We start from the raw sequence: 195,000 nt of genomic DNA on the forward strand, positions 1-195,000 counted from the left end.
ACAAACCCGGTCGTCACTCTCACTCCTTCGCTCCCTCCCGCTTGGGGGTATCCTTGCTTGTGGAGTACCCCCCCTTCTGCCTCTGCTTTTTGTTTTCCCCCGGCACCCCACTTCGACACCCGTTTTGCGCCCAGGGAGGAAACCATGCGCGAGATGATCCTGAAGAGCCCCGCCCTGACTGCCGCCTTTGTCGTTGGCGTGGCGATGATCGCCTTCCAGGTCTGGCTGCTGTTCGAACCGCAACAGCCGCTCTTCGAGCGCCCGGTTCACCTAGCCTTCGCGCTTGTCCTTCTGTTTCTCTACAAGCCGCTCACCAACCCTCGCCTGCCGCGCTGGCTGCGGATCGGACTGGATGCAGCGGCCATTCTCGCCGCGCTCGCGGTGCTGAGCTACTACCTCACCGGCTTCGAGCGGCTGACGACCCGGATGGAGAATGTCTCTCCAATCTTCACGATCGATATCCTGTTCGGTGCGCTCCTTGTATTCCTCCTGCTTGAAGGCTCCCGCCGCGCGGTGGGCTGGGTGCTGGTGTGGGTTCTGCTGGCGTTCATCGCCTATGCCTTCTGGGGCAACGTGCTGCCCGGCTGGCTGAGCTTCCGTGGCTTCGGCGTGGAGGCGGCGACCGAGATCACCACCATGACCACGGCGGGCGTGCTTGGCATCACCACATCCACCTCGGTCAGCTTTGTCTTCTACTTCATCCTCTTCGGCGCCTTCTACGCGGCGGTGGGCGGTGGGCAGCTGTTCATCGACCTCGCCATCCGCGCAGCCGGACGCGCCACCGGCGGAACCGCCAAGGCCGCCATCATCGGCTCCTCGCTGATGGGCTCTATCTCTGGCTCCGCCGTGGCCAACGTGGTTTCCACCGGCGTCTTTACCATTCCGCTGATGAAGCGCACCGGTGTGCCCGCTGCCCGGGCCGCAGGGATCGAGGCCATTGCCTCCACCGGCGGGCAACTCATGCCGCCGATCATGGGCGTTGCCGCCTTCATCATGGCCGAGCTGCTCGGCATGCCCTACGCCCAGATCGCGCTGGCGGGCCTGATTCCGGCGGTCGCCTTCTACCTCGCGCTGCTGCTGGTGGTGGACCTGTCCGCCCGCCGCGACGGGGTGCGGGCGCTGACCTCGGAGGAGGTGTCGCAGACCCCGGCCATTGGCCCGCGCCTCCATCTGATCCTGCCGCCGTTGGTGCTGATCGGGCTGCTGGTGAGTGGCTACTCGGCCTCCTACTCGGCGGTTGTGGCCTCCCTCGCCTGCCTCGTGGTTCCCTTTCTCCGCGCGTCCACGCGGATCGGCTGGAAGCAGATCGCTGAGGCTCTGCGGGACGCCCCGCGCCAGGCGGCCGAGGTGGCCGTGCCGATCGCCGCCATCGGTCTTGTCATCGCTGTCGCCGTGCAATCGAACCTCGCGCTGAAGTTCGCGGGCTCGCTGCTGTCGCTCTCCGAAGGCTCGATCTATGCCTCCCTGATGTTGGCCATGGTCGGCTGCATCATCATGGGCATGGGGCTGCCCACGGTGGCCGCCTATATCATCGGCGCGGTGCTCTTTGTGCCGGCCATCGAAGACCTCGGCATCGCCCCGCTCGCGGCGCACTTCTTCATCTTCTACTATTGCGTGCTCTCGATGGTGACGCCGCCGGTGGCGCTGGCCTCCTTCGCTGCCGCAGCGGTGGGCAAGGCCTCTGCCGTGCACACCAGCCTCTCGGCCTTCGGGCTCAGCCTGGTGGCCTTTTTCGTGCCCTTCGCCTTTGTCTTCGACCCGGGCGTGCTGGCCCAGGGCAGCGCGGGGCAAAACGCCTTCAGTGCGTTCTCTCTGCTGGTCAGCACCGCGCTCTGGGCCGTGGCCTTCGGCGGCTGGGCGATGCGCCCGCTGGGCTGGGCCACGCGCCTGCCCATCGGCCTCGCCGGGCTGGTCGCGGTGATCGCGCCTTCGGGCAGCACCGCCTGGCTGGTGGCGCTGACCGCAGGCTGGTCCATGGTGATTGTCGTGGCCGTCACCGCCCGCAGCAGTGCACGCACGGTTCCCAACCCCGCAGAGTAACCATGCCCTACATCCACCACCGCTCCGAGTCGGTGCCGTTCAACGACGGCACCGGCGCGACCCTCCGCCAGATTACGCAGCACGGCTCGATACACCATCACCCGTTCTTCTTTGTTGACGCTTGGGACGCGGCGATGAGCTTTCTGCTGCTAATCTCGCACCGCACCGGCAGCCCGCAGATCTTCATTGAGCCAGCGCCGGGTGCCGACCTGGTGCAGCTCACCGAAGAGCCCGCATTGGCCGAGTGGTCGGTGATCCCCTCGCGCGACGGCGACTGGATCTATTTCGTCGCCGGGCAGGAGGGCAAACGGGTGTCGCCGCGCGACGGCAGGGTGGAAGTGCTGGCCCACTTCGACAGCCGCGAGATGCGCGAGGCCGGGATGGTTGGTGCGGCGATGGGCACCACGGCGCTTTCGGCCTGCGGGCGCTACTGGGCGGTGCCGGTGAAGAGCGGCGCGGTCAGCCGGTTCTGGTTGGTGGATACCGAGACGCAGAGCGCGGAGGTTTTCCTGGAAGCGCCCACCATCGGCCACCCGCAGTTCTGCCCAGACGATGATAACCTGATCCTCTATGCGGGGCCCATGACCGACCGGGTCTGGGTGACGGACCGGCAGAGCAACGCCCGCCGCATCTTCGAGCGCGCGCACGAGATGCAGTGGATCACCCATGAGGTCTGGCGCCCCGGGCACCGGACCGTGCTCTTTGTCGACTGGCCCAAGGGCTTCGGCGAGATCGACCCGGACAGCGGCGAGGTGCGGATGCTGACCGACTTCCCGGTCTGGCACGGTGCGCCCGACGCCACAGGCGCCCGCCTGATCTGCGATACCAACTTTCCCGACCGTGGCCTGCACCTGCTCGCGCTCGACGACTCCGCCCCACCGGCCCCGCTTCACCGCCCGGAGGCCAGCTCGCAAGGGGCGCACTGGGCCGATCCCTTCCCCTACAACAAAGGGCCGGTAAAGGTGCATGCCCCGCAGCACACCCACCCGCATCCACGGTTCTCACCGGACGGACGGAAGGTTGTGTTTACATCCGACCGGAGCGGGACAGCGCAGATCTATGAGCTAGATGTGAAGTATTAGAAGGTTGGTCATCCGATGCGCGCTTAGCATACCATTGCCAATCTTCAGCCGAAAAAACCGAAGGATGGACAATCCACAATAAAGCGCTCGTCTCACCGTCTGAACTCGAGAGCAGATTACAATGCGGATCATTGAACGTTAGCCCATCACTGAGGTTCTCGAGTCCTTCGGTGCCTCGCTACAAACCGTGCGCGTAGGAGTAGCCCGCGCCGCGATTGAGTGTGGCACTCCCCTCACCTCGTGACGTGGCTCAGTTGGCCAACATGTGTTCCACTTCGGCCAGAAACCCCTCCGCGTCGCGTGACAGTGGCGCATCGCGCATGCTGATCACGTTCAGCGGGAAGCAGTAGTCGATGTCGATGGCGGCGACGCAGGTGCCCTCAGGGATGCGCCCGTGGACAGTGAAGCGGTCGAGCAGGGTGAGGCCGAGGTTTTCCTGCACCAGCACGCAGGCGGTGCTCATCACCCGGCAGCGGGCGCGGTAATCCGGGGCGAGTCCGCGGCTGCGGAACATGTCGTCGATCAGTTGCTGCTGAAAGGCCTGGGGGTTGTAGCCGATCACCGGATGAGCGGCGATCTCTTCGAGTGTCACCTGCTCACGCCCGGCGAGCGGGTGGTCGAGGGACATCAGGCAGACCAGCGGGGCCTCTGCAATTTTCCGGATGTTGAGCCTTGGGTCGTCGATCTCGTAGATCGTCAGGGCAAAGTCGTAGCGGCGGAATTCGAGCAGGGGCAGCACCTCGTCGACGTGCATGACCCCCAGCTCGAAGCGAAGGTCAGGCTGGCGGGCCTGAAGCCGGGAGAGCGCGTGGGGCACCACGCTGAGGCCGAGGCCGGGCGAGGTGCCGATGCGTAGGGCGGTCTCGGTGCGTGCCGGTCCGGTGAGGCGGGCCTCGATGCGGGAGAGGCTGCTGTGGACCTGTTCGAGATCGTCGAGCAGCGCGTGGGCCTCGGGCATGGGCACGAAGCCATTGGGTGTGCGCGAGAACAGTGCGAAGCCGATCTGGCTCTCGGTATGGCGCAGCATCCGGCTGACGGCGGCGGGGGAGACGTTGAGCAGCTGTGCTGCGCCGCTGACCGAACGGGCGACCATGACGGCGCGGATCACCTCCACCTGCCGGATCGAAATCATCCATGTTCCCCCTGCTTGCCGGCATTTAACCAAACGTTAAAGCCGTCGGATCTAATGTTAATCGTCTCCGTCGCTCGCTTCAACTAGGGTCGGGCGCACCAGACGACCGGGAGGAGGTCACCGAATGCCAGATACCAGCGCCCCCCTGCGCGCAGACGCGGAATGCGATGTGATCGTCGTGGGCGGCGGCATGGCCGGTTGCGCCGCAGCGCTGACAGCGGCCCGCAATGGTGCGAAGGTGCTGCTGATCGAACAGAACGCCTTCTTGGGCGGCGCGGCGACGGCGGGAATGGTGGGCCAGTTCGTCGGCTGGCAAACCCGGTCGGGCCGCACCGTGATCCGCGGTGTGGCCGAGGAGATCGTGGAGCGGCTCAGGGCCGATGGCGGATGCGGGCCGCTGGGCACCTTCGTGATGTCGACCGGCCACGTGATGAACCGCATCGAGTATGACGCGCAGGTGCTGAAGGTCTCGCTGGAGCAGATGCTGATCGAGGCGGGCGTGCGCATTCTGTTCAAGTCGGTCAACATGGGCGCGGCCTGCGAGGGCGGCCATGTCACAGAGCTGAGGGTTTGGGCGGCGGGCAAGCCGCTAACGCTGCGCGCCGCCTGTTACATCGATGCGTCGGGCGACATGAGCCTCGTCACCGTCGCCGGTGGCCGTTTCCTTGGCTTGAACGAGGGCGAGGCGCTGCAACCCGGCACCATGATGTTCGAGATGGCGCCGGTGGACATTGCCGCCCTGGAGGGCATGAGCCGGGCCGATCGAGACCGGGTGGTGGCCGAAGGACTGGAGAGCGGCGCGCTCCCCCGCGCTGCGCTGCATTACTCCCGCGTGCCGGGTGCCAATGCCGCGTGGTTCAACATTTCCCGCGTCTCGGTGGACCCCGACGACCCCTTTTCGGTGAGTGCCGGCGAGATTGAGGGGCGACGGCAGGCGCTGGAGATCTCTCGCTTTCTCACCGTGCATATGCCGGGCTGCGGCGAGGCGCGCCTTTCGGCCATTGCGCCGCAACTCGGCATTCGCGATACGCGCCGCGTGCGGGGAGACTACGTGGTGACGCGAGAGGACATCACGCGGGGTGAGAGGTTTGACGATACCGTCGCCGCCGGGGCTTACCCAATCGATGTCCACAAGCCTACAGGCAAGGAGATTACCTTCATCGAGTTCTCCGAGGACCACCATTACAACATCCCCTGGCGAGCGTTGCTGCCCGAGGGGCTGCGCAACGTGGCAGTGGCCGGGCGCGGCATTAGCGCAACCCACGAGGCCTTTGCCGCACTTCGGGTCATGCCCACGGCGATGGCGATGGGCCATGCCGCGGGCACCGGCGCGGCTCTGGCGATCCAGGCGCAGGGCGAGCTGCGGCAGGTGGAAGTGAGCGCCCTGCAAGCGCGGCTGCGCGCCGAGAACGCATACTTGGGAGACTGACCGTCATGGCCTTTGCCGCGCTGCTCATCACCTTTGCCTTCTTCATGGCCATCGGCGCGCCGGTCGCGCTGGCGATGGGCGTGGCCTCGATGGTCTACATCCTGCTGGGCGACGTGATGCCCTCGATCTTCATCTTCTCGATGGTCGAGAGCCTCGGCGGCGTCACGTTGCTCGCGATCCCCTTCTTCGTGCTGGCGGGCGAGATCATGAACGTGGGTGGTGTGACCGAGCGCATCTTCCGCTTCGCCGGGCTGCTGGTGGGACACATCCGGGGTGGGCTGGCGCATGTGAACATTCTCTCCAGCCTGTTCTTTGCCGGCATCTCCGGCTCGGCGGTGGCCGATACCGCCGGGCTGGGGCGGATTGAGATCAAGGCGATGGTGAAGGCGGGCTATTCGCGCCCGTTCAGCGCCGCCGTCACCGCTGCCTCAAGCTGTATCGGCCCGATCATCCCGCCGTCGATCCTGATGGTGCTCTATGGCTCGATGACCGACGTTTCGATCCCCGCCCTCTTTATCGGCGGGCTGGTGCCGGGCTTGCTGCTGGGACTTTTCATGATGGTCTACGTCTACTTCGCGGCCAAGCGCGAGGGCGTGGAGCCGGAGGTGCGCGCCTCGCTCTGCGAGATCGGCCGCAGCTTCATCCGCAACGCGCCTCCGCTCGCCACGCCCTTCGTGATCCTCGCCGGCCTCGTCTTTGGCATCGTCACCCCGACAGAAGCAGGCGTGATCGCCGTGGCCTATGCCTGTGTGGTCTCGATGCTCTACGGCGACATGAAGTGGCGCAACCTCGGCCCGATGCTGGAGGAGGCGCTCGTCACCACCACCCAGATCATGTTCATCCTCGGCATGTCCTCGCTCTTCGGCTGGCTCGTCACGACCGAGCAACTGCCCGATGCGATGGCCGAATTCTTTCACCGCTCCGGCTACGGGCAGATCGCCTTTCTCTTCGCGATGAACGTGATCTTGCTGCTGCTCGGCACCATCATGAGCCTGACCTCGATACTCGTCATCTTCACGCCCACCCTCGTGGGCATGGGTGTGGCGCTTGGGGTCGACCCGGTGCACCTGGGCGTAGTGATCGTGCTCAACCTTACCGTGGGCCTCATCACCCCGCCGCTCGGCTGGTGCCTCTATATCGTCACCGAGATCGCCGAGATCCGCTTTATCGACACGGCGAAGGCGATCCTGCCGTTTCTCATTCCGATCCTGCTGGTGCTGCTGCTCATCACCTATGTCCCGTCCATCGTGACATATCCCGGCGAGCTGCTGCTGCCCGGACGCTGACCCGACACCACCATTCATCAAGGGAGGAAAACCATGAAGATGATTCACACAGCCACGCTGGCCCTCGCGGCCGCAACCCTCGCAGGCGCCGCGCAGGCCGCGACCTATCGGCTCGCCTGCCCGTCGGCGGAGACCTCGGCCACCTGCATGACCGCGACGAAGTTCGCGGAGGAGGTCGCGGAAAAATCCGGCGGCGATATCGAGATTCAGGTCTTTCCCGGCGGCCAGCTCGGCTCGGGCGAGAAGGCGATTCAGCAGATGCGGGCGGGTGTGCTCGACATGGTGGTGGAAAGCCTGTCGAACTACGGCAACTTCGAGAAGGATTTCAACGTCGTCTCATGGGGCTTCACCTTCCGCGACGGCGATCACTTTCAGGCCTTTCTCGACAGTGACATGGCCACGGCGATGGAGGACAAACTGCTGGAGGAAGCGGGCATCAAGATGATCGGGGACGATTGGGCCAAGCTGCCGCGCGTGGTGGTCTCGACCAAGCCGGTGAACACTCCAGACGATCTGACTGGTCTCAAGTTCCGGGTGCCGGGCATCCCCTCCTACATCAAGACCTGGGCCACGCTGGGCACCAACCCCACGCAGGTGCCTTGGGCCGATAGTTTCCAAGCGCTCAAGACCGGCATGACCGACGCGATGGAAAGCCCCTACGACTCGGTGCTGAGCCAGAAGTTCCACCTTGCCGCGCCCTATGTCACCCGCACCAACCACGTGTATGACTCGATCACCGTGGCTATGAACGGGATGCGTTGGGGCCAGCTCGACGAGGCGCAGCAGCAGATCCTGCTCGATGCCGCCGCCGTGGCCTCGGACTACTCCAAGGAGCTCATCGAGGAGGCTGCGGCCACCATCGCGGACCAGCTCAAGGCCGACGGCGCCACCATCATCGAGGTCGACCGCACCGCCTTTGCCGAAAAGCTCACCGCCGCCGCGCATGAGCAGGAGGCCGAGGGCCTCTGGGGCGAAGGTCTCTACGACGCGATCCGCGATATCCAGTGATCCTCCCCGCCCCGCCCCGGAGCTAGCGCATGACCCATCTCGACACTCTTCTCGGCCACGTCAGCAAGGCCTACCTGCGGATTTCGCAGGGCCTCCTTCTGGCGCTGGTGGTCGGAATTCTTGCCGAGGTAGTGCTGCGCTATGTTCTGGGGCGGGGCATTTTGGGATCGGCGGAGCTGACCCGGCTGGTCATTACATGGATCGTGTTCCTGATGGCCTTCGTGCTATACCGGAGCCGCCGCCATATCGTGGTGACGGCCCTCGTCGACATGCTCGGCCCGCGTGCCCGCGCGGTTTGTGAGCGCATCACCGATGTCTCGGTGGTGCTGTTGTCGTGCTACGTGATGCTCCAGCTTTGGCACGTCTGGGAGTTTCTCGGCCTCAGAACGCCGGTGTTCGAGATCCCCGATACCGCCTTCAAGATCGCTCCGGTCTTCTGCTTTGTCCCGATGGGCCTGCAGGCCGTGGTCAACTTCTTGGTTGGAAATTCCAGCGCAAAACCCGAGGGCAGCGAAGGTGTATAGCCGGGTCCGCGAGCCTGATAGCGAGGTCGAGGGGGCTTGTGGATGTCACCCATGTCATCGCTGCGGCTAGGTCGATCAGAGGCAGATTTGCGTCGCCCATACCTGCCGGCGCCGAGATGCATCCGGATGGTTTAGTAGTGGATCTCCAAGGACTTCGAAGGGATCCACCGATCAGCGGCCCTCCAGCCTTTCCTCCTCGGCGTTCGCAGTCGTTCATGATCGACCGTTACGTCGCAACTCGAACTCGTGCACCCGACTGCTGCCACGCAGCGACCGCTCATGCCTCTTCGGGCTCAGGCACCGCGTCACAGGCCCGGCGCAGGCACTGGCGCAATCATCGGTGCCCCAGGTCTCCGTCCATCCGCGGATGCCAAAGCATCGAGATCGTGAAGCCTGGGAGTGGGAACGGCAGGTCGATGTTCTGCATGTCCCGGCGCAGTCCAAGCGTGTGACGTTCTGGAACGGTAGCGACGAGGTCGGTGGCGCGCGCCAGCGACAGCGCTGTCGCAAAGCCGCCTGCCACCGCACGCACGCGCCGGCCGATCCCTGCTTCGCTGGCTGCACGATCGATCTCATCACTGTGAAGCCCCCGACGCTCGACCTGGATGTGCGCCGCGGCAGGGTAGATCTTGGTCGGATCATCAGATTGCGCCGACGGGTGACCGGAGCGAACTACGCCGATCCAGCGATCGTCGAAGAGCGTATAGGCGCGCAGTTCGGGGGCGGTCCCGGCATCGATCACACCGGTCTCGAGGTCCACATCACCGTCGCGCAGGGGCGCGCTGTCCTTGTCCTCCTTCAGGGTAAAGGCCAGCGTCACCCCCGGCGCCTCTACACCAACGATCTCCAAAAGCGCCGGTCCGAAGCTCTCGGCAAAGCCCTCGGTGCAACGGAGGGTGAACCGCCGCGCCAACCGGGAGAGATCGAGCTGTTCCGTCGGCCGTAGCACCTCCCGGGCCCCGTCGACGAGCTCGCCAACCCTCTCGCGCAGCTCCATCGCGCGCGGCGTCGGCACGAGGCCCCGGCCAGCGCGCACGAGCAGCGGGTCTCCGGTGACCTCCCGCAGCCGCGCCAGCGCGCGGCTCATTGCGGAGGGGCTCAGACCGAGGCGCCGCGCAGCGCCGGCCACGCTGCCTTCCGCCAGCAGTGCATCGAGCGTGATCAGCAGGTTCAGGTCCGGCATCGCATCCTCCCTCGGAGACATGGCGTCTGATGCAGCAATAGAGTGCAAATGCTGCGCCTTCCGCATTCCACCTGCAAGCGCCAAATAGCGGCCAGTTCACAGAACTGGAGTTCCTTCCATGCCTGCCCGTTTCGCCCCGGCCCTCTTCGGGCTGATCCTCTCCGGAATGATGTCGCTCATCGTGTCCGGCATCGCCACCCTCCGGGCCGCACCGCTCGACGGCATCCTGTCGGCCTGGCTCGGAGCCTGGCTCATTTCTTGGGCCATCGCCTTCCCTGTGGTCCTTGTCGTGGCGCCGCTCGCGCGCCGCCTGGTCGGCCTGCTCGTCGCCGCCCCTGCGACGCAGCGCTGAGGAGGGCGCGAGATGCAGCTGATCGTGAGGCATCCTCTATTCGCGCTGTCCCTCGCCACATTGCTGCCAGCGCTGGGGACCAGCATCGCCAACGTGTCGCTCCCAGACATGGCGCGCGCCTTTGCCGCGCCGCTGGTTGAGGTGCAGTGGGTCGTCGTCGGCTACCTTGTCGCGGTGACGAGCCTGGTCGTCACGGTCGGTCGACTAGGCGATCTCTATGGCCGCAGGCGCCTGCTCCTTGCCGGCACCGCGCTCTTCGGTCTCGCCTCGGCAGGCGGCGTGCTGGCCACCGGGCTGTGGAGCCTCGTGGCTCTGCGTGGGCTGCAGGGCGTTGGTGCGGCCGCAATGATGGCCCTGACGCTCGCCATGGCGGGCGATCTCATCCCAAAGGCGCGCAGCGGTCGGGCCTTCGGCCTTCTGGCCACGGTCTCTGCCCTGGGCACCGCCCTCGGCCCGTCACTGGGCGGTGTCCTGGTGGAGGCCTGGGGCTGGCGGGCGGTCTTTGCCGCCATGGCGCTGGCGGCCGGCTTCGCTTTCGCGGTCTTGACGGCTGTGCTGCCGGGCGATCGGACCGGGAGCACATCCCGGCCGAGGCTCGATCTGCCCGGTATCGTGCTGCTCTCGTTAGGCCTTGCTCTCGCAGCCTTTGCCGCCTCACGCCTTGGCCACGGCAACCAGGTGGTGGTGGCCGGGCTCGGCCTTCTGGCCTTTGCCCTGTTGCTGGCCTTTGTCCGTGTCGTGCTGCGCGCCACAGCGCCGCTGGTCGACCTGAGCCTGCTGACCAAAGCCAGGCTCTGGCCCGGCCTCCTGCAGATGATGCTTGTCTCCATGATCGTGATGACCACGCTCGTCGTTGGCCCGTTCTACCTGAGCCGGGGTCTTGATCTTGATCCGGTCGCCACCGGCCTCCTGATGAGCGTGGGGCCCGGTGTGGTGGTCCTTGTTGGCGTGCCCGCCGGACGGCTCGTGGATCGGTTCGGGACAGAACGTCTCGTCCTCTGGGGCCTGGCCGCCGCGACCATCGGATCGCTCGGCATGGTTGTCCTGCCGAACGCCCTCGGTGCCTCGGGCTACGCGATGAGCCTCGCCACCTTGACCGCCGGCTACGGCATCTTCCAGACGGCCAACGGCAAGGCCCTGCTCGCAGGCGCTCCGGCCGACTGGCGCGGCACGACCTCAGGCTTGCTGGCGCTGGCCCGGAATATCGGTTTGATCACCGGCGCAGCCGCGATGGGGCCGGTCTATGCGCTCGGGAGTCGGGGGCTGCCTGAGATCGCCTTGGCACCGGGTGCAGGCAGCGGCCTAATGCTCGTTTTCGCGGTCACCACGGCTGCGGCCGCCCTGGCGCTGACGCTCTCGTCGGTAAGCAGGCGACACGCTGACGTTCCGGGTTGACCGGGGAGGACGACCGCCCTGCACGAAGCAGCCCCTCCGGGCCTGCCGAGCAAGCTAGGGCCAATCCGTTCGCCCCCTCGGTTGCCTTCTGAGGCCTAGGGTCGCGACTCCCGGCACGTGTCGACACCTCCTTCGGCACGCTGTCGGCCCGCCAGGGCCACGGAGCGGGTTACCAGAGGGCCTCCTCGATGCTCCCCGCGCAACCCCTGGCCCAAGAGTGGACTTGCGTTCTACGGGCCGCTTTTGCCCCCCCGGTTCCGAGGTGCTTTCGCAATGCGCCGCGCCGAGTTCAGGCGAGCCCGGGGCAGCACCCAGGGACCAAGCACATGCCCCCCCCACCCCCGGGGATGTTGGCTCGTAAACCGGATCTCTAGGGCCGCACGCCAGATTTCTCTCCCCGGCCTCGGTCACCGCATCCGGCGACGCCTGGTGGCGCATCCCTGACACGAGGGCAAAAAGTGCAGAAACGACTTCTTCAAAACCGGGACAGAAAGTGAACTGATCGGTTTAGATTCTACCAAAAGATGTTGCCCACCGGGAGCACAACTATAGGTAATATAAGAGCCGTCGATCATAATAGTATATATATACCTAGTAGGTGTATTTATATTTACGAAAAATTCTGCCTCTGAACCATCATCCATGGAAGATCTGCTCCGGCCGCGGAGAGGGTGTGCCCAGGCAAAAAAGAGAGGCAGAGGTGGTTCGAGATTTCTCCCGGCCGCCCCTGCCTCGAGAGTAAGCGGACTCAGGCCCATTACCGCAGCAACTTAGAGAGCGCGCCTTGGCTTCAGAGCCTCTGCTGAATGCTGTCTTCGTCGTTACCCGCATACCAACCCGCCGGCGGGCCATCGTGTTGTTGCTGTGTTGCGGGGAAGGTCTGGCTCGCTGCTCGAGGCGTCCACCCAGCCCGGTCTGCTGATCTCGCTTGTCACTAGGCCTGCGCTCTTAGGCCTAGGGCTCGATTAGAGCGTCACCAGATGCGATCCGCAGTGCTGCCCTGTGTCACGCTTCGTCGCAAAGAGCGGTTCTCGTCTGGCGAGCTCCTTTGCGAACCGGGCGTTGTTGTGTGCTTCATGATCGCTTCTGCTCTGGACCGGCAGACTGGTGCGCCACCTGCACCAAGGTCACCATGAGAGAGGCCGCTGCAAGACTGAGGACCGATACCACACACCCTTCAGTCTGCCCCAAGGCATCTTGCAAGCCTGCCTATCGCCCGGGCACCCTTGCTAACGAATGACCTCGCGCTCAGGGTTCGACACTCCATGCCGTCATCGATGCCTGAAGCCCCAAAGCGCGTCTTCTGCACCATACTAGATCTAGACGAAGCACGACTATTCGTGATGGTTCCAAGGAAGCTTTCCGGCCGAATTTCGAGATCCTCAACCATCACGAAACTCCTCATTCTTGCCTGTGTGGTGTTTCGCGTTGGGTTTGATGAGTTTTTTGGGCCCTGAGCCAACAAAAATTGAAGCTTCCGGTCCGCATGGCGGGTGATGGTGGGTTGCCGATGATTACCTGATGGGTCGAAAAGGTTTCCCACTAAAATGCTCAGGTAAACATAAACGTTTCCCTCGATGTTTACCTCTCAGACCTCGCGCAACCCCGAAAGTTGCCCTCGGAAACCCGCCACAGGCACTTCGCCTCGATCAACGCCGGGAGCAAGCCAATCTACATCTTGTGTGCCTCAATAGCGTCGCCGCGCGCCGGTCCCCCGGCGCGCAGTCGTCACGTCAATCTACTTCGATCTCGGTCACAGTGAGCTTGCCACTCCCACTATCCGCCAGGCAGCGGATCTTCGTGCCCTCGCCCAGGCCCTCCAGCATCGCTGCATCGGTAACCACGAAGACCATCTTCGTGGACGCGGCATCTCTCACCGCTACCAACAGACCACGCTATCCTCCACTTGCTGATAGACAAGCGGCAGCCCCACCACTTCGAGTGAAGGTTCAACCGCTCCGGTTCCAGATCGCAACACGCAGAGCTTGAACTGCGGCCAATCCCGGCGACCGGACATCACCGCTATAGAGATCGCGCAGAAGGCTCAACCAAGCGGCCTCAGCAACAGATATAGGCTGCGATACATCCGGAAGCTTGAAATAGTGGGTCATTTCTCACAGTCCCCAGATAGTGCGAAGCGCAGCGCGTGACCTGCTGGTCAATCTCGGATCGGAGTGCCCGGAGGCGTCTCGAATCTCGCGCAGCCACGCAACCTCGTTCTCGGATACGATCTCGCCAAGGATCTGGTCGATCGCGTTCTTCGTCGTCTCCAACCCCTCCTGCTCCAGCGCGAGCCGGAGGAGCAACCGCTGATCCACTTCGAGAGCCGCGGCGAGCGCCGGCACGCGATCCAGAGCGAGCTTGCTGGTGCCGCTCTTCAGCATGGAGAGAAAATTGGGGTGCCTGAACCCGGCTTCGAGCGCGATGTCCCGCTGCGACTTGCGGGGGCGGAGCTTCAGGATCTGCCGGTCGAGCAGGTGAGCGAGCGGAGTGTTTCCGTAGGGGGTGCGTTTCAAGATATTGTCCATTGTAGCCGCCGCGAAACGCGACGTTTCATGTGTTCGCTATAGCGACGGCTACGTTGGGAGTGCGTTGGGTCCTGCGATGGCCGTCCACGTAATCATCATCATATGGCCCGACCTGCGTCCTTGGCTCGCTCTCCACAGAGGTGGGACAATGATAACACATAGATGCACTGAGCGTTGGTGCGTGGCCCTGCAGCACTCCGGGCAAACGGCAGACACGGTCCTGAATGGCGGAGCCTTCGCGCAGCAATCTCGGAGTGATTGAGCCCTCCAAAAGTCAAGAGGGCTTGCCGAGCCCTATGCTCTCTGCAGTTATAGACAGAGTATGAAGTCAGATTATTTTTTAGAATGCTATTCCATTTCAGAAGATAATCCCATAACGTCACCACAAGAGGAGATTCGTAGTGACAGTTGCTGCAGTAACCCGATGCCTGGACCTGCTCGAAGTGCTGGCCGGAGAGCGTGAACCGGTCGAGCTTTCCGAGTTGGCCGCGCGGCTTGATGTGCCTCCAAGTGCAGCGCACAGGCTCGTCACGACCCTTGCTGATCATGGCTGGGTAACACAGGATCCCTCGAGCCAGAAATATGCCCTGTCATTGCGCATGAGCACGTTAGCCTTCCGGAACCTTGACGGACGCAATGTGCCCGACGTGGTGCAGGCAGTGCTCGACCGACTGGCAGCCGAGACCCGGGAATACTGCCGCCTGGCGATCCTCGAAGGGCAGGATCTTGTTTGGGTCGCGCGCGCACAAGGCGCTGTGACCGGGCTGCGCTACGACCCTGACATGGGGCAGGAGATCGTGCTGCACGCCACTGCCAACGGCAAGGCATGGTTGGCGACGCTGCCCGAGGAAGAGGCGCTCTCGATCGTCTATTCGCGCGGGTTCAAGGCCAATCGCGAGTTGGGGCCGAACAGCGCTCGCACCATCGACGAACTCCGCAACCGGCTCGAAGATACCCGCCGGCAGGGCTTTGGAACTTCGGTGGAAGAGGCCGAGGCAGGCACCGCTGCGCTGGCAGTGCCGTTTCGCGCCGGTCCCGAAGAGACTGACCCGGTGGCGGGCACGATCTCGATCGCTGGCCCGCTGTTGCGTATCCAGAAGGAGCGCTGGGACGAGCTTGCCGAGGCGCTGCACCGCGCCGCCGCTGAAATCAGCCAGATCTGGCCGCTGCGGATGCGCCAGCGGGGCGTAAATGACATGAAGCGTGTTGCCGCCGAAAGGGCTGGAGCCGTCACATGACCAGTGCTTCCCTTCTGCGCCGGGTGATGGAGCCGGTTCTGTGGTTCACGGGCCTGCTGGTGCTGTGGCAACTCCTCGTGCGTGCGTTCGATGTGCCGATCTTCGTTCTGCCCGCGCCAAGCGACTTTCTGGCCGACATGGTCAATGAACGCGTGAGACTGTTCCACCATGGGCTGATCACAACCAAGCTCATCCTGATCGGCTTCCTAGCAGGCGCGGTGCCCGGTGTGGTGCTGGCCTACCTGATTGCGAAGTTCCACATCGCCGAGCGTATCCTCTACCCGATCGTCGTGTTCATCCAGGGCCTGCCCAAGGTGACGCTGGCGCCGCTGATGCTGGTCTGGTTCGGCTTCAGCGACACACCCAAGGTGCTGCTGACCGCGTTGATCACCTTCTTTCCGGTGCTGGTCGACAGTGTGCACGGGTTCAAATCCATCGACCCGCGTCAATACTACCTGAGCCGTTCGGTCGGTGCCTCGTGGTGGCAGACCTTTCGGCTGTTCGAGTTGCCCTCGGCCGCACCCAGCATTTTCTCGGGCTTCAAGATCACCGTGGTGATCGCCGTGACCGTCGTCATCGTGGTGGAGTGGCTGAACTCGCAGAACGGGCTGGGCTACCTCGTGCTGAGGGCGATGGACAGCCAGAACACGCCGCTGCTTTTCGCCGTGCTGGTGGTGGGCTCGATGATTGGCGTGGTGCTGAGTTTCGGAATGGCGTTGCTGGAGCGCCTCCTGCTGCCGTGGCGGCGCTTCTAAGCGCGGATGGCGGCAATCAATGCCAGCATGGACAACACGATTGGGAGGAGACCATCAATGTATCGCTTCAAGACCCTGCTGCTGACAACCGCCTGCGCCGCCTTTGCGGGAACGGCCAGTTATGCCGCCGACAAGCTCACGCTTCAGATGAACTGGACCGCAGACTCGGCCCATCTGGGCTTTGCCGTAGCTCAAGCCGAAGGCATTTATGCCGCCCATGATCTGGAGGTTACGCTGGTCGAGGGGCGCGGCTCGGCTGTCGCCGCACAGCTTGTCGCCACCGGCCAGGTCGAGCTGGGCTATGCCGATACCGGCGCCGCGTTGAAAGTCGCCTCTCAGGGGGCGCCGATCAAGATCGTCTCGACGATCTGGAAATCCGGCCAATTTGGCATCCAGTTCCTGGCGGACTCGGGCATCAGCGAACCCAAGGACCTCGTGGGCAAGAAACTCGCCGTGTCGCCAGGCTCGGCCATGATGCCGCTGATCCCCGTCTTTCTGAAAGCCAATGGCATCGACGAGGGCGACGTGGAGCTGATTACTGCTTCGGAATCCGCCTTCCTCGGTTTGCTAACCTCCGGTCAGGTCGATGCGGTGTCACAAACACCCGAGAACGTCGTCGTGCCGCTGGCCGAACAGGGCATCGACGCTGGCAACATGTATTTCTATGACAACGGCGTGCCCATCGCGAGCCTCAGCCTGATCGCCCGTGAGGACAAGCTAGCCGAGAACGGCGATGTCTACCGGCGCTTCATCGAGGCAACCGCAGAGGGCTGGAAGGCGGCCATGGCCGATCCGGAAGGCGCCATCGACGACCTGCTGGAGATCTTCCCCGAGACAGAGAACACCAAAGCCTCGCTGCTGCAGGCAGCCACCTATAGCTTTGCCTCGGTCTGCCCGGGCGGCAGTGGCGACAGCATCGGCGTGACCCCGCCGGAGACATGGGACGAGATGTTCAAGGTCATGACCACGGCGATGGACCTTTCGTCGGAGAACCCGGTGACGACCTATTACACCAACGATTTCGTCCCCGGCGAGCCAGTGACCTGCCCGTAAGCCGGCATTTCAAGGCGGCGGGAGCACCAGCCCCCGCCGCCCCACACGACCAAGCGACAGGACAGGTTGGATGGCGACATCCCAAGATAACACACTCATGGCATTGCAGAGCACCGGCCCGAACCCTTTGATCCACGCGTTGGGGCGCCTCTATGGCTCCTTCGTCGGCTCGATTCTGATCGGCCTCATCGCCATCGCGGCACTGCTCGGCCTCTGGCAGGGGCTGGCCATCTGGTTCGAGGTGCCCACCTGGCTGGTGCCCAAGCCCTCGGACTTTCTCGGCCGGCTGATCTCGGACTGGCAGACCATCGGCTTTCATGCAGGCGCGACCTCGCTGACCATCCTCGAAGGCTTCGCGCTCAGCGTGCTGGTCGCCGTTCCGCTCGCGCTGGCCATCGTCTCGGTCCCGGCGCTGGAGCGTGGGCTCTACCCGGTGATCGTATTTCTTAACATCATGCCAAAAACGGTGATCGGGCCGATCCTAATCATCTGGTTCGGCATTGGCCCGCTTGTCGCGGCGCTGATCGTCTTTCTGATGTGTTTCTTCCCGATCCTCGTCGATTCGATGTCGGGGTTCCGGGCGGTCGACCCGCGCCTTTTCTACATCTCGCGCTCAATGGGCGCGACGCAGTGGCAGAGCTTCTGGAAATTTCGCCTGCCGGCGGCCATGCCTGCAATCTTTGCGGGCATGAAGATCGGCGTAGTGAAGGCGGTCGAAGGCGTGATCATCGCCGAGTTCATCGCCTCGAACAAAGGCCTCGGCTTCATGATCATGCAGGCGTCGAGCTTCATGGATATGTCGCTGATGTTTGCCGGGCTGATCGCGGCGGCCATTGTGGCACTCATCTTCAACGGTGCGATGAGCATCTCCGAAAAGATGCTCATGCCTTGGGGCAATGCCGGGCACTGAGCGGCCGGGCCTGAAAGGACTACTCGATATGGAACAGATGACCGCACCCGCCAAACCGCTGCAGAGCGCCCTTGGAGCCCATTCCAGCGGCACCGCCGGCGCCTCGATCGTTGCCAAGGGAATCTCCAAGATCTACGGGCAAGGCGGGCCGAACCCGTTTCATGCCCTCGGCCCCATCGACCTTGATGTAAAGCCGGGTGAGTTTGTCAGCCTGATCGGCCCCTCGGGCTGCGGCAAGAGCACGACGCTGCTGCTCACCTCGGGGCTGGAGCCGGTTTCGGAAGGCACGGTGGAGGTTGACGGCAAGCTGCTGACCAAGCCGATCTCCGAGGTCGGTATCGTGTTTCAGGATCACCTGCTGCTCGACTTTCGCACCGCGATGCAGAACGTGCTGCTCCAGCAGGAGATCCGCAAGCTCGACGCCACGCAGTTTCGTGCCCGCGCCGACATGCTGTTTGACCGGCTGGGCATTCGCGGCTCGGAGGGCAAGTATCCGCGCCAGCTCTCTGGCGGGATGCGGCAGCGGGTGTCGATTGCGCGCGCGCTTGTGCACGATCCGTCGATGCTGCTGATGGACGAACCCTTCGGCGCGTTGGATGCGATAACCCGGACCCAGATCCGCCATGATCTTGAGGTGCTCTGGCTGGAGACGCGCAAGACAGTGCTGTTCATCACACATTCGATCGAAGAGGCGGTGGGCCTTTCGGACCGCGTGCTGGTGATGTCGCAGAGCCCCGGCCAGATCGTCGAGGAGATCAAGATCGATCTGCCGCGCCCGCGCCCGGCGCATCTGGGCGAATACCCGGAGTTCTCGAAATACGCCGAACGGATCTACAAGATCTTCGCCAAGCTCGGCGTCTACAAGTTCTGACGCCATGACCGAGATCGTCTTCAACCACGCCACAGTGCGCGAGCGGGCCGACATGCTGCGCTTTCTCGACCTTTGTGCCGAGCGCGGGCTGCGCACGGTCTCGATCTGGGGCAACGAGATAGACAAGGTTGGGGAGGCGCGCGCGCTGGAGGGGCTCAAGGCGCACGGGATGCGTGTCTCCGGCTACAACCGCATTGGCCCGTTCACGCCCGAGGGCCTGGGCCGGGCGCGGGCAGAGTTGGAGCGTGCGGCGCGGTTCGGGGCGGATCACGTCTTTCTCTTTACCGGCGGATTTGAGGAAGGTCAGCACGACCTGTCCGGGGCGCGGGGCCGTGCTGAGGCGGCGATCTCGGCGCTTTTGCCCATGGCGCGGGATCTGGGGTTGAAGCTGGCCATCGAGCCGCTGCATCCGATGCTGGTGGGCGACCGCACGGTCATCTCCAGCATGTCCCACGCGAATGATATCTGTGACCGGCTGGGCGAGGGGCTGGGCGTGGTCATCGATGTGCATCATGTCTGGTGGGATGAAACCCTCGACACCGAGATTAAACGCGCAGGCCAGGCCGGCCGCATCCTTGGCTTCCACGTCAATGACTGGCTGATCCCGACACGACATCTGCTTACGGATCGGGGCATGATGGGAGACGGGGTGATCGACCTTGCTGGCATCGAACGGATGGTGCGCGGCGCGGGGTTTGACGGTCCAGTTGAGGTCGAAATCTTCTCACAGGAGTGGTGGCAGCGCGATCCGGCTGAGGTGTTGGATATCGCGATGGTGCGCTGCAGGGAGATCTTCGGGCAGGACAAAGCGGCATGACTCCTGATCTGAACGGCGCTTCGCGCGTCTATGCGGTTTTCGGAGATCCGGTGGCACAGGTGCAGACGCCGCGTCTGATCAACCCGATCTTTGCCGCTGCCGGAGAGGACATCTTTGCCGTGCCCTTCCACGTCACGCCCGCGCAGTTCACGGCGACGTGGGACGCGCTGGCGGCGCTGGGCAGCATTGCGGGGATCGGTGTGACTGTGCCGCACAAGGTGGCCGCCGCCGCCCGCTGCGCGACATTGACCGAGACGGCGCGTGCGGTTGGGGCGGTGAACTCCATCCAACGCGGCGCGGACGGACGGATGCATGGCGCGCTGTTCGACGGCATTGGCTTTGTGCTCGGCCTTGGTGCGGCACGCGCGCGTCTGCAGGGTGCGCGGGTGCTCATGGTTGGCGCAGGCGGGGCAGGCCGAGCCATCGCCCATGCGTTGGCGAGCGAAGGCATCGCCTCACTGGCCCTGATGGATATCCACCCGGCCTCGGTGGCGTTCACCGCACGGATGGTGAACGCGGTCGCTGGCGAGGGCACCGCTTTTGCCGCAAAGGGCGGCGCGGACTATGACATGGTCGTCAACGCCTCTCCTATCGGGATCAAGGGCGACGCCCGCTTTCCGGTGCCCGGGGATGCGCTCCGCGCTGACATGCTGGTGGCCGACATCGCCGCCTTGCAGGGCGATACGGCGCTGTTGCGCGATGCCAAGCTTGCTGGAGCTGCTACTTCCGACGGCAATGACATGCTTGAAGCGCAGATTGCCCTGATCGCGGGGTTCGCCGCCGGTCTGCCTGCCGGAGAGCCGCTCGGACGGTGAAGCAGGGCCGGGCCAGCCCCGCACCGTCTATCCCCAGATCTCGCAGAGATGATCGGCAATGGCGCCGACCTGCCCTTCGATCATCCGCAGGCCGGAGTGAACCTCGGCCCCGCGCGCCTTGGCGGCATGCAGCAGGGGCGTCACTTCGGGCTGGGCGATCACCTCGGCCATGGTCATGCCGGGGCCAAGCAGGTTGGCGTCCAACGGCAGCGGATCGCTCTCTTTCAGCCCCAGCGAAGTGGCGTTGATGACCAGCTGCGCGGGTTGCGGCTCGGCGGTTCCGGCGCGGGCAACATCGCGCTCCAGATCGGCGTTCAGTCGCGCGGCCAGCGCCTCGGCCTTGTCGCGCGTGCGGTTGGCGATCACCACCTCGCCCGCCCCGGCCTCGGCCAGCGCAAAGGCGATGGCAACACCCGCACCGCCCGCGCCGACCATCAGGCAGCTTCGCCCCGCGACGTCGATACCCGCATTGTGCAAGCCGCGCACAAAGCCCGCCCCGTCAAACTGGTAGCCGCGAAAGCTGCCATCCCGCTCGCGGCGCACGAGGTTCACCGCGCCGATCCGCTCGGCCACCGGATCGAGACTGTCACAAAGCGCCAGCGCCTCCTGCTTGTGCGGCAGGGTGATGCCGAAGCCCACCAGGTTGGGCATGGCACGGAGCCCCGTCCAGATGGTCGCCAGATCGGCGCTTGGCACGTGCAGCGGCACACAGGCGATGTCGGCGCCCTTTGCCTCGAAGATCGGGTTGATCGCGCCCGGCGTGCGGGCCTGCGCGATCGGGTCTCCGATCACACCCATCAGCCGGGTCGCGCCGCCTATGGTCACCGCCATGAGAGATCCTCCCGCTTGAGCCAGACAAGGCTGCCGTCTTCGACGCCGACCACGAGGTCGAGCGCACCGCGTCCGGCCCAGTCCACCGCCTCGGGCGAAGCGACATGCATTGCCATGGCGATGGTTGCGCCCTTGTGCTTCAACGGCACCGGCAAGGCAAAGCGCGGCGCATCGGGTGTGCCGACGTTTCGCGCGTAAAACAGGCCCGCCTGCTGGGTGGTGTTGCGCGGCGCCCCTGTGGCGGGGTCGTCTGGGACACAGGCGCGGGCATGGGTGCCGAAGATGAGATCCGTGCGGCCCGTGCCCTCCCAGTCGCAGAGGCAGAGCTTGACCCGCCCGCGCCCGCCGCCCACGTCGACGGTAAAGCGGATCGGGCGGCCATCCTCCCATGTCAGGTGGCGCTTGTCGGTCAACTCGGTATCCGAAGCGCGCCGCCAGTCCGAGAGCACGCCCTCTTCATCGAGCGCGAGGTAATGCAGCTGCCCGGTGCCGGTCCAATCCGTCACCGCCGGGCGCACGCGCCAGACTGTCTTCAAGGGTTTGCCCTCGCAGGTCAGCAGCTCTTCTGCCGCGAAGCGTGGCGGGTTCTTGCCATCGCCCTGATTGCGGAACAACCGGTGGTATCCGGTGACATCGCTGCACAGGATGTCGCCCAGCCCGCTGCCTGTCCAATCCGCCACCGTGGGGCAGGTATAGCCGAACATCTTCTCGGACGGCCCCTGGATTGAGCCTGTCAGGCCGGCGGCAATGCGGATTGGCTCGCCTGCTGCGGTCAGCATCATGTCCTTGCCCAAGTGGCGCGGGTCATCCGCGCCCCGGTTCTCGTAGAACAGGAGTTCTCCCGTGGAGTTGCCCACGACGAGATCGGGCCGCCCGTTGCCGGTGAAGTCATGCGCGGCGGGGCTGGGAAGCACTCCCGCATGGATCAGCGGCTGCGTGGTTTCGATCCTCCCGACCTTCTCGAAGCGCGGCAGATCGTCGTCGCCCATCCCGCAGTTCCGGAGATAGGTCACATAGCCGTCTTCGGCGCCGACGAGAATGTCGAGCGTGCCGTCGCCGTTCCAATCGGTGACGCAGGGCAGATGAATGCATTGGTCAAGCTCCAATACCTCGTCCTGTGGCGTCTGAACCAGCTGGTTAGGCTCGAAGTGGCCGTCCGCGCGTTGACGGGCGATGTGGAGGATGTTCCAGAACTCTCCGGCGATGAGGCTCTGCTGGCCGGGCGTGAAGGCACCGAAGGCTGGGGCAAGCTGGCCATAGACCTCGAGCGGCGTGTCGCCCGCCATCAGGGGTTTGCCACTTTCGAGCACCGGGGCCGATGGGGTGCCCGTGTTCTTGAACGCATAGAGGAAGCCGCGCAGGGGGCCGCCCAGCCAGCGCCCGGCGGCGTCATAGCCGCGATAGCCGAAATCATTCCACTCCAAGCCGTTCGGCCAGTAGTCATCCCAAGAGTCGCTGCCCACGATCAGTTCCGGCACGCCGTCGCCATCAATGTCGTGGAACCGTGCCATGTGGTAGTATTCGTTGCCCTTGACCCAGTCGGCATCGAGATCGAGCACGACAGGGTCGCCGAAAGCTGGGGCACCCTTGCTGCCGATGTTCGGAAACAGATAGATCGCTTTGCGCATCCGCGAGGCGGAAACGAGGTGGAAGACGTCGCCATCGGGGACGGCGGTGACGTAGCCGCGCACGCCCTCGACTTCTTCCTCGGCACCCAGAACCGGGGTGCCGTCATCGTTGGTGCCGATCTGGCGACGCAGGAAGACCTTGCCGTCGTAGCAAGGGTCCCAGGCGGACAGCAGCAGGTCGCGCGTGCCGTTGCCCGACCAGTCGACCACATCGACGCAGGTAATGATCCGTCCGGCCACTGCAGCGGATGTTACGTCTGGATGATACTGCAGGGCTTCGGCGCCATAGTCGGGGCCATGCCAGACTGTTGCGTCATCCTCCCATCTTTTGACGCTCACCTGATTTACTCCTTGTCTCACATTAATTTGGAATGATATTCTAAAACCAAATTTGATTACAAATCTATCCGAAAGAGACAAGGATGCGAAAAAAAGCGGACGGCATCGTGCCCGTGATGCTCACACCCTTCACCGATGATGATCGTATCGACTGGGAGGGTTTGGGCCGTTTGGTTGACTGGTATGTCGATCTGGGGGCGGATGCGCTCTTTGCGGTCTGTCAGTCCAGCGAGATGCAACGCCTGACCCTGCCTGAGCGGATTGAGCTGGCTCAGAAAACCGTGGAGTTTGCAGCGGGCCGCGTGCCGGTAATAGGGTCTGGCCACATCAGCGACGACCCCGATGGGCAGCGTGAGGAACTGGCGGCGATGTCGGAGACCGGCGTTGATGCGCTGGTCTTTGTCACCAACCATCTCGACCCGAACGATAGCGGCACCGAGGCGTTCCGTGGAGGCCTCGAGCTTGCCATGGGCGCCGTGCCTGCGGACATGCCGCTGGGGCTCTATGAGTGCCCCGCGCCCTATCGTCGCCTCTTGAGCGACGACGAGTTCAAGCTCTGCCGCGACACCGGGCGCTTCATCACGCTCAAGGACGTTTCTTGCGACATCGAGACGGTGCGGCGGCGGGTGGCCATGGCCGAAGGCACCGAATTCGCGGTGGTGAACGCCAATGCGGCAATCGCTGCCGAGGCGATGCGCGCAGGCGGCAAGGGGTTTGCCGGGGTGTCCACCAACTTCCACCCGGACCTCTACGCCTGGCTTTATGCCAATCGCACCGCCGACAGCGATCTGCGGGAACGGCTCGAGGTTTTTTTGGCCATGGCAGCGATGATTGAGCCAATGGGCTATCCGGGTCTGGCCAAAATCTACCAGACCCGGCTGGGCACCTTCGGCTCCGCACACTCGCGGGTCACAGATTTCGACATCACCGAGCGGTTCTGGGCGGTCATCGATCTGCTTGAGCATGTCGAGGCTGGCACTGCACAGTTCCGGGCCGAGATCGCGGCGCTGGCATGACGATCCTAAATGTCGGCTCGATCAACTGGGACCGGGTGCTGCGTGTGGCGCATTTCCCCGCTCCAGGCGAGACGTTGCAGGCGCGATCCGTCGAGGTCGGGCTGGGCGGAAAGGGGCTGAACCAGTCGGTCGCCATCGCGCGAGCGGGCGGTAACGTGCGCCATGTGGGTGCTGTCGGTGGCGATGACACGCGGGTCATGGATGCGCTGGCGAAGTTGGGGCTGGACGGGACGCATGTGTCGGGGATCGACGGCTGCGAGACCGGCAGCGCCACGATCTTCGTCGACGATGACGGCGAAAACCTCATCGTTCTGGATCAGGGCGCGAATGCCCGTATTCCAGACGAGCGTGTCGCGCAGGCTATCGGGGCCTGCGCGCCGGGAGATTGGCTGCTGATCCAGAACGAGACGAACCAGTCAGGCGAGTGCGCCCGACTGGCCCGCGCGCGTGGGCTGCGCGTGGCTCTTTCGGCGGCTCCCTTCGTAGCGGAGATCGTGGTGCCGCTCCTCTCAGATGTAGACCTGCTCTCGGTGAACGCGGTCGAATTACAGCAGTTGATCGCCGCCTTGGGCAGCGCGGACCGCTTGCCGGAAGGCTTGGACCTGCTGGTCACACGTGGGTCGGAGGGCGCCGAGTATTTGGCTGCAGGCGAGACCCAGCGGGTCGACGCGCTCAAGGTGCCGGTAGTCGACACCACGGGCGCCGGAGATGCCTTTCTGGGTTTCTTTCTCGCCGAGCTGGACCGGGGCTCTGTGCCAGGCCGGGCTCTTGCTCTCGCATCCGCAGCGGCAGCGCTACAGGTCGGCCGCAAGGGGGCAGTCGAGGCGATACCCATGCGCGAGGAGGCAGAGGCCGTGCTTGCCCGAGACTGAGATGCACCAAAACCGCAGCATGTGGAGCGCAGGTGAGGGTTGATGATGTCGGCGCGCGTGCCCCCTTGCGGACGCAGCGCGCTAGATCGCAGTGACGCTAACCGGCTTGTTTGGATCGCTAGCCCTAGTGTTCGCTCTCCACTACTCCCGGGAAGGCCGTAAACGGAAGTGTGGTAGCAACAGGCCACTCATTCCCTGCAGATCGCACAAACGTCTTCGCGACCTGCACCGGTTGAAGTGTTCGCTGTAGCGTCGGCTCCGTTGAGGGTGCGATGGGTATGCCTGTGACCGAGAAGTATACTCACTCAACTCGGCCTTCGGCCTCGTCTCGCTCCGTCGAGCCTCCCTCCGGTCGGCTCGAGCAGGCTTAAGCGAAGACGTTTGAGTCAGTCGGGCGTGTATTCGATTCTACAAATACATCAGACTGCCGCTGGTTTCTTCCAGCAGCAGCACGTCCTATAGATTGCCAGCTTTCAAGTGCAACGCTAACAGCCCGCGGCGTTCCCTGCGGTCTCTCGCGTTCGATCACCTGTTCCGAAACTCGCTCCAGACGATGAAGTTGCTGAAGCTTTCGGCGGACCAAAGCTCCTTAGTAATATAGTCGATAACACCCGGAGAATCAAATACTTTCACATCGGCATCTCCCGCGGGAATCAAGCGTTTCCACGTCGTCTTACACCGGATTTCAAAGCCGCTCTGGCGATGGGCGACACCAGATGACTGGGGGCTATCGAGTTGCACGATGAGGTGCCAGTGCGGGTTGACGTGCGCTTTCTCCAAGAACGCGAACCATACCATACGTTCGTCAGGACGTTCGACCCACTTAGAGCCGATGAGGAAGCGGTTCATCTTGGCGTCCCACTTTTTCAGCCGGTGTCGCATCGCGAGCTCTGAGAGCGAGCTATGGTTTGTTGCCAGCGTGACGAAGTAGTGAAATTCGAACTCGCGCAACCGGCGTGCAAGTTCCTTTTTCGAGAGATAGCGTGAGGCGTTGGTGTCGTAGGGAGAATGGTAGGTCATGATATAGCTGTGTCCGTGGAGGTTGAGCGGCGGACGCAAGCCGCCGTGTATGCAGCTATAGCGAGGCAACTCACGGGATGCGCTTCGTCGTTCGGTCGTGGCGACGAAGAGCATAATGAACGGGGGGTGGCATATGTCGCAGAACAGCTATTGGTTTTTGCAGATACATCGCAACCTATTGATATCTATAGGGTAGATTAAGCCACTCTTTGACAATGGAACTTTATTATCAAGGGACAGACCGGAGTCATAATGCGGGTGTCGGGGGTTCAAGTCCTTCCTCCGCTACCAAGTATGTCCACTTTTCGATGCCAACGTGCCGCGACATGCGAGGAAATCACCCCTGGAACCGGGGGATTTTTAGGCCGGCTTCTGCGGTGGGTTTCGCGATGAACGGATATGATTGAGGTGGGTAACGCCGTTGCCAGCCTGTAAAATCTCATCCGTTCATTGGGCGAGGTAAGTCGTTCCGGTCCGTAAAATCATGCATTTAGCGATTCTCTTGATCGCCTCATGACCCACTGCTGTCGTGTCGGTGGTTAACACGTTACCTGTCATTGACTTGTTCGGTGATGCGTCTTAAGGACGATTTTGATTGCGATGCTCGTTCATTTGGGCAACGCGTGAACTCCCCGCAAGCTTCAGCAGCCAGCGTTCCTCATTACGCAAAGGAGGCTGACTTGCCGCGTTTCCTTCAGACGACTGCGATTGCCTGTGCAATCGTTCCCTTTTTTAATCACCCATCCATAGCACAGCAGCAGGAACCCACGCTGCTTGAGCCGATCATCGTGACCACGGATCGAGCGGGGGATGAGCAGCTCGATGTGCCCGCCAACATCACGGTGATCGACGACGAGCAACTGGAAAACCGACACATCACCGATATGGAGGAGCTGGTGCGGCGCGAGCCGGGCGTGACCGTGCGGCGCGGCACCAACACCACGGATCCGTTCAACTCCTTCAACGGCTTCACGATCCGTGGCGTCGGCGGGAACCGTGTGGCGATTCAGGTGGACGGCTCACGGATGGCGGAAGCGATCCAGGACGGCACACGCGATTACGTCGATCTGAATTTCACCAAGCAGGCCGAGATCGTGCGCGGCCCGGCCTCGGTGCTCTGGGGGGCCGACGCCCTCGGCGGGCTCGTGGCGTTCGAGACGATCGACCCCGAGGACTTGCTTCAGGGGCGTGACCGGGCCGTGCGAGTGGAGGGCGGTTACGACAGCTTCGACCGCAACACCAACGCCTCGCTCACTTTTGGTCAGCGCTTCTCGGATGACCTGCAACTGCTGGTCGGCGTGGCCCGCGATTCCGGCCACGAGGCCGAACTTTCAAAGGCGCGCGACGATGGTGGCAGCTGGGGCTGCCCGCGCGAGGTAGAGGCCTACGGCGCATCCACCTGCGGTGAATTGGACCCGACCGACATCTCGTCGACCCGCGCTTTGGGCAAGCTGGTCTTGACGCCGGACAGCCAGCACCGCTTCGAGTTCACCCTCGATATGCTCGACCGTGACACCAAGGTGGACCAGAAATCCTCCCTTGGCCCGGTGCTCTCCAGCTTCAGCGGCCTGCCGACCGGCGAGATCATCGAGAACAAGGAGCGCTTCCTCGATCAATACCGCCATCGCGCGGCCGTCGAACACACTTGGGCGCCTGCCGGCGGAGTCATCACCGAGCTGAAAACCACGCTCTCTTACTCCGAGCACAGCTACGATCGCCGAGGCACCGAGTTGGCCACCAGCGCCGCGGGGGACAGCATCCGGGAGCGGGAGCGGCTGCATTTCACCGAGAATTTCCTGGAGCTCGACGTGCAGGCCACCGCAGAGTTCAGCACCGGCGCCGCTGAGCACCGGGTAATCTTCGGTTTCGATGGCGACCGCGCCAAAACCGACTATTACCGCCGGGTCGACACCTTCAACCTGACGCAAGGCACCGATACCACTGCCGTAGCCGGGGGCTTCAACTTTGCCAATGCGACCACCACCCGGGCCGACATTTACATCGAGGACCGTATCAGCTTTGGCGACGGTGCCTTCGAGCTGACACCGGGCCTGCGGTTTGCCACTTACAAGATCGATCCGCGCCCTGACGGGGATTATCAAGAGGTCGCGGGCTCGGAGCCTCGGGTGCGTGAGCACGAGGCGCTGCTCAAGAGCCTCGGTGCCCGCTACCGGATCAACGAGAACTGGTCGGTTTGGGGTAAATACGGCGAGGGCTTCAAGATGCCCACGGCGCAGCAGCTTTATACCTCGTTGCCCGGCAGCTTCTTTGATTTGGTGCCAGCGCCCGACCTTGAGCCGGAAAAGGTGAAGAGCTACGAGCTGGGCGTTCGCTATGAGCAGCCGCGGGGCTTTGTCGCCGTAAACGCCTTCAAGTCCGACTACTCCAACTTCATCCAGAGCTTCTACAACCCGCTGGGCACCAACGATTACACCTATCGCAACATCTCGGTGGTGAACGTCTGGGGCATTGAGGCAAGCGCGGGCTGGGCCTTCAACGAAGCTACCTCGATGGCGGTTTCGGCGGCCTGGCAGAAGGGCACGCAACAGGTCACACCCGGAGCGGAGGAAACCCCGCACACCCTGCCCCCGTTCATGGCCACGGTTTCGCTGGCGCATGAGTTCGCGGAGCCGCGGCTGATGCTGGAGGGTGTGCTGACCATGGCTTGCGATGTGAAGGAGACCGCCGGGGACGATGACTTCAAGCCCGAGGGCTACGCAGTGCTCGACCTGCATGCAAACTGGGAGGTCGTCGACAACGGCTTCCTCCGGATGTCGGTCAACAACGTCTTCGACGAGCGTTACTTTACAGCCGGGGCAACCAACTACGCCGTGTCGCCATCCAATGCCGCCATTGCATCGGCCAGCCCCCGCGAATTGCAGACGGGGCCGGGGCGCACCTTTGCCATCAGCTTCGACATGACCTTCTGACGTGGGCGCTGTCCTGAGGCGCATATGGCGCCTCGCCTGGCGTGCGGGCTCCGGCCCGCGCGCCTGGGTGGGGCTGCTGCTATTTGCGGTGGTGCTGGCGCTCATCTTCGTCGACCTCTGGGTCGATGTGCAGATGATCTCTTGGGTGGGTCGCTTTTACGACGCGCTCGAACAGCTCGACCTGCCTGCTGCCCTGCGGGAGCTAGGGTTCTTTTTCGTTCTGGTTGGCAGCTCGGCGGCGATCTTTCTGGCCAGCGACTACTTGCGCAACCTGCTGTTGCTGCGCTGGCGCGAGCAGCTCACCAGCGAGGCGCTGGATGCCTGGACCTCGGGCAATGCCTTCTGGCACTTGCGACCGGGGCTCTCGGCGGAGGGCATCGACAACCCCGACCAGCGGGTGGCCGAGGATTGCCGCAGTTTCATCTCGCTCCTGCTCTCCCTCACGCTTGATCTGGTGGGGCGGCTGGCGGGGATCATCACCTATGTTGCCATCCTGTGGTCGCTCACCGATTTCGTGCTCAGCTTCTCGCTCTTCGGCTTCGGTATCGAGATTCCGCGCTACATGGTCTGGGCCGCCTTCATCTACGTGCTCATCTCCTCTCTGATCACCCACTACATGGGCAAGCCGCTGAAATCACTTTATTTCCGGCAGGAGCGGCGCGAGGCGGACTTTCGTCATGCACTCGTCCAGCTGCGCGACAACGCCAGTGAGATCGCGCAGGCACAGGGCGCGCCCGCCGAGCGTCGGCGGCTTGATCGGCGCTTTCAGGGAATTCGGCAGAACTGGTTTCGGCTGATCCGCCGCGAGCTGATCCTCGGGCTCTTCACCCGGCCCTACTTCCAGACAGTGCTCCGGGTGCCGATCTTTTTTGCCATGCCCGCCTATTTCGCCGGCTCCGTCACCTTCGGCGGGTTGATGCAGCTTTCCTCGGCCTTCATGCGCGTCACAACCACCCTCAGCTGGTTCATCTTCAACTACCCACAACTGGCGCAGTTCGTTGCGGTCTCGCAGCGGCTCGACGAGATGTTTCGGAATGCCCGCGCACCGGAGCCTGTGGAGGGCGTGCCGACCGGCATCACACGAAGCGAAAGCGCCGATGGTCGGTTGCGCACGGTGGGGCTGGCGCTCGCCACCCCCGATGGCCGCTGGCTCGCCCCGGTGCCGGATGCCGAGATCGGCCCGGGAGAGCGCATTTGGATCACCGGCGCCTCCGGCCAGGGCAAGACCACGCTCGTTGCCGCGCTCTCCGGCCTCTGGCGCTATGGCGAGGGCCATATCGAGCGGCCCGCCGCGCCGCTGATGGTGTTGCCCCAGCGCCCGCATCTCTCTGAGGAGGGACTGGCCGAGGCAGCCTGCTACCCGATGGACCCGTCGGAAGTGCCGCACGAGCGGCTGCGTGATGTGCTGGAGAGGCTGGGTCTCGCCCACCGCATGGCGGCGCTCGAGAAAGGCACGGGGGCAGAGGCTACCGAGGGACTTTCGATCGGCGAGCGCCAGCGCCTCGCACTGGCCCGCGTGCTGATACATCGCCCGGCCTGGCTGGTGCTGGACGAGGCCACATCGGCTCTCGATGCCGCCAGCGAGGCCCACCTCTTCACCCTGCTCCGCCAGGAGCTGCCGGACACCACGATCCTCTGCATCGCCCACCGGGCACCGGAGGCGCTGCAGACGACCGGACAATGGCAGATCGGCGCGGCGCAGCCCAACTTACAGGAAGGCAAGCACCATGAATGACGACACCCCGGATCAGGACATCGAGAAAGGTCGCTGGCGCCTTGAGGCTGGTGCCGGAGAATTGCTTGAGCGGCTCAGGGGCGCGGGCAAGGTCATGCTCGTGCTGCGAGGAAACGGCGCCACCCACGAGCGGATCGGCCCGATCGAGGCGGTCGCTTCTGATGCTGCGGGCATCTGGGTGGCAGGCGGCGCGCACACCGCCCTGATCGACCCCGGCGAGGCTTCCGAGGCTGTGCTCGATACCTCCTCCGGCTTTCAGGGCCGCATCTTCCCCTCGCTAACCTTCAACCGCGCCGATGGTGCCCCTGTGATCCGGGTGGTCAGCATGGAGGGAGCGCCGGGTTTTCTTGCAGCATTGGAGGCTGTCGCGCGCAGCACTCTTCCCGCCGAGGAAGCCTCCGCCCGAGGATCGCAGGGCGGAGGAGAGGCGGACAGCTTTGAGACCGACCCCGGGTGCACCCTCTTGGATCAAATGCGCGCCGAGGGCCGTCCGGTCGTGATCAGCCACAGGATGCCGGGCAGCACCCAGAGCTGGGAGGGCGTGATCGCCGAAGTGAAGCCCGCGATGGGCTTCGCCAACGTGATGACCGAGAACTTTCACCTGCATCTGAAGGCCGGTGCCGTGAGCGGCTGGGAGGAGCGCGATGGGGGCTTCCACGCGCTGGGGCCCGAGGGCGAGGCCACTGGCCTCAGCGTCATGCCGAAGGGCGCCGCATGAGCGCGGGGGGTGCAGGCTGGTTCCGCCCGGGCAATGCCGCCCCGGTGCCCCACGCTGAGGCCATCGCAGAGTTGGCCCGTGCCTCCGCCGTGCTGCTTGGCGAAACCCATGATCGCGCCGACATTCACCGCTGGCAGCTTCATGTCGCCGCCGGTCTGCTGGCCCACCGTCCCATTGTCATGGGCTTCGAGATGTTCCCCGCCCGGCTTGACCCGGTGCTGGCTGAGTGGGTGGAGGGCGGCTTGAGCGAAGAGGTCTTCTTGGCGAAGGCCGAGTGGGGTGAGGTCTGGGGCTTTCCGCCAGACCTCTACTTGCCGCTCTTCCACTTTTGCCGCGAGACGGGCGTGCCGATGCTGGGGCTCAATTGCCGACGCGGGCTTGTGCGCGAGGTTGGAGCCAGTGGATGGGAGGCCGTTGCCGAGGCGGACCGCGAAGGGCTCACGCCGGCCCGCCCCTCGCCGATGCCATACCGCCGCTATATCTTCGATCTGGCCGGCGGTGCCCCCCCGGGGCGCAAGGCCACCGGCCCCGAGGACCCGGCTTTCGACCGGTTCCTGCGCGCACAGGAAGTCTGGGATCGAGCCTTCGCCACCCGCATCGTGGCGGCCCTGCGTGTGCCCGAGCCGCCTCTGGTGGTGGGCATCATCGGACAGGGCCACCTGCTGTGGGGCGGCGGTGTGCCGTGGCAAATGTCGGATCTCGGGGTGGACGGGGTCGCAGTAGCGGCGTGCCGCGCACCAGATGGGGCGCCGGCAGCGAAGGGCATGGCCGATTTTCTCTACGCCCTTCCGGAAACCAAACCTTCAGCCGGGTAGTGCGGTTTCTGGATCGGTCCGGGGCCCGGGCAGCCGCCTCGCCGCCGCCGTCGCGATGCCGCGGGCGCCGGGCCCGCGCGCGTCTCAGAAGTCTCCCGGCGCACATTGCAGGCAGGTCAGCCCGGCCTCGCGCCAGAAGGCGACCACCGAGCTGCGGTCATCCACCACCAGCCACGGCCGGTAGCCATCGGCGGTGATCCGGGCCAGCGCGCTGCGCTTCACCTCAGGGTCGCTGGCGGCATCCTCCTCGGCGCGCCGCAGGTAGAGCGCATCGTGGCGAATGCCCATCCGGTCCAGCCAGGCCTCGGTGTGGGCGCGCCAGCCCTCCGGCCGACCCGAGCACAGCACGATGGCGTCACCCTGCCCGCCGAGCCTGTGCAGGAGCCGTGCCACCGGCTCGATCACCGGCGCCTCCGCCATCGCCTCGTGGAAGCGGTCCCAATGCTTGGTCTCGCCATGGACCAGATGGCCAAGACGTGGAGCGTCGAACGCTGCAAGGGTGCCGTCGATATCGAAGATCACGCAGTCCATTCGTGCTCCATTTCTAATTTGATTTCGCGCCAGGTTCCGCCGAACGGGGTGAAGAAGTAGGGTGTCGTGTTGGCGGGCGAGGGGCCGTGGGCGCTGCCTCCGGTGATCTGGCGCAGGGCGCGGATCACGCCGGAATGGGCCACCAGGATGGGCAGATGCCCTTCGGCCCGAGCGGCGGCCTCGGCCACGGCAGCCGCGACCCGGTCGATCACCGCCTGCCAGGCTTCGCCGCCCTCGGGCGTTTCGAGGCGCGGCGGAGCCTCGGCGATGGGGCGGCCCTCGAACCGGCCCCAGTCGCGCTCGCGCAGCCCGTCGAACACCCGCGCCGCGTGGTTCGGAAAGGCCAGCATGGCAGTCTCCCGCGCGCGCTGCTTCGGGCTGGAAAACACCGCCACCTGCCCGGGCCATGTCCGCCCGGCAAGAGCCCGCGCGGCCGCGCGCCCGGTCTCGGTGAGCTGCGCCTCTATGCGGCCTGCGATCCGGCCGTCGCGGTTGGCGTCGGTCTGGCCGTGGCGGATCACCACGAAGGGCTGCAAGGGCAGGGTCACAAAGGGCACCTCTGGTTCAGCACCACCTCGGCCCCGAAGCGCGGCTCGATCAGGTAGTCTTCCGGCCGCGTGCAGAACAGCGGCGCAAAGCGGCGCGCACCCAGCCGGGTGATCATGGCCAGCTGGTCGCGCAGGGGCGGGTGCACGTTCCACCGCAAGAACGCACCGCCCCTTGCGCAGATCACCCGCGCATGGGCGGTCATGTGGCCGGTAAAGATCACGCGCGCATCGCGGCCGAGCCGCCCGGCTTCGTGCCAGTCTTGCACGAGCTTGCGCGCCATGCCGCCGTCGGCATTGGGCGTATCGCAAACGAGGAGCGGCGCGGCCGGGTCGAAGGGCCGGCCCAGCAACGGCGCGAGGCGGCTGGCCGCCAGGCCAAGGCTTTCGCCCTCAAGCGCTGCGGCAATGGCGGCGCGGCAGCTGTCATCGAGCGACACCTCGCCATGGCTCATCAGGTGCAGCGCCAGCTCCCCCGCCCGGCCCGACGGCGGCACCGGAAAGAGCAACTGTCGGTCTTTTCCCCGCGCCACCACTTGGTCGAGCGCGGCCCGGCGCTCGGATTGGGGCACGTCGTCGAGATGGTAAGAACAGTCGATAAAGGCGGTCTCGGCGGGCGGCGGCCTGTCGAAGGCGAACCACTCGCTCTCCTCCGACCAGTCGCCGGAAAAGAACAACCCGCCGCCGAGCTCGAAGTGGAACCAGACGCCGCCCAAGGCATGGCCGTTGCGCCCGGTGGTGACGGGGACGCCGTCGATCACGCTGCGCCCATGTTCCGGCAAAAGGTGCACCTCTGCCCCGGGGGGCAGGGCCCGGGCAGTCTGGGCAGTGCAGTGGATCGGGAGGCCTGCAGCAATGGCATGGGCCGCGCCGCCGATGTGGTCGATGTGATCATGGCTGATGAACACCCTCTCCGCGCCCTCCAGCCAGGCCGGATCAAAGGGCGAGGTGGCCTCGGGGCCAAAGCCCACATCGAGGACCCACAGCGCTTGGCCGGTCCAGACCCGGATGCAGGCCGGGCCCTTCTCGCCCAAGCCCGAGAGCACCTCGGCCCATGCGGTGCCGATGCCCGTCACGCAGGTTGCGGCGTCACGCATCGGCGAGCGCCGGGGCCAGCACGGGCTGCGCCCCGGCATCGCGAAAAGCCCAGAGGTCGCCTAGCTCGATTCCGAGGGTCTCGCCCGGTGCGGCGCGCTCAGCGGAGAAGGCCACGAGGCTCTCGCCCGCCGCATCCAGCGCAAGGCGATAGCGGCCGCCGAGGTAGGTGCAGCTGCTCACGCGGGCCCGCAGCGGGGCCTCGTCGCGCAGGGTGATCGCTTCGGGACGAATGCTAACATGGGTCGGTGTCTCGGCCGAGGTGCGCGACAGCACCTCCTGGCCCAAAACATCGAGCCACAGGCCATCGCGTTCCGCTCGCCCTGTGAGCCGGGCCGAGACCACCGCCCCGTCACCAACGAAGCCCGCCACAAAGCTGTCTGCCGGCTCGCGATAGAGCACCTCTGGCGCGGCGAACTGGCGGATTCGCCCGGCCTCCATCACCGCCACCCGGTCGGCCAGGGCCAAGGCCTCGCCCTGGTCGTGGGTGACATAGAGCATGGTAGCCCCGGTGCGGCGGTGGAACATCGAGAACACCTCCTGCATCGAGGCGCGCAGGGCGAGGTCGAGGTTGGCGAGCGGCTCGTCGAGCAACACGGCGCGGGGCTCGAACACCAGGCAGCGGGCCAGCGCCACCCGCTGCCGCTGTCCGCCCGAAAGCTGGGTGGGCATGCGGGCGGCAAAATCGGTGAGCCCGGTCAGCGCCAGCGCCTCGGCCACCCGCGCCTCGCGCTCTGCGCGGGGCACGCGCCGCACCTCCAGCGGGTAGGCAACATTGCCCGCCACGCTTTTGTGCGGCCAGAGCGCGTAGGACTGAAACACGATGCCCACCTCGCGCGCTTCGGGCGGCACGAAGCGCCCCGGTCCGGCGACCACCTCGCCGCCGATCCGCACCTCTCCCGCGCTCGGCTGTTCAAAGCCGGCGGTGAGCCGCAGTAGCGTGGTCTTGCCGCAGCCCGAAGGGCCGAGCAGGGCCACGAACTCGCCCGCCTCGATCCCGGCGCTGATGGCATCGAGCGCCACGGCGCCGTCAAACCGTTTGGTCAGGTTGCAAAAGCTCAGCTCTGCCACGGGATCACCCCTTTCGGAAAGCGCCGCGCCCCGGCCTGCACGCAGGTCATGAGCGCGATGATGAGAAGCACGATCGACATGGCGACGGCCGAGGCCATCACGGTTTCGCCGCTGTCTTCGAGGTTGTAGATGACCACGCCCAGCGTTTCGGTGCCCGACGACCAGAGCAGGGCCGAGACGGTCAACTCGTTGACCGCGGTGAGAAACACCAGGATCGCCCCCGCCGCCGCCGAGGGGGCGGCGAGCGGCAGCACGATGTCGCGCAGCCGCCGGCCCAGCCCCGCGCCGGCCATCGCCGCCGCCTCCTCCATCGCCGGATCGAGCTGGCCGATGCTCGACTGGATCGGGCGCAGCATGATCACCAGGAACCGGGCGAGATAAGCCAGCAGGATGATCCAGATCGTGCCGTAGAGGGTGAGCTCGGTGAAGGGCAGGTTGATGAAGGCGAGGATGCAGGCGATCGACAGCACCACGCCCGGCAGCGCGTAGGGCAGCTCCACCAGCGCATCCAGCGCCCGGCTCACCCGGCTGGGGCGGCGCTCGATGAGCCAGGCCAACGGTATGCAGAGGGCAAGCAGGATTGCCGCGGCCGCCCCAGCCAGGAAGAGCGAGTTTGCATAAGCGCGCCGGGTAACCGGCTGGCGGAACAGCGCCTCGCCCCATGCCTCGAAGGTCGCGGTCTGGAACGTCAGCGGCACGCCATAGGCCGGGATGAGGGAGGTGGCGGTGAGCGCGATCAGCGGCAGCGCGAGGATGGTGAAGATGAAGGCCCAGAGCAGCCCTTCCACCGGCCCGCGCGCCCGCCCAAGCGAGAGCGCCAGCGGCTTGCCAGACAGGCCCACGAGCCCGAAGCTGCGCCGCGCCAGCACCAAACGTGCGAGCAGCACGCCCAGGATGGCGACGCCCCCGATCAACAGCGCCAGCACCGCCACCTCGGGCAGCACCGAGGGGCCCATGCCGACGAGGCGCTGGTAGATCAAGGTAGGAAGCGTGTCGTAGCGGGCGGGGATGCCAAGCATCGCAGGGATGCCGAAGTTGCCCAACGCGGTGACGAAGGCCATGGCGGCCCCGGCGATCAGCGAGGGCATGGAGAGCGGCAGCACGGTTTGCGACCAGACCCGCACCGGCCCGGCGCCCGACATGCGCGCCGCCTCGACCAGCTCCGCGGGGATCATCCGCAGCCCGGCGCGCAGGGTCAGGAACACCAGCGAGGCGTGTTGGATGCCCAGCAACAGGATGATGCCGCCGGGCGAGTGCAGCGGCTGCGGGCTGCCCAGCGGTGGGGCGAGGCCGAGGAGCTTGAGCAGGGTCGAGGACGGCCCTGCAAGCTGCATCCAGGCCAGCGCGGTAATCTGCGGCGGGATCATCATGGGGACCATGAGGCAGAACACCAGCGCGCCCTTGCCACGAATATCGGTAAGCGCCACCAGAAAGGCGAAGCCTGCGCCGATCAGCATCGAGATCACCGTGCCCCCGGCCGCCGTGACCAGCGAGTGCTTCAGCGCGGTGCCGGTGGAAGTGCGGGTCAGCACGGTCGACAGGTGCTCGGTGGTCAGCCCCTCGCCGAATCCTATGCCCTCCAGCAAAAGTCGCGTGACCGGCCCCAGCGCGATGAGGGCGACCGGCAGGAGCAGGAGCGGCAACAGCCGGTCAAAAGACCGGCTGCCACCCGTATGTTCGCTGAAAGAGCTCACTCGGCGCCGAACACGTCGGAGAACTTCTGCTTGTTGGCCTCGCTGTCGGCCAGCGCCTTGGCCGGGTCGAAGGCCATCAGCTTGATCTCTTCACGAGCGGGAAAACCCTCGGGGCTGGCAACGCCGTTGCGGGCGGGGATGTAGCCCATCTCGACGACCAGCTGCTGGCCCTCTTCGCTCAGCACGAAATCGACGAAGGCCTTGGCGGCGTCCTTATCGGCGGCGCCATTCATGATGGCGACCGGCTCGGTGACGTAGGAGACACCCTCTTCGGGGAAGACGAACTCGACCGGGGAGCCATCGGCCTTGGCGCGGATGGCGAGAAAGTCGACCAGCACGCCATAGGGCTTCTCGCCCGCGGCCACGGCCTTGAAGGTGCCGCCGTTGCCGCCTTCCGCGCGGGCGTTGTTGCCGGCGAGGCTCTCGTAATACTCCCAGCCGAGGCCGGCGGTGTTGGTCAGCGTGGCAAGGTGGATCAGCGCGGCGCCGGAGTAGAGCGGCGAGGGCATGGCGACGAGGTCGGCCATTTCGGGCTTGGCGAGATCGGCCCAGGAGGCCGGGGCCATCTCGGCGCCGGTGTTGTAAACGATGCCGGTGGTGATGAGCTTGGTCGAGTAGTAGTAGCCCTCGGCGCTGTAGAGGGCCGGGTCGTAGGCTTCGGCCTCGGGCGAGGCGTAGGCGGCCAGTTCGCCGGCCTGGGCCAGCCCTTCGAGGGTGACGGTATCGGCGATCAGCAGCACGTCGGCCTGCGGTGCGCCGGCCTCGATCTCGGCGGCAACTCGGGCCATCAGCTTGGTGGTGCCGTCGCGGACCCATTCGACCTCGACGCCGGGGTTGGCGGCCATGAAAGCGTCGACCGTTTTCTGGGCGTCTTCGTTGGGCTGAGAGGTGTAGAGGGTGAGGGTTTCGGCGTTGGCGAGCGTGGGGAGGGCCAGCCCGAGGGTGGCAGCCAGAAGGAAGCGGGACATCGGAATCTCCGGTAAGTTCGTTTTCGTTCGAAAGCCGTGATTGATATGTCGGCCTTCGCACTCGCTACCTATGCGCTCCATGTGACAGTTCGGTTACGTCTCAAAAAATAACTTTCTTGCCGGAAGTCCGGTGCCGTGCAATCTCTTTGCACGAAGGCGCCCCGTGCGCAGTGGGGAGGTTCGAACGAACATGAAGACAAGCGAGGGCGCCCGGCGCCGCGACCGCATCGTCAACCTGCTCTCCAGCTATGGCGAGCTGTCCGCCAACGCCCTGTCCGACATGCTCGGGGTATCGGTGCAGACCCTACGCGCCGATCTTCGCGCGCTCGACGAAGCCCGGATCGTGCGCCGACGCCACGGCGGGGCGAGCCTGGCCACCTCCAGCGAGAACATCGACTACCAGCCGCGGCAGGAAACGTCACGCGACGAAAAGGCGAGGATCGGCGCTGCCGTGGCCGGGATCGTGCCCAACGGCGCGACCCTCGCGCTGGGCACCGGCACCACTGTCGAGGCGGTGGCCCGCGCCCTGGTGGGCCACGAGGGGCTGACCGTGGCCACCAACAACATCCACGTCGTGCTTGCGCTGCGCATGGCGCGGCGGATTAGTGTGCTGCTAGCAGGCGGCAAGGTGCGGCTGCGCGACCTCGATTTCATCGGCGCCGAGAGCGCGGAGTTTTTTGCCGGGCTGCGCTTCGATTTCGCGGTTTTCTCGGTGGGCGGACTATCCGGCGATGGTCGACTTCTCGACTTTAACCTCGAAGAGGTGCGCGCCCGCAAGGCGATCACGGCGGCGGGGCGCAAGCGGGTTCTGGTTGTCGATCAGACCAAGCTCGATCGCGAAATCCCCTTCGCCTGCGGCGCGCTCACCGATCTCGACACGGTCGTCTGCGGCGGTCAGTTCCCGGCTGTCCTGCGCCAGAAAGCGGAAGCCGCAGGCTGCGAACTGCTGGAGGTATGATCGGCCAGGGTTTCGGCGCGGTAGACCAGCCAACGACAAGCCTCACTTCCGTCTGCGGATGGACGGAAGTTCTGAGCCGTCGCCGCACATAGAGGCAGAATTGCGCACACCGGAAGCGGCGGCGCCGAGATGCATCCGAATGGACAAGCAGTGGATTTCCTAGGACTTTGAAGGGATCCAGCGACCATGGTCTCTCCAGCCTTTCCTCCGTGGCTGGGGCGTCCGTTCGCTGTTTACCTATATCTCACCCTCCATAGCGGTCCGTGACCTCTGAAGATAAAGCGCGGGCGCTGACCGGAGGCAGGGTAGGCGACCTATTGCTCTTTCGTCCCGTAGATTGCGGCACAATGGCAACCAAACGTCCGCCGGACTTCACGCCTTCTCACTCAACTCTGCTTCAGGCGGGCGGACATGCACAGCAAACGTCGACTGGCGCGATGTGGCACCGGTAACAGAGGGCGCTGGGGCGAGTTGGACGATAAGTTGCCTGTGAGTATCACCCTCCGCTTTCTCAAGGAAAGCGACCCAGAAAAGCCGTGAATCGAAGCGTTTCTGCCGTTTCGGTCCAAGGAGCTTCCTGTTCACCTTAGCGTCGCAACGCTTCAGAGGGTCGCGCATCTCGATCGAGCTCAGGCGCCGATTGTTCGTCGCCAAGGTGACGAAGTAATGGAAGCGAATATTAAAGAGGTGGTTCCCGAGTTCACGCGCCAACAGGCGCCGCCCGGCGTTAGTGTCATAAGGTGAATGGTAGGTCATGGTGTCGTGGTGCTCTTGAGAGGTTGATCGGCGAACACGGACCGCCGTGCTTGTGGTTATAGCAAGGCGACTCGAGGGATGCGTTTCGTCGCTGCCACCAGATTGGGAGCCGTAATGAGAGCGGAAGACGGGGCGGAGGCGGCAGGAGAGTGCCGGCTGCGTTTTGCAAAAACCTCGCAACCCATTGATCTCCATAAGGCGCATAGCGCCCCCTTTGGAGAAATTGTGCAGTGTTTTCAGTAAGCAGAGCGGAATCATAATCCGCGTGTCGGGGGTTCAAGTCCCTCCTCCGCTACCAAAGCCCCCCTTACCACATACCCCGACCGGCACACACTGCTCCAAGCCCGACCGACGCACCTCGCTGCACGATGCACTGGGTCGGGGGTTCAAGTCCCTCCTCCGTTACCAAAGCCCCTCGACAAGATATTGAAAAATAGAAGCCGGTGAGCGGCCGAGACTTGGTCGATACACCACAAAACGGCTATACTCTTTTCTAGAGGCGATCTTTGAGGCGGATTCGACGAGAGCGAATTGGTCCCACAGGGACAATCGCATTCTGTCACGGCCGAAGGCAGGATTGCTTTCGTACTTCCGCAAGCACGACATAGCCAAGTTCAAGGTAGGGATGGTCTGCGAGTACCTCGCAAAACTCGCTCGGAGCAGAGCCAAGCCGCTTGCCGCATCCAATAAGGCGAAGCGCGTGATCCTGATCCGCCCGGTGCTTACTGGGGCCATCGAAGACGGGTTTATGCAGACGCTGCAACCGATGGCCTGCCAAGCCTACTGGGTGCAACACGATACGTTGGCCTGAGTTCAATAGGCCTGACGGTAAAGGTGAAGAGCATCGGCCTCGGTGACATCAACAGGGTTATTCACCAAGAGCCGGGATTGCAGCATGGCATCGCGGGCCAGCATAGGCAGGTCGGCTTCCGGCACGTCGACATCGCGCAACCGCAAGGGCGCGCCGGAGCGATCCATCAGGTCTTGCATGAAGTTCACGAACTCCGCGGACCGGGTCTGCGCGTCGGCCTTGGAGGGCCCGAGGACGACGTCGGCCAGCTCGGCGTAGAGCGGAGCGGCGGCGGCCATGTTGAAACGGAGCACCGGGCCGAGCATGAGGGCGTTGGTGAGACCGTGAGGCAAGTGGTAGTGCCCGCCGAGCGGATAGGCCAAGGCGTGCACGGCGGCCACGGGGCTGTTGGAAAACGCCTGGCCCGCGAGGTTGGAGCCAAGCAGCATGGCCTCGCGCGCGGCGCGGTTGCTGCCGTCTTCGCAGGCTGGCAGCAGGTTGGCAGCCATAAGGCGCAGGGCCTCGCGTGCGAAGAGGTCGGATAGCGGGTTCTTGCGGTGACGGCTGGTGAAGGCCTCGATGGCATGGACCATCGCGTCAATGCCGGTGGCCGCCGTCTGGGCGCGGGGCAGGCCCACGGTTAGCTCGGCGTCCAGCAGGACGCGATCGGCGTAGAGCTGGGGCGCGACGATGCCCATCTTGGTGGTTTCGCCGGTGGTCAGGATGGTGATGTTGGTCACCTCGGAGCCGGTGCCAGCAGTGGTGGGCACCTGCACCAGAGGCACCCGGCCGCCCTGCACATTGCCGATGCCGTAGAGCTCCGACAGGGGCTGCTCGGAGACCAGCATGACGGCGGCGAGCTTGGCGATATCCATCGACGACCCGCCGCCGAGCCCGAGAACAATATCGGCCCCCGCAGACCTGCCCTGCTCGACACAGGACATGAGTACCTGCTCGGGCGGGTCGGCGACGACGCTGTCGAAGACGGTCACGTTGAAACCTTCAGCCTCCAGAGAGCCAAGCGCGGGTGCCAGCAGGCCGTTTTCGTGCAAGAAGCGGTCAGTCACGATCAGCAGGTTGCGCTGGGAGAACCAGCCGCGCAGGAGCGCCCCGATCCGTGCCGCGCCGCCCCATTCGACGAGCATGGAGCCGGGCGTGTCGAAGGTGAAAGACGGGATAGCGCGGGTCATTGTGCGGAGCTCCTTGCGGTGTTCTTGGGGTGAGGTGGCAGGCGTTAGTCGGCGGTCCAGCCGCCGTCGAGCATGAGAGCAGAGCCGGTCATAAGAGCGGAGGCCTCGGAGGCCAGAAAGATGGCGGCACCGGTGATGTCGGAGGGCTGCCCGAGACGGCCCAGCTTGATCTTTTTCAGAACGTCGGCGCGGAAGGCCGGATCTTTGAAGAAGGGGGCTGTCATCGGCGTTTCAATGAAGGTGGGGCAGATGGTGTTCACGCGGATGCCCTGCGGCCCCAGTTCTACCGCGAGCGCCTTTGTGAACCCCTCGATGGCCCACTTGGAGGCGCAGTAGAGCGTGCGGTTAGCGGCTCCCACGTGGCCCATCTGGGACGACATGGTGATGACCGACCCCGCTACGCCTTCAGCCAGCATCCGGCCCGTCACCTCGCGGGTGAGCAAGATGACCGAGTGAAGATTGAGGCTCATGACGGCATCGAGATCGTCCTCGGTGACCTCCGCGAGCGGTTTGGGGCGGTTGGTGCCCGCATTGTTGACCAGCACATGGAAGGCAGGACGCTCGGCCAATGCCGCGCGGCAGGCGGCAGAGTCGGTCACATCAAGCGGCAGGGCGTGCGCCTTGCCGCCGGCGGCGCGAATTTCGGCAACCGCGGCCTCCAGCTCCGGTTCAGATCGCGCGGCGAGGGTCACCTCGGCCCCGGCCTCGGCCAGCCCCTCCGCCACGGCGCGGCCGATCCCCCTGCCCGCTCCGGTGACAAGGGCGCGCTTTCCGTCGAGGCAAAACTGCTGAGTCATGTTTCTTTCCGTTGCTGTTCGAGCCGGGCGCTCACGCGCTTCATCGCGAAGGGCAGGATCGCCACGAGGCAGAGGGCTATGAGCAGGCCGAGCGAGATCGGCCGTTCGAAGAAGATTGTCAGATCACCACGGCCAAGCTGCCATGTGCGCAGGAGGTTGCCCTCCATCATCCGGCCAAGAAGCAGGCCGATCACCATGGCGACAACCGGGTAGTTGTAGTGCTTCATGACGAGGCCGAGGATGGCGCCGCCTGCGAGGGTTATCGGCCCGACCATGTTTTGCGACAGGGCATAGGAGCCGATGACGGTGAGCACGGTAATGACCGGCAGCAGGTAGCGCAGCGGCACCTTCACTATGGTCACGGCGATGCGGAGGAAGAGCAGACCGATGCCCGCTAACAGGATTGCCTGAACGAGGTTGCCGCCGATGATGGCATAGACGATCTCTTTGTTGTCGGAGACAAAACGGGGGCCGCCTGTAACGTTATGCATGGCGAATGCGCCCAGCATGATCGCGGTGCCTGCGCCGCCGGGAATGCCCAAGGCCAGAAGCGCCACCATGGAGCCGCCCTCCGAGGAGGAGTTTGCGGCTTCGGCAGCGATGACGCCCTCTGGGTTGCCCTTGCCGAAGCTGTCCTTCGTTTTCGACCGGGTGCGTGCAAAGGAGTAGCTGACAAGGTTGGCCACAGTCGAGCCGACGCCCGGCACCGAGCCAACACCAGCACCGATCACGCCGCCTCGGACCATCAGGTACCAGTGTTTGAACGCTCCGGTGAACCCCTTTGCGATGCGCGACAGCTTCACCTCGCGGGCCGAGGCATCGGCCACGATGTAGTCGCTCTTGACGAGAGCGAAGATCTCGGAGGCGGCGAAAAGGCCGATGATGGCTGCGGTCACTTCGATGCCGTCGAGCATGTACATGGAGCCCATCGTTCCACGCATGACGCCAGATGAGCTCATGCCCATGGTGCCCAGCATCAGCCCGAGGGCCCCGGCCAGCACGCCGCGCCAGAAGAACTTTCCGGAGAGTGCGGCAATCAGGAAGAGGCCCGCCACGGCGACGAGAAAAAGCTCGGGTGCGCCCAGTTTCAGCACCAGGCGCGAGATCGGCTCGAGCAGGACGAAAAGCAGAGAATAGCCGATGATCGTGCCCACCGTGGAGGCGGCCAGCGCGAGGCCGAGGGCCTCGTTGTGGCGGCCCTGCCTTGCCATGGGGTAGCCATCGAAGCAGGTCGCGATTGCGGCCGTGGTGCCCGGCACGTTCATCAGGATCGCCGGCACTGAGCCGCCGAAGCCGCCGCCGGTGAAGATGGCGGTGAGGAAGAGGATGGCCGAGAGGAAATCCATATAGAGGGTGAAGGGCAGGAACACGGCCATGGCGATGGGCACCGACAGGCCCGGCAGTACGCCGAAGGCGAGGCCGATGAGCAGGCCGACGGGCACGACCAGCCAGGCCATGGGGTTTCCGGCGAGGAGGGCAATGGCGTCGCTGGCGGCGGCAAGATCGATCATGTCAGCCTCGGCTCAGAGAAAAAGGGTTGGAACGGGGATCGAGAGCATCTTTTCGATGGCCCATATCGGCAGCAGCCCGGCCACGAGGGAGAAGCCTGCGATGATGCGCCAGTCGCGGGCGCCCTGAAGGATCATGCAGAGCGCGATGTAGAGAACGGTTGCCACATCGAAGCCAAGGACCGGCATGGCGATGACGTAGACCCCGAGCAGCGCCGCCGAAAGCGGCGTGCCCCAGGCCTCGCGGAAGCTGCGGGTATCGCCGTCAGTGGCCAAGGCGGGGGGGACGGATTCGAAATCCTGCGCATCTGCTGCCGTTTCGGTTGGCTTACCCGCACGCCAGCGCAGGACTTCGCGGACGAAGATCAGGGCGATCACTACGCCTGCCAGCGCGGCGGCGGGGCCGATCAGCAGCATGTTCTGGACCTTGGCCTGCGCTGCCCATGCATCGAGCGCATACCACAGGGCATAGGCGGCAAAGCCTGCAAGCAGCAGCAGGTGCCCGGCAGTTCCGCTCAGGTGCCTCATGACTTCGCGCATGTTTATCTCTCCTCCTCCGGGTGCCTTGCGCCCCGGACCGCGGGATAGCGGACTGGGGCGCAAGGGGTGGGAGGCCGGGCACAATGCACCCGCCCCCCTTGTTCGGGATTACTCCAGCGCGTCTACGTACTGGGAGAAGGCTGCGTAGCTCTCTTCGAGCGAGGCAGCCGTGGCCTCCGGGCCCATCCAGTCGCCGCCGATCTGGCCTTCTTCGATGAAGGCCTTGTAGTCTTCGCGGTTGAGCATCCGCTGATAGGCGGAGACGAGCGCCTCGTAAGTCTCGGGGCTGTTTTCGGCAAAGCTCTTGTGCACGACGAAGCTGCGCAGGTCGGCGGAGATCATCGGGATCTCGGTGCCGAATTCGCTAAGCACTTCGTTGATGTTGGGTGCGTCCCACAGATCGTCGGGCTCTGCCTTGATGACGGCCAGCGGGCGCACGTCATCGGCGATGACGGAAGAGCCCAGCGCGGAAATAAGCGAGAAAGTCACCTGGTTGCCGGCCAGCGCGGTGCGCATGGGAGCGCCGCCATCGTAGCTGATGAAGTTGATCGCATCGGAGGCAAGGCCCAGCTTTTCGAGCATGATGACCTGCGCGAGGTGTGCGCCGTCACCGTTGATGATGGCCGAGGTCGCCTCGCCGGGGTTGTCCTTGATGAACTGGATCAGCTCGCCCGCGGTCTGGAACGGCTGCTCCTTGTTCACCAGCAGCACGTAGTAGTCCTGCCATTGGCCGTTCACGAAGTGGAACTTGTCCCAGTCCAGCATGCCCTGCCCGCGCAGGATGTTGGAGATGAGGTAAGGATTCACCGGGGACACCAGCGCAACCGAGCCGTCATCGGGCTGCTGCAGGAAGTAGGTGTGGCCAAGCGCACCGCTGCCGCCGGGGCGGTTGGTGACGGTCACGGGCACGCCAAGCTCTTCGGGCAAAAACTGGCCGATGGAGCGGGCCAGACGGTCGGCGGAGCCGCCGGGGTTGAAGGGCACGATGATTTCGAGGCGGCCGGGCTCGTAGGCCTCCTGCGCCATGGCTCCCGTCGCCGTGAGGCCGAGCGCCGCCATCGCGGCAAAGAAGGCCCTGCGGCCAAGTGAAAAGGTCATTTCTGTTCCTCCCAAGGGTTCGTTCATCCTGGCAGGGCGCAATCCGTGCGCCGAGCATCCGAATGCCTGCAACATTATTGATTGCATACAATAGGTCAAGAAGTTGCCGTAGATTACTCCTCTTGCCGCTCAATTGCATACAATCTATGATCTGACTAAATTTTCGGCAATCGTCGTGTCATGTTGAGGCGATTGGAGGAATGGTTATGAAACTCGCTGACCAAAACACCGCGCAAGGCGGCTCTGGCCGCCGCAAGACCGCCTCGCTGCGGGTATATGAGACGCTGCGCGACGATATCGCAGGCGGGCGTTACGGCGTGGGCGACCGGCTGACCGAGGAATCACTTGCCGAGGCGTTCGAGGTGTCTCGCACGCCGGTGCGCGAGGCGCTGCGACGGCTCGCATCGGAGGGGTTTGTCACCCTGTCACCCCATGCTGGCGCGCTGGTGAAGGGATGGTCGGCGCAGGATGCGCGCGACGTTTTCGAAACGCGGGCCATCATCGAATCGGAAGCAGCGGCCCGGGCGGCGAAAAACGCCACCCCCCGCGACGTCGAAGAGCTCGAGTCTCTTGCCCGCCGAATGGAGAAGGCCGCGGGCGCTCCGTTGCGCGACGTGGCGGGATACTCGGAGATGAACCGCGATTTCCACGCGAGGATCCTTCGGCTATCGGGCAACCAGCGGCTGGAAGAGATCGCGCTGAACCTGATGGACCTCGGCTTTCTGGTGCGCTCCTACCGGCTCTTCGAGCAGGAGGACGTGGAGCGCTCGCTCTCGGATCACCGGCAGCTGGTCAAGGCCATCGGCGCGGGCGAGGCCGCATGGGCGGGTGCGGTGATGCGCGCCCATGTGCTCGCCACAACGCGAATTTTCAAAGGCACCCATGACGTCCCCACCCCAAAGGAGCCCGGCTCCCGCGGCAAGGCGGGGCGCGACACACGCAACGATGTTTCACAGAAGGAAAACGATTGATGAGCAAACCCAGCCTCCGCGCGGCCCTTGACGCAGGGCAGTTCGTAACTGCCCCCGGCATCCACGACATGATCTCGGCGGTTGTCGCCAACAAGGTCGGTCTCGATTTTGTCTACTCCTCCGGCTACTGGGGCACCGCCTCGGTGGAGGGGCTGCCTGACGCGGGAATCACCACCTACACCGAAATGCTGCGCCGTCTGCAAACGCTGTCGCGCACCTGCAATGCAGCGGTGATCGCCGATGCCGACACCGGCTTTGGCGGGTTGCTTAACGTGGCGCATACGGTGCGCGGCTACGTCGAGGCCGGGGCCACGGGCATCCAAATGGAGGATCAGCGCTTTCCAAAGAAATGCGGCCACACGCCCTATAAGCAGGTGATCCCGGCCGAGGAGATGGTGCAGAAGATCAAGGTGGCCTGCGACGCCCGCGAAGGCGCCGACACCATGATCATCGCCCGGACGGATGCTAAGGCGATGGAAGGCTTCGAGGCCACCGTGGAGCGCGGGCTGCGTTACCGCGATGCGGGGGCCGATGTTGTCTTCCTTGAGGCGCTCGATACCGAGGAAGAGATGCGCGAGGCCTGTGAGCGGATCGACGCGCCGATGATGGCGAACATGGCCGACGGGGGGCGTACCCCGATCCTGCCGGCGAAGAAACTGGAGGAGATCGGCTACAGCCTTGCCATCTTCCCCGCAATCACCGGCCTCGCCGCGGCTGCTGCCGTCGAGAAGGCGCTGGCAACGCTGAAGGAAACCGGCACCTCGCTTTCGCCCGATGTGCCACTGTTCGACTTTCAGGAATTCAACACCCTGATCGGTTTTTCCGAGGTCTGGGAGTTTGAACAGAAGTGGGGCGACGTGCCCGAGGCTGCCGAGTAAAGGGTAACGCCCCTAAAAGCTCCCCCATGCCGCGCGGGCATTGCGCGGCGTGAAAGAAGGGCCGGGTCCTCTCCCCGGCCCTTCTCTTTTGGGCTTACTCTGCCGCGCCGCCGTAGGGCACGTTCTGGCCGCCGTAGCGCCGGACACGCAGGTTGCACTGTTCGGCATGGCCCACGAAGCCCTCGAGCATGCAGAGCCGCGAGCCATAGGCCCCGATGCTGGCGGCGGCCTCGTCGGTCGTGACCCGCTGGTAGCTGTGGGTCTTGAGGAACTTGCCGACCCAGAGCCCGCCGGTGTAGCGGCCCGCCTTCTTGGTCGGCAGGGTGTGGTTGGTGCCGATCACCTTGTCGCCATTGGCCACGTTGGTACGCGGGCCAAGGAAGAGGGCCCCGTAGCTGCGCATGTTCTCCAGAAACCAGTCGTCGCGGTCGGTCATGACCTGCGCATGCTCCGAGGCGAGCTCTTCGGCGGCTTCGAGCATCTCCTCGTAGGTGTCGCAAAGGATCACCTCGCCGTAGTCGCGCCAGCTCGCGCCAGCGGTCTCGGCGGTGGGCAGGATCTGGAGCAGGCGGTCGATCTCCTTCAGGGTCTCCTCGGCGAGCTTGCGAGAGTTGGTGACAAGAACCGCCGGGCTGTCGTAGCCGTGTTCGGCTTGGCCGAGAAGGTCGGTAGCGCAAAGCTCTGCATCAACCGTTTCATCCGCGATCACGAGGGTTTCGGTGGGTCCGGCGAAAAGGTCGATGCCGACACGACCGAAGAGCTGGCGCTTGGCCTCCGCCACGAAGGCGTTGCCCGGGCCGACCAGCATGTGCACCGGGTCGATCGTTTCGGTGCCGATGGCGAGGGCCCCCACGGCCTGGATGCCGCCGAGCACGTAGATTTCATGTGCGCCGCCCTTGGCCATGGCCGCGATGACCGCCGGGTTGGGCGCACCCTTGAAGGGCGGGGTCGCGGCGGCAATGCGCGGCACGCCCGCGACGGAAGCGGTAAGCACCGACATATGGGCCGAAGCCACCATGGGAAACTTGCCGCCCGGCACGTAGCAGCCCACCGACTGCACAGGGATGTTCTTGTGGCCCAGCACGACCCCCGGCAGGGTCTCGACCTCGACATCGGTCATGGAAGCCCGCTGCGCCTCGGCAAAGCGGCGCACCTGCGTTTGGGCAAACTCGATGTCGGCCATCTCGCGGGCTGTCACCTTGTGCATCAGCGCCTCGATCTCGCTGTCGCTGAGGCGGAAGGCGGGCGGGCTGTAGCTGTCGAACTTCTCCGAAAGCTCACGCACGGCGGTGTCGCCGCGCGCTTCGATATCGGCCAGCGTGCTCTCGACCGCGGCGCGGACTTTGGCGTTATCGCCGCTGCGCTCGTCTTCTGACTTGCCGCGCTTGAGATAGGTGATGGGCATTCATGCCTCCCTGAAAGTGAGTTTGGATATGAAAGCGCCGAGACAGGGGCCCCGGCGCGGATCTGTAGTGAGCCGAGGACTTCAGCCGATATCGGGGGCTTCGCGGCCACGGGTGAACTGCGAGATCGCCACGGCGAGGATCAGTGCGCCGCCGTTGAATACGTTGGTGACCCAGAGCGGAATGCCCAGCATCGTCAGCCCAGTGATGCCGGTGCCGAGGAAGTAGACGGCCACCATGGCACCCCAGGGGTTGAACCGCCCCGGCATGATCGTAGTCGAGCCAAGGAAGGCGGCGGCAAAGGCCGGCAGCAGGTAGTTGAGGCCCGAGTAGGGATCGGCTGAGCCGAGCACGCCTGCGTAGAGGATCCCCGCGCAGGAGGCCACGACCGAGGAGGCCACGAGCGCCCCCACGCGCACCTTCTCCACCGCGATGCCGTTGAGCCGCGCCACCTCGCGCCCACGGCCCACGAAGAGCAAGCGGCGGCCAAGCGGGGTGAAATCGAAGATGTACCAAAGCACCACCACCGCCGCGAAAGCGTAGTAGAAGGCATAGGGCACCCCAAAGAGCCGCCCGCCAACGACCGACATGATCAGCGCGTTGTCGATGCCGCCGATGGTGGAGGAGTTGGTGAACCACTGCACGATGCCGGAGATCAGGGAGGTGGAGCCAAGCGTGACCACCAACGAGGGAATGCGGACATAGACGATGAAGAAGGCATGGAAGAGGCCAACCGCCACGCCTGCGAGCACGGAAAGCAGCAGGCAGAGCAGGATCGGCAGCCCCATCCATGCATTCAGCACCGCGATCATGCAAGACGACAGGGTCATTACCGCGCCAACCGAGAGGTCGTAATCTCCCGATGTGAGCGGGATGATGATGGCCAGTGCCAGCAGCGCGGCGGGCGCGTAAGAGGCGAAGAGGATCGAGAAGTTGCCCCAGCGCGGGAAGGAGTTGGGCAGGGCAAGGCTGAACCCGAGGATCAGCAACGCCCAGACCAACAGCAGGGCGTAACGTTCGAACATGTGGAGGCGGCGGGCGCGAGTGCGGGCGCGCTCCTCGTCGTAGGCGGCGCTTGGTGCGTCTGTCATTCTTGGCTCCGGTCTTGTGTTTCGAGCGAGGCGTAGCAGGCCTGCGTAATATGGTCTTTGGTCACCTCCGGTCCGCGCAGCTCGCGCACGACCCGGCCGCGGGCGAATACCAGCACGCGGTCGCAGATATGGGCGAGCTGTTCGGCATCCGAGCTGGCGCAAAGCACCGACATGCCCTCGGCGGCCTCGGCCTTCAGCGCGTCGAAGATGCGGGCGCGGGTGCCCACATCGACACCCTGAGTTGGCTCGTCGAGCATCAACAGTTTCGGCTTGCGCTTCATCCAGCGGGCGATCAGCACCTTTTGGGCGTTACCCCCCGAAAGCGAGGCAAGGGGCCGGTCGGGGTCGTTGGGGCGCACCTCGTAGACCTCGCCAAGCCGCTCAGCCTCTTTCCGCATGGCACGGTTGCGCAGGCGCAAACCCCGGAACCAGTCGGAGATGTCGGGCAGGAGCATGTTGTCGGCGATGGAAAGCGTGGGCACGCCGCTCTTGGCATCCCGGTCGCCGGGTAGGAGGGCGAGGCCCTCGTTGATGGCCTTGGCGGGGGTCATGCTGCGCAGCTGGTGATGGCTGTCGCCCAGGGTCAGACTTCCCGCCTTGGCGGGGGTGGCCCCGAAGGCGAGGTAAGGGACGCGGTCATAGCCCGAGCCGATAAGGCCGGTTAGGCCGACGATCTCGCCCTTGCCCACATCGAGGTCGCAAGGCGGCAGGCCGGGGCCGGTGAGGCCCTCGACCCGGGCGCCGGGCGCAAAACTACGCAGCTCGGGGCCGGTATCGGAGAGTGCAGCGAGGGAACGGCCGATGATGAGCTCGATCATCTCGGCGTGAGTGGCTGAGCTGGTTTCGACACTGCCCGACACCCGGCCATCGCGGAGAATGGTGGCGCGGTCGGTGATTTCCATCACTTCGTCGATGTCATGAGAGATGAACATGACCGAGGAGCCACTGTCGGCGATCTCGCGCATGAGGGCGAAGAGGCGTTTGACCCCCTCTTCGGGCAAAAAGGGCGTTGGCTCGTCCAGCAGGACGAGGCCGGGCTTGCCGGTGACTTCGCAGGTTTCGCGGATTTCTTCGAAGGCGCGGACGATGGCCAGCAGGGCGCGGTTGACGGCATCCAGTTCGTCGACGCGGCGCCACTGTTCGATATCTAGGCCGTAGCGATCGAGCACGGCCTGGGCCGCGGCCTTCTCGGCACGCCAGTTGATGCGCAGGCGAGGCGTGACGGCGATCTGCTTGAGGCGCAGGTTTTCGAGCACGGTGAGCGACGGCAGGAGCCCGAGGTTCTGGTGCACGAAGCTCATGCCGAGGCGGCGGAAATCGGAGGCCGCAAGCGGCAGCGCGACCTCCTCGCCATTGAACAGAAGGCGGCCGCCGGGATCGGGGGCGTGGTAGCCGGCGAGGATCTTGATCAGGGTGGATTTGCCGGAGCCGTTGGTGCCCAGCAATCCGTGAACCTCTCCCGGGCGCACCTCAAGGGACACGTCATCGAGCGCACGTGTGGCCCGAAAGGTCTTGGAGATGCCGGTGAGGCTGATGGTTGGCGCCCCCCCTTTTGGGGAGGCGCCGGCCCGCGATACTGCGGGTGTTTCTGTCACGATCTGCACGGGTGTTATTCCAAGCCCCAGAGCGTGCGGAAGCCGGAGATGTAGGCATCGCCGTAGCCGGTATCGAACTGGGCAGGCGTGCCGGCGTCGGCTGCGTTGCTCTCGTCGAAGATGTAGAAGGGCACCTCGAGCTTGGCAGGCACTTCAAGGCCGCAAAGATCGCGCATGTGGCCATCGACGGTGGCGTAGGCGATCCAATCGAGGCTTTCACCGATGTCCATCGACACGGCGCCCTGCTGGATGAAGTCGAGCACGAAAGGCGTGCCGTTGAAGGTGGCAACCTTCACCTCGCCGAGCTTGCCGGTCAGGCGCAGGGCGGGCACGACGAACTGTGCCATCGAGTCGTAGATCGGGATTACCACGTCGATCTCGGGGTTGGCCTGCAGCGCCGACTGAACGGAGGGTTGGATTTTGGTGCCCCATTCGGCCACGCCCACGTTGATCTCGGTCACGATCTCGCACTCGGGGCAGTTTGCGGCCAGCTCTTCGGTAAAGCCGTCGATCAGCGGAATAGTGGGCGGCACCTCGCGCGACACGATCACCGCGATCTTGCCTTTGCCGTCGGTGTTAACGGCGGTCCAGTTTGCAAGGATACGGCCGATCTCGTTGAAGCCGATGGGCAGGGAGCTGGAGATTAGCGGGTTCGGCTCGAAGGAGGGATCGTAGAAGTGCGAGGTCATCACCTTGATGCCAGCCTCGTTGGCAGCGGTGATCTGCGGCTCGACGGTGTCGGGCGAAATGCCGGAGATCAGGTCGATCACGTCGAAACCGTCACGGATGGCATAGTCAAAGCCCTGAACCCACTGGCTGGGCTGGCCCTGGTTTTCCCACTCGACGACTTCGAGGCCGATCTCATCGCCGACCGCCTTCATCCGGTCGATGATGCCCTTGAGGAAGGGGTTGGAAGAGTTGTTGGGGATCGAGAGCATCTTCTTGCCCGCCGCGCACTGGCGGATATCGAAGGGCTCGCCGGGGGCCACGAACTCGGGCTTGGCGGTGTAGGCGGCGAGCGCTTCCTTGGCGCGGGTCATCGCGTCGCCATCCTGCGCGTATAGGGCAGCGGGCGCGCCGAGCGCGGCAAGGGCCGCGAGCGTGCCGAGAGTCTTGTTGAGCTTCATCTTGGTACCTCCGTTGGGCCCGGCGCGTTTTTCAGTGACTCGTCCGGGTTGTTGAATACGCATTCACATCTTTGCGTTTCGCTCCTAACCTGTCAATGATCCTGTCTTGATTGTTTAGCGACGGAGCTCGAATGGCTAAGAGCAAGGCCCCGAGGGCCAAGAGATCACGGGTGACGTCGTACGAGGTGGCCAAGCTCGCTGGTGTGTCGCAACCTGCGGTGTCGCGGGCGTTCAACCCGGGAGCGCCGATCGCGAAGGAAAAGCGCGACCGGATCCTCGCCGCCGCCCGCGAGCTGGGCTACGTGCCTAACGTCTTTGCCTCCAGCCTTTCGCGCAGTTCATCAAAGATCGTGGCGGTGATCAGCGGCAACCTGAACAACCCATTCTACTCCGAGAGCCTGCAGTGCTTTGTGGAGCACATTCAGCGCACAGGGCGTCAGGTGCTGGCCTTCACGGTACAGGAAGACCAAAATAGCGATGACGTGATGATGCAGGCGCTGCGCTACCCGGTGGATGGCGTGGTGGTGACCTCGGCCACGGTGACATCAAGCATGGTCAAGCTGTCGGAAGGGCTGGGTATTCCGGTCATCATGTATAACCGCTTGGTTCCAGGCGCGAAACTGCCCACTGTGCTGTGCGACAACGAAGGCGGCGCGGCAGCGCTGGCACGGCGGATGCACGCTGCGGGTGCGCGCAAGTTTCTCGTTATGCGCGGCGACCCGGTGGGCTCGACCAGCATGGCGCGGGTTCAGGGTTTCCGGGGCGGGCTGGAAAAACTGAAAGGCACCGAAGTTGAGGAGATCGACGGTCAATCCAGCTATGCGGGGGCCTATCGCGCCACGGTGTCGCGATTCGACGGGCCGCTTGGGGACTGGCCGGACGCGATCTTTGGCGTCAATGACATCATGGCAATCGGCTGCGCGGATGCGTTACGAGGCCATTTCAACATGAGAATCCCCGACGATATAATGCTGGCCGGGTTCGATGGTATCCGGGAGGCCCAGCGTGAGCCCTACCGTCTTGCCACCGTGCGCCAGCCGATCGAGCGGATGGTGACGGAAACGCTCGAATTGCTCGATGCAGCAAAATCCGACGAAGGCGCGCCTGCGGCGCTCCGGGTGATCCAGGGGGACATGATCCCGGGCGTCACCATCCAGTTCCGAGAGGATTGATCCTGACAACGAAAAAGGCGCCGCCCCGGGGGGCGACGCCTGATTTTCCGTGAGTGGGAAAGTGGTTACTCGGCGGCGTGGACGCCGGGAATGAAGCCGAAGTCGAAGGCTGACGGCGCGCCGCGCTCGGCCTTCATCTTCTCGCGCAGCTTTGACGTAGCCGAAGTATCGAGCACATCGGCCTCGGAGATGATGACGCCATAACTCTCTTCGGCCTTCTCGCGGGAGACGAGATCGTTCTGCACATCGGCCAAGACCTTCTCCGCCGGACGCTCGAGCGGATCGCCCCAGCCGCCAGAGCCCGCCGTGATGAAGACGATCCTGTCGCCCGGCTCGACCTTGAGATTGTCGAGCTTGGATGGGATGCGCTCACGCTCTTCGGAGCCTGCACGGATGATCCACTTGCTCGACGTGCCGCCGTGCAGGCCGCCGTTAATGCCCCAGGGCGGCACCACCTCACGGTCATCGTGGATCGAGATCGAACCGGCTTCGAGCACGCGGTAGGTCTTTTCGATACCTGCCCCGCCCCGGTGCAGCCCGGCCCCGCCCGCATCCTTCACCGGGCGATAGCTGTCGACGATCACCGGGTAGTAGTTTTCGATGTACTCGATGGGCGTGGCGGAGAAGAGCGGCCACCAGGCGTGACCGTCGAGACCGTCGCCGCGCGGACGGCCGGGCACGCCGCCGAAGAGCAGCTCCATCAGCTGGAAGTACTTTCCATTGCTGTCCTGCCCGGTGAAGATGAAATGCGGGCTGGTGCCGTAGCCCGCCGCCATCGACAAGTGCGGCGCACGCTGGCCCAGCGCCCCGGCCTGGCAGTCGAAGAAGCGGGTGTGGGTGTTGAGCCGGTTCGACAGGGCGGCCGGGAACTTGGGATTCAGCAGGGAGCCCTCGGGCAGAACGATCTCGAAGAGGTCGTAAAAGCCCTCGTTGAACATGATCTTCGGATCGAAGGCCATGATCATGTAGACCCCGAAGAACAGCTTGCAGAGCCCCTCGTGGATGTGAAAGTTGATCGGCCCCTCGGCCTGATCGTCGGTGCCGGTCCAGTCGAAGACGGCGGTATCGCCGCGCCGGTAAATCGACAGTTTCATCTTGAAGGGGCCGTTGCCGACGCCGTCATCATCGACGTAGTCGGTAAAGCTCACCGGCTCCTCGGGGATGTACTTGTTGATCAGCACGCGCATCGCCTCGCGGGTCCGGTCGAGCAGGAGGCCGCAGGCATCGAGGTAGGTTTCCCGCCCGAAGCGGTCGCAGGTTTCGCGCACCCGCTGCGCCGCCGTGCGGCAGCCCGCCACCAGCGCCATCAGGTCGGCACGGTTCATGTCGGGGGTACGGGTGTTGTTGAGCATGACCTTGAGCACGCCCTCGTTGAGCACGCCCTTCTCGTAGATCTTGACCGGGGGCACACGCAGGCCCTCTTCCCAGATCGTGCGCGCATCCGACGGCATGGAGCCGGGCACCTTGCCGCCCACGTCGACCATGTGGCCGAAGATCGAGGAGAAGCCCACGTGCACGCCCTCGTGGAAGATCGGCATCATCACGCACCAGTCGTTGTTGTGCGAGATCGAGCCCTTGCAGGCGTAGGGGTCGTTCCAGACGAAGATGTCACCTTCGTGGATGTCGTTGCCGTACTCCTCGACGATGGCAGGAATGTACGAGCCGAACTGGCCGACGATCATCCGGCCCTCCGGGTCGCAGATCATCGGGAACTCGTCGTGCTGTTCGCGGATCACCGGAGAAAGGGCGACGCGGACGACCACGCTGTCCATCTCGAAGCGGGCGTTCAGCAGGGCGTTCTCGATCAGGTCGAGAACGATGGGATCGACTTTCTTGCTCATGGTTCAGGCTCCCTTCTTCTCGGTGGGCCAGATCAGCAGATTGCCGGTGGGATGCACCTCGGCGTAGTGATCGGGCAGGAGTACGGTCGTTGTATCGTACTGTCGGATGATGGCCGGGCCCTCGACACGGGCCCCGGCGGCGAGCTTGTCGCGGTCAACATGCGGGGTATCGACCCATGCGCCGCCGAAGTAGCCCTTGCGGGTTTCCATCGTGGCCTCGGCAATGTCGGTCGTGCCCTCGGCGGGCGCGGCCTCCTCGACGGGGGGCGTGGCGCCAGTGGCCACGACACGCAGGGCGACCAGCTCGATGGGCAGGTCGAAGCGCACGCCGTAGAGGCGCTCGTGGGTGGTGTGGAAGTCATCCAGCACCGTTTCGAGGCCGGAGGCCTTTTCGACCACCTCGGCGGGCACGTCGATCGAAACCTCGAAGCCCTGCTGTTCGTAGCGTAGATCGACGGTGTAGGTCAGGCCACGGTCGGCCTCATCGACCCTTTCTTCGTCGAGCCAGGCTACGGCCTTTTCGCGCAGGGAGGCGAAGTGCTCGAAGAGTTCGGCATCGTTCATGCCGGCGACCGAGCCGATCAGGGTGCGGACCATCTCGTTCTTGAACTCGGCTTCGAGGAAGCCCAGCGCTGAGAGCACGCCGGGATTGTGGGGCACGACCACCGGGTAGCAGCCGAGCACCTGCGCCATCGCGTTGGCGTGGAGCGGGCCGGCGCCGCCGAAAGCGACGATGCCGAAGTCGCGCGGATCGAGCCCGCGCTGCACGGTGATGACCCGCAGCGCGCCGAGCATCACCTCGTTTGCGATGTCGAGAATGCCCTGTGCGGCGGCCTCGGGGGAAAGCTCCAGCGGCTTGCCGACCTTGTCGACTGCCTCGCGGGCGCCTTCGAGATCGAGGCTCATGTCACCGCCCAGCAGCTTGGGCGGCAGGTAGCCGAGCACCACGTTGGCATCGGAGACCGTTGGCTCGGTGCCGCCACGGCCGTAGGCCACGGGGCCGGGCATGGCCCCGGCAGAGCGCGGGCCGACGCGGAGCGAGTTGGTCAGCTCGGAAATTTCGGCGATGGAGCCGCCGCCCGCGCCCACCGAGCGCACGTCCAATGTGGGCACCTTGGCCGGGAAATATCCCACATCGGTGGAGCGGGTGATCGTGGCCTCGCCATCGAGGATGACCGACACATCGGTTGAGGTGCCGCCCATGTCGAAGGCCAGAAGCTTCTTGAGGCCGGTGCGGCGGGCCACCATGGCGGTGGCCGTCACCCCACCTGCCGGGCCAGAAAGAACGGTGTGCACGGGCCGCTGCGCCGCTGCCTCGGCGCTCATCAGGCCGCCGTCGGAGCGGACGATATGGAGCCGGCTCGTAACCCCTACCTCATCGAGGCGGCGCTCGATACGGCTGAGGTAGCGGGTCATGATCGGGCGAACATAGTCGTTCATCACCGTGGTTATCGCACGGTCATACTCGCGGAATTCGGGCAGGATGTCGGAGGAGAGCGAGACGTGCATCTCGGGGAAGTGCTCCAGCACGATCTCGCGGAGGCGCTGCTCGTGGGCCGGGTTGGCGTAAGAGTGCATCAGCGAGATGGTGAGCGCCTCAATACCGGAACCGCAAAGATCCTTGATCAGGGCGGTCGCGGCCGCTTCGTCCAATTCGGTCACCACGTTGCCGCGTGCGTCCATTCGCTCAGGGATGCCACGGGTGTCCTTGAGCGCGGCCAGCGGATCGGGCTTGTCCATCACGATCCAGCCGAAGAGCGGGCCGGGCGTCCAGGACTTGGCGAGGTGGAGCACATGCTCGAATCCGGCGGTGGTGAGCAGACCCACACGCGCGCCCTTGCCCTCAAGCACCGCGTTTGTGGCAACGGTGGTGCCGTGCAGGACAAGCGAGATATCCTCGGGCTTCACGCCGGCCTTCTCGCAGATCAGGCGCACGCCCTCTGAGACCCCGATCGACTGATCTTCGGGCGTGGAGGGTGTTTTCGCCCTATATGTCTTCTGGGCTGCATCATCATGCAGCAGCAGATCCGTGAAGGTTCCGCCAACATCGACTCCCAACCTCATGAAACTCTCCCTGTCCTAGGTGTTTTTTACTCTATGCGGCGCGCTGGACCGGGCTGAGTCTGGCCCCGAGCATTACCGCTTGAATGCGTATTCAACAGAGCCTAACATCGAGCACAGTTCAAGAGAATTTTACGGGTGCCCTTGCGCCCCACTTCTGGAGGAACGGGCGAGAATGCCGGGAAAGACGCTTTACGAGAAGATCTGGGACAGCCACGTAGTGCATGATTTCGGGGGCGGAGAGGCTCTTGTTTACGTGGATCGCCACCTCGTGCACGAGGTGTCTACGCCGCAGTCCTTTGCCTATCTCGACAAGACCGGCCTTCCAATGCGGCGACCGGAGCTTCAGCTGGCGGTGGCAGACCATGCGGTGCCGACGAAAGACAGGGGTGCAACGATCAAGAGCGAGTTGGCCCGCAAGCAGGTGGCGCGGCTCAAGGAGAACGTGGCCAAGCATGACGTGCCCTATGTTGCGCTCGACGGCGACCGGCATGGAATCGTTCATGTGATCGGGCCGGAGACCGGCTTTACACTGCCGGGTTCCATCTTGGTTTGCGGCGACAGCCACACGTCGACCCACGGGGCCTTCGGATGTCTGGCCTTCGGTATCGGGGCTTCGGAATGCGGTGCAGTCTTTGCGACCCAATGCTTGCGCCAGACCAAGCAGAAGACCATGCGGGTGAACCTGACAGGCGGGCTTCCGGCGGGCGTAACCGTGAAGGACGTGATTCTCGCCCTGATTTCGGAGATCGGCACGGGCGGCGGCGTGGGATATGCGATCGAGTTTGCCGGAGACACCACGCGGGCCCTTTCCATGGAAGCGCGGATGACGCTGTGCAACATGGCGATTGAGGCCGGCAGCCGGGTCGGCATGGTGGCCCCCGACGAAACCACCTTCCGCTATCTCGAAGGCCGGCCGCTGGCGCCGGAAGGGGCGGATTGGGATGCGGCGATGGCAGTTTGGCGAGCCCTGCCCTCCGACCCGGATGCCGTGTTCGACAAAGAAATAACCTTTGACACCTCGCAGCTCGCGCCGCAGGTCTCCTGGGGTACGACACCGGAGCAGACCAGCGCGGTGACGGGCGAGGTGCCGGACCCCGGCGCGATTGCCGATCCGAACCGGGCCGAGCGCATGCGCAAGAGCCTCGCCTACATGGGGCTGACCCCAGGCCAAAAGCTGGCCGACATACCCGTTGACCGCGTGTTCATCGGCTCTTGCACCAACGGTCGGCTGGAAGACCTGCGCGCCGCCGCAGCCGTGTTGAAGGGACGGCATGTGGCCGGCAGCGTGGCGGCCATCGCCGTGCCCGGCTCGGCTGCCGTGCGGGCGGCGGCAGAGGCCGAGGGGCTGCACGAGGTGTTCCTCGCGGCGGGCTTTGAATGGCGAGAGGCAGGCTGCTCGATGTGCGTCGGCATGAACGGCGACACCATCGAGGCTGGCCAACGCTGCGCTTCCACCTCCAACCGCAACTTCGAAGGCCGCCAGGGCGCGGGCGGGCGCACGCACCTCGTCTCACCCCAGATGGCCGCCGCCGCCGCCGTAACCGGGCGCCTGACCGATGTAAGGGAGCTTCTGTGATGGAACCGCTCAGGACAATCCGCAGCAAGGTCGCCCCGATCCTGCAAAACGCCATCGACACCGACATCATCTTTCCTGCCCGGTTCCTGCTGCTGATGGATCGCGTGGGGCTGGGAAAACACGCCTTCGCCGATTGGCGCGGGGCTGATTTTCCGCTCGATCGCGAGCCCTGGAAAGGGGCGTCGGTGCTGGTGGTTGGTGAAAACTTCGGCACCGGCTCGTCGCGCGAGCAGGCCGTCTGGTGCCTTGCCGACCTTGGGGTGCGCTGCGTGATCGGTCGCAGCTTCGGAGAGATCTTCTTTTCGAACTGCTTCAAGAGTGGGGTGCTTCCGATCAGGTTGACGGCCGATGAAATTGCGCCTGTAGAAGCCGCCGCAAAGGAAGGAGAAGAGATCGAGATTGACGTGGCCGCGCAGGAGATTCGCCTACCCTCCGGCGAGGTGATCAGCTTTGAGCTGGATGCGCACCGAAAGCGGATGCTGCTCGACGGCCTGGATGACATCGGCCTTGTGCTGGAAGACCATGCCGACCAGATCGCCACCTTCGAGCAAGCCCGTCCGCATTGGCTTGAGCTAAGCCGCGAGCGGCTGGCGGCACTGACCGGGGCGGAGGCATGACCCGCGCCGTTGCCTGCATCGGCACCGGCACGGTCGGCAGCGCATGGGCGGCAGTTTACGCCCGCGCCGGATACGAGGTGCGCCTTTTCGATGCTGTGCCCGGAACGGTGGAAGACTTCGCCCTGCCCCGCATCCGCCGCACGCTCGAAGAGCTTGCCACAGCGCGACCCACCGGTGAGAGCGCGGAGGCGGCACTGGCACGGATCGTCCCCGCGGCGTCACTGGCGCAGGCGGTGGAGGGCGTTGAAGCCGTGCAGGAAAGCGTGCGCGAGGATCTCGCAATCAAGCAGGCGCTTTTTGCCGAGATCGGCGCGGCCGCCCCGACTGATGCGCTGCTGATGTCTTCCACTTCCGCCCTGCCCGGCTCGCACTTCCTGCGCGATGTGCTCAACCCGACGCGCGCGCTGGTGGCGCATCCGGTCAACCCGCCCTCGCACATCCCGCTGGTGGAGCTCTGCGGCAGCGGCGACACCACGCAAGACACCATCGCCCGGGCGCGCAGCTTCTTCGAGGCGGCGGGAATGGAGCCGGTGGTGCTGAACCGGGAGATCGAGGGCTTCTTGCTCAACCGTTTGCAATACACGCTGGTGGCCGAGGCTATGCACCTTGTGGGCGAGGGCTACTGCTCGCCGGAAGATATCGACAAGGTGCTCACCTCGGGCCTCGCCTTGCGGTGGGCCTCGATCGGGCCTTTCATGACCGCGCACCTCAACGCTCGCGAGGGGTTTCAGGGGTTTGTCGACCAGCTCGGCGACATGATGAAAACCATGGGGCGCGAGGCGAAAACGGCCTACGACTGGCCCCCGGAGCAGGCTGGCGAGATTCACGCCCGGATGGCGGCGCAACAGCCGGTAGAAACCATCCCCGGCGCACAGGCATGGCGCGATGGGCGCATCCTCAAGACCCGCGCCCTGCAGGAGAGTGACAAGGCCCCCGGGCGCCGGTAACCCGGCCCCGGGGCTTGGCTCAACTTTCGATCTGGAGGTCGATCAATGCCTGTTGGCCACCGGCCACCGCCGTCAGCGCGCGCTCGATGGCGGCGGGCAGAGCCTCGGCGCTTGCAACCGCCTCACCGACGCCCCCATGCGCCCGGCAGATGGCCGCGTAATCGGGCGCGGGCGAAAGATCGGCAAGGAACATGCCATCGCCCGCCGCCGCTGCACCCTGCGGATACATCGCGAGCGTCGAGTTGCGCACCGCACCCCAACGGCGGTTGTTGAAGACAACCGTGACCATGGGCAGGCCATGCGCAGCCGAGGCCCAATGGCAGGCGACTGGGTTGTTGAACATGTAGGCCCCATCTCCCAGCATGGCGACGACCGGGCGGTCAGTGACGCCGGTGCGCTTGTCGGCAGCCGCCACGCCGAGCGCGGCACCGAACCCGAAACCGAGGCCACCCGCTGGAGTGAAGCCGTAGAACTGGCCCGGCTCGGAGAAGGTGGCGAGATCTGTGCGGAAAGAATATTCGTTCACGATAACAGCCTGTTGCGGCAGGCGTTCGGCCAGCACAGCAGAGGCTACCTCAGCCGTGAAGCGGGCGCGATCGAGGTTTTCGCGGCTGAGGCGACGCGCCCGGACCTCGGCCACCTTGGCACGCCGTGCCTCCACCCGGCGCGCCGTGTCGCCCGCGGGCGTGCCCATGGCGGCGGCGAGGGCGGTGAGAGCCGCAACGGGGGAGGCGACGATGCTTTCGGAAGCGCCGAAGGAGCGCAGGGGGTAGCCCGCGAAAAGCGGATCGCGGTCGATCTCCCAGAGCGGTGCAGCGGGGCGTGGATTGGTCACTTGCGGCACCCAGGGCACATCGCAGGCGATTGAGATGATGAGGTCGGCTCCGCGCAGCAAGTCCTTGGTATCAAAGCCGATTGCCATGTCGTGCTCGAACGGCAGATTGACAGAACGGGCATTGAACTGAACGACCGGCAGGGCCCAGTTTTCGGCAAGCGCGGTCAATGCGGCACAGCCGCCCGGCTCGCGGCCCGCGTTGCTGGTAATGATGACCGGGTACTCCGCGCTGCGGATGGCCACGGCGAGCCGGTCGATCGCATAGCTGTCTGGCGCGCCCTCCACAACCCGACTTCGGCTGCGCTTTGGGCGGTCGGCACGGACCTCGCGGGCCAACAACTCGCGGGGCAGCGACAGGTAGACCGGGCCGGGCGGTGCAGCTTCGGCAATGTCGAGCGCACGAATGGCAACATCCTCAACCTGGTCGGCGGAGCGAAGCTCGTAGTCCCACTTCACGGCCTCTCGCAGCATTCCGCCCTGATCGAACATTTCTTGCGCCCAGTGAATGAAACGGGATCGCGTTCCCGGCTCGCCCTCTTCGGTCAACGGCGTGCGCCCGGCGGCGAGGAGAACAGGCACAGCATCTCGTGCCGCGTTGAGCGCACCACACACCATGTTGGCCGTCCCGACGCTGACGTGCACCATGGCCGCCTGCGCCTTGCCACTGCGCAGCGCATCGCCGTGGGCCATGGACACCGCAAGATTTTCGTGCGGCACGGTGTAAGGGCGCGGGAGGTCGATGGCGGTTTCCGGACGCCGCTCATAGGCCTCGATGATCGACGGAAAGTCGGTGCCGGCGACCGCATAGAGCGCGTCCACGCCCCCTTCTGTCAGGGCTTCAAGCCACGCTTCGGCAGCGAGTTTCGGGCGCGGGTCGGCGGCAGTTCCGGAAGCGTTCGTCATAGGGGATTCCTCGGCTATATATTTGTCCGGACAATACGAGAAAACTCCCGGCGGCGACAGGAAAATCTATCCACAAATCGCCTGATTGATGACCAATTTTAGAACATGAAATTAATCAGTTAGCATGATTGTATCGAGGTGCGGACAAGATCGAAATTCCATGACATTTTTCGTCGTCTCTGCTATCATGAATACGCATACAGCTCACCAACAGGACCCCTCGCCCGAGGGCAGAAAGGAAAGCATGACTTACCACTCACAGGCCAGAAAACTTCGTCTTGGTGCGAGACTCCTCGCTACGGCGACACTCTTGCCGCTCGGCGCTGCTGCCAGTGCGCAGACCCTCGGTATCGGAACGACCCAAGGCGGGGCGACCGGGCAGATTGGTACCGCGCTTGCGCAGGTGATCTCGATGAACAGCGATCTTCAGGTCATCCCGCAGGTCAGCGCCAACACTTCGCAATACATCGTGCTGCTCGACCAGGGCAAAGTGGAGCTTGGCATCGCCAACTATCCGCAAACCTACTACGCGATGACCGGCACCGGCATGTCGACTGAACCGGCAGAAAACCTGCGGCTCGTTGCCACGATGATGCCGTTCAACGCGGCGTTGGTTGCGCCGGAGAGCGGCGACATCACGAGCTACGCCGATATCAAGGGCCACACCGTGCCGCGCTACCCCGAAAATTCGCTGGGCGATTTCGTGGTGCAAGCGGCGCTTGCCGCTGGCGGGCTGACCTATGATGACGTGACCTCGGTGCCGATTGCGAACTTTCCGCAGCAGTACGAAGCCTTCAAGGATGGCCGGATCGACGTGAGCATCGCCGCCGTCGGCTCGCAGGCGACGTTCGATCTGGAGGCTGCGGTGGGCGACATCCAGTTTCTGCCCGTCCCGGACGACAAGCTGGCGGATGTGCAGGAATTTTTGCCCGGCTCCTATATCGCGCCAGTCGAAGCCTCCGAGGAGATCCCCGGGCTTGATGAGGCAACGGCGGTTTTTGCCTATGACTACCTGCTTTTTGCCAACGCAAACGTGCCCGACGAGCAGATCACCAAGGTGGTTTCGGCAATGTACGAGGGTGTTGATTTCCTGAAGGGCACCTCGCCGCTTTGGAAGTCCTTCGACCCGGCCGCGATGGGCAAGAAGGCCGACATTCCGTACCACCCCGGCGCGACTGCCTTCTACGAGGAGAAGGGTCTGGTCGACTGAGGCTTACCCCAGAATTGGCCAGGCGCACGGCGCCCGGCCAAAACCAGAAAGAAAAAGCCGGGCGCAGTGCCCGGCTTTTTTGGTTCTGGAGACGCGTTCAGCCCTGCGCGACGGCGCCGCGGTTGCCACGGAGGAGGGCGACGTAGGCAATGATCATGACCAGACCGGCGAAGCTGATGCCGAATTCCAGCACCGGCGGGCCGACCTGTCGCAAGGGTGCGATGATCAGGATGCCGGTGACGAGGGCGAGTGCACGGAGCGGTGGCGCAAGGCGGGTCATGCCGTGGCCGATGATCGCGGCCGAGACGAGGATCAGCGCAACGAGGGCACTGGCGAAGACATAGGCAATCTCCCACCACGGGCCGGCCATCAGGAGGCCCGGCTTGTAGATGAAAAGGAAGGGCAGGAAATAGGCGATCCAGCCGAATTTGAACGCTTGGATGCCGGTCTTCAGCTGCGGCGCGCCCGAGATCGACGCGGCGGCGAAGGCGGCCATGGCGATGGGCGGTGTGATCATCGACAACATCCCGTAGTAGAAGACGAACATATGCGCGGCGAGCGCCGGAATGCCGAGCTGCACGAGGGCGGGAGCGGCCATGGTGGCGAGCAGCAGGTAGACACCGGTGGTGGGCAGGCCGAGGCCAAGGACGATGCCAACGATGCCGGTGATCAGCAGCAAGCCAAAGAGGTTGGAGCCGCCGAACTGGATGAGGAACAGCGAAAGCGAGAAGCCCAGACCGGTGGTGGCCAGGAGGCCGATGATCATGCCGGCGGCGGCGCAGATCAGGAGAACATCACATACTTGCCCCCCGGTTTTGCGGATGCTTGCCGCCACCTCAATCGGAGATAGGGCAGGCCCCGCCCCGGATGCGCTGCCACCACTTGCGCGGCGGACGGCCCAGAGCGCGAGGGCGACCGCCACTATCAGGCCGAGCGCCCAGATGGCCGCCACCTCTGCGCGCATATCCCATGCAAAAATGGCCCCCAGCAGTACAACAAACGCCCCGAGTGGCAGCCAACCCTTAGTGAGCACTGCGCGCAGGCTCATCTTTTCGATCCAGTCCGCCTCGGCATGGCCGTCGCGGCGGGCGATGAAGTCAATCTGGAAGTAGAGCGAGAGATAGTAGAGCGCGGCAGGCAGGATCGCCGCGAGCAGGATGTCGCCGTACGGCATTTGCAGAAGTTCGGCCATCAGGAAGGCGGCGGCGCCCATCACCGGCGGGGCGAGTTGGCCGCCGGTGGAGGCAACGGCTTCGATGGCACCGGACTGATCGTCGCGAAACCCGGAACGGCGCATCATTGGGATGGTCATCACACCGGTCGACATGACGTTGGAGACGGCGCTGCCCGAAATAGAGCCGAAAAGGCCGGAGGCCACAACGGCCACCTTGGCAGTGTTGCCCGGTCCGCGCCCGGCGACGCGTGTGGCAAGCTGGGTGAAGAACTCGCCCCCGCCCACGGCCAGCAGCAGGCCGCCGAACAGCACGAAGATGACCACGACGAAGGCCGCGATCTGGAGCGCGGCGCCCCAGGTTGCGGCGCTGTCGGTGCCAATGAAGCGCATCACATCTTCCAGCGGCTGGCCGCGACCACGCAGGGGGCCGGGCACGAGGTTGCCCCAGAGAGCATAGGCGAACATGGCGGCGGTGATGACGACCAGGGTCCAGCCGACGACGCGGCGCAGACCTTCGAGCACGAGGAGCGTGACGATGACGCCGAGCCAATAGGATTCGGTCGGGTGAAGGTGGCTCCCTTCGGTCAGAGTGGGAAAGCGGACGAAGACCCAGAGCCCGAGGCCCAGCGCGAGAAGTGACAGGGCGGCATCGAGCCAGACAAGCGGCCCGGTGGACGTTTCGACAGCGCGGGCGAAAACCACGCAGAGCGCCGCGCCCAACAGCAGCGCCGCGACCTGCTCTGGATAGATCAGAAAGCCCATGCGTTGCGGAATGGACAACACCCAAATGACCGCGACGACAGGCACCCCGAAGGCCAGTAGGGCAGCGAGGGGAGAAAAGATGTTGCGGAGGGGGATCACGGCCATGGTCTCGCTTTCTGGCTTTGTCCCGGGCCGCCTGAGCCGCCCGGGGCCTTGCTCTTTGGCCCCGCCCTGCCGAGCGGGGACTAACTGCGGGTTATTCGCAGGCGTCGGCCGGAGCCTCTGCGAACTTGGTCCACTCGCCGCCAGTGATCTCGATGATGTAGCCCGGCAGCTCGGCATCATGGCCATTGAAGCAGATGTCGTCACCAAGAATACCCGAGAAGGTCACGCCCTCCATCTGGTCGGCGATGGCCTGGCGCTCTTCTTCCAGCTTTTCCGGATCGCCGGTGGTGCCTGCGGCCTCCATCAACTGTTTGATCAGGTAGATGGTATCATAGGCTTGGGCATCCGAATGGTGGGCACCAAGCTTATGAATGCCGCGCTCGTTGGCAAGGGCCACGAACTTCTCGTTGAAGCTGGAGGCCTGCTCGGTGCGGCCCTTCCAGAAGCCTGCCACGACTAGCGTGCCATCGCCTTCGGGGCCAAAGAGCTCGACCACATTGGGATCGGAAAAGATCTGCGATCCGATCACCCGGCCTTCGTAACCTTGCCGGTCAAGCTCGGCGATCAGCTTCGAGGCGGATTCGGGCAGCGCGGCAACGGCCACGATGTCGGGGTTGGTCTGTACGATGTTGGCGACCTGCGCCGACATGTCGAATGTCTTCCACTGGACCGGGATCGGATCACCGACTTCGACGCCCGCCGCGGCCAGAAGCTCGGGGTAGAGCTTAGTGCCGGCGGCGTTGGCCACGACCTCGTCGGACACGTAGACGATTTCGGCAGTCTCCATCGGCAGGCCCTTCTCTTTCATCGCGGCGAGCAGGCGGCCGAACTGCTTGTGCTCGTCTTCGGTGAGACGCCAGCCATACTTGCGGCCCTCGGTCAGGCCGGGGGCGGAAGAGGAGGTGGGCAGCATTAGAATCTTGAGCCGGTCGGCGTCATTCAGCGCGACAGAGGCTTCCCCCGAGGAGAAGGGGCCTGCGATGGCGAGAACCTCGTCATCCCGCCCGAGCGAGCGGGCAGCAACGGCGGCCTGCTTGGGGTCTGAGCCGGTATCGTAACGGATCAGTTCGATTGGCTTGCCGTTGATGCCGCCAGCGGCGTTGATCTCTTCGACGGCGATGTCGACAGCCACGTTTGAGGGCTCGCCGTAGCTTTTGAGAAAGCCCGAGGCTACGCCGATATGGCCGATCTTGATGGTATCCTGCGCCAAAAGTGGCGCGGTGGTGCCGAATGTCGCCGCGAGCGCCGCGGCGAGAAGGGTTTTGGTTGGTTTCATGGTCAGTGCTCCCTGTGAGGATCGGTTTATTTGGGTATCAGGCGGACTCAGGCTCGCTGCCGCCGAGATATGCCTCGGTCAAGGCACCATCGGCTGAGAGCTCTTCGGACGTGCCTTCGATGGCGACCGCGCCGAGTTCGAGCACGTAGCCACGCTGGGCGATCTCAAGCGCCATGGTGGTGTTCTGTTCCACGAGCAGAATGCCGATGCCATCGCGGTTGAGCTCACTCAGAAGGGTGAAGAGCTTGTCAACGAAGAGTGGAGAGAGGCCGAGGCTCGGCTCGTCGAGCATGATCAGGCGAGGCCGTGCGACCAACGCGCGGCCGATGGCAAGCATCTGCTGCTCGCCGCCGGAGAGTGAGCTGGCCTGCGCGTTGCGGCGGTCTGCGAGGTTCGGGAAACGGTCATAGATCGCCTCGATCTCCTCCGAGACTGCATCGTCCCGGCGCAGGTAGGCACCCATCAGCAGGTTTTCATGAACCGACATGGAAACGAAAATCTGCCGCCCCTCGGGCACAAGCACCATGCCCTCCCTGACCCGCGCGGCGGGGCTTTGCCCCGTCAGGTCGCGTCCGTTGAAGCTGATGCGGCCCGAAGAGGGCTTCACCGCGCCCTGGAGCGCCCGCAGCAGCGAGGTCTTGCCTGCGCCGTTGGCCCCGAGGACCGTGACGATCTCGCCCGGAGAGACAGTGAGCGACACGCCTTTGACGGCCTGGGTGCGCCCATAGGTGACGCCAAGTGTTTCGACCTCAAGCATGGACTTCTCCCTTGGCTTCGGCGTGGCGGGACCCGAGGTAGGCCTCGAGCACCTGCGGATCGTGCTGCACGTCATTTGTGGAGCCGTCGTAGATGAGCCGCCCGAAGTTGAGCACAACAGCCCTGTCGCAGAGGCTGCGCACGAGGCTCATGTCGTGCTCTACGATCAGGATGGTCACGCCGGTCTCTGAGATCTGCACGAGAAAGTCGCGCAGCGCGGCGGTTTCGGAGGGGTTGAGGCCGGCAGCTGGCTCGTCGAGCATCAGCATCTTGGGCCGGGAGGCCAAGGCACGAACCACCTCGATCTTCTTGCGTACGCCGTAGGGCAGCGTGGCCACCACCTCGCCCGGGTAGCTATCCATGCCCATGTCGTCGAGCAGGGCCTCGGCCTCCTGCCGCCAGCGCGAACGCTTCAGCAGCGGGGTGACCATATCGAGCGGCGAGCCAACCTGTGCGTGCTGGCCGAGCATGATGTTCTCGACAACCGAGAGGTGGGGCATCAGCCGGATATTCTGGAAGCTGCGCGCCATGCCGCGCCGCACACGCATCCGCGAGGGGATGTCGGTGATGTCTTCACCGTCGAAGATGACCCGCCCGGTATCTGGGGTGTAGACCCCTGACATGAGGTTGAAAATCGTCGTCTTGCCCGCGCCGTTGGGCCCGATCAGCGCCATCCGCGCACCGCGGGGCACGTCGAAGCTGCAATCGTCGATCACCTGCACCCCGCCGAAGCTCTTGGAGAGGTTGGTGAGCTTGAGGATCGTCTCGGTCATTGGGTCACCTCCGAGAGGGACTTGCCCCGGTTGCGGCGGAAACGGAGGCGCTCCACCATGGTTCGGGTCACGACGCCCTCGGGGCGGACGGCCATCATCACCACGGCGAGGACGCCGAGGATCACGAAGCGCCAGCTGTCATCAGGAGGCGAGACATCGGCGGTGGCACCGAAGAGGTCTGCCAGCCCCTGTTTGAGCGCGGGCAGCAACTCGCGCAGCAATTCGGGCAGAAGGGTGAAGAAGGCGGCACCAACGAGCGGGCCCCAAGGAGTTTGGGTGCCGCCGAGCAGCACATAGAGCAGCACGTAGATCGAGACGAGGGCGTTGAAGCTCTGCACCTCCACGAAGCCGAAGCTGAAGGCGTAGAAGGCACCCGACAGCCCCGCAAGGGCTGCGCCCACGCCGAAGGCGACCACCTTCACGTTGCGGATGGAGACGCCCATCAGGTCGGACACGTCTTCATCATCGTGGATCGCCCGCATCGACAGTCCGAAGCGGGTGGACATGAGGTAGAAAACGAAGAGGCACACCAGTACTGCCGCGATCGCGGGAGGCTGCCAGTCGACGTAGCCCGGCACCGAGAGGCCCATCGCGCCGCCGAGGAACTCGGTGTTGATGATGACCCCTGCGACGACCTCCGCGAAAGCGAAGGTTGCCAACACAAGGTAGACCCCCTTGGTGCGCAGGATCGGGAAGGCGAGGGCCACGCCAATCAGCCCGGAGAGCACCATGCCAGCCAGCAGCGCCACGAAGATGGGAAGGTCGTAGCTCGCGGAGACCATGGCGGCGGCATAGGCGCCAAGCGCCTGAAAGCCCGCGCCGCCGAGGTTGAGCTGCCCCGAGGCCACCGAAAGGTAGATCCCGTAGGCGAAGATCACGTTGATAGAGAGGATCGAGATGATCCCGGCCATGTATCCAGACATCTCAGAGCTTCCCCTTGCCGATGGAATGGTGGCCGAGAAGTCCGCTCGGCTTGACGATGAGCATCAGCAAGAGGGCACCCCAGACGACGACCTGAACGGTGTCGGCGCCGATGAAGTGCACGGTCATCAACTCAAGAAAGCCCACGACGAGGCCACCGATGACCGCACCCCAGATCGAGCCCAGCCCGCCAATGACCATGCCGGCGATGGCCTTGGCCCCGACATCCTCACCCATCATTGGGGAGACTTCGCCGTAGTTAACGGCAAAGAGCGCGCCAGCGAGACCGCAAAGCACGCCGGTGAGCATGAACACGACCGGGACGATCTTTGCGGTGTCCACACCCAACACATTCGCGGCGTCGGGGTTTTCGGCGATGGCCCGCAGGCCCCGGCCGATGCGCGACCGCTTCAGCAGCTGAGTGAGGCCCAGAACGATCAGCACGGTGATGAAGAGCGAAACCAGCTGCGGGACGCGGATGAAGATGCCGGCCACGTGCAGCGTGAGGTCGGCATCCGGCCCTTCGAAGCGGCGGCCTTCCGTGCCGTAGGCAATGCGGACGAGGTTTTCGACGATCAGCAGGAAGCCGAGGGAAGAGACCAGCGGAATCGCGTGCTCGGTGCTGTCTCCATATTTCGTCTTGAGATAGCGGAAGGTGAACCGCTCGACGATCAGCGAGACGATAACTGCGGCGAGGATGCCCGCCATGATCGCGGGAAACCAGTGGATTGGACCCCCGAGGCCGAACGGCAGCCCCCAAGATGACAGCGCCCACCCGAGCATACCGGCCAGCATGAATAGGGTTGGGATGGTGAAGTTGAGAAAATTGAGGATGCCGATTGTCAGGGTGAAGGCCACGGCGACGGTCACGTAGACCGACCCCAGCATCAGGGCGTTCACAAGCTGCTGCAGGAATAGCATCACGTCTGCCCTTTTATTTTTTTGTACACAATTTGAGCATCTCCGGCACTCTTTGTGCAGTCTTTTCCCGAGCTGACACCAGCGCGAATCCAAGGTGCCTCTAGTGGCCTATGATCCCCAGATTGGCCAAAAAGCCTTTCTTTTCTCGTGCTTATCAACTTTCGTTCCCCGTTATTTGTCCTTCAGATCGGATTTCATCTTGAAGATTTGTCCAAACCTTTTGTACACAATGAGAAGCAACATCCTAGCTGTCAAGCATGCTGAAGGAGGCGAGGGCCAAATGAGTGACAAAACCGAGCGCGTGCTCATTGTAGGTGCAGGTCCGGTCGGACTGGTGGCCGCAGCGAGCCTTGCGGAGGCGAAAATCCCCGTAACCATTCTGGAGCGGAGCGATGATCTGCCCCAGGATTTACGGGCCTCTACCTTCCATCCGCCGACGCTCGACATGCTCGACCGTTTCGGCATTTCGGAGCAGTTGGTGGCCCGCGGCCTTGTCTGCCCCAACTGGCAGTTCCGCGACCGCAACGAGGGAGTCGTCGCCCATTTCGACCTCGGCCTGCTGTCGGACGAAACGAATCACCCCTACCGGCTCCAGTGTGAGCAGTGGAAGCTGACCGAAGCGCTGCGGGCGCGGCTGGAGATCAGTGATTGCGTAGAAATGATCTACGGTGCCATCGGTACGTCGCTCACGCAGGATGCGGATGGTGTAACGCTGACAGCAGAGCGCAGTGACGGCAGCACCGAGGTGTTCAAGGGGCGCTACCTCATTGCTTGTGACGGCGCCCATTCGCGCATGCGTAAGTCGCTCGACATCGAGTTCGAGGGCCTGACCATCCCCGAGATATTCCTGTCGATGTCCACGGAATTCGACTTTGCAAAGGCGATCCCCGATCTGGCGCCAATCGCCTACCTGACGGACCCTGAGGAATGGGCGGTGCTCCTGCGCACTCCCTCGCTCTGGCGAGTGCTGCTGCCGACCGATCCGAGCATGACCGACGAGCAGATCAAGGACCCGGCCCTGATGGAACAACGACTGCAGAAGCTCTGCCCGAAGGACGGCCCCTACGACGTGGCACATGCCACCGCCTACCGCGTGCACCAGAGGGTTGCCAAGAAATACGTGAAGGGCCGTGCCTTCCTGGCCGGGGATTCGGCACATCTGAACAACCCGCTCGGCGGAATGGGCATGAACGGCGGCATCCATGACGCCGTGAACCTCGTTGAGAAGCTGATTCCCGTCTGGCGCGGCGAGGCCGATCTTTCATCGCTCGACCGCTACGAGCGGCAACGCCGGCAAGTCTGCATCGACACGGTGCAGGAGCAATCCATGCGTAACCGCAAGATGATGGCCGAGAACGACCCGGAGGCCCGCGCGCGCTACCACGACGAGTTACGCGCCATCGTGGCCGATCCGGCCCGCCACAAGGACTTTCTCATGCGTTCCTCGATGCTCCAATCCCTCAAGGATCTGGAAGAGGTGGCCTGAGCCCAACCTGAAAAGACGATCAGCAGGAGAGATATCAAGATGACTGACAGCCTCGGCTACCGCATGAAATTCGGCGTCATCGCGCCCTCTACCAACACCTCGGTGCAACCCGAGTTCGACGACATGCGCCCGGTGGGCGTGACCAACCATTTCTCGCGGATCAAGATCCCCGACCGCCCGGTGAACAACGACGAGGACTTCAACAACCTCGTCATGGGTATTCGCGCCGCCACTATGGAGGCGATCGACGTGGTAAAGACCTGTTCGCCCGGCGCGATGGTCATGGGCATGTCGGCCGAGACCTTCTGGGATGGCAAGGAACGCGCCGACAAGTTGCAGGCGGAGATCATGGACCGCGCGGGCATGCCCGTGGCCATGGGCTCGGATGCCTGCATGAACGCGCTCAAGTGCTTTGGCGACATCAAGAAGATCGCGGTCATCACGCCCTACATGCCCGTGGGCGACCAACAGGTAGAGCGCTATTTCACCGATTGCGGCTACGAGGTGGTGCAGGTGAAGGGGCTGAAGTGCAAGAGCCCCATGCTGATTGCCCACGAAACCGAAAAGACCCTGCGTGACGCGATCAACGAGGTGAACGACCCTTCGGTCGAAGCGATCATCCAGGCGGGGACCAACCTTGCCATGGCCCGTGTCGGCGGAATTGCGGAGTTCTGGCTCGACAAGCCGGTGATCGCCATCAACACCGCAACCTACTGGCACGCGCTGCGGATGAACGGGATCAACGACAAGGTGCAGGGCTTCGGCTCGCTCCTGTCGCACTACTGAGGCGGGCCGCATGGAATACGATTTCGTCCCCCTGTCCGACCGCAAGCCGCTCAAATGGCCCGGCGACAACCGTCTTGCCGTGATCCTGACGATCAACCTCGAATACTGGGATCCGGTTCAGGACAGCGACAAGCCCTACTACCCCGGCGGGCCCGGCATTGTTGGCGGCAACCTGCCCGGCAACGTCTATGACAACCCCAACTTCACCTGGCGCGAATACGGGCACCGGGTGGGGGTCTGGCGGATGTTCGACCTGTTCGACGCCGAAGGTGTACCGGCCTCCTGCACCATGAATGCGAAGATGGCGCTCAAACGCAGGGCTGTCATCGACGCCGCGCTGGAGCGGGGCTGGGAGATTGTGCCCCACAACTACGTTCAGGACGAACTGCTGACCGATTACATGTTCGACGAGGCCGCCGAGCGCGACGTGATCAAGCGCACGCTCGACGTTTACGAGAGCACCATTGGCAAGAAGCCCAAGGGGTGGCTTTCGTCGTCTCTGCGCTCGACATTGAACACCATCGACATTCTGGCGGACGAGGGGCTGATCTTTGTCACCGACCTGCTGAACGACGACCAGCCCTACCTCGTCAAGACAAAGTCCGGCGCGCCGATGGTGTCGATCTCCTACACGTCCGAGGTCAACGACTTCTCGTTCCTGCGGCAGGGCCTGACGGTGGAAACCGGTTACGCGATGTTCAAGGAGCAGTTCGACTGGCTCTATGAGGAGAGCGCCACCTCTGGCAGGGTCATGAACATCGGCCTGCATCCCCATGTCATCGGTCAGCCGTTCCGCATTCGCGCGCTGCGGGACTTCATCCGTTACGCAAAAAGTCACGCGGGCGTCTGGTTTCCGAAGCGCGAGGAGATTGCGGAGTGGTATCTTGAAAACCACGCGAGCCACATCACCCCACCCGGAGGAGAACCGACAGCATGAACAAGGACGCCGCCCTCGACGAAGCCGCCCTGTCCGAAGAACTGGACCTCGCGGGCATCGAAAAGCCCGCTGATCGGGCTTACGAGGGCATTCGTCGGGCCATCCTCTCGGGGATGCTGCCCGGCGGTGCGCATCTGGGCGAGGAGGCGCTGGCCCGCATGACCGGCACCAGCCGCACGCCCGTGCGCGAGGCGTTACGGCGAATCGTGGGCGAGGGCCTTGCCCATGAGGAGGGTCGCTCGCGCTTCGTGGCGGAGTTTCCCTTCGAAGAGGTGGCGATCGTCTTCGATATCCGCGCCCGGCTCGAAAGCTACGCCGCGCGCGTGGCGGCGGAACGGATCACCGAAGAGGAACTCACCGAGCTAGCCCGGATCATCAACGCCATCGACGAGCTAGACAGCGAGCCACGCGACCGCAACACAATCCGCGCGTTCGCTGACCTCAACACTCGCTTTCACGCCGGGATCATCACCGCCACTCGGTCGCCGCAAATGCAGAACCTCTCGGTGCGTGCCACGTCGATCCCGCTGGAAATGATCAAGCAGTTCGTCTGGTCGCAGCAGGTAAACATCGCCCGCTCCAACCAGCAGCACCGCGACCTGCTGACCGCGCTCGAAAACCACAACCCTACGGCCGCCGAAGCGATCATGTCGGCCCATATCCTTTCCACCCGGCCCAACCGGCCCTTGCCCAAGACCGGACCTTCCGAATGAAAGATCTTCGCAGCGATATCACCGAGGGCCTGAAGCCCGTTACCGGATACGTCAATGGGCACTTTGTTGCCCCTACCGGCGCCGAAATCCCGGTGCTCGACCCGGCGAGCGCCAAACCCGTGGCGGTGCTGCACGAGAGCGATGCAGGCGAGGTCGAAGCGGCTGTTGCCGCCGCGCGTGCCGCATATCAGTCCGGGCCCTGGGCGGCGGCCAGCGTGGCGCAGCGGCAGAAGGCCCTGATCGCGATCCACGATCTGATCCTTGCCAACGCCGAGGAGCTGGCCGCGCTGGAAACCCTGAACACGGGCATTCCCTACACCCAGACGAAGAACATGCATGTACCGCGTGCCGCACAGAACTTCCGGTTCTTCGCCGAATTCATCAACCAGGACGGCGGCGAGGTTTTCACGCAGGAGAAGGGCTACATGTCCTTCGTGACCTATGAGCCGATGGGGGTTTGCGCCCTGATTGGGCCGTGGAACATGCCGCTGGGCCTGACGGCGATGAAGATGGCGGGTGCGCTGGCCTTCGGAAACACCTGCGTGGTGAAGCCCTCCGAGATCACCCCACTCACCCTCTCGCGCCTCTTCGAGCTGATCCACGCAGCCAAGATCCTGCCGGACGGTGTGGTGAATCTCGTCAACGGGCGAGGCCAAGTGACGGGCGAGGCGCTGTCGGCCCACCCCGACATCGACATGGTGTCCTTTACCGGGGGCACTACCACCGGGGCGCGGATCCTTTCGGCCCTGGCGCAGGGGATCAAGGGCGGGGCGATGGAGCTAGGGGGGAAATCGCCCTCGATCGTCTTCGACGATGCCGATTTTGACCGTGCCATGGACGGCGCCCTCTTGGGCTCCTTCATGAACAATGGCCAGATGTGCCTCGCTGGCTCACGGCTCTTCGTGCAAGAGAGCGTGGCGGATCGGTTCATCGAGGAGTTCGCCACGCGCACCAAGGCGCTGCGGGTGGGTGACCCGTTTGACCCCGCCACCGAGATTGGCCCGATGATCAACGCCGCGCAGGTCGAGCGCGTGATGGGCTACGTGGACAGTGGGCGCGCAGAAGGCGCAACCCTATTGGCGGGCGGTGCCCGGATCGAGGGCCGCGAGGGCTTTTACATCGAGCCCACGGCCATGCAGGCCGAAAGCAATGCGCTGGCGATTTGCCAAGAAGAGATATTTGCCCCCTTCGCAACTCTGCAAACCTTCTCCGATGAGGAGGAGGTCACGGAGCGGGCCAATGACAGCATGTTCGGCCTCGTCGGCTACGTCTGGACGGCAGACCTTGAGCGGGCACTGCGTATGTCGAGCCGCCTCGCCACCGGGACCGTTCTGGTTAACACGCCGATCATGCGCGACCTGCGCACCGGCTTCGGCGGCATCCGCCAATCGGGCATCGGGCGCGAGGGGGCCAAGGGCTCGCGGGCCATGTTCACCGAAATGAAATCCACCATCGTCGCGCTGGAGCGCCCTGCCCTGCCCCGCATGGGCACCGGCAGCTGATCCGCGCGGAAAGGCATAGCATCATGAACCACCACCCCTCGCTAAGCGGCAGGGTCATCCTGATCACCGGCGCCTCCCGTGGGCTTGGCCGCGAGATGGCGCTTGCGCTGGCGGGTTCTGGCGCCCGTCTGGCCCTGCTGGGCTCGCAACCATCTGAGGCGCTCGACAGCCTCGCCGAGGAGATCCCCGACACGATGATCCTCACCGCCGACGTGTCTCGCGCAGGGCAGGCCGAAGCCGCCGTGGCGGAGGCAGAGGCCCATTTCGGGCAGATCGACGTGCTGGTGAACAATGCCGGCCTCGGGATGCGCCGGGTCGCCGAGACCTTTAACACCCAACCCACGAAGTTCTGGGAAACATCGCCCGCTGCGTGGTCCGACATCATCGGAGCCAATGTGAACGGACCGTTCTTCATGGCCCGCGCTGCGGTGCCCGGCATGGTCGAGCGCGGCTTTGGCAAGGTCATCAACGTCTCGACCTCGGCGCAGACAATGATCCGCCGTGGCTATGCGCCCTATGGGCCATCGAAGGCGGCGCTTGAAGCTTATTCTCGTGTCTGGGCGCAAGACCTCGAGGGCAGCGGCGTGGATGTGAACGTTTATCTGCCCGGCGGTGCGGCTGACACAGACCTGCTGCCGCCCAGCGCCAACAAGAAGGGGGCAGACGGCAACCTGCTTCCTGCAGACATCATGCGCCGCGGCATCGGGTGGCTATGCTCGGACGCCTCCAACGGCGTTACGGGGGCGCGTTTCATCGCCCGCATGTGGGATGAAAGCCTACCGCCCGACGAGGCCGCACAGGGCGCACGTGACGATCACGGTGACATGCCGAGGATTCTCTAAGATGCTGAGCTTGGGGCGCGCCACAATCGAAAAGGTCACCGACTTCGACCCCTTCGTGTTGCCAGCCTCTTTGTTGCTGCCCGGGCGCGACCTAGCAGAGTTGCAGGGCGAGGCTGCAAGCCTCGAGCCGCTGCACGTGGATTTCCCGGCTGGAAACCTGCTCCTTGCGCTTCATTCCTTTCTGCTCCGCGTGGGCGGCCTGACGATCCTGATCGACAGTTGCGTGGGCGAGCATAAGCACCGCCCACGCCGCGCGGACTGGCATGAACGGCAAGATACCGGCTACCTCGAGCGCCTCGCCCGTGCCGGGGTAAGCCCCGAAGCGGTGGATGTGGTGATGTGCACCCACCTGCATGCAGACCACGTTGGCTGGAACACCCGACTTGAGAACGGTCGGTGGGTGCCGACCTTTCCGCGCGCACGCTACTTGGTGGGCGAGGCGGAGCTGGCCCACTGGTTAGCCGAAGAGACTGCACATCCCGGAGCCCACAACCACGGCGCCTTTGCCGACTCCGTCGAACCGCTGCTTGAAGCCGGGCTGGTTGAACGGGTCTCGGAGGGGTTTTCGCTGGGGGACGGGCTGAACATCATCTCCTGCGCCGGGCATTCCCCGGGGCAGATTGGGCTCGATCTGGACGGAGGAAGCGCGGGCCGGGCGCGGTTTTGCGGCGACGCGTTACACAGCCCGGTGCATGTGTTCCGCCCCGAGTGGTCGACCGCGTTCTGCCATGACCCCAAAGAGGCCGCCGCCACGCGCAGGGCCCTGATTTCGGAGGCAGCGGAAGCCGACACCTTGCTCCTTCCGGCACATCTGCGCGGAAGCATGGCGATGAAGATCACGCGGGACGGCAGCTCGCACTCGGGCTACAGACCGGAGTACCTGTGATGCGCCTGTGCTCAGTCGTCCTTGGTGGCACGGCGGCGCACGCGGGTGCGGTAAACCATCTGCTCCGCGGGGTGCCAGTTGAGCGAGGCGATCAGGATGCCGCGTGCCGTCAGGTAGCGCCGCGAAAGCTGCAACGCCTGCGTCCCCGGCTTGAGCCCTATCGCGCGCGTCATCTCGGCGGGCATCGGCACGGCGCGGATTTCCTGCTGTGCCTCGATGATCGTCTCGCCGGACTTGCGCTCCAACAGGTCAAAGAACGGCCCGTTCTGCTCGGCGAACTCGGGCACCAGATCAGAAAACCGCTCGGGCACGTAGCTTTGGATGTAGCAGAGCGGTCGACCACCCGGAGCGGTCCAGCGCACGCCATCGACACGAATCCAGCGTTCGCCAGCCTTAACCGTGCCCTCGTCGCCTCCGATCACCCGCGCGAGCGCCTCGTCGAGCACCACGGGCGCATCCGTGAGGATCACCATGTAGGTATCGACCGCGATCTGAAACAATTCCTGAAGGCTGTCGAAGCTCTGAGAATAGCCGACCTGCGGATTGGCCGCCAAGACACGTGTGCCCATGCCCTGCCGCCGCTCCACATAGCCCTCTTGCGAAAGGTTGCGCAAAGCTGCCCGCACGGTAAAGCGCGAGGTTCCGAACTCCGCCGAAAGCTCCATTTCCGTAGGCATCAATGTCCCGACCGGATACTGGCCCGCCGCGATCCGCGCCTGCAGCTCGGTCTGGATGCGCGCATATCGCGGGGCCACCTGACCGTCAGACGGAACGTCGCTGTTTTTCGCCATCCTTCAGCTCGGTCCTGCAAGGTTTCATCGGAAAGAGCACATGTCGCGTCCGCAATTAAATGTCCAGCCAATTCGCCACGCTTTTTGCCCCCGCTCCAAGCAGCATTTCGCCGGTGCACACACATTACCGGCTGCAACATCCCTGGCACGCGCAACGGCTATCAAGTCGCGTGGGATCTGATGAAGAGCTATTCGCTGGCTGATTGACCACCTTCACCGGCGGTTTGCGCCGCCGGTGCCCACCTTGACCATATGTCCTGTGCCTTTCATGCAAAATTGGTATGGACAAATATTTCTCGACCTGCCATCCCTCGGCCAAACAAGGAAAAATCCATGACACCCCGCCCCGCTTCCAGCTATTCGCACCGCGCGCGCCTTGGCCTGATCGTGCCGCCGACGAACAGCGTCAACGAAGCGGAATGGCAGCGGATGATGCCCGCTGGGGTCACTTTTCACAGCCACCGGATGAAATTGCACCCGTCCGGTGATCCAGCCCTGATGCGGGACCTGCTCGCGGCAATTGAATTGCTTGGGCAGGTGAGGCCGGACGCGATTGCATACGCCTGCACGGCGGGCTCCATGACAACGCCCTCCTCGCAGATGCCCGAGACCGCCTCCGAGGCGTCCGGGCACAGCGTGCTAACCACATCACATGCCCTAATCCTCGCCCTGCAGGCACTGGGCGCCGAGAAGATTTCGGTGGCGACCCCTTACGCAGAAGCGACCAATGCCCACGAGGTCGAGTTCCTTGCTGCCCACGGGATCGAGACTCTCGCGATTGCGGGGCTGGGCATCGGCGCGGGCGGGCCGCATGAGTTCGTCCAGATCGCGCAAACGCCGCTGGCAAAGGTGAAAGCCCACGCGCTTGAAACCTTCTCACCGGGCAGCGATGCACTCCTGCTCGCCTGCACCGACTTCCCCACCTTGCCGCTGATCAAGGAGCTTGAAGCCGAGCTCAATGTGCCCGTCATCTCCTCCAACACCGCAACGCTCTGGGCCATGCTTCGGGCCTGCGGCGTGACCGATGATCTGCCCGACGGCGGAAGACTATTTGCTGCCTGAGCGCGGCCACGGAAAACGACAGAAAAGGACCAAACCATGCCCGATCCCGCATTGCGCACAGCCATCAAGAACGGCGAGTTCATTCTCGCCCCCGGCGTTTTTGAAGCGATCTCGGCCCTGCTGGCCGACCGCGAAGGCTTCAAGGCGCTCTATGTCACCGGCTATGGCACCGTGGCTTCCGCGCTCGGCCTGCCGGATGCCGGACTGGCCACCTACTCCGATATGCTGGGCCGGATCGCCACCATCTGCGAACGCACGACAACCCCGGTGATCGCGGATGCCGACACCGGTTACGGTGGGCTCTTGAACGTGGCCCACACCGTCCGCGGCTACGAGGATGCAGGCGTGAGCGCTATCCAGATGGAAGACCAGGAGTTTCCCAAGAAATGCGGCCACACGCCCAACCGCCGGGTGGTGCCGCTGGAAGACATGTTGCGCAAGATCGAGGTGGCCGCTGATGCCCGGCGCAGCGATGACTTTCTGATCATCGCACGCACCGATAGCCGCACCGGCCTCGGCCTTGACGAGGCGATCAAGCGCGGCAAAGCCTTTGCCAAGGCAGGCGCGGACGTGGTCTTCGTCGAAAGCCCCGAGAGCGAGGACGAGATGAAGCGGATCTGCGACGAGATCGACGCGCCGCTCTTTGCCAACATGGTCAACGGTGGCCGGACGCCCCTGCTCTCCGCCGATCGGCTGAAAGAGCTGGGCTTCTCCATCGGTATCCACCCGGCACTGGGCTTTCTGGCCATGGGGGCGGCACTGCAAAAGGCTTATGCCGACCTCAAGGCCAATGGCGAAACCACGGACGCCATCGACCTCTACGACTTTGGCAAGTTCAACGAGCTTGTCGGGTTTCCAGCGGTCTGGGATTTTGAGAAGAAATACGCGCAAGTGTGAGGAACGGCACCCATGTCTGACGATCTTGAAGCCAACTATTCGGCGGCCTATTCCAACAAGTCCGGTTACGGAGAGCGCCCCGCGCTGGTGCTGATCGACTTTGCGCAGGCCTATTACGACCCGGACAACGTGCTTTACGCCGGCGTTGATGATGCGCTGGCATCGGCGCTCCGGGTGCGCGAGGCGGCCCATGCCGCTGGAGTGCCGGTAATCCTGACCGAAGTGACCTATCAAAAGGGGCTTGGTGGCAGAGACGGCGGGCGCTTCTTCGAGAAGGCCCTCCCGCTGAAGGCGTTCATGGAGGGCGAGCGCAGCGGCGGATTCGTGGAAGGGCTGGTTCCGCGCGAGAACGAGCTGATCGTGACCAAGCAGTATCCCTCCGCCTTTTTTGGCACTTCGCTTGCCTCCACGCTCACGGCCGCCGGGCATGACAGCGTGATCCTCACCGGGCTCACCACCTCGGGCTGCGTGCGGGCAAGCTGCGTGGATTCCATGTCCTACGGGTTCAAGACCATCGTTGTGGCCGACGCTTGTGGCGACCGGCACGCGGGGCCGCACGAGGCGAACCTCTTCGACATGAATGCCAAGTATGCCGATGTCGTTTCGGAGGCCGAGATGCTCGCTTATCTCGCCAGCCTCGCTGGCAAGGGCACGGCGGCATGAGCCGACGTCGGATCGCGCTGCTCGGTGGTGCTGGCGGAATCGGCCGGGTGCTGGCTGCCGAGCTCGTGGCCGCGGGCGACGAGGTATTGATCCTCGATTTGCCAGCCTCGCTCGAACGCCACAGCATTACCGAGGGCATCGAGATCGACGTGACCGACGAAGCCTCGGTTGCGGGTGCGTTCAGCAAAGTCGGCACCACCCTCGACGGCTTCGTGAACCTGGCGGGTTACAACACCGACCTCACGCCCTTGGTCGAGATGGAGCCCGGCTACTTTGACGAGATCATCGCGGCCAACCTGCGCGGTGCTTTCCTTGCGGCCCGCGCGGCCGCTCCGCTTCTTGCGAAGGCCCGCGCAGGTGAGTTGGGCAGCATGGTCATGATCGCCTCCGGCCTCGCCTCGCACGTCCGGCCCGGTTACGGTGCCTACTCGGCCTCAAAGGCTGCCGTGATTGCCATGACCAAGACCCTCGCGCTGGAACTCGCGCCGAAACTGCGCGTGAACGCCGTTGCGCCCGGATTGGTAGACACCGCCTTCTTGCGCGGCGGCACCGGGCGGTCTGCCGAAGATGCAGAGAGCATCGTCAACCTTGATGCCTACAAGGCGATCACACCACTGGACCGCATTGCGCAACCCGCCGACATCACCGGCCCGATCCGTTTTTTGCTCGGGCCGGATAGCGGCTTCATGACCGGGCAGGTGCTCTGGGTGAACGGCGGCGGCTACATGCCCTGAGAGCGAAGGGTTACGGGGCTGGACCGATCCAGTCGCCAAGACTTCCGCCACCGCCGGACCGCTCTGACGATGCCGGGGGCGGAATCGAGAAAATCAACTTAATAGTTGATACTAAATTATTTAAATGAAATTCGATTTATTCAGGCACCCCACCCAGCACCCCCGATTCAGGCAGTTTTTGTTATCAGTACATTAGGTGAACAGTTCGATTCCCAGTATTCGCGCAATCCGGAAAATGCTCGCTGGGGTTGTGGAGATAAAGCCCCTTAACATCCCATTCAGAATCCGCCCCTTAGCACCCCTTCGTAGGTCGACCGAATCCCGTCCTTCAGGCTCCGTACGTTGTTCCATCCAAGCGCATGGAGCCATGGGCTGTCCATCAGCTTCCACGGTATCCCTTCCGGCTTGCTTTCGTCAAACACCAGCGCGGCGTCGTAGCCTACCACCTCTGCGACTGTCTGTCCCAGATTGAAAACGAAGACCATTTCGCTTGATCCACCAAGGCTCACCCGAATTTTCAAACAGGAGAACTGGTACGTCGAGAACTAGCAGGCTAAGCCAGAGGTCGCTTCGAATGCCGCTACATGGGTAGGCTCTGTTCGGCATCTAAAACCAGATCAAGAGTCTTTCCTCACTCAAACTGTGACACCCAACGCCCGGCTGCGATGAACCGCTCAGGGCCCTCTTGAATCCCTTGAACCATTGCATTTGCGCGCTGGGCAAGCATAAGTCATTCGCAACATGATCGTAAAAAAATCAACTCTTTGGATCGGGTGGTTTGGGGCGCTTGCTATCGCGGTAGTCGCATGCATCTGCCCGAACAGGCTCGCCAATATTTGACGCCTTCTCCGAGAGTGGACGGCCCCAGAATGGGGTGGTAGTTTCCTTCGGCCTGTGCAACTCCGACATGAGGGAATATGCGCAACTTTCGAAAATTTGCGGCGCCAACCTTGGCCGGACCGCTCATGTTGGGCCTAACAATCCAGTGGATTGACTTGGGGCCTATTCCCTTGTCGCAAATCTCCTATCTAGTTCCGTTCTTTGCCCTTATCCCATTTCTAATGAAAAGCTGTGCGGTGAAGCCGCCAAGCATGATCGTGGGATACTGGATATTTGTGGCGGCTCTGATTGTAGCGGTTCCGTTCAGTAATGACTTAGGAGAGGGCTTTTCGGTCATTGCGAGGAGCATCGTCTACTCGGTTCTGGCGTATTTCATGTATTTCTGGCTATCCACGGAGGATCAGAATCGCAGGGAAGAACAACTGGCCAATGCGATATTCTGGGTCGTCCCCGGTTTCTGCGTCGCCTACTATGTATCCTCTCTGGTAGCAGGTGTGAATGTCTTCAGGATCCTCACCATTGGAATAACCACCGGAAATCCCTACATCATTCAGTATCAAATGTTCGACCTCGTGTTTAATCGGGGGAATGTGGATGGTGAGTTCTCGTCGGCTGCGCGCCACGGGATAATAATCTCACTTTTCACAGCGAGTTACCTTCACATCTTTCTGCGAAAGCGAAGGAGCGTTCTAGGCAACGTATATTGCACCGGAATAGTCATATTTGCTCTTTTGAGCTTTTCCCGGTCTTCCCTGTTAGGTGCTGCGCTTGGGCTGGCCTGCTACATCATGTTTCGCATTGCTCAACGGACATTTCCTTGGGGCAAGCTGCTCATGGCTTTGGGGGGCGTCTCGGTCATGCTCCTGACCGCCAACTTGGTGGGCACAAACCTTGGCATTGCAGACATCTTGCAGGAGAAGTTAGTGGCCGATATTGCCGACAATCCAAGAGTTCACGAGTTCTATCAGATCGTCGAAAAAATAGACGATCGTGCGTTTCTGGGTTGGGGGACGGGAACCAGCCTTAATCTGGTCGGGCTTTCCGCGCAGTATCCGCACAACTTTATCCTCTATGCCTGGCATCAGGCCGGTATTCTTGGCCTGTTCACGGGTGTCGCATTTGTCGCGCTCACACTCCTCCTCATTGCGAATTACGTATCCAACGCGATGCACTTCTCACGCTCAGATGAGGTGGTCGCCCGGCGGTTCATACTCGGCGCAATACTGATGTGTTTTGTTCTGGTCCGGCTCATGTTTGCAAAGGCGGGCCTGCTCGCAGTTCCGGAGTGGACGGCATTGGCCCTGTCCTGTTATGCGGTCATGAACGCCAGACGCCTTCGATCCGCCCGCCACCGCTCGCCTTACGAGATACCGCATGGGATTGGCTACCAACCGGGTGTAACGGCATAGAAAGCCACGCAATTCTGGGCTAACGTCCGGCCCGCGCCGTCGCGCGACGCCGGCCACAGGCTGAACCCAGGACCGAACGCTCCGCATGGTGCCTAGGATACCATATAGCTTACAAGCTGGTTGCGCTCACCTTCGCTGAGGATCCTGTCAAACGTGCTCAGGCCGTAGATATTGCCGCTGAAGTAGGATGCCGCGCTTCCGGCGGCGTTCAGCGCCCCAACGAAACAGGCCACGGTGCCAGCGGCGACGGTGGTTTGCGCACCTTGTGCAACCTGCACCCCGTTCACGTAGAGCCGGTTGGTGCTGCCATCGTGGGAGTAGCCCAAGACGCAGTCCGTCCCCATCAGGCCAGCAACCCCTGCCGATTCAACCGCGCGGCTCGACCCGCCCGCGCCCCAAAGCTGATACTCACCGCTGCTCAGGCGTACATTGGCAAGATACGAGGTTTCGGTCGTGGAGCCGGAGCGAGCGCCATAGAGGCACTCGTACCTGGGCGCGGTCAGCGACGCGGGAAGTTGCGCATGGATATGAACCTCCCGTAGCGCTCCGTAGCCCGACACCACGCAGGCCAGAAAATCATCAACCCCATCGAACGTGATGTAAGGTCGCCCAGCCCCGATGTGATAGACCGGGCGCGACGCGGCGGAAGACTGGGAGACGTGAAGCCCGTTGCCGCTTTTGTCCAACATGGCACCAACTGGCGTTCCATCCTCCGTGATCGCCGTGCTCGCGGCGGCGTCCTGATATAGCGTCGAAATGTCAGACGGCGCATACCATGCCGCCGCGCCAAGGCTTGCCGGTGTGGCCGCCAGCCCGGCCTTTCGCGCTGCGAGGGTCGGGGTCGTAAATCCGAAGCCCAGCATCACGACACCTCTGGCTGAGTGTTGAACGCAGTGGGCATGGACGCGGGCCGGGCCGTATCGAAACGGCCCGGAAGATTGGCGCTTGCCGGATGGTAAGGGAAAGGTGCCCCTGCTCTCGTGCACTGTTTCAAGGAACGCGCTCCTCTGTCTTTCGTGTGTCAGGAGCGCCCAGAGTTACAACGCGGCCACCCAGAAAGCGTAAAGCCTGCGTACGTTGCTCTGGGGGCGCAGGAGCGATATGAGTCCGGCAATAATGAGAACCATGTGATCGGCGCGTCAAACTGCTCCGATTTCCGATGTGGACCTGACGCGGTTCTACCTACGGCGGGGCTTTCGCGTTCTACCGGCTTATTGGGTCGTGGTGATCGTTCAAACCATAGTTCTGGCAATTGTTTTCCTACCCGATGTTCGCACGTCGGACTTAGGTGGCTATATTGGCGCGAACCTGTTGACGGCAAATTTCCTGCAACCAAGTTTTATCGAAGGCATTCCGGCTCTCAATGGTTCGCTTTGGACCATCAAGATCGAGCTTGGCTACTATGTAGTGCTGCCTTTTCTGTTTCCCTTGATCGCCCGCTCATGGCGCTGGCTGGCGATTCTATTCACACTGTCCATGATCTGGGCGTTCTTTTTCCCCCTGCCCTTCTTGGCCAAACAGCTTCCGGGCAAGCTTTTTTTGTTCTTCATGGGTGTCGTCATTGCCCAACAGCCCATGCTGCAAAACAAGACAGTCAGCATGGCCGCCCTTGTGCTGATCCCGTTTGGATTCATCGCACACCACCTTGCTCAAGAAAGCTCGGTACTCGAGCAGATTTCGACAATGCTACTTAGCCTGCTGCTCGTGGTGGCCTTCCTGAGACGTTGGTGGGATGCCGATCTGCCCGATCTGTCCTACACGATTTATCTCGTACACTACCCGATTTTGGTTCTGCTAACACGCACCGTGCTCTCGGGAACCAGCTTTGCGCTAACGTTAGCCGTAGCTGGCGCGACCGTTCTGGTAGCGTCATATGCACTGACCTATGCAGTCGAGCGCCCCGGAATGAGGGTAGAAAAAATGCTAACGCACAAGAGACGCGAACATCAGGTGAAGGCGCTCTAACAAAGCCAATGCAGTTCGACCGGGCCTTAGTGGATGACCTCACCACCAACCCGACCAAAGGATGCGCCGGGAACAGCGTCGCTGAGGCGAAGACTGAGCCCGGCACCTATTTGCGCAGAACCTTTTTTAACGCCTGAACCTTCGCTGGCCCGAGCACGCTTTTCGCAAAGCGTTTCGCGTCACCCTTCAGGTTCGGCTCCAGATTTTTGATCATTTTCAGCGCGTTACTTTCATCCTCGGCGTCAACGAAGGCCTCGACCAGCATCGGGCGTCCGTGTGGCTTTGGCGAAAGCAGCCGCGCGGCGACATCCGCGCTTTCCTGCTTGCCGCGAAACGGGATGTAATCCAGCCCCAGCGCTTCGGCATAGCCCTTCACCAGAACCGGCGACATTTGTCCAAAGTGCCCGTCCGCCGCGATGAAGGTGTTCGCGTCAGCGCCAAAGTGGGATCCGGCGTGGTTATGCTGCGTAAACTCGGTGCCCTTGCCGTTGTTGACGAGAAGGATGCGCACGTTTTTGCCAAGGTGGCGGTTGCCGAGCGCATTCATGTCGTAGAAAAACGCCAGATCTCCGGTGACAAGAAAATAGAGCCGCTCTGGGTCCGCCAGTGCCGCGCCGATCAGCGTCGACATGCAGCCATCAATTCCAAAGCCGCCGGTGTTGGAAGCGGTTCGGATCCCAGGGGGCAGCTCAAAGAAATTCCAGGCACGCAGGCTATTAAGAATGGCAAAATGCACCACCGAGCCTTCGGGTACATGCTCCGCGAACTGCGACGCGATCCAGAGGTTCGAGAACGGCAGATCGGGCACCAGCGCCTGTTTGGCGGCGAGTAGCTTGCGGCAGGTTTCGTAGTAGCCGGACTGCCGCGCCTCGTTCTTCGTATAGTGCTCGAAGAACTGCTGTTCGGACATTTCGAAGACATGACGCAACCGGCGGAACGTGTCGCGGATCTCGCCGTCCGGGCTGACCCGCCAGACCGACTTGCGCGGCAACCTGTGACTCTCGTAGTCGCCCGAAATCTCTCCAACATGGATCATTACGTCCGGTCGGATGGCCGAGTTGTCGGCCCCTTCCTGCCCGCCGAGCAGCGCCGTCTGAAGCCGATACTTGCCATGATACCCGCTCGAATGGTCGCAAAAGACAGCCGCGTCATGCGCCTCGCAGAAGCGTTCGAGCGCGGCAGTCTCCGCGGCGCTCCACGGCTTGTGCGCGCCAACAAAAACGGCCACCCGCCCCGGCAGTTCGGGCATGTCATCGCCCGGAATCCAACGGTCAATCTTGCGATAGGCGGGCAGGGCCTTGGTCGTGAAATCCCGGCTGTAGGAGGTTGGCAGGTTGATATGGACAGGCCCGCCCCCTCGTCGCGTCAGCTCAAGGATCGCCCGGTTCACCTTCATCTCGCACTCCCAGACCTGCTCGGCATCATGGACGATGGGCAGATCGACGCTGAGTTTGACGACATCGGCTGGCATGGCGCTGCGATCAATGACCTGGGCAATCAAATGTCCCGCCCGTGCTTCACCCTGCATCGAGGTGAGCGCCAGAACCGGCAGCTTTCGGTAGAAGGCTTCGGTCAATCCCGGCATGTAGTTGCGAGAGGCCGTGGCCCCGGTGCAGCTCAGCACCACAGCCTCCCCAGTCTCGGCGGCGAGACCGCTCGCCATGTAAGCTGCCGAGCGCTCGTCAACAGCGGAATAGACCTTGAAGAACGGATCGGTCTGAACACTCCCAACGAAGGCCATATTGGTAGTGCCTGGCGAGGCGATAACCCGCTGGATGCCGTGCGCCTTGAGCAGAGCAACTACGATTTGGGCATGTTTCTCGTCCGTGTAATGCGTCATGACGCCCTCATTTTCTCGATCAGTTCCCGGGGGAGATGCCGATATGCCAAGTAACGAATTTTCTGCTTTGCGCCGTGGAAGCCGCTCAGTGCCGTATATTCAAGTGCCGCCTTGTCCCGCAACGCCTCACCGCGCCCGTCCAGCGCCAGAAAGCTCCCGTGGGGCAGGTGTGCGCGGAACCCGCTGTTGAGCAGTGTGAGACTGCTGCCGAAGCCATCCAGATCGGCCAGATCTGCAATCTTGGATGGATCGAACCTCCGATTATACATCCGATCGTACACCACCTGCGGAACGGAACGAGCGGCTACGCAGAAGTCCTGCAAATCTTGCAACAGGACTTTCGGGCGGTGCCCGAGGTGGTCTTCCAGACCGTCGAGGTAGAGCGTCAGCACCTCGCCCCAGGTTTGCGACTGCCCACCGGCAAGGTTGAAGTCTTCCCCGAGAGCCGCCGGGTTGCCGACAAGCGCCTCCATCATGGCTGCCACATGAGCCCCGTCCGTCATTGTCGTTTGCTTTTCAAGCATCGGCTCGCAAAAAACAACGCTGCGCCCCTTCAGGGCCCGATAGAGCCAGGCTTCCTTTTCAAGTGTCCCAAGCTGAAATCGGGCATTCCCAAAGGTGATGTAGGGTCGCACGATGGTCCAGTTTTTCCGGCCCGACTCCCGAAGCAGGTCTTCCTGCCGCGCCTTGGCGAGCGCATACTCGTCGCTCGTCAGAAAGGCCGCATCCTTCGACACATCCAGCAGCCTCGGCGACCGCTCGGTGATTGGCTCCTCCGATTGCGCAAAGACCCGCGCTGAGCTGAGAAAGACATATTGGTTCGTCGCAGTAAGCAGCGCGTCCATCCGGCCCCGAAAGGTTGCCGTGTTGTAGGCCATGAAATCAACGATAGCGTCCCACCGGTCTTGCAAAATGGATTTCAGGAAGCTGTCATCCCGCGCATTTCCCTTAAGGTAGCTGACGCTGCCTTCCGAAGCGCGCGCCCGTCGGCTGGTCACGGCAATCTCATGCCCTTGCGGGGCGAGTGCGCCAACCAGCTGGCCTCCAATGGCTCCGGTCGCGCCGAGGGCGAGAATTTTCATCGCTTGCCTCCAGAACCTGAAAACTTGCGTTTCACGGTAGAGATCAAAAACGCCCGTTCGCTTTTTGCCAATCCCATCCCGAGTGTCACGATAGGTGAGAGCACGAAGATCGCCACGATACCTGCCAGCGGCGCAGGGGAGAACGACAATGTTGCCGCTCCGGGCACGAGAAGCAGGATCATAGCAACCAGAGCAGAAGAGACGACCACCACCAGCAGGATCGGCATCAGAACGGACCGGCTATACGTTCTGACCGGCAGATCGACCATCAGGTTGGCCAACCAAAGGCGAACGGCGAACATTAGCAGGTTGATCACGATGGCGACGATGTAAACGACATAGGCCGCCGCACCCAGCTTGATCGCGACCCACGACAAGATCAGCACAAGGGACTGCAACGACCCGAGCGACAACTCGTAGAGGCGAATCCTCCCCGTTGCGCGCACGGCGGTCATCAGCGGCAGACTGACGGCGACTATCGCATTTTCCACCAACGCAAGTTGCGTAAACAGGACGGTTTCGCTCGGCGGTGTGCCGAGCCACAAATCCAGAATGCCGGGTGCCAGGGCGATCACCGGCAGCGTTGCCATCCAGACCAGGAAGAAAGTGACCTTGGAGCCAAAGTAGATCAGCGAAAAGGTTTCTTCCTTCTCGCCAGATGCATGGGCCTTGATGATCGGCGGATGCAACGCGGAGGAGAAATTTTTCGAGAACGCGAGGATCTGGGCCCCAACCGAACTTGCAATCGCGCGCGCGGCCACAGTCGCCGGGCTGAACGCCTGGTTGACGAGGATCGTCACCGCCTGGCTTCGGCTCACCGTGGTAATCTGGCCAAAGATGGTCCAGCCCCCAAAAACCAGCATCTCTCGCAGGGCCGAGACTTCGAAACGGATCCTTCCGGGGTGACATTCTTCATACTTCCGGACGCTGTAAGCGAAGAAGTTGATCACCAGTATCAGCGCGACAATAGCCAGCAGCACCCCGTAGAGCACCAGCCGGTCGCTCGCGATCAGCGATAGGGTGAGGGCGGCGGCAAGGCGCAGGACGGCGTCCAGAATCGAGATAAGCGCGAAGGCGTGCATGTCTTCATGGGCCATGATCACCGATGAATAGAACGTCGAGAAGATACTGAGCACGAAGGCCAACGTCAGAAACTGAAACAGCATTCCCGCCGACTCGACCCGCGCAGCGGCAATCACCAACTCACGATTCACGAACCACACGCCGATGGTTTCGAGGCCGACAACGGAAATGACGGCGGCAAACAACGACATCATCATGCCCGCATCGTGAACCTGCTTCAACGTCAGGTGGGATCGCTTGCCCATCGCAAAGGCGAAGTATCTCTGGATTATCGTGTTCAGCGCGATGGTCATGAATGAGCCGAGCATGACCACGTTGAAAAGCACGTTGTAGAGCGCAAAATCCTCGATCCCAAGGCGGTTTAGAACGATACGGATGGTGTAGAGGTTAATCGCGACAATAAAGATCTGCCGGAGAAACAGAGCCGCCGTGTTCTTGGCCAGACGTGAGGTCTGAGATTGGGTCAAATCCCGCTCCGCTCCTGGCCCTTGTCAGCCGTGCCGCTCAGCGCGTCGCGCAAGAACGCTCGGGATTGTGCCCGCGACGTCTCCAGAACCTTCGACACCGCATCAAAATCCGGCTCCTTGGCAGCACTGGCAGGCAGGCCGCCTTCCCAGTCGGTCAGGCCCCGGTCGTGCAGGCCGAAGGTTTCGAAGAGAGAGGTAAAGCGGTCCAACCCCCGCCGGGCGTTGAGCAGGGTCAGGAACGGCTTGCGGAACAGGAGCGAGAAGATCGTGCCATGAAACGAGTCCGTCACAACGAACTCCGCATTGGCAAATTCCGAGAGCCAGCCGGGAATGCTGGTGAAATCGCGCGTTGAAGGCGACAAGACCCGAACGGGCAGGTCGCCGTGTTTGGCGGCGATCTCGCCGGCCAGCTCGCGCGCCTCTTTCTGCCTGTCCAACACGTAGACCAACACGCCCGGGCGGGCCTCGCTGGGCTCCAGCATGGATCGGTAGTAGTCGGCGTCATGCAGCAGCGTCGGGTCGAGGACGAACTCGGCGTCATCGCGGGAGAACTCCTCCGAACAGATCGTCCGTGCGCTCCGCTCACGCACCGAGATAGCATCGAAACGCGACAGGCAGGCGCGAACCGCGTCTCGGCGTTCTGGAAAGTCCCAGAAGCCATGACCGAAAGAGGCCGCATAGGACACGCGCCTCAAATCCTCCGTGCCGAAATCGAGGAAGTAGTTCAGTTCATCAGCGTCCTTCTGGTAATCAATGCGCCAGACTTGATCGCTGCCAACAACCACCGAACCGATCTCCAGACGGGCAATCTCCTGTTCGATGTCGTGGCCGCTCCAAACGGGGCGGGAACGCCTCGCAAGGCGGCCTTCAAAAAAATGTCGGTGCCTGCGGGTCGCCAGCGCAACACTTCGCGCGCCCCGTAGATCCTGCATTGGTATCCGTCCAAGCAAAGAGAGGATCCTCTCCCGCGCGGTCCGCAACCTTGCACGCTTGTCAAGCAGCACGGGCGCAAACCCTTCCTGCTCCAGCGCCCGGTAGAGCGCCAGCATCTGAAGGATGCCGCCGTAGTTGGTGCTCAATGGCAGGGTCAGAAGGCCAATTTTTCTTGGATTTTCGGCAATAATCAAAGCAAGTTCCCTTGCAGGCGTTTAGAGTGTTCGACTGGTTCGCCACGGCCCCCGGTCAATCCGAACCTCGGGCGGGGCCGCTTCGTCTCAGCCCATTTTGTCTCACCGCGCATCGGTCTGCTCCCCTGGGGCCGTGAAACGCGCAAGAATGCGTGCAACGTGTCGGTCCCACGTCAGCTTCTGGTGTGCCATCTCCCAGCCCGCGCGGCTCACCGCTTGCATCTCTTCGCGGTCATCGACAACACGAAGCAGAGCCTTCTCAATCTCGGTTACTTGAGTGCCGTCAACAAGGTAACCCGTGCGGCCACTCTCGATGAAATCTGTCGGCCCGCCGCTCGCCCCGGCAATCGCAACTGCACCGAAGGCCATTCCATCTGCGATCGTGAGCCCAAAGCCTTCCAGATCGCCGCCGCCCTCGGTCGCGATCTGCGGATGAAGGAAGATATGTGCTGCCCGATAGAGCGGCACAATCTGTTCGTCCGGCACCCGGCCAAGCAGTTCGACATTGCCCTGCACCCCTTCGGCCTCAATCGTCGCCGCAAGCCGTTCGGCCTCCGGGCCGCCGCCGGCGATCCGAAACCGAACATCCCGACCCGCCCGCACCAAACGCGCCACCGCGCGGATCGCTCCGTCGACGTTCTTGCGTGGCACGAGGCGGCACAGATCAAGAATTTCCAACCGTCCAGACAAGGGCTTTTCGATCCAATCGGCACTCTCTTCGGGAAAGGAGATGCCGTTCCAGCAGGCGAAAGCCTTGGAGCCGCTCATGGGGAGGCTCTGGCTCGCCTTGTCGATGATCGCGCGGCTCACTGTCGGAAGCAAGCGCGCGTGGCGCAAAACCGCGCGCAGCAACGGGCGCAACGGGCCGGGCACGACAAAGACCTCGCGCCCATGGATGCTTACCACGAGGGGGGGCGTCCGGCGCAGCGCCAGCACCGGCAAGGCCACCCGCCAAGTGGTGGCGTGAATCAGATCGAATGGCTTTCGACGCAGGCGCCAAAGCTGCACGAGCATGCGCAGAAACACCACCGCCTGAGGGCCCTGACCGACGTTGACGACAGGTATGCCGCCGCGCATTGCACGGCCCCTTGCGCCGGGATGGGCGGTGATAACTGTTACGTCATGTCCCGCACGCTTCCATGCCAGCGCGACCTGTTCGGAATAGGTTTCAACGCCGCCGGTTTCGGGCGGATAGGCCTTCGCAATCACCAGGATCCGCAAATCAGCGTCCTGTCCCATTCCTGCCTCAACCGCCGTAGAACGCATCGGTGGCTCCCACGTGTCCAAGGAGGCGCCCATAGACGAACACTGCCTGCCGAAAGAGGCGGGGCCTGCCCTTAGAGGTCATCAGCAGTGGCAAGCCCGCGAGCAGTCGCGCCGCTTGCCTCAGAGTCTCGCGCCAAGGCGCTTTCGGGCCGGCACCGGGATGAAGGCCCCGCACCAACTTTGCCGCGATCACCCCCGACGCCCCGCGCTGTATGGTGCGGCGCAGAAAGTAGCGTCGATCGGCGCGTTCCAGCGGCATTTCCTCGCGCACCCGCGCCTCGGCACACCACAAAACGTTGCCACTGCCCAGCGCCTTCGCGCGCCAAAAGAAAGCCTGATCTTCTGCCCCGAGCCGGTTCAGTTCAGGCAAAAACCAGGGTGGCTCCATCTCGCGCAGGATCGCAGCATCCAGTATCGTATTGTGGCTGGCAAGTTTCGGGCTCGGGGCGCCGGTTTTCAGTGCGGCAGTGCGAGCGCCTGTCTGCCCGATGCCCGAGCGACGAAACCATTCCGGCGTGGCGGGATGAAAAATCGTCTCGACCGGACCGATCATCGCGTCTGCGCCCGTCGTGCTCATTGCTGCCAACAGGGCCGAGAGCCAGTTCGGCTCCGGCACTTCATCATCGTCGATCAAGACGACAAGATCTGCATCGGCCTCAAGCGCCGCCCGGGAGAGCGCGTTCCGATTGTGACACAAGCCAGCCTCGGCAACATGGATCGCTGAGAGCGGCACCGGGAACAGCTTGCTCAGTGTCTCGACCTGATCGACGGCGCAAGCATCTCGGTTGTTGTCCCCCACGATCACCTGCACCCGATAACGCCTGTCGCGGAGCGCAGTCTGCGACGCAATCCCCTCCAGGCACCGCTTCAGCATGTCCGGGCGCCCAAAGGTGGGCACCAGCACGACGACGACAGGCACAGAGTCCGGCGTCGCATCCATTCCAGATGTCGATGCCCCGCAGCCCTCTGTCATGCGCCACGGCTCCAACGCCATTGGCGCAGCTTATAGCTCAGCGCGGCCCTCAACCCGCGCTCGCGGGCATAAGCACGCAGTATCCGGACGGCATCAAATAGCTTTGTCAGCTTCAGGCGCAGCGGTCCGGGCGAGCGCCGGCCGGTGGCGAGGGTGGCCGGGTAGGTCGTGCGCTGCATTTCATCATAGCAGATTTCCTCGATCAGCCGCACTTGTCTGGAAGTCAGCCTCGCGCGCCAGGTGTCCTGCGGAGTAGCGACGACGCCAGAGTGCCCCGCCGCGCTGCCCCATCTTTCTTCATTCGAGAAGTCCCGAAGGGTGGCCGGGTCGAAGTTGACACCAAGCCAGCCCGCCAAGCGGGCAAGTTCCGCTTCTGGGTCGGCAACCAACCGTTCGTAACGCAGGGTCTGCACATGTCCGGCCGGAAACCTGCCCTCGGCCCGCTCGACAGCACGCAGGGCATCCCGCCAGATCACCGCGCCGCGGAGCACGCTCCGGCCCCACGCAAGGTGCATTGACAACACCGTGGCGCGGGGGTCACGCAACACGTGCAATATCCGCGCCTCGGGCCAGAGCCGCGCAATCAATGCGAGCTGAAAAACGTTCTCGGGTGTCTTGTCGCCCCAGTAGCGAACACCTGAGAGGCCTTCACTTTCGGCAATCGCTGCCACGAGCTCGCGGAAATCACGGGCACTTTCGTGGCCGAGGGCGAAGATGATCCGCTCTCTTTCCGGCCAGAGACCACGCCCGCGCATATGACCGGCAAAGGCGGTTTTTTCCAGGTAGTCCGCAATCCGTTCCGGGGCCGCGTCATTTTCGCAAAGCGCAATGAATGCCGGCAGCACCTGAAACTCGTCCGGCGGCAGGTAAACTCCATCGAGCCGGCGCAACAGATTGCGGGTCAGCGATGTGCCGCTGCGCGGGCAGCCTAGCACGAAAAACGGGCAGGAGTCCGGGAGCAGAACTGGGGAGCGCTCATTCATGATTGCCTCGGTTCAGGTTGCGTCCGCACTTTGCAATCGCTTGTAAGCCAACCGGCGGGAGATTACGACTTTGCCGGAACGCAAAAACCAGTTCGCCAACAGGAACACGCTGTATGCGAACGAAAGCTTCTCTACCTGTCGATAGACTTGCCATTGATAGGAGATGTTTTTCGACTTTTTGGCTGAAATGCTCTCGCTGTGCTGCCGATAGGAGCAGGTTATCTCGTCCAGCAACTCCGCCTTTCCAGCTCGTTTGAGCAGGTTGAGAAACAGAACGAAATCCTGACGCTTGCGGATATCGCTCATGTAAACCTTCTCGCCAAGGCTCTCGACGTCATAAACGAGGCTGGAGGTGCGGATAAAGCAGTGGCGCAGGAGTTGGTGGTATGTTGCCTTTGCCGGGATCTGGCCGCAGTTGGCAAACACTTGCCCGGACTCGTCGATGAGGTCGTAACGCGAGTAGCAAACACTCACGCCCCTCTTTTTCATCAACGCGATTTGGCGCTCCAGCTTGGTCGGCGCCCAGAGATCGTCAGAGTCCAGAAAGGCTATAAACCGCCCGCGCGCTGCCGCGATTCCCGCGTTTCTAGTGGCACCTGCGCCCATATTCCTGTCGTTTCTAAGGAAACGCACTCGATCGTCTGATATGCCTCGTACAACTTCTGCTGTTGCATCGGTCGAGCCGTCATCGACCACAATTATTTCGAGGTCCTTGTAACTTTGATTGGCGACAGAGAGGATAGCGAGTTCTACAAAACTAGCTGAATTGTAGGTTGGAATTACAACTGAAACCTCCGGAATTTCATTCATCATTATACGCTTACTCGAGTTCTCTTGATGTAAAGTATCGGAAGTGGGCGACACGTGATGTGGGTCGTTTGCTTCAGAACGCCCATGCTGGATCCTTCACGGAGTGAAGAAGTATCACTTTTTGTAACTTCCACAGCCCAAACTAGAAGACGCATTCGATCAAGAAATGATCTCCCGGAGAGTACCGCCGGACTCCTAAACGATCTGTCCATCTAACCGCTGCGCCCGGACAACTTGGAAATCGATAAGGTGATATCTGGGGAGTCGTTGATACCAAGAAACAGTAGCTTCATCTCTTCACCTTGCACTTCTCGAACTTCGTTACTGTAAGCGACCCTACACATCGACAGGCTCGCACTGATCATCCATTCCCGACTCCAGAAATCATACCTACCCCATCACGCTGCATTGCAGCAAACACCGATCCTAGGTCAATGACAAGCCCCGGTTATGCGCCGCGAGTAACCAGCAATCCGACGCCGACACTTCAGTCCGTCGAAATCTGAAGGGCTGCACTCAGCCCGCTAGTCCTCACGCGAGCGCTTCAAGGGGCATTAGTTATGGAAGCCAAGCTCCGGAAGCCGTTTCGACACGACGCTGGTCGCTCGGTTCAACTTCATGACCCGTGGCAACCCGACCGCGTTCAATATATCGAAGCCCCAAGCGGCCGCGAGTATCAACCGCAGGGGAATCCCGCGCTTCGCCGGCACGTAGCCGCCGACCTCCGCGAAAGTGTCTGCGATGTCCTTGGCCGTGTGCCGCTCCGGCAGCGCGAAGTTGTAGGTGATCGTCTGCTCCTCGAGCTCCAGCGCGAAGCCAAAGCTCGCCACCCGGTCTTTCATGTAGCCGCAAGATTTGATTTTGTCGGTTCGGCCCGGGAAGGCGAAGCGCTTCTTCGCCAGCATCCGGGCCATGCGGATAAAGTTCCCCCGCTCGTCACGCCCGTAGATCGCCGCCGGACGCACCGTGACCAGCTTTCGCCGCTCCGGCGCCTCCCGCTGCCACTGGTGATGGATCTGCTCGGCGCAGAACTTCGACTTGCCGTAGGCGCTCTCGGGCTTCAGCTCGGAGTCCTCGTCAAGCGGATCCTCGGTAGGCCCGTAAACCGCGATGGAGCTGGTAAAGACGATGGCCTCGCACCCGACCCGTCGCGCAGAGTCGCAGACGTGCGTCGCGCCAAGGACGTTGGCCCAGTAGTATTCCCAGTCTTCGTGCCCAGGTGTCGTGTGGACCGCGGCGAGGTTGTAGATTTCAAATACTTGGTCGGAGAGATCGAGGTCGATCGGACTGCAGACGGACATGCCAGGGTATTTCACGCCTTCGACGCGCCAGCGCGGTTCACCGATGTCGGCAGAAATGAGTGTGTCGTAGAGGCCGGAGAATGCGAGCTTCTGAAGGAGGTGCGTCCCGATTAACCCGCCCCCCCCCGAACACAACTGCTACACGTCCCACATCGAACTCCTGGCACCCAGTTCCCACCACATTGTGTCTCGGTAGATTTGTGTGAGTTCAACCCTGAAAAGAAATGCCCGGCGTGCAGACGCTGGCACCCGACTGCGTGGCGCCCTTTGGCTCGGGTCGCTCCGGGTCCTTCCTGGGAAAATCGGCCTTCCGCGGGGGGCGCAGAGCGCGACATTGCACAATTTTGCAGAATCAACCATGGTCATCCGTTGTTTCGCGGGGGCTATCTCCAAAATCTCGGGTTCAATTAGCGGTACGATCATGCTGCCCCGAAGGTTTGTGCTGAATAATGCATGCCCTCTTCCGGTGTACCTCTGAAGCCCAGCTCGTGGAACTTCTAGTGGTCGATAATCTTAAGAACATATCGGGGGGCAGCCAAGGCCTCGAAAGCAGGTTGGACGAGGGCCGTCAGAAGCGCGGGACGCTTGGACACTGCCGGGACACAACTAACGTCCCGGGTTTCGTCCATAGAAATATACCATTCCAACATGCTGGGACACAGGGACATTACCCAACCTTTAAGAGATTATGTTGGTAACAGTGATTCCGCAAAGCACGCACGTGAATGCGGAATCCACTTGGTGCGTCGGACGCATGGGCCGAGGGCGTCCCGAGGGTCCCTACGTCCCACTTTGGAGCCCAAAGCGCCTGATCGACCCGCAATACACGCGGCAGGTTCACGTGTCGGCGCGCGGCTCTCACCTCATGGCGTGAGGAAACCCGGCCTCGCGACTGGGTTTCCATGCGGCTTTGAAATCATGCTCTTACAGAAAGTTAGGCGTTCCTTCTGGGAAACGGACCCGACATATGGCTCAACCGCCCCTCATCGTCGCCTTGGAGTGGAACGAAGTTCGGTTCGGGTATACCCAAAAGGTCTCTTTGATTTTCCTCTTGAATGAATCGGCGCACGTCGATGCCTAATAGGAATCTGGACAAAACCATTTCGCGCCGGGCGTCAGTAGACTTAAGGCTGCGCAGCCGATCGGCATCTTTGTAGAAGAAGCCCCCGATCATGGAATCGACGTGAAATCCTGGGCGCTTTCCATGGATGTTCGGCGCGTAGGGTGCATCCACGGACCGGGTTGCAATGGTGTGATAGGTTCGGTCGAAGATAGCTTCGATACGGGCCTCAGGGTCGAAGCCGTAACCATAGGGTAGCCTCTTGGCGTAACTGGTCTGTTGGTGGGACACAGGGGTCTCCTTTGCAGTTCGGAGTCGGCCTTTTTCAATCCCGGGGCCGCACATGACCGAGTTCCATGTCGAAGAAACGATAATGCTACGTCTCGTCAGGCGAGCAGATCGTCCATCGAGGTGTAGATGCACCTGTGAGCCGGCGCCGCCCGTACAAACGCGGATGTCTGGTCGCTATTAACCCTGGCATACCAACGCGCTTGTCGGCCCAGCCGGCGAAGCTTGCCCAAGGACTCCCACCCCTCCAGCGACTTCAAAGCCTGGGAGATCACCTTGTCAGGGTTGATCCTGAGGTCCCGGATAACGGGATGCCCGCCAAGCTCCTCGCGGATCATGGTCGTCGTGACCAGGTTGCGCACGAACACCTCGCCATCCGTGGCTCCTTCGAACTCATCAACGAGAGCATCTCCAGCATCGACCCTGGCAGCGCTGTAAGGCCGATCCAGCCACTCTTCGACCACCTCTGCCACGGCCTCGTGTGGCTGAGCCTCTCGGGCTTCTGTCTGAAGCCTCCTGGCGATCTGGTGCGCCTCCTTCGTGCGCCAGGTCAGAACCAGGCCACCCCTCGGCTGCTTCTCCCGGGCATCGTGATACATCACCGACGCCTCGGCCCACAGCTGCGGTATGACCTTCTTGACCCCGTTGGGGCCGTCAAATTCGATGGCTCCCCCCTCGTGGACCGTGGTCAGCACCGGGCAGAAGCGCCGGTTCTCGGAATCGCGGAGGTATTCGTTCTCGTTGGTTGTGCCCATGTAGACGCAGCGCCGCGGGAAATCTTGCTCATTGACCCGGTAGGCCAAGCGTACGGTGTCGGAGGTGTTCGAGAAGTATTGCTTGATGTCCTCGATCTGTCCGCGGTGGAAACCCTTCAATTCGGGGACCTCCAAAATCCAGGCCCCCCGGGTCGCCTCGACCATCTTCTGCGTGTTCTCGAAGTCACCGGGCAGCTTGCCCGAGAAGCCCATTGCCAGGCATTCGACCAACATGGATTTACCGCCGCCTTGCAGGCCCCCGAGAATCGGCACCAAGTCGAACTTGGCCCCGGGCTCGTAGAGCCGCGTCACGGCGGCCAGGAACCAAAGCTCGGCAAGCTCGCGGTGGTAGATGTTGTCCTCGGCCCCCAAGTAGTCGGCAAAGAACGTCCCGATCCGGCGCTTGCCGTCCCACTTGGTCAACTCGATCCGCTCGATCACGGGGTTGTAGCGGTTCTGCTCGGCGGCCAGCAGCATCCCCTGCTGCAAGTCCTGGTTGGTGAAGTCGCGACCGTAGCCGCCCAGCTTCGTGGGGGCGGCGAGGCAATAGGCCAGGGCTGCCGTGTCCGTATCGGTCCACTTCCGGCCGACCGGTTGAGCATGGAGGAGGTCTTGGAACTCCGGGGAAGCCCAAAGGTTCTCACCCGAGGTCGGAGAGGGCGCCTGGCAGACCTTCACCTTTTCGAATCTCAACGGACCTCGCAGGTCCGGGCCACCACTCAACTCGTTGAGCGCGATGCTGGGCGCGATCCGTCGATCATTCGTGACGATCAGGATCGCGTTGAACTTGGACTTTTCCACTTGGTCGGCCTTGTCCAGGACCAACTGTTCCTGCCACTTCGGGCTGTCGTTTTTCTCGGCCTTGCCCTTCTTCTTTGAAGCCTGCGGCTGCGCGGCCTCGTCCTCCTCACTGATGCCAAGGAAGTCATCAACCTCGCGTCCCATGTCCAGCAATTCGTCGGACGAGAACAGGCTGCGGTTGCGGTCCTGGTCGTCCTCCTCGTCGTCCATGTCATCGAACTCGTCGTCATCGAAGGCGAGGGCCGCGGCCCGCTCTCGCACCACCCGCTCGTCATTGAGCGCGAAATCCGTCATCGCCTTGAAACTCGGCATATTCCCCGGCGAGGTATTGCCATGGGCATCATCGTCTTTGCCCCCGAACAGATGTATACGCACCAGGTCAAAGGCATTGTGGGTCCCTTCGGCGGGGTCGGAGGAATGGTGCGAGGTCAGGAACTTGCCGCCCTCGTAAGCCACGGCACCGTTGGCGCCGGAGCCCTGTAGGTAGGAGTATCGTTCCTCGGAATCGGTTGAGTCGCCGGGCCCGTAGACCTCGGGCAGGAACTTCTCGATGGCCTCGTGAACGGTGTAGGCCCGGCAGAACGCGCCCACGATCCCCACCTTCTCGGTGGGGTCCTCCATCTTCTTGCCGGAGGGGCCTGCGGCGGACTTCTCGGTGTCCTTGCGCGGCAGCTTGGAGATGTCCCGCCAGCCGGGGTGCTCGGCAAGGAACTCATCGACCCGGAGAAGCTTTCCGATCTCGTTGATCCCGTGCAGGAAGTCCTGGCCCTTCGAGATCGACGGCAGATACATGATCTGGTTTACCTTGTGGGACACGGAGTCCGGGATCTCGATTGCCTCGTCGGGATCATCAGCCAGACGGAGCGAGAGGAGCCGCGTGATTGCGTTAGCCTCCTCCGCATCCATTAGGCGGTCGGTCGGCACAATAATCCGGATACGAGGCTTCATGGTGCAATGCGCGCGCGTCGTGTGCCAGATAAAGGAGTAGACGTTGATCGCGGCAGAGCCGTTCAGGATGAACTCGGCCTGCTCGGGTGAGCAGTTGTCGATGTCGATCTGGACCGCCGACTTTCCCTCGAAGTGGGAGCCCTTCCGTTTGCCGTCCCGAAACTTCGCCATTATGGCGAAGCCAGGCGCAGCCTTGCGCTCCCCCTTCTCATCAAGGGACAGCTTCATGTACTCGGCGTAGTTGATCGAGGTGTCGACCGAGGGATTGGAAAGGGTTTCGTAGAGCTGGCCAACAGTAGTAGGGACTCCTCGGACCCTCCCTCTGTTCTTGCCACCCTGGCCCCCTCGGGAAACCCAGATTTTGTGGTTCAGGAACTCCTCAATCATTCCTGAGGCCCCTCATTTCGGGTCGCTGCACTCACACAGGTCTCTTCAACCCGCTGCATGATGAAGGCGTCGAGCCAGGTTTCCGGCATCACGCTCGCGCGCATGCTGATCTTCACGAAGGGCGGGAAACAACCGTCCGCAATCATTGCGTAGATCTGGCTACGAGAGAGCCCGACCCGTGCAATAACCTCTGCTGGGCGCAACATCACCCCGCCCGGCTTTACAGTGACCCAAGGCTTTTGGTTGTCGTCTCTTGGCATGCTCACAGGTTCTCCTTTCGAGCCACGCTGCGCCTTATCGGCCAGCCCTGAACAAGAAAGGACATCCATTACGCCGTAGATAGGGTCACTTAGGGACATGCCCCCAAGCAGTGTCCCTAAACTATCTTGGTAACACCCAGATTTCGGTAGTGTTGGCCTACCTGCCGCCAGGTTTTGTTGGTTTCGCGTGCCTCACCGTGGGGATGTCTAAGAAGGCGCTCTATTCTCTTGCGAAGCGCTTCGTCTGTTGGAATCTGCCGCTTCGGAGCGTCAAGACCGTCGATTTCATACTCAAACTGCAAAGCTCGCCAAGCTCCCGAGTTCAGAACTGACTCGAGGATAGTTTTGATAAAGACGAGGCCAGCACTCAGTCTGTTGGAGGCTTCGTTATTGCTCGCGGCCGGGGCCAGATCAAAAACCGCCCAATAGACTCCTGTGATTTCGGTGTAGAAAATTGCGTCCCATGGGTCTTTTCCGTAGTAGCTATTCACCGGGCCTTCATCCGCCGGTGGGTCCCCCTGCCAGCGAGGCTCTGCAAGTCTTGCGATCGCTTCGATCAACTCAGGTTGTGGGTCAGGCATCGCAATTCCGTACTTTTGAAGCATTGATGCTGTTCGAAAGAACCGGAGCGCTTGAGCGGCTGATGCTTGGAGCCCAAGACCCTTACTCAGCAGCAAACCAAGAAATTCGTCTCTGCTCGCGTATGAAATGGTGTCGTTGATAAACCAATGAAGCCGCTTACTGGCGCTCCAGCCCGCTAGACCTGCGCCCTCGAGTTCAGCGGAGTACTCTAACCCCAGCCTCCGCATGACCTGATCGATCGCGCCGTCCAAGGTCTCAGCGCTGACCCACTCTCTCGGGAACAATCGTGATACTTGGCTCATGGGCTATTTTGCCTGCCGCATCCTATCAATCTCATCCGCCCACCAGGCCGCCATCTTCACCCGCTCCTCCCAATACTCCCCGCGCGCATAAGCCCGGCGCACCTCGTTGCCCTCCACGTGCGCCAATGCCCGCTCGATAGCATCAGGGTTCCACAGCCCGCTCTCGTTCGCAAACGTGCTGAAGGTCGCGCGGAAGCCGTGAGCGGTGATCTTGTCCGGCCCATAGCCGTGCCTACGCAAAGCGGCGTTCAGGGTGTTGTTGGAGATCGGCTGTGTCCAGGAGCGAGCGGAGGGCAGGAGGAACTCGCTGGTGCCGGTGAGGCCGTGCAGCTCTTGCAGGAGCCTGATCGCCTGAGGCGGCAGCGGCACGCGGTGGGGACGGCGCATTTTCATCCGGTCGGCCGGAATGCGCCAGACAGCTTCCGCGAGGTCGAACTCTTCCCACTTCGCCAGGCGCAACTCGCCGGGGCGTGGCGCCAGAATGGCGAGGAGCTGGAGAGCGTATCGGGTCGTCTCCTGCCCGGTGAAGCCGTCGATGGCGTTCAGCAGCTTGCCAAGCTCCTGTCGGTCCAGGATCGCGGCGCGAGGGCGGACACGGTGCTGGATGAGCGCTCCCTTGAGCGCCTCGGTGGGGTCGATGTGGGCGCGACCCGTGGCGATGGCGTAGCGGAAGACGGCCCCGGCGAAGCTGCGGAGCCGCTTGGCGGACTCGTATGTGCCCCTGGCCTCGACCTTACGGAGGGTGCGGAGCACGTCGGGAGCCTCTGCGGTGCGAACCGGCAGCTCGTACATGTCGGGTTTTGTCTGCGCCAACAGCCATCGGTTCTTCTTGAGCGTCGCCGGCGATCGACCCTCCTTCTCCAGCTTCTCGATGTACTCTTCGCCGACCACACCGAAGGTCACCGCGCGCTCCCTGTCGCGGCGGATGCGCTCCAGCCTTTTCTCCTCGGATGGGTCCAGCCCGTCTAGCAACAGAAGCCGCGCTTGATCGCGTTTAAGGCGAGCATCCTTGAGGCCGACCAGGGGATAGGGCCCGAAGGAGAGCAGTTTCTCCTTCCCGCGGTAGGTGTACTTCATCCTCCAGAGCCGCGATCCGGCCGGATTCACCAGCAAATGCAGGCCTCCGGCGTCGAAGACCTTGTAGGATTTCTCGCGCGGTTTGGCGTTGCGGATGGCGGTATCGGTCAAGGGCATGGAATCGGGAATCGAATTGAAATCACCTCAATTCGATCATACCGGCACCCCACAATCCACCCCCGAATCGAATGGCTGCCCCCGGATACCCCTGGACAACCAAAACGTGAAATGCCCGTAAAACTTGATACTTAGCCAAGCTACCGGACAACTCTGGATTGTGCTGGAGATAGTGATGGTGCCCGGGGGCGGAATCGAACCACCGACACGAGGATTTTCAATCCACTGCTCTACCCCTGAGCTACCCGGGCACGGGGAGCGGCGTGCCGCTCCTTGGGGTGGCGCGGTTCTACGGTCAGTCAGTGGGGATGGCAAGAGGGGAAGTTGCAGATTCTTGCGGGGCGATCGGGTGGTCGGGTCTGGGGTCTTACGGGCGGCAGAGGTTTCAGTCGAGGGGGGCGACGAACCCGGTGGGCTGGGGATCGCTCTCGTGTCGTTGTGATGGGCTTGGTTGCGCCGCTTGGCCTGCGCGCTTGCCGGCACGTCGAGCGCATCGTCGAGGCGTGACGCCGACAAGAGGCCTTGATGCCTCGGGTGGCTCAGGCATGCCGCGCATGGTGCAGCTTCACGCGCCGGTCTTGCCAGTCAGAACGTCGAGGTTGGCCAGAAAGCGCCGCAGCATCCCGGTGAACTGCTCGATCTCCTCCTTGCTGTAGCCGTCGAGGAGGATGCGCTGGCGCTCCAGCGCTTCACGGAGCACTTCGCCGTGCAGTGCCCGGCCTGCCTGTGTCAGCCACCATCCGCGACTGCGCCCGTTCGCGTGGAGTTCGCCCTTTGTCACGAGCTTGCGCTCTTCCAATCGGCCGATGCAGCGGCTTACAGCCCCTTTGTCGATACCGATGGTGTTGGCCGATTCCGTTACCGTTGCGCCCGGCTTGCGAGTCAGCATCACCAGCATTCTCCAGTCCACTGCCCCGATTCCGAACTTATCGGCATAGGTCTTTGCCGCCGCCCGCGTAAAGCGGTTTGCCGCGAACGTCAGCAGAACTGTCGGGCTCCGCGAGAAGCTAAGCGTCTGGGCTCTTGCCCCGTCCTCATCCTCGACATCCACGAGGAACAGTGCGTCGAACGCGTCGAATTCTTCGGTCATGGCAACGGTGTAGCGAAATCCGCAGGAGCCGAACAGGTGCTTATGTTGTCAGGGCAACATTATGTTGACCTGACAACATCACACCCCTAATGTCGCCTCAACGCCGCGCCGATTCCAGACCGGCAAGCAAGGGAGGACACATGAAAGAAGCACCTCTGGCAGAGGCCGGGCGCGGCTGCCCGATGAACGATGCAACGACGGGGTTTCAGCCGTTCGAGCACCGCGGGATGTATGATTTTCTCGCCTCCATCCGAGAGGATGTACCTATCTTCCATGCCCCCGAGATCGACTACTGGGTGGTCACGCGGCGCGCCGATATCGAGCAGATCCTGCCCGATGCCGCGCGTTTCTCTGCGGATATTGCAACCCAGCCCATCGTTCCCTGGCCGGAGACCGTTGGGCGCTATCTCACTGGCCGCAACTTCACCAACGAAGCGGTTCAGGTTGCCTGCGATCCGCCACGCCATACAAGGGTGAAGGCGTCGGCGACGCAGTTCCTCAACATCCGCCAGTTCATGTCTTACGAAGCCGCGATCCGTGACCTTGTGCGTGGCTATATCAAACGGATCGACGGACAAGGCGAAGTCGATCTGGTCGAAGCGCTGACTTACGAACTTCCTGCACAGGTCGTGTTCCTGCTGCTTGGCGTCACCGATTTTGATCCAAAGAAAATCAAGGCCTGGGGCGACTTGCGCCTGCACATGATCTGGGGCGATCCCAGCGAGCACGATCTCGAAACCGCCGCACGCGACCTCGCCGACTTTTGGGATTACACCGTTGACCTCGTTGAGGCACGCAAGCGCGCGCCGCAGGAGGACTACCCCAGCAAGCTACTCGCCCTAAGCGATGGGGATGACGCGGTTCTGACCGAAAACGAGATCCGCAGCCTGATCTTTGGATTGCTGCTCGCGGGCCATGAAACAACGACAAATGCCGCCGGCAATCTCTTGCTGGAACTGCTCCAGCGTCCCGAGCAATGGCAGGCGATCGCAAGGGATCCGGCACAGGCCAAGAACGCCGTGGAAGAAGGTTTGCGCTACGCGTCTTCGGTGGTGGCTTGGCGACGCAGGGCGAAGGAGCCGGTTACGGTGGGCGGCGTCGATCTGCCCGCAGGTGCCAAACTCCTGCTTTCGCTGGCCTCGGCCAACCGAGACCCCGCCAAGTTTGACAACCCGGAGACCTTCGACATCGACCGCAAGAATGCGCGGGAGCACATCGCCTTCGGGCGGGGCCTGCATCACTGCGCGGGGGCCCCTCTCGCCCGGTTGGAGCTGCGCATCGTGGTGGAAGAACTCACTGCGGCTTTCCCGAAGATGGCGCTTGTCGAGGATCAGAAGATCGATTTCACCCGCACCCTGTCGTTTCGGGGGCCGACCCGGCTGCTCGTTCGTCCGGGCGGACAATCCCAGTAGCAGAGGAACACATGGTTCAGCTTACGTTCATCCAACCGGACGGCACGCGCACTAATGTAACCGCAGCGCCCGGCACGTCAGTCATGGAAGCCGCCCAGCGCAACGGGATCAGCGGCATCATCGGCGAATGCGGCGGCTCAATGGCCTGCGCCACCTGCCATGCCTTCTTTGATGCGCAGACAATAGAGAAAATCGGCAGGTCCGGCGGAAACGAGGACGACATGCTCGATTTCGCGGCCACGCCGCGTGGTGCAACCAGCCGGTTGAGCTGCCGGGTCCAGATTACCGAGGCGCTGGAGGGGGCAGAGATCACCTTGCCCGCAACCCAGGTCTAGCCAGACCAAAATTCGCGAGGGGCCGCGCCTGCTCGCGAAGAACCAAGCTTCAGGGAGGAAACCATGAAAGCCATCAAAACACTCATTACCGCGGGCCTCGCCGCGCAGTTTGCGACAGCCGCTCTTGCCGAAGATGACCCACGGGTGCTGACCATCGCGTCCTGGGCCGGGCCCAACCATGTCGTCAATGCCGAGATGTGGCCGCAGTTCGTTGAGAGAATTGAAGAGGTTTCCGACGGCGCGTTGACCGCCGAGATCAAGCTGAACCTCGTCCCCCCGCCGGCAATGGCCGATCTTGTCCTCGACGGCGGCGCCGACATCACCTTTATCTTCCACGGCTACAACGCCGGGCGCTTCGTGGCTCCGCAGCTGGTCGAGCTTCCGGGTGTGGAGGGCAATGCAGAGGCCGCCTCTGCCGCATACTGGCGGGTCTGGAAGAGCCACCTCGAAGCCGCAGGTGAGCAGGAGGAGTTCAAGACGATCGCCATGTTCCAGCACAGCCCTGCACAGTTCCATTTGCGTGAGCCGATCAAGAGCCTTGCCGATGTGGATGGAATGAAGGTCCGCGCTCCCGGCGGCGTTGGGTCATTGGTGGTTGAAAGCCTTGGCGGTGTTGGCATTCAGGTGCCCGCGACCAAGGTTTACGAAACCCTCAGCGCTGGCGCAGCGGATGCCGTCACCATGAACGCCGACGGCCGCCTCGGCTACACCCTCGACGAGGTTGCGCCGGTGATGTTCGAAACACCCGGCGGCCTCTATCGCGGCTCCTTCGCCGCACTCATGAACAAGCAAACCTGGGACAGCCTCGATCCCGAGCTTCAATCTGCCCTCGATGCGGAGTTCTTCGGGGAGCCGATGTCGCGATTGTTCGGCAAACTCTGGGATGCCTCCGACGCTGCCGCGATCCAGAACACACGAGATTTGGGAAACCCGATTGTTGCCGCAAGTAAAGCGGATATCGAACTCTTCGCTCCGATCATCGAAAGCACCACAGCCACCGTGCTAGAGCGCGTCAATGCCCGGGGTGTCGATGCCGCGGCGGCCAAGGCTGCCTTTGAACGGGAAACCGCCGCCGTCATGAAAGAGATCGGCTCCTGATGCAAAACATCATCGAACGCACGGCGCAGACCGCCGTGCGTCTCCCTCTGTGGCTGGCAATCTTAGCGCTGTTCTCGATGATGCTTCTGACTTTCGCTGACGTCCTGTTGCGCTCTTTCGCCAACGCCCCCATTCCGGGTGCTGCGGAGCTGACGGAAGTGTTGTTGGCAACATCCGTCTTTGCAGCGATGCCAGCCACCTCACTCTGGGGCCGCCATATCTCGGTCGACCTGTTCGACAACTATCTCTACATGCGCCTCCGCGAAGGGCTCGTGAACCTCGTCTTTGGCATCCTGCTCTGGTGGCCGGTCCTGAAGTGTTGGGAGAACGGCCAACGCACCATCGGCTACGGAGAAGTCACGCTCTACCTGCGTATCCCCGTGGGGTTGATTCTATATCTCATCGCTCTGGGCTTGACGCTTGCTGCCTGCGCCATGCTGGTACGCGGCCTGGCTATCCTCTTCTTCCCCGCAACACGCATCGTAACCGACGATGACCATGAGCAGGCAGGCTCCGGGGCCTGATCTCGCTGCAAAATAAAGGATTTTCAACGTGACGCTCGCCCTGATCGGTTTTGCCGCGGTTCTCGTTCTCGTCTTCTTTCGGGTGCCGATTGCCTTGGCGATGGGTCTCGTTGGCCTCCTCGGATACGCCCACGAAACCTCCACTTCTGCCTCCATCTCGATGGCCGCCCGCCTCATCACCGATGGCGCACGCGATTATGGCCTGTCGGTCGTCCCGCTCTTTGTGCTCATGGGGCTGTTTGTGAACCAGTCCGGCATGAGCCGTGAGATCTACCGCGCCGCCAACGCCTTTCTCGGCCACTGGCGGGGCGGTCTGGCAATGGCGACCATCGCGGCATGCGGAGTTTTTGCTGCCATCTCCGGATCTTCGCTCGCCACCGCCGCCACGATGAGCCGGGTCGCAATGCCTGAGATGCGCCGCTTCGGCTATGCCGACAGCCTCGCCACCGCCTCCATTGCAGCAGGCGGCACGCTCGGCATTCTCATTCCCCCTTCTGTGATCCTGATCATCTATGGCCTACTCACACAAACCTCCATTGCCGCCCTGTTTCTCGCAGGGCTGGTGCCGGGCCTCCTCGGCATTCTCTTCTACCTCGGCGCCGTGGTTTTCGTGGTCCGCCGCAGGCCGGAGTCCGGCCCCTGCGGCACACGGCAAAGCTGGCGCGAACGCCTTGCCTCCCTGCGTGGGATTGGGGCCGTCATCGGCCTGTTCATATTCGTGATCGGCGGCCTTTATGGCATCTTGGATTTCTGGCCCCTCAACCTAACCTTTTCGCCTACCGAAGCAGCCGGGATGGGGGCGATGGGCACTTTCGCCATTGCCCTTTGGCGCCGGAAGCTGCCTTGGCCAGCCCTCACGAGCGCATTGATCGAAACCTGCATCACCACGGCCGGGCTTTTCGCGATCCTGATCGGGGCCTGGGTCTTCTCGAACTTCGTCAACCTCGTCGGCCTGCCCGAGGCGCTTGTTGCCTTTGTCACCGGCAACGACATTCCTCCCATGGCTGTTATGTGCTTGATCCTGCTGATCTACATCGCGCTAGGCTGCGTGTTTGAAAGCCTTTCCATGATGGTGCTTACCGTGCCGGTTTTTTTTCCGGTCGTCAGCCAGCTCGGGTTCGACCCGGTCTGGTTCGGTATAGTCGTGGTGGTGGTCACCGAAATCAGCCTGATCACTCCGCCAGTGGGGTTAAACGTTTTCATTATGCGCTCAGTGGTCACCGATGTATCCACCGCCACGATCTTCCGAGGGGTCACCCCATTCTGGATTGCAGATATTTTCCGCCTTGCGGTTATCGTCCTTGTGCCGTCTGTCGTTCTGTTTCTTCCACGGCTTTTCCAAGGCGGCTGAACGCGGTTGGCCGGGCATGAGGGGAGCAGATCAAACCGGGCCACACCCGGAAGCCGGGCTTGTCTTTGCCGACGGGCTCGACGACGACCGACTTACCAGCACATCCTCGAGCTTGATCGAAAGCCGGCCATCGTGGCCCGCCATTTTCATCCGGTACCAGAACTGCCCTCACCCTTCCTTACCATAACCGAAGCCAAGCGTAATTTAGGACCAGTTGCGCGCCGGGGTGTCTAAGAGCGAACTGTTTTCCATAAGGCTCGTGGTGGGCTCATCGACGGCACCCTCTCCATGATCATCTCGCACCCGATGAAGCGCTTCGCCCACTAAACATCGCCACGCTGATGAAAGCCAAAACCGGTGGCCCCGATGGTGGGGCACATCGGGTCACATTCGGCTTCGAGATCTCCACGCCGGAAAGCGTCTGACATTCCCCTACCACGCACAAAGCGGCCCCCAAGCGCCACTCTGGCGTAAATGAAGCGTGAATTGCGGCATGGCAGGAGGCCGGGGCGGGGACGGCGGCGGCTCTCCAAGGCATACTCGCGGTATTCCTTGATGCAATTGATGAGCCCGCCATGCCCAGCCTGCGTTATTCCATCCAGAGCACCCTGTTTTCCGTCATCGAGGCAATCCCGCCGCTGGCGAAGCTGGCCAATCGCTGGGCGATCAACCGGGTGGTAAAGCGGGCGCGCAGCCGGCCGCATCCGCTCAGCACCATCGGTGACTACGTGTCATGGCGCGGGCTGACGGACCGCCGGTGGAGCGGTAGGCACCTGCCACCGCAGCGCCGCAGCAATCTGCCGGAGGTCGAAAGCCTGCTGCCCCTCTTCGAGCGGCGCGCCGGGGTGCAACGGCTGTGCCCCAAGTCCACCTGCCTGTTCCCCACCTTCGCCCAATACCTGACCGACGGTTTTTTACGCACCGAAACCGACGAGCTGATCGCCGAGGGGGAAGACCCGGATCTACGCTTGCGGCGGAACACCTCGAACCACGAGATAGACCTCTGCACGCTCTACGGGCGGACCTATGCGCAAACCATCGCGCTCAGGCTCTGCTCGGAGGAGAAGGGGCGCAAGGGGCGGCTGAAATCGCAACAGATCAACGGCGAGGAGTATCCCCCGTTTCTCTACAAAGGCGGCGCGCCCGACCCGCAGTTCGCCGTGCTGGACCCGGCCCTTGGCCAAAAAGATCTGCCCCCCGCCCAGCGCGACACGCTCTTTGCCGTGGGGGGCGACCGGGTCAACTCCGTGCCTCAGGTGGCGATGCTCAACACGCTCCTGCTGCGCGAGCACAACCGGCTGGCGGGCGAGATCGAGGCGGCGCATCCGGCGTGGGGCGATACCCGCGTGTTCGAAACCGCCCGCAACACGATGATCGTGCTCTTCATCAAGCTGGTGGTGGAGGATTACATCAACCACATCTCCCCCCTGCCCTTCGCCCTCAAGGCCGACCCATCGGTGGCGTGGGAGGCAAGCTGGAACAAGCCCAACTGGATCACCACCGAGTTCAGCCTGCTCTATCGCTGGCACGCGCTGATCCCCGACGAGATGCCGTGGGGCGGCACCCCGCAGCCCCTCGCCGGGACGCTGCGCAACAATACCCTGCTCCTTGAGGGCGGCTTGCTGAAAGCCTTCGAAACCGTCAGCGCCACCCCCGCCGCGGAGCTGGGCCCACGCAACACCGCCACCCCGCTGCTGGAGGTAGAGAAGGCCTCGATCCTGCAAGATCGCGCCTGCGAGCTGGCCAGCTTTTCCGACTATTGCGCCTATCTCAAGCAGGACCGGCCACAGAGCTTTGAGGATATTTCCTCCAATCCGGATGTGGCCGCAGAGCTGGCCCGGCACTACGCCAGCCCCGATCAGGTAGATTTCTTCGTCGGCCTGTTCTGCGAAGACCGCGTGCCCAACAGCCCGCTGCCCAATCTTGTGCTGGTCTTCGTCGCGCTCGACGCCTTCAGCCAGGCCCTGACCAACCCGCTGCTCTCCCGCCATGTCTTTGTGCCAGAAACCTTTTCGGCCCCCGGATGGAAGGCAATTCAGGGAACGGCCACGGTGCGCGACATCGTGGATCGCAACGTGCCCGGCGGCGCGGGCAACAGCTTTATCGCGATGACCCGGGCAGACTGGCAGCCAGAATAGCCGCACCCATAAGCTCTTCTTATCAATAAAATCTGCAAATCCAATTTTTCCTGATACCGCACAGCTGGTAGTTTGCCCTCACACGGGAGGAATCACCGGCGTCGTAGGGCGCTGGCCCCTCCCGCACGCCACATCCAGCTACAGGAGCGCCCGATGGACGGAGCCGAACTTTCAAACATCAGCAAATGCCCGGTGATGCACACGCATGCCGCACGCGGAAACAAGGACTGGTGGCCCAACCAGCTCAACCTGAAAATCCTCAACCAGAACGCGCCGGGCACCTCGCCGCTGAAGGATTTTGATTACGCCGAGGCCTTCAAGGGCCTCGACCTGAAGGCGCTCAAGGCCGATCTGACCGCCCTGATGACCGACAGCCAAGAGTGGTGGCCCGCCGACTTCGGGCACTACGGCCCCTTCTTCATCCGCATGGCATGGCACTCCGCCGGCACCTACCGCACCGCCGATGGCCGTGGCGGCGCGCGCTCCGGCTCCCAGCGCTTTGCCCCGCTCAACAGCTGGCCCGATAACGCCAACCTCGACAAGGCCCGCCGCCTGCTTTGGCCGATCAAGGCCAAGTATGGCAACGCGATTTCCTGGGCCGATCTGATGGTGCTCACCGGCAACGTCGCGCTGGAGAGCATGGGCTTCAAAACCTTCGGTTTCGCCGGGGGCCGCGCCGATGTGTTCGAGCCGGAAGAAGATATCTACTGGGGTGCCGAAGACGAGTGGCTCGCCCAATCCGATGCGCCCAACTCCCGCTACTCTGGCGATCGCGAGCTGGAAAACCCGCTGGCCGCCGTGCAGATGGGCCTGATCTACGTGAACCCCGAGGGCCCCGACGGTAACCCGGACCCGCTGGCCTCTGCCAAGGACATCCGCGAAACCTTCGGCCGGATGGCGATGAACGACGAAGAGACCGTTGCACTCATCGCCGGTGGCCACACCTTCGGCAAGACTCACGGTGCCGCCGATGCCGCCAACGTGGGTGTTGAGCCGGAACAGGCCAACATGGCCGAGCAGGGCTTTGGCTGGACCAACAGCCACGGCACCGGCATGGGCGCCGACACCATCACCTCGGGCCTCGAAGTCACATGGACCTCGACGCCGACAAAATGGTCCAACGGCTACTTCGACAACCTCTTTGGCTTCGAGTGGGAGCTGACCAAGTCGCCCGCCGGCGCCCATCAGTGGACCCCGAAGGACTGGAACGGTGAGCATGCCGTCCCCGATGCGCACCGCGAGGGCGAAACCCACGCCCCGACCATGCTCACCACCGACCTCGCCCTGCGCTTCGACCCGATCTACGGGCCGATCTCCAAGCGCTTCCACGAAAACCCGGAAGAGTTTGCCGATGCCTTCGCCCGCGCGTGGTTCAAGCTGACCCACCGCGACATGGGGCCGAAAGAGCTTTACCTTGGGCCGGAAGTGCCGGCGGAAGAGCTGATCTGGCAAGATCCAATCCCCGCGGTCGATCACCCGCTGGTGGACGCCGCCGATACCGCCGCGCTGAAGGAAAAGCTCCTCGCCGCGCTGCCGGTCTCGGATCTGGTAAAAACCGCCTGGGCCTCCGCCTCCACCTTCCGCGGCTCCGACCTGCGCGGTGGGGCCAACGGCGCACGCATCCGCCTCGCACCGCAAAAGGACTGGGCGGCGAATGAACCCGCCGAGCTGGCCCGCGTGCTGGGCGTGCTCGAAGGGATCAAATCCGAGTTCGACGCACAGGGCGACAAGAAAATCTCGCTGGCCGACCTGATCGTGCTGGGTGGCTCCGCCGCCGTCGAGAAGGCCGCTGCCGATGCGGGCTCGCCCACCGCAGTGCCCTTCACCCCGGGCCGGATGGATGCCACCGCCGAGCAAACCGACGCCGAGGCCTTCGAGCCGATGGAGCCGTTTGCCGATGGCTTCCGCAACTACATGGGCGGTGATTTCTCGGTCTCCGCCGAAGAGATGCTGGTAGATCGCGCCCAGCTTCTCACCCTCACCGCCCCCGAGATGACGGTGCTGGTGGGTGGCCTGCGGGTGCTGGGTGCCAACCACGGCGGCTCCAAGGCGGGCGTCTTCACCACCCGTGAAGGCCAGCTGACCAACGACTTCTTCGTCAACCTGCTCGACATGTCGACCAAGTGGGAAGACGCGGGCGACGAAAAGGTCTTCATCGGCAAAGACCGCAAGACCGGCGAAAAGAAGTATGACGCCACCCGCGTCGATCTCGTCTTCGGCTCCAACAGCCAGCTTCGGGCGATTGCCGAAATCTACGGCCAGTCCGATGCGCAGCACGGCTTTGTCGAAGATTTCATCGCCGCCTGGGTCAAGGTGATGGAAGCCGACCGCTTCGACGCCTGATCACGCTTCAACACCACAGCCAAGGGGCGCCGGGGAAACTCGGCGCCCCTTTCTCATTTTCTTGCCGGAAAATACTCCCCGGCCCCCTCCCCCGCTTTGTGAGCCGTTCACACCGATGCCTCTCTGCGCGCCCGTGCCATAGCGCGCCGAGGGAGGGGGCCGCAAAAAAGGAATGCGCCCGCAGGGCGCGCAATTTGACAGCTGCCAAAGAAAACGCCGCCGGAGGGAGCCCCGGCGGCGCTTGGTCTTCGATCTGTCCGGAGGGATCAGTTCGTCAGGATGTAATAGCTGTTGCGGATCCGGCCCTGGTTGCGGACGCCGATAAAGAAGTAGCCGTCCCACTTCGGGGTCCACGAGCAGTAGAGCTTGTCGGAGTAGCTGCGGTCGAGGCAGATCACGTTGCCGCCCTCATCCGTCACCACGAGGTCAAGGTTGGCATCGCCGTCGCCCACGATGGCCAGCTCAGCGAGGCGTCCGCCGTAGAACGGCACCTTGAACACGTCGGTCTTGCCAGCAGGCAGGCGCGACAGGGTGCGCGAGGCACCACCGATGCGGCCACGGGAGCCCTCGGCCTTGATGTCGGCAATCATGCTCTTCAGGGCTTCGTCGTCACCGGCCAGTTCCTCGGCCTCGGCGAGCATTTCCTCGGGGGTGGTCGGCGCGTCCACGCCTTCGCCCTCTTCGGCACCCTCGTAGCCTTCGATGTCCTTGGTTTCCTTCTCGCGCTCAACGTCCTCGGCCTCGACCGACATGGCGATCTTGGCAGCGGTGATGATCGAGAGCGCGTCCTTGTTGGCCGAGCCGTAGGCGTAGAGATCCTGCGCCATGGCCATCTGCGCCACCGCGCCGGCCTCGCCTTCACCCGCGCCATCGGCGGCGTTGGCGCCTTCCTTGTCCTGCGCCCAGGCGGTGCTGCCGAGGGCGACCACCGCAGTCGTCGCCAGCACGGCGCTGAGGGTCTTGAATTTGGTCATCATTACCTTTCGTCCTTCCCTTCTCATGGGCGGCGGTGGCCGGGGTGACCCCACCGAAATCATGTGCAGAGACTGACAAATGCCGCTGCGTAAGGGAAGATGGTTTTTGGTGACAAATGCCGTTAGCGCTGAAATTCCAATGCGTTAAGCCCGCCGCTTTTGTCTTTTGACATCACTCTGCGCTGCGCAGCACACGCGCCGGTGGCATCGCGAGGGGTTTCAGCGCAAAGCCCAGCCCGGCCAGCAGCGTGGCCAGCACCCCGCCGGTGACGATGGCAACGGCAGAGACCGGCTCAAAACTGTAGTCCCCCTCCATCACGAAGGTGGTCACGCCCCAGCCCGCGAGCCCGCCCGCGAAGATGGCCACCACCCCGGCGGCCAGCCCCAGCAGCGCCGCGCGCAGCACCAGATAGGCCAGCACACGCCCGCGCACCGCGCCCAGCGTCTTCAGCACCGCCGCTTCAAACTCCCGCGCCGGTTGCCCCGCCGCCGCCGCGCCAATCAGCACCACGCCGCCCGTGACCAGCGAGGCCAGCGCCCCGTAGGTGATCGCCGCCGCGATTCCCTCCAGCAGCCCCGCCACGCGAGAGATCGCATCGCGCACGCCGATCCCGGTGATATTGGGCCATGTCTGCGCCACGTCCCGCAAAATCGCCGGCTCCGCCTCGGCCTCGGCATAGACCGTGGCAATATGACTGTGCGGCGCGCCCTGCAGGGCGGCGGCGTTGAAGGTCATCACGAAGTTGATCCCCATGGTCGAAAAATCGACCTCGCGGAAGCTGGCGATGGTGGCGGTAATCTCGCGGCCCAGCACGTTCACCGTGATCTCGTCGCCAATCCGCAGCCCAATCTCGGCCGCCTCCTCGGCGGCAAAGCTCATCAGCGGCGGGCCGTCATAGTCTTCCGGCCACCATTCCCCCTCCGAAACGGTCACCCGCTCCGGCTGGGTGGTGGCATAGGTCAGCCCGCGATCGCCGCGCACCACCCAATGGTCGGGCGCAACCTCGGTGGCCGGTTGGCCGTTGATCCGGGTGACGACGCCGCGCAGCATCGGCGCGGTATCCACCCGGTTCACCTGCGCGTCCTCGTCCAGCCGGGTGAGAAACGGGCCTATCTGGTCGGGCTGGATGTCGATGAAAAAGAACGAGGGCGCGACCTCTGGCAAATCGCCCTGAATGGCCGCACGCATGTTGGAAGAGACCTGCCCCACAGCGGCCAGCACCGAAAGCCCAAGCCCGAGCGAGAGCACCACCGCAGAGGCCTCCTGCCCCGGCCCGCCCACCGAGCCAAGCGCCAGCCGCAGCGCGGGCCAGCCGCGCACCCACCGCGTCCGCGACAGACGCCGTGACAGCCTGCGGATGCCCGCCGCCGCTGCGAGAAGGAGCAAGAGGGCAAAGCACACGCCAAGCGCGGCCCAGACGGTCAGCGTCCAGAGGCCCGAAAAGTAGGCCGCCGCTCCAACGAGCAGCGCCGCAAGCCCTAGCGTCAGAGCGATAACCAGAGGGCGCGGCAGGTGGCGGCGGGTGTCGCTCAGCGCGCGAAACAGCTGCGCCGGGCGGATCTCTTCGGCGCGGCTCACCGGCCAGAGCGTAAAGATCAGCGCCGTCAGCGCCCCATAGAGCGCTGCCTCAGCCAAGGGGCCGGGATAGACGGTGAACTCGGTTGGCAGCGGCAGCCGCGCCTCCAGCACCGGTGCCAGCGCCAGCACGGCGGCAGCGCCCAGCGCGAGACCCACGGCGATGCCCAGCGCCGAGAGCGCCCCTATCTGGATCAGGTAGGCCCAAAGGATGGTGCGGCGCGAGGCCCCAAGCGTTTTCAGCACGGCGATCACCGGCGTCTTGCGCTCAAGGTAGGCCCGCACCGCCGCCGACACGCCCACGCCGCCCACCGCAAGGCCCGCAAGGCCGACAAGCACGAGGAAGGCGCTGATCCGGTCGACAAAGCGGTTCAGCCCCGGTGCCCCATTGCGGCTGTCGCGCCAACGCGCGCCGCTGTCGGAGAATTGCGAAAGCGCCTCTTCGCGCATCGCGGCAAGGTCGGTGCCCTGCGGCAAGGCGAGGCGGTAGTTGGTTTCAAACAGCGTGCCGGGCGCAAGCAGGCCAGAGCCTTCAAGATCCGCCCGGTAAAGCAGCGTGCGCGGCCCGAGCGAAAAGCCGGAGCCCGCGGCATCAGGTTCCAGCGTCAGAGCCGCCGCCAGATAGTAACTGGCGGTGCCGAGCTCAAAGGTATCGCCCACCTCCAGCTCCAGCTGCGCCATCAGCGAGGGGTCCATCACCGCGCCGGGCATCCCCTTAGCCCCGGCCAGCGCTTCATCCAGCGGCATGGCAGGCTCCAGCCGGATTTCGCCGTATAGCGGGTAGATATCATCCACCCCCTTCACCTGCGTTAGCGCGGTATTCTCGCCCGCGCGGGCCATGGAGCGAAAGTCGACGATCTCCGAAACCCGGGTCGCCCGCTCCGCCATCCACGCCTGCTCCGCCTCACCCGCCGCGCGGTAAGTAAAGCGCAACTCGGCATCCCCGCCAAGCATGGTGGCCCCCTCGCGCATCAGCCCGCCCGAAAGGCTCTCGCGCACCAGCCCCACGGCGGCAATGGCGGCCACGCCAAGGGCGAGGCAGGCGAGGAACACCTTGAAGCCGCGCAGGCCCCCACGAAGCTCGCGCCGGGCGATCCGGGCCGACTGGGCAAGGCTCATTCGGCAGCCTCGGCCTTGGCCTCGGGCGAGATCAGCCCGTCAGCGAGGCGCACAACCCGGCCACATCGGGCAGCAAGCTGGCGGGAGTGGGTCACAAGCACCAGCGTGGCGCCGTGCTTCTCGGAGAGGTCGAAGAGCAGGTCTGTCACCGCATCGCCGGTGGCGGCATCAAGGTTGCCGGTCGGCTCATCGGCCAGCAAAATATCAGGGCGCGGCGCAATGGCGCGGGCCAGTGCCACCCGCTGTTGCTCGCCGCCCGACATCTGGCTGGGGTAGTGATGCGCCCGGTCCCCAAGCCCCACAGCGGCAAGCTCGGCCTCGGCGCGCTCATAAGCGTCCGGCATACCGGCCAGTTCCAGCGGCGTGGCCACGTTTTCCAGCGCGGTCATCGTGCCGATGAGGTGGAAGGATTGAAACACCACCCCCATATGCTGAAGACGAAAGCGGGCGAGCGCATCTTCCCCCATCGCCGTCAGATCATGGCCCAGCGCCATGACCCTGCCGGAGCTGGCCGTGTCGAGCCCGCCCATCAGCATGAGGAGAGAGCTTTTGCCAGAGCCAGACGGCCCGATCAGCCCCAGCGTTTCGCCCTTGGCGACATCGAGGCTTATTCCCTTGAGGATGTTGACCTTTCCCGCGTTGCCGTCGAGCGTGAAGGTAACATCGTTCAGGGAGAGGATCGGATCTGTCATGCGCGCGCTTTCTGTTTCATTCCGATATGGGGCCAAGCTGCTGGCGCTCAAGGTTTTAACGACAATCTTTCTGGTTTCCGTCGCCCATGCCCAACCCGTTGTGGTGGCCGCGCTGGGGGACAGCCTGACAGCGGGCTACGGGCTGCCGCAGGATGAGGGCTTTGTGCCGGTGCTCGAAAGCTGGCTCGAGGAGCGCGGCGCAGAGGTGGATTTGCGCAACGCCGGCGTGAGCGGAGACACCACGGCAGGCGGGCTCTCCCGCGTGGATTGGACGCTGACGGATGACGTGGATGCGCTGATCGTGGAACTAGGCGGGAACGACATGCTGCGGGGCGTCGATCCGGCCACAAGTCGCGGAAATCTCGATGGAATCCTCGCTGCCGCAGAGGCAAAGGGCCTGCCCGTCCTGCTCGTCGGGCTGACGGCTTCGGGCAATTTCGGGCCTGAGTACAAGGCCGCCTTCGACGCCATGTATCCCGAGCTGGCCGGGCAATATGGCACTCTGCTCTACCCCGACTTCTTTGCTGCCCTGACCGCGCTGGAAGATCAGGCAGCCGCGCGGCGCGAGCACATGCAGGGCGACGGCATTCACCCGTCAGCCAGCGGGGTGCGGCTAATTGTCGAGGACATCGGCCCGCAGGTGATGGAGCTGATCGAACAGGTCGAGTAGCGCAGGCTATTTCCAGTCAAAGAAGTCGTCGGTGGCCTGCGAGAGCAGTTCGGCGGCAAGGCTCGCGCCCATCTCGGCGGCCTGAGAGACGGGGCCAGAGCGGCTGCCTGCCAGCACTTCGGAGCCATCGGTGCGCAGGATTTCTCCCTGCAGCTCCAAGGTGTTGCCATCAATCGCGGCCAGCCCGGCAATGGGCGTCTCGCAAGAGCCATCAAGCCCGGCGAGAAAGGCGCGCTCGGCGGCGGTGCGGTGGTGCGTCAACTCATGGCGCAGCGGCGCAAGGAGCGCATCGGCCCGGTGGTCATCGGCCCGGCGCTCAATGCCGATGGTGCCTTGGGCAATGGCCGGAAGCATCTCGGAAGGGTCGACCGGTTGGCGCGAAATATGCTGCGCGTTCAGGCGGTTGAGGCCGGCAAGCGCGAGAAAGGTCGCCTCGGCCACGCCGTCTTGCAGCTTGCGCATCCGGGTTTGCACATTGCCGCGAAACTCCACCACCGAAAGGTCGGGCCGCTTGTGCAGCAGCTGGGCCTTCCGGCGCAGCGAAGAGGTGCCAACAACGGCGCCCTCGGGCAGCCCTGCCAAAGCCATTCCGTCGAGGGTGATAAAAGCATCGCGCGGGTCTTCGCGCTCAAGAAAACAATCCAGAACAAGGCCTTCCGGCTGCTCCACCGGCATATCCTTGGAGGAGTGCACGGCGATGTCGATCTCGCCCGAAAGCATCGCCTCCTCGATCTCCTTGGTGAACAGCCCCTTGCCACCGATCTCGCGCAGCGCCCGGTTTTGCACCCGGTCGCCGGTTGTGGAAATGATTACAATTTCAATGGCTTCATCGGGCATCCCGTGGGCCGCCATAAGGCGGTTGCGGGTTTCATGGGCCTGGGCGAGGGCGAGCGGGCTGCCGCGCGTGCCGATCTTGAGCGTCTTGGTCATGCAGGCGGGATAGCGCGGCGGCGGTGACGTGACAATGCGGCACTTGACACTTTGCCCCGGTACGGCGACCAACACCGCCAGCGAGGAGACAGCACATGGCCGAAAAGAAAAGCATTCTCAAAGCCTTGGCGGGTGAGGCCGTAAGCCCGCCGCCGATCTGGATGATGCGGCAAGCCGGGCGCTACCTGCCTGAGTACAAGGCCACCCGTGCCGAGGCCGGGGATTTTTTGAGCCTCTGCTACAACTCCGATCTCGCCACCGAGGTCACGCTTCAACCGATCCGGCGCTACGATTTTGACGCGGCGATCCTCTTTGCCGACATCCTGCTGATCCCGCAGGCGCTGGGGCAGAAGCTGTGGTTTGTCACCGGCGAGGGCCCCCGGCTGGAGCCGATTGAACTGCGCAAAGGGTTTGAAGCGCTCAAGAACGGCGACGAGGTGCATGAACACCTCGCGCCGATCTACCGCACAGTCGGCAAGCTCTCGACCGAACTGCCTGAAAAGACAACGCTTATCGGCTTTGCCGGCGCGCCCTGGACAGTGGCGACCTACATGATTGCAGGCCGCGGCACGCCCGATCAGGGGCCGGCCCACGCGCTGAAAACCGGTGATGTTGCGCTGTTTCAGGCGCTCATCGACCGGGTGACATGGGCAACCATCGAATATCTCAACATGCAGATCGACGCGGGCGCCGAGGTGGTGAAGATCTTCGACAGCTGGGCCGGAAGCCTGAGCGGCGATGATTTTGACAATTACTGCGTCGAGCCGATCAAGAAAATCATCGCGGGCGTGAAGGCAAAGCACCCGGAGACGCCGGTCATCGCCTTCCCACGCGGCGCGGGCGAGCGGTATCGCGGATTTCACGCCGCGACCGGGGCCCACTGCGTGGCGCTGGATGATGGCGTCACCCCGGAATGGGCCGCCGAACACGTGCAATGCGACGGCTGCGTGCAGGGAAATCTCAAGTCGTCCCACATGGTTACCGGCGGCCAGGCGCTCATCGACGAGACCCGCCGCATCGTGGAGGCCTTCCGCCACGGGCCGCATATCTTCAACCTCGGGCATGGCATCACCCCAGATGCAGACCCGGAGAACGTGCAGCTGATGATCGACACCGTTCGGCGCGGCTAACGGCGCGGGGCGGTATCTGGCCACCCCAGGCACCTCCCAAGCGAACCGCAGGCGCAGCCGCCTCGCTGCGCCGCAGCGTGTTAACGGGCCGATTCGGTGGCATAATCCTCCTTTATTTGCAGGGAGTGATTTCGATGCCGGACGAGGAAGAAGAAGAGGAACTGCAGCTGAGCAGCTCCAACCTGAACGATGCGGCCAAGGGGTTAACCGACACCATCATCCTGACCTCGGGCAAGAAGGGGGGCCGGAAACTGCGGCGCTCCAACCTGCCCGCGGCTCTGGCGCAGGCCGGGCTCAAGAAGGATTGGCAGGGCACGCTGGTGGTTGCCTTCCCTGATGTCAGCAAAACGCCGTCACCGGGCGGCCCCGTGCCCATCCCCTACCCCAACATCGGCGCGGCCAAACCCGGCTCGCACAAGAAGGTGAAGGTGCAGCAGGCGCTCCAGCAGGCGGGGTTCAAGGGCATCCGCGTAAGGTCGATCGGTGACGAGGCGGGCAGCGCCAAGGGAGCCATCGGTGCAAGGGCGATGACGGGCGCAGGCTTCATTCCCTTCTCCTTCGACGTGAAGATGGAGGGCAAACCGGTGCTCATGGGCCACGAACTGACCCACACCCTCCAGCAAGGCGATCACACGCCGCATCTGGTGAAGCCGCAAAGCAAGCGCATGAAATAGCCGCAACGCTTGAGCGAGGCTGGCCCCGAAGTCAGTTTCACTACAGGTGACACACCGGCTGGGACGTGGGGGACTGGGCATGGGTGAACCGATCCGCGAGGTGACAATTGTCGGCGGGGGAACCGCCGGATGGATGACGGCGCTCCTGCTTCAGTCGATGCTGAAGGGCGGGCCAGGGGGCGGCGTGAGGGTAACGCTGATCGAGAGCCCCAATATCCCCACCGTGGGCGTGGGCGAGGCAACCGTGCCGGGCATGCCGCGCACGCTGAAGCAGGGCGGGATTGACGAGCGGGAGTTTTTCCGCACCTGCAACGCCAGCTTCAAGCTCGGGGTCGTCTTTGGCCATTGGAATGAGGACGCCGATGGCAACCGGGTGGATTACATCAACCCCTTCGCCCACCCGCCCGCGATTGATGGCGTCTCGGCGGCTGAATACGCGCTGGAGTTCGGCACCGGCGGGCTGGATTTCGTGCAAACCTTCTCCCCCTCGGTCGATCTGGCCGCCGAGGCCAAGGGGCCGCGCGGGCGGGGGCAGATGCCCGGGCCGCCCGTGGGCTTCGCCTATCACCTCGACGCGGGAAAGTTTGCCGGGATGCTGAAAGAGCATTGCGTCGCCCGAGGGGTGGTGCATGTGCTCGACGATCTGGTGGAGGTGGAGCTGGACGAACGCGGCTATGTGGCGGCGCTCCAGCTTCAGCGCGGCGGGCGGCATCCGGTGGAGCTGGTGATAGACTGCACCGGCTTTCGCGGGCTCATCATCAATCAGGCACTCGGCGAGCCGTTTGAGAGCTACGGCAAATATCTGGCGAACGACCGGGCGATGGCAGTGCAGGTGCCGCACCGCGACCCTGAGCGGCTGGATTCAGTAACGAAAAGCACCGCGCTCGGGGCTGGCTGGTCCTGGCGCGTGCCGCTCTTCAACCGGATCGGAACGGGCTATGTGTTTTCCTCCGCGCATCGCACCGATGAGGAGGCGCGGGCGGAGTTTCTGGCGCATCTCGGGGAGGATGGCGAAGGCGCAGAGCCTCGGGTGATCCCGATGCGGGTGGGGCGCAACCGGAACGCATGGGTGAAGAACTGCGTGGCCGTGGGCCTCTCGGGCGGGTTCATCGAGCCGCTGGAGAGCACGGCAATCCACATGATCGACACTGCGGTGCGCTGGCTGGTGGCCTACTTCCCTGACCGCGACTTCGCCTACCCGCTGCGCAACCGGTTCAACCACCTCGTCGACGAGCTTTACAACGAGGTGCGCGATTTCATCTGCCTGCATTACGCGCTCGGCAACCGCACCGATGACCAATACTGGATCGACGCGCGCGAAGAGTTGGAGGTGCCCGACAGCCTCGCCGAAAACATCGAGCTTTGGCAATACGGCCTGCCGACGCATCACGACATCCGCTTTGTCTCCCTGTTCAGCCCGATGACCTATCAGGCAGTCCTGCTGGGCAAGCAGGTGTATGAAACCGGATATGGAAAGGGCAAATTCGCCACCGGGCGGCGGCTCGATCCGGCAAAGTGGGAGGCCTATCTCGCGCGGGCGCGGGCCGGGATTGGTGCGCAGGTACAAGCGGCAGCGGGGCACCGGGAGTTGCTGCGGGCGCTGCGTGGGGATGTGGTGGAAGAGAACGGGCTGCTGCCGGGGCTTGGCGGCGGGCCCGGGATGGCGAAGGGTGAGGGAGAGGCGGCGATTTTGTGACCCGGCGGTGGGCAGATTGCCCACCCTACGGCGGGGCGGCTGGATCGCGGCCATGCCCGGCCCGGCGAGCCAAAGCACATGAAACGGCCCCGGCGGGGACGTCCGTAAAGACGGGCCGGGGCCGTTCGCCCGGCAAAGATCCGGGCGCTGCTCGACGGCTGAGCCGCCTGCATCCGCGCCGCCAACAGGGGATGACGGCGGCGCGGGATTTCGGGGGTTATTGCGAGAGGCTGTCGGCCAGACGCATCAGGTTGACGGCCTCGGCGCGGTAGCCAAATTCGTCTTCGCCCTTGGCACCGTTGGCCAGCGCGATGGCCTCGGCGTAGCTCCAGTCCCCAAGGTAGTCGGAGCCTTTAAGCAACTGGGCAAACCCGGCGATGGCGGCGGCAAAGCGGGTCTCGCTGGTGGCCTCCCCCATGCCTTCGGTGATCGGAAACTCCAGCAGCGTGCTCTCGCTCTCGCCAGGCTCCTTCCAGCGCATCCGCAGGAAGGCCAGCTCGGGGTTGTCACTCTCGGCCTGCGCGGGGGCCACCGAGGCATCGGCGGAGCCGTAGCGCAGCGGGTCGTTCAGCACGGCGGGGCTGCCCACCGGCGTGACCTCGTAGATCGCCGTCACCGAATGGCCCGCGCCGATCTCGCCCGCATCCACCTTGTCGTTGTTGAAGTCCTCGCGCTTCAGCGCGCGGGTTTCGTAGCCGATCAGGCGGTACTCGGCCACCTCGGCGGGGTTGAACTCCACCTGAATCTTCACGTCAGACGCGATGGGAAAGAGCGCGCCGGTGAGCTGATCCACCAGCACCTTGCGGGCCTCGTTCAGCGTGTCGATATAGGCGGCCTGCCCATTGCCGTTTTGCGCCAGCGACTGCATCAGCGCATCGTTCAGGTTGCCCCGCCCGAAGCCGAGCACCGAGAGGAAGGTGCCGCTCTCGCGCTTGTCTTCGATGAACTCCTTCATCTGATCCGGGGAGGACAGGCCAACGTTGAAGTCACCATCCGTCGCCAGCAACACGCGAGAAATTTCGCCCTCCTCGGTCATCTCCTCGGCCACGTCATAGGCCTGCTGAAGCCCCGCCGCCCCGGCGGTGGAGCCGCCCGCGCCGATGTTGTCGAGCGCGTTCAGGATCTTGCTGCGCTCACCCGCCGGGGTGGGCGGCAACACGAGGCCGGAGGAACCCGCATAGGCGACGATGGCCACCTGATCCTCGGGGCGCAGCTCGGGGAGCATGAGGCGCAGGCTCTGCTTCAGCAGCGGCAGTTTGTTGGCCTGATTCATCGAGCCGGAGCTGTCGATGAGGAACACCAGGTTGAGCGGCGGGCGGTCTTCAACCACCGGCATCTCGCCTTGGATCGCCACCGTCACAAGCTGGGTGTCGGGGTTCCACGGGGTTTCGCCCACAACCACGGTGGGTTTGAACGGCGCCGGATCATCCGCCTCGGGGGCGGCGTAGGCATAGGGGAAGTAGTTCACCATCTCTTCCACCCGCACGGCATCTGCCGGTGGCATCCGGCCTGCGTTGAGCGAGGAGCGGACGACCGAGTAGCTCGCCGTATCCACATCAATCGAAAAGGTCGAAACCGGCTCTTCGGCGGCCACTTTCACCGGGTTGTCCTCGGCCTCGGGGAAGGCCTCGGTATCGGGCTCGGGCGGGGCCACGTAGCCATCGGAGGGCGGCGGCACGGGCATGGGCTGAGAGGCGCCTGCGATGCGCCCAAGGGCACCGGTGCCCTCCTTGCGGGCGCGGGCGGGGGCAACGCCGGCGGCCAACTCTGGGGCGGCTTCGGCGGCAACATCGGCCATGGCATCCGATTCCATCGGGGCTTCCGCTGCCGGTTCGGCCTCGGCCACCTCCTCCTGCGCTACCTTCGGCGCGGCCTCGGTCTGGGCCACTTCGGGCGCAAGCTCCGCATCGGCGGCCTCATCATCGGCGCGCGAGGCACCGGCATCGGCCAATTGCTCGCGCTCGGCCCCCTCGGTGCCAGCCTGATCCGACCCGCCGGACGCTTCATTGACGGTGATAACCTCGGGCGCACCCGGCTCGCGCATCTGCGGGATGATAACTACAGCGGCCAGCCCCGCAGCGACGATCCCGGTGGTGGCGGCGAGGCCCGCCTTTGTGCTCAACTTCGCAAACATCTCTCTCACTCCTTGCAGCAGCCCCGCCTTTCGGGGGCCTTCAGGGGTGAGACGCGCGCCCTCGGCCAATCCTTGGCGGGTGGCGAGATTTTCTTCGCGCTGATCGTCGAAGGCCTGCATGGCAAGGGCCGTCGCCGCCTCTTTCGCCTCCGGATCGGGGGCGGGCGGGGCGGATTGCATCGCCGCTTTCAGCTTGTCGAACTCGTCGGTCATGACGCTCTTTCCTCGGTTGCCAACGCGCGGAGGCGCTTTTTGACCTCCGACATGCGCCAGGCGATTGTGCCCTCGCTCACGCCCAGCACCTCTGCGGCACCGGCCTGTGTCATCTCTTCGCCCAACACCAGCGCGCAGGTGTCGCGCAGCTCTGGCGGCAGGCTGCGCAGGGTGGCGGTGAGCCAGTCCACCGCCTCTGCGGTTTCGGCCATCTCGGCCTGCCGAGCCTGCTCCCAGTCGCCCCAGCCATCGGCGGCCTTCGCCTGCGTCGCGGCCCTACGCCGCCGGTCATGCGCGGCATTCACCGCCACCCGATAGAGCCATGTGGTAAAGGCCGCACGCCCCTCGTAGCGGGCAAGCTTGGCGGGCAGGGCAAGGCAAATATCCTGCGTCAGATCCTCGGCCTCGGGGCGCGTGCCGGTGAGGCGATAGGCAAAGGCAAACAGCCGGTCGTAATGCCGCTGGAGCAGCGAGGCAAAGGCCTCCCGGTCACCGCCCGCGGCGGCCAGGGCAAGAGAATGGTCTGACACCGTCATGCGCATCACGTTGGTTGGACGGGCCCGAGGCGTCAATCCTTGGCGGGTGGTGAAATTTTTAATCACGGGGCGGGCGCGGTTTACCGAATCTTTCCGCTTCGCACGCAGATTGGCCACGGGACAGATGACGATAAAGGACGCCCCATGATCCGTTTGCTTTGCGCCGCCCTGCTCGCTGCGGCCCTCTCCGCCTGCAGCTCCAGCGGCAACATGTCGATGAAAAACCAAACCGAAACCTCGGTGGCCCAGATGATGCACCCCGGCACCACCAGCCAGATACAGGTGCAAAACATGCTCGGCGCGCCGCAGCAAAAGAGCTTCACCGCCGCCGGCACCGAGATCTGGATCTACAACTACGAACGGCTACGCCCCCATGCGGTGAGCTTCGTCCCCGGCGTGCGGATGTTCGGGCGCGTGCGCAAGGGCTACCAAAAAAGCCTCACCGTGCTGTTTGACGAGGCCGGCATGGTCCAGAAATACGCGATGACGGAAACCGACCTTTCCGTGAAGACAGGCCTCTACAAATAGTCAGGCTTCGGGTGCCACAGGGCGCCTGCGCCGCCCGGTAGCCAGCGCGATAAGCCCGGCAGCAACGATAATCGCCGACCCCGCCAAAGTCGCCGTGTCGGGCCGCTCGCCAAAGACAACCGCCGCCAGCACCATCGCCACCACCAGCCGCGTGTAGCGGAAGGGGGCCACCACCCCCACATCGCCGGTCCGCATGGCGATGGTGAGCGCGTAATAGGCCGAGGCCCCCGCAAGCGAAGCCGCCAGAATGCGCAGTGCATCCGCGCCGGAGGGCACCACCGGGGCCGATTGAAACGCGAGGATCACCAACCCCGCCGGGATCAGAATGGCACAGCCGTAGAGGCTGAGTTGCAGGTGGCTCAGCACCGGCGGCGCGGCGCGGGTGGCCAAATCGCGGCCCGCGAAGCCGATCATGCCAAGCACCGAGAGGATCGCCAGAGTATCAAACCCCTCCAGCCCGGGGCGCAGCACCAGCAGCACCCCGGCAAACCCCACAAAGATCGCCAGCCAGCGCGCCGGGCTGACCGGCTCGCGCAGCACCACCATCGCCCCCAGCGCCACCACCAGCGGCGCGGCCTGCAGGATGGCCGAGGCGGTTGAAAGCGGCGTCAGCGCAATAGCCAGCGTATAAAACACCCGCCCCATCATCTCGAAGCCACAGCGCACCGCCATCGGGCGCGAAAACAGCGCCGGATGCACAAGCCGCTGGCCCCGCCGCAGGCAGAGCACCGCAAAGATCACCGTGCCGATCACCCCGAAGGTCGCCAGAACCTGCCCCACCGGCACCGCACCGGCGGCGGATTTGATGAACACATCCTCAACCGCGAAACCCGCCATCGAGGCGGTCATCCAGAGCGCGCCCTGGGCATTTGGTGTCAGAGCCATCGGGGCCTCGCTGTGATGCGCCGCCACGTTGCCCGGTTGGGCGGCAGGGTCAAGCCCGGGCGCGCGCCCCGCCGCTGCGAAGAGCGCCCGCGCCGTCAGGCAAGGGCCCGATGAGCAGCTGCCCTCAGCCCTTCTTCACTTCCTCTTCCATATCCATCCCGTTCAGCCGGGCAACATGGTCGGTGACGAAGGGCACAAAATCGCCGCCCGCGCCAATCGCCTCGACATGAGAAAAATAGTGCCGCACCGCGCTGGCCACCACGTTCACCACACCGGCATCGGCGGCCATCGAGTTCACGTAGCGCAGATCCTTGCTCGCATTCTGGATGGTAAACTTGTGCACCTCCGCCTCGCGCCCCACGCAGCCCCGGGTGAAGGTGTCAAAAAACCCATTGCCCAACCGCGAGCCGCCGATCACCGTCTGAAACTGCTGCGGAGAAATCCCCACCTTCGCCCCCAGCACCGCCGCCTCGGCATAAAGCGAGGCGTAGCCCATCGAGACGAAGTTCATCAGCAGCTTCATCTTGTGGCCGTTGCCGGTGGGCCCAAGGTGGTTGATGGTGCCCGCCCAGCATTCGATCACCGGCAACACCTTGGCGTAGCTCTCGTCATCCGCGCCGACCATCGCATCCAGCGTGCCCTCTTCGGCCTCCTTCGGCGTGCGGCCCAGCGGCGCATCCACGAGGCGCCCGCCCTTCGCCTCCAGCGCTGCGGCCAGCTTCATCGTGCTCACCGGGTCGGCGGTGGAGCATTCCACCACGATCAGCCCGGGCCGCGCGCCCGCCAAAATGCCGCCTTCGCCCTCGAAAACCGCCTCCACCTGCGGCGAGTTTCCAAGGCAAATGTGGATGATCTCGCATTGCTCGGCCATCTCGCGCGGGCTGGCGGCCTCCGTCGCCCCCATGCCCAGCAGGCTCTCCACCGGCGTGCGGTTTCGGTTGCCCTTCACCACCAGCGGATAGCCGCCCTTCAAAATGTTCTTGGCCATCCCGTGGCCCATGAATCCAACGCCGATGAACCCGACGGTCGGTTTGTCTGCCATGTTTTCCTCCCAGAAAATCTCAAAGACTGGCGGTAATTCCGCCGTCTACAAAAAGCGTATGCCCATTCACAAAGCTCGCCGCGTCACTGGCGAGGAACACGCAGGCCCCCACCAGCTCTTCCACCTTGCCCCAGCGCCCCGCCGGGGTGCGCTTTTCGAGCCATGCCGAAAACTCCGGGTCCGCCACCAGCGCCGCGTTCAACGGGGTGTCGAAGTAGCCCGGCGCAATCGCGTTACAGTTCAGCCCGTGCTTGGCCCAATCGGTCGCCATGCCCTTCGTCAGGTTGGTGATCGCCCCCTTGCTCGCCGTGTAGGGCGCTATGCCCGGCCGGGCGAGCAGGCTCTGCACGGAGGCAATGTTGATGATCTTGCCCGCGCCGCGCGCAATCATCCCCCGCGCCACCGCCTGCCCCACGTAAAAGGCAGAGTTCACATTGGTGCGCATCAGCCTGTCAAAGTCTTCCGGCTCAAAGTCTTCCAGCGGCCCGCGATGCTGCATCCCGGCGTTGTTCACCAAGATATCAAGCGGCTTGCCATAGCCCTCCACCGCCGCGCGCACCGCGCTCGCATCGGTCACGTCAAAGGCCAGCGTTTCCACATCCGCGCCGCGCGCCCGCAGCCCTTCGGCGGCCTCTTCCAGCCGCTCCGCATTGCGCGCATTCAGCACCACCGAGGCCCCGGCCTCCGCCAGCCCCTCTGCCAGTGCTGCGCCAATGCCCATAGACGAGCCGGTCACAAGCGCACGGCGCCCCGTCAGGTCAAAAATCTTCATAAGCCCTCCCACGCGCCCGCCCTCCCGTTGACAATCCGGGGCCGAGCCTTCATGCAAATGGTATACCATTTAAGGCGGCATGCAACCGCCCCGCTCTGGGAGGAGTCACGTCGATGAAGGCCCTGTTTGCCCATGGGGCGCATGATCTGCGTCTTGAGGACTGCAATGCCATTGCGCCCGGCCCCGGCGAGGTTGCGCTGCGGATGCGGCGCGGCGGCATCTGCGGCTCCGACCTGCATTACTACCACAACGGCGGCTTCGGCACCGTCAAGCTGCGCGAGCCGATGATCCTCGGTCATGAGGTGGCAGGCGAGATCACCGCGCTCGGCGAGGGTGTGACCGGCCTCGCCATAGGCGACCTCGTTGCCGTCTCCCCCTCCCGCCCCTGCGGGGCCTGCGAGCAATGCCTGCGCGGCTTGCCCAACCAGTGCCTCAACATGCGCTTCTACGGCTCCGCCATGCCCTTCCCCCACATCCAGGGCGCCTTCCGCGAAGAGCTTGTGGCGCTCGCCTCCCAATGCGTGAAGGCCGAGGGCCTCTCCGCCGCCCAAGCCGCCATGGCCGAACCGCTCGCCGTCTGCCTCCACGCCACCCGTCAGGCCGGCGACCTCCTCGGCAAGCGCGTGCTCATCACCGGCTGCGGCCCGATCGGACAGCTCTGCATCCGCGCCGTCCGCCAGGCCGGTGCCGGTGAAATCGTGGCGACAGACATCTTCGACCCCGCGCTGGAGGCCGCCACCACCTCGGGGGCCGACACCACGCTGAACACCGCCGCCGACATCAACGGCTTCGGCGTCTATACCGAGGGCAAGGGCTATTTCGACGTGGCCCTCGAGTGCTCGGGCGCCGCCATCGCGGTCAATCAGGCCGTCGTCGGCCTGCGCCCGCGCGGCACCCTCGTACAGCTCGGCCTCGGCGGCAGCATCCCGGTGCCGCTGACCACCCTCACAACCCGTGAAATCTCCCTCAAAGGCTCCTTCCGCTTCCACGAAGAGTTCGCCACCGCCATCGCCCTGATGCAAAAGGGCCTGATCGACGTCACCCCGCTCATCACCCACAGCTACCCGCTGGCCGACTATGCGAAGGCCTTTATCACGGCCTCCGACAAGTCCCGCGCGATGAAAGTGCAGCTGGAATTCTGATGCTCACCTTCTTCGCCGCCGTCTTCTTCCTCATCATCACCCCCGGCCCGGGCGTGCTGACAACGGCTGGCGTCGGCTCGGGCTTCGGCTTCAAACCCGGCCTGCGCTATGTCACCGGCCTCTTCATCGGCAACAACCTCGTCGGCCTCGCCGTCATCACCGGGCTGGCCGCCGTGGTCCTCTCCGTGCCCGCCATCCGCATCGTGCTCACCGTCGCCTCCGTGGCCTACCTCTGCTACCTCGCCGCCAAGATCGCCTTCGCGGGCAGCAAGATCGCCTTCATCGAGGCCAAGTCCGCCCCCGGCATCATGAACGGCGTGCTGCTGCAAACCATCAATCCCAAGGCCTACGCGGTGAACACGGCGCTCTTCGCCGGGTTCCCCTTCCTGCCGGAAAGCCTTGTGTGGGAAACCGTGCTGAAGGTGCTGATCCTCAACGCCGTCTGGATTCCCATCCACCTCGGCTGGCTCTGGGCCGGGGCCACCCTGCACCGGCTCAATCTGCCCGAATCCGCCCACCGCAAGATCAACTACGCCATGGCCGCCTCGCTGCTGGCCGTGGTCGCCCTAGCCCTCTACGCGAGCTTCCTCACATGACGATAGCCAACGCCATCACCCGCCTCGCCTTCCTCGGTGATCGCCTCGTCACCTCCGGCGCGGTGCGCGACCAGCACGGGGCGAACGAAACCTACTATCCAGACACCCCGCCCGATGCCGTGGCCTTCCCCGAAACCACCGAAGAAGTCAGCCAGATTCTGAAAATCTGCCATGAAGAGTCCTGTCCCGTCGTCCCCTACGGCGCCGCCTCCTCGCTCGAAGGCCAGCACCTCTGCACCTCCGGCGGCCTCTCGCTTGACATGAACCGCATGGCGGGCGTTCTCGAAGTCCGCCCCGAAGATCTCAACTGCACCGTCCAGCCCGGCATCACCCGCCTGCGCCTCAACGAAGAGCTGCGCGCCACCGGCCTCATGTTCCCGGTCGATCCCGGTGCTGACGCCTCCATCGGCGGCATGGCGGCCACCCGCGCCTCCGGCACGACCGCCGTCCGCTACGGCACCATGCGCGAGAACATCCTCGCGCTGGAGGCGGTCATGGCCGATGGCACCGTGATCCGCACCGGCACCGAGGCCCGCAAATCCTCCACCGGATACGACCTCACCCACCTACTGATCGGCTCCGAGGGCACGCTCGGCATCATCACCGAGCTGACCCTGCGCCTCCAAGGCATCCCCGAGGCCACCAGCGCCGCCACCTGCCGCTTTGGCTCGGTCGAAGACGCGGTGAACTGCGTAATCACCACCATCCAGTCCGGCCTGCCCATGGCCCGGATCGAGCTGCTCGACGAGATGATGGTGAAAGGCTTCAACGCCTACTCTGGCGCGGGCCTGCCCGAAGAGCCGCACCTCTTTCTGGAGTTCCACGGCACCCCGGCTGGCGTGGCCGAACAGGCCGAAACCTTCGGGGCGATTGCCGAAGACTTCGGCGCATCCGGCTGGCAAGTGGCCGAAAAGGCCGAAGACCGCACCGCCCTCTGGGCCATGCGCCACAAGGCCCACTACGCCTCCGCCGCGCTCGGCAAGGGCAAGCACCTCTGGCCGACGGACGTGTGCGTGCCGATCTCGCGGCTGGCCGAGGCCGTGCTTCAGGCCCAGAAAGACGCGGTCGCAATGGGCCTCACCTCCACCATCGTCGGCCATGTGGGCGACGGCAACTTCCACGCCGGCGTCAGCGTTGACCCGACAGACCCCGAAGAGATGCAACGCGCCGAAGCCTTCACCGGGGCACTCGCCAAGACCGCGATCCGCCTTGGCGGCACCGTCTCCGGCGAGCATGGCATTGGCCTCGGAAAGCAGCGATACATGGAGGCCGAGCACGGCCCCGCCCTTGCCTACATGCGCGCCATCAAACAGGCGTTTGACCCGCGCAACATCCTCAACCCCGGCAAGCTTCTGCCGCCAATCAACGAGGTGCCCCATGCTGCCGCAGAATAGTGATCAGGCCGTCCTGACAACCCGCGTCTGGAAGCCTGAGGTCGGCCCCTGCGTGGTGCGCCTTGAGGCAAACCGCGTGGTGGACATCACCTCCAAGGCGATCCCGACCATGCAGGCCCTGCTGGAGCAGCCAGACCCGGCCGCCACCGCCCGCTCCGCCCCCGGCAACTTCCTTTGCACCTTTGACGAGCTGGCCGAGGCCTCCACCGAAGCCGCCGGCCCCGATGCCCTGCGCCTCCTTGCCCCGGCAGACCTGCAAGCCATCAAGGCCAGCGGCGTCACCTTTGCCGAGAGCATGGTCGAGCGGGTGATCGAAGAGCAGGCCGCAGGCGATGCCGACCGCGCCGAAGAGATCCGCACCAAGGTAAAATCCGTGATCGGAGACAGCCTCTCCGGCATCACCCCGGGCAGCGATCAGGCGATGGACGTCAAGACCGTCCTGCAAGCCGAGGGCCTCTGGAGCCAATACCTCGAAGTCGGCATCGGCCCGGATGCCGAGGTTTTCACCAAATGCCAGCCCATGGCCGCCGTCGGTTTTGGCGCATCCGTCGGCCTGCACCCGATGAGCAGCTGGAACAACCCCGAGCCGGAGGTGGTGCTTGCCGTTTCCTCCACGGGCAAGATCGTTGGCGCCACGCTGGGCAATGACGTCAACCTGCGCGATGTCGAAGGCCGCTCCGCCCTCCTGCTCGGCAAGGCGAAAGACAACAACGCCTCCGCCGCCCTCGGCCCCTTCCTGCGCCTCTTTGACGACAAGTTCACCCTTGATGACGTGCGCAAAGCCCACCTCACCATGAGCGTGACCGGCACCGACGGCTTCACCCTCGAAGGCAGCTCCAGCATGGAGAAGATCAGCCGCGATCCCGCCTCGATCGTCACCCAAACCATCGGCCGCCACCATCAGTACCCCGACGGCTTCTTCCTCTACCTCGGCACCATGTTCGCCCCGGTCAAAGACCGTGACGCACCGGGCCAAGGCTTCACCCACCACGCGGGCGATATCGTCTCTATCTCTACCCCGCTGCTCGGCACCCTCACCAACACCGTCCGCCTTTCCACCGAGGCGCCGGAGTGGACCTTTGGCACCTCCGCCCTCATGCGCAACCTTGCCCAGCGAGGCCTGCTATGAGCCTCTATGACGACACCCAGTGCAACCTCGGCGAAGGCCCGCTCTGGCACCCCGAGCGGCAAGAGTTCTTCTGGTTCGACATCAACAAGCACCACATGCACACCCAGCGGAAGGGCCAAACCTTCACCTGGGAGTTCGAGCATTACGTCTCGGCAGCGGGCTGGGTTGACCGGGACACGCTGCTCATCGCCTCCGATGCCGCGCTGTTCACCTTCAACCTCACGACCGGCGACCGCGAGGAGATCGTGGCGCTCGAGGCCGAAAACCCTGCCACCCGCTCCAACGATGGCCGGGCAGACCCTCAGGGCGGCTTCTGGATTGGCACAATGGGCTGCAAGAAAGAGACCGGCGCAGGCGCCTATTACCGCTACTATCGCGGCGAGCTGCGCCAACTGTGGGACAACTGGTCAATCCCCAACTGCACCTGCTTCTCCCCCGATGGCACAACCGCATATGTCGCCGATACGCCCATGAACCAGATCTGGCGTATCGCGCTGGACGAGCATGGCTGGCCCAAGGGCGACCCCGAGCCATGGCTCACCCTCCCCGTCGAAAGACACCGCCCCGATGGCGCGGTTTGCGACACCCAAGGCAACCTCTGGATCGCGCAATACGGCCACTCCAAGGTCACCGTCCACGCGCCCGATGGCACCGAGCTGCGCGCCCTCCCCGTCCCCGGCAAGAACACCACTTGCCCGGCCTTCGGCGGCGAGGCGCTTGACCAGCTCTACGTCACCACCGCCATTCAGGAAGACCCGAACCCCGCGCCGGAGGACGGCTGCACCTACCTGCTCGATCCCGAGGCCACCGGCCAGGCCGAGCATCAGGTGATCCTGTGAGCCGCTTTCTCGCCATAGGCGAATGCATGGTCGAACTGGCCCAGACCGGGCCAGACACCTACCGCCGCGGCTTCGCAGGCGACACCTTCAACACCGCATGGTACGCCCGCCGCTGCCTGCCTGCGGCGTGGAACGTCACCTACGCCACCGCAGTCGGCAATGATGCCACCTCCGCCGAGATGCTGCGCTTCATCGAGGGCGAGGGCATCACACCGGCGGTGCGCGAAATCCCCGATCGCACCGTGGGCCTCTACATGATCGCCACCGACAACGGCGAGCGCAGCTTCTCCTACTGGCGCAGCAACTCCGCCGCCCGGATGCTGGGGGAAGATACCGACTGGCTCGCCGCCACCTTCGCGCAGGCCGATATGATCCACGTTTCGGGCATTACGCTGGCCATCCTGCCGCCCGATCAGCGCGTGCGCCTCTGCAACGCCCTGCGCTCCTCGCCCGCCACCGTCAGCTTCGATACCAACCTGCGGCCTCGGCTCTGGGACAGCGAAGCCGAAATGAAGCGTGGCCTCACTCTCGGGGCCTCTGCCGCCTCCATCGTGCTGCCCAGCTTCGACGAGGAAACCGCCCTGTTTGGCGACGCCACGCCCGCGCATACCATCGAGCGCTACCGCGAGGCCGGGGCGCATATCATCGCGGTGAAGAACGGCGCCAGCGCGCTCACCCTCGCCACGCCCGAGGGCATCACCGAAATCGCCGCCGAGCCCGTGGACGAGGTGGTCGACAGCACCGCCGCGGGCGACAGCTTCGCCGCCCGCTTCCTTGCCGGGCTGGCGCAAAAGGAGCCGCCTGAAGAGGCCGCCCGCGCCGCCATGCAACTGGCCGCCAAAGTCATCTGCGCGCCCGGCGCGCTGGTCCCGTCCATCTTCGAAGGAAACAGCAAATGAACATCCTCATCATCGGCGGCGCCGGCGTTGTCGGCCAAAAACTCGCCCAAGCCCTCGCCGCCAAGGGCACCCTGCGCGGCAAGGAGATCACCCGCGTCACGCTGGCCGACGTGGTGGCCCCCGCGCCCGTCGAGGCCCCCTTTGCCGTCGATACCGCGCAGTGTGACATCACCGACCCAGCCTCGATGGAAGCCACCATCACCACCGATACCGACGTGATCTACCTGCTCGCCGCCATCGTCTCGGGCCAGGCCGAAGCCGAGTTTGACCTTGGCTGGAACATCAACATGCACGGCACCATCAACGTGCTGGAACGCGCCCGAGCCCTCGGCACCTGCCCGGTGGTCGTGTTCTCCTCTTCCATGGCCGTCTACGGCGGCGACACGCCAGACCCGATCGTGGATCACTCCTCCCTCAACCCGCAAACCTCCTACGGCGCGCAAAAGGCCATCGGTGAAATGCTGGTGACCGATTACTCCCGCAAGGGCTTCATCGACGGCCGCGCCTTCCGCCTGCCCACCATCTCGGTGCGCCCCGGCAAGCCCAATCTCGCCGCCTCCTCCTTCATGTCGTCGATCTTCCGCGAGCCGCTCAACGGCGTGGAGGCCAACTGCCCCGTGGATGACAGCTTTCCGCATTACTACCTCTCCCCCCGCAAATGCGTGGAGAACCTCGTGAAAGGCGCCGAAATCCCGGCAGAAGACTTCGGCCCCAACCGCGCCGTGCAGATGCCCGGCCGGATGTGGACGATCCGCCAGTGCATCGATGCGATGACGGCGGTCGCAGGCCCCGAGGCCGAAAGGCTCATCACATGGAACGACGACCCCGAGATCCAGGCCATCGTCAAAGGCTGGCGCTTTGACCTGCGCCCCGAAAAGGCGCTGAAGCTGGGGCTGGAGGCCGATGAGAGCTTCGAAGACAACATCCGCTACTACATCGAAGACGACCGCCCGTAGGGTGGGCAATCTGCCCACCGCCTCCATGCGCCCGCTCCTTGCCGCCCTCCTCCTTGCCCTCACCCCGGCAGCGCAGGCCGCGCCCCGCACGCTCTGCACCCTCGTCACCGAGGCAACCACCGGCGCGACCCTGCTGGAGGAGGGCGATTGCGACACCCGCACCACCCCCGCCTCCACCTTCAAGCTCGCCCTCGCCGTCATCGCCTATGACGCGGGGCTGCTCACCGGCCCCCACGCCCCGGTGCTGCCCTTCCAGCAGGGCGACCCCGACTGGGGCGGGGCCAACTGGACGCGCAACACCGACCCAACCGATTGGCTGCGCTATTCCGTAGTCTGGTATTCCCAGCGCCTGACCCGCCAGCTCGGCGCAGGCACGCTCACCCGCTACGCCCGCCGCCTGAACTACGGCAACGCCGATTTCTCCGGCGACCCGGGCCATGACAACGGGCTCGAACGCGCGTGGATCGCCTCATCGCTGGCCATCTCGCCACGCGAGCAGGTCGCTTTCCTGCGCGGTCTCACCACCGGCTCCCTGCCCGTGTCACCGCAGGCCATGGCGCAAACCCGCGCCATCACCGAAAGCCACCAAAGCGGCGGCTGGCACCTGCACGGCAAAACCGGCACCGCCTACCCCCGCCGGGCAGATCGCAGCTTCGATTATGCCCGTGGCTACGGCTGGTATGTCGGCTGGGCCGAGAAGGATGGGCGCAGGCTCATCTTTGCCCGGCTGACACAGGCGCAGGAGCGCAGCAAAGGCTCCCCCGGCAACCTCACCCGCAAGGCCTTTCTGGCAGGCTGGCCAAGCCTCGCGCCCTGAGGCGGGCCGCACAGCTTCAAACACGCAAAACCGCCAGCCCGCTTCACGCTGGCTGACGGCTCCACGCAAGTATGCCACTTGCAAAAATGGCGGCGGGGCGCCTGGGAATGGGTAGGGTCTGCCCCGCCGCCGCTCCGGTCTTAGCCGGAGGTCAGAAGGCCCGCCCCCACGGCGGCCTCCCATTCGGCGGTGTCCACTTCACCGTCAGCCGAGGTGTCGATCTCGGTAAAGATCTCCTCGGTGATGTCGGGATAGGCTACCTGCATCTCTTCCATCGAGAAGGTGCCGTTGCCATCCGTGTCTTCCACCATCGGCGCGTCTTGGGCCATCAGCGGCGCAGCGGCGAAGGCAGCAATGGTTGCGGCTGTCATCATGATCTTGGTCATTACTCTTAACTTCCTCTCAGTTGGTTAAGCGGCCCCGGCTGTCATCCTTGCCGCGGCCTGCACGAGAGAAGTAAGTCCGCCGCCCTCCGCTTTTCCATGCCTCCCGCGCCGGTCCGCCAAACCCCGGCGCTGCCCCGCCAAATTCGGATTCCGCAGCCTGCATTTTCCCGCCTGTCCCGCCCGCTGGTCCTTTTGCCGCCCACCGCAAACGCGCCGCTGCGCCGGGTTTTGCCCAGATTTCCACGCGCCGCGCCATGAGCGCCAATCTGCTAATCCGCAGGCAGGAACCCCCGCCCGGTTTTCCCGTTGAGTCGGCACATCCGAAGCAAGAAGGAGGAGCATTCTTATGCCCCGCATCGAAGACGCAAAGATTCTGATGATCGCCACCAACGGCTTCGAGCAGTCCGAGCTCGAATTTCCGCGTGACCAACTCCGCGCCAAGGGGGCCACGGTTCATGTGGCCACGCTTGACGGCAAGCCGGTCACCGGTTGGGAAGGCACCAACTGGGGCCGCGAGGCCGAGGCAGACGCCGAAATCTCCAGCGTGGCTTCTGCCGACTATGACGCCCTCGTCATCCCCGGCGGCCAGATCAACCCCGACCTGCTGCGCGTCGAGATCGACGTGCTCAAGCTGGTCCGCGATTTCCACGACACCGGCAAAACCATTGCCGCCGTCTGCCACGCCCCATGGGTGCTGATCGAGGCCGGCATTGTCGAGGGCCGCGAGATGACCTGCTACAATTCCATCAAGACCGACCTGAAGAACGCAGGCGCCCATTACGTCGACCGCGAAGTGGTGGCCGACAATGGAATCGTCACCTCCCGCAAGCCCGACGACCTCAAGGCCTTCGTCTCCAAGATCGTTGAGGAGATCGAAGAAGGCGTACATTCCCGCAAGGCGGCCTGACGGCGCGCCACGAGCGGCCCAAAAGGAGCGGCAAGGTTAAGGCCTTGCCGCCACCGGCCCCCACAGCCTTTTCAGCCCAAAAGCATGGTTTTCCCGACATGTTCCTTGCGTAACAGGGGCTTGCGCCGGATATGGCCGCACTTGCCCCTACGTCCACGCGTTTCCACTGGCCTTACGATCGCCCCGATTTCCCCGGTATTGTCCGGCTCCCGTCCCATTTGCGCCCGAATTGATAGCCATACCCAAGCTCGGAAATAACACGAGCAGAGGTAGTGCGGAATGGATCGTCTGACCGAAATGGAAGCCTTCGCCACGGTCGTAGACCAAGGCGGCTTCACAGATGCGGCCAAGAAAATGGGGATCTCGAAATCCGCCGTCTCAAAACACGTCTCCTCTCTGGAGGCCCGGCTCGGTGCGCGCCTGCTCAACCGCACCACGCGCCGCGTGTCTCCCACCGAGATCGGCCTTGCCTATTACGACCGCGCCCGCCGCGTGCTGAATGACGCGGGCGAAGCCGATGCGCTGGTTACCTCCATGCAATCGGCCCCCTCCGGGCTGCTGCGCATTTCCGTCGCCACCGACTTCGGGGTGAATCATCTCAGCCCGGTGCTGGGCGAGTTTCTGCGCGAGTTCCCCGACATCACCGTGAACATGGTGCTCAACAACCGCTACGTCGAGCTGATCTCGGAAGGCTTCGACATGGCCATCCGCATCGGCGAGCTGGAAGACAGCACCCTGCGCGCCCGCAAGCTGGCCGACACCACCAAACGCATGATCGCCTCGCCTGCCTACTTTGAAAAATATGGCCGCCCCGAAAAGATCGACGATCTAAACGAGCACAAGCTGCTGCATTATTCCAACCAGTCCTCCGGCAACGTCTGGAAACTCACCGCCCCCTCGGGCGAGAAGCGTCAGGTGCGCACCGCTGGCTGGCTTACCGTCAACGATGGCCAATCGCTGCTGAATGCCGCGATCTCCGGCCTCGGCATCGCCTACCTGCCCAACTTCCTCTACTGCGAGGCCGAGAAGGAGGGCCTCGTGCAAGAGGCCATCCCCGATCTTCCGGTCGAGATGCTTGGCATCTACGCCGTCTACCCGCCCGGCCGCTTCACCCAGCCTAAGGTTCGCGCGTTCATTGATTTCCTGGTCCAGAGTTTCGCAACGAAGGGCCCGGATACCTGGTAAGCCACTGGCTTGCCAATGTTTCCCCAGAAGACAGACTCGGCCGGGCGCAATGCCCGGCCTATTTTCTTCAGAGCGGCACTGCCCCTTGCTCGAACTGCGCTGCAAACTCCGGTGACGGCGGGATCGGGGTGATCACGTCAATCAGCACGCCGCCCGGATCGGCGGTGATGAAATGCCGCTGACCAAAGTCTTCAGACCGCAGATCCACCAACATCGGCAGCCCCTCGGCGCTCAGCCGGGCATGTACCGCATCCACATCCTCCACCTCGAAGTTCAGCAGCATCCCGCCCGCTGACACACCGCGCCCCACCTCCGGAATGGTCTCGTGGTCGCGTTGCAGCAGCGCCAGATTAACGCCCTCATCGGCTTCGGACTGCAAATGCACGTACCAATCCGCTTCGAACAGCGCCCGAAAGCCAAAATGCCGGATGTAGAACTCTGCCCGAGGCGGCACCTCTTCGCACATCAGCACCGGGTAATATTGCGATGATTTCATGGGTGTTCTCCCTGTCGAAATAAACATACACTGTGTATGTGTATCTTGTCCATAAACATACAGGATGTATGTATGCAACAAGAATCTCCGCGACGCTCCAACGCCGATCGTCGCCGCGAAACCCGCGCAGCGCTGCTGTCTGCCGCAAGGGAGTGCTTTGTTTCCAAGGGCTTCGCAGGCACCGGCACGCCTGAGCTGGTGGCCGCGGCGGGCATGACCCGCGGCGCGCTCTACCACCACTTTGCCGACAAGACAGACCTGTTCCGCGCCGTCCTCCGCACCGAAGCCGAAGCCGTGGCCAACGCGATTCGCGCTGCCGCCCCCCCCGGCCCCGACATCATCGAGGCGCTGCTCTCAGGGGCCGACGCCTATTTTGCCGCGATGAAAGCCCCGGGCCGCGCGCGCCTGATGCTGGTCGAAGGCCCCGCGGTGCTCGGCCCCACCGAGATTGCCAAGCTCGACGATGAAACCGGCGGCGCCACCCTGCGCGAGGCGCTCACCGCCCTCAACATCGCCGCCCCGGTGCCCGAAACCGCCCGCCTGCTCTCCGCCATGTTCGACAGTGCCGCCCTCGCCATCGCCGAAGGCGCAGAGGCAGCGCCCTACCGCGCGGCCCTCACCCATCTGCTCAAGCAGCTCGCCGCACCGCACCCGTAGTGCCCCCGTCCTCCCCCGCGAGGACGCCTCGAAGGGCGGACGAGCGGCCCGCTTATTCCGTTGATGAAAGAATGGCCTCCACCCGCCGATTGGCCTGCCGGCCCTTCTCGGTCAGGTTTGAGGTGAGAGGCGACAGAAAGCCCACGCCCTCGGCCTTGATCTGGCTGCCCGGCACGCCCAGCGCCGTCAGCCGCGCCTGCACCGCCCCGGCGCGCTTCTTCGACAGGGCGATATTGCCCGCCAGCGAGCCCTCGGCATCGGTATGGCCCACCAGCACAACAGAGCGCTCCGGGTGGGTCTTCAGGTAGCCCGCCAGCAGATCGAGCGAGGTATAATCGCCCGCCTCCAGCCGCGAGGAACCGGTAGGGAAATCCAGATCTTCCAGCACTGCGCGGCCATGAATCTCAAGCTGTTGGGTGAGCGGCATCGCCGTGGTGCTCGGGGCCGTGAGCCCCACCGGCGCCCCGGCCACCTCTTCCTGATCCGGCTCCACGGCAAGGTCAGGCGCGGTAATGTCGGGGTTCTTGGTCGAGGCCACCAGCACATCGGCCTCCGCCTCTTCCGGCCCGACGCGGGTGATCTGCACAAACCCCCGGCCCGACGAGCGGCTCACAAGGAAGGACACATACTCAGGCCGCTCCTCGCCCATCCGATGCGCAGCCATGAAGCGATAATCGCCAAGGTCCACATGCATGTCCGGCTCGGGGATGTTCTCGGTGGCATAGCGAAAATCGAAGCCGCCGCACTCCCGCGCCTCGCATTCGAAAATCACCTCAAAGCCCGCCGCCTCCACCTGCTCGCGCAGCGGCGCGAGCAATTGCAGCGTTGTCATCCCCCGCGTCTGCACCTGCCAGGCCTGCTGGCGCACCTGCCCCTCGGCCCAAAGGCTCTGGATGTCGCCGTTGCGGAACGGGCTGATCGCAACACGGTAGCTGCCAAAGCTCTCCACCTGCTCCGCCGTCTGGCGGGCACCGGCCGGAAACTCCAGCCTGAGGGCATCGGCAACGCCCGCACAGGGGGCAAACAGCGTTGCGGCCAGAAGGGCCAGTCGAAGGGTCATCGGTTTTGGCCGTGATACTCCGGGTTCGGTTGCATTTCCGTTGCCGTCGCCACACGGTTGGTCATGTTGAAGAAGCCAGCAACCGAGGCGATATCCCAGATGTCCCGGTCGCTCCAACCGACAGCGCGCAGCGCGGCGCGGTCTTCATCATCCACCTTGGCGCACGATTCTGTCAATTTTGCAGCGAAATCCAGCATTTTGCGCTGCTTCTCGGGCAGGTCGGCCACCCGGTAATTCATCACCATCTGCTCCCCCAGCGCCGGGTCGCCGCTGAGGGCCCGCACCGCCTGCCCGTGGGCGACAAGACAGTAGAAGCAATGGTTGATCGAAGAGACGACCACCGCGATCATCTCGCGCTCCAGCTTGGTCAGTCCGCTGTCGGCCAGCATCAGGTCATTGTAGAGCGCAGTGAAGGCGTTCAGCTTGTCGATATCAAAGGCATAGGCCTTCAGCACATTGGGCACGAGGCCCAGCTTCTCCTCGCAAATGTCGAAGTACTTCGCCGTATCCTCGGGCAGCGGGTCGACCATGGGAAGGTCGAGCGCTGTCACGCTCTCAGTCTTTGCCAAATCTCTGCCTCTCATCGGGCCTCTTGTCGGGCCTGTCCCTGACGATACAGGTAGTGGCCCATCAAATCCATTTCTAACCGTTCATACAACGCATTTGCCGCGGCATTCTGTTGCGTGACGAGAACTGTCATCCAGCGCGCGCCATGATCTTGTGCCCAACGCGCCGCGCCACGCATCATGTTGACGGCGGCCCCTTGCCGACGCATCGCAGGCCGCACCTCCAGCGCGTGCAACATAGCAATATCGCCATCAAGGGCCACAAAGGCTGTGCCCGCAGGCGTGTCGTTCGAGCGGCCCAGCAGCGCCGTCTTAGGCCCTTTCGCCCGCTCCATCACCGCCACCCGCTCCGGCCCGATGCCGCCTTCGGCCCACATCTCGCGTTGGATCGTCAGCGGCGGAAATTCCACCGCAAAGACCCGAACAGGCGGCAAGGCGCCCGCCGCCAGTCGCTCAACCGGGGCGAGGCGAATGTTGGTTGGGTCTTTCGCCACGTAGCCCGCTGCCTCCAGCCGCGCATCAAGCCGCGCCTGTTCGCCCCGCAGCCGCACCAGCGGGGTCTGCCCCAGCGCCGCTTGGGCGGCTTCCATTTCCGATAGATCGGCCTCTTCATCTGCAGTTGTGGCCGATGACACCCGGCTTCCGCCCCCGGCCCCCTCGCGCACCCGCCACGCCCCGGCCTCCACCACGCTTGCTGCCGGCCAAGTGGCATCAAGCGCGGCGAAGAGGGCGTCAAGGTCGGGTGTCACGTGCCGAACAGCTCCACCAGCCGCACCATCGCCGCATCCAGCCGCGCGGCATCCTGCCCGCGCACCACGATGTTGGTGCCATAGGCCCCGTCCTGCTGAAACGGGTAGGAGCCGAACGACAGGTCCGCAAATTCCTCCGCCAGCGCGCCCAGCGGATCGGCCACCACGCCCTCGCCCTGCATCACCCGCAGGCTCTGGCTGAGCAGCGGTGCGCCACCTTCCAGCGTGGCCAGCACGCCCGCCACCATCGCTTCAAACACGTTCGGCACCCCGGCCATCACATGCACGTTCTCAAGGGTGAAACCCGGCGCAACGCTCACCGGGTTCTCGATCAGCGCCGCGCCCTCCGGCACCCGCGCCATCCGCTTGCGCGCCTCGGTAAATTCAACGCCCCGCGCCGCGTAGTGATCCCCCAGCAGCTTCAGCGCATCGGCGCGCTGCGGCGCGGTGGTGCCAAAGGCGGCAGCCACCGCTTCGGCGGTAATGTCATCATGGGTGGGGCCAATGCCGCCGGAGGTGAACACATGGTCAAAGCGCAGCGACAGCGCCTGAACGGCGGAAACAATCGCGCCCCGATCATCGCTCACCACCCGCACTTCGCGCAGGTCGATCCCCCGTTTGGTCAACTCCCCCGCCAAGTGGTGCATGTTGCTGTCACGGGTGCGGCCAGAGAGGATCTCGTCGCCAATCACCAGCATCGCGGCGGTCGGGTTATTCATAGGTGGTCGTTCCTTGAGCCTTCCTGCCTGCCGGTATAGGCCCGCCCCATGCGCTTCGCCACCCCTCTCGTCCCGGCCCGTCTGCTGCGCCGCTACAAGCGGTTCCTCGCCGATGTTCAGCTGGAAGATGGCCGCGAGGTGGTGGCCCATTGCCCCAACCCCGGCGCGATGACCGGGCTGGCCGAGCCGGGCACCCGCATCTGGCTGGAGCCGAACGAGGACCCGAAGAAAAAGCTGAAATACGGCTGGCGGCTGGTCGAGCACGGCGCAGGCCACTTCACCGGCATCGACACCGCCCTTCCCAACCGGGCGCTGGCCGAGGCGCTGCGGGCAGGCACCGTGCCCGGTCTCACCGGCTACGCCGAGATCCGCGCCGAAGTCCCCTATGGCGAGAGAAGCCGGGTGGATTTCCTGCTCACCGGCACCGGCCCCGCCTGCTACCTCGAAATCAAGAGCGTCACCCTCATGCGCCAACCGGGCCTCGCCGAGTTCCCCGATACCGTCACCGCCCGAGGTGCCCGCCACATGGCCGACCTCGCCGCCATGGCCGCGCAGGGCCACCGCGCCGTGGTGCTCTTCCTCGTCCAACGTACCGACGCTACCCGCGTCTCCGTCGCCGCCGATATCGACCCGGCCTATGCAGAGGCCTTCAACGCCGCCCGCGCCGCCGGGGTCGAGGCCATGGCGCTCTCATGCAGCATAACGCCCGAGGCGATCACCCCGGGCGCACCGCTTCCGCTCCTGTAGGGTGGGCAATCTGCCCACCACCCCGACAGCCGCTACTCGGCGGCCATCGTGTAAACCGTCCGCGTCGGGAAGGGGATGTCGATGTCCGCGCTGTCCAGCGCCTCTTTCACCTTGCGGGTGATATCCGCCTTGTAGGCAAAGTAATCGCCCGCATCGACCCAGACCCGCACGAGGAAGTCCACCGAGCTGTCGCCAAGGTTCGTCACCTGAAAGAACGGCTCAGGATCGGTCTTGGAGCGGCTGTCAGCCATGATCGTGTCGCGGATCACCTGCTCCGCCTTCGCAAGGTTCGCACCATACCCCACGCCAAAGGTCCACTCCGCGCGGCGGGTCTTGTTGGTGGAGTAATTCTTGATCGTGTTGCCCCAGACATCGCTGTTGGGCACGATCACCTGCACATTGCTGAGGTCCGCCAGCTCGGTGGTGTTCAGCGTGATGTCCTTCACCGTGCCCATCTGCCCGTCGATCTCCACGAAATCGCCCATCTTGAACGGCCGGAACACGATGATCATCACGCCCCCAGCCACGTTCGAGAGCGTGCCCTGCAACGCAAGGCCAACCGCCAGACCGGCGGCACCGATGGCGGCGATGATCGAGGTGGTCTGCACCCCGAAGGTGTTGAGAACGATCAGGAAACAGAACCCAAGGATCACCCAGCGCACGATATTGCCAAGGAAGTGGAACAGCGTGTCATCCAGCTTCGGGTTCTTCTCGGCAATGCCAACGATCCGCCGCTTCACCCACCCGGCGATAACGAAACCGACGATCAAGATCAGGATCGCCGTCACCACGCTGCCAAGGATGGAGGCCAGGAACCCTATCGTCAGATAGTCCCCCAGCACCTTGTCCGCCCCTACCGGCGTGCTCATCAGATTGTTCAGAAATTCCATGCCGGTATGCCCCGTCTTTCCCTTGCGTCACATGACATATGCGGCGCAAAAAACGCCGTATTCACAATGCCTCAACGCCGACATGTCAAAAAACGTTCCGGCTTGAAAGCGGAAGTGGCCAGAGCCGACCTAGCGTTTCGCGGTCAAAGGGCCTATTGGGTGAGAGAAACTCCAAGAGACGAAGACCATGATGGATGAAACGCGCGAGCGGCTGACACGAGACGGTATTCGCATTCACGCGGCGGAAGATTTCGCCGGGATGCACGCAGCAGGCAAGCTGGCCGCTGAAATTCTGGATGCCTGCATTCCCCTTGTGGTGCCCGGCGCCACCACCGGCGAGATCGACGCAGAGATCGAGCGGCGGGTCAACGAGGCCGGGGCCAAATCGGCCACCATCGGCTACAAGGGCTACAAGCACGCCTCCTGCATCTCGGTAAACCACGTGGTCTGCCACGGCATCCCCGGCGAGAAAAAGCTGAAGGATGGCGACATTCTCAACATCGACGTCACGGTGATTGTCGATGGCTGGTTTGGCGATACCTCACGCATGTTCGTGGCCGGCAACCTCTCTCGCAAGTCCGAGCGGCTGATCGAGGTGACCCATGATGCGCTGATGCACGGAATCGAGGCGGCCCGCCCCGGCAAAACCTTCGGTGACATCGGCCATGCGATCCAGAGCTATGTCGAAAGCCACCGCATGTCGGTGGTGCGCGACTTCTGCGGCCACGGGCTGGGCCGGGTGTTCCACGCCCCGCCCAACGTGCTGCACTATGGCCGCCCCGGCACCGGCCCGGTGCTGGAAGAGGGCATGTTTTTCACCATCGAGCCAATGGTCAACCTTGGCCGCCCCGAGACCAAGGTTCTCTCCGATGACTGGACAGCCGTGACCCGCGACAAGTCTCTCTCGGCGCAGTTCGAGCATTCTGTCGGCATCACCGCCGACGGGGCAGAGATTTTCACGCTCTCGCCCGCAGGCCGCTTCCACCCCACCTATTCCGCCTGACGCCCGTAGGGTGCGCAGTCATGGCGCACCCGCCAGCCGGTTCACCGCCCCTCTGGCTCCACCGGAAACCGCCCGTCAATCCGCCATACGCCGCGCCGGTCAACCCTTGCGCTCTCCGCCAACGGCTCCGCAACAACGCCGCCAAAGCGGGCTTCATGGAGGTAGACGGGCCGCCCCTTGATGAGCGCAATCACCCCGTAGCAGACACGTAGCTCGGCCTCCGGCTCTTCCGCGTAACGCCAGCCAAAGCCGCCGCCCGGATGGGTGTTGTAGCAGTCGATCCGCCGTCCGTCCTTGTCACAGGCGAGCGCACGGCAATCGTTGCAGAAGTGCCAAGGGTAGCGCAGGAAGGCCTTCCTCTCTGCCCCGCAGCCGGGGCAGAAGTGGTCCGGGAGTGCCGGTTTGTCAGCCAAGTCCCAACCCCTCCAACCCTGCGCGCAGCTCGCGCATCGAGCGCACCAAGGGCACGTCCAGCGCCGCCATCTTCTCGGCATTGCCATGTTCGACATAGCCGAAAAACCGCATCCCGGCGGCCTTTGCCGCCGCCGCGCCCACCGGGCTGTCATCCACCATCACGGTCCGCGCCGGATGCACCCCGGCAGCCTCCGCCGCCTTCAGCAGCAGCCCCGGCTCTGGCTTGGCGGTGCCATGGTCATGGGCAGAAAAGATCCGCCCGCCCAACCGCACGAACAGCCCCGACGCGCCAAGCGAGCCCTGCATCTTGCGCATCGGTCCGTTGGAGGCCACCGCCACCTGCACGCCCGCACCTTCAAGCCAGTCCAGCATCTCCGCCGTGCCCGCGCTCACCGGTACGCCCGCATCCATCAGCGCAAAGACCTTTTCGTAAAGGTCCATATGCCAATTCTCAGGCAATTTCGCCCCGGCCTCGCGCAACCGCCGCTCCACATCAGCCAGCGTGCCGCCCACGAACCGGTCATGGAAGTCCTCCGGCGCAACCTCAAAGCCATGCCCCGCAAGGTCTTCCACCGCCAACGCCGCCAATGGCCCCTCACTGTCCACCAGCACGCCATCGCAGTCAAAAATCACAAGTTCCGGGGTCATTGGCGCTCCATCAGCGTGATGTGCGTGTCGCCATAGGCCCTGTGGCCCTCCAGCGAAAACCCCTCCGGCGGCTCCATCGGCGCAGCTTCTTCCCAAACGATCAGCGCCCCCTCGACAATCCAGCCGCCCTCCACGGCGGAGGCCAGCGCCCGCTGCCCGAGGCCCTTGCCGTAAGGCGGATCGAGAAACACCAGGTCAAACCCCGCCCCCCGGTTCTCGCCCATCCGGCAGGCATCGCGGCGATAGAGCTTCACCTCGCCCATCGCGCGCAGCTTCTCCACGTTCTCGCGAATAAGCGCCCGCGCCTTGTGCCCGTCATCCACCGCCGTCACATGGCTCGCGCCCCGGCTCAAGGCCTCCAAGCCCAGCGCTCCGGTGCCCGCGAAAAGATCGAGCACCCGCGCGCCCTCCACCCCGCCCCGGCTCGCCAGCACGTTGAAAAGCGCCTCCCGCACCCGGTCGGACGTGGGCCGCAAATGCGCCCCCGCATCGCCCTTGCCCAGCGCTGCCAGCGCCGTGCCGCGAAACTTGCCACCAACGATCCTCACGCCTTCAGCAGCGCCTTCAGCTCGGTCGCCGGGTCGGCCAGCGCCGCCTTGTCGGGGCTCTTGCCAGCCTCAATCAGCCGCTTGCCAACCATGTAGGCCCGTGGATCGTTCAGCGCATCCACCGCCCGCAGCTCATCGCCGCAGTAATACCAAAAGCTCACCGCATCGCCCTCGCCCCGTGTGACGATCTCATCATAGCCGGTGTTCAACCCGGCGATTTGCAGCTTGGTGTCATATTGATCGCTCCAGAACCACGGCTTGGCGACATAGGGCATCTCCGCCCCCAGCATATTGGCCGCCACCACCTCCGCCTGGTCAATCGCATTGCCCACCGACTCCAACCGGATGCGCCCGTCCTTCCACGGGAAAGACGCGCAATCCCCGGCGGCAAAAATCGCCGGGTCCGAGGTGCGCCCCTGAGCATCGGTCTTGATCCCGTTGTCCAGGATCAGCCCGCCCAGCTCGGCAATCTGGGTGCAGGGGGTGATGCCAACGCCCACAATCACCACATCCGCCGCCAGTTCCTCGCCATCGGTCAGCAACGCGCCACTGACACGGCCCTCGCCAATCAGCTTCTCCAGCCCGGTGCCCTCGCGGATATCCACGCCATGGCTCTCGTGCAGCGCGCGGAAGTAATCCGAGGTCTGCGGCGCGGCGACCCGTTGCAGGATCCGGTCGGCCATCTCCACCAGCGTCACATCCAGCCCCAGCTTGGCGCACACCGCCGCCGCCTCCAGCCCGATATAGCCGCCGCCGATGATCAGCGCCTTCTTGCCCGCACCCAGCTCCGGCTGCATCCGGTCAATGTCAGCCAGCGTGCGCACGGTGAACACACCGTCGAGATCACCGCCAATCGCCGCAGGCAGGCGGCGCGGGGTGCTGCCCGTTGTCAGCGCCAGCATGTCGTATTTCACCCGCGCCTCGCCCAGATGCACCTCCCGGTGCTCGCGGTCGATCCCCGTCACCTGCGCACCCAGCTTCAGGGTGATGTTCTGCTCGGCATAAAACTCTTCGCTGCGCAGGTAGAGCCGCTCAATGTCCATCTCGCCCAGCAGGTAGGCCTTGCTCAGCGGCGGGCGTTGATAGGGCACCACGGGCTCCTCGCCGATAAGTGTAATCCCGCCTTCATGGCCAAGCGCCCGCAGCTTGCTCACCAGCGATGATCCCGCCTGCCCTGCCCCGATTACGACGATATCCATGGCCATACTCCCTTGCATTCCGGCGCTTCAGCGGCAACTCATGACCTGAATACCGCGAACAGCAAATAGAAAATGGGAGACAATCATGCAAATCTCGGTCGGCGACACGCTACCATCGGCAACTTTCGTGCGGATGGGCGCTGAAGGGCCCGAACAAGTGGCCCTGAAAGACATCACCACCGGCAAGAAGGTTGTAATCTTCGGCCTGCCCGGCGCTTTCACCGGCGTCTGCTCCACCTCCCACATGCCCAGCTTCATCGACAACATGGATAAGTTGCGCGAGGCCGGCGTGGCCGAGGTGATCTGCGTGTCGGTCAACGATCCCTTCGTGCTGGACGCATGGGCAAAGGACACCGGCGCCGACAAGGCTGGCATCCACCTGCTGGGAGACGCCGAGGCGAGCTTCACCAAAGAAATCGGCATGGCCTTCACCGCCCCGCCCGTCGGCCTGATCGACCGCTCCCAGCGCTACGCCCTCATCGCCTACGACAACGTGGTGCAAACCCTCAACATCGAGAACAGCCCCGGCGAATGCTCGATCTCCGGCGGCAACGCGATCCTCGACGCGCTGTAAACCTTGCCCCGCCATCCTCGGGCCAAGCCCGGGGATGGCAGCACATAACCCCGTAGGTGGGCAATCTGCCCACCACCCCGGCTACCCCGCCAACCGCTCCATCACCGACGCCAGCTTCAAATCCTTCTCCGTCAGCGCCTTTTCCGAATGCGTCGTCAGCCGCACTTCGACCTTGTTCCACGAATTCGACCAATCCGGATGATGGTCCGCCTTCTCCGCCGCCAGCGCCACCCGCGCCATCCAGCCGAAAGCCTCCGAGAAAGTCCGGAACTTGAAGGTCTTGCACAGCACCTCCCCGTCCCTCTCCCAGCCCGCAGCCTGCAACTCTTCCAGCGTCAATCCTGCTCCTCCCGATGCTCGCGCCTGAACGGCCCGTAGCCCGTCAGCACTTCAATCTCGTAGTCCACCGCCCGGGCCTCCTCCTCCAGAAAATCCGCAATCGCCCGCCTGAAGCCCTCGTCGGCCACCCAATGCAGCGAGTGCGTCTCCTTCGGCAAATACCCCCGCGCCAGCTTGTGCTCGCCCTGCGCCCCGGCCTCCACCCGCGCCAGCCCCCGCGCAATCGCCTCCTCGATGGCCACGTAGTAGCACAGCTCGAAATGCAGGCAGGGGTGTTGCTCGGTGCAGCCCCAATACCGGCCAAACAGCGCGTCCCGCCCGATGAAGTTGAGCGCCCCGGCCACATAGGCCCCCTCGCGCTCGGCCAGCACCAGCAGCACATCATCGCGCATTCCGGCCTGCACCTCGTCAAAGAATGCCCGCGTCAGGTAGGGCGAGCCCCATTTCCGCGCCCCGGTGTCCTGATAAAACTGCCAGAAGGCATCCCAATGCTCCGGCTCAATCTGCTCGCCGGTCAGCCGCAGGATCCGCCCGCCAAACCCCTGCGCCTGCCGCCGCTCCTTGCGGATCATCTTGCGCTTGCGGCTGCTCAGATCGGCCAGGAAGCCATCAAAATCCGCGTAGTCCCGGTTCTCCCAATGAAACTGCTGCCCCCGCCGGTGCATCAGCCCCATCTGCGCGCCCGCCTCGGCCTCTTCCTCGGTGCAAAACGTGGCATGCACGCCAGAAAGCCCGGCCTTCGCCGCCACCTGCACCGCACCCTGCACCAGCGCGCTCATCCCGATCCGCTCCCAGCCGGGCTTCACCAAAAAACGCCGCCCCGGCACCGGGGTGAAGGGCGCGGCGATCTGCAACTTCGGATAATAATCGCCCCCCGCCCGCTCAAAGGCATGGGCCCAGGAGTGGTCAAACACATACTCGCCCTGGCTGTGAAACTTGGCATACATCGGCGCGCAGGCAATCAGCTCTTCGCCCGCCCGCGCCAGCAGGTAGGTCGGCTGCCAGCCAGACCGCCCGCCCACCGAGCCGCTGTCTTCCAGCGCCTTCAAAAACCGGTAGGTGGTAAACGGGTCTTCAGCCCGCCCGCCGCCCGGCGCGGCGCAGGCGTCCCAATCCTCGGGCGTGACCGCGCCGAGGCTGTCTATCGTTTCAACGCTGATCTCGCGGGAGCCGTCCATATCTGCCAAACTCGTTGCGCCGCAGCGCGGCGTCAAGCGGCGGCGTAGCCCTCAAAGGTCACATTGGCGGCAACCTTCCGCGCCTCGGCCTCTTCCGCCGCGCTGCGGATCGTCCAGCACAGAATTTCGGCACCCTGCGCCTTTAACTCCGCCACCCGGCGCTGGCCCAGCGCCCCGTGGCGGTGGCTGATAAAACAGGCCCCCACCCGGTCGTAATCGGGGATCGCCCGCAGCTCCGCCCGCCGCGCCTCGGGCACAGTCGTCCAGCTCTCCGGCTCGTAGTTATCGGTCGTCAGCCCGCGCGCCACATCCGGCAGCAGCTCCGCCATCACCGCCATCGAATGCGGGTTGAAGCTCATCAGCGCCATCTCGCCCGCGTAGCCCCCCAGCGCCTCCGCCACGGCCCGCTCCAGCGCGCCCACGTTCGGCCCCAGCGCCCCGTCCTGATCCTTGATCTCGATCAGCAGCGGCACCCGGCCGTCCACCAGCGCCAGCACCTCTGCCAGCGTCGGGATACCCTCGCCGCCATCGGTGAGCATGATCTGCCCCAGCTCCTCCGCCGTGCGCTGCGCCACCGGCCCGGTTTCGCCAGTCAGGCGGCTGAGGGCGTAGTCATGGAACACCATCGCCACGCCATCCTTCGAGGGCTGGATGTCCAGCTCTATCCCGTAGCCCGCCTCAATCGCCGCTGCAAAGGCCGCGCGCGAGTTTTCCACCCGCCCCGCGGCCCGGTCATGGTAGCCCCGGTGCGCGATGGGGCGGGTCAAAAAGGCGTCGGGCAGGCTCATTTCAGCTTGAAGATCCCTTCGATCTCCACCGCCACGCCAAAGGGCAAGGAGGCCGCGCTGACGGCCGAGCGCGCATGCCGCCCCGCGTCACCGAGGGCCTCTACGAGGAAATCGGACGCGCCGTTCACCACCTTCGGCTGCTCGCCAAAACCGGCGGTCGAGTTCACGAAGGCGGTCAGCTTCACCACCCGCTCCAGCTTGTCGAGATCGCCCCCACAGGCCGCCTTCACCTGCGCCAGCAGGTTCACCGCGCAGACCTTCGCAGCGGCCACACCGGCCTCCACGCCCATGTCATCGCCCAGCTTGCCCTTGATCATCTCGCCATTTTCCATCGAGATCTGGCCGCTGACATAAAGCAGCCCGCCCGCCTCTACGTAGGGCACGTAGTTGGCCGCAGGGGCGCTGGCTTCGGGCAGGGTAACGCCAAGCTCTGCAAGGCGGGTCTCATAGGTTCCGGGCATGGGTACATCTCCTTTTCGGGCGGACCATGGCCCCGCCCCGGCACCCCGTCAAGCTACCTCCGCCGCAGCCGCGCCATCAGCCGCTGCCAGCCCCCCGGCGCCAGCGGCACGCTCAGGAACAACCCGGCAAAGAACCCGCCGATATCTCCGATCCAGTCGTTCCCCGCCCCAAAGAGCACGCCGAACACCAGCTGAAACACCAGCAGCACCCCGATCAGCGTAAAGGCCCGATACTGGCTTTCGCCCATATGGCCGTAATGCACCCACATGATGTAGGTATAGCCGCCAATCAGCGCATAAGCCCCCGGAAACGCGCCATAAAGCGCCCCACCCCCGGCCAGCAGCCAAAAAGCCAACGCCCCGACCACCGTCCCGGCAAAGAACAGCACCACCACCGCCACCTGCCCCAGCACCTCGCCCACCATCTTGCCCAGCGCAAGCGTGAACACCGCGGCAAACAGCATATGGGTGAACCCGCCATGCACGAACGGATAGGTCACAATCCGCATCAACTGGCTGGCCGGATACTCCCCGCGCTCCACCATCATGCTCATGATCTCGCCCGAAAACGCAAACCGCTGCAACGCGAAGATCCGCGCATCATCCCCACCCCGGGTGTTGCCCACAATCCCGGCCTGGCTCAGCATAAACCACAGCTCGGCCGCCCCCATCAGGCCAACCAACGCCAGCACCACCGGCGGCACGGCATTGAACGGCGAGGCATTGTGATCCCAGTCCATGACGACCTCTTGTTGAACTTTCCCGCCCCCGTGGGTAAGCGAGCAGGGCAGATTTGACCAGACAAGGCACGCCCCATGTCCGACACCAGCTTCACCCCCCGCATCTTCTCGGGCATCAAGCCCTCCGGCGGGCTCACCCTCGGCAACTACCTCGGCGCCATCAAGCGCTGGGTGGACATGCAGGAGGAGGGGACGGAAAGCATCTATTGCGTCGTCGACCTTCACGCCATCACCGTCTGGCAAGACCCGGCAGAGCTGCGCAAGGCCACCTATGAGGTCGCCGCCGGTATGCTCGCGAGCGGAATCGACCCGTCAAAGTCGATCCTCTTCAACCAGAGCCAGGTGCCCGAGCACGCCGAGCTGGGCTGGATCTTCAACTGCGTCGCCCGCGTCGGCTGGATGAACCGGATGACCCAGTTCAAGGAAAAGGCCGGAAGCAACGCCGAGAAGGTCTCGCTCGGCCTCTACGCCTACCCCTCGCTGATGGCCGCCGACATCCTGCTCTACCACGCCACCCACGTGCCCGTGGGCGAGGACCAAAAGCAGCACGTCGAGCTGACCCGCGACATCGCCGCCAAGTTCAACCACGACTACAAGGTCGATTTCTTCCCGATGACCGAACCGGTGATCGAAGGCCCCGGCATGCGGGTGATGAACCTGCGCGACGGAAGCAAGAAGATGTCCAAGTCCGGCGAAAGCGACATGGAGCGCATCAACATGCTCGACGACGCCGACACCATCGCCAAGAAGTTCAAAAAGGCCCGCACCGACCCGGCCCCCCTGCCGGAGTCGCCGAACGGCCTGAAAGACCGCCCCGAAGCCAAAAACCTCGTCGACATCTACGCCTCCCTCTCCGGCGGCACGCAAGAGTCGGTAATCGCCGAATACGCCGGCGCAGGCTGGGGCCAGTTCAAACCCGCCCTCGCGGATTTGGCGGTAGAGAAACTGGCGCCCATCAGCGACGAAATGCGCCGCCTGATGGCCGACCCCGCAGAGATCGATCGCCTGCTGGGGGTTGGGAGAGACCGCGCACGGGAGATCGCCGCCCCGGTGCTGGAGCGGACGTATGAGATTGTGGGGTTGGTGCGGAGTTGAGGGGAGGTGGGACGTGGAGCCACTTCGGGGCAAGTGATAGCTGTTAGGTGCCAACAGGCGCGTCAGTGGGATGGCAAGCCAACCGCTCATAATCGCGCCGAAGGACAATACGCAGTCCGGCTCTGATTGACCTTAGAAGAAGCTCTACATGAGCAAGCTGCCGCGCTTTCTTGACAGAAACGGACACACGACTGTGACAGCACTTCTCGCAAAGACAGCATCATCACCTATTTTCCTATTGTTTATCAATTTGTTAACATATTGGTGACTTTTCTTCTCGCATTGTCATGAACGTAAGTTATTAATAGCGCTGTGTGACATCTACGGGAACGCCGGATCATGGATGCTGTGGTTGAGTATCTGAGGGACAACGGGCCGAGCCTCACTAGCGAAATTTCTGAGGGCCTTGTTGCCACTGAGGGCATCTCGCCAGAAGCTGCTCGCAAGCGCGTTTCTCGCTCCAGAAGTGAAGTCAAACGATTGGGCGACCTAGTTTTCCCGCGCAAAGCCCGGTTCGTCTACCTGCCTAGCCAATTCGGTAGCGAACTGTATTGGTCTCGCCTCATCGATGCATTGCAGTCCACCAACTCAGCATATGGATACGCAATAGCGGCTGTACGAGCGCGCGGTGACATTGTGCCTGAGGCCCATTTTCCCATCGTATCGGGAGCGCCGGTTCGCCAGGCGCGCCATCTTTCGCCAGACGTGATCGCGGCACGACTCGAAGAGATAGGACTATTCAGGCGCATCACAATTCCCGGGGTCGGGCCATGCATCGCTCTGGCTAAGGACGATGAGTACTATGAGGATGTAGGTGTGGCGACCCTCGCGCGGCTTACGGCAGAAGGCATTTTGCTTGCTGCGTTACGTGACTGGGCGAAAAAACTCGGGCTTGTGAGCTATGACAGAGTCGCCATACGCGGCGGTGAGAAGCTGGCCAAAGTCGGAACTTTTGCCTGGGACCTCACCGCACCGACATATCTGGGTGGTATGTCCACGGTGTCGAATAGTGGAAAACCCAAACCCGGCTTCCTCGTGGCCGATGTATTGCTGGCACACGCGGTGCCGGTTTGGGGAGTTGAGCCCTTCGTTCGCAAGTGCACGACACTTAGATCGCTTCGGAATGTTGGCCCTTGTTTGCAGATGTTCGTTGCTGAGAGGTACACAAGAACGGCGTTCCAGCTACTAAAACAGAAGGGCATCATTCCAGCCACGCCTCGTACGCTCTTTGGAACGGAGGTTGCCGAGGCACTAACACAAGTGGCTTCGGTCCTCATTAACGTCGCGCGAAACGTCGTCGACCAGAAGAAGCTCGATGACATATTTGGACGTCTTGGGAGGATTGAAGGCGCTGCAACGCAACTGCGCGGAACACTCTTCGAGTTCATGGTAGCGGCCCATTGGCGTCGGGGTGCCGATAACGTCGCCCTGAACCAGAAATACAAGGTCCAAGAAGGCGAAGCGGAAGCTGATGTCGTAGTTATCCGAAATGGAGTCTCTGTAACGTTTGTCGAGTGCAAGGGTTATAGCCCTTATGCCACCGTCCCGAACGAGCAGATCCAGCGCTGGCTGCAGATACGCGTCCCAAGGTTATATAAATTTGCGCGCAGGCATCCCGACTGGTCTCGGCTGAAGGTTCATTTCGAGTTGTGGACGAGCGGTAATATCGAAGGCGATATGGTTGCGCTTGTGGAAAAAGCGAAAGCAGAAACCAAATCTACGCGATACACTGTCGATCTAAAGCTCCGGCCAGACGTGCTGGACGCATTTGAATGCCAGCACGAGACTGAACTCGCTGCAGCATTCGAGAAACATTTTTTTCCGCTCGTGAAAGATGATCAAGAGGACTCCTTCGACAATCACCACGGCATGGACGAGGACGACGAAGATGTCTGGAGTGCCTCCCGATAGAGCGTTCTCGGCGCAGGGGTGAATGCTTCGTCGCGGCTACCAGAAGGTCCCTTTAGGGCACGCGCTGGTGTTGGTGTAGTCGTGTAGTTACGCAAGAAGTGGAGGCCGGCGGAAATCTTATTGTCAGCCGAGAGTTTTAGTATCGCCGGGGTATCGTGTAGTTCGTCCACCCCCACCCCCCCGCACCATTAACCACAATCCCCACCCCTCATGTGCAAAAACCGCGTATGCATCACTTGTGCATAGGATGTGCATCACTTGTTGCCCTCTGCTTTTTCGCCACCTGACCCGCCCGCGGCAGAAACCTTAACGGCCCGCGCCACCTTCGTATTATCGCACATCATCGGCGCTCACGCGTAGAATTGCGCGAAATTACAGGCCAGCCTATCTTTGCTTCAAGCAACTGAAAGGCCCCGAAATGACCCGCTCCGTCACCCCCGTTCATCCCGGCACCCGCATTGGGCACGTCCACCTCAAAGTCGCCGATCTCGATCGTGCCCTCGCCTTCTATTCCGGCGTGCTCGGCTTTGAGCTCACACAGAAATACGGCCCTGAGGCTGCCTTCCTTTCCGCTGGCGGTTACCACCACCACATCGGCCTTAACACATGGCAGAGCAAGGGCGGCACCCCGCCGCCTCCCGGCACCACCGGCCTGTTTCACACCGCCATCCTCTACCCCACCCGCGCCGCCCTCGCGGATGCGCTCAAGCGCCTGATTGAAAACGACATTCCGCTTGATGGCGCCTCCGATCACGGCGTCAGCCAGGCCCTCTACCTGCGGGACCCGGACCAGAACGGAGTAGAGCTTTACTGGGATCGTGACCCCGAGGATTGGCCCCGCGATGCCGACGGCAACCTCGCCATGGTCACGGCCCCGCTCGACCTTGAGGCCCTGCTGAACGAGGCCACCGAAACAGCCTGACCGCTGTTACAGATCTGTCACCCAACCGTCACCCCAAGGACTCCTCCCCCTCCTAGGGTGCCGGCAAGGGAGCGAGGCCGCCAACCTCCTCGCCCCACGCCCGAGGCGGCTCCCCTCCGCTGGCCCACCGGCAGTCCCCGCCAAGGCCGGCCCTTCGCCCCGGGCAGAGCGACCCAACTCCTGTCCCCCGGAGCCATTCCGCTCTTGTCCCCCGGCCTTCCCCGAGGCCGGGGGCCCTCCCCTCTGGACCTTGCCGCGCCACGCCCCTAGGTTCGCCCGGCAAAGGAGGCCCGCCATGGCGACCGGAACCAACATTCGCACTTATTTTGAAGGCACTTGGCACGAAGGCGACGTGATGATCATGCGCGCCGCCGACCATGGGGCCTGGCTCGGCACGACCGTGTTTGACGGCGCGCGCTTCGTCGATGGCCTTGCGCCCGACCTTGAGGCGCATCTTGCCCGCGTCAACCGCTCCGCCGAGGCCCTGATGATCCGCCCCACCGTCTCGACCGAGGAGATGCTGGAGATCGCCTGGGAGGGCCTGAAGCTCTACCCGAAAGATGCCGCCGTCTACATTCGCCCGATGTATTGGGGCATCGAGAGCGGCCATATGGGCATCCTGCCCGCCGAAGCCGATGGCGGCTTTGCCCTTTGCCTTGAAGAGGTGCCGATGGCCCCGCCCGAGGCCACCGTGCGGCTCACCACCACGCAGTTCCGCCGCCCGGTGATCGAAAGCGCGGTGTGCAACGCCAAGGCGGGCTGCCTCTATCCCAACAACGCGCGCATGCTGGCCGAGGCCAAGGCCAAGGGCTACGACAACGCGCTGGTCGCCGATGTCATGGGCAACGTGGCCGAAAGCGCCACCGCCAATGCCTTCATGGTGAAGGATGGCGAGGTCTTCACCCCCATCCCCAACGGCACCTTCCTGTCGGGGATCACCCGGGCGCGGCACATCTCCAACCTCAAGGCAGACGGGGTGAAGGTGCATGAATGCGTGCTCAGCTTTGATGACTTCCGCGCGGCAGATGAGGTGTTTCTCTCCGGCAACCTGATGAAGGTCACGCCGGTGACTGAATTCGACGGCACCCACTACCAGCACGGCCCCGTCACCCGCCGCACCCGCGATCTCTATTGGGACTGGGCCCGATCCGCCTGATCGGCCAGTGCGCGGGCAAAGCGGCACCGCCCCGCCCGAGGGTGGCGCAAGCCCTTGTCGGCAACACTGGTTTTGCGGATGGGGCGGATTGCAGTTGCCCGCCCCAACGGCATAGTGCCATCACCATGCACCGCTCCCTCTTCCCTCAACTCAGCCCGCCTGCCCCACTCCGGCGGACCACCCGTACATGCCAGTCGATCTAGCCGAGTATCTCCCGCCACTGCTCCCATGGCTCGCCTGCGCCCTCGCGGTGATCTGCGGCACCGCCATCCAAAAGCTCTCCGGCGCGGGCTTCGGGATGGTCGCCGCCCCGATCATGACGATCACCGCCCCCGAATGGGTGCCGGGAACAATCTTGCTGCTCGGCGCGCTGATCGGCATCGGCTCGGTGCTCGGCGCGCGGGACGCGATCGTGCGCTCCGACCTGCCACCCGGCTTCATCGGTCGTGTGCTCGGTGCCGTCGTGGCCGCCTTCCTTGCGCAGGCCGTGGTTGGCACCGCCATGCTGCCTATCGTCATCGCGCTCATCGTGCTCTTCGCCGTTGCCCTCAACCTTGCCGGGCTTCGGATGGCCATCACGCCGCGAAACCTGTTCGGCGCGGGGATCACGGCTGGGATCATGGGCACGCTGACGGGGATCGGGGCACCGCCAATGGCCATTCTCTACTCCCGCGTCGAGGCCCGCAGATCGGCCGCAACGCAAAACGCCTTCTTCGGCTTTGGCATGATCGTTTCCATCGGTGCGCTCGCCTTCGCGGGGCTGATCCGCGGGCCGCAAATCGCGCTCGCCGTCTCTCTCGCACCGCTTGTGCCACTCACACTCATCGCCGTGCGCCCCTTGGTCGCGCGGTTTGAGCGGGGGGCGATACGGCCTTGGGCGCTTGGGCTGGCCACGCTTTCTGCCCTCATCCTGCTGACAAAGGCGCTTTGAAGCCCCATTGCCAGTTCCCCGGCCCTCGGCCATGATCCGCCCGCAAGGAGGGCCACACAGATGCGCAAGTTTCTTGTCGTGCTTGATGACAGTCGCGAATGCCTTAACGCCATGCGCTTTGCCGCGATGCGCGCAGCCAAAACCGGCGGCGGGGTAGAGATCCTGTCGATCATCCCGCCCGACGAATTCAACCACTGGATCGGCGTTGGCGATGTGATGCGCGCCGAAGCCCGCGAGCGGATCGAGGCGCATTTCGAGGTCTTCGCCAAATGGATGCGCGACCGGCAGGGGGTAGACCCGGAGCTGGTGGTGCGCGAGGGCGAACCGGTGGATGAAATCCTCGCCCAATGCCGCGAAGACAGCGAAGTTGGCGTTCTGGTGCTGGGCGCGGGCGCAGGCAAGAAGGGCCCCGGCCCGCTGGTGACGCAGCTCACCAAAAACGCCGGCTCGCTGGATTTCCCGATCACCATCGTGCCGGGCGAGCTTTCCAAGGAGCGGTTGGAGAGCATTACCTAGGCCAAGACTTGCCACGGCGCTGCCGCCACCTACTTTAGAACCATTCCAAATCTTGACCCGCCCCCACCCGAGGCGCATATAAGCCCCAACCCCGAAAGGACTGTGCGCATGTTCATCCAGACCGAATCCACGCCAAACCCCGCCACGCTGAAGTTTCTGCCCGGGCAGGAAGTGCTTGGCACCGGCACCGCCGATTTCCCCAATGCCGACTCGGCCTCCGGCTCGCCGCTGGCCCAGCGCATCTTTGCTGTCGATGGCACCACCGGCGTGTTTCTTGGCGGTGATTTCGTGACCGTCACCAAAACCGATGCCGTTGAATGGGACCATATCAAGCCCGCCATCCTTGGCGCGATTATGGAGCACGTGCAATCGGGCGAGCCGGTGCTGGCCTCCAACGCCGCGCCCGAGGCCGCCCATGCGGTGCATGAGGGCGAAGACGGCGAGATCGTCGAGCAGATCAAGCAGTTGCTTGATACCCGCGTGCGCCCTGCCGTGGCGCAGGATGGTGGCGACATCACCTTCCACGGCTTCGAGCGCGGCGTTGTGTACCTGCACATGCAGGGTGCCTGCGCCGGTTGCCCCTCTTCCACGCTGACGCTGAAAATGGGCATCGAGCAGCTGCTGCGCCACTACATCCCCGAGGTGACCGAAGTGCGCCCGGTCGCCGCCTGACCTCTCCGGCTTGCTTCCTGACCGCCTCACCGGGCGCTGCTACTGCGGCGCCACGCAACTCAGCGCATCCGGCCCGCTGAGCGTGGCTTACTGCCACTGCACCGATTGCCGCCGCTGGACGGGGGCACCGGTCACGGCCTGGGTCGGCGTGCCCGAGGTCACCCTCACCCCCGCGCCCGAGCCGTTCTCGGTGGCCGAGGGGGTCAGCCGCACATCCTGCCCGCGCTGCGGCTCGCCGCTCGCGGCCAGTTTCTCCTACCTGCCCGGCACCACATGGCTGCCGATGGGCCTGCTCGATCAGGCCGCTGATCTCGCCCCCACGCTGCACTGCTACGCGGGCGAGGCACTGCCGTGGCTCCACATCTCCGATGATCTGCCGCGCGAGCAGGGCAGCGGCCACGAGGTGCTCTGATGAGCGTGGCTGACCCGACCCTGCTGGCCTTCGACACCTCCGGCCCCCACATCGCGGGGGCCGTTCTGAACCGTGGCGAGCTGGTCGCCGAGTGCTTCGAGCCAATGAAGCGCGGCCAGGCCGAAAACCTCATGCCAATGCTGGAGGGCCTGCTCACCAAGGCCGGGCTCGCTTGGGGCGACCTCACCGCGCTTGGCGTCGGCATCGGCCCCGGTAATTTCACCGGCATCCGCATTTCCGTCGCCGCCGCCCGTGGGCTGGCGCTTGGGCTCGGCATTCCGGCGATCGGCGTATCTACCTTCGAGCTGGCCCGCTCCGGAGAGAGCGAAACCGTCCTGCTCCCCGCCCCCCGTGACATGGCCTACGCGCAAGACTTCGCCCACGGTGCCCCCTCCGGCCCGCCCCGGCTGGTGCCACGCACCGCCGAACTGCCCGACACCCTCCCCGACATTCCCCTCCGCCTCGCCACCCGCGCCGCCGCGCTGCTCGCGCAGGCCAGTGGCCCCCTGCCGCGTCCCGCGCCGCTCTACGTCCGTGCGCCCGATGCTGCCCCCGCGCGGGATGCGCCACCCGAGATCGTCGGATGAGCACCGAGGCCGCGGCGCTTGCCGCCCTTCACGCCGCCTGCTTCACCGCGCCCCGACCTTGGCACGCCGAGGAGTTTGCTGCGCTGCTGGCGCAAGACAGCGTCTTTCTCATCGGCGATGGTGGCTCCGGCTTTGCGCTGGGGCAGGCCTCCGGCGCCGAGGCAGAGCTGCTCACCCTCGCCGTGCCCCCCGATGCGCGGCGACAAGGCCGGGGCCGCGCCCTGCTTGCTGCCTTCCACGACGCGGCCAGCGCGCGGGGCGCAAGCACCACCCTGCTGGAAGTTGCCGCCAACAACGCCGCCGCCATCGCGCTCTACACCGCCAGCGGCTACGGCGAGGTGGGCCAGCGCAAGGCCTACTACCGCACGCCCGATGCCGAGCGCATCGACGCGCTGGTGATGACCCGCGCCCTGTAGGGCCGGGCGCATCCCGCCACACCGCCCCGATCCCCCCTCGAAACATCGTCAAGTTACGTTGCGGCGCAGAAAAAGCGGTTGACCACCCCCCGCCGCTGCGGCCTTATTCATGGGTAATCCATAATCCAGCAGCCCCGAGCGCAATTGCGCCGAGGGCGCGGAGCAAAACCAACGGGAGACCTTCACCATGACATTCGCGCGCGCTCTTCTTGCCGCCACCGCCTCCGTCGCACTCACCGCAGGCGCGGCGCTGGCCGAACCGGCTGTTATCTTCGACCTCGGCGGCAAGTTCGACAAATCCTTCAACGAAAGCGCCTACACCGGTGCCAAAAAGTGGGCCGAGGAAACCGGCGAGAGCTTCAAGGAAATCGAGATGCAGTCCGAGGCCCAGCGCGAGCAGGCCCTGCGCCGGCTGGCTGAAGATGGCGCCAACCCCATCGTGATGACCGGCTTCGCCTTCGCCACCGTGCTCTCCGAGGTGGCCCCCGACTACCCTGAAACCAAGTTCGTCATCATCGACGGCGTGGTTGATGCGCCCAACGTGCGCTCGGTGGTGTTCAAGGAGCAGGAGGGCTCCTACCTCGTCGGCATGATGGCTGGCATGGCCTCCGAGTCGGGCACCGTGAGCTTCGTCGGCGGCATGGACATTCCGCTGATCCACAAGTTCGCCTGCGGCTATGCCCAGGGCGTGAAGGCGGCCAACCCCGATGCCACCGTGATCCAGAACATGACCGGCACCACCCCGGCCGCCTGGAACGACCCGGTGAAAGGCTCCGAGCTGACCAAGGCGCAAATCTCGCAAGGGTCTGACGTGGTTTATGCCGCCGCTGGCGGCACCGGCGTGGGCGTTCTGCAAACCGCTGCCGATGAGGGCATCTACTCCATCGGCGTGGACTCCAACCAAAACCACCTGCACCCCGGCTCCGTGCTCACCTCGATGCTCAAGCGCGTCGACGTGGCTGTCTATGACAGCTTCACCGCCGGTGCCGACGGCATCGAGCCCGGCCTCGTGGCCCTCGGCCTTGCCGAAGGCGGCGTCGATTACGCCATGGACGAGAACAACGCCGATCTCGTGACCGCCGAGATGACCGCAGCCGTCGACGCGGCCAAGGAAAAGATCATCGCCGGCGAGATCGAAGTGCACAACTACGAGACCGACAGCACCTGCCCGGCGATGTAAGCCGCGTGCAACGCTGACCAAACAAGAGGGAGGGCCGCGCCGGGAGACTGGCCGCGGCCCTTTCCCAACCAGAAGACCGGGGGACAGACATGGCCGATCAACAGCCGCCCGCCATCGAATTGCGCGGAATTTCCAAGGCCTTCGGGCCGGTTCAGGCCAATAAGGACATCTCGCTTTCGGTGAAGCGCGGGGCGATTCACGGCATCATCGGCGAGAACGGCGCAGGCAAGTCCACCCTCATGTCCATCCTCTACGGCTTCTACAAAGCCGATGCGGGCGAGGTCTTCATCGGTGGCCGCAAAACCGAAATCACCGACAGTCAGGCTGCCATCGCCGCCGGCATCGGCATGGTCTTCCAGCACTTCAAACTGGTACAAAACTTCACCGTGCTCGAAAACGTCGTGCTCGGCGCGGAAGACGGCCCCATGCTCGGCCCCTCGCTGTCCAAGGCCCGCAAGGAACTGACGGCGTTGGCCGAGGAATACGGCCTCAAGATCGACCCGGACGCGGTGATTCAGGATATCGGCGTGGGCATGCAGCAGCGCGTCGAGATTCTCAAGGCGCTCTACCGCCAAGCCGATATTCTCATCCTCGACGAGCCCACCGGCGTGCTCACCCCGGCAGAGGCCGACCAGCTCTTCCGCATCTTGGGGCGGCTGAAGGAAGAGGGCAAAACCATCGTCCTCATCACCCATAAACTCCGCGAAATCATGGACATAACCGATACCGTCTCGGTCATGCGCCGCGGCGAGATGACGGCCACCGTCCAAACCGCCACCACCTCCCCCGAGGAGCTGGCCGAGCTGATGGTGGGCCGCAAGGTGCTGCTGCGCGTCGACAAGACCCCGGCCAACCCCGGAGAGACGGTGCTGGAGGTCCGCGACCTCGCCGTGACCGATGACAAGGGCGTGCAAAAGCTGCGCGGCATCTCTTTCGATATCCGCGCAGGCGAAATCCTCGGCATCGCCGGGGTGGCGGGCAACGGCCAGTCAGAACTGCTCGAAGTGCTCGGCGGCTATCAAGACGCCAAGGGCACCATCCGCATGAACGGCGAGCAGATCGACCTGACAGGCCGCCACTCCGATGCCCAATCGCGCCGCCGCCGTGGCATCGCCCACGTGCCCGAAGATCGCCACCGCGAGGGCCTCATCCTCGAATTCCACGCTTGGGAAAATGTCGCCTTCGGCTATCACAACGACCCGAAATACCAGAAAAACGCGCTGACGATGGACAACACCGCCATCCGTGAAGACACCGAAGCCAAGATGGAGCGCTTCGACGTGCGCCCGCCCAACCCGCTGCTGGCCGCCAAGAACTTCTCCGGCGGCAACCAGCAAAAGATCGTGCTGGCCCGTGAGATCGAGCGCAACCCCGACCTGCTGCTGATCGGCCAGCCCACGCGCGGGGTGGATATCGGCGCCATCGAATTCATCCACCAGCAAATCGTGCGGCTGCGCGACGAGGGCAAGGCCATCCTCTTGGTCTCGGTCGAACTGGACGAAATCATGTCGCTCTCCGACCGGATCGCCGTCATGTTCGACGGGCAGATCATGGGCGAGCGCCTGCCGTCCGAAACCGACGAAAAAGAACTGGGCCTGCTGATGGCCGGCATGCAGGGGGAGGCCGCTTAGATGGACGTCATGCCCAAATGGGCCGAGGTCATCCTCGTCCCGCTCATCTCCCTCATCCTCGCAGCAATCCTCTCGGCCCTCGTGATCCTCGCCATCGGTGAAAACCCGATCACGGCAGTCGGCATCATGATCGACGGTTCTGTCGGTTCGATCCGGGGCTGGGGCTATACGCTGTATTACGCCACCAACTTCATCTTTACCGGCCTCTGCGTTTCGGTCGCCTTCCATGCCCGCCTGTTCAACATCGGCGGCGAGGGGCAGGCGATGGTTGGCGGGCTCGGGGTGGCGCTGGTGCTGCTCTACATCCCCTTTCCGCACTGGTCGATCGCGCTGGTCGCCGCCTCTCTGGGGGCCGCGGCCTTCGGGGCGCTCTGGGCGCTGATCCCGGCCTATCTTCAGGCCGCGCGGGGCAGCCATATCGTGATCACCACGATCATGTTCAACTTCATGGCCGCCGGCCTGCTGAACTACCTGTTGTCCAACACGCTCAAGCCCGCTGGCCAGTCTGATCCGGCCTCGGCCAAGTTTGACGCCGCCTATGATCTGCCCACGCTGAATTCGGTGCTGACAGATCTGGGCTTCAAGGCGGCGCGGGATGACTCGGTGAATGTCACCTTCCTCCTCGCCATCGTCGCCTGTTTCGCTGTCTGGTTCCTGCTCTGGCGCACTCGCCTCGGCTTTCAGATCCGCGCCTTCGGCCAATCCGAGACAGCGGCCAAATACGCGGGCATCTCGCCTCTGCGCATCACCGTGATCGCCATGCTGATCTCGGGCGGCCTCGCCGGGCTGATGGCCGTCAACACCGCCATGGGCGAGCAGGAGCGGCTGGTGCTGAACGCCGTCGAGGGCGCGGGCTTCATCGGCATCGCCGTGGCGCTGATGGGCCGCAACCACCCCTTCGGCGTGTTCCTCGCCGCCGTGCTCTTCGGCTTTCTCTATCAGGGCGGAGCCGAGCTGGCGCTGTGGACGTCGATCCCGCGTGAGCTGATCGTCGTCATCCAAGCCCTCGTGATCCTCTTCACCGGCGCGCTCGACAACATGGTGCGCGCGCCGCTCGCCAAGCTCTTCCTGCATCTGCGCAAGGGCAAGGAACCGCCCGAAACCGCGCCACCGCCGCCGGGGCCAAAGCGGCCCGACCATGCGCCCGAAGGCACGGTGAAGGAGGCATGATGGCCGATCTCATCCCCTTCCTGCCCGGCTTCTTCGCGGCCTTCTCCATACTGATGGTCGCGGCCTCCTCGCCCGGGCCTGCCGTGGCCATGCTGCTCGGCATCTCCATGAGCCGGGGCCGTGGGGCGGCGCTGGTGACCTGCCTCGGCATCGCCTTCGGCTCCACCACCATCAACCTCGCCACCATGCTCGGCGTCGGCCTGCTGCTGTCAGAGGCCGCATGGGCCATGCAAATACTGCGCTTGCTCGGTGCCGCCTACCTTGCGTGGCTCGCCTACGGCGCCTTCCGCCGCGCCGCCAACCCGCCGGTGCTGAAAGAGGGGCCGGTGCCCGCCCGCTCGGTGCCCCGCCTCCTGCTGGCGGGTTACCTGCTGCAAGTCACTAATCCCAAGGCCATCGTCTTCTGGCTCGCCATCGCCGCACTCGGTGCCACCGAAGGCGGCGGCACGCTGGTCTATGCCGCCTTCTTCGCCGGGGCATGGCTCATCAGCTTCACCTGCCACGCCGCATGGGCGCTGCTGCTCTCCGCCGCACCGATCCGCGCCGCCTACGCCCGCGCAAGGCGGTCGGTGGAGGCCACGCTGGGCGTGCTCTTCGCCTTCTTCGCCTTCAAGCTCGCCACATCGAGGAGCTAGAGCCATGGACTTCCTGACAATCATCCAGGTTCTCGACGGCACCATCCGCCTCGCCATCCCCCTGCTGCTCGCCTGCCTCGCCGGGCTGTTCTCCGAACGGGCCGGGATCTTTGACATCGGCCTTGAGGGCAAAATGCTCATGGCCGCCTTCTTCTCGGCGGCGGTGGCCTTCTACTCCGGCTCGGCATGGGTTGGCCTGCTGGCGGGCATCGCCTCGTCCATGGTGCTCTCCGCCATCCACGGCGTCGCCTCCATCACCTTCCGGGGCAACCAGCTTATCTCCGGCGTGGCGATCAACTTCCTCGCCGCCGGCCTCACCGTGCTCATCGCGCAAGACTGGTTCAACCAAGGCGGACGGACAGAGCCGCTCACCGGCGCGGCCCGCTTCAACAGCATCGACCTGCCCGGTGCCCTCACCCGCATCCGCGACATGGCCGACGCCGGGCCTCTGATGCAGGTCTACTCCGAGCTGATCTCGGGCCACCCGATCCTCACCTACATCGGCTTCCTCTTCGTGCCGCTGACATGGTGGATCCTCTTCCGCACCCGCTTCGGCCTGCGCCTGCGCGCGGTGGGCGAAAGCCCCGAGGCGGTGGATACAGCGGGCGTTTCCGTCGTCGGCCTGCGCTTTGCCGCCGTGGCCATCTGCGGCGTGCTCTGCGGCATCGCCGGGGCCTACCTCTCCACCGCCATCCAGGCCGGCTTCACCAAGGACATGACAGCCAACCGCGGCTACATCGCGCTGGCCGCCCTGATCTTCGCCAAGTGGCGGCCGTGGTATGCGCTCTATGCCTGCCTTCTCTTCGGCCTGTTCTTCGCCATCGACAACCGGTTTCAGAACATCACGATCCTCGGGCTGCAACTGCCCGTGCAGTTCATGCAATCGCTCCCCTACATCCTCACCGTGGTGATCCTCGCCGGCTTCGTCGGCAAGGCCATCCCACCCCGCGCCGGAGGCGAACCCTATGTCAAAGAGCGCTGACCTCGCCGCCAAAATCAAACTCGATGCAGGTTCCGCCCCGCCAAAACTGGCGCTGATCCTCGGCTCCGGCCTCGGCCACCTCGCCGAAGAGGTGAAGGGCGTTTCCATCGACTACGCCGCGCTAGAGGGCTTCCCCCACGCGGGCGTCTCGGGGCACAACCCCAAGCTGGTGATCGGCACGCTGGAAGGCGTGCGCGTGGCGGTGCTCGGCGGGCGCGCGCATTACTACGAAAGCGGCAACCCGGCGGCCATGCGCCTGCCGCTCGAAACCATCAAGGCGCTTGGCTGCGACACGCTCCTGTTGACCAATGCCGCAGGCTCCATGCGCCCAGATATTCCGCCGGGCGAGCTGATGCTGCTCTCCGATCACATCAACTTCTCCGGCCTCAACCCGCTCATCGGCGAGCCCTCCGATGCCCGCTTCGTGCCCATGGGCGATGCCTATGACCCGGCCCTCCGCTCGGCCCTCAAGGCCGCCGCCGAGGCGCAGAACATACCGCTCGAAAGCGGCACCTACGCCTGGTATTCCGGCCCCTCCTTCGAAACCCCCGCCGAAATCCGCGCCATCCGCACGCTGGGGGCCGACGCCGTGGGCATGTCGACCGTGCCCGAGGTAATCCTTGGCCGCTTCCTCGGCATGAAATGCGCCGCGATCTCCACGATCACCAACATGGCCGCCGGCATGTCGGACGAGGCCATCAGCCACGAGCATACCAAGGCCATGGCCCCCCTCGGCGCGACCAAGCTGGAAAAGATCCTGCGTGCCTTCCTGAAGTCACTCTAAGCCACACGCTGCGCTGCGGCACTAGACAGCGCCAGAAGTTTGTCGCACTAGGAGGTCCATGCAGTTCTACCTCCCCATCGCCGAGGTATCGGTGAACGCCTTCTTGCTCCTGGGCATCGGCGGCGTGGTGGGCATCCTCTCGGGGATGTTCGGGGTGGGCGGTGGCTTCCTGATCACCCCACTGCTGTTTTTCGTGGGCATCCCGCCCGCCGTGGCCGTGGCCACCTCCGCCAATCAAATCGTCGCCTCTTCCATCTCCGGCGTGCTCGCGCACCTCAGGCGAAAGACCGTCGATGTCCGAATGGGCCTTGTTCTGTTGGCGGGCGGCCTCGTTGGCGCGGCGCTTGGCGTCTGGGTGTTCAACATCCTGCGCCAACTCGGCCAGGTCGATCTGCTGGTAACCCTCTGCTACGTCGTCTTCCTCGGCATCATTGGCGCGCTGATGTTCATCGAGAGCCTCAATGCGATGCGCCGCACCAAGGGCGGCAAACTGCCCCCACGGCGCAAGCACAATTGGGTGCACAACCTGCCCCTGAAGATGAAATTCCGCACCTCTGGCCTCTATATCTCCGTCATCCCGCCGCTTCTGGTCGGCCTCTCGGTCGGGGTGCTGGCGGCCATCATGGGCGTGGGCGGCGGCTTCATCATGGTCCCGGCCATGATCTACCTGCTGGGCATGCCCACCAAGGTCGTCATCGGCACCTCGCTGCTGCAAATCATCTTCGTCACCGCATTCACCACGCTGCTGCACGCCACCACCAACCAAACGGTCGATATCGTGCTGGCCGTACTGCTGCTGGTCGGCGGGGTGGTGGGCGCGCAATTCGGCACCCGGATCGGCACCATGATGAAGGCCGAGCAGCTACGCATCGCCCTGGCCGGGCTGGTGCTGCTGGTCTGCGGCAAACTCGCGCTCGATCTGCTGCTGCAACCCACCGAGCTGTTCTCGCTCACGCCGCTGGGGGCGGGCTGATGCGCTGGCTCCTCGCCCTCCTCTTCCTCGCGGCCCCCGCCAGCGCCGCCGAAGAGGTGGTGGCCGACCTCTCGCAAAGCCGGGTTGGCATCAACGCCACCTTCAATGGCTCTGAAATCCTTGTGTTCGGCGCGGTCCGCCGCAACTACCCGGTGTCTCCCGCCGGTGAGCTGGGTGTTGTCATCACCGTCGCCGGCCCGTCCACGCCAGTCGTTGTGCGCAAGAAAAACCGCAAGGCGGGCGTTTGGGTCAATACCGAGGCTGTCGAGGTTGACCGGGCGCCCAGCTTCTACCAGATCGTCACCACCGATCCGCTCGACAGCCTGATCTCCGCCACCGCCGACCTGCGCCACAGCATCTCCATTGATCGCGCGATCCGCTCTGTCGGCGCGCCCGCGAGCATCGGCAACGCCGCCGACTTCACCGAGGCCCTTATTCGCATCCGCACCGACGCCGGGCACTACGCGCTGCAGGAGGGCGGGGTGACGATCCAGAAAGACACGCTCTTTCGCGCCAACGTCGCCCTTCCGGCCAACCTGACCGAAGGCAATTACACCACTCGCATCTTCCTGACCCGCGAAGGCGCAGTTGTGTCGAGCCACACCACCACCATTCACGTCTCCAAGGTCGGGCTGGAACGCTGGCTGCACGCGCTGGCCCATGAGCAACCGCTGCTCTACGGCCTGCTATCGCTCGCCATCGCCATCGCGGCAGGCTGGGGCGCCTCTGCGGTGTTCCGCTATATCCGGGGCTGATCCGCCCAACACATCATCGCTGATACACCACATGCCCCGCCCGGCGCGTTAACCCCTTCGGCTTTGCGCAAATACCGGATGCATGGGTTGTGCATAGGATGTGCATGGGTTGTGCATGTGACATTTTTGCAGTTAACGCGGTGCCGCAATGCGGCGCAACGGCATTTCTGCAAAGCAAATCAACGCTCTGTCAGCTTCAGCTCGATCCGCCGGTTCTTCGCCCGCGCCTCCGCCGTGTCAGCCGTGTCAATCGGCTGGTATTCCCCAAAGCCATTCGCGCTCAATCTCTGCGGCGGAACGCCGAGCCCCTCGCTCATGAACCGCACGACAGAGAGCGCCCTGGCCTGGCTCAACTCCCAGTTGTCGGCATATTCACCAAAGCCCGAAAGTGGCTGGTTGTCGGTATGGCCATCGACCTGAATCACCCAGTCGATCTCGGGCGGAATCTCGGCGGCGAGGCGGCGCAAGATCAGCGTAACCTTCTGAATTTCCTGCCGCCCTTCCGGTGAAAGCCGCGCCTCTGCCGGGGCAAAAAGCACCTCGGAGGAGAAGACAAACCTGTCCCCCTCGATCCGCACACCCTCGGTGTTACCCACAAGGTCGCGGAGCCGTCCGAAGAACTCCGAGCGATACTTTTCAAGGTCTTCCTGCGCCGCTTCCAGCCGCGCCCGCTCCGCCGCTTCCAGCTCCGCCCGTCGCCGTTCTTCCTGCGCAACCTTGGCCAGCGCGGCGTTCAGTTGCGCGCCCAGCGCCTCTATCTGCACCTGCGCGTCCTGATCCTTCTGCGTCGCCGCATCAATCACCCCCTGAAGCGCCCCCAATTGCGCCCTCAGAGCGGCCACTTGCTCGTTCAAAAGCGCCAGTTTTCGCTGCCCTTCGGCTGAGGCTACCTCACTGTTTTCCAACTCTTTATTGGCCTGAGCAAGAAGCGCATCCTTGCGCTCCGCCTCGCTCAGCGCCGCCTCTGCGCGGCCCTCTGCGGCCAGCTTCTCCGCCAGCGCCGCCGCCAGCTTTTCCCGCACCTGCGAGGCATCCCCAAGGTCCGCCTCCAGCGCCTCTTTGACGGCTTTCAACTCTGCGATTTCCCGCGCGTTTTCAGCAACTTCTGCCCGAAGCGCGGCAAGCTCCGCCTCCACCGCTTCCGCACGTGCCGCCAACGCATCCCGCGCCGCCTCCGCCTCACCCCGCGCCGCGCCCAGCGCCGCCAGTTCGGCTTTCGCCGTGGCCAGCTCGCCCGAAAGCCGGGCGGCCTCTTCTGCGGCGGAAGTGCCTGTTTCCACTTGGCTTTCCAACTGCGAGATCGACGCAAGAGCCGCCGCCAGTCGCGCGTTCAATGTCTCTTCCGCCGCCTCGGCCGCCGCCAGAAGGGTCAGCGTTTCCTCGGCCTTCTTGCGCTGCGCCTCCAGCGCGAGTGTCATCGCCGTCAATTCCGTCTCAGCTCCCTGCAAACGCTCCCTAAGTGCCTGAGCCGCCGCAGTTTCTGCCAGCCGGGCCTTCTCTTCTTCCGAAAGCTGCTCTTCCAGCCCAGCCACCTTTGCAGCGGCCTCGACCTTCTCTGCCTGCAGATCCGCCACCAGCGCCTCAAGCGCCTCCCGCCGTGCCGCAGCAAGCCGCGCGGCCTCCACTTGGGCGTCAACCTCCGTTCTTGCCGACGCAAGCGCTTGTTCCAACGAGGTTTTCTCGGCCTCCACGGCCTGCCGTGCGGCCTCTGCTGCGGCCAGATCCTCCGCCAGCCCGGCCCCCCGCTCCTGCGCGGCATCCCGCTCCACGATCAGCGCCGCAACCTGCGCCTCGAAGCCCGAAATCTTTTGCTGCGCGTCCTGCAGCGCCTCCTGCCCCGAGGCGATCTGGCCCCGCAACGACGCGATCAAGGCCGCCTGCCGCGCAGCATCCTCCTGCGCCGCCGAGATCGTTGCATCCCGCTGCGCGATGTCGCCCTGCAAGGCCTCCACCCGAGCGCGCTCAAGGCCCAGCGTATCGGCCAGAGAGGCCAGCTCTTCGCTCAGTTGGTTCAGCTCGCTTTCCTGCCCGGTGATGGTTTCGCGGAGCATGAATTGCACGATCATGAAGATCGACAGAACGAACATCAGCACCAGCAAAAGCGCCGTCATCGCATCCACAAACCCCGGCCAGATCGAGGCCGAGAACCGTTGGCCGCTGCGCCGGGAGAGGGCCATCAGCCGGGCCTCTTGGTCGCGTCGCGGATCACCCGGGTCAGCGCCGCAAGATCTGCGCGCAGGCCAGAGACGCTCTCTTGGCGACCGGCCGCTATATCTTCATGAATCGCAAGCAGTTGCGTGTCGATGGAGCGCAACCGCATGCGGCTTTCGGCATCAACACCGCCCTCGCCGGGCGCGAGATTGTCGAGCTTGGTGAGGAGGGCCTCGTTGCCCTCTGCAATCCGCCGCAGCAGCTTGTCGGTATTGCGCGGCTGCGCCATGTTCTCGGCGATCTTTTCCATCGCCAGTGCCACCTCGCCCATCCGGTCTTCCAGCATCGCGCGGGAGACATCGGACTGCGTGAACATCTCGCGCATCGCTTCCATCTGCTCGGCCATATGGTCAAGCACGCCAGCCGCCGAAGACGGGTCGGCAGCATCCCCGTCATTCGCGGCGAAGGAGACGCGGGTGATGGACGAAAGCCACTCTTCCAACTCACGGTAAAAGCGGTTCTGACCGTGGGAGGCGAAAAGCTCCAGCAAGCCGACAATAAGAGAACCGGCAAGCCCGAGAAGCGAAGAGCCAAAGGCCGTGCCCATCCCGCCAAGCTGCGCTTCCAGCCCGCCCATCAGGCGCGAAAAAACCTCCACACCGCCCTCGCCTTCCTGTGGCGCAAGGGAGCGGATCGTTTCAACAACGGCAGGCACAGTGGTGGCGAGCCCGTAGAAGGTGCCAAGAAGCCCGAGGAAAATCAGCAGGTTGACGAGATAGCGCGTGATATCGCGCAGCTCTTCAATCCGGGTGGCCACAGATTCGAGGATCGAGCGCGACGAGGTGGCAGAAATCTGCATCCGTCCGCGCCGTGACCGCAGAAGCGCCGCCAGCGGGGCCAGCAGCCGGGGCACCTTTGGCCCCACTTCCCGGTCGAGCGCAAAATCCTCCAGCCAATGTACCGAGCGCACCAATTGGTAGACCTGCCAGAAACAGGTGAACACACCGACCACGAAAACCAGCCCGATGGTGCCGTTGAGCCAGAGGTTGGCAAGGATCACCGGCATCACGGTGGGCAGCAGCAGGTAACTGCCCACGCCCACAAGGCCCAAGACAATGAGCATCTGCGCCACCTGGCGCACGGGTTGCGAAAAATGCGGCTCGGCCTCAGCCTCTGTCATGCTCATAGCGGGGTTAACGCCCTTTGCTTGTTGGCCTCACGATAGGGGCCCGGCCCCTTCTTGCCAATCACAAAGGGCTCAGGCGCCCTCACGCAGCTTGGCAGCAAGCCAGGCAAGGTCCGGGTCGGCTATGCCGATCTGGGCCAGATGATCGGCAGTGTTGAAGAGGTATTCGGAGTTGGGCCCGCGCCCGCCATGGGCATGAGCGATGATCTCGGCCTGCTGTTCAAGGCTGAGAGCCCCGCAATATTGCACGTGATCCCGGTCCACCACATAGGCCAGCGCTTTGAACGGCTCATACCCATCGGAGCGGAGCGTCACGACCGCTTCGAAATAGGCCGAAGAGATCAGCTCGCGCTCCCGCAGATCGGCCAGAACCTGCGGCTCCTGTCCCGGCGTCACACGCAGCGCAACGCCTTGGCAGGACGCGCCTTCTGCCTCATCGAGTGCCAGCACCAGCCCCGGCTCTTCTTCGGTGCCACGGTGGTGGATCGACAACATGCAAAAGGCCCGGTGATACCCATCAAGACGCGCCAGCCGCTGCTCGGCCACCTCGAATCCGGGGTTCCAGAGCAGGCTGCCGTAACCGAACACCCAGAGCGGGTTGGGAAGTTTGCTATCGGGGATCATCCGCCTCGCCTTTCCATCTGCGGCCCGGTAAACCAGATCGCGTCAAAAACCGAAAGGGGCGTGGATGCTGCGCCGGATTATAGTGGTGGTGCTGGTGGCCGTGCTCGCTTGGGGTGGGTATTGGGCTGTTGGCGCATGGGGGCTGAAAAAGGCCGTGCTCGGCTGGCTGGAAGAGCGCCGGGCCGATGGCTGGCAGGCCGAGGCCGAGCAGGTGGTTGTGCGAGGCTTCCCCAACCGGTTCGACCTTGAGCTGAACACGCTGAAGCTGGCAGACCCGAAGACCGGCTGGGCGTGGAATGCGCCGTTTTTTCAAAGCCTTGCCCTGAGCTACAAGCCCTACCACGTCATCGCCGTCTGGCCTGATACCCAGAGCCTGCAAACGCCCTACGAACGGCTCAACATCACATCCGAGCGGCTTCGCGGCAGCCTGATGCTGACGCCAACCTCGCTCGCGCTGAAACGGTCGAGCTTTGAGCTGGACGGGGTGGAGATTACCTCAGACGCCGGGTGGACAAGCCGATTGACGGAGGGCCGGCTGGCGACGCGAACTTTGCCCGAGGATTTTCCGGATCCGACGGTTCATCAGGTGAGCTTCTCGGCACACGCTTGGCAGGTGCCATCGCGGCTGTTGGCAGAGTTGAATGCCGCTGATCTGGTGCCCGATACGCTGGATAGCGTCACCGCAGACGTCACCATCACCTTCTCTGCCCCCTGGGACCGCTATGCCATTGAACGCGCCCGCCCCCAGCCGCGCCATGTGGAGATCAGGCTGGCCGAGGCTAAATGGGGGCAAATGGAGTTGAAACTGGCCGGCAGCTTTGATGTGGATGAGTCTGGCGTGCCGGAGGGCTCTGTTCTGGTGAAGGCAACCAACTGGCGCGAAATTCTGGCCGTTGGCGTTGCATCGGGCATGGTGCCCGCAGATTTCGAGATGCCGATCACCACCGCGCTGGAACTGGCCAGCCAACTGGCGGGCAGCCCCAAGACACTGGATATTCCGCTGAACTTTAAAAACGGCCAAACCCGCATCGGCCCCGCGCCCATCGGCCCCGCGCCTGTCATCCTGTTGCGGTAAGGCTCAGGCCTGCGCGCCGCTCTGCTGTGCCTCGCGCGGCTTGGCTGATAGGGCCTGATAGGCATCATATTGCGCCAGAAACAGCTCGCCCGAGAGAGCTTCAAGAAAGTGGGTGCGGCCAAGCCGGTCTGTGACCGGGCCTTTCACCTCCGACATGTGCAGGCGCACGTTGAGGCCGATGAGGCGGGTATTCAGCGCCTCCAGCGATTCAAGCGCCGAAAGGTCGATCTCGTTCACGGCAGAGCACATCAACACCACATCGCGCAGTTCCTGGTTTTTCACAACGCGGTCGAGCACATAGTCTTCGAGGTAGCGGGCATTGGCGAAATAGAGGCTTTCGTCGATCCGGATGGTCAGCAGGGTTGGCGAAGTCTCCACCATGTGGCGCAGCACGTTGCGAAAGTGCTGGGTGCCCGGCACCAGCCCCACCTCGGCGATATGGGGCTTGGAGGTGCGGTAGAGAAAAAGGCCGATCGAGATCACCACGCCCGCCGTTACCCCGGTTTCAACGCCAAGGCCGAGGGTCAGCAGGATGGTGGCCAGAACGGCGGCAAAATCGGCGCGGCTGTATGTCCACGAGGTTTTCAGGATCTTGAAATCGACCAGTGAGAGCACCGCAACGATGATGGTGGCCGCCAGCGTCGCCTTGGGCAGAAAATACACCAAAGGCGTGAGGGCGACGGCGGCGATGGCGAGGCCTACGGCAGTATAGGCCCCCGCTGCCGGTGTCTCTGCGCCCGCATCAAAGTTGACGACCGAACGGGCAAAACCGCCCGTCACCGGGTAGCCGCCAGTGAAGGCCGCGCCGAGGTTGGCCGCGCCGAGGCCAATTAACTCCTGATCGGGGTTGATCCGCTGGCGCTTCTTGGCCGCCAGCGTTTGGGCCACCGAGATCGACTCCACAAAGCCGATGATCGAGATCAGCAGCGCGGGCACGAACAGCGCGCCCAGCATCTCGGTGGAAAAGTCGGGCATGGTCAGCGGCGGCAATGCTTGCGGCACAGCCCCCACCACCGCAACGCCACGCTCGGTCAGGCCAAAGGCCCATGTAACGAGCGTGGTAACGACGACGGCAGCCACCGGCCCCGCCTTGGTGGCAATGTCAGCAAGCCGGGGCTTGAGCCCTGCCTTCAACAACGCGGGCCTCAGCCCCTTGCGGACCCAAAACAGGAAAGCCGTGGCAGTGACGCCGACCACAAGGGTGATCACATTGGTCTGGCCAAGCTGGGTAACGAGGCGTTCCACCATCTCGACAAGCGTGTGCCCGCCGCCTTGCACTCCGAGGATGTGCTTGAGCTGCGAGGTGGCGATAAGGATGCCGGACGCGGTGATAAACCCCGCGATAACGGGGTGTGACAGGAAATTGGCCAGAAACCCGAGCCGGAACACCCCCAGAAGCAGGAGCATCCCGCCGGAGAGAAAGGCCAGCGTCAGCGCGGCGGTGGCATAGCCCATGGTGCCCTGCTCGGCCACCTGCCCAACGGCAGCGGCCGTCATCAGCGACACCACCGCCACCGGCCCCACGGCCAGCGCGCGCGAAGTGCCGAAGATGGCATAGAGGATGATCGGGACGATGGAGGCATAGATGCCAGCCTCCGGCGGCAACCCGGCCAGCAGGGCATAGGCCAGCGACTGCGGGATCAGCATGATGGTGACGATCAGCGCGGCGATCAGGTCATTGGAGAGGGTATCGCGCGAGTAGTCGCGGCCCCAGTCGAAGACCGGCAGATACTTGCGGGCAAGGCGCAGCAATATCAGCCCGCCGCGCCAAGAAACGCGCCAAGCTCGTAGCCTGCGTCACGCGTTTTTGCCAAAACATCCTCAGTTGGTCGCATCCGGGCTTCGCGAAGCGCCCAGACCATGGCCGATCGCGTGCCGGTGCGGCAGAAGGCCAGCACCGCGCCCGGGGATTTGCTGCTCAAGATCTCGCCCAGCGCATCGGCATGGCTTTCACGCACATCCGCGCCGGTGACCGGCAAGAGATGGAAGGCGAGGCCAAGCCGCTTGGCCTCCGCACCCAGCGTCGCTGCTTCGGGTTGCCCCGGCACCTCGCCATCCGGGCGGTTGCAGATGATGGTGCGAAACCCGGCTGCGGCGAGCCCTCCCAGATCGTCAGGCACGATCTGGCCCGCAACGAAAAAGTCGCCGTCGAGTGGCTTGGGCTTAACCATGGCTCAAAGCCCGTTCAGCGGGACTTTGAGCATCGGCTTGCCGTCCTTGTCCGTCGGGATCTCGCCCGCGCGCATGTTCACCTGCAACGACGGGATGATGAGCTTTGGCATGTCGAGCGTGGCATCGCGTTCTGTGCGGAACTTGATGAAATCCTCTTTCGTCTTGCCTTTGCCCACGTGGATATTGTGCGCGCGCTCATCCGCAACTGTGGTTTCCCACTGAATGTCGCGGCCATTCGGCCCGTAATCGTGGCACATGAACAGGCGCATCTCGTCAGGGAGCGCCAGCACTTTCATGATGCTCTCGTAGAGCACGCCTGCGTCGCCGCCAGGGAAGTCGGCACGCGCCGAGCCGCCATCGGGCATGAAGAGCGTGTCGCCAACAAAGGCCGCATTGCCGATGACATGGGTCATGCAGGCAGGGGTGTGGCCCGGGGTAAAGATCGCCACCGCGTCGAGCCCGCCGATCTTGTAGGTATCCCCATCCTCGAACAGCGCATCAAACTGCGAGCCATCGCGCTGAAACTCGGTGCCCTCGTTGAACACCTTGCCGAAGGTATCCTGCACCGTCTTGATGTGGGTGCCGATGCCGATCTTGCCGCCCAGCTGTTGCTGGATGTAGGGCGCGGCGGAGAGATGGTCGGCGTGGACGTGGGTTTCGATCAGCCAGTCAACGGTAAGTCCGTGCTCCCGCACGTAGGCGATGATCTCGTCGGCATTGTCATAGGTGATGCGGCCGGCCGCATAGTCGATATCCATCACGCTGTCGATCACGGCGCAATGCTCGCTGGCCGGATCCTTCACCACGTAGGAGATGGTGTTGGTCGCCTCGTCGAAGAAGGCTCTGACCTCGGGGACAATGGTGATGTCGATGGGGTAGTCGCTCATGTGAACCTCCATTTCGGGCGGGGGCGCTCAGGCCCTTGCCACCTCGGGTTTCTTTCGCGCAGTTATTTTTTGCAGCGTCTTGGCCAGCAGGACACCTGCCACCAGCGCCGCGACGAAGATGAACACCTCGATGCGGCCCGTGCCGAGGGCCGGAAGCGCGCCGCCGGGGCAGAAGCCGGCGATGCCCCAGCCGATGCCAAAGACAAGCGAGCCGCCGATCAGGCGCGCGTCGATCTGGCGGGTGTTCGGCAGGCTGAAGCCGGTGGCCCAGATCGGTGCCGCGCGGCGAAACATCAGACGGTAGCCAATGAGGGTGACAACCAGCGCCCCGCCCATAACGAAGATCAGGCTCGGATCCCAGCTGCCCGCAACATCGAAAAAGTTGATGACCTTGGCCGGGTTGGCCATGCCGGAAATGGAGATGCCGAGGCCGAAGATCAGGCCGATGAGGTAGATCAGGATGTGCTTTTTCATGGATCAGCCCCCGATCACGTGGCGGATGACATAAACCGTGGCCGCCGTGCCCACCATGAAAGAGAGCGTGGCCACGATCGAGCGCGGCGAGAGCCGGGCCATGCCACAGACGCCGTGGCCCGAGGTGCAGCCCGCGCCATAGGTCACGCCAACGCCCACAATCACTCCGCCCAGCGCCAAGAGCGGCGTGGACACGGGCACAGAAATGGCGGGCCAGTTGCCGGTAATCGCGAGGAAAACCAGCGGGCCGGAGACCATTCCGGCCAGCAATGCGGCGCGCCACGAGAACTCCGAAGGGCTGCTTGGCTGGATGAAACCTGCCAAGATTCCGGTGGCGCCGAAGATGCGCCCGAGCGTGGCCATCAGCATCACGGCTGCAAGCCCGATCAGCAGGCCCCCGCCGAGAGAGGCATAGGGTGTAAACTCGGTTTCCATTGGTGTGACATCTCCGTTTCATGCGTTGCGGGCCGCGCGGCAGCGACCCGTCTCTGGCGTTGACATCTATATATTCCATTTTTTGCATCTGACAAGGGGCGATCAGAGCCGTGCCAGAAATGCTCCAATCCGCTCACGGTCAATCGGCTTGCCCAGCAGTTCCAGCCCAAGCGCAGCACAGGCCTCCCGCAGACGGCGCGAACGGTCGGCAGAAATCACGCGGGCAGGCAGCTTGCCAAAGCGCCCGGAGAGCAGGGAATACAGCTCCGTGCCCGACATGCCGCGCCCCAGCTGCTCATCAAGCAATAGCGCATCAGGCTTCAGCTGCACCTCAGCCAGCAGTTCCAGCGCCTCATCGGCATTATGCGCGTGAAGCACATGCGCGCCCCAGCCCTCGATCATCATGCCAATCGCGCGGGCGAGGGCAGTGTCATTCTCCACGAGCAGCACAAGCGGCGCGCGCTCCCGCAGGTCGGGCTCCTCCAGCGCGCGGCGGGCGCGGGCCGGCATGGCCCGTTCGGCCATCGGCACATTCAGGGCAAAGCAACTGCCCTGCATCGGTGCCGACCAGAGCGACAGCGGATGGCCAAGGCCCTTGCACGCCCGCTCCACGATGGCCAGCCCAAGGCCAAGGCCATCGCCGCCGCCATTTTCGAGCCTCTTGAACTCCTGAAAGACCAACGCCTGATCTTCCTCGGCAATCCCACGCCCCGTGTCCCACACCTCGATCCGCGCCGAACCACCGTTGCGGCGCACACCCAGCACCACACGCCCCCGGTCGGTGTAATTGACCGCGTTCGAGAGCAAATTCTGCACGATGCGCCGCAGAAAGGCCGGGTCAGACCTGACGGTAAGGCCACTGTCGATGATCTTGAGGCGCAATCCCTTGGCGCGGGCGAGCGGCTCGATCTGGTGGCGCAGGGGCTCGAAGATGGCGCGCAGAGGCACCGGCTGCACCTCGAAACTCGCCTGCCCGAGGTCCAGCTTGGAGATATCCAGAAGCGCGGTGATGATCTCTTCCACGTTGACCAAGGCCTGCGCCGTCTTGTCGGCCAGTTCCGACGGGGCCCCATCCCCCACGGCTTCCGCCAGCGACGACAGGAACAGCTTGGCCGCAGAAAGGGGCTGCATCAGGTCATGGCTGGCCGCCGCAACAAAGCGCGATTTGGAGGTGTTGGCGCGCTCCGCCTCGGTGAGGGCATCTTCCAGCTCCAATGTGCGCTCTTCCACCCGCTGTTCGAGTAATTCGTTGATGTCTTTCAAATCTTTGGCCGCCTGTCGCTCGGCGGTGATATCGGTGAAGGACACCACAAAGCCCCGGTCCGGCATTTCCTGCGCAAACCCCTGCAAGATCCGCTCGCCCGCCGTTGTCAGCTCAAAGCTCAGGGGCGCGCGCCCGCTGCGCCGGGCCGCCCAATCCACAAGGGTTTCAAGCGTCAGCCAGTCAGAAAACCCGGCTTGCGTGCCCAATTGGCGGCTGATCTCAATGAAGTCTGCGCCCAGCACCTCTTCCGGCAGGCCGATATCGAAAAGCTCGCCCAATCGGTCGTTCCACCCGACAAGCCGTGCGTTGGCGTCAAAGATGGCAACGCCTTGGGTCAAATGGTCGAGCGTGGCCTGCAGCATCTGGGCATGACCGTGCTGCAACCGCTCCCGTTCACGCCGCTCTGCGCGGAAAATCGAGGTCACGTCAGTTTGCAGGATGACCGTGCCACCAGAGGCGGTCCGATGCTCGGAGACCTGAAGCCAGCGGTCGCGCACCAGCGAGACATTGAAAACCGAATGCGCATCACGGTGGCGGCGCATCCGGCGGGCGGCCCAATCGCCGGGGTCTTCGCCTTTTGGCAGCGAGATAGCGCGGCTCTCGGATACCAGCCGCACGTACTCGGCAAAGCTGAGCCCCTCGGTGAGCTTTGGCTTGATGTCCGACAGGGATTTGCAAAAGCGGCTGTTGGCGAGCACCAGCTTTTCGGAGGCATCAAAGAGCGCAAAGCCCTCGGCCACCGTCTCGATCGCATCGGCAAGGTTGGAGCGGGCGGCCACGGCGGAGCTGTTGGCTCGGGCGAGGCTGGCGTTTGAATCCTGCAAGAGGTCCAGCGCCCGCTCCAATTGCTCCGTGCGCTCGCGCACCTGCGCTTCCAGCAGCGCGGCCCGTTCAAACTGGGCATAGGCAAGGCCGCTCTCTTCGTTTTTCTGCTCAACCCGGCGCATGAGCGACTCGGCGATCTGCAACAACTTCTCGTTCTGCCGCTCAAGACTGTCTTCAGGGTTGACTAGCATCCCCTACACCGCCCCCTCGGGCGGGTAGAACGCAACGCCGGTCATCGTCTGATTCACATGCAGTGGCCCGAATTGCTCACCATAGGTGGAAAACCCCGAGACCTTATGCCGTGACAGCGTGTCAGACAGGCCCCGCACCGCCTGCGCCCGCTCGGCCTCCATGCGCCGCAACAGGCAATCGCACCCGAGAATTGAAAGGGGCGCCTCTTCGCGGGCAAGGGCCGAAAGCTCCTCTTCCAGATGGCTGACAATATCCTGCTTGTGGGCCACGGTCAGAACCATGCCCTCGTCGATGGCGGAAAAGAACTGCAACTCACCCGCGTCCGTCACCCGTTGAATTGCCCTGACATGGTGCTCCCCCCCGATACGGACGACCACGGGGTGGGCGGCGAAGGTGAAGGTATCAAGCTGGTCAGGGTCCTTGCCGACAATCCGCGCGTACTCACGCGCCGCAGGCTCGGCGTTGATGGCTTTCACGATCCTCGCGGTCGGGTCCGCCTCGGTCACCACCATACGCTCCTCGGTCGGCAAGAGGTGATTGATAGAGAAAACCCGGATCGGTAGGGCCGTCCGGACCAGCGCCAGAACGGCGGCATCCTGAGCCACCTCGGCATTGAGGGCGACGCGGGTGCGGGCAAAATCCACCCCATCGCCCGCAGAGCCGCCAAACAACGGCATCCCGCCCAGCGCGGGGGAGAGCGCGGCGGCCAAAATGTCTTCTTTCAGTGAGAGGCCATCGACCAGCAAGAAAGCGAACGCGTTGGGGCGGTCCGGAGCCTGCTCCGATAGTGTGAGCCGCTCCCGCACCAGCCTGTCTCCAAAGGCCTGCGCATCCCGGCTGCTCAACTCGCGGATCATGACGGCGGCGGTAGAAAACGTCTCCGCCGGAAAGCCGACGGCCACCACGCGCTCTTCAACATATCCGGCGCGCCCGATCTCACCCGCCGTCGTGCAGGCCATCACCTGCGCCTCTCCAAACTGCCCCGAGGCCGCTGTGACCAACTCCGTAAAGTCGCCCACCGGGCTGACGAAGAGGCAAACGAGCGAAAACGGGCCGGGGCCGAGTTCTTCTGCCAGCACCCCGAGAGGGTCGGGATCTGTCGCGAAGGCTTCTGCGACCTGCGGGCCGAGATGCAGCAAGGCTTGGTGCCGTTGGCCGTCTTTGGTCAGTGTCACAGGGGCTCCTCCCACGTGCCACCGGGGCGCATCCGAAAGCGCCAGTGGCGGCACAAGTTAGGAGGAGACAGGCGCGCTTGGCAATACGGCTGAAAAACGGGCCTGTCCGGCCACAAGCACCGCCTGCGTGCGGCTTTGAACGCCGAGCTTGCGCATGATCGCGGTGACATGCGCCTTAACCGTGGTCTCGGCGATGGCCAGATCGAAGGCGATTTGCTTGTTCAGCTTGCCTTGGCAGATCAACTGAAGAATGCGCGCCTGCTGCGCAGTCAGGGTGGAAAGCCGCTCAACGGCATCGCCCGCATCGCCCTCTTTGCCCTCCGCCTCAACAAAATCATCCGGCAGGTAGGTTTCGCCGCGCGCAACGGCGGCGAGTGCCTCGCGAAAGGTGCTGCGCGGGCTGTGCTTGGGCACAAACCCCGCCGCACCGGCCTTGAGCGCGGCCGAGATCACCTGATTTTCAGCCATCGAGGAGGCAACAAGAACCGGAACACCCCGCGCAGCGGCTTTGAGGCGGATCAGACCGTCGAGGCCAGACACATCCGGTAGGTTGAGATCCAGCACCACCAGATCGGGCAGCGCCTCGCCCAGCAGTGTCAGCGCGGTTTCCAACCGGTCGCAGGTGCGAACCTGCCGAAAGGCGGCAACGCTTGTGAGCGTCAGTTCGAGCGCGTCGCAAAACAGCGGGTGGTCATCCACCACCAGCGCCCAGCCGGTGAACGCGCCTGAAGGGATATCACGGTCGATCTGTTCCATGTGGCCAGACTATCCGCCGAAGATTGGTCAGTCACTTGCCAATTGGTCGGGGGCGGGTGACACTCGCACCCGACAAAACCCGATGGGCCCCAACCAAGCCTTTGGTCGAATAGGCGCGGCCCCTCGCGCTTCCTAGGGTCTTCATCAATTGAGGGAGGTGATTCATGGAACTCAGCGACAGCCGTGTAATAAAAGCCGATCCGCAAACCGTCTGGAACGGGCTGCTGGATGCCGATGTGCTCAAGGCCTGCGTGCCGGGCTGCACCGAAATGTCAGGCTCTCCCGAAGAGGGCTTCGAAGCGACCGTGGTGCAAAAGGTTGGCCCGGTGAAGGCCACGTTCAAAGGGGCGGTCACGCTTACGGACATGAACGAGCCCCACAGCGTTACCATCAGCGGTGAAGGCAAGGGCGGCGCGGCAGGCTTTGCCAAGGGCGGCGCTGATGTGGAGCTCAAGGAAGTGCCCGAGGGCACAGAGCTGACCTATAAGGTGGAAGCCAAGGTGGGCGGCAAACTTGCCCAACTCGGCTCGCGCATCATCGACGGCTTCGCCAAGAAGATGGCCGACCAGTTCTTTCAAAATTTCCAGACGGCCATCGAGGGTCCGCCCGAGGGCGAGGAAGACCCGGCCGAAGATGCAGAGACAGAAAAGAAAGGGTGGCTCAAGCGCCTGACCGGCAGCTGACCCTCCCCGACCCAGCACAACACGCCAGGATAACCACATAGGGAGGATTGCAATGGCAACGGTAACCATGACGGTCAACGGGAAAGCCCGGACCGGCGAAGCGGAAGGGCGGACCCTCCTCGTTTCGTTCTTGCGAGAAGAATTGAAACTCACCGGCACCCACGTTGGCTGTGACACCAGCCAATGCGGTGCCTGTGTCGTTCATGTGAACGGCGAGGCGGTTAAGGCCTGCACCATGTTTGCCCAAGAGGCAGATGGTGCCGAGGTGAGCACGATCGAGGGCCAGGCCAACGCCGACGGCTCGCTCAACGCCATTCAGCAGGCGTTTCAGGACTACCACGGCCTACAGTGCGGCTTTTGCACCCCGGGCATGGTGATGTCCGCCGCGGCCCTACTCAAGGACAACCCGAAGCCGACCGAGCAGGAAGTTCGCAACTACCTGCAGGGCAACATCTGCCGCTGCACCGGCTACCACAACATCGTCAAGGCGATCATGGCAGCCAGCGGGCAGGACGTGAGCGCGGTTGCCGCCGAGTGAGCCTTCCCGGCCCCCGCTCTGCGGGCCGGATCAGCTTTAGGGTGGGCCCTGCCCACCATCCCCAAGGGAGGAGATAAGATGCCCAAAGACGGTGGCATTGGCGCCAGCACCAAGCGGCGCGAAGACGTGCGGTTCTTGACCGGCAAAGGCAAGTATACCGACGACATCAACATTCATGGTCAGGCCTACGTGTATTTTCTGCGTTCCGACGTGGCGCACGGCAAGCTGAACAGCGTAGACACCTCTGCCGCAGAAGGGATGCCCGGCGTTGTGCGCATCTTTACCGGCAAGGACTTCGAAGGCATCGGTGGGCTGCCCTGCGGCTGGCAGGTGACCGATCGGCACGGCGAGCCGATGCAAGAGCCGCCGCATCCTGTGCTGGCCCAAGGCAAGGTGCGCCACGTGGGCGACCCGATTGCCGCCGTGGTGGCCGAGAGCCTGGAGGAGGCGCGTGACGCCGCAGAGGCGATCGACGTCGATATCACCGACCTTCCCGCCGTGATCGACATGAAAGCCGCCGTGCAGGATGGCGCCCCCAAGGTGCATGACGACCTGACGAGCAACCTCTGCTACGATTGGGGCTTCGTGGAAGACAACCGCGACGCGGTGGATGAGGCGATCAAATCCGCCCATCACGTCACCACGCTGGAGCTGAAGAACAACCGCCTCGTCGCCAACCCTATGGAGCCCCGCGTGGCCGTGGGGGACTTCAACGACGCGACGGGCGATCATACGCTCTACACCACCTCGCAAAACCCGCATGTCATTCGCCTGCTGATGGGCGCTTTCGTGCTGGGCATTCCCGAGCACAAGCTTCGGGTTGTCGCGCCCGACGTGGGCGGCGGCTTCGGCACCAAGATCTTCCACTACGCCGAAGAGGCCTTCTGCACCTTCGCCGCCAAGGAAGTGAAGCGCCCGGTGAAGTGGACCTGCTCACGCTCCGAGGCCTTCATCTCCGACGCTCACGGCCGCGACCACGTCACCAAGATCGAGCTGGCGATGGACGCAGAGGGCAACTTTACCGCCCTGCGCACCGAGACTTACGCGAACATGGGGGCCTATCTCTCCACCTTCGCGCCTTCGGTGCCCACCTGGCTGCACGGCACGCTGATGGCCGGCAATTACAAGACGCCGCTGATCTACGTGAACGTGAAGGCCGTCTTCACCAACACGGTGCCGGTTGACGCCTATCGCGGCGCAGGCCGCCCCGAGGCAACCTACCAGCTGGAGCGCGTGATCGACAAAGCTGCCCGCGAGATCGGGATGGACCCGATCGAACTGCGGCGGAAGAACTTCATCACCGAGTTCCCCTACGCCACGCCGGTTGCGGTCGAGTATGACACCGGCGACTACCACGCCACGATGGACAAGCTCATCGAGGTGGCCGACTTCGCCGGGTTCGAGGCGCGTGCCGCCGAGAGCAAGGCACGCGGCAAGCTGCGCGGGCTGGGCGTGAACTGCTACATCGAGGCCTGCGGCATCGCGCCGTCCAACCTCGTCGGCCAGCTCGGCGCCCGTGCGGGCCTCTATGAGAGCGCAACGGTGCGGGTGAACGCGACCGGCTCGATCTCGGTGATGACCGGCTCGCACAGCCACGGGCAGGGCCATGAAACCGCCTTCCCGCAGGTGGTGGCCGACATGATCGGCATCGACGCCTCCCAGGTGGAGATCGTTCATGGCGACACCGCAAACACCCCGATGGGCATGGGCACCTATGGCTCCCGCTCCCTTGCGGTAGGTGGCTCGGCCATGGTGCGTGCAACCGAGAAGATCATCGCCAAGGCGAAGAAGATCGCGGCGCACCTGATGGAAGCCTCCGAGGGCGACATCGAGCTAAAGGACGGTGCCTTCACCGTGGCCGGCACCGACAAATCGGTGGCCTGGGGCGATGTGACTCTCGCAGCCTACGTGCCCCACAACTACCCGCTCGAAGACATCGAGCCGGGTTTGGAAGAAACCGCCTTCTACGATCCGTCCAACTTCACCTACCCCTCCGGCGCTTACAGCTGCGAGGTCGAAGTGGACCCGGACACCGGCAAGGTGGAAGTGCTGGCCTTCGCGGCAGCGGATGACTTCGGCAACGTGGTCAACCCGATGATCGTTGAAGGCCAGGTGCACGGCGGCATCGCCCAAGGCATCGGGCAGGCCATGCTCGAGAACTGCGCCTACGACGATGACGGCCAGCTGCTTTCGGGCTCTTACATGGATTATGCCATGCCCCGTGCGGCCGACCTGCCAAATTTCATCGTGGATCACTCCTGCCAGACCCCCTGCACCCACAACCCGCTTGGGGTGAAGGGCTGCGGCGAGGCCGGGGCCATCGGCTCTCCGCCTGCACTGGTCAACGCCGTCTGCGATGCATTGCAGCGCGCCGGAAAGGATGTGAAACATATCGACATGCCGCTGTCGCCCGCCCGGGTCTGGGCCGCGATGAACGGTTGAGGAGACACGAACATGTATGACTTCGACTTCGAAAAGCCTTCCACCATCGACGAGGCCGTTGCGGCCCTGTCGAGTGAAGGGGCGCAGGCACTTGGCGGCGGGCAAACCCTGATCCCCACGCTCAAGCAGCGCCTCAACATGCCCGAAAAGCTGGTGTCTCTCACTGGTATCGCCGAGATGAAAGGCGTGTCGTCGGATGGCGGCACGATGAAGATCGGCGGCGGCACCACCCACGGGACCGTGGCCAAGGAAGCCAAGGGCAGCTTTGCGGGCCTCTCCAAGTTGGCCTCGCTCATCGGCGATCCGGCGGTGCGCAACCGTGGCACCATCGGCGGCAGCCTCGCCAACAACGACCCGGCGGCCTGCTACCCCTCGGCCTGCATGGCCACCGGCGCGACCATCCGCACCAACAGCCGCGAGATTGCCGCGGGTGACTTCTTCGACGGGCTGTTCACCACAACGCTCGAAGAGGGGGAAATCATCACCGGTGTCGATTTCCCGGTTCCGCAAGCCTCGGACTACCAGAAGTTCGAACAGCCGGCTTCGCGCTTCCCGCTCGTTGGCGTCTTCGTGGCCAAGTACGGCGACCGCGTTGGCGTGGCCGTGACCGGCGCGGGTGAAGATGGCGTGTTTCGCTGGGCAGAGGCCGAGGAGGCGCTTGCGGGCAACTTCTCTGCCGATGCGGTGTCCGGCCTCACCCACTCTGCCGACGGTCTTATCAACGACCTGCACGGCACTGCCGAGTATCGCGCTCATCTGATCAGCGTGCTCACCAAACGGGCCGTCGCAGCGGCAAGCTAACCGCCACCGGCAGCAGGAAAACACTAGCGCACCGCCCTCCCGGCGGGGCGTTTCTCTTTGGGGGCTCAAGAAAAATTTGATTAACGCGGCGCAATATCTCATGGCCCGCATGCAGGCTCTGTGCCACGATCAGCACCGATCTCAAGTTTTCATGTCTCTGGGAGGATAAAATGAAAACACGTCGCCAATTCCTCAACATTGCAGGCGCTGCGGCCCTCGCGACCGCTGGTTTCAGCGCTCAGGCCCAGGCTCAGGAAACGCTGAACCTGCACCAGATGCTGCCCCCGCAAGCCTCCGTGCCTTCGCAAATCCTTGAGCCTTGGGCTGCCAAGGTTGCAGAAGAATCGAATGGCACGCTCACCATCAAGCACTTCCCCTCCATGCAGCTCGGCGGCACCCCGCCCGAGTTGATGGACCAAGCCAAAGACGGCGTTGCCGATATTGTCTGGACGGTGATCGGCTACACCCCGGGCCGGTATCCGCGCTCCGAGGTGTTTGAGCTGCCCTTCATGGCCACCACGGCTGAAGCCACGTCGATGGCCTTCTGGGACATGTTCGACGAGCACATGAAGGACACCGAGTTCAAAGACCTGCACATCATCGGCACGTGGGTGCATGGCCCCGGCCTGATCCACACCAAGGATCCGGTCGAAAGCCCCGAAGACCTGCAAGGCATGAAGATTCGCGGCGGCTCGCGCCTGGTGACGAACCTCGTCGAGAAGCTCGGCGCAACCGCCGTTGGCATGCCGGTTCCGGCTGTGTCTGAAGCCCTCTCCAAGGGCGTGATCGACGGCACCACCATCCCGTGGGAAGTGACCACCGCCGTGAAAAGCTCGGAGCTGGTGACCAACCATACCGAGTTCACCGGCAACTCCCTCTATGTTCTTGGCTTCGTGCTTGCCATGAACAAGGATAAGTACGAGAGCCTGCCGGACGAGGCCAAAGCCGCGCTGGACGCCAATTCCGGCGCAGAATTCTCTGCCTGGGCCGGCAAGATGATGGACGAGCTCGATGCGCCCGGCCTGAAGATTGCCGAAGACCTTGGCAACAACATCATCACCATCGACGCCGAGGGCACCGAAGAGTGGAAAGAGCTCGCCCAGCCCATTTACGAAGAATGGGTGGCCGACATGGAGAGCAAAGGGATCGACGGGCAGGCGCTCATTGATCAGGCCCGCGCCAAGATCGACGAATACAGCAAGTAAAACACTCCACATGAAACAAAGCGCCCCGCCTCAGAGCGGGGCGTTTTTTTGCGATGATCGCTGAGATCGTCGATTTTATTGCTGGCGCGAAGGTGTGATATACGGCAAACTCGGCACTATAATGCAAAAACCATCAGGTTAACGGGAGGAGTTAGAGGATGGATCGCAGAACGATTTTGGGGGCCATGGGCGGCGTTGCCCTTGCCGCTTTCGGCGCCACGAGTGCATTGGCGCAGGAGGTGACACTCCGGATGCACCAGTTCCTGCCACCGCAGGCCAACGTGCCCAAGCTGGTGCTCGACAAATGGGCCGCTGATGTCATGGAGCAGTCAGACGGGCGCATCAAGGTAGAGCACTATCCCTCGATGCAGCTTGGCGGCAAGCCACCCGAGCTGATGGACCAAGCCATCGACGGATCAGCCGATATTGTCTGGACGGTGGTGGGCTACACGCCCGGTCGCTACCCGCGCACCGAGGTCTTCGAGCTGCCCTTCATGGTGACAACGGCCAAAGCGGCCAGCCGCGCCTATTGGGAGATGTTCGAAGAGCACATGCGCGATACCGAGTTCAAGGATCTCCACATCCTCGGCACTTGGGTCCACGGCCCGGGCCTGTTCCACACCAAGGATCCAATTGAAGTGCCCGCCGACCTCGACGGCATGAAAATTCGCGGCGGCTCTCGCACCGTGAACATCCTGCTCGAAAAGCTCGGCGCAACGCCCGTTGGCCTGCCCGTTCCGGCCGTGTCGGAGGCGCTGTCCAAAGGCGTGATCGACGGCACCACCATCCCGTGGGAGGTGACGGCCTCGCTCAAGGTGGCCGAGCTCGTTGAAAACCACACCGAGTTCAAGGATGTGTCGCTCTACACGCTCACCTTCGTGCTGGCGATGAACAAGGACAAATACGAGAGCCTGCCCGATGACCTCAAGAAGGTGATCGACGATAACTCCGGCCTCGAATTCTCCATGTTCGCAGGCGACACGATGGAGGCCTCCGATGCCCCGTCGCGCAAGATCGCCGAAGACCTTGGCAACAACATCATCACCCTCGACGAGGACGCCACCGCCGAATGGCGTGAGCTTGCCGAGCCGATCTACGAAGAGTGGGTGAAGGACATGGAGGCCAAGGGCATCGACGGTCAGGCGCTGATCGACGAAGCCCGCGCCAAGATCGCTGAATACACCGAGTGATTCTGAGCCAAGTGTGAAATTCGGGCCGTAGCGGTAACGCTGCGGCCCTTTTTCGTGTCAGATGCTCATCCGAACGGCATCGGCCACGGCTTCCGGCGTGATGTCAAAGTGACGATAGAGATCGGGGAAGTCACCCGACGCCCCAAAACCTTCCATCCCGATAAACGCACCCTCCGCCCCTATGTAGCGATCCCAGCCAAAGCGCACGGCCGCTTCAACGGCAACACGGGGCGCGCGCCCAAGCACTTCATCGCGGTAGGCCTTAGGCTGGGCCTCAAACAGCTCCCAGCAAGGCATCGAAACCACCGCCGTCTCAACGCCCTGCGCGGCCAGCTGATCACGCGCGGCAAGAGCGATTGCCACCTCGGAGCCCGTCGCCAAAATCGTCGCCCGGCGCGGCCCGTTTGCCTCCACCAGAACGTAAGCCCCTTTGGCAGACCGGTTTTCCTTACCGGCATCTGGCCGCACAACCGAGAGCGGCTGGCGAGAGCAGATAATGGAGGTTGGGCCATCAGCATGGGTGAGCCCCAGTTCCCAAGCCTCGGCCATTTCAATCGCATCCGCCGGTCGGATCGTCCACATATTCGGGTAGGCTCGTAGCGAGGCGAGATACTCGACAGGCTGATGCGTTGGGCCGTTCTTGCCGATCCCGATGGAATCGTGGCTGAAGATGAACAGCCCCGGAATGCGCATCAGCGCGGCCATCCGAAGGGTGTGGCGCATGTAGTCTGAAAAGACGAGGAAAGTGGTGCCCATCGCCACGATCCCGCCGTGCACCGTCATCCCGTTCATCATCGCGCCCATCGCGTGCTCGCGGACGCCGTAGTGGATGTAACGACCGGAACGATCGTTGGCGGTGAAAGGGGCAAGCTGGCGTTTGTGTTGTGTGGCGGCTTCAAGGTCGGGCGCACCGGAGATGAGCTCTGGGATAGCCTCAGCCATAGCGGCGACCATCTCGCCGGAGGCGCGAATGCCGGGCAAGCCCCCTGCGTCGGCCAGTTCTTCCTTCTTCTTCGCAAGCGCCGTCTGCCATCCGCTCGGCAGCTCACCGGCCATCAACCTGTTCCATTCGGCGCGGGTCTCGGGCGGAAGGGCATCAACCCGCGCTTGCCAGGCTTCCCTCGCCGATGTGCCCCGCGCTCCAGCCTCTCGCCAAGCAGCCTCTACCCCTCCCGGCAGTTCAAACGGCGCATGGGGCCAGTCCAGTTTCTCGCGCGCGGCGTCAGTGTCTTCCGTGGTGATCTTGCCCCCGTGGGCGGCGCGATCGTTCTGGATCCGGGGGATGCCGTAGCCGATCAGAGTGCGGCAAGCGATCATGCTGGGCCGATCATCGGATTTCGCCTTGGTTATGGCGTCCGAAACCGCCTCCGGGTCGTGCCCGTCCACCTCCTGCACATGCCAACCATTGTTCTCAAATCGGGTAGCCTGATCTTCCGACACCGCCTGATCGGTCGGCCCGTCATCGGTCATCCTATTGTCATCCCATAGGAAAATCAGCTTGCCCAGCTTCAGGTGCCCCGCGATAGCGATGACTTCGGCTGCGATCCCTTCCATCAGGCAGCCATCGCCAGTGTAGGCATAGGTGTAATGGTCAACGATCCCATCGCCGAACTTGGCGTTCAGAATGCGCTCGGCCACGGCCATGCCCACAGCATTCGCAATGCCCTGCCCCAACGGCCCCGTTGTGGTTTCGATCCCGGCCTCCGGATCATACTCCGGGTGGCCCGCGGTGTGAGAGCCAAGAACACGGAAGTTTTTCACCTGCTCCATGTCGATCTTCTCATAACCACAAAGGCAAAGAAGCGAATAGAGCAGCATCGAGCCGTGACCAGCTGAGTGCACAAAGCGGTCGCGATCCGGCCATGTTGGGTTGGCGGCATCAAACTTGAGGTGGCGGGTGAAGAGCGCGGTCACAATATCAGCCCCTCCGAGGGGGGTGCCGGGGTGCCCATCGGCGGCACGCACGATGGCATCCATCGAAAGGAAGCGGATCGCATGCGCCATTCGCCGCATGTCGACGGCAGTTTCGGTCGAATTCTGAATATTCATGCCCGGCTTCCTCCTCAACGGACGGGTCTAAAACCCGCGCCCGTTCCTAGCCATTGGCCCGGATCGGAGCAAACTCGAAAACTTAATGATCTTGTTAGGAAAACTACACACAAGCGCCAGACACAAAAAAACCCGCCAAAGGCGGGCCGTGATGTTGGTTGCGGGGGTAGGATTTGAACCTACGACCTTCAGGTTATGAGCCTGACGAGCTACCGGGCTGCTCCACCCCGCGACACTTATGTGCGCGATTGCTTCGTTCGAACTTTCGCGCTGGTCATCGTTTTGAGAGATACGGCGGATGACTTCTTACTAGGTTTGGCGGCGACCTACTCTCCCACGTCTTAAGACGCAGTACCATCGGCGCTACGGCACTTAACGGCCAGGTTCGGGATGGAGCTGGGTGTTTTGCTCGTGCTATGACCACCAAACCAAGAAAGAAATCATCATCGTCCAAGCCAAGCACGCGTTGTGGTGTAGTACGGCTTTCGATCAGTAACGGCCTTGCTGTTACTGGATCAAATCAAGCCTATCGGGCAATTAGTACCGGTCAACTGAACGCATTGCTGCGCTTACATCTCCGGCCTATCGACGTGGTGGTCTACCACGGCCCTCAGGGATACCTTGTTTTGAGGGGGGCTTCCCGCTTAGATGCCTTCAGCGGTTATCCTTTCCGATCATAGCTACCCAGCACTGCCGTTGGCACGACAACTGGTCCACCAGTGGATCGTTCACCCCGGTCCTCTCGTACTAGGGGCAACTCCTCTCAAGTATCCTACACCCACGGCAGATAGGGACCGAACTGTCTCACGACGTTCTAAACCCAGCTCACGTACCTCTTTAAACGGCGAACAGCCGTACCCTTGGGACATGCTCCAGCCCCAGGATGAGATGAGCCGACATCGAGGTGCCAAACGGTGCCGTCGATATGGACTCTTGGGCACCATCAGCCTGTTATCCCCGGCGTACCTTTTATCCGTTGAGCGATGGCCCTTCCACTCGGGACCACCGGATCACTATGGCCGTCTTTCGACTCTGCTCGACTTGTCAGTCTCGCAGTCAGGCTGGCTTATGCCATTGCACTCAACGAGCGATTTCCGACCGCTCTGAGCCAACCTTCGCGCGCCTCCGTTACTCTTTGGGAGGCGACCGCCCCAGTCAAACTACCCGCCACACAGGGTCCCGGATCCGGATAACGGACCGCGGTTAGACATCAAGCAGAGCAAGGGCGGTATCTCAAAGGAGACTCCACAGGAACTAGCGTCCCTGCTTCAAAGTCTACCGCCTATTCTGCACATGCTGTGCCTGATGCCAGTGTGAAGCTGTAGTAAAGGTGCACGGGGTCTTTCCGTCTAACCGCGGGAAGCCTGCATCTTGACAGGCAATTCAATTTCGCTGAGTCGATGTTGGAGACAGCGGGGAAGTCGTTACGCCATTCGTGCAGGTCGGAACTTACCCGACAAGGAATTTCGCTACCTTAGGACCGTTATAGTTACGGCCGCCGTTTACCTGGGCTTCAATTCAAGGCTCTCACCTCTCCTTTTAACCTTCAGGCACCGGGCAGGCGTCAGACCCTATACGTCGTCTTGCGACTTCGCAGAGCCCTGTGTTTTTAGTAAACAGTCGCCACCCCCTGGTTTGTGCCCCCGGATCCAAGTTGCCTTGAACCCGGGCCTCCTTCTCGCGAACTTACGGAGGTATTTTGCCGAGTTCCTTCAACATCGTTCTCTCAAGCGCCTTGGTATTCTCTACCAGTCCACCTGTGTCGGTTTAGGGTACGGTCTGATGGAAGGCTATTTCCTGGAACCCCTAAGCAGCCCATTCAATCCGATAAGGATGAACTACCTTCGGGATCCGTCACATCTTCCTGGCCCACGAATATTAACGTGGTTCCCATCGGCTACGCATTTCTGCCTCGCCTTAGGGGCCGGCTTACCCTGCTCAGATTAGCTTTAAGCAGGAACCCTTGGACTTTCGGCGACAGGGTCTCTCACCCTGTTTGTCGCTACTCATGTCATCATTCTCGCTAGTGATCTCTCCACCGGATCCCTCACAGGCCGGCTTCACAGAAAACTCCGAGCCTTCAATACACCCCGAGGGATGTAGAAAAGGCGTGGAGTTATGTCACACTACGCTCCGCTACCATGCATTACTGCATCCTAAGCTTCGGCTCATGGCTTGAGCCCCGTTACATCTTCGCCGCAGGACAACTTATCTAGACCAGTGAGCTGTTACGCTATCTTTAAAGGATGGCTGCTTCTAAGCCAACCTCCTGGTTGTTTTGGTCGTCCCACCTGCTTTCCCACTTAGCCATGAATTAGGGGCCTTAGCTGTAGGTCAGGGTTGTTTCCCTCTCCACGACGGACGTTAGCACCCGCCGTGTGTCTGCCATCTAGTACTTCCGGGTATTCGGAGTTTGGTTAGGATCAGTAAGCCTGTGGGGCCCCATTACCCATCCAG

The 195,000-nt window shown here is 63.7% G+C and carries 181 protein-coding genes, 2 tRNA genes, 2 rRNA genes and 1 pseudogene (1 of these 186 only partly in view); 95 read left to right on the forward strand and 91 right to left on the reverse strand.

Features of this window, described 5'->3' with window-relative positions; translation table 11 throughout:
* Positions 1-144: 144 nt before the first annotated feature.
* Together ACXAG6_RS00005 and ACXAG6_RS00010 are read left to right on the forward strand one after the other, a co-directional pair.
* A complete protein-coding gene (locus tag ACXAG6_RS00005; protein ID WP_475333886.1) occupies positions 145-2,040 on the forward strand; it encodes a TRAP transporter permease in 1,896 nt (631 codons plus the stop codon).
* A gap of 2 nt (positions 2,041-2,042) precedes the next feature.
* Positions 2,043-3,122: a TolB family protein gene (locus tag ACXAG6_RS00010; protein ID WP_475333887.1), complete on the forward strand. Its 1,080-nt coding sequence runs from the start codon at positions 2,043-2,045 to the stop codon at positions 3,120-3,122.
* Positions 3,123-3,372: 250 nt separating this feature from the next.
* On the opposite strand, the gene ACXAG6_RS00015 is transcribed toward ACXAG6_RS00010, so the two are convergent.
* Entirely contained in the window at positions 3,373-4,254 is an 882-nt protein-coding gene (locus ACXAG6_RS00015) for a LysR family transcriptional regulator (protein WP_475333889.1), read from the reverse strand.
* 124 nt (positions 4,255-4,378) lie between these two features.
* Here ACXAG6_RS00015 and ACXAG6_RS00020 point away from each other — a divergent pair, with 124 nt between their 5' ends.
* The 4 genes from ACXAG6_RS00020 to ACXAG6_RS00035 are packed head-to-tail and all read left to right on the forward strand — an operon-like array spanning position 4,379 to position 8,501.
* Positions 4,379-5,683, forward strand: a complete 1,305-nt coding sequence (locus ACXAG6_RS00020) for an FAD-dependent oxidoreductase (RefSeq protein WP_475333890.1) — start codon at positions 4,379-4,381, stop codon at positions 5,681-5,683.
* Positions 5,684-5,688: 5 nt separating this feature from the next.
* Complete coding sequence (locus ACXAG6_RS00025) at positions 5,689-6,969, forward strand: TRAP transporter large permease (protein WP_475333892.1); 1,281 nt, start codon at positions 5,689-5,691, stop codon at positions 6,967-6,969.
* Positions 6,970-7,002: 33 nt separating this feature from the next.
* A complete protein-coding gene (locus ACXAG6_RS00030) occupies positions 7,003-7,977 on the forward strand; it encodes a TRAP transporter substrate-binding protein (RefSeq protein WP_475333893.1) in 975 nt (324 codons plus the stop codon).
* A 29-nt stretch (positions 7,978-8,006) separates the two neighbouring features.
* Positions 8,007-8,501 (forward strand): TRAP transporter small permease, encoded by a 495-nt coding sequence (locus ACXAG6_RS00035; RefSeq protein WP_475333894.1) that lies wholly within the window; start codon positions 8,007-8,009, stop codon positions 8,499-8,501.
* A gap of 334 nt (positions 8,502-8,835) precedes the next feature.
* On the opposite strand, the gene ACXAG6_RS00040 is transcribed toward ACXAG6_RS00035, so the two are convergent.
* Complete coding sequence (locus tag ACXAG6_RS00040) at positions 8,836-9,684, reverse strand: LysR family transcriptional regulator (RefSeq protein ID WP_475333896.1); 849 nt, start codon at positions 9,682-9,684, stop codon at positions 8,836-8,838.
* Positions 9,685-9,802: 118 nt separating this feature from the next.
* Here ACXAG6_RS00040 and ACXAG6_RS00045 point away from each other — a divergent pair, with 118 nt between their 5' ends.
* Both ACXAG6_RS00045 and ACXAG6_RS00050 read left to right on the forward strand, forming a co-directional pair.
* Positions 9,803-10,036 carry a DUF2798 domain-containing protein gene (locus ACXAG6_RS00045; RefSeq protein ID WP_475333897.1) on the forward strand — a complete coding sequence of 78 codons (234 nt, stop codon included), beginning with the start codon at positions 9,803-9,805 and terminating at the stop codon, positions 10,034-10,036.
* A gap of 12 nt (positions 10,037-10,048) precedes the next feature.
* The gene (locus ACXAG6_RS00050) at positions 10,049-11,431 is read left to right on the forward strand and encodes an MFS transporter (RefSeq protein ID WP_475333898.1); all 1,383 of its coding nucleotides are present in this window, start codon (positions 10,049-10,051) and stop codon (positions 11,429-11,431) included.
* A gap of 1,733 nt (positions 11,432-13,164) precedes the next feature.
* On the opposite strand, the gene ACXAG6_RS00055 is transcribed toward ACXAG6_RS00050, so the two are convergent.
* The gene (locus ACXAG6_RS00055; RefSeq protein WP_475333900.1) at positions 13,165-13,284 is read right to left on the reverse strand and encodes a copper-binding protein; all 120 of its coding nucleotides are present in this window, start codon (positions 13,282-13,284) and stop codon (positions 13,165-13,167) included.
* 261 nt (positions 13,285-13,545) lie between these two features.
* A complete protein-coding gene (locus ACXAG6_RS00060; RefSeq protein WP_475333901.1) occupies positions 13,546-13,959 on the reverse strand; it encodes an XRE family transcriptional regulator in 414 nt (137 codons plus the stop codon).
* Positions 13,960-14,360: 401 nt separating this feature from the next.
* Between ACXAG6_RS00060 and ACXAG6_RS00065 the strand changes: the two are divergent.
* The 8 genes and pseudogenes from ACXAG6_RS00065 to ACXAG6_RS00100 all read left to right on the forward strand — a co-directional run.
* Positions 14,361-14,516 (forward strand): annotated as a pseudogene (locus ACXAG6_RS00065) (helix-turn-helix domain-containing protein); the annotation flags it as partial.
* Between the two features lie 42 nt (positions 14,517-14,558).
* Positions 14,559-15,197: an IclR family transcriptional regulator gene (locus ACXAG6_RS00070; protein ID WP_475337886.1), complete on the forward strand. Its 639-nt coding sequence runs from the start codon at positions 14,559-14,561 to the stop codon at positions 15,195-15,197.
* Positions 15,194-15,952, forward strand: coding sequence for an ABC transporter permease (locus tag ACXAG6_RS00075; protein ID WP_475333902.1), 759 nt, complete (start codon positions 15,194-15,196; stop codon positions 15,950-15,952). Before ACXAG6_RS00070 ends, ACXAG6_RS00075 begins: the two co-directional genes overlap by 4 nt.
* Positions 15,953-16,009: 57 nt before the next feature.
* A complete protein-coding gene (locus tag ACXAG6_RS00080) occupies positions 16,010-17,005 on the forward strand; it encodes an ABC transporter substrate-binding protein (protein WP_475333903.1) in 996 nt (331 codons plus the stop codon).
* A gap of 70 nt (positions 17,006-17,075) precedes the next feature.
* Positions 17,076-17,915, forward strand: coding sequence for an ABC transporter permease (locus tag ACXAG6_RS00085; protein ID WP_475333905.1), 840 nt, complete (start codon positions 17,076-17,078; stop codon positions 17,913-17,915).
* A 28-nt stretch (positions 17,916-17,943) separates the two neighbouring features.
* Positions 17,944-18,786: an ABC transporter ATP-binding protein gene (locus ACXAG6_RS00090; RefSeq protein ID WP_475333906.1), complete on the forward strand. Its 843-nt coding sequence runs from the start codon at positions 17,944-17,946 to the stop codon at positions 18,784-18,786.
* A 4-nt stretch (positions 18,787-18,790) separates the two neighbouring features.
* A complete protein-coding gene (locus ACXAG6_RS00095; protein ID WP_475333907.1) occupies positions 18,791-19,603 on the forward strand; it encodes a sugar phosphate isomerase/epimerase family protein in 813 nt (270 codons plus the stop codon).
* Positions 19,600-20,418: a shikimate dehydrogenase family protein gene (locus ACXAG6_RS00100; protein WP_475333908.1), complete on the forward strand. Its 819-nt coding sequence runs from the start codon at positions 19,600-19,602 to the stop codon at positions 20,416-20,418. Before ACXAG6_RS00095 ends, ACXAG6_RS00100 begins: the two co-directional genes overlap by 4 nt.
* A gap of 27 nt (positions 20,419-20,445) precedes the next feature.
* Here the strand turns inward: ACXAG6_RS00100 and ACXAG6_RS00105 are convergent, their stop codons facing one another.
* Positions 20,446-21,249: a shikimate dehydrogenase family protein gene (locus ACXAG6_RS00105; RefSeq protein ID WP_475333910.1), complete on the reverse strand. Its 804-nt coding sequence runs from the start codon at positions 21,247-21,249 to the stop codon at positions 20,446-20,448.
* Positions 21,240-23,216, reverse strand: coding sequence for an FG-GAP repeat domain-containing protein (locus tag ACXAG6_RS00110; RefSeq protein WP_475333911.1), 1,977 nt, complete (start codon positions 23,214-23,216; stop codon positions 21,240-21,242). Before ACXAG6_RS00110 ends, ACXAG6_RS00105 begins: the two co-directional genes overlap by 10 nt.
* A gap of 83 nt (positions 23,217-23,299) precedes the next feature.
* Here ACXAG6_RS00110 and ACXAG6_RS00115 point away from each other — a divergent pair, with 83 nt between their 5' ends.
* Positions 23,300-24,232: a dihydrodipicolinate synthase family protein gene (locus ACXAG6_RS00115; RefSeq protein ID WP_475333912.1), complete on the forward strand. Its 933-nt coding sequence runs from the start codon at positions 23,300-23,302 to the stop codon at positions 24,230-24,232.
* Positions 24,229-25,104, forward strand: a complete 876-nt coding sequence (locus tag ACXAG6_RS00120) for a ribokinase (protein ID WP_475333913.1) — start codon at positions 24,229-24,231, stop codon at positions 25,102-25,104. The genes ACXAG6_RS00115 and ACXAG6_RS00120 overlap by 4 nt, the downstream gene beginning before the upstream one ends.
* A 525-nt stretch (positions 25,105-25,629) precedes the next feature.
* Here ACXAG6_RS00120 and ACXAG6_RS00125 read toward each other — a convergent pair.
* On the reverse strand, positions 25,630-26,238 hold the full coding sequence (locus ACXAG6_RS00125) for a hypothetical protein (RefSeq protein ID WP_475333915.1): 609 nt from the start codon (positions 26,236-26,238) through the stop codon (positions 25,630-25,632).
* A gap of 674 nt (positions 26,239-26,912) precedes the next feature.
* Here ACXAG6_RS00125 and ACXAG6_RS00130 point away from each other — a divergent pair.
* The 4 genes from ACXAG6_RS00130 to ACXAG6_RS00145 all read left to right on the forward strand — a co-directional run bounded on the left by ACXAG6_RS00130 (position 26,913) and on the right by ACXAG6_RS00145 (position 32,322).
* Complete coding sequence (locus ACXAG6_RS00130; RefSeq protein ID WP_475333916.1) at positions 26,913-29,054, forward strand: TonB-dependent hemoglobin/transferrin/lactoferrin family receptor; 2,142 nt, start codon at positions 26,913-26,915, stop codon at positions 29,052-29,054.
* A gap of 67 nt (positions 29,055-29,121) precedes the next feature.
* Positions 29,122-30,789 (forward strand): ABC transporter ATP-binding protein/permease, encoded by a 1,668-nt coding sequence (locus tag ACXAG6_RS00135; protein ID WP_475333917.1) that lies wholly within the window; start codon positions 29,122-29,124, stop codon positions 30,787-30,789.
* Positions 30,782-31,507, forward strand: a complete 726-nt coding sequence (locus tag ACXAG6_RS00140; protein WP_475333919.1) for a hypothetical protein — start codon at positions 30,782-30,784, stop codon at positions 31,505-31,507. The genes ACXAG6_RS00135 and ACXAG6_RS00140 overlap by 8 nt, the downstream gene beginning before the upstream one ends.
* On the forward strand, positions 31,504-32,322 hold the full coding sequence (locus ACXAG6_RS00145) for a ChaN family lipoprotein (protein WP_475333920.1): 819 nt from the start codon (positions 31,504-31,506) through the stop codon (positions 32,320-32,322). Before ACXAG6_RS00140 ends, ACXAG6_RS00145 begins: the two co-directional genes overlap by 4 nt.
* Before the next feature lie 84 nt (positions 32,323-32,406).
* Here the strand turns inward: ACXAG6_RS00145 and ACXAG6_RS00150 are convergent, their stop codons facing one another.
* The 6 genes from ACXAG6_RS00150 to ACXAG6_RS00175 are packed head-to-tail and all read right to left on the reverse strand — an operon-like array spanning position 32,407 to position 38,226.
* A complete protein-coding gene (locus ACXAG6_RS00150; protein ID WP_475333921.1) occupies positions 32,407-32,853 on the reverse strand; it encodes a phosphatase domain-containing protein in 447 nt (148 codons plus the stop codon).
* Positions 32,841-33,401, reverse strand: coding sequence for a histidine phosphatase family protein (locus tag ACXAG6_RS00155; protein ID WP_475333922.1), 561 nt, complete (start codon positions 33,399-33,401; stop codon positions 32,841-32,843). The genes ACXAG6_RS00150 and ACXAG6_RS00155 overlap by 13 nt, the downstream gene beginning before the upstream one ends.
* Positions 33,398-34,495, reverse strand: coding sequence for an MBL fold metallo-hydrolase (locus tag ACXAG6_RS00160; RefSeq protein ID WP_475333923.1), 1,098 nt, complete (start codon positions 34,493-34,495; stop codon positions 33,398-33,400). The genes ACXAG6_RS00155 and ACXAG6_RS00160 overlap by 4 nt, the downstream gene beginning before the upstream one ends.
* Positions 34,488-35,564 carry an ABC transporter ATP-binding protein gene (locus ACXAG6_RS00165; RefSeq protein ID WP_475333925.1) on the reverse strand — a complete coding sequence of 359 codons (1,077 nt, stop codon included), beginning with the start codon at positions 35,562-35,564 and terminating at the stop codon, positions 34,488-34,490. Before ACXAG6_RS00165 ends, ACXAG6_RS00160 begins: the two co-directional genes overlap by 8 nt.
* Entirely contained in the window at positions 35,552-37,258 is a 1,707-nt protein-coding gene (locus ACXAG6_RS00170) for an ABC transporter permease (protein ID WP_475333926.1), read from the reverse strand. Before ACXAG6_RS00170 ends, ACXAG6_RS00165 begins: the two co-directional genes overlap by 13 nt.
* The gene (locus tag ACXAG6_RS00175; protein ID WP_475333927.1) at positions 37,255-38,226 is read right to left on the reverse strand and encodes an ABC transporter substrate-binding protein; all 972 of its coding nucleotides are present in this window, start codon (positions 38,224-38,226) and stop codon (positions 37,255-37,257) included. Before ACXAG6_RS00175 ends, ACXAG6_RS00170 begins: the two co-directional genes overlap by 4 nt.
* 190 nt (positions 38,227-38,416) lie before the next feature.
* On the opposite strand from ACXAG6_RS00175, the gene ACXAG6_RS00180 reads away from it, so the two are divergent.
* A complete protein-coding gene (locus ACXAG6_RS00180) occupies positions 38,417-39,184 on the forward strand; it encodes a DeoR/GlpR family DNA-binding transcription regulator (RefSeq protein ID WP_475333928.1) in 768 nt (255 codons plus the stop codon).
* Between the two features lie 372 nt (positions 39,185-39,556).
* Here ACXAG6_RS00180 and ACXAG6_RS00185 read toward each other — a convergent pair whose 3' ends face one another.
* On the reverse strand, positions 39,557-39,940 hold the full coding sequence (locus ACXAG6_RS00185) for a hypothetical protein (RefSeq protein ID WP_475333929.1): 384 nt from the start codon (positions 39,938-39,940) through the stop codon (positions 39,557-39,559).
* A gap of 577 nt (positions 39,941-40,517) precedes the next feature.
* Between ACXAG6_RS00185 and ACXAG6_RS00190 the strand changes: the two genes are divergently transcribed.
* Positions 40,518-40,751, forward strand: coding sequence for a hypothetical protein (locus ACXAG6_RS00190; RefSeq protein WP_475333930.1), 234 nt, complete (start codon positions 40,518-40,520; stop codon positions 40,749-40,751).
* Positions 40,752-40,753: 2 nt separating this feature from the next.
* Here the strand turns inward: ACXAG6_RS00190 and ACXAG6_RS00195 are convergent, their stop codons facing one another.
* From ACXAG6_RS00195 to ACXAG6_RS00215, 5 genes are all read right to left on the reverse strand, one after another.
* Entirely contained in the window at positions 40,754-41,920 is a 1,167-nt protein-coding gene (locus ACXAG6_RS00195; protein ID WP_475333932.1) for an iron-containing alcohol dehydrogenase, read from the reverse strand.
* Between the two features lie 44 nt (positions 41,921-41,964).
* Positions 41,965-42,717: an SDR family NAD(P)-dependent oxidoreductase gene (locus ACXAG6_RS00200; protein ID WP_475333933.1), complete on the reverse strand. Its 753-nt coding sequence runs from the start codon at positions 42,715-42,717 to the stop codon at positions 41,965-41,967.
* Positions 42,714-44,228 (reverse strand): tripartite tricarboxylate transporter permease, encoded by a 1,515-nt coding sequence (locus tag ACXAG6_RS00205; protein WP_475333935.1) that lies wholly within the window; start codon positions 44,226-44,228, stop codon positions 42,714-42,716. The genes ACXAG6_RS00200 and ACXAG6_RS00205 overlap by 4 nt, the downstream gene beginning before the upstream one ends.
* A gap of 12 nt (positions 44,229-44,240) precedes the next feature.
* Positions 44,241-44,765: a tripartite tricarboxylate transporter TctB family protein gene (locus ACXAG6_RS00210; protein WP_475333936.1), complete on the reverse strand. Its 525-nt coding sequence runs from the start codon at positions 44,763-44,765 to the stop codon at positions 44,241-44,243.
* A gap of 108 nt (positions 44,766-44,873) precedes the next feature.
* Positions 44,874-45,863, reverse strand: coding sequence for a Bug family tripartite tricarboxylate transporter substrate binding protein (locus ACXAG6_RS00215; protein WP_475333938.1), 990 nt, complete (start codon positions 45,861-45,863; stop codon positions 44,874-44,876).
* A gap of 206 nt (positions 45,864-46,069) precedes the next feature.
* Between ACXAG6_RS00215 and ACXAG6_RS00220 the strand changes: the two genes are divergently transcribed.
* The gene (locus tag ACXAG6_RS00220; protein ID WP_475333939.1) at positions 46,070-46,834 is read left to right on the forward strand and encodes a GntR family transcriptional regulator; all 765 of its coding nucleotides are present in this window, start codon (positions 46,070-46,072) and stop codon (positions 46,832-46,834) included.
* Positions 46,834-47,712 (forward strand): isocitrate lyase/PEP mutase family protein, encoded by an 879-nt coding sequence (locus ACXAG6_RS00225; RefSeq protein ID WP_475333941.1) that lies wholly within the window; start codon positions 46,834-46,836, stop codon positions 47,710-47,712. The genes ACXAG6_RS00220 and ACXAG6_RS00225 overlap by 1 nt, the downstream gene beginning before the upstream one ends.
* A gap of 94 nt (positions 47,713-47,806) precedes the next feature.
* Here ACXAG6_RS00225 and hisD read toward each other — a convergent pair whose 3' ends face one another.
* The 4 genes from hisD to ACXAG6_RS00245 all read right to left on the reverse strand — a co-directional run bounded on the left by hisD (position 47,807) and on the right by ACXAG6_RS00245 (position 52,928).
* On the reverse strand, positions 47,807-49,117 hold the full coding sequence (hisD, locus tag ACXAG6_RS00230) for a histidinol dehydrogenase (RefSeq protein WP_475333942.1): 1,311 nt from the start codon (positions 49,115-49,117) through the stop codon (positions 47,807-47,809).
* An 81-nt stretch (positions 49,118-49,198) separates the two neighbouring features.
* Positions 49,199-50,206, reverse strand: coding sequence for an ABC transporter permease (locus ACXAG6_RS00235; RefSeq protein WP_475333944.1), 1,008 nt, complete (start codon positions 50,204-50,206; stop codon positions 49,199-49,201).
* The gene (locus tag ACXAG6_RS00240; protein ID WP_475333945.1) at positions 50,203-51,810 is read right to left on the reverse strand and encodes a sugar ABC transporter ATP-binding protein; all 1,608 of its coding nucleotides are present in this window, start codon (positions 51,808-51,810) and stop codon (positions 50,203-50,205) included. Before ACXAG6_RS00240 ends, ACXAG6_RS00235 begins: the two co-directional genes overlap by 4 nt.
* 5 nt (positions 51,811-51,815) lie before the next feature.
* A complete protein-coding gene (locus ACXAG6_RS00245) occupies positions 51,816-52,928 on the reverse strand; it encodes a sugar ABC transporter substrate-binding protein (protein ID WP_475333946.1) in 1,113 nt (370 codons plus the stop codon).
* Between the two features lie 131 nt (positions 52,929-53,059).
* On the opposite strand from ACXAG6_RS00245, the gene ACXAG6_RS00250 reads away from it, so the two are divergent.
* A complete protein-coding gene (locus tag ACXAG6_RS00250) occupies positions 53,060-54,100 on the forward strand; it encodes a LacI family DNA-binding transcriptional regulator (RefSeq protein WP_475333948.1) in 1,041 nt (346 codons plus the stop codon).
* A 65-nt stretch (positions 54,101-54,165) separates the two neighbouring features.
* On the opposite strand, the gene ACXAG6_RS00255 is transcribed toward ACXAG6_RS00250, so the two are convergent.
* Together ACXAG6_RS00255 and ACXAG6_RS00260 are read right to left on the reverse strand one after the other, a co-directional pair.
* Positions 54,166-55,941 (reverse strand): hydantoinase B/oxoprolinase family protein, encoded by a 1,776-nt coding sequence (locus ACXAG6_RS00255; protein ID WP_475333949.1) that lies wholly within the window; start codon positions 55,939-55,941, stop codon positions 54,166-54,168.
* A 3-nt stretch (positions 55,942-55,944) separates the two neighbouring features.
* Positions 55,945-58,005 (reverse strand): hydantoinase/oxoprolinase family protein, encoded by a 2,061-nt coding sequence (locus ACXAG6_RS00260; RefSeq protein ID WP_475333950.1) that lies wholly within the window; start codon positions 58,003-58,005, stop codon positions 55,945-55,947.
* A 172-nt stretch (positions 58,006-58,177) separates the two neighbouring features.
* Here ACXAG6_RS00260 and leuC point away from each other — a divergent pair, with 172 nt between their 5' ends.
* The 3 genes from leuC to ACXAG6_RS00275 are packed head-to-tail and all read left to right on the forward strand — an operon-like array spanning position 58,178 to position 61,145.
* Positions 58,178-59,581 carry a 3-isopropylmalate dehydratase large subunit gene (leuC, locus tag ACXAG6_RS00265; protein WP_475333952.1) on the forward strand — a complete coding sequence of 468 codons (1,404 nt, stop codon included), beginning with the start codon at positions 58,178-58,180 and terminating at the stop codon, positions 59,579-59,581.
* The gene (gene leuD, locus ACXAG6_RS00270; protein ID WP_475333953.1) at positions 59,581-60,198 is read left to right on the forward strand and encodes a 3-isopropylmalate dehydratase small subunit; all 618 of its coding nucleotides are present in this window, start codon (positions 59,581-59,583) and stop codon (positions 60,196-60,198) included. The genes leuC and leuD overlap by 1 nt, the downstream gene beginning before the upstream one ends.
* The gene (locus ACXAG6_RS00275; protein ID WP_475333954.1) at positions 60,195-61,145 is read left to right on the forward strand and encodes a 3-hydroxyacyl-CoA dehydrogenase NAD-binding domain-containing protein; all 951 of its coding nucleotides are present in this window, start codon (positions 60,195-60,197) and stop codon (positions 61,143-61,145) included. The genes leuD and ACXAG6_RS00275 overlap by 4 nt, the downstream gene beginning before the upstream one ends.
* Positions 61,146-61,164: 19 nt before the next feature.
* On the opposite strand, the gene ACXAG6_RS00280 is transcribed toward ACXAG6_RS00275, so the two are convergent.
* The gene (locus tag ACXAG6_RS00280; RefSeq protein ID WP_475333956.1) at positions 61,165-62,883 is read right to left on the reverse strand and encodes a thiamine pyrophosphate-requiring protein; all 1,719 of its coding nucleotides are present in this window, start codon (positions 62,881-62,883) and stop codon (positions 61,165-61,167) included.
* A gap of 244 nt (positions 62,884-63,127) precedes the next feature.
* On the opposite strand from ACXAG6_RS00280, the gene ACXAG6_RS00285 reads away from it, so the two are divergent.
* Positions 63,128-64,093, forward strand: coding sequence for a TAXI family TRAP transporter solute-binding subunit (locus tag ACXAG6_RS00285; RefSeq protein ID WP_475333958.1), 966 nt, complete (start codon positions 63,128-63,130; stop codon positions 64,091-64,093).
* Between the two features lie 97 nt (positions 64,094-64,190).
* On the opposite strand, the gene ACXAG6_RS00290 is transcribed toward ACXAG6_RS00285, so the two are convergent.
* The 6 genes from ACXAG6_RS00290 to ACXAG6_RS00315 all read right to left on the reverse strand — a co-directional run bounded on the left by ACXAG6_RS00290 (position 64,191) and on the right by ACXAG6_RS00315 (position 70,781).
* Entirely contained in the window at positions 64,191-66,134 is a 1,944-nt protein-coding gene (locus ACXAG6_RS00290) for a TRAP transporter permease (RefSeq protein WP_475333959.1), read from the reverse strand.
* A gap of 91 nt (positions 66,135-66,225) precedes the next feature.
* A complete protein-coding gene (locus tag ACXAG6_RS00295) occupies positions 66,226-67,410 on the reverse strand; it encodes an ABC transporter substrate-binding protein (RefSeq protein ID WP_475333961.1) in 1,185 nt (394 codons plus the stop codon).
* 37 nt (positions 67,411-67,447) lie between these two features.
* Positions 67,448-68,167: an ABC transporter ATP-binding protein gene (locus ACXAG6_RS00300; protein WP_475333963.1), complete on the reverse strand. Its 720-nt coding sequence runs from the start codon at positions 68,165-68,167 to the stop codon at positions 67,448-67,450.
* Complete coding sequence (locus tag ACXAG6_RS00305) at positions 68,160-68,939, reverse strand: ABC transporter ATP-binding protein (protein ID WP_475333964.1); 780 nt, start codon at positions 68,937-68,939, stop codon at positions 68,160-68,162. Before ACXAG6_RS00305 ends, ACXAG6_RS00300 begins: the two co-directional genes overlap by 8 nt.
* Positions 68,936-69,862, reverse strand: coding sequence for a branched-chain amino acid ABC transporter permease (locus tag ACXAG6_RS00310; RefSeq protein WP_475333966.1), 927 nt, complete (start codon positions 69,860-69,862; stop codon positions 68,936-68,938). The genes ACXAG6_RS00305 and ACXAG6_RS00310 overlap by 4 nt, the downstream gene beginning before the upstream one ends.
* Before the next feature lies 1 nt (position 69,863).
* A complete protein-coding gene (locus ACXAG6_RS00315; protein WP_475333967.1) occupies positions 69,864-70,781 on the reverse strand; it encodes a branched-chain amino acid ABC transporter permease in 918 nt (305 codons plus the stop codon).
* A 280-nt stretch (positions 70,782-71,061) separates the two neighbouring features.
* Here ACXAG6_RS00315 and ACXAG6_RS00320 point away from each other — a divergent pair, with 280 nt between their 5' ends.
* From ACXAG6_RS00320 to ACXAG6_RS00350, 7 genes are read left to right on the forward strand one after another with little or no spacing between them, the layout of a single operon-like run.
* Positions 71,062-72,267 (forward strand): FAD-dependent oxidoreductase, encoded by a 1,206-nt coding sequence (locus tag ACXAG6_RS00320; protein ID WP_475333969.1) that lies wholly within the window; start codon positions 71,062-71,064, stop codon positions 72,265-72,267.
* A gap of 39 nt (positions 72,268-72,306) precedes the next feature.
* Positions 72,307-73,053: a maleate cis-trans isomerase family protein gene (locus ACXAG6_RS00325; protein WP_475333971.1), complete on the forward strand. Its 747-nt coding sequence runs from the start codon at positions 72,307-72,309 to the stop codon at positions 73,051-73,053.
* 10 nt (positions 73,054-73,063) lie between these two features.
* Positions 73,064-73,990, forward strand: a complete 927-nt coding sequence (locus tag ACXAG6_RS00330) for a polysaccharide deacetylase family protein (protein WP_475333972.1) — start codon at positions 73,064-73,066, stop codon at positions 73,988-73,990.
* Entirely contained in the window at positions 73,987-74,703 is a 717-nt protein-coding gene (locus tag ACXAG6_RS00335; RefSeq protein ID WP_475333973.1) for a GntR family transcriptional regulator, read from the forward strand. The genes ACXAG6_RS00330 and ACXAG6_RS00335 overlap by 4 nt, the downstream gene beginning before the upstream one ends.
* Entirely contained in the window at positions 74,700-76,205 is a 1,506-nt protein-coding gene (locus ACXAG6_RS00340; protein WP_475333975.1) for an aldehyde dehydrogenase, read from the forward strand. Before ACXAG6_RS00335 ends, ACXAG6_RS00340 begins: the two co-directional genes overlap by 4 nt.
* 23 nt (positions 76,206-76,228) lie before the next feature.
* Positions 76,229-77,047: an SDR family NAD(P)-dependent oxidoreductase gene (locus tag ACXAG6_RS00345; RefSeq protein ID WP_475333976.1), complete on the forward strand. Its 819-nt coding sequence runs from the start codon at positions 76,229-76,231 to the stop codon at positions 77,045-77,047.
* Between the two features lies 1 nt (position 77,048).
* Positions 77,049-77,933 (forward strand): MBL fold metallo-hydrolase, encoded by an 885-nt coding sequence (locus ACXAG6_RS00350; protein WP_475333978.1) that lies wholly within the window; start codon positions 77,049-77,051, stop codon positions 77,931-77,933.
* An 11-nt stretch (positions 77,934-77,944) separates the two neighbouring features.
* Here ACXAG6_RS00350 and ACXAG6_RS00355 read toward each other — a convergent pair whose 3' ends face one another.
* Positions 77,945-78,724, reverse strand: coding sequence for a GntR family transcriptional regulator (locus ACXAG6_RS00355; RefSeq protein WP_475333979.1), 780 nt, complete (start codon positions 78,722-78,724; stop codon positions 77,945-77,947).
* A 333-nt stretch (positions 78,725-79,057) separates the two neighbouring features.
* Between ACXAG6_RS00355 and ACXAG6_RS00360 the strand changes: the two genes are divergently transcribed.
* From ACXAG6_RS00360 to ACXAG6_RS00375, 4 genes are read left to right on the forward strand one after another with little or no spacing between them, the layout of a single operon-like run.
* The gene (locus ACXAG6_RS00360) at positions 79,058-79,786 is read left to right on the forward strand and encodes a maleate cis-trans isomerase family protein (protein ID WP_475333980.1); all 729 of its coding nucleotides are present in this window, start codon (positions 79,058-79,060) and stop codon (positions 79,784-79,786) included.
* Between the two features lie 36 nt (positions 79,787-79,822).
* Positions 79,823-80,683, forward strand: coding sequence for an isocitrate lyase/PEP mutase family protein (locus ACXAG6_RS00365; protein WP_475333982.1), 861 nt, complete (start codon positions 79,823-79,825; stop codon positions 80,681-80,683).
* A 12-nt stretch (positions 80,684-80,695) separates the two neighbouring features.
* On the forward strand, positions 80,696-81,346 hold the full coding sequence (locus tag ACXAG6_RS00370) for an isochorismatase family protein (protein WP_475333984.1): 651 nt from the start codon (positions 80,696-80,698) through the stop codon (positions 81,344-81,346).
* On the forward strand, positions 81,343-82,080 hold the full coding sequence (locus tag ACXAG6_RS00375) for an SDR family NAD(P)-dependent oxidoreductase (RefSeq protein ID WP_475333986.1): 738 nt from the start codon (positions 81,343-81,345) through the stop codon (positions 82,078-82,080). Before ACXAG6_RS00370 ends, ACXAG6_RS00375 begins: the two co-directional genes overlap by 4 nt.
* Before the next feature lie 278 nt (positions 82,081-82,358).
* Here the strand turns inward: ACXAG6_RS00375 and ACXAG6_RS00380 are convergent, their stop codons facing one another.
* The gene (locus ACXAG6_RS00380) at positions 82,359-82,526 is read right to left on the reverse strand and encodes a hypothetical protein (protein WP_475333988.1); all 168 of its coding nucleotides are present in this window, start codon (positions 82,524-82,526) and stop codon (positions 82,359-82,361) included.
* Positions 82,527-83,171: 645 nt separating this feature from the next.
* Between ACXAG6_RS00380 and ACXAG6_RS00385 the strand changes: the two genes are divergently transcribed.
* Positions 83,172-84,329, forward strand: a complete 1,158-nt coding sequence (locus ACXAG6_RS00385; RefSeq protein WP_475333989.1) for a hypothetical protein — start codon at positions 83,172-83,174, stop codon at positions 84,327-84,329.
* Positions 84,330-84,421: 92 nt separating this feature from the next.
* Here the strand turns inward: ACXAG6_RS00385 and ACXAG6_RS00390 are convergent, their stop codons facing one another.
* Positions 84,422-85,192 (reverse strand): hypothetical protein, encoded by a 771-nt coding sequence (locus ACXAG6_RS00390; protein ID WP_475333991.1) that lies wholly within the window; start codon positions 85,190-85,192, stop codon positions 84,422-84,424.
* Positions 85,193-85,490: 298 nt separating this feature from the next.
* On the opposite strand from ACXAG6_RS00390, the gene ACXAG6_RS00395 reads away from it, so the two are divergent.
* A complete protein-coding gene (locus ACXAG6_RS00395; protein WP_475333992.1) occupies positions 85,491-86,294 on the forward strand; it encodes an acyltransferase family protein in 804 nt (267 codons plus the stop codon).
* 106 nt (positions 86,295-86,400) lie between these two features.
* Here the strand turns inward: ACXAG6_RS00395 and ACXAG6_RS00400 are convergent, their stop codons facing one another.
* The 16 genes from ACXAG6_RS00400 to ACXAG6_RS00475 form a co-directional block, all read right to left on the reverse strand.
* The gene (locus ACXAG6_RS00400; RefSeq protein ID WP_475333994.1) at positions 86,401-88,134 is read right to left on the reverse strand and encodes a thiamine pyrophosphate-binding protein; all 1,734 of its coding nucleotides are present in this window, start codon (positions 88,132-88,134) and stop codon (positions 86,401-86,403) included.
* Complete coding sequence (locus ACXAG6_RS00405) at positions 88,131-89,216, reverse strand: NAD-dependent epimerase/dehydratase family protein (RefSeq protein WP_475333995.1); 1,086 nt, start codon at positions 89,214-89,216, stop codon at positions 88,131-88,133. Before ACXAG6_RS00405 ends, ACXAG6_RS00400 begins: the two co-directional genes overlap by 4 nt.
* Positions 89,213-90,766 (reverse strand): lipopolysaccharide biosynthesis protein, encoded by a 1,554-nt coding sequence (locus ACXAG6_RS00410; protein WP_475333997.1) that lies wholly within the window; start codon positions 90,764-90,766, stop codon positions 89,213-89,215. The genes ACXAG6_RS00405 and ACXAG6_RS00410 overlap by 4 nt, the downstream gene beginning before the upstream one ends.
* Complete coding sequence (locus tag ACXAG6_RS00415; RefSeq protein ID WP_475333998.1) at positions 90,763-91,893, reverse strand: polysaccharide pyruvyl transferase family protein; 1,131 nt, start codon at positions 91,891-91,893, stop codon at positions 90,763-90,765. The genes ACXAG6_RS00410 and ACXAG6_RS00415 overlap by 4 nt, the downstream gene beginning before the upstream one ends.
* Positions 91,894-91,995: 102 nt before the next feature.
* A complete protein-coding gene (locus tag ACXAG6_RS00420) occupies positions 91,996-93,132 on the reverse strand; it encodes a glycosyltransferase family 4 protein (RefSeq protein ID WP_475333999.1) in 1,137 nt (378 codons plus the stop codon).
* Positions 93,133-93,139: 7 nt separating this feature from the next.
* On the reverse strand, positions 93,140-94,099 hold the full coding sequence (locus ACXAG6_RS00425; protein WP_475334001.1) for a glycosyltransferase: 960 nt from the start codon (positions 94,097-94,099) through the stop codon (positions 93,140-93,142).
* Positions 94,100-94,128: 29 nt separating this feature from the next.
* Positions 94,129-95,115: a sulfotransferase family protein gene (locus ACXAG6_RS00430; RefSeq protein ID WP_475334003.1), complete on the reverse strand. Its 987-nt coding sequence runs from the start codon at positions 95,113-95,115 to the stop codon at positions 94,129-94,131.
* 12 nt (positions 95,116-95,127) lie between these two features.
* On the reverse strand, positions 95,128-95,925 hold the full coding sequence (locus ACXAG6_RS00435) for a glycosyltransferase family 2 protein (protein ID WP_475334005.1): 798 nt from the start codon (positions 95,923-95,925) through the stop codon (positions 95,128-95,130).
* A gap of 554 nt (positions 95,926-96,479) precedes the next feature.
* Entirely contained in the window at positions 96,480-97,361 is an 882-nt protein-coding gene (locus ACXAG6_RS00440; RefSeq protein ID WP_475334006.1) for an NAD-dependent epimerase/dehydratase family protein, read from the reverse strand.
* A 799-nt stretch (positions 97,362-98,160) separates the two neighbouring features.
* The gene (locus ACXAG6_RS00445; protein WP_475334008.1) at positions 98,161-98,577 is read right to left on the reverse strand and encodes a hypothetical protein; all 417 of its coding nucleotides are present in this window, start codon (positions 98,575-98,577) and stop codon (positions 98,161-98,163) included.
* A gap of 95 nt (positions 98,578-98,672) precedes the next feature.
* Positions 98,673-101,465 (reverse strand): VapE domain-containing protein, encoded by a 2,793-nt coding sequence (locus ACXAG6_RS00450; protein ID WP_475334010.1) that lies wholly within the window; start codon positions 101,463-101,465, stop codon positions 98,673-98,675.
* Positions 101,462-101,725, reverse strand: coding sequence for a helix-turn-helix transcriptional regulator (locus tag ACXAG6_RS00455; protein ID WP_475334011.1), 264 nt, complete (start codon positions 101,723-101,725; stop codon positions 101,462-101,464). The genes ACXAG6_RS00450 and ACXAG6_RS00455 overlap by 4 nt, the downstream gene beginning before the upstream one ends.
* A 116-nt stretch (positions 101,726-101,841) precedes the next feature.
* Positions 101,842-102,609 (reverse strand): hypothetical protein, encoded by a 768-nt coding sequence (locus ACXAG6_RS00460; RefSeq protein WP_475334013.1) that lies wholly within the window; start codon positions 102,607-102,609, stop codon positions 101,842-101,844.
* Positions 102,610-102,612: 3 nt separating this feature from the next.
* A complete protein-coding gene (locus ACXAG6_RS00465; RefSeq protein ID WP_475334014.1) occupies positions 102,613-103,803 on the reverse strand; it encodes a tyrosine-type recombinase/integrase in 1,191 nt (396 codons plus the stop codon).
* Between the two features lie 176 nt (positions 103,804-103,979).
* Positions 103,980-104,054, reverse strand: a tRNA-Phe gene (locus tag ACXAG6_RS00470).
* Positions 104,055-104,368: 314 nt separating this feature from the next.
* On the reverse strand, positions 104,369-104,893 hold the full coding sequence (locus ACXAG6_RS00475) for a MarR family winged helix-turn-helix transcriptional regulator (RefSeq protein WP_475334015.1): 525 nt from the start codon (positions 104,891-104,893) through the stop codon (positions 104,369-104,371).
* Positions 104,894-105,033: 140 nt separating this feature from the next.
* Here ACXAG6_RS00475 and ACXAG6_RS00480 point away from each other — a divergent pair, with 140 nt between their 5' ends.
* From ACXAG6_RS00480 to katG, 7 genes are all read left to right on the forward strand, one after another.
* On the forward strand, positions 105,034-106,305 hold the full coding sequence (locus tag ACXAG6_RS00480) for a cytochrome P450 (protein ID WP_475334017.1): 1,272 nt from the start codon (positions 105,034-105,036) through the stop codon (positions 106,303-106,305).
* A gap of 11 nt (positions 106,306-106,316) precedes the next feature.
* The gene (locus ACXAG6_RS00485; protein ID WP_475334018.1) at positions 106,317-106,640 is read left to right on the forward strand and encodes a 2Fe-2S iron-sulfur cluster-binding protein; all 324 of its coding nucleotides are present in this window, start codon (positions 106,317-106,319) and stop codon (positions 106,638-106,640) included.
* 63 nt (positions 106,641-106,703) lie between these two features.
* Positions 106,704-107,738 carry a TRAP transporter substrate-binding protein gene (locus ACXAG6_RS00490; protein ID WP_475334019.1) on the forward strand — a complete coding sequence of 345 codons (1,035 nt, stop codon included), beginning with the start codon at positions 106,704-106,706 and terminating at the stop codon, positions 107,736-107,738.
* On the forward strand, positions 107,738-108,262 hold the full coding sequence (locus tag ACXAG6_RS00495; protein ID WP_475334021.1) for a TRAP transporter small permease: 525 nt from the start codon (positions 107,738-107,740) through the stop codon (positions 108,260-108,262). The genes ACXAG6_RS00490 and ACXAG6_RS00495 overlap by 1 nt, the downstream gene beginning before the upstream one ends.
* A gap of 28 nt (positions 108,263-108,290) precedes the next feature.
* Positions 108,291-109,613, forward strand: a complete 1,323-nt coding sequence (locus ACXAG6_RS00500; RefSeq protein ID WP_475334022.1) for a TRAP transporter large permease — start codon at positions 108,291-108,293, stop codon at positions 109,611-109,613.
* Between the two features lie 575 nt (positions 109,614-110,188).
* A complete protein-coding gene (locus ACXAG6_RS00505; protein WP_475334023.1) occupies positions 110,189-111,751 on the forward strand; it encodes a peroxidase family protein in 1,563 nt (520 codons plus the stop codon).
* 153 nt (positions 111,752-111,904) lie between these two features.
* On the forward strand, positions 111,905-114,094 hold the full coding sequence (gene katG / locus ACXAG6_RS00510) for a catalase/peroxidase HPI (RefSeq protein WP_475334024.1): 2,190 nt from the start codon (positions 111,905-111,907) through the stop codon (positions 114,092-114,094).
* Positions 114,095-114,360: 266 nt separating this feature from the next.
* On the opposite strand, the gene ACXAG6_RS00515 is transcribed toward katG, so the two are convergent.
* The 3 genes from ACXAG6_RS00515 to ACXAG6_RS00525 form a co-directional block, all read right to left on the reverse strand.
* Entirely contained in the window at positions 114,361-115,071 is a 711-nt protein-coding gene (locus tag ACXAG6_RS00515; protein WP_475334025.1) for a hypothetical protein, read from the reverse strand.
* Positions 115,072-115,240: 169 nt separating this feature from the next.
* Complete coding sequence (locus ACXAG6_RS00520; RefSeq protein ID WP_475334026.1) at positions 115,241-117,763, reverse strand: ABC transporter permease; 2,523 nt, start codon at positions 117,761-117,763, stop codon at positions 115,241-115,243.
* A complete protein-coding gene (locus tag ACXAG6_RS00525; protein WP_475334027.1) occupies positions 117,760-118,455 on the reverse strand; it encodes an ABC transporter ATP-binding protein in 696 nt (231 codons plus the stop codon). The genes ACXAG6_RS00520 and ACXAG6_RS00525 overlap by 4 nt, the downstream gene beginning before the upstream one ends.
* Between ACXAG6_RS00525 and ACXAG6_RS00530 the strand changes: the two genes are divergently transcribed.
* Entirely contained in the window at positions 118,454-119,125 is a 672-nt protein-coding gene (locus ACXAG6_RS00530) for an arylesterase (protein WP_475334028.1), read from the forward strand. The two genes, ACXAG6_RS00525 and ACXAG6_RS00530, sit on opposite strands and share 2 nt — an antisense overlap.
* A 6-nt stretch (positions 119,126-119,131) precedes the next feature.
* Here the strand turns inward: ACXAG6_RS00530 and hemC are convergent, their stop codons facing one another.
* Positions 119,132-120,055 (reverse strand): hydroxymethylbilane synthase, encoded by a 924-nt coding sequence (hemC, locus tag ACXAG6_RS00535; RefSeq protein WP_475334029.1) that lies wholly within the window; start codon positions 120,053-120,055, stop codon positions 119,132-119,134.
* A gap of 95 nt (positions 120,056-120,150) precedes the next feature.
* On the opposite strand from hemC, the gene hemE reads away from it, so the two are divergent.
* The 3 genes from hemE to ACXAG6_RS00550 all read left to right on the forward strand — a co-directional run bounded on the left by hemE (position 120,151) and on the right by ACXAG6_RS00550 (position 123,555).
* Positions 120,151-121,185: a uroporphyrinogen decarboxylase gene (hemE, locus tag ACXAG6_RS00540; RefSeq protein WP_475334030.1), complete on the forward strand. Its 1,035-nt coding sequence runs from the start codon at positions 120,151-120,153 to the stop codon at positions 121,183-121,185.
* 134 nt (positions 121,186-121,319) lie between these two features.
* Positions 121,320-121,859: a PAAR-like domain-containing protein gene (locus ACXAG6_RS00545; RefSeq protein ID WP_475334031.1), complete on the forward strand. Its 540-nt coding sequence runs from the start codon at positions 121,320-121,322 to the stop codon at positions 121,857-121,859.
* Positions 121,860-121,938: 79 nt separating this feature from the next.
* On the forward strand, positions 121,939-123,555 hold the full coding sequence (locus ACXAG6_RS00550) for a tryptophan halogenase family protein (RefSeq protein ID WP_475334032.1): 1,617 nt from the start codon (positions 121,939-121,941) through the stop codon (positions 123,553-123,555).
* A 217-nt stretch (positions 123,556-123,772) separates the two neighbouring features.
* Here ACXAG6_RS00550 and ACXAG6_RS00555 read toward each other — a convergent pair whose 3' ends face one another.
* Both ACXAG6_RS00555 and ACXAG6_RS00560 read right to left on the reverse strand, forming a co-directional pair.
* Positions 123,773-125,689 (reverse strand): vWA domain-containing protein, encoded by a 1,917-nt coding sequence (locus ACXAG6_RS00555; RefSeq protein ID WP_475337888.1) that lies wholly within the window; start codon positions 125,687-125,689, stop codon positions 123,773-123,775.
* A gap of 209 nt (positions 125,690-125,898) precedes the next feature.
* Positions 125,899-126,438: an RNA polymerase sigma factor gene (locus ACXAG6_RS00560; RefSeq protein WP_475334033.1), complete on the reverse strand. Its 540-nt coding sequence runs from the start codon at positions 126,436-126,438 to the stop codon at positions 125,899-125,901.
* Positions 126,439-126,582: 144 nt separating this feature from the next.
* Between ACXAG6_RS00560 and ACXAG6_RS00565 the strand changes: the two genes are divergently transcribed.
* The gene (locus tag ACXAG6_RS00565; RefSeq protein ID WP_475334034.1) at positions 126,583-126,966 is read left to right on the forward strand and encodes a hypothetical protein; all 384 of its coding nucleotides are present in this window, start codon (positions 126,583-126,585) and stop codon (positions 126,964-126,966) included.
* On the opposite strand, the gene ACXAG6_RS00570 is transcribed toward ACXAG6_RS00565, so the two are convergent.
* The 3 genes from ACXAG6_RS00570 to ACXAG6_RS00580 all read right to left on the reverse strand — a co-directional run bounded on the left by ACXAG6_RS00570 (position 126,967) and on the right by ACXAG6_RS00580 (position 129,665).
* Positions 126,967-127,851 carry a DMT family transporter gene (locus tag ACXAG6_RS00570; RefSeq protein WP_475334036.1) on the reverse strand — a complete coding sequence of 295 codons (885 nt, stop codon included), beginning with the start codon at positions 127,849-127,851 and terminating at the stop codon, positions 126,967-126,969. It lies immediately after the preceding gene.
* A 124-nt stretch (positions 127,852-127,975) separates the two neighbouring features.
* Entirely contained in the window at positions 127,976-128,893 is a 918-nt protein-coding gene (locus ACXAG6_RS00575; protein WP_475334037.1) for an NAD(P)-dependent oxidoreductase, read from the reverse strand.
* A gap of 19 nt (positions 128,894-128,912) precedes the next feature.
* Positions 128,913-129,665: an SDR family oxidoreductase gene (locus tag ACXAG6_RS00580; protein ID WP_475334039.1), complete on the reverse strand. Its 753-nt coding sequence runs from the start codon at positions 129,663-129,665 to the stop codon at positions 128,913-128,915.
* A gap of 113 nt (positions 129,666-129,778) precedes the next feature.
* On the opposite strand from ACXAG6_RS00580, the gene ACXAG6_RS00585 reads away from it, so the two are divergent.
* From ACXAG6_RS00585 to blaOXA, 8 genes are read left to right on the forward strand one after another with little or no spacing between them, the layout of a single operon-like run.
* Positions 129,779-130,807, forward strand: a complete 1,029-nt coding sequence (locus tag ACXAG6_RS00585) for an L-idonate 5-dehydrogenase (RefSeq protein ID WP_475334040.1) — start codon at positions 129,779-129,781, stop codon at positions 130,805-130,807.
* Positions 130,807-131,403, forward strand: coding sequence for a LysE family translocator (locus ACXAG6_RS00590; protein WP_140015814.1), 597 nt, complete (start codon positions 130,807-130,809; stop codon positions 131,401-131,403). The genes ACXAG6_RS00585 and ACXAG6_RS00590 overlap by 1 nt, the downstream gene beginning before the upstream one ends.
* The gene (locus ACXAG6_RS00595) at positions 131,400-132,797 is read left to right on the forward strand and encodes an FAD-binding oxidoreductase (protein WP_475334042.1); all 1,398 of its coding nucleotides are present in this window, start codon (positions 131,400-131,402) and stop codon (positions 132,795-132,797) included. The genes ACXAG6_RS00590 and ACXAG6_RS00595 overlap by 4 nt, the downstream gene beginning before the upstream one ends.
* On the forward strand, positions 132,781-133,926 hold the full coding sequence (locus tag ACXAG6_RS00600; RefSeq protein WP_475334043.1) for a fumarylacetoacetate hydrolase family protein: 1,146 nt from the start codon (positions 132,781-132,783) through the stop codon (positions 133,924-133,926). Before ACXAG6_RS00595 ends, ACXAG6_RS00600 begins: the two co-directional genes overlap by 17 nt.
* Positions 133,923-134,765 carry an SMP-30/gluconolactonase/LRE family protein gene (locus ACXAG6_RS00605; RefSeq protein WP_475334045.1) on the forward strand — a complete coding sequence of 281 codons (843 nt, stop codon included), beginning with the start codon at positions 133,923-133,925 and terminating at the stop codon, positions 134,763-134,765. The genes ACXAG6_RS00600 and ACXAG6_RS00605 overlap by 4 nt, the downstream gene beginning before the upstream one ends.
* Entirely contained in the window at positions 134,762-135,664 is a 903-nt protein-coding gene (locus ACXAG6_RS00610; protein WP_475334046.1) for a sugar kinase, read from the forward strand. The genes ACXAG6_RS00605 and ACXAG6_RS00610 overlap by 4 nt, the downstream gene beginning before the upstream one ends.
* Complete coding sequence (gene denD / locus ACXAG6_RS00615; RefSeq protein ID WP_475334047.1) at positions 135,661-136,620, forward strand: D-erythronate dehydrogenase; 960 nt, start codon at positions 135,661-135,663, stop codon at positions 136,618-136,620. Before ACXAG6_RS00610 ends, denD begins: the two co-directional genes overlap by 4 nt.
* Before the next feature lie 25 nt (positions 136,621-136,645).
* Entirely contained in the window at positions 136,646-137,437 is a 792-nt protein-coding gene (gene blaOXA, locus ACXAG6_RS00620; protein ID WP_475334049.1) for a class D beta-lactamase, read from the forward strand.
* Between the two features lie 140 nt (positions 137,438-137,577).
* On the opposite strand, the gene ACXAG6_RS00625 is transcribed toward blaOXA, so the two are convergent.
* Positions 137,578-137,823 (reverse strand): EF-hand domain-containing protein, encoded by a 246-nt coding sequence (locus ACXAG6_RS00625; protein WP_140015821.1) that lies wholly within the window; start codon positions 137,821-137,823, stop codon positions 137,578-137,580.
* Positions 137,824-138,169: 346 nt separating this feature from the next.
* Here ACXAG6_RS00625 and ACXAG6_RS00630 point away from each other — a divergent pair, with 346 nt between their 5' ends.
* Together ACXAG6_RS00630 and ACXAG6_RS00635 are read left to right on the forward strand one after the other, a co-directional pair.
* Positions 138,170-138,730 (forward strand): type 1 glutamine amidotransferase domain-containing protein, encoded by a 561-nt coding sequence (locus ACXAG6_RS00630; protein ID WP_475334050.1) that lies wholly within the window; start codon positions 138,170-138,172, stop codon positions 138,728-138,730.
* Positions 138,731-139,009: 279 nt separating this feature from the next.
* The gene (locus ACXAG6_RS00635; protein ID WP_475334052.1) at positions 139,010-139,915 is read left to right on the forward strand and encodes a LysR family transcriptional regulator; all 906 of its coding nucleotides are present in this window, start codon (positions 139,010-139,012) and stop codon (positions 139,913-139,915) included.
* Positions 139,916-139,982: 67 nt separating this feature from the next.
* On the opposite strand, the gene ACXAG6_RS00640 is transcribed toward ACXAG6_RS00635, so the two are convergent.
* Positions 139,983-140,411, reverse strand: a complete 429-nt coding sequence (locus ACXAG6_RS00640) for a VOC family protein (RefSeq protein WP_475334054.1) — start codon at positions 140,409-140,411, stop codon at positions 139,983-139,985.
* Positions 140,412-140,483: 72 nt separating this feature from the next.
* Here ACXAG6_RS00640 and ACXAG6_RS00645 point away from each other — a divergent pair, with 72 nt between their 5' ends.
* Positions 140,484-141,068 (forward strand): TetR/AcrR family transcriptional regulator, encoded by a 585-nt coding sequence (locus ACXAG6_RS00645; RefSeq protein ID WP_475334055.1) that lies wholly within the window; start codon positions 140,484-140,486, stop codon positions 141,066-141,068.
* Between the two features lie 52 nt (positions 141,069-141,120).
* Here ACXAG6_RS00645 and ACXAG6_RS00650 read toward each other — a convergent pair whose 3' ends face one another.
* The 4 genes from ACXAG6_RS00650 to ACXAG6_RS00665 are packed head-to-tail and all read right to left on the reverse strand — an operon-like array spanning position 141,121 to position 144,162.
* Positions 141,121-142,128, reverse strand: coding sequence for an OmpA family protein (locus ACXAG6_RS00650; RefSeq protein WP_475334057.1), 1,008 nt, complete (start codon positions 142,126-142,128; stop codon positions 141,121-141,123).
* Positions 142,125-142,712: a peroxidase-related enzyme gene (locus ACXAG6_RS00655; RefSeq protein WP_475334058.1), complete on the reverse strand. Its 588-nt coding sequence runs from the start codon at positions 142,710-142,712 to the stop codon at positions 142,125-142,127. Before ACXAG6_RS00655 ends, ACXAG6_RS00650 begins: the two co-directional genes overlap by 4 nt.
* Positions 142,709-143,443 (reverse strand): GNAT family N-acetyltransferase, encoded by a 735-nt coding sequence (locus ACXAG6_RS00660; RefSeq protein ID WP_475334059.1) that lies wholly within the window; start codon positions 143,441-143,443, stop codon positions 142,709-142,711. The genes ACXAG6_RS00655 and ACXAG6_RS00660 overlap by 4 nt, the downstream gene beginning before the upstream one ends.
* The gene (locus tag ACXAG6_RS00665; RefSeq protein ID WP_475334060.1) at positions 143,440-144,162 is read right to left on the reverse strand and encodes a competence/damage-inducible protein A; all 723 of its coding nucleotides are present in this window, start codon (positions 144,160-144,162) and stop codon (positions 143,440-143,442) included. The genes ACXAG6_RS00660 and ACXAG6_RS00665 overlap by 4 nt, the downstream gene beginning before the upstream one ends.
* Positions 144,163-144,210: 48 nt before the next feature.
* Between ACXAG6_RS00665 and sfsA the strand changes: the two genes are divergently transcribed.
* Positions 144,211-144,909 carry a DNA/RNA nuclease SfsA gene (sfsA, locus tag ACXAG6_RS00670; RefSeq protein WP_475334062.1) on the forward strand — a complete coding sequence of 233 codons (699 nt, stop codon included), beginning with the start codon at positions 144,211-144,213 and terminating at the stop codon, positions 144,907-144,909.
* Positions 144,910-144,941: 32 nt separating this feature from the next.
* Here sfsA and ACXAG6_RS00675 read toward each other — a convergent pair whose 3' ends face one another.
* Positions 144,942-145,799 (reverse strand): mechanosensitive ion channel family protein, encoded by an 858-nt coding sequence (locus ACXAG6_RS00675; RefSeq protein ID WP_475334063.1) that lies wholly within the window; start codon positions 145,797-145,799, stop codon positions 144,942-144,944.
* Positions 145,800-145,989: 190 nt separating this feature from the next.
* Here ACXAG6_RS00675 and map point away from each other — a divergent pair, with 190 nt between their 5' ends.
* Entirely contained in the window at positions 145,990-146,802 is an 813-nt protein-coding gene (gene map / locus ACXAG6_RS00680) for a type I methionyl aminopeptidase (RefSeq protein WP_475337889.1), read from the forward strand.
* 41 nt (positions 146,803-146,843) lie between these two features.
* Here map and ACXAG6_RS00685 read toward each other — a convergent pair whose 3' ends face one another.
* The 4 genes from ACXAG6_RS00685 to ACXAG6_RS00700 are packed head-to-tail and all read right to left on the reverse strand — an operon-like array spanning position 146,844 to position 149,611.
* A complete protein-coding gene (locus ACXAG6_RS00685; protein ID WP_475334065.1) occupies positions 146,844-147,215 on the reverse strand; it encodes a hypothetical protein in 372 nt (123 codons plus the stop codon).
* Positions 147,208-147,864 (reverse strand): HAD family hydrolase, encoded by a 657-nt coding sequence (locus tag ACXAG6_RS00690; protein ID WP_475334066.1) that lies wholly within the window; start codon positions 147,862-147,864, stop codon positions 147,208-147,210. The genes ACXAG6_RS00685 and ACXAG6_RS00690 overlap by 8 nt, the downstream gene beginning before the upstream one ends.
* Complete coding sequence (rsmD, locus tag ACXAG6_RS00695; protein ID WP_475334068.1) at positions 147,861-148,412, reverse strand: 16S rRNA (guanine(966)-N(2))-methyltransferase RsmD; 552 nt, start codon at positions 148,410-148,412, stop codon at positions 147,861-147,863. Before rsmD ends, ACXAG6_RS00690 begins: the two co-directional genes overlap by 4 nt.
* Positions 148,409-149,611, reverse strand: coding sequence for an NAD(P)/FAD-dependent oxidoreductase (locus tag ACXAG6_RS00700; RefSeq protein ID WP_475334069.1), 1,203 nt, complete (start codon positions 149,609-149,611; stop codon positions 148,409-148,411). The genes rsmD and ACXAG6_RS00700 overlap by 4 nt, the downstream gene beginning before the upstream one ends.
* A gap of 85 nt (positions 149,612-149,696) precedes the next feature.
* On the opposite strand from ACXAG6_RS00700, the gene ACXAG6_RS00705 reads away from it, so the two are divergent.
* Entirely contained in the window at positions 149,697-150,185 is a 489-nt protein-coding gene (locus tag ACXAG6_RS00705) for a peroxiredoxin (RefSeq protein ID WP_140015834.1), read from the forward strand.
* 81 nt (positions 150,186-150,266) lie between these two features.
* Here the strand turns inward: ACXAG6_RS00705 and ACXAG6_RS00710 are convergent, their stop codons facing one another.
* From ACXAG6_RS00710 to ACXAG6_RS00730, 5 genes are read right to left on the reverse strand one after another with little or no spacing between them, the layout of a single operon-like run.
* The gene (locus ACXAG6_RS00710) at positions 150,267-150,524 is read right to left on the reverse strand and encodes a 4a-hydroxytetrahydrobiopterin dehydratase (RefSeq protein ID WP_475334070.1); all 258 of its coding nucleotides are present in this window, start codon (positions 150,522-150,524) and stop codon (positions 150,267-150,269) included.
* Positions 150,521-151,702 carry a GNAT family N-acetyltransferase gene (locus ACXAG6_RS00715; protein WP_475334071.1) on the reverse strand — a complete coding sequence of 394 codons (1,182 nt, stop codon included), beginning with the start codon at positions 151,700-151,702 and terminating at the stop codon, positions 150,521-150,523. The genes ACXAG6_RS00710 and ACXAG6_RS00715 overlap by 4 nt, the downstream gene beginning before the upstream one ends.
* A 32-nt stretch (positions 151,703-151,734) precedes the next feature.
* Positions 151,735-152,490 carry a glycerophosphodiester phosphodiesterase family protein gene (locus ACXAG6_RS00720; protein ID WP_475334073.1) on the reverse strand — a complete coding sequence of 252 codons (756 nt, stop codon included), beginning with the start codon at positions 152,488-152,490 and terminating at the stop codon, positions 151,735-151,737.
* Entirely contained in the window at positions 152,487-152,951 is a 465-nt protein-coding gene (locus tag ACXAG6_RS00725) for a RidA family protein (protein ID WP_475334074.1), read from the reverse strand. Before ACXAG6_RS00725 ends, ACXAG6_RS00720 begins: the two co-directional genes overlap by 4 nt.
* 53 nt (positions 152,952-153,004) lie before the next feature.
* Entirely contained in the window at positions 153,005-153,691 is a 687-nt protein-coding gene (locus ACXAG6_RS00730) for a rhomboid family intramembrane serine protease (protein WP_475334075.1), read from the reverse strand.
* A gap of 75 nt (positions 153,692-153,766) precedes the next feature.
* Between ACXAG6_RS00730 and trpS the strand changes: the two genes are divergently transcribed.
* The 18 genes from trpS (at position 153,767) to ACXAG6_RS00820 (ending at position 170,419) form a co-directional block, all read left to right on the forward strand.
* Positions 153,767-154,786: a tryptophan--tRNA ligase gene (gene trpS / locus ACXAG6_RS00735; protein ID WP_475334077.1), complete on the forward strand. Its 1,020-nt coding sequence runs from the start codon at positions 153,767-153,769 to the stop codon at positions 154,784-154,786.
* A gap of 339 nt (positions 154,787-155,125) precedes the next feature.
* Positions 155,126-156,697 (forward strand): hypothetical protein, encoded by a 1,572-nt coding sequence (locus ACXAG6_RS00740; RefSeq protein WP_475334078.1) that lies wholly within the window; start codon positions 155,126-155,128, stop codon positions 156,695-156,697.
* A 418-nt stretch (positions 156,698-157,115) separates the two neighbouring features.
* Positions 157,116-157,619, forward strand: a complete 504-nt coding sequence (locus tag ACXAG6_RS00745; RefSeq protein WP_475334079.1) for a VOC family protein — start codon at positions 157,116-157,118, stop codon at positions 157,617-157,619.
* A gap of 295 nt (positions 157,620-157,914) precedes the next feature.
* Complete coding sequence (locus ACXAG6_RS00750) at positions 157,915-158,775, forward strand: branched-chain amino acid aminotransferase (protein WP_475334081.1); 861 nt, start codon at positions 157,915-157,917, stop codon at positions 158,773-158,775.
* A 187-nt stretch (positions 158,776-158,962) separates the two neighbouring features.
* Positions 158,963-159,706 (forward strand): TSUP family transporter, encoded by a 744-nt coding sequence (locus tag ACXAG6_RS00755; protein ID WP_475334082.1) that lies wholly within the window; start codon positions 158,963-158,965, stop codon positions 159,704-159,706.
* A gap of 60 nt (positions 159,707-159,766) precedes the next feature.
* Entirely contained in the window at positions 159,767-160,222 is a 456-nt protein-coding gene (locus tag ACXAG6_RS00760) for a universal stress protein (RefSeq protein WP_140015846.1), read from the forward strand.
* A 108-nt stretch (positions 160,223-160,330) separates the two neighbouring features.
* Complete coding sequence (locus ACXAG6_RS00765; RefSeq protein WP_140015847.1) at positions 160,331-160,894, forward strand: NifU family protein; 564 nt, start codon at positions 160,331-160,333, stop codon at positions 160,892-160,894.
* 10 nt (positions 160,895-160,904) lie between these two features.
* Entirely contained in the window at positions 160,905-161,306 is a 402-nt protein-coding gene (locus ACXAG6_RS00770; RefSeq protein WP_475334084.1) for a GFA family protein, read from the forward strand.
* Positions 161,306-161,893: a tRNA (adenosine(37)-N6)-threonylcarbamoyltransferase complex dimerization subunit type 1 TsaB gene (gene tsaB, locus ACXAG6_RS00775; protein WP_475334086.1), complete on the forward strand. Its 588-nt coding sequence runs from the start codon at positions 161,306-161,308 to the stop codon at positions 161,891-161,893. Before ACXAG6_RS00770 ends, tsaB begins: the two co-directional genes overlap by 1 nt.
* Positions 161,890-162,309, forward strand: coding sequence for a GNAT family N-acetyltransferase (locus tag ACXAG6_RS00780; protein WP_475334087.1), 420 nt, complete (start codon positions 161,890-161,892; stop codon positions 162,307-162,309). The genes tsaB and ACXAG6_RS00780 overlap by 4 nt, the downstream gene beginning before the upstream one ends.
* Positions 162,310-162,496: 187 nt before the next feature.
* Positions 162,497-163,489 (forward strand): BMP family lipoprotein, encoded by a 993-nt coding sequence (locus tag ACXAG6_RS00785; RefSeq protein WP_475334088.1) that lies wholly within the window; start codon positions 162,497-162,499, stop codon positions 163,487-163,489.
* Between the two features lie 89 nt (positions 163,490-163,578).
* Positions 163,579-165,120 (forward strand): ABC transporter ATP-binding protein, encoded by a 1,542-nt coding sequence (locus ACXAG6_RS00790; protein WP_475334089.1) that lies wholly within the window; start codon positions 163,579-163,581, stop codon positions 165,118-165,120.
* Positions 165,121-166,290, forward strand: coding sequence for an ABC transporter permease (locus ACXAG6_RS00795; protein WP_475334090.1), 1,170 nt, complete (start codon positions 165,121-165,123; stop codon positions 166,288-166,290).
* Complete coding sequence (locus ACXAG6_RS00800) at positions 166,290-166,925, forward strand: LysE family translocator (RefSeq protein WP_475334092.1); 636 nt, start codon at positions 166,290-166,292, stop codon at positions 166,923-166,925. The genes ACXAG6_RS00795 and ACXAG6_RS00800 overlap by 1 nt, the downstream gene beginning before the upstream one ends.
* Before the next feature lie 4 nt (positions 166,926-166,929).
* The gene (locus tag ACXAG6_RS00805) at positions 166,930-167,907 is read left to right on the forward strand and encodes an ABC transporter permease (protein ID WP_140015855.1); all 978 of its coding nucleotides are present in this window, start codon (positions 166,930-166,932) and stop codon (positions 167,905-167,907) included.
* Positions 167,891-168,691 carry a purine-nucleoside phosphorylase gene (locus tag ACXAG6_RS00810; RefSeq protein ID WP_475334093.1) on the forward strand — a complete coding sequence of 267 codons (801 nt, stop codon included), beginning with the start codon at positions 167,891-167,893 and terminating at the stop codon, positions 168,689-168,691. The genes ACXAG6_RS00805 and ACXAG6_RS00810 overlap by 17 nt, the downstream gene beginning before the upstream one ends.
* A 58-nt stretch (positions 168,692-168,749) precedes the next feature.
* Complete coding sequence (locus tag ACXAG6_RS00815) at positions 168,750-169,664, forward strand: sulfite exporter TauE/SafE family protein (protein WP_140015857.1); 915 nt, start codon at positions 168,750-168,752, stop codon at positions 169,662-169,664.
* Positions 169,664-170,419 carry a TIGR02186 family protein gene (locus ACXAG6_RS00820; protein WP_475334094.1) on the forward strand — a complete coding sequence of 252 codons (756 nt, stop codon included), beginning with the start codon at positions 169,664-169,666 and terminating at the stop codon, positions 170,417-170,419. The genes ACXAG6_RS00815 and ACXAG6_RS00820 overlap by 1 nt, the downstream gene beginning before the upstream one ends.
* Positions 170,420-170,598: 179 nt before the next feature.
* Here the strand turns inward: ACXAG6_RS00820 and ACXAG6_RS00825 are convergent, their stop codons facing one another.
* The 3 genes from ACXAG6_RS00825 to ACXAG6_RS00835 all read right to left on the reverse strand — a co-directional run bounded on the left by ACXAG6_RS00825 (position 170,599) and on the right by ACXAG6_RS00835 (position 174,380).
* A complete protein-coding gene (locus tag ACXAG6_RS00825) occupies positions 170,599-172,596 on the reverse strand; it encodes a peptidoglycan -binding protein (protein ID WP_475334095.1) in 1,998 nt (665 codons plus the stop codon).
* Entirely contained in the window at positions 172,596-173,756 is a 1,161-nt protein-coding gene (locus ACXAG6_RS00830; RefSeq protein WP_475334096.1) for a biopolymer transporter ExbB, read from the reverse strand. The genes ACXAG6_RS00825 and ACXAG6_RS00830 overlap by 1 nt, the downstream gene beginning before the upstream one ends.
* 72 nt (positions 173,757-173,828) lie before the next feature.
* Positions 173,829-174,380: a gamma-glutamylcyclotransferase gene (locus ACXAG6_RS00835; protein ID WP_475334097.1), complete on the reverse strand. Its 552-nt coding sequence runs from the start codon at positions 174,378-174,380 to the stop codon at positions 173,829-173,831.
* A 64-nt stretch (positions 174,381-174,444) separates the two neighbouring features.
* Between ACXAG6_RS00835 and ACXAG6_RS00840 the strand changes: the two genes are divergently transcribed.
* Positions 174,445-175,455, forward strand: a complete 1,011-nt coding sequence (locus ACXAG6_RS00840) for a DUF2125 domain-containing protein (protein WP_475334099.1) — start codon at positions 174,445-174,447, stop codon at positions 175,453-175,455.
* Between the two features lie 3 nt (positions 175,456-175,458).
* On the opposite strand, the gene ACXAG6_RS00845 is transcribed toward ACXAG6_RS00840, so the two are convergent.
* From ACXAG6_RS00845 to ACXAG6_RS00880, 8 genes are all read right to left on the reverse strand, one after another.
* Positions 175,459-177,204: a SulP family inorganic anion transporter gene (locus ACXAG6_RS00845; RefSeq protein ID WP_475337890.1), complete on the reverse strand. Its 1,746-nt coding sequence runs from the start codon at positions 177,202-177,204 to the stop codon at positions 175,459-175,461.
* Between the two features lie 5 nt (positions 177,205-177,209).
* Positions 177,210-177,626: a protein tyrosine phosphatase family protein gene (locus ACXAG6_RS00850; protein WP_475334100.1), complete on the reverse strand. Its 417-nt coding sequence runs from the start codon at positions 177,624-177,626 to the stop codon at positions 177,210-177,212.
* A 3-nt stretch (positions 177,627-177,629) separates the two neighbouring features.
* Positions 177,630-178,514: an MBL fold metallo-hydrolase gene (locus ACXAG6_RS00855; RefSeq protein WP_475334101.1), complete on the reverse strand. Its 885-nt coding sequence runs from the start codon at positions 178,512-178,514 to the stop codon at positions 177,630-177,632.
* A gap of 27 nt (positions 178,515-178,541) precedes the next feature.
* Entirely contained in the window at positions 178,542-178,988 is a 447-nt protein-coding gene (locus tag ACXAG6_RS00860) for a DUF6691 family protein (protein WP_475334103.1), read from the reverse strand.
* 3 nt (positions 178,989-178,991) lie between these two features.
* A complete protein-coding gene (locus ACXAG6_RS00865) occupies positions 178,992-179,423 on the reverse strand; it encodes a YeeE/YedE family protein (RefSeq protein WP_475334104.1) in 432 nt (143 codons plus the stop codon).
* Between the two features lie 102 nt (positions 179,424-179,525).
* Positions 179,526-181,703: a hybrid sensor histidine kinase/response regulator gene (locus ACXAG6_RS00870; protein WP_475334106.1), complete on the reverse strand. Its 2,178-nt coding sequence runs from the start codon at positions 181,701-181,703 to the stop codon at positions 179,526-179,528.
* Positions 181,704-181,706: 3 nt separating this feature from the next.
* Positions 181,707-182,879, reverse strand: a complete 1,173-nt coding sequence (locus ACXAG6_RS00875) for an FIST N-terminal domain-containing protein (protein ID WP_475334107.1) — start codon at positions 182,877-182,879, stop codon at positions 181,707-181,709.
* Between the two features lie 57 nt (positions 182,880-182,936).
* Positions 182,937-183,635: a response regulator gene (locus ACXAG6_RS00880; RefSeq protein ID WP_475334108.1), complete on the reverse strand. Its 699-nt coding sequence runs from the start codon at positions 183,633-183,635 to the stop codon at positions 182,937-182,939.
* 164 nt (positions 183,636-183,799) lie between these two features.
* Here ACXAG6_RS00880 and ACXAG6_RS00885 point away from each other — a divergent pair, with 164 nt between their 5' ends.
* The 6 genes from ACXAG6_RS00885 to ACXAG6_RS00910 all read left to right on the forward strand — a co-directional run bounded on the left by ACXAG6_RS00885 (position 183,800) and on the right by ACXAG6_RS00910 (position 190,494).
* Positions 183,800-184,318 carry a CoxG family protein gene (locus tag ACXAG6_RS00885; protein ID WP_140015869.1) on the forward strand — a complete coding sequence of 173 codons (519 nt, stop codon included), beginning with the start codon at positions 183,800-183,802 and terminating at the stop codon, positions 184,316-184,318.
* A gap of 52 nt (positions 184,319-184,370) precedes the next feature.
* Positions 184,371-184,856: a (2Fe-2S)-binding protein gene (locus ACXAG6_RS00890; RefSeq protein WP_140015870.1), complete on the forward strand. Its 486-nt coding sequence runs from the start codon at positions 184,371-184,373 to the stop codon at positions 184,854-184,856.
* A 78-nt stretch (positions 184,857-184,934) separates the two neighbouring features.
* A complete protein-coding gene (locus tag ACXAG6_RS00895) occupies positions 184,935-187,298 on the forward strand; it encodes a xanthine dehydrogenase family protein molybdopterin-binding subunit (protein ID WP_475334109.1) in 2,364 nt (787 codons plus the stop codon).
* A 12-nt stretch (positions 187,299-187,310) separates the two neighbouring features.
* Complete coding sequence (locus tag ACXAG6_RS00900; RefSeq protein WP_475334110.1) at positions 187,311-188,099, forward strand: FAD binding domain-containing protein; 789 nt, start codon at positions 187,311-187,313, stop codon at positions 188,097-188,099.
* A 170-nt stretch (positions 188,100-188,269) separates the two neighbouring features.
* Complete coding sequence (locus ACXAG6_RS00905; RefSeq protein ID WP_475334111.1) at positions 188,270-189,304, forward strand: TRAP transporter substrate-binding protein; 1,035 nt, start codon at positions 188,270-188,272, stop codon at positions 189,302-189,304.
* A 158-nt stretch (positions 189,305-189,462) separates the two neighbouring features.
* Positions 189,463-190,494 (forward strand): TRAP transporter substrate-binding protein, encoded by a 1,032-nt coding sequence (locus ACXAG6_RS00910; RefSeq protein ID WP_475334113.1) that lies wholly within the window; start codon positions 189,463-189,465, stop codon positions 190,492-190,494.
* 57 nt (positions 190,495-190,551) lie between these two features.
* Here ACXAG6_RS00910 and tkt read toward each other — a convergent pair whose 3' ends face one another.
* The 4 genes from tkt to ACXAG6_RS00930 form a co-directional block, all read right to left on the reverse strand.
* Entirely contained in the window at positions 190,552-192,543 is a 1,992-nt protein-coding gene (gene tkt / locus ACXAG6_RS00915) for a transketolase (RefSeq protein ID WP_475334114.1), read from the reverse strand.
* A gap of 155 nt (positions 192,544-192,698) precedes the next feature.
* A tRNA-Met gene (locus ACXAG6_RS00920) sits at positions 192,699-192,775 on the reverse strand.
* 81 nt (positions 192,776-192,856) lie between these two features.
* Positions 192,857-192,971: ribosomal RNA gene (gene rrf, locus ACXAG6_RS00925) — 5S ribosomal RNA — on the reverse strand.
* An 88-nt stretch (positions 192,972-193,059) separates the two neighbouring features.
* Positions 193,060-195,000, reverse strand: a 23S ribosomal RNA gene (locus ACXAG6_RS00930); it runs 888 nt beyond the window's last position.

The organism is Vannielia sp. ABF1_015 (genome assembly GCF_056160745.1).

Coding starts and splice junctions, on each gene's coding strand:
- ACXAG6_RS00005 (WP_475333886.1), top strand. CDS start 145: ATGCGCGAGATGATCCTGAAGAGCCCCGCCCTGACTGCCGCCTTTGTC.
- ACXAG6_RS00010 (WP_475333887.1), top strand. CDS start 2,043: ATGCCCTACATCCACCACCGCTCCGAGTCGGTGCCGTTCAACGACGGC.
- ACXAG6_RS00015 (WP_475333889.1), bottom strand. CDS start 4,254: ATGATTTCGATCCGGCAGGTGGAGGTGATCCGCGCCGTCATGGTCGCC.
- ACXAG6_RS00020 (WP_475333890.1), top strand. CDS start 4,379: ATGCCAGATACCAGCGCCCCCCTGCGCGCAGACGCGGAATGCGATGTG.
- ACXAG6_RS00025 (WP_475333892.1), top strand. CDS start 5,689: ATGGCCTTTGCCGCGCTGCTCATCACCTTTGCCTTCTTCATGGCCATC.
- ACXAG6_RS00030 (WP_475333893.1), top strand. CDS start 7,003: ATGAAGATGATTCACACAGCCACGCTGGCCCTCGCGGCCGCAACCCTC.
- ACXAG6_RS00035 (WP_475333894.1), top strand. CDS start 8,007: ATGACCCATCTCGACACTCTTCTCGGCCACGTCAGCAAGGCCTACCTG.
- ACXAG6_RS00040 (WP_475333896.1), bottom strand. CDS start 9,684: ATGCCGGACCTGAACCTGCTGATCACGCTCGATGCACTGCTGGCGGAA.
- ACXAG6_RS00045 (WP_475333897.1), top strand. CDS start 9,803: ATGCCTGCCCGTTTCGCCCCGGCCCTCTTCGGGCTGATCCTCTCCGGA.
- ACXAG6_RS00050 (WP_475333898.1), top strand. CDS start 10,049: ATGCAGCTGATCGTGAGGCATCCTCTATTCGCGCTGTCCCTCGCCACA.
- ACXAG6_RS00055 (WP_475333900.1), bottom strand. CDS start 13,284: ATGGTCTTCGTGGTTACCGATGCAGCGATGCTGGAGGGCCTGGGCGAG.
- ACXAG6_RS00060 (WP_475333901.1), bottom strand. CDS start 13,959: ATGGACAATATCTTGAAACGCACCCCCTACGGAAACACTCCGCTCGCT.
- ACXAG6_RS00070 (WP_475337886.1), top strand. CDS start 14,559: ATGAGCACGTTAGCCTTCCGGAACCTTGACGGACGCAATGTGCCCGAC.
- ACXAG6_RS00075 (WP_475333902.1), top strand. CDS start 15,194: ATGACCAGTGCTTCCCTTCTGCGCCGGGTGATGGAGCCGGTTCTGTGG.
- ACXAG6_RS00080 (WP_475333903.1), top strand. CDS start 16,010: ATGTATCGCTTCAAGACCCTGCTGCTGACAACCGCCTGCGCCGCCTTT.
- ACXAG6_RS00085 (WP_475333905.1), top strand. CDS start 17,076: ATGGCGACATCCCAAGATAACACACTCATGGCATTGCAGAGCACCGGC.
- ACXAG6_RS00090 (WP_475333906.1), top strand. CDS start 17,944: ATGGAACAGATGACCGCACCCGCCAAACCGCTGCAGAGCGCCCTTGGA.
- ACXAG6_RS00095 (WP_475333907.1), top strand. CDS start 18,791: ATGACCGAGATCGTCTTCAACCACGCCACAGTGCGCGAGCGGGCCGAC.
- ACXAG6_RS00100 (WP_475333908.1), top strand. CDS start 19,600: ATGACTCCTGATCTGAACGGCGCTTCGCGCGTCTATGCGGTTTTCGGA.
- ACXAG6_RS00105 (WP_475333910.1), bottom strand. CDS start 21,249: ATGGCGGTGACCATAGGCGGCGCGACCCGGCTGATGGGTGTGATCGGA.
- ACXAG6_RS00115 (WP_475333912.1), top strand. CDS start 23,300: ATGCGAAAAAAAGCGGACGGCATCGTGCCCGTGATGCTCACACCCTTC.
- ACXAG6_RS00120 (WP_475333913.1), top strand. CDS start 24,229: ATGACGATCCTAAATGTCGGCTCGATCAACTGGGACCGGGTGCTGCGT.
- ACXAG6_RS00125 (WP_475333915.1), bottom strand. CDS start 26,238: ATGCTCTTCGTCGCCACGACCGAACGACGAAGCGCATCCCGTGAGTTG.
- ACXAG6_RS00140 (WP_475333919.1), top strand. CDS start 30,782: ATGAATGACGACACCCCGGATCAGGACATCGAGAAAGGTCGCTGGCGC.
- ACXAG6_RS00145 (WP_475333920.1), top strand. CDS start 31,504: ATGAGCGCGGGGGGTGCAGGCTGGTTCCGCCCGGGCAATGCCGCCCCG.
- ACXAG6_RS00150 (WP_475333921.1), bottom strand. CDS start 32,853: ATGGACTGCGTGATCTTCGATATCGACGGCACCCTTGCAGCGTTCGAC.
- ACXAG6_RS00160 (WP_475333923.1), bottom strand. CDS start 34,495: ATGCGTGACGCCGCAACCTGCGTGACGGGCATCGGCACCGCATGGGCC.
- ACXAG6_RS00175 (WP_475333927.1), bottom strand. CDS start 38,226: ATGTCCCGCTTCCTTCTGGCTGCCACCCTCGGGCTGGCCCTCCCCACG.
- ACXAG6_RS00180 (WP_475333928.1), top strand. CDS start 38,417: ATGAAGACAAGCGAGGGCGCCCGGCGCCGCGACCGCATCGTCAACCTG.
- ACXAG6_RS00185 (WP_475333929.1), bottom strand. CDS start 39,940: ATGACCTACCATTCACCTTATGACACTAACGCCGGGCGGCGCCTGTTG.
- ACXAG6_RS00195 (WP_475333932.1), bottom strand. CDS start 41,920: ATGACCCGCGCTATCCCGTCTTTCACCTTCGACACGCCCGGCTCCATG.
- ACXAG6_RS00200 (WP_475333933.1), bottom strand. CDS start 42,717: ATGACTCAGCAGTTTTGCCTCGACGGAAAGCGCGCCCTTGTCACCGGA.
- ACXAG6_RS00205 (WP_475333935.1), bottom strand. CDS start 44,228: ATGATCGATCTTGCCGCCGCCAGCGACGCCATTGCCCTCCTCGCCGGA.
- ACXAG6_RS00210 (WP_475333936.1), bottom strand. CDS start 44,765: ATGCGCGAAGTCATGAGGCACCTGAGCGGAACTGCCGGGCACCTGCTG.
- ACXAG6_RS00215 (WP_475333938.1), bottom strand. CDS start 45,863: ATGACCTTTTCACTTGGCCGCAGGGCCTTCTTTGCCGCGATGGCGGCG.
- ACXAG6_RS00220 (WP_475333939.1), top strand. CDS start 46,070: ATGAAACTCGCTGACCAAAACACCGCGCAAGGCGGCTCTGGCCGCCGC.
- ACXAG6_RS00225 (WP_475333941.1), top strand. CDS start 46,834: ATGAGCAAACCCAGCCTCCGCGCGGCCCTTGACGCAGGGCAGTTCGTA.
- hisD (WP_475333942.1), bottom strand. CDS start 49,117: ATGCCCATCACCTATCTCAAGCGCGGCAAGTCAGAAGACGAGCGCAGC.
- ACXAG6_RS00235 (WP_475333944.1), bottom strand. CDS start 50,206: ATGACAGACGCACCAAGCGCCGCCTACGACGAGGAGCGCGCCCGCACT.
- ACXAG6_RS00245 (WP_475333946.1), bottom strand. CDS start 52,928: ATGAAGCTCAACAAGACTCTCGGCACGCTCGCGGCCCTTGCCGCGCTC.
- ACXAG6_RS00250 (WP_475333948.1), top strand. CDS start 53,060: ATGGCTAAGAGCAAGGCCCCGAGGGCCAAGAGATCACGGGTGACGTCG.
- ACXAG6_RS00255 (WP_475333949.1), bottom strand. CDS start 55,941: ATGAGCAAGAAAGTCGATCCCATCGTTCTCGACCTGATCGAGAACGCC.
- ACXAG6_RS00260 (WP_475333950.1), bottom strand. CDS start 58,005: ATGAGGTTGGGAGTCGATGTTGGCGGAACCTTCACGGATCTGCTGCTG.
- leuC (WP_475333952.1), top strand. CDS start 58,178: ATGCCGGGAAAGACGCTTTACGAGAAGATCTGGGACAGCCACGTAGTG.
- leuD (WP_475333953.1), top strand. CDS start 59,581: ATGGAACCGCTCAGGACAATCCGCAGCAAGGTCGCCCCGATCCTGCAA.
- ACXAG6_RS00275 (WP_475333954.1), top strand. CDS start 60,195: ATGACCCGCGCCGTTGCCTGCATCGGCACCGGCACGGTCGGCAGCGCA.
- ACXAG6_RS00280 (WP_475333956.1), bottom strand. CDS start 62,883: ATGACGAACGCTTCCGGAACTGCCGCCGACCCGCGCCCGAAACTCGCT.
- ACXAG6_RS00285 (WP_475333958.1), top strand. CDS start 63,128: ATGACTTACCACTCACAGGCCAGAAAACTTCGTCTTGGTGCGAGACTC.
- ACXAG6_RS00290 (WP_475333959.1), bottom strand. CDS start 66,134: ATGGCCGTGATCCCCCTCCGCAACATCTTTTCTCCCCTCGCTGCCCTA.
- ACXAG6_RS00295 (WP_475333961.1), bottom strand. CDS start 67,410: ATGAAACCAACCAAAACCCTTCTCGCCGCGGCGCTCGCGGCGACATTC.
- ACXAG6_RS00300 (WP_475333963.1), bottom strand. CDS start 68,167: ATGCTTGAGGTCGAAACACTTGGCGTCACCTATGGGCGCACCCAGGCC.
- ACXAG6_RS00305 (WP_475333964.1), bottom strand. CDS start 68,939: ATGACCGAGACGATCCTCAAGCTCACCAACCTCTCCAAGAGCTTCGGC.
- ACXAG6_RS00310 (WP_475333966.1), bottom strand. CDS start 69,862: ATGTCTGGATACATGGCCGGGATCATCTCGATCCTCTCTATCAACGTG.
- ACXAG6_RS00315 (WP_475333967.1), bottom strand. CDS start 70,781: ATGCTATTCCTGCAGCAGCTTGTGAACGCCCTGATGCTGGGGTCGGTC.
- ACXAG6_RS00320 (WP_475333969.1), top strand. CDS start 71,062: ATGAGTGACAAAACCGAGCGCGTGCTCATTGTAGGTGCAGGTCCGGTC.
- ACXAG6_RS00325 (WP_475333971.1), top strand. CDS start 72,307: ATGACTGACAGCCTCGGCTACCGCATGAAATTCGGCGTCATCGCGCCC.
- ACXAG6_RS00330 (WP_475333972.1), top strand. CDS start 73,064: ATGGAATACGATTTCGTCCCCCTGTCCGACCGCAAGCCGCTCAAATGG.
- ACXAG6_RS00335 (WP_475333973.1), top strand. CDS start 73,987: ATGAACAAGGACGCCGCCCTCGACGAAGCCGCCCTGTCCGAAGAACTG.
- ACXAG6_RS00340 (WP_475333975.1), top strand. CDS start 74,700: ATGAAAGATCTTCGCAGCGATATCACCGAGGGCCTGAAGCCCGTTACC.
- ACXAG6_RS00345 (WP_475333976.1), top strand. CDS start 76,229: ATGAACCACCACCCCTCGCTAAGCGGCAGGGTCATCCTGATCACCGGC.
- ACXAG6_RS00350 (WP_475333978.1), top strand. CDS start 77,049: ATGCTGAGCTTGGGGCGCGCCACAATCGAAAAGGTCACCGACTTCGAC.
- ACXAG6_RS00355 (WP_475333979.1), bottom strand. CDS start 78,724: ATGGCGAAAAACAGCGACGTTCCGTCTGACGGTCAGGTGGCCCCGCGA.
- ACXAG6_RS00360 (WP_475333980.1), top strand. CDS start 79,058: ATGACACCCCGCCCCGCTTCCAGCTATTCGCACCGCGCGCGCCTTGGC.
- ACXAG6_RS00365 (WP_475333982.1), top strand. CDS start 79,823: ATGCCCGATCCCGCATTGCGCACAGCCATCAAGAACGGCGAGTTCATT.
- ACXAG6_RS00370 (WP_475333984.1), top strand. CDS start 80,696: ATGTCTGACGATCTTGAAGCCAACTATTCGGCGGCCTATTCCAACAAG.
- ACXAG6_RS00375 (WP_475333986.1), top strand. CDS start 81,343: ATGAGCCGACGTCGGATCGCGCTGCTCGGTGGTGCTGGCGGAATCGGC.
- ACXAG6_RS00385 (WP_475333989.1), top strand. CDS start 83,172: ATGATCGTGGGATACTGGATATTTGTGGCGGCTCTGATTGTAGCGGTT.
- ACXAG6_RS00390 (WP_475333991.1), bottom strand. CDS start 85,192: ATGCTGGGCTTCGGATTTACGACCCCGACCCTCGCAGCGCGAAAGGCC.
- ACXAG6_RS00400 (WP_475333994.1), bottom strand. CDS start 88,134: ATGACGCATTACACGGACGAGAAACATGCCCAAATCGTAGTTGCTCTG.
- ACXAG6_RS00405 (WP_475333995.1), bottom strand. CDS start 89,216: ATGAAAATTCTCGCCCTCGGCGCGACCGGAGCCATTGGAGGCCAGCTG.
- ACXAG6_RS00420 (WP_475333999.1), bottom strand. CDS start 93,132: ATGGGACAGGACGCTGATTTGCGGATCCTGGTGATTGCGAAGGCCTAT.
- ACXAG6_RS00425 (WP_475334001.1), bottom strand. CDS start 94,099: ATGGATGCGACGCCGGACTCTGTGCCTGTCGTCGTCGTGCTGGTGCCC.
- ACXAG6_RS00430 (WP_475334003.1), bottom strand. CDS start 95,115: ATGAATGAGCGCTCCCCAGTTCTGCTCCCGGACTCCTGCCCGTTTTTC.
- ACXAG6_RS00435 (WP_475334005.1), bottom strand. CDS start 95,925: ATGAATGAAATTCCGGAGGTTTCAGTTGTAATTCCAACCTACAATTCA.
- ACXAG6_RS00450 (WP_475334010.1), bottom strand. CDS start 101,465: ATGATTGAGGAGTTCCTGAACCACAAAATCTGGGTTTCCCGAGGGGGC.
- ACXAG6_RS00455 (WP_475334011.1), bottom strand. CDS start 101,725: ATGCCAAGAGACGACAACCAAAAGCCTTGGGTCACTGTAAAGCCGGGC.
- ACXAG6_RS00460 (WP_475334013.1), bottom strand. CDS start 102,609: ATGAGCCAAGTATCACGATTGTTCCCGAGAGAGTGGGTCAGCGCTGAG.
- ACXAG6_RS00465 (WP_475334014.1), bottom strand. CDS start 103,803: ATGCCCTTGACCGATACCGCCATCCGCAACGCCAAACCGCGCGAGAAA.
- ACXAG6_RS00475 (WP_475334015.1), bottom strand. CDS start 104,893: ATGACCGAAGAATTCGACGCGTTCGACGCACTGTTCCTCGTGGATGTC.
- ACXAG6_RS00480 (WP_475334017.1), top strand. CDS start 105,034: ATGAAAGAAGCACCTCTGGCAGAGGCCGGGCGCGGCTGCCCGATGAAC.
- ACXAG6_RS00485 (WP_475334018.1), top strand. CDS start 106,317: ATGGTTCAGCTTACGTTCATCCAACCGGACGGCACGCGCACTAATGTA.
- ACXAG6_RS00490 (WP_475334019.1), top strand. CDS start 106,704: ATGAAAGCCATCAAAACACTCATTACCGCGGGCCTCGCCGCGCAGTTT.
- ACXAG6_RS00495 (WP_475334021.1), top strand. CDS start 107,738: ATGCAAAACATCATCGAACGCACGGCGCAGACCGCCGTGCGTCTCCCT.
- ACXAG6_RS00505 (WP_475334023.1), top strand. CDS start 110,189: ATGCCCAGCCTGCGTTATTCCATCCAGAGCACCCTGTTTTCCGTCATC.
- katG (WP_475334024.1), top strand. CDS start 111,905: ATGGACGGAGCCGAACTTTCAAACATCAGCAAATGCCCGGTGATGCAC.
- ACXAG6_RS00515 (WP_475334025.1), bottom strand. CDS start 115,071: ATGATGACCAAATTCAAGACCCTCAGCGCCGTGCTGGCGACGACTGCG.
- ACXAG6_RS00520 (WP_475334026.1), bottom strand. CDS start 117,763: ATGAGCCTTGCCCAGTCGGCCCGGATCGCCCGGCGCGAGCTTCGTGGG.
- ACXAG6_RS00530 (WP_475334028.1), top strand. CDS start 118,454: ATGCGCGCGCTTTCTGTTTCATTCCGATATGGGGCCAAGCTGCTGGCG.
- ACXAG6_RS00525 (WP_475334027.1), bottom strand. CDS start 118,455: ATGACAGATCCGATCCTCTCCCTGAACGATGTTACCTTCACGCTCGAC.
- hemC (WP_475334029.1), bottom strand. CDS start 120,055: ATGACCAAGACGCTCAAGATCGGCACGCGCGGCAGCCCGCTCGCCCTC.
- hemE (WP_475334030.1), top strand. CDS start 120,151: ATGGCCGAAAAGAAAAGCATTCTCAAAGCCTTGGCGGGTGAGGCCGTA.
- ACXAG6_RS00545 (WP_475334031.1), top strand. CDS start 121,320: ATGCCGGACGAGGAAGAAGAAGAGGAACTGCAGCTGAGCAGCTCCAAC.
- ACXAG6_RS00550 (WP_475334032.1), top strand. CDS start 121,939: ATGGGTGAACCGATCCGCGAGGTGACAATTGTCGGCGGGGGAACCGCC.
- ACXAG6_RS00555 (WP_475337888.1), bottom strand. CDS start 125,689: ATGTTTGCGAAGTTGAGCACAAAGGCGGGCCTCGCCGCCACCACCGGG.
- ACXAG6_RS00560 (WP_475334033.1), bottom strand. CDS start 126,438: ATGACGGTGTCAGACCATTCTCTTGCCCTGGCCGCCGCGGGCGGTGAC.
- ACXAG6_RS00565 (WP_475334034.1), top strand. CDS start 126,583: ATGATCCGTTTGCTTTGCGCCGCCCTGCTCGCTGCGGCCCTCTCCGCC.
- ACXAG6_RS00570 (WP_475334036.1), bottom strand. CDS start 127,851: ATGGCTCTGACACCAAATGCCCAGGGCGCGCTCTGGATGACCGCCTCG.
- ACXAG6_RS00575 (WP_475334037.1), bottom strand. CDS start 128,893: ATGGCAGACAAACCGACCGTCGGGTTCATCGGCGTTGGATTCATGGGC.
- ACXAG6_RS00580 (WP_475334039.1), bottom strand. CDS start 129,665: ATGAAGATTTTTGACCTGACGGGGCGCCGTGCGCTTGTGACCGGCTCG.
- ACXAG6_RS00585 (WP_475334040.1), top strand. CDS start 129,779: ATGAAGGCCCTGTTTGCCCATGGGGCGCATGATCTGCGTCTTGAGGAC.
- ACXAG6_RS00590 (WP_140015814.1), top strand. CDS start 130,807: ATGCTCACCTTCTTCGCCGCCGTCTTCTTCCTCATCATCACCCCCGGC.
- ACXAG6_RS00595 (WP_475334042.1), top strand. CDS start 131,400: ATGACGATAGCCAACGCCATCACCCGCCTCGCCTTCCTCGGTGATCGC.
- ACXAG6_RS00600 (WP_475334043.1), top strand. CDS start 132,781: ATGCTGCCGCAGAATAGTGATCAGGCCGTCCTGACAACCCGCGTCTGG.
- ACXAG6_RS00605 (WP_475334045.1), top strand. CDS start 133,923: ATGAGCCTCTATGACGACACCCAGTGCAACCTCGGCGAAGGCCCGCTC.
- denD (WP_475334047.1), top strand. CDS start 135,661: ATGAACATCCTCATCATCGGCGGCGCCGGCGTTGTCGGCCAAAAACTC.
- blaOXA (WP_475334049.1), top strand. CDS start 136,646: ATGCGCCCGCTCCTTGCCGCCCTCCTCCTTGCCCTCACCCCGGCAGCG.
- ACXAG6_RS00625 (WP_140015821.1), bottom strand. CDS start 137,823: ATGACCAAGATCATGATGACAGCCGCAACCATTGCTGCCTTCGCCGCT.
- ACXAG6_RS00630 (WP_475334050.1), top strand. CDS start 138,170: ATGCCCCGCATCGAAGACGCAAAGATTCTGATGATCGCCACCAACGGC.
- ACXAG6_RS00635 (WP_475334052.1), top strand. CDS start 139,010: ATGGATCGTCTGACCGAAATGGAAGCCTTCGCCACGGTCGTAGACCAA.
- ACXAG6_RS00640 (WP_475334054.1), bottom strand. CDS start 140,411: ATGAAATCATCGCAATATTACCCGGTGCTGATGTGCGAAGAGGTGCCG.
- ACXAG6_RS00645 (WP_475334055.1), top strand. CDS start 140,484: ATGCAACAAGAATCTCCGCGACGCTCCAACGCCGATCGTCGCCGCGAA.
- ACXAG6_RS00650 (WP_475334057.1), bottom strand. CDS start 142,128: ATGACCCTTCGACTGGCCCTTCTGGCCGCAACGCTGTTTGCCCCCTGT.
- ACXAG6_RS00655 (WP_475334058.1), bottom strand. CDS start 142,712: ATGAGAGGCAGAGATTTGGCAAAGACTGAGAGCGTGACAGCGCTCGAC.
- ACXAG6_RS00665 (WP_475334060.1), bottom strand. CDS start 144,162: ATGAATAACCCGACCGCCGCGATGCTGGTGATTGGCGACGAGATCCTC.
- sfsA (WP_475334062.1), top strand. CDS start 144,211: ATGCGCTTCGCCACCCCTCTCGTCCCGGCCCGTCTGCTGCGCCGCTAC.
- ACXAG6_RS00675 (WP_475334063.1), bottom strand. CDS start 145,799: ATGGAATTTCTGAACAATCTGATGAGCACGCCGGTAGGGGCGGACAAG.
- map (WP_475337889.1), top strand. CDS start 145,990: ATGGATGAAACGCGCGAGCGGCTGACACGAGACGGTATTCGCATTCAC.
- ACXAG6_RS00690 (WP_475334066.1), bottom strand. CDS start 147,864: ATGACCCCGGAACTTGTGATTTTTGACTGCGATGGCGTGCTGGTGGAC.
- ACXAG6_RS00700 (WP_475334069.1), bottom strand. CDS start 149,611: ATGGATATCGTCGTAATCGGGGCAGGGCAGGCGGGATCATCGCTGGTG.
- ACXAG6_RS00705 (WP_140015834.1), top strand. CDS start 149,697: ATGCAAATCTCGGTCGGCGACACGCTACCATCGGCAACTTTCGTGCGG.
- ACXAG6_RS00715 (WP_475334071.1), bottom strand. CDS start 151,702: ATGGACGGCTCCCGCGAGATCAGCGTTGAAACGATAGACAGCCTCGGC.
- ACXAG6_RS00720 (WP_475334073.1), bottom strand. CDS start 152,490: ATGAGCCTGCCCGACGCCTTTTTGACCCGCCCCATCGCGCACCGGGGC.
- ACXAG6_RS00725 (WP_475334074.1), bottom strand. CDS start 152,951: ATGCCCGGAACCTATGAGACCCGCCTTGCAGAGCTTGGCGTTACCCTG.
- ACXAG6_RS00730 (WP_475334075.1), bottom strand. CDS start 153,691: ATGGACTGGGATCACAATGCCTCGCCGTTCAATGCCGTGCCGCCGGTG.
- trpS (WP_475334077.1), top strand. CDS start 153,767: ATGTCCGACACCAGCTTCACCCCCCGCATCTTCTCGGGCATCAAGCCC.
- ACXAG6_RS00740 (WP_475334078.1), top strand. CDS start 155,126: ATGGATGCTGTGGTTGAGTATCTGAGGGACAACGGGCCGAGCCTCACT.
- ACXAG6_RS00745 (WP_475334079.1), top strand. CDS start 157,116: ATGACCCGCTCCGTCACCCCCGTTCATCCCGGCACCCGCATTGGGCAC.
- ACXAG6_RS00750 (WP_475334081.1), top strand. CDS start 157,915: ATGGCGACCGGAACCAACATTCGCACTTATTTTGAAGGCACTTGGCAC.
- ACXAG6_RS00755 (WP_475334082.1), top strand. CDS start 158,963: ATGCCAGTCGATCTAGCCGAGTATCTCCCGCCACTGCTCCCATGGCTC.
- ACXAG6_RS00760 (WP_140015846.1), top strand. CDS start 159,767: ATGCGCAAGTTTCTTGTCGTGCTTGATGACAGTCGCGAATGCCTTAAC.
- ACXAG6_RS00765 (WP_140015847.1), top strand. CDS start 160,331: ATGTTCATCCAGACCGAATCCACGCCAAACCCCGCCACGCTGAAGTTT.
- tsaB (WP_475334086.1), top strand. CDS start 161,306: ATGAGCGTGGCTGACCCGACCCTGCTGGCCTTCGACACCTCCGGCCCC.
- ACXAG6_RS00780 (WP_475334087.1), top strand. CDS start 161,890: ATGAGCACCGAGGCCGCGGCGCTTGCCGCCCTTCACGCCGCCTGCTTC.
- ACXAG6_RS00785 (WP_475334088.1), top strand. CDS start 162,497: ATGACATTCGCGCGCGCTCTTCTTGCCGCCACCGCCTCCGTCGCACTC.
- ACXAG6_RS00790 (WP_475334089.1), top strand. CDS start 163,579: ATGGCCGATCAACAGCCGCCCGCCATCGAATTGCGCGGAATTTCCAAG.
- ACXAG6_RS00795 (WP_475334090.1), top strand. CDS start 165,121: ATGGACGTCATGCCCAAATGGGCCGAGGTCATCCTCGTCCCGCTCATC.
- ACXAG6_RS00800 (WP_475334092.1), top strand. CDS start 166,290: ATGGCCGATCTCATCCCCTTCCTGCCCGGCTTCTTCGCGGCCTTCTCC.
- ACXAG6_RS00805 (WP_140015855.1), top strand. CDS start 166,930: ATGGACTTCCTGACAATCATCCAGGTTCTCGACGGCACCATCCGCCTC.
- ACXAG6_RS00810 (WP_475334093.1), top strand. CDS start 167,891: ATGTCAAAGAGCGCTGACCTCGCCGCCAAAATCAAACTCGATGCAGGT.
- ACXAG6_RS00815 (WP_140015857.1), top strand. CDS start 168,750: ATGCAGTTCTACCTCCCCATCGCCGAGGTATCGGTGAACGCCTTCTTG.
- ACXAG6_RS00820 (WP_475334094.1), top strand. CDS start 169,664: ATGCGCTGGCTCCTCGCCCTCCTCTTCCTCGCGGCCCCCGCCAGCGCC.
- ACXAG6_RS00825 (WP_475334095.1), bottom strand. CDS start 172,596: ATGGCCCTCTCCCGGCGCAGCGGCCAACGGTTCTCGGCCTCGATCTGG.
- ACXAG6_RS00830 (WP_475334096.1), bottom strand. CDS start 173,756: ATGAGCATGACAGAGGCTGAGGCCGAGCCGCATTTTTCGCAACCCGTG.
- ACXAG6_RS00835 (WP_475334097.1), bottom strand. CDS start 174,380: ATGATCCCCGATAGCAAACTTCCCAACCCGCTCTGGGTGTTCGGTTAC.
- ACXAG6_RS00840 (WP_475334099.1), top strand. CDS start 174,445: ATGCTGCGCCGGATTATAGTGGTGGTGCTGGTGGCCGTGCTCGCTTGG.
- ACXAG6_RS00850 (WP_475334100.1), bottom strand. CDS start 177,626: ATGGTTAAGCCCAAGCCACTCGACGGCGACTTTTTCGTTGCGGGCCAG.
- ACXAG6_RS00855 (WP_475334101.1), bottom strand. CDS start 178,514: ATGAGCGACTACCCCATCGACATCACCATTGTCCCCGAGGTCAGAGCC.
- ACXAG6_RS00860 (WP_475334103.1), bottom strand. CDS start 178,988: ATGAAAAAGCACATCCTGATCTACCTCATCGGCCTGATCTTCGGCCTC.
- ACXAG6_RS00865 (WP_475334104.1), bottom strand. CDS start 179,423: ATGGAAACCGAGTTTACACCCTATGCCTCTCTCGGCGGGGGCCTGCTG.
- ACXAG6_RS00870 (WP_475334106.1), bottom strand. CDS start 181,703: ATGCTAGTCAACCCTGAAGACAGTCTTGAGCGGCAGAACGAGAAGTTG.
- ACXAG6_RS00880 (WP_475334108.1), bottom strand. CDS start 183,635: ATGGAACAGATCGACCGTGATATCCCTTCAGGCGCGTTCACCGGCTGG.
- ACXAG6_RS00885 (WP_140015869.1), top strand. CDS start 183,800: ATGGAACTCAGCGACAGCCGTGTAATAAAAGCCGATCCGCAAACCGTC.
- ACXAG6_RS00890 (WP_140015870.1), top strand. CDS start 184,371: ATGGCAACGGTAACCATGACGGTCAACGGGAAAGCCCGGACCGGCGAA.
- ACXAG6_RS00895 (WP_475334109.1), top strand. CDS start 184,935: ATGCCCAAAGACGGTGGCATTGGCGCCAGCACCAAGCGGCGCGAAGAC.
- ACXAG6_RS00900 (WP_475334110.1), top strand. CDS start 187,311: ATGTATGACTTCGACTTCGAAAAGCCTTCCACCATCGACGAGGCCGTT.
- ACXAG6_RS00905 (WP_475334111.1), top strand. CDS start 188,270: ATGAAAACACGTCGCCAATTCCTCAACATTGCAGGCGCTGCGGCCCTC.
- ACXAG6_RS00910 (WP_475334113.1), top strand. CDS start 189,463: ATGGATCGCAGAACGATTTTGGGGGCCATGGGCGGCGTTGCCCTTGCC.
- tkt (WP_475334114.1), bottom strand. CDS start 192,543: ATGAATATTCAGAATTCGACCGAAACTGCCGTCGACATGCGGCGAATG.